Annotated in this window: 219 protein-coding genes, 2 tRNA genes and 2 riboswitches (1 of these 223 cut by a window edge); of the genes, 152 read left to right on the top strand and 69 right to left on the bottom strand. The window is 66.6% G+C overall.

The features are described from left to right. The 5 genes from EYE40_RS08700 to EYE40_RS08680 form a co-directional block, all read left to right on the top strand. Positions 1 to 3241: the 3' portion of a fibronectin type III domain-containing protein gene (locus tag EYE40_RS08700; protein ID WP_161972366.1), read on the top strand. Its footprint begins 1436 nt before the window's first position; only the last 3241 of its 4677 coding nucleotides appear in the window; the start codon falls outside the window, past its left edge; the stop codon is at positions 3239 to 3241. Next, positions 3229 to 4293, top strand: coding sequence for a hypothetical protein (locus tag EYE40_RS08695; protein WP_130981571.1), 1065 nt, complete (start codon positions 3229 to 3231; stop codon positions 4291 to 4293). The genes EYE40_RS08700 and EYE40_RS08695 overlap by 13 nt, the downstream gene beginning before the upstream one ends. 224 nt (positions 4294 to 4517) lie before the next feature. Continuing rightward, positions 4518 to 5309 carry a hypothetical protein gene (locus EYE40_RS08690; protein WP_130981570.1) on the top strand — a complete coding sequence of 264 codons (792 nt, stop codon included), beginning with the start codon at positions 4518 to 4520 and terminating at the stop codon, positions 5307 to 5309. Further along, positions 5245 to 6411 (top strand): XRE family transcriptional regulator, encoded by a 1167-nt coding sequence (locus tag EYE40_RS08685; protein WP_338029025.1) that lies wholly within the window; start codon positions 5245 to 5247, stop codon positions 6409 to 6411. The genes EYE40_RS08690 and EYE40_RS08685 overlap by 65 nt, the downstream gene beginning before the upstream one ends. Before the next feature lie 256 nt (positions 6412 to 6667). Beyond that, positions 6668 to 7312 (top strand): hypothetical protein, encoded by a 645-nt coding sequence (locus EYE40_RS08680; RefSeq protein ID WP_130981568.1) that lies wholly within the window; start codon positions 6668 to 6670, stop codon positions 7310 to 7312. Here EYE40_RS08680 and EYE40_RS15725 read toward each other — a convergent pair. Then, positions 7309 to 7431, bottom strand: a complete 123-nt coding sequence (locus EYE40_RS15725) for a hypothetical protein (protein ID WP_275669399.1) — start codon at positions 7429 to 7431, stop codon at positions 7309 to 7311. The genes EYE40_RS08680 and EYE40_RS15725 overlap by 4 nt on opposite strands. A 675-nt stretch (positions 7432 to 8106) precedes the next feature. Here EYE40_RS15725 and glmU point away from each other — a divergent pair. From glmU to EYE40_RS08665, 3 genes are read left to right on the top strand one after another with little or no spacing between them, the layout of a single operon-like run. After that, complete coding sequence (gene glmU / locus EYE40_RS08675; RefSeq protein WP_130981567.1) at positions 8107 to 9540, top strand: bifunctional UDP-N-acetylglucosamine diphosphorylase/glucosamine-1-phosphate N-acetyltransferase GlmU; 1434 nt, start codon at positions 8107 to 8109, stop codon at positions 9538 to 9540. A 10-nt stretch (positions 9541 to 9550) separates the two neighbouring features. Beyond that, positions 9551 to 10528, top strand: a complete 978-nt coding sequence (locus tag EYE40_RS08670) for a ribose-phosphate diphosphokinase (protein ID WP_130981566.1) — start codon at positions 9551 to 9553, stop codon at positions 10526 to 10528. Positions 10529 to 10571: 43 nt separating this feature from the next. Beyond that, positions 10572 to 11825, top strand: coding sequence for a low temperature requirement protein A (locus tag EYE40_RS08665; RefSeq protein ID WP_240034772.1), 1254 nt, complete (start codon positions 10572 to 10574; stop codon positions 11823 to 11825). Here the strand turns inward: EYE40_RS08665 and EYE40_RS08660 are convergent. Next, positions 11822 to 12184, bottom strand: a complete 363-nt coding sequence (locus tag EYE40_RS08660; RefSeq protein WP_240034771.1) for a hypothetical protein — start codon at positions 12182 to 12184, stop codon at positions 11822 to 11824. The two genes, EYE40_RS08665 and EYE40_RS08660, sit on opposite strands and share 4 nt — an antisense overlap. 41 nt (positions 12185 to 12225) lie before the next feature. Between EYE40_RS08660 and EYE40_RS08655 the strand changes: the two genes are divergently transcribed. Then, positions 12226 to 13926 carry a long-chain-fatty-acid--CoA ligase gene (locus tag EYE40_RS08655; protein WP_130981565.1) on the top strand — a complete coding sequence of 567 codons (1701 nt, stop codon included), beginning with the start codon at positions 12226 to 12228 and terminating at the stop codon, positions 13924 to 13926. Positions 13927 to 13998: 72 nt separating this feature from the next. Here the strand turns inward: EYE40_RS08655 and EYE40_RS08650 are convergent, their stop codons facing one another. Together EYE40_RS08650 and gndA are read right to left on the bottom strand one after the other, a co-directional pair. Then, positions 13999 to 14391: a nuclear transport factor 2 family protein gene (locus tag EYE40_RS08650; protein WP_204742230.1), complete on the bottom strand. Its 393-nt coding sequence runs from the start codon at positions 14389 to 14391 to the stop codon at positions 13999 to 14001. A gap of 81 nt (positions 14392 to 14472) precedes the next feature. Beyond that, the gene (gene gndA, locus EYE40_RS08645) at positions 14473 to 15933 is read right to left on the bottom strand and encodes an NADP-dependent phosphogluconate dehydrogenase (protein ID WP_275669398.1); all 1461 of its coding nucleotides are present in this window, start codon (positions 15931 to 15933) and stop codon (positions 14473 to 14475) included. A gap of 63 nt (positions 15934 to 15996) precedes the next feature. Between gndA and EYE40_RS08640 the strand changes: the two genes are divergently transcribed. Beyond that, a complete protein-coding gene (locus EYE40_RS08640) occupies positions 15997 to 16527 on the top strand; it encodes a gluconokinase (protein ID WP_240034770.1) in 531 nt (176 codons plus the stop codon). Here EYE40_RS08640 and EYE40_RS08635 read toward each other — a convergent pair. Next, complete coding sequence (locus tag EYE40_RS08635; RefSeq protein ID WP_130981563.1) at positions 16524 to 17909, bottom strand: DUF1501 domain-containing protein; 1386 nt, start codon at positions 17907 to 17909, stop codon at positions 16524 to 16526. The genes EYE40_RS08640 and EYE40_RS08635 overlap by 4 nt on opposite strands. A 15-nt stretch (positions 17910 to 17924) precedes the next feature. Beyond that, positions 17925 to 19640 carry a DUF1800 domain-containing protein gene (locus tag EYE40_RS08630; RefSeq protein ID WP_130981562.1) on the bottom strand — a complete coding sequence of 572 codons (1716 nt, stop codon included), beginning with the start codon at positions 19638 to 19640 and terminating at the stop codon, positions 17925 to 17927. Between the two features lie 228 nt (positions 19641 to 19868). Here EYE40_RS08630 and EYE40_RS08625 point away from each other — a divergent pair, with 228 nt between their 5' ends. The 4 genes from EYE40_RS08625 to mfd all read left to right on the top strand — a co-directional run bounded on the left by EYE40_RS08625 (position 19869) and on the right by mfd (position 25712). Then, the gene (locus tag EYE40_RS08625) at positions 19869 to 20489 is read left to right on the top strand and encodes a 50S ribosomal protein L25/general stress protein Ctc (protein WP_130981561.1); all 621 of its coding nucleotides are present in this window, start codon (positions 19869 to 19871) and stop codon (positions 20487 to 20489) included. 2 nt (positions 20490 to 20491) lie between these two features. After that, positions 20492 to 21091, top strand: a complete 600-nt coding sequence (gene pth / locus EYE40_RS08620) for an aminoacyl-tRNA hydrolase (protein WP_130981560.1) — start codon at positions 20492 to 20494, stop codon at positions 21089 to 21091. Between the two features lie 73 nt (positions 21092 to 21164). Further along, complete coding sequence (locus EYE40_RS08615) at positions 21165 to 22100, top strand: NAD-dependent epimerase/dehydratase family protein (RefSeq protein WP_130981559.1); 936 nt, start codon at positions 21165 to 21167, stop codon at positions 22098 to 22100. A 9-nt stretch (positions 22101 to 22109) separates the two neighbouring features. After that, a complete protein-coding gene (mfd, locus tag EYE40_RS08610) occupies positions 22110 to 25712 on the top strand; it encodes a transcription-repair coupling factor (RefSeq protein ID WP_130981558.1) in 3603 nt (1200 codons plus the stop codon). Positions 25713 to 25730: 18 nt separating this feature from the next. Here mfd and EYE40_RS08605 read toward each other — a convergent pair whose 3' ends face one another. Continuing rightward, positions 25731 to 26585 (bottom strand): class I SAM-dependent methyltransferase, encoded by an 855-nt coding sequence (locus EYE40_RS08605; RefSeq protein WP_130981557.1) that lies wholly within the window; start codon positions 26583 to 26585, stop codon positions 25731 to 25733. A gap of 113 nt (positions 26586 to 26698) precedes the next feature. Between EYE40_RS08605 and EYE40_RS08600 the strand changes: the two genes are divergently transcribed. Continuing rightward, positions 26699 to 29053, top strand: coding sequence for an ATP-binding protein (locus EYE40_RS08600; protein WP_130981556.1), 2355 nt, complete (start codon positions 26699 to 26701; stop codon positions 29051 to 29053). After that, positions 29040 to 30854 (top strand): ABC transporter ATP-binding protein, encoded by a 1815-nt coding sequence (locus EYE40_RS08595; RefSeq protein ID WP_130981555.1) that lies wholly within the window; start codon positions 29040 to 29042, stop codon positions 30852 to 30854. Before EYE40_RS08600 ends, EYE40_RS08595 begins: the two co-directional genes overlap by 14 nt. 52 nt (positions 30855 to 30906) lie before the next feature. Here the strand turns inward: EYE40_RS08595 and EYE40_RS08590 are convergent, their stop codons facing one another. Further along, positions 30907 to 32205 carry an HNH endonuclease signature motif containing protein gene (locus EYE40_RS08590; RefSeq protein ID WP_130981554.1) on the bottom strand — a complete coding sequence of 433 codons (1299 nt, stop codon included), beginning with the start codon at positions 32203 to 32205 and terminating at the stop codon, positions 30907 to 30909. Positions 32206 to 32327: 122 nt separating this feature from the next. On the opposite strand from EYE40_RS08590, the gene EYE40_RS08585 reads away from it, so the two are divergent. Both EYE40_RS08585 and EYE40_RS08580 read left to right on the top strand, forming a co-directional pair. Continuing rightward, entirely contained in the window at positions 32328 to 32960 is a 633-nt protein-coding gene (locus tag EYE40_RS08585) for a hypothetical protein (protein ID WP_130981553.1), read from the top strand. Between the two features lie 94 nt (positions 32961 to 33054). Further along, positions 33055 to 34413: an MFS transporter gene (locus tag EYE40_RS08580; protein ID WP_130982858.1), complete on the top strand. Its 1359-nt coding sequence runs from the start codon at positions 33055 to 33057 to the stop codon at positions 34411 to 34413. Positions 34414 to 34458: 45 nt separating this feature from the next. Here the strand turns inward: EYE40_RS08580 and EYE40_RS08575 are convergent, their stop codons facing one another. From EYE40_RS08575 to EYE40_RS08560, 4 genes are all read right to left on the bottom strand, one after another. Next, a complete protein-coding gene (locus EYE40_RS08575) occupies positions 34459 to 35226 on the bottom strand; it encodes a CPBP family intramembrane glutamic endopeptidase (RefSeq protein ID WP_130981552.1) in 768 nt (255 codons plus the stop codon). Next, complete coding sequence (locus EYE40_RS08570) at positions 35226 to 35510, bottom strand: hypothetical protein (RefSeq protein ID WP_130981551.1); 285 nt, start codon at positions 35508 to 35510, stop codon at positions 35226 to 35228. Before EYE40_RS08570 ends, EYE40_RS08575 begins: the two co-directional genes overlap by 1 nt. 10 nt (positions 35511 to 35520) lie before the next feature. Then, a complete protein-coding gene (locus EYE40_RS08565; protein ID WP_130981550.1) occupies positions 35521 to 37629 on the bottom strand; it encodes a RecQ family ATP-dependent DNA helicase in 2109 nt (702 codons plus the stop codon). A gap of 63 nt (positions 37630 to 37692) precedes the next feature. Beyond that, positions 37693 to 38769, bottom strand: a complete 1077-nt coding sequence (locus EYE40_RS08560) for a DNA cytosine methyltransferase (protein ID WP_130981549.1) — start codon at positions 38767 to 38769, stop codon at positions 37693 to 37695. A gap of 128 nt (positions 38770 to 38897) precedes the next feature. Here EYE40_RS08560 and EYE40_RS08555 point away from each other — a divergent pair, with 128 nt between their 5' ends. Both EYE40_RS08555 and EYE40_RS08550 read left to right on the top strand, forming a co-directional pair. Further along, positions 38898 to 40001: a DNA sulfur modification protein DndB gene (locus tag EYE40_RS08555; RefSeq protein ID WP_130981548.1), complete on the top strand. Its 1104-nt coding sequence runs from the start codon at positions 38898 to 38900 to the stop codon at positions 39999 to 40001. Position 40002: 1 nt separating this feature from the next. Further along, a complete protein-coding gene (locus tag EYE40_RS08550) occupies positions 40003 to 42375 on the top strand; it encodes a hypothetical protein (protein ID WP_130981547.1) in 2373 nt (790 codons plus the stop codon). A gap of 106 nt (positions 42376 to 42481) precedes the next feature. On the opposite strand, the gene EYE40_RS08545 is transcribed toward EYE40_RS08550, so the two are convergent. From EYE40_RS08545 to EYE40_RS08535, 3 genes are read right to left on the bottom strand one after another with little or no spacing between them, the layout of a single operon-like run. After that, a complete protein-coding gene (locus EYE40_RS08545) occupies positions 42482 to 43147 on the bottom strand; it encodes a thermonuclease family protein (RefSeq protein WP_130981546.1) in 666 nt (221 codons plus the stop codon). Then, positions 43147 to 43491 (bottom strand): hypothetical protein, encoded by a 345-nt coding sequence (locus tag EYE40_RS08540; RefSeq protein ID WP_130981545.1) that lies wholly within the window; start codon positions 43489 to 43491, stop codon positions 43147 to 43149. The genes EYE40_RS08545 and EYE40_RS08540 overlap by 1 nt, the downstream gene beginning before the upstream one ends. Then, positions 43488 to 44132, bottom strand: a complete 645-nt coding sequence (locus EYE40_RS08535) for an alpha/beta hydrolase (RefSeq protein WP_130981544.1) — start codon at positions 44130 to 44132, stop codon at positions 43488 to 43490. The genes EYE40_RS08540 and EYE40_RS08535 overlap by 4 nt, the downstream gene beginning before the upstream one ends. Before the next feature lie 57 nt (positions 44133 to 44189). Between EYE40_RS08535 and EYE40_RS08530 the strand changes: the two genes are divergently transcribed. The 15 genes from EYE40_RS08530 to EYE40_RS08460 all read left to right on the top strand — a co-directional run bounded on the left by EYE40_RS08530 (position 44190) and on the right by EYE40_RS08460 (position 55795). Next, entirely contained in the window at positions 44190 to 44621 is a 432-nt protein-coding gene (locus EYE40_RS08530; protein WP_240034769.1) for a PH domain-containing protein, read from the top strand. A 51-nt stretch (positions 44622 to 44672) separates the two neighbouring features. Further along, on the top strand, positions 44673 to 45071 hold the full coding sequence (locus tag EYE40_RS08525) for a DUF5684 domain-containing protein (RefSeq protein WP_204742229.1): 399 nt from the start codon (positions 44673 to 44675) through the stop codon (positions 45069 to 45071). Positions 45072 to 45131: 60 nt separating this feature from the next. After that, on the top strand, positions 45132 to 45818 hold the full coding sequence (mazG, locus tag EYE40_RS08520; RefSeq protein WP_130981543.1) for a nucleoside triphosphate pyrophosphohydrolase: 687 nt from the start codon (positions 45132 to 45134) through the stop codon (positions 45816 to 45818). A gap of 120 nt (positions 45819 to 45938) precedes the next feature. Then, positions 45939 to 47213, top strand: coding sequence for a histidine--tRNA ligase (hisS, locus tag EYE40_RS08515; protein WP_130981542.1), 1275 nt, complete (start codon positions 45939 to 45941; stop codon positions 47211 to 47213). A 45-nt stretch (positions 47214 to 47258) separates the two neighbouring features. Beyond that, a complete protein-coding gene (locus EYE40_RS08510; RefSeq protein ID WP_130981541.1) occupies positions 47259 to 48179 on the top strand; it encodes a hypothetical protein in 921 nt (306 codons plus the stop codon). A 55-nt stretch (positions 48180 to 48234) separates the two neighbouring features. After that, the gene (locus tag EYE40_RS08505) at positions 48235 to 48654 is read left to right on the top strand and encodes a MarR family winged helix-turn-helix transcriptional regulator (RefSeq protein WP_130981540.1); all 420 of its coding nucleotides are present in this window, start codon (positions 48235 to 48237) and stop codon (positions 48652 to 48654) included. Then, the gene (locus EYE40_RS08500; protein WP_240034768.1) at positions 48651 to 49373 is read left to right on the top strand and encodes an alpha/beta fold hydrolase; all 723 of its coding nucleotides are present in this window, start codon (positions 48651 to 48653) and stop codon (positions 49371 to 49373) included. The genes EYE40_RS08505 and EYE40_RS08500 overlap by 4 nt, the downstream gene beginning before the upstream one ends. Before the next feature lie 58 nt (positions 49374 to 49431). Further along, positions 49432 to 50712 (top strand): phosphopyruvate hydratase, encoded by a 1281-nt coding sequence (eno, locus tag EYE40_RS08495; protein ID WP_130981539.1) that lies wholly within the window; start codon positions 49432 to 49434, stop codon positions 50710 to 50712. A gap of 9 nt (positions 50713 to 50721) precedes the next feature. Beyond that, entirely contained in the window at positions 50722 to 51225 is a 504-nt protein-coding gene (locus tag EYE40_RS08490; protein ID WP_130981538.1) for an FtsB family cell division protein, read from the top strand. Beyond that, on the top strand, positions 51225 to 51722 hold the full coding sequence (locus tag EYE40_RS08485; protein ID WP_130981537.1) for a DUF501 domain-containing protein: 498 nt from the start codon (positions 51225 to 51227) through the stop codon (positions 51720 to 51722). Before EYE40_RS08490 ends, EYE40_RS08485 begins: the two co-directional genes overlap by 1 nt. Beyond that, on the top strand, positions 51713 to 52951 hold the full coding sequence (locus tag EYE40_RS08480) for a S8 family serine peptidase (protein ID WP_240034767.1): 1239 nt from the start codon (positions 51713 to 51715) through the stop codon (positions 52949 to 52951). The genes EYE40_RS08485 and EYE40_RS08480 overlap by 10 nt, the downstream gene beginning before the upstream one ends. A 60-nt stretch (positions 52952 to 53011) precedes the next feature. Then, positions 53012 to 54400, top strand: a complete 1389-nt coding sequence (locus EYE40_RS08475; RefSeq protein ID WP_130981536.1) for an NAD(P)/FAD-dependent oxidoreductase — start codon at positions 53012 to 53014, stop codon at positions 54398 to 54400. Positions 54401 to 54479: 79 nt separating this feature from the next. Next, positions 54480 to 54553 (top strand) — tRNA-Leu (locus EYE40_RS08470). 61 nt (positions 54554 to 54614) lie between these two features. After that, positions 54615 to 55289, top strand: a complete 675-nt coding sequence (locus tag EYE40_RS08465) for a TetR/AcrR family transcriptional regulator (protein ID WP_130981535.1) — start codon at positions 54615 to 54617, stop codon at positions 55287 to 55289. Beyond that, a complete protein-coding gene (locus tag EYE40_RS08460) occupies positions 55286 to 55795 on the top strand; it encodes a CarD family transcriptional regulator (protein ID WP_130981534.1) in 510 nt (169 codons plus the stop codon). Before EYE40_RS08465 ends, EYE40_RS08460 begins: the two co-directional genes overlap by 4 nt. Positions 55796 to 55842: 47 nt before the next feature. On the opposite strand, the gene EYE40_RS08455 is transcribed toward EYE40_RS08460, so the two are convergent. Beyond that, positions 55843 to 56163, bottom strand: a complete 321-nt coding sequence (locus tag EYE40_RS08455) for a DUF7882 family protein (protein WP_240034766.1) — start codon at positions 56161 to 56163, stop codon at positions 55843 to 55845. 102 nt (positions 56164 to 56265) lie between these two features. Between EYE40_RS08455 and EYE40_RS08450 the strand changes: the two genes are divergently transcribed. Continuing rightward, positions 56266 to 56547, top strand: coding sequence for a hypothetical protein (locus tag EYE40_RS08450; RefSeq protein ID WP_240034765.1), 282 nt, complete (start codon positions 56266 to 56268; stop codon positions 56545 to 56547). A gap of 38 nt (positions 56548 to 56585) precedes the next feature. Here the strand turns inward: EYE40_RS08450 and EYE40_RS08445 are convergent, their stop codons facing one another. Next, a complete protein-coding gene (locus EYE40_RS08445) occupies positions 56586 to 57350 on the bottom strand; it encodes an EAL domain-containing protein (protein ID WP_161972365.1) in 765 nt (254 codons plus the stop codon). Between the two features lie 202 nt (positions 57351 to 57552). Between EYE40_RS08445 and EYE40_RS08440 the strand changes: the two genes are divergently transcribed. From EYE40_RS08440 to EYE40_RS08385, 12 genes are all read left to right on the top strand, one after another. Beyond that, positions 57553 to 58350: an alpha/beta fold hydrolase gene (locus EYE40_RS08440; RefSeq protein WP_130981532.1), complete on the top strand. Its 798-nt coding sequence runs from the start codon at positions 57553 to 57555 to the stop codon at positions 58348 to 58350. Continuing rightward, positions 58347 to 59717, top strand: a complete 1371-nt coding sequence (locus EYE40_RS08435; RefSeq protein ID WP_130981531.1) for a sensor domain-containing protein — start codon at positions 58347 to 58349, stop codon at positions 59715 to 59717. Before EYE40_RS08440 ends, EYE40_RS08435 begins: the two co-directional genes overlap by 4 nt. A gap of 37 nt (positions 59718 to 59754) precedes the next feature. After that, positions 59755 to 60063 (top strand): DUF7882 family protein, encoded by a 309-nt coding sequence (locus EYE40_RS08430; RefSeq protein WP_130981530.1) that lies wholly within the window; start codon positions 59755 to 59757, stop codon positions 60061 to 60063. Positions 60064 to 60164: 101 nt separating this feature from the next. Beyond that, the gene (locus tag EYE40_RS08425; protein WP_130981529.1) at positions 60165 to 60800 is read left to right on the top strand and encodes a TetR/AcrR family transcriptional regulator; all 636 of its coding nucleotides are present in this window, start codon (positions 60165 to 60167) and stop codon (positions 60798 to 60800) included. Further along, complete coding sequence (locus EYE40_RS08420) at positions 60797 to 62134, top strand: MFS transporter (protein ID WP_130981528.1); 1338 nt, start codon at positions 60797 to 60799, stop codon at positions 62132 to 62134. The genes EYE40_RS08425 and EYE40_RS08420 overlap by 4 nt, the downstream gene beginning before the upstream one ends. Continuing rightward, positions 62135 to 63379: an alanine racemase gene (locus EYE40_RS08415; RefSeq protein ID WP_130981527.1), complete on the top strand. Its 1245-nt coding sequence runs from the start codon at positions 62135 to 62137 to the stop codon at positions 63377 to 63379. It abuts the gene before it with no gap. Between the two features lie 11 nt (positions 63380 to 63390). Further along, positions 63391 to 64698 (top strand): D-arabinono-1,4-lactone oxidase, encoded by a 1308-nt coding sequence (locus tag EYE40_RS08410; protein ID WP_130982852.1) that lies wholly within the window; start codon positions 63391 to 63393, stop codon positions 64696 to 64698. Next, on the top strand, positions 64695 to 66113 hold the full coding sequence (locus EYE40_RS08405) for a GH1 family beta-glucosidase (RefSeq protein ID WP_130981526.1): 1419 nt from the start codon (positions 64695 to 64697) through the stop codon (positions 66111 to 66113). Before EYE40_RS08410 ends, EYE40_RS08405 begins: the two co-directional genes overlap by 4 nt. A 103-nt stretch (positions 66114 to 66216) precedes the next feature. Beyond that, positions 66217 to 67266: an ABC transporter substrate-binding protein gene (locus EYE40_RS08400; protein ID WP_130981525.1), complete on the top strand. Its 1050-nt coding sequence runs from the start codon at positions 66217 to 66219 to the stop codon at positions 67264 to 67266. 10 nt (positions 67267 to 67276) lie between these two features. Continuing rightward, positions 67277 to 68101 carry an ABC transporter ATP-binding protein gene (locus tag EYE40_RS08395; RefSeq protein ID WP_130981524.1) on the top strand — a complete coding sequence of 275 codons (825 nt, stop codon included), beginning with the start codon at positions 67277 to 67279 and terminating at the stop codon, positions 68099 to 68101. Further along, the gene (locus EYE40_RS08390) at positions 68101 to 68904 is read left to right on the top strand and encodes an ABC transporter permease (RefSeq protein ID WP_130981523.1); all 804 of its coding nucleotides are present in this window, start codon (positions 68101 to 68103) and stop codon (positions 68902 to 68904) included. Before EYE40_RS08395 ends, EYE40_RS08390 begins: the two co-directional genes overlap by 1 nt. After that, positions 68901 to 69728, top strand: a complete 828-nt coding sequence (locus EYE40_RS08385) for an ABC transporter permease (protein ID WP_130981522.1) — start codon at positions 68901 to 68903, stop codon at positions 69726 to 69728. Before EYE40_RS08390 ends, EYE40_RS08385 begins: the two co-directional genes overlap by 4 nt. 16 nt (positions 69729 to 69744) lie before the next feature. Here EYE40_RS08385 and EYE40_RS08380 read toward each other — a convergent pair whose 3' ends face one another. Continuing rightward, the gene (locus tag EYE40_RS08380) at positions 69745 to 70272 is read right to left on the bottom strand and encodes an adenine phosphoribosyltransferase (protein WP_130981521.1); all 528 of its coding nucleotides are present in this window, start codon (positions 70270 to 70272) and stop codon (positions 69745 to 69747) included. Positions 70273 to 70373: 101 nt separating this feature from the next. Between EYE40_RS08380 and EYE40_RS08375 the strand changes: the two genes are divergently transcribed. Then, on the top strand, positions 70374 to 70940 hold the full coding sequence (locus EYE40_RS08375; protein ID WP_130981520.1) for a LemA family protein: 567 nt from the start codon (positions 70374 to 70376) through the stop codon (positions 70938 to 70940). A 34-nt stretch (positions 70941 to 70974) separates the two neighbouring features. After that, positions 70975 to 71868, top strand: coding sequence for a M48 family metalloprotease (locus EYE40_RS08370; RefSeq protein ID WP_130981519.1), 894 nt, complete (start codon positions 70975 to 70977; stop codon positions 71866 to 71868). Positions 71869 to 71875: 7 nt separating this feature from the next. Here the strand turns inward: EYE40_RS08370 and EYE40_RS08365 are convergent, their stop codons facing one another. From EYE40_RS08365 to EYE40_RS08355, 3 genes are all read right to left on the bottom strand, one after another. Then, positions 71876 to 73018, bottom strand: a complete 1143-nt coding sequence (locus EYE40_RS08365; protein WP_130981518.1) for a hypothetical protein — start codon at positions 73016 to 73018, stop codon at positions 71876 to 71878. A 167-nt stretch (positions 73019 to 73185) separates the two neighbouring features. Continuing rightward, positions 73186 to 74457, bottom strand: a complete 1272-nt coding sequence (locus tag EYE40_RS08360; protein ID WP_130981517.1) for a hypothetical protein — start codon at positions 74455 to 74457, stop codon at positions 73186 to 73188. Positions 74458 to 74527: 70 nt separating this feature from the next. Then, positions 74528 to 75730, bottom strand: coding sequence for a winged helix-turn-helix domain-containing protein (locus EYE40_RS08355; protein WP_130981516.1), 1203 nt, complete (start codon positions 75728 to 75730; stop codon positions 74528 to 74530). A gap of 163 nt (positions 75731 to 75893) precedes the next feature. Between EYE40_RS08355 and EYE40_RS08350 the strand changes: the two genes are divergently transcribed. Genes EYE40_RS08350 through ilvA form a run of 6 tightly spaced genes read left to right on the top strand, consistent with a single transcriptional unit; the run spans position 75894 to position 82293 of the window. After that, positions 75894 to 77006, top strand: a complete 1113-nt coding sequence (locus tag EYE40_RS08350) for an ABC transporter substrate-binding protein (protein WP_130981515.1) — start codon at positions 75894 to 75896, stop codon at positions 77004 to 77006. 25 nt (positions 77007 to 77031) lie between these two features. Continuing rightward, positions 77032 to 77985: an ABC transporter permease gene (locus tag EYE40_RS08345; protein WP_420810039.1), complete on the top strand. Its 954-nt coding sequence runs from the start codon at positions 77032 to 77034 to the stop codon at positions 77983 to 77985. Beyond that, positions 77982 to 78809 carry an ABC transporter permease gene (locus tag EYE40_RS08340; protein WP_130981514.1) on the top strand — a complete coding sequence of 276 codons (828 nt, stop codon included), beginning with the start codon at positions 77982 to 77984 and terminating at the stop codon, positions 78807 to 78809. Before EYE40_RS08345 ends, EYE40_RS08340 begins: the two co-directional genes overlap by 4 nt. Next, on the top strand, positions 78806 to 79849 hold the full coding sequence (locus EYE40_RS08335) for an ABC transporter ATP-binding protein (RefSeq protein WP_130981513.1): 1044 nt from the start codon (positions 78806 to 78808) through the stop codon (positions 79847 to 79849). Before EYE40_RS08340 ends, EYE40_RS08335 begins: the two co-directional genes overlap by 4 nt. 51 nt (positions 79850 to 79900) lie before the next feature. Beyond that, on the top strand, positions 79901 to 81058 hold the full coding sequence (locus EYE40_RS08330) for an AI-2E family transporter (RefSeq protein ID WP_240034763.1): 1158 nt from the start codon (positions 79901 to 79903) through the stop codon (positions 81056 to 81058). Beyond that, complete coding sequence (gene ilvA / locus EYE40_RS08325; RefSeq protein ID WP_130981512.1) at positions 81055 to 82293, top strand: threonine ammonia-lyase; 1239 nt, start codon at positions 81055 to 81057, stop codon at positions 82291 to 82293. The genes EYE40_RS08330 and ilvA overlap by 4 nt, the downstream gene beginning before the upstream one ends. A 6-nt stretch (positions 82294 to 82299) precedes the next feature. Here the strand turns inward: ilvA and greA are convergent, their stop codons facing one another. Further along, positions 82300 to 82791: a transcription elongation factor GreA gene (gene greA, locus EYE40_RS08320; protein ID WP_130981511.1), complete on the bottom strand. Its 492-nt coding sequence runs from the start codon at positions 82789 to 82791 to the stop codon at positions 82300 to 82302. Between the two features lie 83 nt (positions 82792 to 82874). Next, positions 82875 to 83285, bottom strand: coding sequence for a DUF4307 domain-containing protein (locus EYE40_RS08315; protein WP_130981510.1), 411 nt, complete (start codon positions 83283 to 83285; stop codon positions 82875 to 82877). Positions 83286 to 83369: 84 nt separating this feature from the next. Here EYE40_RS08315 and EYE40_RS08310 point away from each other — a divergent pair, with 84 nt between their 5' ends. Beyond that, positions 83370 to 83654 (top strand): hypothetical protein, encoded by a 285-nt coding sequence (locus EYE40_RS08310; RefSeq protein WP_240034762.1) that lies wholly within the window; start codon positions 83370 to 83372, stop codon positions 83652 to 83654. Here the strand turns inward: EYE40_RS08310 and trhA are convergent. Further along, entirely contained in the window at positions 83651 to 84397 is a 747-nt protein-coding gene (gene trhA / locus EYE40_RS08305; RefSeq protein WP_130981509.1) for a PAQR family membrane homeostasis protein TrhA, read from the bottom strand. The genes EYE40_RS08310 and trhA overlap by 4 nt on opposite strands. Positions 84398 to 84461: 64 nt before the next feature. On the opposite strand from trhA, the gene EYE40_RS08300 reads away from it, so the two are divergent. The 5 genes from EYE40_RS08300 (at position 84462) to EYE40_RS08280 (ending at position 89533) form a co-directional block, all read left to right on the top strand. Continuing rightward, on the top strand, positions 84462 to 85247 hold the full coding sequence (locus EYE40_RS08300) for an isoprenyl transferase (RefSeq protein ID WP_130981508.1): 786 nt from the start codon (positions 84462 to 84464) through the stop codon (positions 85245 to 85247). Beyond that, a complete protein-coding gene (locus EYE40_RS08295; RefSeq protein WP_130981507.1) occupies positions 85244 to 86368 on the top strand; it encodes an aminotransferase class V-fold PLP-dependent enzyme in 1125 nt (374 codons plus the stop codon). Before EYE40_RS08300 ends, EYE40_RS08295 begins: the two co-directional genes overlap by 4 nt. Before the next feature lie 187 nt (positions 86369 to 86555). Further along, positions 86556 to 87890, top strand: a complete 1335-nt coding sequence (locus EYE40_RS08290) for a PhoH family protein (RefSeq protein ID WP_130982848.1) — start codon at positions 86556 to 86558, stop codon at positions 87888 to 87890. A gap of 210 nt (positions 87891 to 88100) precedes the next feature. Beyond that, the gene (locus EYE40_RS08285) at positions 88101 to 88424 is read left to right on the top strand and encodes a PadR family transcriptional regulator (RefSeq protein ID WP_130981506.1); all 324 of its coding nucleotides are present in this window, start codon (positions 88101 to 88103) and stop codon (positions 88422 to 88424) included. Then, complete coding sequence (locus EYE40_RS08280; protein ID WP_130981505.1) at positions 88421 to 89533, top strand: hypothetical protein; 1113 nt, start codon at positions 88421 to 88423, stop codon at positions 89531 to 89533. The genes EYE40_RS08285 and EYE40_RS08280 overlap by 4 nt, the downstream gene beginning before the upstream one ends. 3 nt (positions 89534 to 89536) lie before the next feature. Here EYE40_RS08280 and EYE40_RS08275 read toward each other — a convergent pair whose 3' ends face one another. From EYE40_RS08275 to xseA, 5 genes are read right to left on the bottom strand one after another with little or no spacing between them, the layout of a single operon-like run. Continuing rightward, positions 89537 to 90940 carry a class II fumarate hydratase gene (locus EYE40_RS08275; RefSeq protein WP_130981504.1) on the bottom strand — a complete coding sequence of 468 codons (1404 nt, stop codon included), beginning with the start codon at positions 90938 to 90940 and terminating at the stop codon, positions 89537 to 89539. Between the two features lie 25 nt (positions 90941 to 90965). Next, positions 90966 to 91586, bottom strand: a complete 621-nt coding sequence (locus EYE40_RS08270) for a carbonic anhydrase (protein WP_130981503.1) — start codon at positions 91584 to 91586, stop codon at positions 90966 to 90968. Then, positions 91583 to 92221, bottom strand: a complete 639-nt coding sequence (locus EYE40_RS08265; RefSeq protein ID WP_204742228.1) for a DUF4245 domain-containing protein — start codon at positions 92219 to 92221, stop codon at positions 91583 to 91585. Before EYE40_RS08265 ends, EYE40_RS08270 begins: the two co-directional genes overlap by 4 nt. Beyond that, complete coding sequence (locus tag EYE40_RS08260; protein WP_130981502.1) at positions 92221 to 92448, bottom strand: exodeoxyribonuclease VII small subunit; 228 nt, start codon at positions 92446 to 92448, stop codon at positions 92221 to 92223. The genes EYE40_RS08265 and EYE40_RS08260 overlap by 1 nt, the downstream gene beginning before the upstream one ends. Before the next feature lie 29 nt (positions 92449 to 92477). Beyond that, positions 92478 to 93698: an exodeoxyribonuclease VII large subunit gene (gene xseA / locus EYE40_RS08255; protein WP_130981501.1), complete on the bottom strand. Its 1221-nt coding sequence runs from the start codon at positions 93696 to 93698 to the stop codon at positions 92478 to 92480. A 90-nt stretch (positions 93699 to 93788) separates the two neighbouring features. Between xseA and EYE40_RS08250 the strand changes: the two genes are divergently transcribed. From EYE40_RS08250 to EYE40_RS08235, 4 genes are read left to right on the top strand one after another with little or no spacing between them, the layout of a single operon-like run. Next, positions 93789 to 94841 carry a 4-hydroxy-3-methylbut-2-enyl diphosphate reductase gene (locus EYE40_RS08250; protein WP_130982846.1) on the top strand — a complete coding sequence of 351 codons (1053 nt, stop codon included), beginning with the start codon at positions 93789 to 93791 and terminating at the stop codon, positions 94839 to 94841. Continuing rightward, a complete protein-coding gene (locus EYE40_RS08245) occupies positions 94838 to 95359 on the top strand; it encodes a DUF6264 family protein (RefSeq protein ID WP_130981500.1) in 522 nt (173 codons plus the stop codon). Before EYE40_RS08250 ends, EYE40_RS08245 begins: the two co-directional genes overlap by 4 nt. Beyond that, a complete protein-coding gene (locus EYE40_RS08240) occupies positions 95356 to 96573 on the top strand; it encodes a sensor histidine kinase (RefSeq protein WP_130981499.1) in 1218 nt (405 codons plus the stop codon). The genes EYE40_RS08245 and EYE40_RS08240 overlap by 4 nt, the downstream gene beginning before the upstream one ends. 10 nt (positions 96574 to 96583) lie before the next feature. After that, on the top strand, positions 96584 to 97699 hold the full coding sequence (locus tag EYE40_RS08235) for a hypothetical protein (protein ID WP_130981498.1): 1116 nt from the start codon (positions 96584 to 96586) through the stop codon (positions 97697 to 97699). Positions 97700 to 97745: 46 nt separating this feature from the next. On the opposite strand, the gene fbaA is transcribed toward EYE40_RS08235, so the two are convergent. After that, complete coding sequence (fbaA, locus tag EYE40_RS08230) at positions 97746 to 98768, bottom strand: class II fructose-bisphosphate aldolase (protein ID WP_130981497.1); 1023 nt, start codon at positions 98766 to 98768, stop codon at positions 97746 to 97748. A 163-nt stretch (positions 98769 to 98931) separates the two neighbouring features. On the opposite strand from fbaA, the gene EYE40_RS08225 reads away from it, so the two are divergent. The 5 genes from EYE40_RS08225 (at position 98932) to glpX (ending at position 104892) form a co-directional block, all read left to right on the top strand. Beyond that, entirely contained in the window at positions 98932 to 100302 is a 1371-nt protein-coding gene (locus EYE40_RS08225) for an NAD(P)H-dependent oxidoreductase (protein WP_130981496.1), read from the top strand. 86 nt (positions 100303 to 100388) lie between these two features. Further along, a complete protein-coding gene (locus tag EYE40_RS08220; protein WP_130981495.1) occupies positions 100389 to 101132 on the top strand; it encodes a FadR/GntR family transcriptional regulator in 744 nt (247 codons plus the stop codon). Positions 101133 to 101193: 61 nt separating this feature from the next. After that, entirely contained in the window at positions 101194 to 102525 is a 1332-nt protein-coding gene (locus EYE40_RS08215; RefSeq protein WP_130981494.1) for an MFS transporter, read from the top strand. A 62-nt stretch (positions 102526 to 102587) separates the two neighbouring features. Further along, positions 102588 to 103829, top strand: a complete 1242-nt coding sequence (locus tag EYE40_RS08210; protein WP_130981493.1) for a four-carbon acid sugar kinase family protein — start codon at positions 102588 to 102590, stop codon at positions 103827 to 103829. A gap of 130 nt (positions 103830 to 103959) precedes the next feature. Continuing rightward, complete coding sequence (gene glpX, locus EYE40_RS08205) at positions 103960 to 104892, top strand: class II fructose-bisphosphatase (protein WP_130982845.1); 933 nt, start codon at positions 103960 to 103962, stop codon at positions 104890 to 104892. 202 nt (positions 104893 to 105094) lie between these two features. Here the strand turns inward: glpX and EYE40_RS08200 are convergent, their stop codons facing one another. Beyond that, entirely contained in the window at positions 105095 to 106387 is a 1293-nt protein-coding gene (locus tag EYE40_RS08200) for a DNA recombination protein RmuC (protein WP_130981492.1), read from the bottom strand. A gap of 43 nt (positions 106388 to 106430) precedes the next feature. Between EYE40_RS08200 and EYE40_RS08195 the strand changes: the two genes are divergently transcribed. Genes EYE40_RS08195 through EYE40_RS08185 form a run of 3 tightly spaced genes read left to right on the top strand, consistent with a single transcriptional unit; the run spans position 106431 to position 109294 of the window. Next, entirely contained in the window at positions 106431 to 107921 is a 1491-nt protein-coding gene (locus EYE40_RS08195; RefSeq protein ID WP_130981491.1) for a CoA-acylating methylmalonate-semialdehyde dehydrogenase, read from the top strand. A 60-nt stretch (positions 107922 to 107981) separates the two neighbouring features. Next, complete coding sequence (locus tag EYE40_RS08190) at positions 107982 to 108959, top strand: hypothetical protein (protein WP_130981490.1); 978 nt, start codon at positions 107982 to 107984, stop codon at positions 108957 to 108959. Next, complete coding sequence (locus tag EYE40_RS08185) at positions 108956 to 109294, top strand: GntR family transcriptional regulator (protein WP_130981489.1); 339 nt, start codon at positions 108956 to 108958, stop codon at positions 109292 to 109294. Before EYE40_RS08190 ends, EYE40_RS08185 begins: the two co-directional genes overlap by 4 nt. Here EYE40_RS08185 and EYE40_RS08180 read toward each other — a convergent pair. Continuing rightward, entirely contained in the window at positions 109291 to 109878 is a 588-nt protein-coding gene (locus EYE40_RS08180) for an exonuclease domain-containing protein (protein ID WP_193554496.1), read from the bottom strand. The genes EYE40_RS08185 and EYE40_RS08180 overlap by 4 nt on opposite strands. Before the next feature lie 68 nt (positions 109879 to 109946). On the opposite strand from EYE40_RS08180, the gene EYE40_RS08175 reads away from it, so the two are divergent. The 11 genes from EYE40_RS08175 to EYE40_RS08125 all read left to right on the top strand — a co-directional run bounded on the left by EYE40_RS08175 (position 109947) and on the right by EYE40_RS08125 (position 116859). Further along, on the top strand, positions 109947 to 110423 hold the full coding sequence (locus EYE40_RS08175) for a hypothetical protein (RefSeq protein WP_193554495.1): 477 nt from the start codon (positions 109947 to 109949) through the stop codon (positions 110421 to 110423). A 14-nt stretch (positions 110424 to 110437) separates the two neighbouring features. After that, on the top strand, positions 110438 to 110665 hold the full coding sequence (locus EYE40_RS08170) for a DUF4345 family protein (RefSeq protein ID WP_130981486.1): 228 nt from the start codon (positions 110438 to 110440) through the stop codon (positions 110663 to 110665). Then, positions 110662 to 111114, top strand: a complete 453-nt coding sequence (locus EYE40_RS08165; protein ID WP_130981485.1) for a hypothetical protein — start codon at positions 110662 to 110664, stop codon at positions 111112 to 111114. The genes EYE40_RS08170 and EYE40_RS08165 overlap by 4 nt, the downstream gene beginning before the upstream one ends. An 11-nt stretch (positions 111115 to 111125) precedes the next feature. Then, on the top strand, positions 111126 to 112202 hold the full coding sequence (gene ychF, locus EYE40_RS08160; RefSeq protein ID WP_130981484.1) for a redox-regulated ATPase YchF: 1077 nt from the start codon (positions 111126 to 111128) through the stop codon (positions 112200 to 112202). Positions 112203 to 112309: 107 nt separating this feature from the next. Then, a complete protein-coding gene (locus tag EYE40_RS08155) occupies positions 112310 to 112717 on the top strand; it encodes a hypothetical protein (RefSeq protein WP_130981483.1) in 408 nt (135 codons plus the stop codon). Between the two features lie 26 nt (positions 112718 to 112743). Next, complete coding sequence (locus EYE40_RS08150; RefSeq protein WP_130981482.1) at positions 112744 to 113424, top strand: hypothetical protein; 681 nt, start codon at positions 112744 to 112746, stop codon at positions 113422 to 113424. 93 nt (positions 113425 to 113517) lie between these two features. Further along, entirely contained in the window at positions 113518 to 113838 is a 321-nt protein-coding gene (locus EYE40_RS08145; protein WP_130981481.1) for a hypothetical protein, read from the top strand. Between the two features lie 108 nt (positions 113839 to 113946). Beyond that, positions 113947 to 114351 carry a hypothetical protein gene (locus EYE40_RS08140; protein WP_130981480.1) on the top strand — a complete coding sequence of 135 codons (405 nt, stop codon included), beginning with the start codon at positions 113947 to 113949 and terminating at the stop codon, positions 114349 to 114351. A 27-nt stretch (positions 114352 to 114378) separates the two neighbouring features. Continuing rightward, positions 114379 to 114561, top strand: coding sequence for a hypothetical protein (locus EYE40_RS08135; RefSeq protein WP_130981479.1), 183 nt, complete (start codon positions 114379 to 114381; stop codon positions 114559 to 114561). A gap of 59 nt (positions 114562 to 114620) precedes the next feature. Beyond that, positions 114621 to 116201: an ABC-F family ATP-binding cassette domain-containing protein gene (locus tag EYE40_RS08130; RefSeq protein WP_130981478.1), complete on the top strand. Its 1581-nt coding sequence runs from the start codon at positions 114621 to 114623 to the stop codon at positions 116199 to 116201. Between the two features lie 40 nt (positions 116202 to 116241). Beyond that, a complete protein-coding gene (locus tag EYE40_RS08125; protein WP_130981477.1) occupies positions 116242 to 116859 on the top strand; it encodes a hypothetical protein in 618 nt (205 codons plus the stop codon). 52 nt (positions 116860 to 116911) lie between these two features. Here EYE40_RS08125 and EYE40_RS08120 read toward each other — a convergent pair whose 3' ends face one another. Continuing rightward, entirely contained in the window at positions 116912 to 117193 is a 282-nt protein-coding gene (locus tag EYE40_RS08120; protein WP_130981476.1) for a Fe-S cluster assembly protein HesB, read from the bottom strand. 164 nt (positions 117194 to 117357) lie between these two features. Here EYE40_RS08120 and nadE point away from each other — a divergent pair, with 164 nt between their 5' ends. Both nadE and EYE40_RS08110 read left to right on the top strand, forming a co-directional pair. After that, positions 117358 to 118179 carry an ammonia-dependent NAD(+) synthetase gene (gene nadE, locus EYE40_RS08115; protein ID WP_130981475.1) on the top strand — a complete coding sequence of 274 codons (822 nt, stop codon included), beginning with the start codon at positions 117358 to 117360 and terminating at the stop codon, positions 118177 to 118179. Continuing rightward, a complete protein-coding gene (locus EYE40_RS08110; protein WP_130981474.1) occupies positions 118167 to 119486 on the top strand; it encodes a CCA tRNA nucleotidyltransferase in 1320 nt (439 codons plus the stop codon). Before nadE ends, EYE40_RS08110 begins: the two co-directional genes overlap by 13 nt. Here the strand turns inward: EYE40_RS08110 and EYE40_RS08105 are convergent. Next, positions 119473 to 120039 (bottom strand): carboxymuconolactone decarboxylase family protein, encoded by a 567-nt coding sequence (locus EYE40_RS08105; protein WP_338029022.1) that lies wholly within the window; start codon positions 120037 to 120039, stop codon positions 119473 to 119475. The genes EYE40_RS08110 and EYE40_RS08105 overlap by 14 nt on opposite strands. A gap of 60 nt (positions 120040 to 120099) precedes the next feature. On the opposite strand from EYE40_RS08105, the gene EYE40_RS08100 reads away from it, so the two are divergent. Next, positions 120100 to 120741 carry an LON peptidase substrate-binding domain-containing protein gene (locus tag EYE40_RS08100; RefSeq protein WP_240034761.1) on the top strand — a complete coding sequence of 214 codons (642 nt, stop codon included), beginning with the start codon at positions 120100 to 120102 and terminating at the stop codon, positions 120739 to 120741. On the opposite strand, the gene EYE40_RS08095 is transcribed toward EYE40_RS08100, so the two are convergent. Further along, the gene (locus EYE40_RS08095; protein ID WP_130981472.1) at positions 120738 to 121325 is read right to left on the bottom strand and encodes a TetR/AcrR family transcriptional regulator; all 588 of its coding nucleotides are present in this window, start codon (positions 121323 to 121325) and stop codon (positions 120738 to 120740) included. The genes EYE40_RS08100 and EYE40_RS08095 overlap by 4 nt on opposite strands. Positions 121326 to 121425: 100 nt before the next feature. Between EYE40_RS08095 and EYE40_RS08090 the strand changes: the two genes are divergently transcribed. The 6 genes from EYE40_RS08090 (at position 121426) to gcvP (ending at position 130384) form a co-directional block, all read left to right on the top strand. After that, positions 121426 to 121656: a putative antibiotic biosynthesis monooxygenase gene (locus EYE40_RS08090; RefSeq protein WP_193554494.1), complete on the top strand. Its 231-nt coding sequence runs from the start codon at positions 121426 to 121428 to the stop codon at positions 121654 to 121656. A 92-nt stretch (positions 121657 to 121748) separates the two neighbouring features. Continuing rightward, positions 121749 to 122060, top strand: coding sequence for an excalibur calcium-binding domain-containing protein (locus tag EYE40_RS08085; RefSeq protein ID WP_130981471.1), 312 nt, complete (start codon positions 121749 to 121751; stop codon positions 122058 to 122060). A gap of 262 nt (positions 122061 to 122322) precedes the next feature. Further along, positions 122323 to 125766, top strand: a complete 3444-nt coding sequence (locus EYE40_RS08080) for a DUF4132 domain-containing protein (protein ID WP_130981470.1) — start codon at positions 122323 to 122325, stop codon at positions 125764 to 125766. Between the two features lie 58 nt (positions 125767 to 125824). Further along, positions 125825 to 125913: riboswitch (glycine riboswitch) on the top strand. Between the two features lies 1 nt (position 125914). Further along, positions 125915 to 126000: riboswitch (glycine riboswitch) on the top strand. 18 nt (positions 126001 to 126018) lie between these two features. After that, a complete protein-coding gene (gene gcvT, locus EYE40_RS08075; protein ID WP_130981469.1) occupies positions 126019 to 127152 on the top strand; it encodes a glycine cleavage system aminomethyltransferase GcvT in 1134 nt (377 codons plus the stop codon). Continuing rightward, positions 127152 to 127523: a glycine cleavage system protein GcvH gene (gene gcvH / locus EYE40_RS08070; RefSeq protein ID WP_130981468.1), complete on the top strand. Its 372-nt coding sequence runs from the start codon at positions 127152 to 127154 to the stop codon at positions 127521 to 127523. Before gcvT ends, gcvH begins: the two co-directional genes overlap by 1 nt. Further along, positions 127523 to 130384, top strand: coding sequence for an aminomethyl-transferring glycine dehydrogenase (gcvP, locus tag EYE40_RS08065; protein ID WP_130981467.1), 2862 nt, complete (start codon positions 127523 to 127525; stop codon positions 130382 to 130384). The genes gcvH and gcvP overlap by 1 nt, the downstream gene beginning before the upstream one ends. A 149-nt stretch (positions 130385 to 130533) precedes the next feature. Here the strand turns inward: gcvP and EYE40_RS08060 are convergent, their stop codons facing one another. The 3 genes from EYE40_RS08060 to EYE40_RS08050 all read right to left on the bottom strand — a co-directional run bounded on the left by EYE40_RS08060 (position 130534) and on the right by EYE40_RS08050 (position 133445). Continuing rightward, positions 130534 to 132150, bottom strand: coding sequence for a solute symporter family protein (locus tag EYE40_RS08060; protein WP_130981466.1), 1617 nt, complete (start codon positions 132148 to 132150; stop codon positions 130534 to 130536). Then, positions 132147 to 132527 (bottom strand): DUF485 domain-containing protein, encoded by a 381-nt coding sequence (locus EYE40_RS08055; protein ID WP_130981465.1) that lies wholly within the window; start codon positions 132525 to 132527, stop codon positions 132147 to 132149. The genes EYE40_RS08060 and EYE40_RS08055 overlap by 4 nt, the downstream gene beginning before the upstream one ends. Before the next feature lie 138 nt (positions 132528 to 132665). Next, on the bottom strand, positions 132666 to 133445 hold the full coding sequence (locus tag EYE40_RS08050; RefSeq protein WP_240034760.1) for a CPBP family intramembrane glutamic endopeptidase: 780 nt from the start codon (positions 133443 to 133445) through the stop codon (positions 132666 to 132668). 255 nt (positions 133446 to 133700) lie between these two features. Here EYE40_RS08050 and EYE40_RS08045 point away from each other — a divergent pair, with 255 nt between their 5' ends. The 3 genes from EYE40_RS08045 to EYE40_RS08035 all read left to right on the top strand — a co-directional run bounded on the left by EYE40_RS08045 (position 133701) and on the right by EYE40_RS08035 (position 138548). After that, entirely contained in the window at positions 133701 to 135584 is a 1884-nt protein-coding gene (locus EYE40_RS08045) for an ABC transporter family substrate-binding protein (protein ID WP_130981463.1), read from the top strand. Positions 135585 to 135810: 226 nt separating this feature from the next. Then, complete coding sequence (locus EYE40_RS08040; protein ID WP_130981462.1) at positions 135811 to 137352, top strand: ABC transporter permease subunit; 1542 nt, start codon at positions 135811 to 135813, stop codon at positions 137350 to 137352. 2 nt (positions 137353 to 137354) lie between these two features. Continuing rightward, entirely contained in the window at positions 137355 to 138548 is a 1194-nt protein-coding gene (locus EYE40_RS08035; protein ID WP_130981461.1) for an ABC transporter permease, read from the top strand. Here EYE40_RS08035 and EYE40_RS08030 read toward each other — a convergent pair. Continuing rightward, positions 138545 to 139168 carry a PH domain-containing protein gene (locus tag EYE40_RS08030; RefSeq protein ID WP_130981460.1) on the bottom strand — a complete coding sequence of 208 codons (624 nt, stop codon included), beginning with the start codon at positions 139166 to 139168 and terminating at the stop codon, positions 138545 to 138547. The two genes, EYE40_RS08035 and EYE40_RS08030, sit on opposite strands and share 4 nt — an antisense overlap. 50 nt (positions 139169 to 139218) lie before the next feature. Between EYE40_RS08030 and EYE40_RS08025 the strand changes: the two genes are divergently transcribed. From EYE40_RS08025 to EYE40_RS08010, 4 genes are all read left to right on the top strand, one after another. Next, positions 139219 to 140889 carry an ABC transporter ATP-binding protein gene (locus EYE40_RS08025; protein ID WP_130981459.1) on the top strand — a complete coding sequence of 557 codons (1671 nt, stop codon included), beginning with the start codon at positions 139219 to 139221 and terminating at the stop codon, positions 140887 to 140889. Between the two features lie 3 nt (positions 140890 to 140892). Then, positions 140893 to 142698, top strand: coding sequence for an ABC transporter family substrate-binding protein (locus EYE40_RS08020; RefSeq protein ID WP_130981458.1), 1806 nt, complete (start codon positions 140893 to 140895; stop codon positions 142696 to 142698). A 157-nt stretch (positions 142699 to 142855) separates the two neighbouring features. Beyond that, complete coding sequence (gene typA / locus EYE40_RS08015) at positions 142856 to 144775, top strand: translational GTPase TypA (protein WP_130981457.1); 1920 nt, start codon at positions 142856 to 142858, stop codon at positions 144773 to 144775. Positions 144776 to 144854: 79 nt separating this feature from the next. Then, entirely contained in the window at positions 144855 to 145310 is a 456-nt protein-coding gene (locus EYE40_RS08010) for a hypothetical protein (RefSeq protein WP_130981456.1), read from the top strand. On the opposite strand, the gene efeB is transcribed toward EYE40_RS08010, so the two are convergent. The 3 genes from efeB to efeU all read right to left on the bottom strand — a co-directional run bounded on the left by efeB (position 145307) and on the right by efeU (position 148665). Further along, a complete protein-coding gene (efeB, locus tag EYE40_RS08005; RefSeq protein ID WP_130981455.1) occupies positions 145307 to 146557 on the bottom strand; it encodes an iron uptake transporter deferrochelatase/peroxidase subunit in 1251 nt (416 codons plus the stop codon). The genes EYE40_RS08010 and efeB overlap by 4 nt on opposite strands. Positions 146558 to 146638: 81 nt before the next feature. Then, positions 146639 to 147811 carry an iron uptake system protein EfeO gene (gene efeO, locus EYE40_RS08000; RefSeq protein ID WP_130981454.1) on the bottom strand — a complete coding sequence of 391 codons (1173 nt, stop codon included), beginning with the start codon at positions 147809 to 147811 and terminating at the stop codon, positions 146639 to 146641. Beyond that, the gene (gene efeU, locus EYE40_RS07995; RefSeq protein ID WP_130981453.1) at positions 147808 to 148665 is read right to left on the bottom strand and encodes an iron uptake transporter permease EfeU; all 858 of its coding nucleotides are present in this window, start codon (positions 148663 to 148665) and stop codon (positions 147808 to 147810) included. The genes efeO and efeU overlap by 4 nt, the downstream gene beginning before the upstream one ends. An 88-nt stretch (positions 148666 to 148753) precedes the next feature. On the opposite strand from efeU, the gene EYE40_RS07990 reads away from it, so the two are divergent. Genes EYE40_RS07990 through EYE40_RS07975 form a run of 4 tightly spaced genes read left to right on the top strand, consistent with a single transcriptional unit; the run spans position 148754 to position 152473 of the window. Beyond that, positions 148754 to 149689 (top strand): PIG-L family deacetylase, encoded by a 936-nt coding sequence (locus tag EYE40_RS07990; RefSeq protein ID WP_161972364.1) that lies wholly within the window; start codon positions 148754 to 148756, stop codon positions 149687 to 149689. After that, a complete protein-coding gene (gene fdxA / locus EYE40_RS07985; RefSeq protein ID WP_130981451.1) occupies positions 149686 to 150009 on the top strand; it encodes a ferredoxin in 324 nt (107 codons plus the stop codon). Before EYE40_RS07990 ends, fdxA begins: the two co-directional genes overlap by 4 nt. A gap of 1 nt (position 150010) precedes the next feature. Then, the gene (gene dapC, locus EYE40_RS07980; protein ID WP_130981450.1) at positions 150011 to 151120 is read left to right on the top strand and encodes a succinyldiaminopimelate transaminase; all 1110 of its coding nucleotides are present in this window, start codon (positions 150011 to 150013) and stop codon (positions 151118 to 151120) included. A gap of 57 nt (positions 151121 to 151177) precedes the next feature. Next, entirely contained in the window at positions 151178 to 152473 is a 1296-nt protein-coding gene (locus EYE40_RS07975) for a citrate synthase (protein WP_193554493.1), read from the top strand. An 8-nt stretch (positions 152474 to 152481) separates the two neighbouring features. Here the strand turns inward: EYE40_RS07975 and dapD are convergent, their stop codons facing one another. Beyond that, positions 152482 to 153411 (bottom strand): 2,3,4,5-tetrahydropyridine-2,6-dicarboxylate N-succinyltransferase, encoded by a 930-nt coding sequence (gene dapD / locus EYE40_RS07970; protein ID WP_130981449.1) that lies wholly within the window; start codon positions 153409 to 153411, stop codon positions 152482 to 152484. 31 nt (positions 153412 to 153442) lie between these two features. Between dapD and dapE the strand changes: the two genes are divergently transcribed. From dapE to EYE40_RS07955, 3 genes are all read left to right on the top strand, one after another. Further along, positions 153443 to 154522 carry a succinyl-diaminopimelate desuccinylase gene (gene dapE, locus EYE40_RS07965; RefSeq protein WP_130981448.1) on the top strand — a complete coding sequence of 360 codons (1080 nt, stop codon included), beginning with the start codon at positions 153443 to 153445 and terminating at the stop codon, positions 154520 to 154522. Then, positions 154504 to 155718: a hypothetical protein gene (locus tag EYE40_RS07960; protein ID WP_240034759.1), complete on the top strand. Its 1215-nt coding sequence runs from the start codon at positions 154504 to 154506 to the stop codon at positions 155716 to 155718. Before dapE ends, EYE40_RS07960 begins: the two co-directional genes overlap by 19 nt. Before the next feature lie 107 nt (positions 155719 to 155825). Next, entirely contained in the window at positions 155826 to 156002 is a 177-nt protein-coding gene (locus tag EYE40_RS07955) for a DUF3117 domain-containing protein (RefSeq protein WP_130981447.1), read from the top strand. A 13-nt stretch (positions 156003 to 156015) separates the two neighbouring features. Here the strand turns inward: EYE40_RS07955 and EYE40_RS07950 are convergent, their stop codons facing one another. Further along, the gene (locus tag EYE40_RS07950) at positions 156016 to 156648 is read right to left on the bottom strand and encodes an O-methyltransferase (RefSeq protein ID WP_130981446.1); all 633 of its coding nucleotides are present in this window, start codon (positions 156646 to 156648) and stop codon (positions 156016 to 156018) included. A gap of 65 nt (positions 156649 to 156713) precedes the next feature. Here EYE40_RS07950 and EYE40_RS07945 point away from each other — a divergent pair, with 65 nt between their 5' ends. Continuing rightward, the gene (locus tag EYE40_RS07945; protein WP_130981445.1) at positions 156714 to 157082 is read left to right on the top strand and encodes a twin-arginine translocase TatA/TatE family subunit; all 369 of its coding nucleotides are present in this window, start codon (positions 156714 to 156716) and stop codon (positions 157080 to 157082) included. Between the two features lie 60 nt (positions 157083 to 157142). Here the strand turns inward: EYE40_RS07945 and EYE40_RS07940 are convergent, their stop codons facing one another. Further along, complete coding sequence (locus EYE40_RS07940) at positions 157143 to 158693, bottom strand: succinic semialdehyde dehydrogenase (protein WP_130981444.1); 1551 nt, start codon at positions 158691 to 158693, stop codon at positions 157143 to 157145. Between the two features lie 41 nt (positions 158694 to 158734). On the opposite strand from EYE40_RS07940, the gene EYE40_RS07935 reads away from it, so the two are divergent. Further along, the gene (locus EYE40_RS07935; protein WP_130981443.1) at positions 158735 to 160072 is read left to right on the top strand and encodes an MFS transporter; all 1338 of its coding nucleotides are present in this window, start codon (positions 158735 to 158737) and stop codon (positions 160070 to 160072) included. Then, a complete protein-coding gene (locus tag EYE40_RS07930) occupies positions 160069 to 161520 on the top strand; it encodes a pyridoxal phosphate-dependent decarboxylase family protein (RefSeq protein WP_130981442.1) in 1452 nt (483 codons plus the stop codon). Before EYE40_RS07935 ends, EYE40_RS07930 begins: the two co-directional genes overlap by 4 nt. An 8-nt stretch (positions 161521 to 161528) precedes the next feature. Here EYE40_RS07930 and EYE40_RS07925 read toward each other — a convergent pair whose 3' ends face one another. The 4 genes from EYE40_RS07925 to EYE40_RS07910 all read right to left on the bottom strand — a co-directional run bounded on the left by EYE40_RS07925 (position 161529) and on the right by EYE40_RS07910 (position 165672). Further along, positions 161529 to 162449: a LysR family transcriptional regulator gene (locus EYE40_RS07925; protein WP_130981441.1), complete on the bottom strand. Its 921-nt coding sequence runs from the start codon at positions 162447 to 162449 to the stop codon at positions 161529 to 161531. Between the two features lie 293 nt (positions 162450 to 162742). Then, positions 162743 to 163837 (bottom strand): Mrp/NBP35 family ATP-binding protein, encoded by a 1095-nt coding sequence (locus EYE40_RS07920; protein WP_240034758.1) that lies wholly within the window; start codon positions 163835 to 163837, stop codon positions 162743 to 162745. Positions 163838 to 163841: 4 nt separating this feature from the next. Then, positions 163842 to 164363: a DUF1003 domain-containing protein gene (locus EYE40_RS15605; RefSeq protein WP_130981439.1), complete on the bottom strand. Its 522-nt coding sequence runs from the start codon at positions 164361 to 164363 to the stop codon at positions 163842 to 163844. Beyond that, on the bottom strand, positions 164350 to 165672 hold the full coding sequence (locus tag EYE40_RS07910; RefSeq protein ID WP_130981438.1) for a magnesium transporter MgtE N-terminal domain-containing protein: 1323 nt from the start codon (positions 165670 to 165672) through the stop codon (positions 164350 to 164352). Before EYE40_RS07910 ends, EYE40_RS15605 begins: the two co-directional genes overlap by 14 nt. A 37-nt stretch (positions 165673 to 165709) precedes the next feature. Between EYE40_RS07910 and EYE40_RS07905 the strand changes: the two genes are divergently transcribed. Beyond that, complete coding sequence (locus tag EYE40_RS07905; RefSeq protein ID WP_240034757.1) at positions 165710 to 166207, top strand: YflT domain-containing protein; 498 nt, start codon at positions 165710 to 165712, stop codon at positions 166205 to 166207. Here the strand turns inward: EYE40_RS07905 and EYE40_RS07900 are convergent. After that, a complete protein-coding gene (locus EYE40_RS07900; RefSeq protein WP_130981437.1) occupies positions 166197 to 167723 on the bottom strand; it encodes an aminopeptidase P family protein in 1527 nt (508 codons plus the stop codon). The two genes, EYE40_RS07905 and EYE40_RS07900, sit on opposite strands and share 11 nt — an antisense overlap. 131 nt (positions 167724 to 167854) lie before the next feature. Next, the gene (locus tag EYE40_RS07895) at positions 167855 to 168040 is read right to left on the bottom strand and encodes a hypothetical protein (protein ID WP_130981436.1); all 186 of its coding nucleotides are present in this window, start codon (positions 168038 to 168040) and stop codon (positions 167855 to 167857) included. Between the two features lie 166 nt (positions 168041 to 168206). Here EYE40_RS07895 and EYE40_RS07890 point away from each other — a divergent pair, with 166 nt between their 5' ends. Then, complete coding sequence (locus tag EYE40_RS07890) at positions 168207 to 168818, top strand: TetR/AcrR family transcriptional regulator (protein ID WP_130981435.1); 612 nt, start codon at positions 168207 to 168209, stop codon at positions 168816 to 168818. On the opposite strand, the gene EYE40_RS07885 is transcribed toward EYE40_RS07890, so the two are convergent. Then, positions 168815 to 169828, bottom strand: coding sequence for an endonuclease/exonuclease/phosphatase family protein (locus EYE40_RS07885; RefSeq protein ID WP_130981434.1), 1014 nt, complete (start codon positions 169826 to 169828; stop codon positions 168815 to 168817). The two genes, EYE40_RS07890 and EYE40_RS07885, sit on opposite strands and share 4 nt — an antisense overlap. A 71-nt stretch (positions 169829 to 169899) precedes the next feature. On the opposite strand from EYE40_RS07885, the gene EYE40_RS07880 reads away from it, so the two are divergent. After that, positions 169900 to 170754, top strand: coding sequence for a PHP domain-containing protein (locus tag EYE40_RS07880; RefSeq protein ID WP_130981433.1), 855 nt, complete (start codon positions 169900 to 169902; stop codon positions 170752 to 170754). Here EYE40_RS07880 and EYE40_RS07875 read toward each other — a convergent pair. After that, positions 170751 to 172220 (bottom strand): DEAD/DEAH box helicase, encoded by a 1470-nt coding sequence (locus EYE40_RS07875; RefSeq protein ID WP_130981432.1) that lies wholly within the window; start codon positions 172218 to 172220, stop codon positions 170751 to 170753. The two genes, EYE40_RS07880 and EYE40_RS07875, sit on opposite strands and share 4 nt — an antisense overlap. 213 nt (positions 172221 to 172433) lie before the next feature. Between EYE40_RS07875 and EYE40_RS07870 the strand changes: the two genes are divergently transcribed. Continuing rightward, positions 172434 to 173066, top strand: a complete 633-nt coding sequence (locus tag EYE40_RS07870; RefSeq protein WP_130981431.1) for a ferritin-like fold-containing protein — start codon at positions 172434 to 172436, stop codon at positions 173064 to 173066. 43 nt (positions 173067 to 173109) lie between these two features. Here the strand turns inward: EYE40_RS07870 and EYE40_RS07865 are convergent, their stop codons facing one another. Then, the gene (locus EYE40_RS07865) at positions 173110 to 173409 is read right to left on the bottom strand and encodes a hypothetical protein (RefSeq protein WP_130981430.1); all 300 of its coding nucleotides are present in this window, start codon (positions 173407 to 173409) and stop codon (positions 173110 to 173112) included. 1 nt (position 173410) lies between these two features. Further along, positions 173411 to 173635, bottom strand: coding sequence for a DUF3107 domain-containing protein (locus EYE40_RS07860; RefSeq protein ID WP_130981429.1), 225 nt, complete (start codon positions 173633 to 173635; stop codon positions 173411 to 173413). 87 nt (positions 173636 to 173722) lie between these two features. Between EYE40_RS07860 and EYE40_RS07855 the strand changes: the two genes are divergently transcribed. Both EYE40_RS07855 and EYE40_RS07850 read left to right on the top strand, forming a co-directional pair. After that, on the top strand, positions 173723 to 176848 hold the full coding sequence (locus EYE40_RS07855; RefSeq protein WP_130981428.1) for an ATP-dependent helicase: 3126 nt from the start codon (positions 173723 to 173725) through the stop codon (positions 176846 to 176848). Next, entirely contained in the window at positions 176841 to 180008 is a 3168-nt protein-coding gene (locus EYE40_RS07850) for an ATP-dependent DNA helicase (RefSeq protein WP_130981427.1), read from the top strand. The genes EYE40_RS07855 and EYE40_RS07850 overlap by 8 nt, the downstream gene beginning before the upstream one ends. Here EYE40_RS07850 and EYE40_RS07845 read toward each other — a convergent pair. Continuing rightward, complete coding sequence (locus EYE40_RS07845) at positions 180005 to 180997, bottom strand: phosphotransferase (protein WP_130981426.1); 993 nt, start codon at positions 180995 to 180997, stop codon at positions 180005 to 180007. The genes EYE40_RS07850 and EYE40_RS07845 overlap by 4 nt on opposite strands. Positions 180998 to 181064: 67 nt before the next feature. Between EYE40_RS07845 and nudC the strand changes: the two genes are divergently transcribed. Both nudC and EYE40_RS07835 read left to right on the top strand, forming a co-directional pair. Beyond that, the gene (nudC, locus tag EYE40_RS07840) at positions 181065 to 181991 is read left to right on the top strand and encodes an NAD(+) diphosphatase (protein ID WP_130981425.1); all 927 of its coding nucleotides are present in this window, start codon (positions 181065 to 181067) and stop codon (positions 181989 to 181991) included. After that, the gene (locus EYE40_RS07835; RefSeq protein ID WP_130981424.1) at positions 181988 to 183694 is read left to right on the top strand and encodes an ATP-dependent helicase; all 1707 of its coding nucleotides are present in this window, start codon (positions 181988 to 181990) and stop codon (positions 183692 to 183694) included. Before nudC ends, EYE40_RS07835 begins: the two co-directional genes overlap by 4 nt. Here EYE40_RS07835 and EYE40_RS07830 read toward each other — a convergent pair. Further along, positions 183623 to 184492: a hypothetical protein gene (locus tag EYE40_RS07830; protein WP_130981423.1), complete on the bottom strand. Its 870-nt coding sequence runs from the start codon at positions 184490 to 184492 to the stop codon at positions 183623 to 183625. The two genes, EYE40_RS07835 and EYE40_RS07830, sit on opposite strands and share 72 nt — an antisense overlap. A 57-nt stretch (positions 184493 to 184549) precedes the next feature. Then, the gene (locus EYE40_RS07825; protein WP_130981422.1) at positions 184550 to 185905 is read right to left on the bottom strand and encodes a zinc-dependent metalloprotease; all 1356 of its coding nucleotides are present in this window, start codon (positions 185903 to 185905) and stop codon (positions 184550 to 184552) included. A 118-nt stretch (positions 185906 to 186023) separates the two neighbouring features. Here EYE40_RS07825 and EYE40_RS07820 point away from each other — a divergent pair, with 118 nt between their 5' ends. From EYE40_RS07820 to EYE40_RS07795, 6 genes are all read left to right on the top strand, one after another. Beyond that, on the top strand, positions 186024 to 187142 hold the full coding sequence (locus EYE40_RS07820) for a YlbL family protein (RefSeq protein WP_130981421.1): 1119 nt from the start codon (positions 186024 to 186026) through the stop codon (positions 187140 to 187142). Between the two features lie 72 nt (positions 187143 to 187214). Further along, positions 187215 to 190106 (top strand): UPF0182 family membrane protein, encoded by a 2892-nt coding sequence (locus EYE40_RS07815; protein WP_193554492.1) that lies wholly within the window; start codon positions 187215 to 187217, stop codon positions 190104 to 190106. A 9-nt stretch (positions 190107 to 190115) separates the two neighbouring features. Further along, positions 190116 to 190937 (top strand): class I SAM-dependent methyltransferase, encoded by an 822-nt coding sequence (locus EYE40_RS07810; RefSeq protein ID WP_130981420.1) that lies wholly within the window; start codon positions 190116 to 190118, stop codon positions 190935 to 190937. Between the two features lie 150 nt (positions 190938 to 191087). Next, positions 191088 to 191161, top strand: a tRNA-Met gene (locus EYE40_RS07805). Between the two features lie 114 nt (positions 191162 to 191275). Beyond that, positions 191276 to 191680: a VOC family protein gene (locus tag EYE40_RS07800; protein WP_130981419.1), complete on the top strand. Its 405-nt coding sequence runs from the start codon at positions 191276 to 191278 to the stop codon at positions 191678 to 191680. Continuing rightward, positions 191677 to 191958 (top strand): winged helix-turn-helix transcriptional regulator, encoded by a 282-nt coding sequence (locus tag EYE40_RS07795; RefSeq protein ID WP_130981418.1) that lies wholly within the window; start codon positions 191677 to 191679, stop codon positions 191956 to 191958. Before EYE40_RS07800 ends, EYE40_RS07795 begins: the two co-directional genes overlap by 4 nt. Positions 191959 to 191964: 6 nt before the next feature. On the opposite strand, the gene EYE40_RS07790 is transcribed toward EYE40_RS07795, so the two are convergent. Further along, positions 191965 to 192471 carry a hypothetical protein gene (locus EYE40_RS07790; protein ID WP_130981417.1) on the bottom strand — a complete coding sequence of 169 codons (507 nt, stop codon included), beginning with the start codon at positions 192469 to 192471 and terminating at the stop codon, positions 191965 to 191967. A 36-nt stretch (positions 192472 to 192507) separates the two neighbouring features. On the opposite strand from EYE40_RS07790, the gene EYE40_RS07785 reads away from it, so the two are divergent. The 9 genes from EYE40_RS07785 to EYE40_RS07750 are packed head-to-tail and all read left to right on the top strand — an operon-like array spanning position 192508 to position 200320. After that, on the top strand, positions 192508 to 193326 hold the full coding sequence (locus tag EYE40_RS07785) for a carbon-nitrogen hydrolase family protein (protein ID WP_130981416.1): 819 nt from the start codon (positions 192508 to 192510) through the stop codon (positions 193324 to 193326). A 32-nt stretch (positions 193327 to 193358) separates the two neighbouring features. Next, complete coding sequence (locus EYE40_RS07780) at positions 193359 to 194426, top strand: response regulator (protein ID WP_130981415.1); 1068 nt, start codon at positions 193359 to 193361, stop codon at positions 194424 to 194426. Continuing rightward, complete coding sequence (locus EYE40_RS07775; RefSeq protein ID WP_130981414.1) at positions 194423 to 195415, top strand: ATP-grasp domain-containing protein; 993 nt, start codon at positions 194423 to 194425, stop codon at positions 195413 to 195415. Before EYE40_RS07780 ends, EYE40_RS07775 begins: the two co-directional genes overlap by 4 nt. Beyond that, positions 195415 to 196161: a PHP domain-containing protein gene (locus tag EYE40_RS07770; protein ID WP_130981413.1), complete on the top strand. Its 747-nt coding sequence runs from the start codon at positions 195415 to 195417 to the stop codon at positions 196159 to 196161. Before EYE40_RS07775 ends, EYE40_RS07770 begins: the two co-directional genes overlap by 1 nt. Then, the gene (locus EYE40_RS07765; protein ID WP_130981412.1) at positions 196158 to 197639 is read left to right on the top strand and encodes a glycosyltransferase family 2 protein; all 1482 of its coding nucleotides are present in this window, start codon (positions 196158 to 196160) and stop codon (positions 197637 to 197639) included. The genes EYE40_RS07770 and EYE40_RS07765 overlap by 4 nt, the downstream gene beginning before the upstream one ends. Before the next feature lie 20 nt (positions 197640 to 197659). After that, positions 197660 to 197833 (top strand): hypothetical protein, encoded by a 174-nt coding sequence (locus tag EYE40_RS15390; protein ID WP_154071854.1) that lies wholly within the window; start codon positions 197660 to 197662, stop codon positions 197831 to 197833. Next, the gene (locus tag EYE40_RS07760; protein ID WP_130981411.1) at positions 197833 to 198207 is read left to right on the top strand and encodes a response regulator; all 375 of its coding nucleotides are present in this window, start codon (positions 197833 to 197835) and stop codon (positions 198205 to 198207) included. The genes EYE40_RS15390 and EYE40_RS07760 overlap by 1 nt, the downstream gene beginning before the upstream one ends. Beyond that, a complete protein-coding gene (locus EYE40_RS07755) occupies positions 198204 to 198581 on the top strand; it encodes a response regulator (protein ID WP_161972363.1) in 378 nt (125 codons plus the stop codon). Before EYE40_RS07760 ends, EYE40_RS07755 begins: the two co-directional genes overlap by 4 nt. Further along, complete coding sequence (locus EYE40_RS07750) at positions 198578 to 200320, top strand: sensor histidine kinase (protein ID WP_240034756.1); 1743 nt, start codon at positions 198578 to 198580, stop codon at positions 200318 to 200320. Before EYE40_RS07755 ends, EYE40_RS07750 begins: the two co-directional genes overlap by 4 nt. Here the strand turns inward: EYE40_RS07750 and EYE40_RS07745 are convergent. Continuing rightward, positions 200317 to 201504 (bottom strand): pyridoxal phosphate-dependent aminotransferase, encoded by a 1188-nt coding sequence (locus tag EYE40_RS07745; protein ID WP_130981409.1) that lies wholly within the window; start codon positions 201502 to 201504, stop codon positions 200317 to 200319. The two genes, EYE40_RS07750 and EYE40_RS07745, sit on opposite strands and share 4 nt — an antisense overlap. A 66-nt stretch (positions 201505 to 201570) precedes the next feature. Here EYE40_RS07745 and EYE40_RS07740 point away from each other — a divergent pair, with 66 nt between their 5' ends. The 4 genes from EYE40_RS07740 to EYE40_RS07725 all read left to right on the top strand — a co-directional run bounded on the left by EYE40_RS07740 (position 201571) and on the right by EYE40_RS07725 (position 205914). Next, a complete protein-coding gene (locus tag EYE40_RS07740; protein ID WP_130981408.1) occupies positions 201571 to 202134 on the top strand; it encodes a hypothetical protein in 564 nt (187 codons plus the stop codon). A 281-nt stretch (positions 202135 to 202415) separates the two neighbouring features. Further along, positions 202416 to 202928 carry a PKD domain-containing protein gene (locus tag EYE40_RS07735; protein WP_130981407.1) on the top strand — a complete coding sequence of 171 codons (513 nt, stop codon included), beginning with the start codon at positions 202416 to 202418 and terminating at the stop codon, positions 202926 to 202928. Positions 202929 to 203023: 95 nt separating this feature from the next. Beyond that, positions 203024 to 204733: a S1C family serine protease gene (locus EYE40_RS07730; protein WP_130981406.1), complete on the top strand. Its 1710-nt coding sequence runs from the start codon at positions 203024 to 203026 to the stop codon at positions 204731 to 204733. Positions 204734 to 204873: 140 nt separating this feature from the next. Continuing rightward, the gene (locus tag EYE40_RS07725) at positions 204874 to 205914 is read left to right on the top strand and encodes a glycosyltransferase family 2 protein (RefSeq protein ID WP_130981405.1); all 1041 of its coding nucleotides are present in this window, start codon (positions 204874 to 204876) and stop codon (positions 205912 to 205914) included. A gap of 57 nt (positions 205915 to 205971) precedes the next feature. Here the strand turns inward: EYE40_RS07725 and EYE40_RS15600 are convergent, their stop codons facing one another. Continuing rightward, positions 205972 to 208749, bottom strand: coding sequence for a CDP-glycerol glycerophosphotransferase family protein (locus EYE40_RS15600; protein ID WP_240034755.1), 2778 nt, complete (start codon positions 208747 to 208749; stop codon positions 205972 to 205974). Between the two features lie 85 nt (positions 208750 to 208834). Between EYE40_RS15600 and EYE40_RS07710 the strand changes: the two genes are divergently transcribed. Both EYE40_RS07710 and EYE40_RS07705 read left to right on the top strand, forming a co-directional pair. Beyond that, positions 208835 to 210136 carry a CDP-glycerol glycerophosphotransferase family protein gene (locus EYE40_RS07710; RefSeq protein ID WP_130981404.1) on the top strand — a complete coding sequence of 434 codons (1302 nt, stop codon included), beginning with the start codon at positions 208835 to 208837 and terminating at the stop codon, positions 210134 to 210136. A gap of 52 nt (positions 210137 to 210188) precedes the next feature. After that, on the top strand, positions 210189 to 211145 hold the full coding sequence (locus EYE40_RS07705) for a DNA topoisomerase IB (RefSeq protein WP_130981403.1): 957 nt from the start codon (positions 210189 to 210191) through the stop codon (positions 211143 to 211145). Positions 211146 to 211212: 67 nt separating this feature from the next. On the opposite strand, the gene EYE40_RS07700 is transcribed toward EYE40_RS07705, so the two are convergent. The 4 genes from EYE40_RS07700 to EYE40_RS07685 all read right to left on the bottom strand — a co-directional run bounded on the left by EYE40_RS07700 (position 211213) and on the right by EYE40_RS07685 (position 214370). Beyond that, positions 211213 to 212037 (bottom strand): hypothetical protein, encoded by an 825-nt coding sequence (locus EYE40_RS07700; RefSeq protein ID WP_204742226.1) that lies wholly within the window; start codon positions 212035 to 212037, stop codon positions 211213 to 211215. Positions 212038 to 212099: 62 nt separating this feature from the next. Then, the gene (locus EYE40_RS07695) at positions 212100 to 212840 is read right to left on the bottom strand and encodes an ABC transporter ATP-binding protein (protein ID WP_130981402.1); all 741 of its coding nucleotides are present in this window, start codon (positions 212838 to 212840) and stop codon (positions 212100 to 212102) included. Beyond that, the gene (locus EYE40_RS07690; protein ID WP_130981401.1) at positions 212840 to 213640 is read right to left on the bottom strand and encodes an ABC transporter permease; all 801 of its coding nucleotides are present in this window, start codon (positions 213638 to 213640) and stop codon (positions 212840 to 212842) included. Before EYE40_RS07690 ends, EYE40_RS07695 begins: the two co-directional genes overlap by 1 nt. 37 nt (positions 213641 to 213677) lie before the next feature. Then, entirely contained in the window at positions 213678 to 214370 is a 693-nt protein-coding gene (locus EYE40_RS07685; protein ID WP_130981400.1) for a phosphocholine cytidylyltransferase family protein, read from the bottom strand. Between the two features lie 242 nt (positions 214371 to 214612). Between EYE40_RS07685 and EYE40_RS07680 the strand changes: the two genes are divergently transcribed. The 5 genes from EYE40_RS07680 (at position 214613) to EYE40_RS07660 (ending at position 218435) form a co-directional block, all read left to right on the top strand. Continuing rightward, positions 214613 to 215521 (top strand): ABC transporter ATP-binding protein, encoded by a 909-nt coding sequence (locus tag EYE40_RS07680; protein WP_130981399.1) that lies wholly within the window; start codon positions 214613 to 214615, stop codon positions 215519 to 215521. Further along, on the top strand, positions 215497 to 217068 hold the full coding sequence (locus tag EYE40_RS07675) for an ABC transporter permease (RefSeq protein WP_130981398.1): 1572 nt from the start codon (positions 215497 to 215499) through the stop codon (positions 217066 to 217068). The genes EYE40_RS07680 and EYE40_RS07675 overlap by 25 nt, the downstream gene beginning before the upstream one ends. Positions 217069 to 217090: 22 nt before the next feature. Further along, positions 217091 to 217351 carry a DUF3039 domain-containing protein gene (locus tag EYE40_RS07670; RefSeq protein WP_130981397.1) on the top strand — a complete coding sequence of 87 codons (261 nt, stop codon included), beginning with the start codon at positions 217091 to 217093 and terminating at the stop codon, positions 217349 to 217351. Between the two features lie 124 nt (positions 217352 to 217475). After that, positions 217476 to 217880, top strand: a complete 405-nt coding sequence (locus EYE40_RS07665; protein WP_130981396.1) for a hypothetical protein — start codon at positions 217476 to 217478, stop codon at positions 217878 to 217880. Positions 217881 to 218072: 192 nt separating this feature from the next. Continuing rightward, complete coding sequence (locus EYE40_RS07660) at positions 218073 to 218435, top strand: hypothetical protein (protein ID WP_130981395.1); 363 nt, start codon at positions 218073 to 218075, stop codon at positions 218433 to 218435. Positions 218436 to 218471: 36 nt separating this feature from the next. Here EYE40_RS07660 and EYE40_RS07655 read toward each other — a convergent pair whose 3' ends face one another. Then, positions 218472 to 219764: a nicotinate phosphoribosyltransferase gene (locus tag EYE40_RS07655; protein ID WP_130981394.1), complete on the bottom strand. Its 1293-nt coding sequence runs from the start codon at positions 219762 to 219764 to the stop codon at positions 218472 to 218474. Between the two features lie 27 nt (positions 219765 to 219791). On the opposite strand from EYE40_RS07655, the gene murI reads away from it, so the two are divergent. From murI to EYE40_RS07625, 6 genes are all read left to right on the top strand, one after another. Beyond that, positions 219792 to 220631, top strand: a complete 840-nt coding sequence (gene murI / locus EYE40_RS07650; RefSeq protein WP_130981393.1) for a glutamate racemase — start codon at positions 219792 to 219794, stop codon at positions 220629 to 220631. Further along, complete coding sequence (gene rph / locus EYE40_RS07645) at positions 220628 to 221353, top strand: ribonuclease PH (protein WP_130981392.1); 726 nt, start codon at positions 220628 to 220630, stop codon at positions 221351 to 221353. The genes murI and rph overlap by 4 nt, the downstream gene beginning before the upstream one ends. Beyond that, positions 221350 to 221931 carry an RdgB/HAM1 family non-canonical purine NTP pyrophosphatase gene (rdgB, locus tag EYE40_RS07640; protein WP_130981391.1) on the top strand — a complete coding sequence of 194 codons (582 nt, stop codon included), beginning with the start codon at positions 221350 to 221352 and terminating at the stop codon, positions 221929 to 221931. Before rph ends, rdgB begins: the two co-directional genes overlap by 4 nt. A gap of 81 nt (positions 221932 to 222012) precedes the next feature. Then, complete coding sequence (locus EYE40_RS07635) at positions 222013 to 222930, top strand: cation diffusion facilitator family transporter (RefSeq protein ID WP_130981390.1); 918 nt, start codon at positions 222013 to 222015, stop codon at positions 222928 to 222930. 109 nt (positions 222931 to 223039) lie between these two features. After that, on the top strand, positions 223040 to 224290 hold the full coding sequence (locus EYE40_RS07630) for an Nramp family divalent metal transporter (RefSeq protein ID WP_130981389.1): 1251 nt from the start codon (positions 223040 to 223042) through the stop codon (positions 224288 to 224290). 2 nt (positions 224291 to 224292) lie between these two features. After that, positions 224293 to 224985: a metal-dependent transcriptional regulator gene (locus EYE40_RS07625; RefSeq protein WP_130981388.1), complete on the top strand. Its 693-nt coding sequence runs from the start codon at positions 224293 to 224295 to the stop codon at positions 224983 to 224985. On the opposite strand, the gene EYE40_RS07620 is transcribed toward EYE40_RS07625, so the two are convergent. Further along, positions 224982 to 225860 (bottom strand): alpha/beta fold hydrolase, encoded by an 879-nt coding sequence (locus EYE40_RS07620; RefSeq protein WP_130981387.1) that lies wholly within the window; start codon positions 225858 to 225860, stop codon positions 224982 to 224984. The two genes, EYE40_RS07625 and EYE40_RS07620, sit on opposite strands and share 4 nt — an antisense overlap. 141 nt (positions 225861 to 226001) lie before the next feature. On the opposite strand from EYE40_RS07620, the gene EYE40_RS07615 reads away from it, so the two are divergent. Beyond that, positions 226002 to 226550 carry a hypothetical protein gene (locus EYE40_RS07615; RefSeq protein WP_130981386.1) on the top strand — a complete coding sequence of 183 codons (549 nt, stop codon included), beginning with the start codon at positions 226002 to 226004 and terminating at the stop codon, positions 226548 to 226550. Here the strand turns inward: EYE40_RS07615 and EYE40_RS07610 are convergent, their stop codons facing one another. Beyond that, positions 226551 to 227153 carry a response regulator transcription factor gene (locus EYE40_RS07610; protein ID WP_130981385.1) on the bottom strand — a complete coding sequence of 201 codons (603 nt, stop codon included), beginning with the start codon at positions 227151 to 227153 and terminating at the stop codon, positions 226551 to 226553. It abuts the gene before it with no gap. Then, positions 227150 to 227629, bottom strand: a complete 480-nt coding sequence (locus EYE40_RS15810; protein ID WP_420810067.1) for a sensor histidine kinase — start codon at positions 227627 to 227629, stop codon at positions 227150 to 227152. The genes EYE40_RS07610 and EYE40_RS15810 overlap by 4 nt, the downstream gene beginning before the upstream one ends. Between the last annotated feature and the right edge of the window lie 224 nt (positions 227630 to 227853).

Below are 227853 nucleotides of genomic sequence, written 5' to 3'. Positions count from 1 at the left end.
TGACATTTCCCCGGGCACCGAGTCGCGTGAGGTCGTCGCTGGATTGACGAGGCAGGGCGCGCACTTCCCAAATCTCGACAACGGAACTCAGTACACCTTCTCCGTGCGATCGGTGAATGGAGCCGGCAGCGGGCCGAGCTTGAGCACTGTGGCGCGCGCGCCGGAGTCCGAAGCGACCGACTTTGATCAGGATGGTGTTCCGGACATCGTCGAGGAGCGGTTTGGGTCAAGTCCGTTGATCTCGGATTCCGATGGCGACGGGCTCAGTGACGAGCAAGAAATTACCCGCTTGGCCTCAACAGCCTCGCCCGCATCAGCGGATTCGGATGGGGACGGGATATGGGACGCACTTGAGGACGGCGACGAGGACGGGTTGTCCAACGCTGCGGAGCTTGCGGCGGGCACATCTCCCTCGAATCCAGATAGCGATGACGATGGAATCAGAGACGCAGACGAAGCCACTGAGTTGACGGACCCATTGAACCCGGACACCGACGAGGATGGCCTAGCAGACGGAGCTGAGCTTCGCTTAGATTTTTCTCCTCTTGCCGACGACTCGAACGGCGACGGTATTCACGACAGTGAAGAGGTAACTCTGCTCGAGCTGTCGTCGCCGACACGCGAGCTGGACCCTGAGAACGGGATGACTAATGATTTTGCTCCCACGACGGCCTCATTGACAGGCATTGCCAGCGAGGTCCTTGCCTATTCGGTAGCCGAAATGCCATCCTCAGACATATCGGGCGCTATCACAGCGGTCGCAAGCGTCCAGGCGTTTGAGTTGGAGCTGGGTGGCTCGTCTTTCAATCAAGCGCGAACTTCCACGTCCACCGTCTTGGCATCGCTCACAATGGGGTATTCACCCAACACACAAGCGGAAGTCCTCTCAAACCTTTCGCCTGTGAAGTGGAACTATTCCTTGGGCACGTGGGAGTTTGCGGACAACGACGTGAGTGTCTCCACCTCTCGTCAAACGATAACTATAGACTCGGCGGAGTTGGGCCTTCGCTACGCGATCGTGGATCTACGCGAGTGGGCATCGTCGCTGAGCGAGTGCGATCTGACGGCTGGTGGAACCCCGCCGTTGGACGTCGAAATAGTTCTAGACGAAACTTCCAGCGTCAGCACGAATGACGATACCGGGGAGCGCTTCGACGCACTCCGCGCCCTCATCGGATCACTGCGATCGGGGGATCGAATTCGAATACGAGTCCCTTGGATCGTCGGAGTCTTGGGCCGCAGCGCCGGGCAGGATGGCGAACTCGCTTTCCGCTCACCTCCACCCGCTAACTGGTACGAAATCAACTCTGACTACCAGAGAACAGTGCAAGACGATTTGCCATATTGGGAGGCCGCAGATCCGGAGACGGCGCTGGACTATATTGATGCGCTCGAAGCGACTTTCGGCCCCGGCTACGGCTACGACGATAGCGATCTCTTTGGCAACCAAGATGCCATGGCCGAAATCGCTTTCGGATCGACTTGGCTCGACACCCTTCCTCGCACCCAAAGCAATCCGTTCGTCGAGGATTCTCCGGTGTACGAGTGTCGGCAATCAGCGATAGTGCTTGTAACAGATGGCCTCTGGGTTCCTCCCATTGCTAATTCCGACGACCCCGAGGACGGGTCGGGAGATGACTACTTTCGGGACAGAGCCGACATTCCCGTCCATGTTCTAGACGTTGGAGTTGACGAAGGCCAGGCAGGCAGCTGGCTCATCGAGATCGCCGATGCAACCAATGGAAGCTATTCCTATGTGCCAACCGCAACTGATTTAGACGGTTGGATAGATGACGTGACACCGTTCGACGATCCACAGACCATCAGCAAGACTCTCGACACGGACGAAGATGGACTAACCGACTGGGTTGAGATCCATGGAGTTTGCAACTCAATGAGGCAAGACACCCGCTATCAACCACTCCGTTATTTTAGCGACCCGCTGCAAGCTGATTCCGATGGAGATGGTCTATTGGACGGCGAAGAGTTGGGTCGGCCTTTCGTTTCCGGAACCCGCGGTGTTCTGTGGGTTTCCGGCGCTCCAATCACCTGCTACGCCGTGGTATCCAATCCAGCAGAGGAGGATAGTGATTACGACAACCTGACCGACGTCATGGAATTTCAGCTTGGTCTGAACGCGCTGAACGGGGACTCCGACTGGGACCAAGTGACCGACGAAATAGAAGAAATCAACGGCTCGTCATCAGAACAACCTGATTCAGATTTCGACAGCTTTGACGATCGCTTCGAGATTATCAACGTCGCTGACGGCTACGACCCCACGGAACCGACACCCGTTGTGTCGAAATGGGTATGGATGGATGATTTCGCTGTCGGGTTTACATGCGGCGAGATGGAATTCTGCAATCGCGGAACCATGGCTTGGCTTGGCGGAAACATTGCGAGCGGGTTGCTCGTATTCGGTGATGTCCGTGACATGGTGGCATTGGCGTCTCGTGGAGATTGGGTGGGAGCTGGGCTTTGCGCCGTCGGACTCATTCCGGGTTTCGGTGATGCGATCGGTACAAGCGCCAAGATCGTCAAGTTTCTAAAAAGATTGAGCTCGCCACTCAGCCAGGCGAGAGGTCCGATTATTCCTCCCCAAAATCTGTTGCGGATGTCAATGGAGCGCTCAGCTCTCACTGCTTTGGCTATCGCCACAAAAGTTCCAGCAGTTTTTGTCCGAGAAATGCGGAACATCGACCCGCACCTCGTTGATGCGTTGCAGAGTCGGGATGTCGGTGATCTTTCGATAATGAAGTTGGTTCCGGCTAGTGGGACGACACGGTTGAACGCGCTAATCGCCGCGTCGGTGCCAAGCGCACTCACGGGCCCTCAAACTCGCAAGTTCATGCTTGGCGGGAAGAGCGCGGAGATCGCGAACGTCCTCGCGGCGGGCCCAGGTGGAAAAACGCAGCGACGCATCCCTGTTACGTATCTGAATTCGAACCAGCAGCTCGTCAAGTCCACTCGAATTATCGATTACGCATTGACGCCAACTTCGAATTCTGTTCACGGTCTCGAAGCGGTCGTAGGCTATGCGGGGAGTGCCTTCAAGCGAAATCAGGTCTTGAAGGAAAAGCTGCTCGATGCTCAAGTTGAATTCGACTTCTCCAGCGCATGGCACTTCTGGCCTAGTGGGGCCAATTATAAAATAGGACCGTCTCTGAGCACCCTCGAACTCATGCAGGATCCCACTAGGGGGGCCGTTATCGACGTAGTTATGGAATGGCCGCATTGACGATTTTCTGGGACGACCTAAGCGTTGAAACTGCGCTCGATTTCTGCGAATACTTAGTGCGCTCGGAGGACTACAAGCTGAGAGATCTTGCGATATGGATTCAGGGCTCGGGCGGCCCGATCGACGAGCTGGACGGATCGATCGGCAGCCTTGTCGCTCTCTGGTCATGGTTCAAGTCATTCCGAGAGCAAGGTCTTCCTGGGGTACCCCTTGGGGCTCGTGCTGCATACTCCGTGATTACCGGTCGGCCCCTCGATTCACCACTAGAAGAGGGCTCGCGGCTCGTCGGTGAATCCGTTGCGCATTACGTATTCAAAGTCATTCTGAGCTTAGATCCCACTGCCCACTGGGCTGTTCGTGCGAAGAGCGGCCGGATTGCTCACGCATGGGACAACACTCCGGGTATTTCGATGGACGGGGGTAAACATTTCGGGCCCGCCGTCGGATTTTTCACCAACTATCCGGATCGCTTATCCTCCAATTACCACAACGCATATGCTGCTCGAGAAGCATGGGATGACACTGGACTCCTCCAATCCGTCGAGTTGCTTTATTTAGCAGGTCTCCCGTCTCGACCTAGATCTACGTCGACGACCGAGTCGATCCTCTCTCCTTTGTTGCGAGACGACCACGTTGGTTCGGGGCACCGGGAAGAGATTCCGATAGCCCAGGAGATGCCCGCCTCAATCACAAATAATGGCCCCGTTTCGGCAGGGGCCGAAGAACTGATATTTGCATCGGTTGGAGCTGACGTTTCACGTCTCGATCAAGCTGCGCCGCTCGACGAACTGGCGGTTGCCTCCGTCCTTGCAGAACTCGGTTTTGTATCTGCCGATGGTCAGTCGGTCTCGGCAGTAACTTTGCTGTCTCATGGGGTGCAGGTGCAAAACGTTGACGGATTCGCGCTTGTAGAAACTCACGTGGCTGGCGGTCGCCTGCGAGGTCTTTTCCTCGAGCCTATGCGACCGAGCGAGAAAGAGTGGAAGTCGATTACTGACGCTTTTAGCGCGTTAGGCGAGAAGCTTCCTGCCCACCTTGCGAACGAACGCTGACGAGAGCGCCGACTTGACGCGTCGGTCATTGCCGCGACTGTCGTTTCAGATCGCTAGTGCACATGGAATTTACCGAAGAGAAGCGCGCGAATCGTGTCGGCCCTGCACGCGCACTCAATAATGGAGCCGATCACTCGAACAAGCCCTGACGGTTTTGGATCGCAAACTGAACTGAGAGTAAAAAATGCGTCGCCAAATACTGATTGGCGCGCTATGCTCATTCTATGGAAACCGACCGCACCGCAATTGACAGCTTGACAGCCTCTCGCTTGCTCGCAGTTCTTGCGTGGGCTGCGCCACATGCGTTCGCTCGAACCGGTAACGACTTCGATGAGGACGCGGGTCACGATCAGATGGTCGTCGGCGTACACAATTTTGTCTACATCCGTGACCTCCTCGACCGAGCGACTTCTAACGGGAGGTACGAGCTTGCGACCGATACTGTCGGAGCTGGTCTCGACACCATCGCGCGCGGAATCACGCCGGATGCATTGTCATCGATGCCGATCATCGAATCTGGTGCAATCGCCCGCAGCGACTACAAAGGGTCGCCTGGCTGGGCGGCTGACGGGTATCGGATCCTTCTCCAGTCGGTCAAGTTTGGCGATATCGATCACGTCAAGTGGGGGCAACGCAGCTCCGCGAAGGAAGAGGTGGCCGCTCAGCTCTTCGTGGGTGCCGCGACCCTTTTCGACGATGAAGACTTCGGTCTTGAGTCCGTCGCAGGTATTCCCGACGATGAGGCATTTGCAGGTATCACGCTAGTTGCGGCACACTCCCACGACCCGTTCACGGGCCGTTTCGAGCTCCACGTCGGCCAAAGTAAGAATCCCGAATACCGCGGGGACTCCTGTTGGCACTGGCGCGACCTCATCCTGAGCGGAGGAGGTCTCGGTGAAGGAATCAATGCATCTTCATCCGTGAACTTGACCGGCGCTCCTGCGTCCGCGGATGCAGAGGAAATCAGCGTGCCAGTGCGTAAGCCGTTCGCCGTGCCGGATGTCGAGAATGGCTGACCCCGGGCGGCCCTCGAACGCTCTCGCTGACGCAACGTCTCGCTTCAATGGAGAGCGGCTGACCATGGCTCGGCAGCTTGCCGGGCTGAAAAAGTCGGCGTTGGCGGCGAAGATCGACATGTCGCCGGCGTCAGTTACCGGCTGGGAGGCAGGCACGAAGTTCCCCAACCGGGGAACCGTGGCCAAGCTAGCTCTCGCTCTAGGCGTTGCGCCCGAGTTCTTCGGCGGGGGAGCGCCAACAAGAGTCACAGCCCCCCACTTCCGTTCGCTGCGATCGACGCCGCAAGTCGCGCAGGACGAAGCCAAGGCCTACGCGCGATTCGCCGCAGAGATCGTCGGGCTCTTGGACAAGGCAGTTGAATTTCCTGAGCTCCTTCTCCCTGACCTCACCGTTGATGCAGACGACCCGTCGGCGCCCGAGGCATCGGCGCGGGAAGCGCGAGCGTTCTTCGGTGCCGCACCCGGACCGATCCAACACGTCGTCCGCCTGGTTGAACGTGCGGGCGTAGCCGTCGTCTACAGCGAACCGCGCATCGCATCAATCGACGCCTACTCACTGCACTCCGGCACTCGGCCCATCATCATCCTGAACCCGGCCAAGGATGACTACTATCGCCAGCGTTTTGATGTTGCGCACGAGCTTGGGCATTTGGTTATGCACCATGACTCCGATCCTGGGAGTAAGGCTCTTGAGGACCAGGCCAACAGGTTTGCAGCCGAATTTCTCATGCCCGCGGACGGTATCCGCTCCGCACTGCCCGCATCTACAGCGGGCCATGGGTGGAATCGACTGAATGACCTCAAGGAGCATTGGGGTGTCAGTCTCGCCGCCCTCCTTTACCGCGCGCGAACACTCGGCGTGATGAGCGATGTGAGCTACCGCAATGCGATGATCAGAATGTCTGAGAACGGATGGCGACGCGCAGAACCCGGTCGGGTCTCGACGCTCGAGATGCCATCGATGCTCCCTCGTGCGCGCGAATCTTTGAACGACGCGGGTATCTACGATGAGGCGTTCCTTTCCGGCGCGGGCCTGCCGGTCTCTCTATATCGGACGGTCGTGTCGCGTACGCCAAGAGGCGAACCGGACGTATTCGACTAGCGCTGCGGGCACTTGCGCATCTCTTGAATCGCAGGATTCTGTGCTTCGGACTCATTGGATGACCTCGCGAAAATTTTCTTCCGAGTGCGCCTTCGCCGACTGTGCCCGATAGGAGGTCTGGGGTGCACATTGAATGAAGCTGGAACAGCGCCGATGGTAGGGAATTACGAGGATCCCAGCCGACCGGAGGGCGGGTGCATAGAGCGTGGGTAGACAACCGTTCTACTCAGATCCCCGCCCACCAGATTGGTATCCCATGTCCGACAACGCTTCGCACAACGACCGTCCCCACCCCTTCAAGGACAGCCCGCTCATCCACGCCGCAGATCCGAAGCTCGTCGAGGTCTGGCGCCTCGCCAGAAACAACGCCGGATACAGCGTCGACGTGCAGTGCCGGAACTGCGTTCACCCGCAGGGCTTGGATGTGCAGTGTGCGGCACACGTGCGCATGAGCTACGGCTACCGGTACGCCGCAGGTGACTGGACGAACGTCGCCGACCTGATCGTGATCGCGAATGCCGCGATGGCCGAAGCTATCGATGCCGGCTACCTCCCCAACATCCCGATCCTCTTCGAGCAGAAGGGTGACAACATCCGCGTCAGGATCAACCCCACCCGCCGTCGGATCAGCCAGGGCGACCTCGACATGGTGAGGGATGCGGCGAACAAGGCGTTGGCCCCGTTTCAGATGTGGCACTCGAAGCGAGGTGCCAACTTCCGCTACGCGATCTCCGCACCGCCGGCCGCGGACGTGCCTACCAAGATGGCACCCTTCACCGAACTGCTCACGGCAGACAAGATCCGGGAGTACAAGGAGCGGTTCACTACCTTCCGCATGTCGGACAACGACCTCGGGTGGTCACACCTGACTGCCTGGTGGGAGTGGTCGATCTACACCTAAATGTGGTGGTTCGAGGTCTGGCGCAGTCGCACGATAAGAGACGCGTCGCGGCGCTCCTCGACGTCCTTGATCGCCTGCTGGAACTTGGCGTCTACGGCGTCGACCAATCCATTGAGCACGCCGAGCGGATGTGAACTCCGGACACTGTCCCCAGAAACGCGGCGAAAACTCCGCATCCTCAACTGGCTCGCCGCCCACGGGTGGTAAGTCACCGCGGTGGACATCGCTCACAGCGCCTCGCACGTGCCGCATCGAGAGTCCGGCTGGGACGCCCAATCTGCTCTAGTGCCGCAAGTCGCTCCGCACCGTACAAACGTGACATAGGTGCATGATCGCGTAACCGGACGGCCCAGTCACCATTGAACCGCCCCAAAGAAGCCTTCCGCCTTACTGACCGGCTTCACCAGCAGGTCCACCGCAACTCTCTTTCCATCCCTCGGCCGGAAGACCATGCCACTAAGCTGTCGGGCGTCCAGCGCGCCAAGAATGTGGCCGAAAAATCGCGTGGCAGCTTCCCGGTCCACTGTGCCGCTCACGGCTACGCTACGGACGCGAAGTTCACGATCTTCCTCGGTCGACAGTGTGTAGCTGGATTGCAACTAATCTGTAGATGACGCCCCGTGCACAGCCATTCGAACCGAGCGTTCGCGTGGGAATCCGGCAGTTATCGGAACCCCTCGCTCAAGAAATATGAAAGATTTCATATTTCTTGAGCTCCGCTGTGCGGAGCACGATCGGCCGAAGGTCGATCCCCTAAGAGCTCGGGTAACCCCGAAGCAGTACAGGAGCACAACGTGACAGATGCGAACCTCGCCATCATCATCCTCGCCGCGGGCCAGGGCACCCGGATGAAGTCGTCCACCCCGAAGATCCTGCACACCATCGCCGGCGTTCCCCTGGTCGGCCACGTGCTCGCCACCGCGAACGCCCTGAGCCCGGCGCATGTCGTCGCTGTGGTGCGCCACGACCGCGACCGCGTCGCCGAGGCGATGTCCGAGATGCTGCCGGGCCTGCTGATCGTGGATCAGGATGACGTTCCCGGCACCGGCCGTGCCGTCGAGCTTGGCCTGACCGCCCTGCCGAGCGACTTCGCCGGCGACGTGCTGATCGTGAGTGGCGACGTGCCCCTGCTCGATGCGACGACGATCGCGTCACTCATCGCCGAGCACCGCGCGGGCGATGCCGCCGCGACCCTGCTCTCCGCCCTGCTCGACGACGCGACCGGCTACGGCCGGGTCGTGCGCAACGCGGAGGGCATCCTCGACCGCATCGTCGAGCAGAAGGACGCGTCCGACGACGAGCTCACCATCGGCGAGATCAACTCCGGAACCTACATCTTCACGGTCGGCCCGCTGCGCGAGCAGCTGGCCCTCGTCGGCACGAGCAACGCGCAGAACGAGAAGTACCTCACCGACGTGGTGGGCCTCCTCCGCGCGGCCGGCTCCACCGTGGCGGCGCTTCCCGTGTCCCAGCCGTGGCTCGTGGCCGGTGTGAACGACCGTGTGCAGTTGGCGGATGCCGCGCTGCGTCTCAACCAGCTCATCGTGCGCGGACACCAGGTCAACGGCGTGACGATCCACGACCCCGCGAGCACCTGGATCGACCTCGACGTGAGCATCGCGGAGGATGTGGAACTGCTTCCCGGCGTGCAGCTCAAAGGCGCGACATCCATCGAAAGGGATGCGGTCATCGGACCGGACACCACCCTCGTCGATTGCGAGATCAAGCAGGGTGCGACGATCAGGCGCTCTGAGGCGACTCTCGCCGTGATCGGTGCATGGGCAAGCGTCGGGCCATTTGCCTACCTGCGTCCGGGATCCGACCTCGGGGCTGCGGGCAAGATCGGTGCGTTCGTCGAGACCAAGAACGCGTCGATCGGCGCGGGCAGCAAGGTGCCGCATCTCAGCTACATCGGCGACACAACGGTGGGCGTCGAGTCGAACATCGGCGCCGGCACGATCACCGCGAACTACGACGGGGTGAACAAACACAAGACGGTTGTGGGCTCCCACGTGAGAACCGGGTCGCACAACGTGTTCGTCGCCCCGGTTAGAATTGGTGACGGAGCGTACACAGGTGGTGGCACGGTCGTCCGCAAGGACGTCCCGGCCGGATCGCTGGCCATCAACGTCGCACCACAGCGGAACATGGAAGGCTGGGTCGAGGCCAACCGTGCGGGCACTGCAGCGGCTGATGCCGCGGCTGAGGCCACCAAGAACACAAACTGAGAGCAGGCACATGTCCGAGATCAAAGTCAACGGACAGAAGCGCCTCGTCATCGTGACCGGGCGTGCTCACCCGGATCTCGCCCATGACATCGCCAAGCACCTCAACACCGAGGTCGTTCACACCGATGCCCGCACCTTCGCCAACGGCGAGATCTACGCGCGCTACGACGAGAGCGTGCGAGGCTGCGACGCGTTTGTCATCCAGTCGCACACGACCCCGATCAACGAGTGGCTCATGGAGCAGCTCATCATGGTCGACGCCCTCAAGCGCGCGTCGGCCAAGCGCATCACCGTCGTGAGCCCGTTCTACCCCTACGCCCGCCAGGACAAGAAGGGCCGTGGCCGCGAGCCGATCAGTGCCCGCCTCGTCGCAGATCTGTACAAGGCCGCCGGCGCCGACCGCATCATGAGCGTCGACCTGCACGCCGCCCAGATCCAGGGCTTCTTCGACGGCCCCGTCGACCACCTGTTCGCGATGCCCGTGCTGCTCAAGCACTTCCAGGCGATCCTCGACCCCGCCACCCTCACCGTGGTCAGCCCCGACATGGGCCGCGTGCGCGTCGCCGACATCTGGAGTGACAAGCTCGGAGCGCCGCTGGCGATCATCCACAAGCGTCGCGACCCGAAGATCGCCAACCAGGTCTCGGTGCACGAGATCGTCGGCGAGGTCGCCGGCCGCACCTGCCTGATCGTCGACGACCTGATCGACACCGGTCGCACCATCGCGAAGGCCGCCGAGGCTCTCAAGAAGGCCGGCGCCAGGAACGTCGTCGTCGCCGCCACCCACGCCGTGTTCAGCGACCCGGCCACCGAGCTGCTGCAGAGCGAGTTCATCGACTCGGTGGTCGTCACCGACACCCTGCCGCTGCCGATGGAGAAGCGCTTCCCGAAGCTCACCATCCTGCCGATCGCCCCGCTCATCGCCACCGCCATCGACGCGGTGTTCAACGACGGTTCGGTCACCTCGATGTTCGACGGCGCCGCCTAACCCCTCGTGACGGTCGGGTGCCCCGCGCCCTAGGATCTGAGTCATGTCCCAGACGCCTGGTTCCTCGAACCTCAGCCACACTCTGCGCCGGATGACGGGTCGCGACCCACACGAATCCCATCGTGCGGCAAGCCCCCTCGAACTGCTCTTCGACCTCTCCTTCGTCATCGCGATCGGTGCCGCGAGCGGGCAGTTCGCGCACGCGATCGCGGCCGGGCACATTGCCGCAGCCCTGCTCGGCTTCGCGTTCGCGATGTACGCGATCTGCTGGGCGTGGATCAACTTCAGCTGGTTCGCCTCCGCCTACGACACCGACGACTGGATCTACCGCCTCACCACCATGGTGCAGATCATCGGCGTGATCGTGCTGGCGCTCGGGCTGCCTGCGCTGTTCGAGTCGATCGAGCACGGCGAGCACCTCGACAACCGCATCATGGTGGTCGGCTACGTGATCATGCGCGTCGCCCTCGTCGCGCAGTGGCTGCGGGCCGCGAAGCAGGATCCCGAGCGCCGGGCGACGGCGATCTCGTACGTGAAGTTCATCCTCGTGGCCCAGGTCGGCTGGATCGTCGTGGCGTTCACCGAATTGCCGCTCGTGCCCACGCTCGTGCTCTCGGCGCTGCTCTACCTGATCGAGATGGGCGGTCCGGTCCTGTCGGAGCGCAAGAGCTCGGGCACACCCTGGCACGCGCACCACATCGCCGAGCGTTACGGCCTATTCGCGATCATCGCGCTCGGCGAGGGACTCTTCGGCACCATCGCCTCCGTGTCGGCGATCGTCGAGGAGCAGTCCTGGAGCATGGAGGCGATCCTCATCGTGGTCGCGGGCGTCGGTCTCACCTTCGGCCTGTGGTGGAACTACTTCATCCTGCCCTCCGGCCCGATCCTGCACCGGCACCGCGAACGGTCGTGGGTGTGGGGTTACGGCCACATGTTCATCTACAGCTCGATCGCCGCGGTCGGCGCGGGCCTGCACGTCGCCGCCTACGTGATCGAGGATCACGCCGAGATCGGCAATGTCGGAGCTGTGCTGTCGGTCGTCATCCCGGTCTTCATCTTCTGTGCCGCACTGTTCGCCATCTTCGGGTTCCTGGTGCGCGAGTTCGACCGATTCCACATCTCACTCATGCTGGGTGCGACGGTGCTGCTCGGCATCGCCGTCGCGATGGCCTTCGGCGGGGTCTCGATCGGCTGGTGCCTCGTCGTGGTCACCCTCGCGCCGGCGGTCATCGTGGTCGGCTACGAGACCGTCGGCCACCGTCACGAAGCTGCCTACCTCGAAAGAGAAACGACCTAGCTGTTGCCCAGTTCGCCGCTCGGCACGATCGCAGCACCGGGTATCAACCCGAGCGCACGCAGCAGGCTCTCGGCGCCGCCGAACTCGCGCACGTAGCAGTTCCAGCCGGGACCCTCCGGTCCGAACAGTTCGAAGCGAACGGATGTCGCCTCCGCCGTCGGGGCGAACACTCCCGCATAGGTGCCGCACGTACGCGTCGCCGTCGCTGACGCGGTAGTCCAGGTGACGATGATGCCCGGCAGGATGAGCCCGACGAGCGCGAGCACCACAACGACCCGCATCACCATCTGCAGGTGGGGGCTACGCAGCGGCTTGTCGCGCATCGGCTCGTAGCCGTCGAGTTCGGGATGGTCACTCACCGTTCCATTGTCTCAGGCGTGACACGCCCTACGCTGAACACATGATCACGACACCCCGTCCCTGGCTGGCCAGCTACGCCGAGGGCGTTCCGGATGAGATCGAACTGCCCGAGGGTTCGCTCTACGACCTGGTCGCGGCATCCGTCGCCACCTACCCGCGCGGTGTCGCACTCGAATTCTTTGGCAGCGAGACCACGTACTCCGAGCTGGGGGAGCAGATCGATCGCGCCGCCGAGGGCCTGCGACTTCTGGGCGTGCAGAAGGGGGACCGGGTCGCCCTGGTGCTGCCGAACTGCCCGCAGCACATCGTCGCCTTCTACGCCGTGCTGCGACTCGGTGCCATCGTCGTCGAGCACAATCCGCTGTACACCCCGCGCGAGCTGCGTCACCAGTTCGAGGATCACGAGGCGACGGTGGTGATTGCCTGGAACAAGGCGGTCGCGACCATCCAGGATTTTCCGGTGGATGTCGCCGTCGACACCATCATCTCGATCGACGTCACCCGCGCGATGCCATTCGGCACCCGCGCCCTGCTGCGCCTGCCGATCGCGAAGGCCCGGGAATCCCGTGAGGCATTGTTTGCGCCGGTGAAGGGAACCATCACCTGGGAGAACCTGCTCAAGTCGGCGCCCATCTCGGAGCACATCCTGCGGCCGGAGGCGAGCGACGTCGCCCTCATCCAGTACACGAGCGGCACAACGGGTCAGCCGAAGGGTGCGACCCTGACCCATCAGAACCTCACCACGAATGCGGCCCAGTCGCGGGCCTGGGTTCCCACCGTGCCACTCGGCACCGCCGTCGTCTACGCGGTGCTGCCGATGTTCCACGCCTACGGACTCACGCTCTGCCTCACCTTCGCGATGAGCATGGGGTCGCGGCTGGTGCTGTTCCCCAAGTTCGATCCGGACCTCGTGCTCAAGGTCATCAAGAAGCACCCGGCCACCTTCCTGCCCGCCGTGCCGCCGATCTACGAACGACTCACCGCGGCCGCCGATGCCGCCGGGGTCTCCCTCAAGGGAATCGAGATCGCCATCTCCGGGGCCATGCCGCTCTCCGCTGCGGTCGTCGAACCGTGGGAGGAGCGCACGGGCGGAACCCTCGTCGAGGGTTACGGGCTCTCCGAGACGAGCCCCGTGCTGATGGCGAACCCCGTGGGCCCGACGCGGCGTGCGGGCACGGTCGGTCTACCGCTGCCCAACACCGAGATCCGCGTCGTCGACCCGGAGAATCCGACCATTGACCGTGAGCCGGGCGAGGAGGGCGAACTCATCGTTCGCGGACCCCAGGTCTTCTCCGGCTACTGGGGAAAGCCCGACGAGACCGCTGCGGTCTTCGTTGAGTCCTCCGACGAGGGGGCTGCATGGTTCCGCACCGGCGACATCGTGACGGTCGACTCCGAGGGCTTCGTGCGCATCGTCGACCGCATCAAGGAGCTCATCATCACCGGCGGCTTCAACGTCGCACCGAGCGAGGTCGAGGAGACCCTGCGCACCCATCCGAGCATCGTCGACGCAGCGGTCGTCGGACTTCCGAGCGAGCACAGCGGTGAAGACGTCTACGCCGCCGTGGTTCTCGCCGAAGGTGCGACGCTCGACGAGGCGGCCATCCGCGCCTTCGCCCGCGACAACCTGACGGCGTACAAGGTGCCGAAACACGTCGTCGCTGTGGATGAACTGCCCAAGTCGCTCATCGGCAAGGTCCTGCGCCGCCAAGTCAGGGAGCAGCTGCTCAAGACCGATTAGCTGGTTGAGTAGCGCGCGAGGAACGAGCTCGCGTATCGAAACCGGGCGGGTTTCGATACGGCGCTGGAGCGCCTACTCAACCAGCGAAGTCTCCAGGTGCCACACCTTCGCGACGATGCGCCAGCCCTCGGGCCCCCGCACGAAAGACAACTGGTCGACGAAGATGCTGTCGAGTACCCGAAGCCGAACGCGTACCACGGCAGCGTCATCCGACAACCAGTCGACGAGCAGCACTTCATCGTCGCGTTCCTGGCCCACGGATGCCGGAGACACCCGGTTCGCGACAACCTCGCGCCAGGCGGGGTACGGGTCGACAGTGATGACGCCCTCGTCGACGTCGAACAGGGTGCTGGCCGGATGGAAAACGCCGTCCAGCAGCGCTGTGTCGCACGCATGCAGCGCGCGGAAGTAGACATCTACGGCTTCGAGGAGTTCGGTGTCGGTGCTCATGGTTTCGGTGCTCATGGATGCCATGCTGCCAGCCCGCGAAACGGAAAAAGCCCCGATCCCGCGCAATGGCAGGATCGGGGCCCTCAATTGGCGGTTCTAGTGCGCGTCCACGGCCTCGATCTCGGTGCGGTCGCCTGACCACAGCGTGTGGAAGGTGCCGTCCTTGTCGACGCGCTTGTAGGTGTGCGCTCCGAAGAAGTCGCGCTGTCCCTGCACGAGGGCGGCGGGCAGGCGGTCGGCGCGCAGCCCGTCGTAATAGGCGAGAGATGACGAGAAGGCCGGTGCCGGGATTCCCGCCTTCGCGGCATCCGCAACCACGTTGCGCCACGCGGTCTGCGCCTCGGCCATAACGTCCACGAAGAACGGTGCGGTAACGAGTGCGACGAGGCCGGGGTTCTCGGCGTAGGCGTCGGTGATGCGGTTGAGGAAGCGGGCGCGGATGATGCAGCCGCCGCGCCAGATCTTGGCGATGTCGCCCTTCTTGATGTCCCAGTTGTACTCCTCGGCGCCGGCGACGATCGCGTCGAAGCCCTGCGAGTAAGCGATCACCTTCGAGGCGTACAGCGCGAGGCGCACGCCCTCGATGAAGGCATCGGGATCTGCCGGGGTGAAGGCTTCCGACGACGGACCGGGAAGTGAGGATGACGCTGCGCGCTGCGCCGGCTTCGACGACAGCGACCGGGCGAACACGGCCTCTGCGATGCCCGAGACGGGGATGCCGAGGTCGAGCGAAGTCTGCACGGTCCAGACGCCGGTGCCCTTCGAGCCCGCCTGGTCGACGATGACGTCGACGAGGGGCTTACCGGTGGACGCGTCGACCTGGCGCAGCACCTCGGCGGTGATCTCGATCAGGTAGCTCTCGAGCTCGCCCGTGTTCCACTCCGCGAAGATGTCGGCGATCTCGGCCGGGGTCTTGCCCGTGCCGCGGCGGATGAGGTCGTAGGCCTCGGCGATGAGCTGCATGTCGGCGTACTCGATGCCGTTGTGGATCATCTTGACGAAGTGGCCGGCGCCGTCGGTGCCGACGTGGGTGACGCAGGGCTCACCGTCGACGACCGCGGCGATCGACTTCAGGATGGGGCCGAGGGTCTCCCAGGCTTCGGCGGATCCGCCGGGCATGATCGACGGTCCCTTGAGGGCGCCCTCCTCGCCACCGGAGATGCCGGCGCCGACGAAGTTGATGCCGGTCTCGCGCACGGCCTTCTCGCGGCGGATGGTGTCGGTGAAGAGCGCGTTGCCGCCGTCGACGATGATGTCACCGGGCTCGAACACCTTGGTCAGCTCGGTGATGACGGCGTCGGTGCCCTTGCCGGCCTGCACCATGATGATGGCGGTGCGGGGCTTGGAGAGTGTGGCGGCGAACTCCGCGTAATCCTTGGCGGGCACGAACTCTGCTTCGGGGTGCGCATCCAGAACCGTCTGGGTCTTTTCGTACGAGCGGTTGAAGATCGCGACGGTGTTGCCTTCGCGCGAGGCGAGGTTGCGTGCGAGGTTCGAGCCCATCACCGCCATACCGACTACGCCGATGTTTGCCTGTGCGGTGCCGTCGTTGGTCACGGTGATACTCCTTGAACTCATGCGGGGGGATCTGTGTCTTAAGGCTACCGCTAGCGTTGCTGTATGACCGTCACACCCGACAGCGGCACGAACGACCCAGGCGTGCAGCCGATGATCGTCGTGATGGGCGTCAGCGGCTCCGGGAAATCCACGGTGGGGGAGGCGCTCGCCGCCGAACTCGGCCTGCCGTTCGTGGATGGCGACGACCTGCATCCGATCACCAACGTCGACAAGATGACCGCGGGCATCCCGCTCACCGACGACGACAGGTGGCCGTGGCTGCGGGTCATCGGGCAGACCATGGCGCAGGCTGCGGACACCGGCGTTGTCGTCGCGTGCTCGGCCCTTCGGCGCAGCTACCGCGAGGCGATAATCGCCGAGGCTCCCGCGGCCCGCTTCCTGTTGCTGACCGGCTCGCGTGAGCTGCTCGCGTCGAGGCTTGCCGCGCGGGAGCACCACTTTATGCCGCCCACGCTGCTCGACTCACAGCTCAACACCCTCGAGCCTCTCGCCGCCGACGAAAACGGGGTGACCGTCTCGATCGAGGGCAGCCCGGAGGAGATCGTGGCGCGGGCCGTCACGCAGCTGGGTTAGGCCATCACGCCGACGGGTTCGGCGTGCCAGTCCGGGAAGACCGACGCCATCTTGCCGGGCGTGAGGTCGAGGCGGGTCGTCACGATCTCGGTGAGCACGTCGCGGTAGTCGTTCCAGCCGGGCACGTCGCCCGACTCGAGCACGTCGGCGCCGAGGCCATCCCAACGGCCGTGGACGCCCGGGTTGAGGCCGCCGCCGATCACGAGCACCGCGCCTCCGTGACCATGGTCGGTTCCGCCGCTCGCGTTCTCCTGAACACGACGCCCGAACTCGCTCATCGTCACGATCGTCGTCTCGTCGAGTGCGGCCGTTCCGATGTCCGCGGTGAAGGCGGCGAGGGCCTTGGCCAGGTCGCCCAGGTGGCGCATGATGTCGCCGCCGTCCACGTTGCCCATACCGGTGTGGGTGTCCCAGCCGCCCACGTCGATGCACGCGACGCGTACGCCTGCCTTCGCCTTGATGAGCATGGCGAGCGAGGCGAGGGCCTCGGCGAAGTTGCCCTCCGGGTAGGTGACGGCGGGTGTTGCGGGCTGCGCGTTGCGGATGCTCGCGACCGTCTCGAGGGCGCCGAGCGCGAGCGTCGTCTGCTTCGCGATCGGGTGGTCGATGCCGGTGTACAGGGCCGCGAGTGCCGTCGTCGTGCGGTCGGTCTCGCTCGCGTCGACACCGTCGAGCTTGATCGAGTCGAGGGAGTTCATCGCGATCGAGCCGGAGGTTCCCATCAGCGAGCGTGGCGTCATCCCGCCGACCGCGACGGAACGGAAGGTCGTGCCGGGTCCGGACGCCTCGAGCACCCGGTCGAGCCAGCCCGAGGTGAGGGAGTTGGTGGACCCGCGCTCGAGGCAGTCCTGCGCCTGGAAGTGGCTGCGCGAGAGGTCGGGGGTCGACACGGCGGGAACGGCCGCGACCTTGCCGGCCGTGATGAGGGGCTGCAGCGGCGAGAGCGCCGGGTGCAACCCGAACCCGCGCGTTGTGTCCAGCGCGAGCAGGGACGACTGGCGCACCGCAACGTGCGGCCGGGCGGCGACGAGAGCCGGGTCGGTCGTCGGAACGAGAAGCGAGAGCCCGTCCATCCCGCCCCGCAGGAAGATCACGACGAGCGTGCCGGCGGCGGAGCCCTCCTCGGCCGAGGCGTAGGAGACGCGGCTCGTCACGAGCTGCGAGCCGAGGGCTGCCACGCCGATGCCGAGGCCGGCCTTCAAGAAGGTGCGCCGGTTGAAGCCGCCGGCCCATTGCGAGGTGCGTTCCTCGGCTTCGATCTGCTGGGCGACGGCAGCAGCGCGAATGGCGGCATCGCGACGGGTCGGGCCGAGCCGTTCCCAGTCGGGGCAGTCGGGATGCAACGACCGGAGGATCTCGTTGTCCTGCGTACTCGTGCTCATGTCAGGTCCTCGCGGTCAGCGCAGCTGGAAGTAGGGGGAGTCGAGCAGGAGCGTGGTGATCTTGCCGCACTCCCACCCGCTCGTCGGGGCGGGTGAGCCGGGCGTGCGGCCCACGCCGGTGATGATCGCCTCGAGGTGGGCGGCCGAGGGCGCAACGCCGAGGATCTTCTTCGAGACGGCCGTGGTCCACTGCAGCGTCGTCATCTTGGCGGTGCGCACCACGATCTTCTCCGGTGCGATATAGACGAGACCCTTCCACCAGCCGTAGGCGAAGGTGCGGTGCAGGTTCCATCGCTGGATCATCGCTCCGGCGCCGAGCCAGGCCGCGGCGACATCGGGATAGCCGTTGGGCGGCATCCACCCGTGCGGGGTGTGACCGGCCTCGTTGAGGTTCCAGTACAGCCAGCTGAGCGGGGTCTTCGAGGCGGTCGAGCGCCCGACGTTCAGCACGCGCAGCGTTCCGACGGCGTCTTCGAGGGGGCGGCGCATGCGCGTTCCCACCGAGGCCCAGAAGTCGCTGCTCAGGAACACGGCGCGAACCGTCTCCAGGATGCTCGTGTTCTTCTTGAGGTACACGGCGGCGAGGCGATTGATGAGGTCGTCGCTCGGGCTGTCGGAGACGAAGCGCACCGCGATCTTGCGGGCGATCGTGCGCGCGGTGGCCGGGTGCTTCGCGAGGTAGGCGAGGTAGGCGTCGCCGACCGCCTGTCCGCCCGCGGCAGTCGTGTTCGCGTGACTGAAGCCCAGTACCCGCACGGGGCCGGTGACGTGATCCGCGGCGTTGTAGACGTAGGCGCCGGTCTTCCAGTTCCAGCTGCGCCCGGAGAGAATTGCGGCGCTGTTGCGAACATCGGCCTCCGTGTAACCGCTCGCTATGCCGACGGTGTGCAGTTCGAGCAGCTCGCGGCCGAGGTTCTCGTTGACGTTGGCCTTGCGCGACTCGTCGTTGTTGAGGAAGTTCAGCATCGCCGGGTGCTTCATCGCGGCGAGCAGCATCGAGGTGTACGACCCGAACGCGTACTTTCTAATAACGCCGGTGAGGTAGCTCGGCGCCGTGTGCCACTGCTCCCCGGGAAGCGGCACGTGAAGGTGATTGGCGAAGATGTCGACCGTGACCTCGTAGATCTGCCGGTTCGAGAAGACCTGTCGCGCGAGGGATGCCTGGGCGGTCTGGAAGACCGCATCCCAACTGAACTCTGCGATCGACTTACGGATGACCGCCGCGCTCGCTCCCGCGAGCGGATAGGCCTTCCACGCCGCATTGCCGATCGGGTCGGCGAACGTGGCCGGCGCGAGCTGGCGGGCGATCCACTTGTTCACCCCGAGCTGCTTGAGTTGCGCGACATCGCTCGAGCGCGCCCCGAAGGTCGCTCGACGGAGCAGGTGACCGGTGGGGTTATATCCGGGGAAAACAGCCGAGGTCGAGGCTCCTGCCGCTTTCGCCGCGGCGGAGAAGGTCGTGTACTGCCTGCCCGGGGCAACGGGTGCCGCCGTGGGGACGGCGCTGGAGATGCTCGCGTCGCGGGTCTCGGGGCCGCCGTCGGCGAACGGTTCGCTGCGCACGGGCAGCGGCTCGGGATCCACTTCGCGCGGCCGGGGCACCGGGGGAGCAGCCTGTGCCGGCTCGACGGGAGCGGCGACCAGGTCGGAGGCGATCAGTCCGGCTGCGGCGAGACCGCCCAGCCCGAAGAACGCGCGACGGGACGACTGCGGCGTTCGAATCTCGTTCACGTTGGCCCCCCGACTTTCGTTCCTCGAACGTTAGTTGGCTTCGGGGGAGCGCACAAGAGCGCATCCGTGTAAACTCGGCCCTTGTACTTCGGCGAGGGAATCCTTCGGGTTCCGTTATCGACGCGGTGGAGTGGCCGGCCTGGTCATCCTCACGCTGACATGCGTTCGAGTTGAGAAATCCTGGCCCTGCGCTCAGCACAGGGGTCACCTACTTTTGGAGTCATCACCATGGCAGAAGCACCCAGCAACCACCTGAAGACCGAGGCACGCGAGTCCTTCGGCAAGGGCGCCGCGCGCAAGATCCGCGCCGTCGGCAAGATCCCCGCCGTCATCTACGGCCACGGCACCGAGCCGCAGCACGTCACGCTGCCCGGCCACGAGGTCGGACTCATTCTGCGCAAGTCGAACCAGGTCCTCGAGCTCGACATCGACGGCAAGACGCAGCTCGCGCTCGTCAAGGACGTGCAGAAGGACCCGGTTCGCCAGATCATCGAGCACATCGACCTCATCGTCGTGCGCAAGGGCGAGAAGGTCACCGTCGACGTGACCATCCACCTCGAGGGCGAGGCCGCACCCGGCACGCTCGTCAACCAGGATTCCAACTCGGTGTCGCTCGAGGCCGAGGCCACGCACATCCCCGAGTCGATCGTCGTCAGCATCGAGGGCAAGGAGGCTGGCTTCCAGCTCTTCGCCAAGGACCTCGAACTGCCGACCGGTTCCTCGCTCATCACCGACGAAGACGTGCTCATCGTTGCGGTCTCGACCGCCAGCGAGCAGGACCTCGGCGAGGACGACGCAGCAGAGGCCGAGGGCGACGCCCCCGCCGATGAAGAAGCAGCCGCGGAGTAATCCTGCCTGACGACGCAACACCCTGGCTTGTAGTCGGGCTCGGTAACCCCGGGCCCGGCTACGCCGGCAATCGTCACAACGTGGGGCAGATGGCCATCGCGGAACTCGCGCACCGGGCATCACTCAGCTTCAAGAATCACAAGGCAGGCGCTTCCGTCGCAGAAGGACGCGGCGGCGGCACCGGTCCGCGACTCATCCTCGCGAGCCCGCACACGTTCATGAACGTGTCGGGCGGCCCGGTCGCAGGCCTGCTGCGGTTCTACAAGATCGAGCCGTCGCAGCTCATTGTGTTGCACGACGAACTCGACATCCCGTTCGACAGCATCAAGCTCAAGCGCGGCGGTGGCCACGGTGGCCACAACGGCGTGCGTGACATCATCGCCGCGACAGGCACCCCCGACTTCCTGCGCGTGCGCATCGGCATCGGCCGGCCTCCGGGTCACCAGCCGGCTGCAGACTTCGTGCTGCGCGACTTCGCGGGCGACGAACGTGCGGTGCTGCCGAACCTGTTGTCAGATGCAGCGGATGCCGTCGAACTCATCGCTTCGCAGGGACTCACCGCTGCCCAGCTCAAGGTGCACACGGTCGCCGAGAAGCCGTAACGTTCCGGCACTATTGGCTGAAAATTCGGCCAGCGAGTAAACCCCTCCGTCTACCCATAGATAAACTCAAAGAATGCGCGTTCTCCTGGCTGGTGCTTCCGGAGCGATCGGCCGGTATCTCATCCCGCAGCTGATCGCCGCCGGACACGAGGTGACCGGTACGACGCGCAAACGCAGGGCCCTCGAATTCACCGGCGCGACCGAACTCGTCACCGACGTGGTCGACCGACAGGCCTTTCTCGAGCTGATCGAGGGCTTCGAGTTCGATGCCGTCATCCACGCCCTCAGCTCACTCGCGCGCACGCCACTGACTTTCGTCGACATGCGCGAGACGAACCGACTGCGCTCGGAGGGTACGAGCACGCTGCTTGCCGCGGCTCGCCTGACCGGTGCGAAGAAGTTCATCTTCTCCTCCCACGTCTACGGCTATGGCTTCCGTGACCACGGCTCGCGCATCCTCGACGAGGAGTCGCCCTTCGGGCAGCTGCCCGGCACGCGCCTCGACGCCGTGCAGAAGTCCCTGCTCTCAGGCGAACAGCAGGCTCGCGCTTATGGCGGGGTCGCGTTGCGCTACGGAATGCTCTACCGCGGTCGGGGACCGATCCGTGGAATCGTGCGCGACTGGGACGGCGTGCTGCCGTTCGTGCACTTCGATGACGCTGCGGCGGCGACGGTTCTCGCGCTCGAGACCGGTGCGCCGGGCAGCGTGTACAACATCGTCGACGACGAGCCGGTCAGCTGGGCCGAGCTGCAGCGGGCGCGCGCCGAGACCTTCGGCCGCGCCGAGCCGAACGGCCAGTCCTCGTGGTTCACCCACCTCGCGGCACCGTTCGCTGCACAGCTCACCGCCGAGACCGCGATGAAGGTCTCCAACGCTCGCGCCAAGGCCGATCTCGGCTGGAAGCCGCTCTACCCCTCCTACCGGGATGCGCTCACCGCCGACAAGGAACTCGTCGACCACGCCAGGGCTGTGGTCTCGGGCACGGCGAGTGTCCTCCGCTCGACGTAGACTCAACCGGTGACTCTCGACGGATTAATCTCTGGGCTTTCGCGCGCCCGCACCTTCGAGATACCCCTCCAGTACGCCCGGCGAAACGCCGACTTCTCGCTCGTCGACGGGCTGCGTGCGCCGCTGCTCGGCACACTGCTCGACAAGCGGGCCTCGGACAAGAACAGCGGCCCTCAGGCAATGCTGGCGATCGTCGCCACCGGTCGCGAGTCCGAGTCCCTGCGGCTCGCTCTCGATTCGTTTCTGCCGTCCGCCGAGATCATCGAGTTCCCGGCCTGGGAGACACTCCCGCACGAGCGCCTCAGCCCGAGCACCGAAACAGTCGGCAAGCGCCTGCGCGCCCTGCGCCGCATCGCCGAGTGGGAGGCGGCGCCCACCTCGCACCTCGTGATCGTCGCCTCGGTGCGTGCCGCGCTGCAACCGCTCGCCGACAACCTGCTGCAGCTCGAGCCGCTCGCCCTCACCGCGGGCACCCGCGGCCACGACCTGCCCGCGCTGTCGGCCCAGCTCGTCGACCTCGCCTATACGCGCGTCGACATGGTCACCCGCCGAGGCGAGTTCGCCGTGCGCGGTGGCATCGTCGACGTGTTCTCCGCGGTCGAGGAGCATCCCGTTCGACTCGAGTTCTTCGGCGACGAGCTCGAGCAGATCCGCGCCTTCTCGGTCGCCGACCAGCGCTCGCTCGCCACCGAGATCACCCGCACCGAGCTTCCGCCCTCGCGGGAGCTGCTGCTCTCGCCGTCCGTTCGGCAGCGCGCACGGGAGATGCAGCACGAGTTCCCCTCGCTCTCCACCATGCTCGCCAAGATCGCCGAGGGCATCCCCGTCGACGGCATGGAGTCGCTCGCGCCCGCGCTGGTCGACAAGCTCGTTCCGCTCACGCACTACCTGCCCCGGGATGCCGCGATCGCCGTGCTCGCGCCGGAGAAGGTCGCGACGCGCGCCGTCTCGCTCGTGGAGACCAATCGGGAATTCCTGAGCGCGGCCTGGAACGCGGCAACGGCCGGTGCGGAAGCTCCCATCGACCTCGACGCGGGCGACTTCGTCACCCTCAGCGCCCTGCGTGCGTCGGCCGGTGACCGTTCCTGGTGGACCCTCTCTTCGTTCGACTCGGGGGCACCCGAGGAGCTCGAGGGTTCGGCGCTGCAGGACTACGTGCGCCTGCGCGGGAGTGCGGTGCCGAGCTTCGCGGGGCAGCCGACCGGTGCGCTCGATCATGTCGCCGCGCGCCTGCACGACGGCTGGAGCGTGGTCATCGTCGCGCAGGGCAGCGGTCTCGTCGATCGTGCCGCCGACGTGCTCGCCGAGCGGGAGCTCTCCGGTCGCGTCGTGGAGTCACTGCCGTCGAAGCTGGATCCCGGGGTCGCCTACCTGCTCAAGGCTTCCGTCGAGCACGGCTTCGAGCTTGAGGAGTCGAAGTTCGCCCTGCTCAGCGAGGCGGAGTTCTACGGTCGTGCCGCAGGGTACGACTCCCGTCAGGTCAAGAAGCTCGCGGTTCGGCGCAAGAACGTCGTCGACCCGCTGCAGCTCAAGGCCGGCGACTTCGTTGTGCATCAGACCCACGGCATCGGCAAGTTCCTCGAGCTCGTGCGGCGTGAGGTGTCATCCGGTGGTCGCAACGCCGTGAAGCGGCCACGCGAGTTCCTGGTCATCGAGTATGCGCCGAACAAGCGCGGCTATCCCGGCGACAAATTGTTCGTACCCACCGACCAGCTCGACCTGCTCACCCGCTACGTCGGCGGCGAGGCGCCTGCGCTCAGCAAGATGGGCGGCAGCGACTGGGCCGGCGCCAAGAACAAGGCGCGCAAAGCCGTGCGCGACATCGCGGTCGAGCTCGTCAAGCTGTACTCGGCGCGGATGGCGTCGAAGGGGCACTCCTTCCCGCCCGACACCCCGTGGCAGCGCGAGCTCGAAGACGCCTTCCCCTATGCGGAGACTCCCGACCAGCTGACTACCATCGATGAGGTCAAGGCTGACATGGAGCGGCCGATCCCGATGGACCGCCTGCTGAGCGGAGACGTCGGCTACGGCAAGACCGAGGTCGCCGTGCGCGCCGCGTTCAAGGCCGTGCAGGGTGGCAAGCAGGTCGCGATGATCGTGCCGACCACGCTGCTCGTGCGCCAGCACATGGAGACCTTCTCCGAACGGTTTGCGGGCTTCCCCGTGCACCTGCGTGCGCTGTCCCGCTTCCAGACCGATAAGGAGTCGAAGGAGACCCTCGCCGGTATGACCGACGGCACCGTCGATGTCGTCATCGGAACGCACCGCCTGCTCAGCCAGAACGTCGCCTTCAAAGATCTGGGTCTCGTCATCATCGACGAGGAGCAGCGCTTCGGTGTCGAGCACAAGGATGCGCTCAAGAAGCTCAAGACCAACGTCGACATCCTCGCCATGACGGCGACCCCGATTCCGCGCACGCTCGAGATGGCGGTCACCGGTATCCGCGAGATGTCGACCCTCGCCACCCCGCCGGAGGACCGGCACCCCATCCTCTCCTTCGTGGGGCCGTACTCCGAGAAGCAGGTGGGTGCCGCAATCCGTCGCGAGCTGCTGCGCGAGGGACAGGTCTTCTACGTGCACAACCGGGTGTCGTCGATCTCCCGCGTCGCATCCCAGCTCGCCGAGCTCGTCCCCGAGGCGCGTATCGCCGTCGCCCACGGCCAGCTGTCCGAGGCGGTGCTCGAGCAGGTGATGGTCGACTTCTGGGAGCGCAAGTTCGATGTGCTCGTCTCGACGACCATCATCGAGACCGGACTCGACATCGCGAACGCCAACACCCTCATCATCGACCGGGCCGACAAGTACGGCCTGTCCCAGCTGCACCAGTTGCGCGGCCGCGTCGGTCGTGGACGCGAGCGCGCCTACGCCTACTTCCTCTACGACGAGATGAAGCCGCTCACCGAGACCGCCCACGAGCGTCTCTCCACCATCGCCGCGAACAACGAGCTCGGTGCGGGTATGCAGATCGCGCTGCGCGACCTCGAGATCCGGGGTGCCGGAAACCTGCTCGGCGGTGAACAGTCGGGCCACATCGCCGGTGTCGGCTTCGACCTGTACCTGCGGATGATCGGTGAGGCCGTGTCCACCTTCCGCGGTGACGTGGCCGAGGGCCAGACCGAGCTGCGCCTCGAGCTTCCCGTGGATGCCCACATTCCCGAGGACTACGTGGAGAGTGAGCGCCTGCGCCTCGAGGCGTACCAGAAGCTGTCGACGGCTTCGGCTCCGGCGTCATCCGCCGACCAGATCGACCTCGTGCTCGAAGAACTCGGCGACCGCTACGGCGAGCCGCCCGTCCAGGTGCAGAACCTGATCGCCGTGTCACGCCTGCGCCGCATGGCCACCAAGGCGGGGCTGAGCGAGGTCGTCGCGATGGGCGGCAACGTGCGCGTCTCGCCCGCCGCCCTCGCCGACTCCGTGCAGGTGCGCCTGCAGCGCATGTACCAGGGGTCGCGCTTCTTCGCGCAGACCTCAACCGTTGCCGTGCCCATGCCGGTCATCAACGGTGAGCCTCTGGATGACGCCGCGCTCCTCGCGTGGACCAGCCAGCTCCTGGTCGCGATCTTCGGTGCCGAGGTGGTCTCAGAGGGTGACTCGGAGACCGCCCCGGCGTAACTCACGCTCTGGTGCCATTCAGGCGCGGGTCGCGGTGACGAGCAGGTACTCCCAGCCCATCTCGAAGCCCGTGCCTGAACCCGCGTCCCCTGAGTCGGTCGAAGCGGCAGCGAACCGCTCGCCCAGCGCCACCAGTTCGGCATCGAGCGCCGCCACCCGCTCCGGGTCGTCCCCGATGTTGCGGTAGCAGGCGATCGTCGGCCCGTAGTGGCTCTTGAAGTAGTCGCGGAACTCCTCGGGCGAGCCGAAGTGCGAGATGCGGACGGTGTCGAGGCGAGCCGTGACATCCCGAACCGCATCGCCGAACAACTCGCGCACGTGCGCCTCGTCGCCCCAGAGCGGCGGCGGCTGGGCGCCAGGCGCCGGGGGAGCAGCGTACGGCTTCATGGTGGCGAACATCTGGCCGACGAAGCCCTGCGGGGTCCAGTTGAGCACCGCGATGGTGCCGCCGGGGCGGGTTACCCGCAGTAGTTCGTCGGCCGTCGCCTGGTGGTGCGGTGCGAACATCACACCCACACACGACATGGTGACGTCGAAGCTCGCCGTGTCGAAGGGCAGCGCCTCGGCGTCCGCGGTCTGCCAGTCGAGGGTGACGCCGTGCATCTGCGCCTCGCGCTTGCCGACCTCGAGCAGTTCGGGGGTGAGGTCACTCGCGATGACGTCGGCGCCGCGCATCGCCGCGGGAATGGCAGCGTTGCCCGCCCCGGCCGCGACATCGAGCACGCGGTCGCCGCTCTTCACGTTCGCGGCCGCGACGAGGCGGGGGCCGAGGTCGGCGATGATGTCGGTCGCCAGCTCGGGATAGTTGCCCAGCGCCCACATGGCGCGGTGCTTCTGTTTGAGGACGGCGTTGGCGTCCATGGTGTCGGTCACGGTTGAACCTTTCTGTCGGGGAATGCGTTCAGCCTCCTCGCCGTCGTTCGCGGGCACATCCGTGTGCAGCACGGATCTTCTGCGGCGTTGGGCGCCGGGTTTAGAATCACCGCATGGCCAGGGACGACCGTGAGTCCGTCAGTCCGCGCGAGGGTGCGGTGCTGGACCGGGTCGAGCGCCGGCTCACCAATGCGGAGATCGCCGGGGAGCTGTACATCTCGGTGCGTACCGTCGAGAGCCACATCGCGGCGTTGCGCCGCAAGCTCGGTGCCGACACCCGATCCGAGCTGATCGCCGCCGCGCGCGGACGCCGTCGCCGAGCCGTGCCGGTGCCGCAGAACTCCTTCGTCGGGCGCGCGGCCTCGGTCACCCTGCTCCGGTCGCTGGTGGCATCCCGTCGTCTGGTCACGATCGTGGGTGCGGGCGGCTGCGGCAAATCGCGGCTTGCTCTCGAGGTCGCCGCGATCGATGAGCGGATGCCCGTGGTCGCCGACCTCGAACGCTCGACCGATCCGCTCGTCACGATCGCCGACGTGCTCGACCTCGTCGTCGAGACTCCGTCCGACGCCTTCGCGACCGTGGCGGTCGCCCTCGATGCGGAGCCCACCCTTCTTGTGCTCGACAACGCCGACCCGGTGGCTGCGGCGCTGTCGGCCCTCGTCGACAGACTGCTCGCGTCGTGCCCCGCACTCGTGGTGCTCGTGACGTCGCGAACGGCGCTCGGCGGGTCGGACGAGGTGCTGCTCGAACTCGATCCGCTCGACACTGTCTCCCTGGATTCCTCTCCGGATGCCGCGTCCCGCCTGTTCCGCGATCGTGCTGCTGCGGCGGCTCCCGCCCGGCCGCTCACGCCCGCGGATGCTCCGGTCATCTCGGCCATCGTCCAACGGCTCGACGGATTGCCGTTGGTGATCGAGCTCGCCGCGGCGCGGCTGCGGCACCTCACGCTGCTGGACCTGGCGGCCCGCTTGGAGGAGGGTTTCGGCTGGCTGGACCGTGCCGGGTCGGCGAGTCGGCACCGCACCCTCGAGGCCGCCTTCGAATGGACCTGGGACCAACTCGACGCCCGGGAGCGGGACGCACTCTCCCGGCTCTCCTCGCTGCCCGGGCCCTTCGGGCTGGACCTCGCCCGCTCCATCACGGACATCGATGCCGTGCTGCAGCTCGCCGACCGATCGCTCGTGATGCGGGAGCGCGACGGTGATCGGCACCGCCTGCTCGGCACGCTCCGCGTGTGTGTGCTCGGACGCACCGGACCGCGGGTGATGCAGGAGGTGCGTCTGGCGCACGCGGAGTGGGTACTCGGGGTGCTCGAGCCGCTCGCGGCGCGCGCTCGTCTGGATGACGCACCGGCCTCGACGTTCGCGGCCGACCGGCTCTACGCCGATGCGGGGGCCGCCATCGACTTCGCCCTGTCGAGCGAGCATGCCCCGCTCGCCCTGCGGCTGGCCCGGTCAGTCGCGGTACTGCTCGAGCAGTACGGCCTGCGCACCGAGGGTCGGGATGCCGTTGCGCGTGCCGCGTGTTCGCAGTCGGTGCGGGATGCCGCGACCACCGAGGATCTCTTCCTGCTCGGCCAGGCGCTCTGCCACGGCGACCTCTCGCTCGTCGACGAACTGGCCGGGATCGCGCTCGCGCGCGGGGAAGGTGATCTCGCCGCCCGGCATCTGGCCGGTACCGTCGACGCCTACCTCGATCGCCGCGAGCGCGCGCTGGATCACCTCGCGCGGGCCGAGCAGCTCGCCGTATCCGTGGGGGACGCTTGGGCGCTCGGGTCGATCCGCCAGCACCGCGGCATCACCCTTCGCCGCGCCATGACTCACGGCCCCCCACCGGATCTGGTGGCCGCGCTCGCCGCCTTCGAGTCGGCGATGAGCAGCTACGCACTCGCCGGGGACGCGATGCACGTCAACAACACCCGCTACATGATGGCGTCGACCGCGGCGGAGCTCGGACTCGTGGATCGCGCCATCCAGTGGGCGGACCAGTGCGCCGACTACGCCCGTCACACCGGCAACGAGCACGAGCTGGCGCACGCGGTGCTGGCCCGGTTGACGGCTTCGGGTGGCACCGGGGAGCAACTTGACGACATCGTCCGCGAGTTCCGTGCTGTCGGAGACCTGCGTTGTCTCACCCGCAGCTACTTCCTCGCGGCAAACCGCGCCGGCTACGAGCGCACGGCGTTGGAGCAGGCGCTCGAGATCGCGCGACGGGCGGGGGATACCGCGAGCCAGGCGCGGGCTCTGGAGCGGGTTATCCAGAGCTATCAGAGCCCGACTCGACATGCAGCCCTCGCCTTCGGCGCCCTCACGGTGGTGCTCGGTGAGGATGCCGCGGCCGCCCGCCTGCCGAACCTCTCGTGGGAGGGACTGGAGCTCGCCGTGCTGGAGGGTCGCGCGGCGGAGACGGCCCGCTCGCGCAGCGTCGCCGCGCACGAGGGTGTAGAACGGGGGAATGCCCCCACGTAATCGTCGCCGTCAGCAATCGAAGCTCGGGCCGAAGGAGTACTTCCGGGCGGCGAAGGAGATCGCGCAACTCACGTGGGAGACGACGCCGGGCACGATCGTGCTGCAGATCGCGGGGGCGATCATCACGGCGGTGCTGCCGATCGTCACGACCTACTACGCGGCGCTCACCACGACGGAACTCGCGGCTGCCTTCGCGGGGGATCGGACGGCGGGCGGTCGTGCCATCACCTACGTGATCGTGACGGCCGTGCTGGGGCTGCTGCTGACGGGATGGCGCAGCCTCGAGCAGTACGTGCAACGGCTGATGCGTTACGCGCTGGAGGCGAAGGTGAGCGACATCATGTACGAGCGCTTCCTGTCGCTGGAGTTCTGGCGCTACGACGACAAGGACACGATCGACACCTACGATCGCGCGCAGCGGTTCTCGCTGTTCTACTCGCAGGCATTCAACACGCTGTCGCGGATGCTGTCGCAGGTCATCACGCTCGTCGCGTCGGTGATCGCGCTGCTGCTGGTCGGGTGGTGGTTGGCGGTGATCCTTCTGTTGGCGATCATCCCGGGTGTGTATCTGCAGTTCTCGCTGTCGCGGGCGCAGGTGGCGCACTGGAATACGACGGTGGATGTGCGTCGCGCGAAGGGCACGATCGAGCGGCAGCTCTTCCAGCCCGAGCACATCGCTGAGCTGCGGCTCTACGGCATGGTGCGGTACCTGCTCAACCTGCGGCAGGAGCTGCGGGACACCGACGAGAAGCAGCGCATCATCTTCGAGCGCAAGTTCATCCTGGGGCGCCTGGCGGCCGACGCCCTCGAGCTGGCCGCGCAGGTCGGTTCGCTGCTCTGGGTGACGTTCCAGATCATCGACCACCTGCAGCCGATCGGGCAGTTCCTCTACGTGCAGCAGATCGTGCAGCGCGCGCTGACGGCGATGAACTCGTTTGTGACGGAGATCTCGTCGCTCGACGAGCAGCTGGCCAACCTCTTCGACTACCAGGAGTTCATGGCCCTCGACGTGCGGCAGGGCGGTTCGCGGGAGCTGGCTGGTGCGCCCGAGCGCATCTCGGTGGACCACGTCTCGTTCTCGTACCCCTCGTCGGACATCGATGTGCTGAAGGATGTCTCGCTCACGATCGATCGCGGACAGCGGGTCGCGATCGTGGGTGAGAACGGCGCGGGCAAGTCGACGCTCATCAAGTTGCTCAGCGGGTTGTACGCGCCGTCGGTCGGGCACGTCACGCTGGATGGCACCGATCTCGCCGACTTCTCGCTCGACTCGTGGCACAAGCAGTTGGCGGTGCTGCAGCAGGACTACCTGAGCTACAGCTTCGCGACGGCTCGCGACAATGTCTTCTTCGGAAAGGTGAGCAAGCCGTTCGACCAGGAGGCGTTCGATCGCGCCCTGGATAAGGCGGAGGCCCGCGACTTCACCGACAAGCTGCCGAAGGGGGTCGACTCATATGTGTCGCCATGGATGGCGCACGAGGACGGCACGAACGGCGTGGACCTGTCGGGCGGGCAGTGGCAGCGGATGGCGCTGGCCCGCAACTTCTATCGCGAGGCGCCGATCATCATCCTCGACGAGCCGACGTCGGCGATCGATGCGCTTGCCGAGTCCCGTATCTTCAACCACCTGTTCGCGGACAAGAGCCAGACCCTGATCATCATCAGTCACCGGCTGACGACGATCGAGCGGGCGGATGTGATCTACATGCTCAAGGACGGACGTGTGGTGGAGACCGGCACGCACGATGAGCTGGTGGCGCTGAGGGGCGAGTTCTTCACGATGTTCGAGTCGCAGATCTGACACTTTGAGGCCGGCCCCGGCCCCGGCCCCGGATCCGCGCGTGCGCCTGGCCTCAGGCGGCCAGCGCGGGCTCGGGGAGTCGTCCGCCTCGGCGTGGGGTGCGGGTGGCGTCGATGGAGGAGGGTGGCACGAACCAGGGCACGTTGTTTTCGACGAATACTGTCCAGCCGAGGTCGTGGATGGCATGGTGGTGCCTGGAGCAGAGCATGACTCCGTTGCTGAGGTCGGTGGGTCCGCCGTCGGCCATCCACCATTTCATGTGGTGCGCTTCGGTGTAGCTCGGTGGTCGGCAGCAGCCGGGCCACCCGCAGCCTCCGTCGCGGTCGATGAGGGCGAGTTTCTGGGTTGTGGAGAAGAGTCGGCGGGAGAGTCCGAAGTCGAGGATCGCGCTGTTCGCACCGAGCACTGCCGGGATGATGTTGGCGTCGGCTGCCATGACTCGGGCCACGGCGGCGGGGATGCTGTAGTCGCAGCCGTCGATGCTTGCGAGCCCGATGCCGGTCTGCAGTGATTCGAGCGACATGCGTACGACGACGGTGGTGGAGGGCAGCGGCACCTGGCGGTTGTCGCAGGCGATTCCGTGCCGGGCGAGGTCGACGATTGCATCGGCGGCGAGCTGGGCGAGGGGGAGCGCCGGGGTCTCGTCGGCATCGCGCACGGGAACGCTGTCAGCACCGGCGGCCGCGTCATCCGGGGCCGGTTCGAAGCGCGGTTTACGGATGGCGGCACCGACCGATGCATCGATGGCCGCGTCGAGGAAGGCGGCGTTGACCGGGTCGAGTTCCATGACGTAGCGCTTCATTCCGGTGGCGAGTTGCGTGCGGCGCAGGAAACGCTGGGCCGGGAGTTCTTCGGGAAGCACCCCGTCGGGGTCGAGCGCATCACACCACCGCGCGGCAAGCTTGCGCACCATGTCGGCCGAGTTGTCGGTGGCGAACTCCACGAGCGCGGCCTCGGCGACCTCGAGGTCGTCGATTGCCGCTCGACTCGATACCGAGGAGAGAGCGCCCACAATGAATGAGGCCGCATCGAGGGAGATGTCGCCGAGCGCCGCCCCGACTGCGGGGAACGCTGCCGGGATCTCGCCGCCCAGCAGCGACAGGTGCGGCTGGGTCGCCGCGCCCAATCGGCAGAGCTGCCCGGCCGAGGACTGCGAGATGCGCCCGAGCTGGGCCGCGAACGCCGCAGCGCTCGTGCAGCCGTGCCTGCCGGCGAGACCGTCGGAGGCCTGCGACCGCGCAGACAGTTCACCCGCGAGTTCGGTGAGGCGGGCATCCACCTGCCGACGCAGCGCAAAAGCCTGCTCGAACTCGGCGAGGAGCTCGGCGTCGGTGAGGGTGGCTGAAGACATACCCCAATAATATCACCGTAGAAGCAATACAGCCCCTGACCAGCATAATCTGTGGACAAGTCGTGGCGATAGCAACTGTGGAGGAGAGGAGCCTAAAGCCCAGAAACCCCTACGATGAACCCATGCCCCAACCTCTCAAGCCTTATGGCGTCTTTCGCGGACAGAAGCACGGGGAGTGGGACTGGTACGTCGTGGATCCGGCCGCCGACTCGATCGATGACGCAATCGCCCGCTGGCACGACTCGAATGGACAGAAGAACTACGCCGCGCTCACGACCCTGATCTATCTCGCGACGATCGTGCTGTCCACGGCCGGGCTGACGCTCGGCCTCGGGTTCCTCGCCTGGGACGCTCGCGAGGCCGGCACCTATATCCTCCTCGGCCTGATCGGACTCTCGCTCGGACTGCTCGCGGGCTTCCTCCTCACCGAGATGCTTCCGACCGGCGCGCGGCAGCACGTCGCTGACCCAGAGAACGTGATGAAGCTGACTCGCTACGTGGACGAGTGGAGCGACTCGACGACACCGCACGCCGACATCTGGAACCTGAATCTCGAGATCTCCCGTTACCTCGAGATCGAGAACCTCGGCTTTGACGCGGGCACGCCCGAGGGTCGGTGGGCGACCGCGGAGGTGGGCGAGTTCGTTCGCGAGCGCGCGGAGCTTCAGAAGAAGCGAGTCGACCAGACGGCCGCCCGCGTCGGCTTCACGGTGCCGAAGGGCGGATTGCACCTCTACGACGAAACTGACGAATAGCGGGAATGTCCGAACCTCCGCCCAGCTTGCTTAACCAGTGACTACCCTCGACGTCGGCTTCCGCTCAGAGCGCGGCCCAATCCTGATCGCCCTGATGCTCAGCACGGGCCTCGTGGCCATCGACGCGACGATCCTCGCGACCGCGGTGCCCAGCATCGTGGAAGACCTGGGCGGTTTCGCCGCCTTCCCGTGGCTCTTCTCGGTGTACCTCCTGGCGCAGGCCGTGAGCGTCCCGGTGTACGCGAAACTCAGCGACATCGTGGGACGAAAGCCGATCATCCTCATCGGTGTCGGCCTGTTCCTGCTCGGCTCGCTGCTTTGCGGCCTCGCGTGGAGCATGCCCGCCCTGATCGCCTTCCGCGCGGTGCAGGGTCTCGGCGCCGGCGCGGTGCAGCCGATGTCGATCACCATCGCGGGCGACATCTACACGGTCGCCGAACGTGCCAAGACGCAGGGCTACCTCGCGAGCGTGTGGGCGATCTCCTCGGTCGTCGGCCCGACGCTGGGCGGCGTGTTCAGCGAGTACCTGACCTGGCGCTGGATCTTCTTCGTCAACATCCCCCTCTGCATCATTGCGGGCTGGATGCTCGTGCGCTCCTTCCACGAGAAGATCGAGCGCCGCGACCACAAGGTCGACTACCTCGGCGCAACGCTCCTGACGGCGAGTCTGACGTTGCTGATCCTCGGTGTGCTCGAGGGCGGGCAGGCGTGGGCGTGGAACTCGCCGCAATCCCTCATCATCTTCGCCGCCGGGGCCACCCTGCTCGTTGCTTTCGTGCTGGCCGAGCGCCGCGCCGCCGAACCCGTGCTGCCGTTGTGGGTGTTCGCGCGACCTCTCCTCCTCACGACCTCGCTCATCGCGTTCGGCACAGGCGCCGTGCTCATCGGCCTCACCTCGTACGTGCCCACCTACCTCGAGGGCGCGACCGGCGCCTCGCCCCTGCTCTCCGGCCTGGCCCTAGCCGCGCTGACCATCGGCTGGCCGATCGCCGCCACCTTCTCGGGGCGCTTCTACCTCCGCATCGGCTTCCGAAACACGGCACTCGTGGGCATGGTGTTCGTGATCGTCGGGGCCGCGATCCTGGCCGCGACCGCCAGCATGCCATCCATCATCATCGTTGCCGTCAGCTGCTTCGTGATGGGACTGGGCATGGGCCTCGTCGCCACCCCGTCCCTCATCGCCGCCCAGTCCAGCGTGGAGTGGAACGAGCGCGGCGTCGCCACCGGCACCAACATGTTCGCCCGTTCCGTCGGGTCGGCGATCGGTGTCGCCATCTTCGGCGCCATCGCGAACTCGATCTTCCTGGCGGCCGGCGGGTCGTCGTCGGCTCCGGATGCCGCGGCCGTGACCTCAGCGTCGGTCGCCGTGTTCGTGGCGGTGGGGGTTGCCGCGGTGCTCACGCTGCTCGCCGCGGTGGCGATGCCGAAGACGCCTGTGGTGAAGGCCGCCTGATTTCGATACGGCCGCGGGCGGCCTACTCAATCAACCAGAAATCGATCACCGAACCTTGTGTACCTTGAACAGCACCACCGGGATCAGCACGAGCGAGCGCAGGTCGACGAGCGCGTGGGCGACAATCGCTATCCAGATGCTGCCGCTGGCCAGGTAGATGACCATGAGGATCGTGCCGATGATGAGCGATCCGACGATGCCGGCGACGCCCTGGTAGACGTGCAGGAGCCCGAAGATCACGAGGCTGACCACGATCGCGGCGAGGGCGCTGCCGGTGATCCCGAAGATCGCCGCGGGGAGAGCCAGCCGGAACAGCAGCTCCTCGACGAGCCCTGCGTTGAGGGAGAGCGCGGCGCCCCAGCGCAACTCGGCGCGGTTGCGCGGGAGCAGCGCCTGCACGTCACCGAGCGAGGGGATGTCCTCCTCGTTGCGAGCGGCGATGATTCCACCCACGGCCCCACCGACGACGAGCACGATCACGGCGACGAGGATGCCGATCGAGAGCGCTCCGCCGGCCTCGAACGCGGCTCTGGCCGACGCGACCCAGTTCCACTGGTTGACGTCATCCAGTAGCAGCGGGATGAACTGGCCCGCCAAAGCGAGCACGACCAGTGATGAGATGCCGAACAGGAGGAACGACTGGGTCACCCAGCGGCGGAACTGGCGCTGCCGCGGTTTGGTGGCGCGCATGCGTTTGAAGCGGCGGTACTCGCGCTTGTCTTTGCGGATGGCGCGCACCACCAGCAGCACGAGCAGACCGAGCAGTACAACGGCCAGCACCCACGGTGTGGACGGGTTGGTGGGGGAGAGCACTACTCGATCACGCGCCACTCGGCGAGGAACTCGGCCACCGTCTTGGTCTCCAGGTCGTCTTCGACGGTGTCGAGCAGATGCTGCGGGTCCATCACGTCGGCCGGGGTGCGCATGATCTCGCGCCCGGTGTCGTTGCGGCGCACGACCAGGTCGAACACCGCCGGGCCCTCGTGCTGGAACATCGCACCCAGGATCGCGAGCACCCAGAAGCGCAGGCGCATGATGCCCCGCTGCGGTCGGTCGACCAGCTCGGCGTGCAGGTGGTTGGCGGCGACGTCGGTCATGGGTTCCACGCTACCCGCGCAGCGCGAGCGCGAATGGGAGAACGCTGTTTGCCCCAGCGCGGCGGAGCTCGCGGGCGGCGACGGTGAGGGTCCAGCGGGAGTCGACGAGGTCATCGACCAGGAGGATGGGACCGCTCGGCAGGTCGAGCTCCGACGAGAACCTGCCCCAGACCGAGCTCAGCCGGTACGCACTGTTGCCGCCCGGCTCGCCCTCGGGGCCGCCTTCCACGAGCGAGAGGGATCCGGGGTAGTCGAGCCGCCCGGCCTCCGCGAGCCCGCGCGCGACCGATTCCACGAGTAACGGGTGCGAGCGCGAGGGCATCGCCACCACCGCGACCGGGCGGGCGGCCCACGGCCAGTCGGCGAGCACGCGCACACATGCGGCGATGAGGGCCGGGGAGGCCGGGGCATCCGGAGTATTCGGCGCGAACAGGGTGCGCAGGGTGTTGCCCCAGCCGAGGTCGGTGAGCCGGGCGAGCGCGCGGCCTTCGTCGTACCGCTCGTCGACGCTGATGCGGCCCTTGACCGGCACGCCGAGTCGATCGGCTCCGGTGGGCCACTGGGCGCGCGGTTCGATCGGCACTCCCACGCGGTCGAGGGATGACGCTGCGCTCTCAGCCGCGTCCGACGCGATGTCGCTCGGGAACCAGACCCCGGCGCAGTTGTCGCAGCGTCCGCACGGGGTTGCCGTGTCGTCGTCGAGGGAGCGCTGCAGGTACTCCATGCGGCAGCGGTCGGTGGTCTCGTAGTCGAGCATGTGCTGCTGTTCGGCGATGCGTTCGGCGGCGATGCGCTCGTATCGCTCGGCGTCGTAGGTCCACGGTCGGACGGTGGCGATCCAGCCGCCCTGCACGCGCTGCACGGCGCCGTCGACGTCGAGCACCTTGAGCAGCAGCTCGAGCGGGGTGCGGCGGATGTTGACGATCGCCTCGAGCGCGGGGGTCGACAGCGGGGTGTCGGAGAGCGCCTTGATCACTGAGCTGGCGCGCTCCTCGGACGGCATGGATGAGGTGGCGAAGTACGTCCAGATGGCTTCATCTTCGGGGCCGGGCAGCAGCAGCACGTCGGCGTTCTCGGTGGCGCGGCCGGCGCGACCGACCTGCTGGTAGTAGGCGACGGGGGACGACGGCGCGCCCAGGTGCAGCACGAAGCCGAGGTCGGGCTTGTCGAAGCCCATGCCGAGCGCGCTCGTCGCGATGAGCGCCTTGACCTGGTTCGCTTTGAGGAGCCCCTCGGATTCCTCCCGCTCGGCGGGGTCGGTTTGGCCGGTGTAGGCGCGCACGTTGTGGCCTGCGTCTCTGAGGAGGCGCGCGGTATCTTCGGCGGCGCTCACAGTCAGCGTGTAGATGATGCCGCTGCCGGGCAGGTCGGCGAGGTGGCTGAGCAGCCAGCCGAGGCGGGTCTTCGAGTCGGGCAGTCGCAGCACACCGAGCCGCAGCGACGCGCGAGCAAGAGGCCCCCGAATGGTGACAACTGGCTGGTCGAGTAGGCCGCCCGCGGCCGTATCGAGACTGCCGAGCTGCTCCGCAACATCAGCAACCACGCGTTCGTTGGCGGTTGCGGTGGTGGCCAGCACCGGGACATCCACCGGCATGTGAGAAATGAGGTCGCGCAGCCGCCGATAGTCGGGACGGAAGTCGTGCCCCCAGTCGCTGATGCAGTGCGCCTCGTCGACGACGAGCATGCCGATGCGGTTGATGAGTGCGGGCAGCTGGTTCTCGCGAAAGCTCGGGTTATTCAGTCTCTCGGGCGAGACCAGCAACACGTCGACCTCGTCGCGCGCGAGTGCTGCCTGCACATCGGCCCACTCGTGCGGGTTGGTCGAATTGATGGCGACGGCCCGCACTCCGGCTCGGGATGCCGCGGCGATCTGGTCCCGCATGAGCGCAAGCAGTGGCGACACGAGTACGGTCGGGCCGCGCCCCTGTCGCCGCAGCAGCAGGGTCGCGACGAAGTACACCGCCGACTTGCCCCACCCGGTGCGCTGCACAACGAGCGCGCGCCGGCGGCCGTCGACGAGCGTCTCGATGGCCTCGAACTGCCCCTCGTGGAAGTCCGCATCCTCGCGCCCCACGAGGGTGCGCAGGATCTCAAGGGCAGCGCATCGGGTGTCAGTCACTGCGCAAGTGTGGCAGGGGCGGCTGACAGCGATCGGCCACAAATAACTGGTTGTGGCGAGATATCAAAACTGGGCTAGTAGACGATTCGCAATCGCAGTCCCTAGCGGGATGGGAACAGCGTTGCCTATCTGCTTTGCGATCGCCGTCTTCGAACCGACGAACTTATGTGACGGAGGGAACCCCTGCAGGATTGCGGCTTCGTAGTGAGTGATCGCGCGCATGGCTTCAGGGTGCAAGTATCGTCCCTTTTCTGGTTTGAAGAACTCAGTCCTAATGGTCACGGACGGCTTATCCCAGTGAAGGCGACCCATTACATCGCCGGACCCCGATGTATGTTTTTTCCAGCAGTCCGCCTTCAATTGCTCGGGCAGATCGAATCGATTTCCACCGATGGGAATGGCCGCGAATCGTTTCTGGGAAATGCTGGCGTAATCTCTACCAAGGTGAAGCTCATCGCGCGTGAAGCTTCCAGCGAAAGTTCTGCCACCCAGCGTCGTGGTTCTGTCTGGGGGTAGTTCGTTGCTTCCGGTTTGCCAGTCGATTCCGTCGAAGGCTTCTCGAACTGTCCTGTGCGACAAGACACTGTGGCTTGCTTCAGGGAAGCCTGGTGCGGCAAGGTCTCGGTGGTGCCCAATAAGCACAGCTCGTTTCCGAGATTGGAACGCTCCGAAGTCAGCTGCGTTTAGTACCTGGAAGTCGAAATCGTAATCCGCCAACGCACCGTCTGGTTTGACCGCGTCCTGGAAATCTTTGAACTGGCGCGACTTGGCGAACGCAGCGACGTTTTCGACGACAAAGTACTTAGGCTGCGTTCGCACGATGGTGGTTGCATACTGCACCCACAGAGAATTTCGGGAGTCCTCCTCATTCTGCTTACCGAGGGTAGAGAAGCCCTGGCATGGGGGGCCGCCTACGACGATGTCCACCGCGGTGGGAACGCTCTCCTCATCGAGCCACTTTTCGATTGGGCCAGCGTATGTGAGATCTGTGCCAAACGTTGCCTCGTAAGAAGCAGCGGCGGCGAGGTCCATCTCTACCGCGCGAACGGTCTCAAAGCGGGTTGAAGATTCCCTGAATCCCGCCGTCAACCCGCCCGCGCCCGCGAACAGATCGAGAACTCGGATAGTCGTGGCCTTCATGTGAATCAAGAGTACGGGCACGGGAGGACATGTCAGCGCAGCGACCCAATTGATCTCGGCGCGAGAACATTTATAAATTATCTGCCGTGAAGCTTGACGGTCGAATAAGGTATGTATAAATTATAGTTATGACAGATTCATCCAGTATTTTTCAGACGACAGGTCTTTCGCTTCCAGCGCTTCGCGGTCAACAGGGCTCGCGAACTTTGTACCTGACGCTTCCATCGAACGCTGTGTTGAATAACTTCTTTCCGATCGACATGGAACCTGCTGACGACCGGTCTCAGCGAGCGCTTGACGCTGGCCATGCGCGCCAAATTGCGCAGTACATAACGTCCAACCCAACCGAATATGCGCTCGGGGCCATCACCTACGCGGTCGATCTCGAGGGAAGTTTCACGGAGGTCGAGAAGGGATCAAACATTGGTCTACTCAGGCTTCCGCTTAATGCAAGACTCCGGAGCATTGACGGGCAGCACCGGCGTGAGGGTATTCGACTTGCCATAGATGCCGTGCAAGACCTCGGTTCTCAGTCAACTGCGCTCCTCATCTACGTTGAGCACGACCTGGCGAAGAGACGCCAGATGTTTTCTGACATGAATAACACTGCCAGGAAGGTTTCGAAAGCATTGAACGTGTCGTACGACACGCGCGACCCGTTTGCTCGCGTGGCAGCCGAGCTCGCTGACAATCATCCACTGCTCGAAGGTCGCGTCGATAGGGAAGGCTCTCGGACTCAGCCTGGCGACGGTAATCTCTTCACGCTTGCGGCGCTGCATGACGCGCTCAAGCGTCTCTTTGTAGGCGGATCGGGCCGCGTCAAAGATTCGGCGCGCTTCGATGAAGACCAAATTCGAACTCGTGGATCTGTGTTCTTTGATGCTCTTCTCTCGGCGCGGCCAGAACTGCGGCCAGGGGTTACTGCGGAGGAACTCGAGGAGACTAGATCGCGGAGCATTCTCTTGAGCTCCACTACGCTTCGGGTTGTTGCTGCATCTTTTTGGGCAGCTTGTGAAGCCACGGGGGTGGACGCATTGGCGATCGGCGGCGCTTTCAGCGGCTTCCTTAGCGACTTGGACTTTAGCCCTTCGGCCGACCTTTGGATTCAAAGCGGTTTCGTCTCGCCGGGTCGTGCGACGCCGAACGCTCGAAGTCAAGAGATGAGAGCCGCCGCCGAGGTCATTGCCGATTTGCTCATTGCCAGAGTTCACGACGAAAACGGAGTTTCTTGAGATGACAAAGTTCAGCGCAGAAATTGTCAAGGCAGCAGTCGCGGCCACTACCCCCGAAGAAGCGTCGGATCTTCAAGCTCTCATCGCATTGAGCATCGGAGGAGAATACATTCGACCTCTCGGAGATCGACCAAACAACTACGGCACCTTGGCTTCCGCCGCGGACTACGACCTCAAGCTGGTCGAAACCATCACCAATATGCAAGATGCTGTGGTTGATCGAGCTGCACTAGCAAAGTATGGCTCGCGAGAGGGCGCTGCTGCTGCCCTGCGAAATCCGCGCGACGCTGCCGCTGAACTTCTCGGTGATAAGTCAGACGCTGATCTTGCCGATCTCGCACAAGTGACCTTTCATGAATCGGACCCGCCTACAGACAAGACCCTGAAATTTACTGCGGTGTTTCGGGACAAGGGCACCGGTATCTCCAATTCGCAGATCCCAAAGACAATTTTCGGGCTGGGAGGTTCCTATAAGGAGGATGCCGCGTACCTTCAAGGAGCTTTCGGGCTCGGAGGAGAACTTACGTATAGAAATGCGGATTATGTCGTCCTCGTCACGAGAAAGGCCCCGGAACTACTCGTTGTCGGCGAAGAGGATCGCATTTCTGTAGCCGTCGTTGAGTGGCGGAGGCTCACCAAAGTCGAGAGTGCCTATTACTTGGTTGACGCGGAATGGGATGAGCCGGGCGATATCGCAAACCCATGGTCCTGCTCGGCCTCCGAGGCTCCGGCTTTCGAGCCCGGCACCCACCTCGCTTTGATCTCGTACAAGACCAAACATCTTCACCGCCAGCGGGAGGGAGACGCGCGAAGCTTCGACACGATTATCAACACCCGACTGGTTCGACCCGTCTTTCCCGTGCGTTGGAGGAATTACCTCGCCCGTGGGGCCGAGCGATCCACTGTTATTCGAGGACTCGAATCAAGGCTCGACAACACGGACTACGATTTCACGCGAGAGAGCGCGACAATGCCGTTCATATGGGAAGGAAAGACTTTCCTTCTAGACATCGGCTACACCCTTTTCAATGAGCCAAATGAAAAGGGTAAGCGGGCAAGTTTTGTTGCTTACAACCACGCCGTGTTGTTCACGTCAAACGGTCAAGTTCAGAATCACTGGACACCGGCCGAGTTTCGGCAGCGAACCAAGCTGAAGAAACTAGACCAGCGTGTACTCGTCGAAGTCAACTTGGACGCTCTTCCTATCGCGGCGCGCACTTCCCTGTTCACCGCCGACAGAGCGGAAACTGTGAAGTCGGAGTTTGCCCTCCGACTGGAATCGCAGGTTCTCAGCTTCGTAGATGAGTGGGACTCTCTTCGAGATGAGAATCGGCTCGCAGTCGAAAAGCAAATCCGATCGGCTACGAAATCAAACACTCGCGGTGTTTCGGACAAGATACGTCGAGCGTTTGCCGTCCGCGGCTTTGGTGCTAGCGCTGCTGCGGGAGTAGCAGCAGGTGGTGCTGGAGGTGGTGGTACGAACTCTGGTGGTTCCAGTGGGGGAAAACGCAAAGTCTTGAAGCTCAACGTCGACCCAACGCTGATTGCTGGTCCGTCGACGCTCAATTTGGTCATTGGCGAAACACGGTTCGTTTCCTTCACTGTTGATGCACTCGACGAGTTCTTCAACTCTGGTCGCGGTGAGATCGAAGTTTCGGCGGACGACAACATTCCCTTCGAATTGAACGAGTCGATCGCGATAGGTCTTGCCCACAATGGGTACTTCCGGGTCGGAATCGGCGTGCCCGATGGTTTCGAACCCGCGGAGTTTGCGATCACCTTCTCGATCAAGAACTGGACTAAGGCCTCAGGAGGGCTCGGCGCGAATCTGGAACACACGTGCGTTATTCAGCTCGTGACGGAGCTGCCTGGAAAGGGCGCAGGGGCCGGTGCAAAACCGACAGGGAACCCCGGGAAAGACGGTGTCGGCCAAGGCAGCAATGTTGTTCTGCTCTGGGACACGATCGAGAATCGAAACGAGTGGACCGCTCAAACCGTTGGGCAGCTCGAACTGGTCGAGGCGCAGTCGGTGGCGAACACGAATCCAGACTTTGCGGATCTGCTCAAGCTGGGCTCGACTGAAGTTCAGTGTTTGATCCTCAACTCGACCTACGGCCCGCTCGTGTCCTATTTGAATGCACGCGCGCAGAGTGTGGGTGGTGTCACGATCGACGAAATGAAAGCTCGCTACGCAATCGGGGTCGGTGTAGAGATGCTCGTACTGGACGAGGAGGCTGAGAAGCTGGCCAAGAATGAGTCCGTTCTCCTGAACGACGATCAAAAGGCTGGCGCGTATCGCGCGGCAGCCAGGGGCACCCTCGCCATACTTCCCGACTTCGACGACCTCGCGAAGATCGTCGCGACTGATGAATAGGTCTGCGCTGGTCAAAGCTACTTAATCGCACGGGGTTTGCGGTTGGAACCTCGCCATAGCAGGAACGCCCTGCAAGTGTGCCGGAGTGTTCCTCCCGGGATTTCCGTTACCCGCAAGCACCCCAAAGCCCCAGCCCAGCATCCCGCGCCGTCAGCTCCGCCGCCGCGAATTCGGCGGAGTACCTCACGTTGGGCTCGTACACCACGAACTCCCCAGCGCCCGACTCAAGGAGGGAGAGGTTGACGAAGGTGCCGTCATCCGCCCACAGATAGAACAGGGAGCGGTCGTACTGGTCGCGCTTCTCGATGTCGGACATGATCGACACCTTGCTGCCCACCGGGAGCAGTCCGCGCAGGTAGGCCGTGGCCTCATTGCCGAAGCACTCGGCGTTGTCACCGATCTCCGGGGTATCCATACCGATCAGGCGCACCTTCACCTTCGCGCCGTCGACGAACAGGAAGAGGGTGTCACCGTCGTGCACATAGTCGACCGTCGCGGCGAGGGCGTCGGCGGGGACATCCGGAGCAACGGGCGAAACGGGAGCGTCGGTGGACGCCGGAGCCGAGGGTTCACCCAGCGCCAGCACCCATCCCGGCAGCTGCGGCACCGGCAGCACGCCCAGCGGGAACAGCGCGAGGAACGCCACCAGCCCCAGCCCGAGGGCGATCCGCACGTTGCGCCAGATCCGACGACGCTCGCGACGACGGGCGGCGGCGATGAACTGGGCGCTGCGCTCCTCGTCGGCGAGAGCGAACGGAACGTACTCGTCCATCAGCCTGCGAGCGAGTAGATCAGACCGGTCAGCAGGCCGAGGATGACGTTGAACACCTCAACGGCACCCAGGGCGACGCCGGCCGCGGCGAGCGGCTTGCGCGGCTTCGGTCCGATGAGGGCGATGGCGCCCGTCGCGATCGCCCCGACGCCGAGCACGCCGGAGACGACCCCGTGCACCGCACTCACCATCCCAATGCTCAGGAGAGTGCCCTGGCCGAGGACCACCGCCTGAATGAACACGAACACCACGGCGATCAGAACCGCCACGGCCCCGAGCACAAAGGAAACGAGAGCGAGCGGGTTGCGCGTCGGCTCTGGGGATTCGGCTGGTCCGTACGTCATGAGTCCCTCCTGCCGGGAAGGTGCTGCTGGATGAAGGCGTTCACGTCCGACAACTCCGGCTGCGAGATGCCGTGCGGCAGATCCTCGTAGATGCGCTCGGTCAGGGTCGAGTGCCCAGGAAGCCAGGCGTCCGTCTGTTCGATGAACGCGCCGGCGATGACCTGGTCCGCTGTGCCGCGGCCCCAGAAGACCGGGGGGCGAGAGGTAGCAAGAACTGCGTCACCCGGCTGGGTGCCCTCGAGCGCGAAGCCGGAGAGCTGCACAACGTAGTCGAAACGTTCCGGGGCGAGGCGGAGGAGCTGCAGGGCGAGCGCCCCACCCTGCGAGAAACCGAGGAGACCCACGGACGTGGACTGGGTTGTGCCGAGCCACTCGAGCACAGCCAAAGCAGCTGAGTTCGCGGCATCCAGTCGCTCAGAAGGGGACGAGACACCGGCCAGCGGGAACCATGAGTAGCCCGGACCCTCCACGTTGGGGGCGCGCAGCGAAGCGATGACGGGGGAGAGGGGAAGGTGCGGGGAGAGGCCGAACAGGTCGCCCTCGTGCGAGCCGTAACCGTGCAGCAGCACGAGCAGCGGGCGACCGGCTCGCTCGCGCTCGGGGGCCGACCACACGACCGCGGATTCGTCGATAACCGTCATGGTGCAACGCTAGCGGGCTCCCACGAACTGGGGGCACAGCACACCCCCGCTGGGAGGATGCTGACCCCTACTCTGGAGACCTCACCCGACTTCTGCCCGAGAGATTTCACGAACATGATCGACTTCACCAACGCCGAATTCCTCAAGCTCGCAGAGATGAGCCCGGAAGACGGCCTCAAGCTGGTCGAGCCGATGCTCATCGATGGGGAGACGGTCTTCGCGTCGTTCCGAACCGTGCGCGACCGCGTCGTCTTCACCAACAAGCGCGTCATCGCCGTGAACGTGCAGGGCATCACCGGCAAGAAGAAGGACTACACGAGCCTCGCGTACTCGAAGATCCAGGCGTTCTCCGTCGAGACAGCTGCAGTTTTCGACCTCGACACCGAGATGACTCTCTGGTTTGCCGGACTGGGCACCGTCAAGTTCCAGTTCATCGCCTTCTTCGACATCACGAAGTTCAACAAGCTGATCGGCGCCTACATCCTGTAGCTCGCCGCACCAACGTTCGACCCTCCCCACCCACCAATCAAAGGAACACCCATGCTTTCTCTCGCAACAGCGTCATTTGAATACTCCGCCTCCACCGAGGGCAACCCGGCCGCAGCGATCCCCGGCCTGATCTTCGCCGTTCTCGTCATCATCGCCCTGTGGCGCGTCTTCTCGAAGGCCGGCAAGCCGGGCTGGTACGCGATCATCCCGATCCTGAACGTGTACACGCTCGTCAAGATCGCCGGCAAGCCCGGCTGGTGGACGATCCTGTTCTTCATCCCGATCGCCAACCTGATCGCCTCGCTTCTCGTCTCGATCGACCTCGCCAAGGCATTCGGCAAGTCGACCGCGTTCGGCATTGTCGCGCTGTGGCTGTTCAGCATCGTCGGTTACTTCATCCTCGGCTTCGGCTCGGCGAAGTACCAGGGCGCCGACTCGGCCGCCGTCTAGTCTTCCCCCTCGAATGGCGTGTGGCTTCGGCCGCACGCCATTCGTCTTTAAGCTGGGCACATGGCCACCCACCCCCAGCTCGACGAACTGATCACCACGCTCGAACTGCTGCGCGCCCCCGGTGGGTGCCCCTGGGATCGCGAGCAGACCCACGCGTCGCTCGTGCAGTACCTGATCGAGGAGACGCACGAGCTGGTCGATGCCATCGAGTCGGGCAGCGACGCCGAACTCGTCGAAGAGCTGGGCGACGTGCTGTACCAGGTGCTGTTCCACGCGGACATCGCCCGCGAGGCCGGCCGCTTCACACTCGAGGACGTCGCCACACACATGACGCAGAAGATGGTGGGGCGGCATCCTCACATATTCGGCGATGCGACCGCGGACACCGCAGCCGACGTGGTCGAGGTGTGGGAGGAGCGCAAGAAGATCGAGAAGCCGGGGCGCACCAGTGTGCTCGACGGCATCCCTCAGGGCATGCCCTCACTGGCGCTCGCCGACAAGGTGCTCGGCCGTGCGGTCAAGGCCGGCCTGATTTCTGCCGATGAAGCGGATGTCGCGGCGATACCGGTAGCGGACGAAGACGAGCTGGGCGGCCTCCTGCTGGCCATAGTCTCCTCGGCGAAGGCCAACGGACTCGACGCCGAGCGGGCGCTGCGCACCACGCTGCGGGAACTGCAGGGGGAGATCCGGTCGCACGAGGCTCTCACGGCCGCCGATGCGGGCGTGATCGGCCTGCCCACGGATTAAAAACCGACTGGCGGCCCTCCGGCCCATCTCCGGAGCTGCCGCCAGTCAGAACTATGTGGAGCACAAGGGGTTCGGAGTGCGCCGCGAAACGGATTGCGCCTCATGCGAGAGAATTGAGATATGGCCACTGTTGTGAATCCTCCGCGCGGAATGCGCGACTTCCTGCCCGCCGAAAAGGCGAAGCGCGAGAACATGCTCGCCGTGATCCGCTCGGTGTACCAGGCGCACGGGTTCAGCGAGATCGAGACGCCGGTCATGGAAGAGAGCTCGCGCCTGCACGCCGGCCTCGGCGGTGACAACGAGAAGCTCGCCTACGGTGTGCTCAAGCGCGGCCTCACAACCGACGACTTCGCCGCCGCAACGCAGGCGCTCGACCTCACCGACCTCGGACTGCGCTTCGACCTGACCGTGCCGCTCGCGCGCTTCTACGCGTCGCACCAGGCCGAGCTGCCGACCGTGTTCCGCGCGATCCAGCTCGCCCCGGTCTGGCGCGCCGAGCGCCCGCAGAAGGGGCGCTACCGCCAGTTCGTGCAGTGTGACATCGACATCATCGGCGAGAAGGGCGCGCTCGCCGAGGCGGAGCTTATGGTCGCCACCGTCGCGACGCTCAGCGCGCTCGGCATCGATGGCGCGAGCATCCGCATCAATGATCGCCGGCTCCTCACCAGCATGCTCACCGTGCTCGGTTTCCCCGCCTCGGAGCACGCGGCCGTGTTGATCACCGTCGACAAGCTCGACAAGGTCGGCCACGACGGCGTGATCACCGAGCTGCGCGACCGGGCATTCCCGGCATTCGCAGTCGACGCACTCGAGGCGTTCTTCCGCCGCCCGCAGACGATGGAGTTCACCCCGTTCGGTGAGCGATCGATCCGCAAGGGCCTCCCTGAGGGGGTGGACGAGGCGGCCGTGCTCGAGCTCGCGGCCCTCGCCGACACGGTGGACGAGGCGACGCGCGCGCTGCTCACCTTCGACCCGTTCCTCGTGCGCGGCATGGGCTACTACACGGGCACCATCTTCGAGGTCGTGCACCCGTCGCTCGGCTACTCGATCGCCGGCGGCGGACGCTACGACGGCATGATCGGCCGCTTCCTCGGCCGCGACGTGCCGGCCGTCGGCTTCTCGCTCGGATTCGAGCGCCTGGTCGAGTTGGTGACGCTCCAGTCGTCTTCGGTCGAGGATGCCGTGGCGCTCGTTTTCGAGGACGCCGCGCCCACCGCGCACCTGCTGTCGCTCAAGACCGCGCTGATCGCTCAGGGCAAGCGGGTGCGACTGGAGCGCAAACCCCGCAACATGGGGCCGCTGCTCGCCCAACTCGCCGCCGACGGATACACAAGCCTCGCGCAGGTGCGCGCCGACTCGACCGTGGAGTCGTTGGAGTTCCGCAGCCTCGACTAGTGTTTTGAGTAACGGCCAGGGTTGGCCGGTGATCCGGGGGGAATCATGGGACTGTTCAGCAAGCGCGCCAAGACGGCGGAAATCGACTCGATCATCGATCCGATCGAGAACGTCACGCTGCTCGCGCAGCTGCGATTCGGAGTGCTCGGTGTTCCCGTCGAGGTCGACCCCGACACCGCAGGTATCGACACCGTGCTGATCACCGCGGCCGGCGCCCGCTACCCGCTGTACAACCTGTTCGTGCGCACGGCGCAGGCCAACGAAGACGAGACCATCAACCTGGTCATGCAGCACGTCGACTCGATGGTCGAAGCGGCGAACCAGCCCGACATCGCATCGCTCAGCGATGAAGATCTCTCCCGCATGGTGCGCACCCGCATCGTGCCGCGCGACGTGATCGACCAGATCAGCGCGAAGTATTCGATCCGTGTCGCGTCCGACCTCGTCGCCCTGCTCTGCGTCGACTTCCCGACCCACGTCGCCTGGCTGAACGACGACCAGCTCGCGGATCGCAACATCGACGATCTCTTCGCCACCGGCATGCAGAACACGATGGGGGAGCAGGTCGACGATGTGCAGCAGTCCGGCCCGATCTCCATGATCGTCGGCGACTCGCTCTTCATCGCATCCAAGGTGCTCGGGATGCCCCAGCTCATCTCCGAGCACCTGCAGGACGCCCCGCACGGCGTTCTGTTCGGGGTTCCGAACCGTCACCTGATCTTTGCTCTCCCGCTCGTGGACATGGCCAGCATTGCGGCGGCCGGCGCCCTCGCAACGATGGTCGCGAACCAGGCCAACGCCGACGACAACCCCGGAGGCACGCTCAGCGCCGACGTCTTCATCTGGCGCGCGGGCCGCATCGAGCGCGCCGGCGGGGTCAACCCCGACGGTACCGTGCAGATGATCGGCGACAGTCTTATGCTCGAAGCCCTCGAGGGGATCACGGCGGCCGCCAACGCCGAGTGAAGCGAGGCCCGACCCCTTGACACGGGCCGCCCAGTATTGTTAAGTACTTAACAATATGATCGAGCTCACCCAGACCACCGCCTTCAAGCTCCACCGCGCTACTCTGCTCATTGACCGTTTAGCCGACGAGTATCTCCAGCGCGAACACGGCATCCGCTATGCACCGATGCTCGTGCTTCTGATGGTGCGGGTGCTCGGCCCGACCTCGCAGCAGGCCATCGCGCAGAACCTCGACGTTTCCCGAGCCTCCGTCACGCAGCGGGTCGCACAGCTCACCCGCGACGGGCTGCTCGCCGTCGAGGCGACCGACGGCCGCACCAACCGCGTCACCCTGACCGCCGCGGGGGAGACGCTGTTCGACGTTGCCTGGACCGGCCTCGAACAGCACCAGAACGGCCTCGAGCGCGGCGTCGACGAACCTGCCCTCGTGGCCCAGCTCGACCGCATCATCGCGAACGCGATGGAGATCCTGTGAAGTACGAGGAATCCGGCACCGAGAATGCGGAGACGATCATCTTCCTGCACGGCGGCAATGTCGCGGGGTGGATGTGGGGAGCGCAGGTACCCGCATTCGACGACTACCACGTACTGGTGCCCGACCTGCCCGGATTCGGCGGAAGCAACGACCAACCCTGGCCCGGGATGGCGGGGGCCGCTGACGCCGTCGCGGAGTTGATCCGCGAGCGCGCGAAGCAGGGACGTGCGCACGTTGTCGGACTGTCGCTGGGCTCGAGTGTGGCGATTCACCTTGCGCTGCGGCATCCCGCAGCATGTATCGATCTGTTTCTGGCCAGCGCCAGCGTCACGCCTGCCCGCAGCCTCGCGGCACCGGTCATGTTCGCGCTGTGGCCGAGGCGCTGGTTCTGGGCTGCGCTTGCGAAGGCATACGGGCTGCCCGCCGACAGCGTGGAACTGTTCATCGAGACGGGGCTCGGCATCTCGGCCGACACGGCGCGCGCGATCTACGCCGAGGTCAGCGCGGGCACCGACGTCGGCGCGTTGGCCGTGCCCTACCTCGCGGTCGCGGGCGAGAAGGACGCACGCTCGATCTCGGATGCGTCGCGACTTACTCTCGGCGGGGTCACCGCGCCCGGGCTGCACCACCAGTGGAACATCGAGGATCCCCAACTGTTCAACGACTCGTTGCGAAGCTGGGTGACGAGCCGGGAGCTGGGCGCGGGCCTGCGCGAGTAAGCTTCGTAGCGGACAATCCACCACTCATCCCGTCCAGATTCTTTGAAGGAGAACCCCCGTGGCTTTGATCGAGGCAGTAGGCGCTCGCGAAATTCTTGACTCCCGTGGCAACCCGACCGTTGAGGTCGAGGTCCTGCTCGAAGACGGCACGGTCTCCCGCGCTGCAGTTCCCTCCGGTGCATCCACCGGCGCCTTCGAGGCGTACGAGCTGCGCGACGGCGACAAGAAGCGCTACCTCGGCAAGGGTGTCGAGAAGGCGGTAGACGCAGTCATCGACGTGCTCGGACCGGCCATCGAGGGCTTCGACGCCGCCGAGCAGCGCGCCATCGACGCCGAGCTCATCGCCATAGACGGCACCGACAACAAGAAGAAGCTGGGCGCCAACGCCATCCTGGGCGTCTCGCTCGCCGTCGCCCGCGCCGCGGCCGACTCCGCCGACATGCCGCTCTACCGCTACGTCGGTGGTGCCAACGCCCACGTGCTGCCTGTTCCGATGCTGAACGTCATCAACGGTGGATCGCACGCCGACTCCAACGTCGACATCCAGGAGTTCATGATCCTGCCCGTCGGCGCCGAGACCTTCTCCGAGGGACTGCGCTGGGGCGTCGAGACGTACCACGCGCTCAAGGCCATCCTGCACGGCCAGGGCCTCTCCACCGGCCTCGGTGACGAGGGCGGATTCGCTCCCAACCTCTCCTCCAACCGCGCCGCACTCGACCTCCTCGTCGAGGCCATCACCGCCGCCGGCTTCACCCCCGGCAAGGACATCGCGCTCGGCCTCGACGTCGCAGCCTCCGAGTTCTTCAAGGAAGGCGCCTACGCCTTCGAGGGCGGATCCAAGTCCGCCGCCGAGATGAGCGCCTACTACGCCGAGCTCGTCGCGTCGTACCCGCTCGTCACCATCGAAGACCCGCTGGACGAGGACGACTGGGAGGGCTGGGCCGAACTCACGTCCACCCTCGGCACCAAGACCCAGATCGTCGGCGACGACCTGTTCGTCACCAACCCGACCCGTCTCGCGAAGGGCCTCGAGCTCGGCACCGCCAACTCGATCCTCGTCAAGGTCAACCAGATCGGCACGCTCACCGAGACCCTCGACGCGGTATCCCTCGCGCAGCGCAACGGCTACACGGCCGTGATGTCGCACCGCTCCGGTGAGACCGAAGACACCACGATCGCCGACCTCGCCGTCGCCCTCAACACCGGCCAGATCAAGACCGGTGCCCCTGCCCGCAGCGAGCGCGTCGCCAAGTACAACCAGCTGCTGCGCATCGAAGAAGAGCTCGGGGATGCCGCCGTCTACGCGGGTCGCAGCGCTTTCCCACGCTTCACTGCTTAAGGTCGATCTATGAGCAGGCGACAGCGACCCACAAAGGTCGCTGTCGCGCTGCCGCAGATGGAGAGCCCGGCCGAGCACTGGCTGCGCAACATCCGGCTATCCGGATTCGCGTTCACCGTGCTGTCACTGATCGTGCTCGCCGTCATCGTGCTCGCACCGAGCCTGCACATCCTCATCGAACAGCAGCAGCAGATCGCCGAACTGCGCGCCGCCGTCGACGAGAAGGAGCAGTCGGTCAAAGACCTTGAGGATGACGTAGCCCGCTGGGACGACCCCGCCTACATCGTCTCCCAGGCTCGCGACCGCCTCGTGTACGTGTACCCGGGCGACCTCACCTACCTCGTCATCGACGACGGTGCGACGGTCACCACCGACGACGGGCAGCCGATCAGCGACGAGATCCAGACCACGCGCGTCGACTGGATGCAGTCCATGCTCTCCTCCCTATTCACCGCAGGCCTCACCGATGCCACGGCCGCAGAACTCGAATCACCGAAGCAGGGCGACAAGTAGTGACCACCCCACCGTTCGAACCGTTCACCCAGGCGGACATCGACACCGTCACCCGCCAGCTCGGACGCCCCGCCCGCGACGTCGTCGGCATCGCCGCGCGCTGCGTGTGCGGCAACCCGACCGTCGTGTCGACGAAGCCCCGGCTCGCCGACGGCACACCGTTCCCCACGCTGTACTACCTGTGCCATCCGGCGGCGACCGCCGCGATCTCGGTGCTCGAGGCAGACGGAGTGATGGCGGAGATGACTCCACTGCTCGAGGATGAGGCCGTGGCATCCGCCTACCTCGCTGCGCACCTCGCCTACCTGGCCGACCGCGAGACGTTCGGTGCGGTCGAGGAGATCGCGGGCATCTCGGCGGGCGGCATGCCCACCCGCATCAAGTGCCTGCACGCCCTCGCCGGACACGCCCTCGCCGCCGGCCCCGGCGTGAACCCTATCGGCGACCTTGCGCTGGAACGCTCCACCTGGAGCCCGGACGTGTGCCAGTGCGCCTAGCGCTCGCCGTGCTCGTCGCGGCGGCTCTGGTGCTCGTGGGCGAAGTACCGGCTCAGGCGGACTCGATCCGCGACCGGGAGTACTGGCTGAGCGGGTACGGCATCCGCGAGGCGTGGAAGACGACCAAGGGTGCCGGGGTCACGATCGCGGTCATCGACACGGGGGTCGACGGGAGCCATCCCGACCTGAAGGGTGCCGTCGTCGGCGGCGCGGACTTCTCCAGCCAGGGCTCGTCCAACGGGCAGACGCCCGTCGGGTCGGACGGCAGCTCGCACGGAACGATGGTGGCCGCCCTTGCGGCAGGGCGAGGGCAGGGAACCTCGGGTGTCATCGGGGCTGCGCCCGCGGCATCCGTTCTGGCTATCTCGATAGGTTTCGGCACGAACAACACGTCAGACGACCAGATCGCGAAAGCGGTTCGCTGGGCGGTCGACAACGGCGCTGACGTGATCAACATGTCTCTCACGCGCAACACGCTCGACTGGCCGACGAGCTGGGATGACGCGTTCCTCTACGCCATGGAGAAGGACGTCGTTGTGGTCGCTGCGGCCGGCAACCGGGGGAGCGGCACCACCCAGGTCGGCGCACCCGCGACGATGCCGGGCGTGCTCACCGTCGGCGGCGTGGACCGCAACGGCGCCGCCAGCTGGGACGCCTCATCGCAGGGCATCACTATCGGGGTCTCGGCCCCGAGCGAACAGCTCGTGGGGGCCGTTCCCGGCGGGGGCTACGTGCTGTGGGATGGCACGAGCGGCGCAACCCCGATCGTCGCCGGTGTTGTGGCACTCGTGCGTGCGGCGCATCCCGAACTGGATGCAGCGAGCGTCATCAACCGCATCGTGAAGACCGCGAAAGACGCCGGCAAAAAGGGCGCAGACCCGATCTACGGCTTCGGTCTGATGGATGCCTCGGCCGCCGTCTCCGCGAAAGTGCCCGCCGTGGCGGCGAACCCCATGGGCGACCTGGCCGAATGGATCCGCATCTACCGCCGCGCCGACGCGCCGGCCCAGCCCACCGCCACCGGGACTCCGGAACCCCCGTCGTCGACGGCCCCTCCGGTGGTCGAGGCGAGCGGCCCGACCGACCCGTCGGGGGAGTTGCTGCCCACCGTCGCCCAGTTGCGCGACATCGGCATTCCGCTCGCCCTGTTCGCGGCGTTCGGCCTGGGGCTGATCCTCGTGCTCGGTGGGCTGTTCCGCCGATTAAGGGGCTCGCGCGGAAAGGAGTAGATTGGGGTTTGGTTTGTCCACCCCTGATTTTCTGCCACTGCTCTAGGAGAGTTTGACCCCGTGCCCAAGATTCTGATTGTCGGCGGCGGCTACGCCGGTTTCTACACCGCCTGGAAGCTCGAGAAGCAGCTGCGTCGCGGAGAGGCCGAGGTCACTGTCGTCGACCCGCGCCCGTACATGACCTACCAGCCGTTCCTGCCCGAGATCGCGGCTGGATCCATCGACCCGCGCCACTCGGTCGTGCACCTGCGCTCGCACCTCACCAAGACCAAGGTCATCACCGCCGCCGTCACCGGCGTCAACCACGCCTCGAAGAAGGCGACCATCACGCCCGCCGAGGGCGAGGCATACGACCTCGACTACGACATCATCGTGATGACCGCCGGTTCCGTCTCGCGCACGTTCCCGATCCCGGGCGTCGCCGACGAGGCGATCGGCATGAAGAACATCGAGGAGGCCGTCGCCGTGCGCGACCGCGTTCTCACCAACTTCGACAAGGCAGCCCAGCTGCCCGCCGGCCCCGAGCGCGACCGCCTGCTGACCTTCGTGGTCATCGGCGGCGGCTTCGCCGGCATCGAGACGTTCGCCGAACTGCGCTCCTTCGCGAGCGCCCTCGTGCGTCGCTACCCCGAGATCTCGTTCGAGGACACGCACTTCCACCTCATCGAGGCCATGGGACGCATCATGCCCGAGGTGTCGCTCAAGACCAGCCACTGGGTGCTCAAGAACCTCGCCCAGCGCGGCGCCCAGGTGCATCTCGACACCCAGCTGACCTCAGCGGTCGGCGGCAAGATCGAGCTGTCCACCGGTGAGACCTTCGAGTCCGACCTCATCGTCTGGACCGCCGGCGTTATGGCCCACCCGGTCCTCCGCAACACCGACCTCCCGACCGAGGAGCGCGGTCGCCTGCGTGTGCAGTCCGACCTCCGCGTCATCAACGATGACGGTATCGTCGCAGACGCCTGGGGCGCCGGCGACGTGAGTGCTGTTCCGGATGACACGGGCAAGGGTGTCGGCGGATTCTGCGTGCCCAACGCCCAGCACGCCGTTCGCCAGGGCAAGCTGCTCTCCAAGAACATCGTTGCCACGCTGCGCGGCGAGGGCGTCAAGAAGTACTTCCACCAGCCCGCCGGAGCCGTCGCCGGCCTCGGTCTGGGTGTCGGAGTCTTCCAGAAGGGAAAGCTGGGCATCACCGGCTTCCCCGCCTGGGTCATGCACCGCGGCTACCACGGTCTCGCCATGCCCACCTGGGAGCGCAAGATCCGCGTCATCGGCAACTGGGTGCTCAACCTCTTCCTCGGCCGTGACTTCGCGTCGCTGCAGGACGTCGAGACCCCCCGCGTCGCCTTCGAGACCTACGCCTCGCGTCCGCGCCCGGCAGCACCCGTCGAGCCCGAGCCCGTCGTCAAGGCTCCCGCCCGTACGCGCGCGAAGGCCGTCGCCAAGTAATCTCCGCGATTCTGGATGCCACGGCTCACGCGAGCCGTGGCATCCCGCGTTTAACAGCTCGCCGCTACCATGGAGCCGCGCCCCTATAGCCCAATTGGCAGAGGCAGCCGACTTAAAATCGGCACAGTCAGGGTTCAAGTCCCTGTGGGGGCACCGGATTCAGGGCACCAGAACACTTCTCGGACAACTGTCCGAAAAGTGGTACAATGGAGTAATGGCTTCCGACATCTCCCTTCCCCAGGGCGAGGAAACCAAGGCCGGGCACACTAACGCTGATGAGCCCAAGGCCCACACCCGATCCGATGATCCCCGTGCCGGCCGCACCCGCCAGCAGATCTTCGAAGCACTGCGCCAGCTGATGTCCGACGGCAACGCGAGCGTCACCGTGCACCAGGTCGTGCAGGCCGCGAATATCAGTCGCAGCAGCTTCTACGCGCACTTCAACAGCCTCGACGAGCTCGCCGCCGAACTGCTGCGCAACCAGTTCGCCGACATCGGAACCGCCGGCGTGGGCCTCCGCCGCGAAGACCTGCTCGCCGGTCCCGACGCCGCGCGCATCGGCTACTCGCGACTCGTCGAGCACATGGTCGAGAACTTTCCCCTCTACTCGAGCGCGCTCGAGATGCCCCTCGCCCGAAACGCCTACGACGAGATCGTCGAGGCCTACGCCACGCGACTGCTCGAGTCGATGGTGGATCGTGAGGCCGTGCCATCCGGAATCAATTCGGAACTGGCGACCACCTATATCGCGGGCGGCGCGATGACTCTCATCAGCGCCTGGATGCGCGAGAGACTCGAAGTTTCCGACGACGAGCTGGTGGATCAGCTCGTCGCGCTCCTCCCGAACTGGATCCTCGAACCAACCACAACAGAAAAGACACACACATGAAGATTGAAGTTGGCGAAACACTCGTATACCCGCACCACGGTGCAGTGACCATCACGGACATCCAGACGCGCACCATCAAGGGCGCCGAAGTGCGCCTGATGACCCTCAACGTTCACACGAGCGAGCTGACGATCCAGCTCCCCGTCGACAACGTCGAGCTCGTCGGCGTGCGCGACGTCATCGATGACGCGGGCGTCAAGGCCGTCTACGAGGTTCTGACGAACGACTTCACCGAAGAGCCGAGCAACTGGTCGCGCCGCTACAAGTCCAACCAGGAGAAGATGGCCAGCGGAAACGTCTACCGCGTCAGCGAGGTCGTGCGCGACCTGTGGCGTCGTGACCAGGAGAAGGGCGTCTCCGCGGGCGAGAAGCGCATGCTGGAGAAGGCCCGCCAGGTGCTGGTCTCCGAGCTGTCCCTCGCGCAGGGCATCTCCGACGAGGAAGCGGCAGTGCTGCTCCTCGAGGTGCTGCAGTCGGTGGAGATCACCGAATCCGTCGTCGCCTGATACGACTCAGTGAGCGGCGCGCGCCTTCGGGTGCGCGCCGTTCGTCGTTAAGCGGCCGACTCGTCCTCGGGCATGACACGCAGCCCCTGCGTGGAGTTCGCCGAGTCGACGAGCAGCCCCAGCCAGTCGCGGTTGATCTCGGAACGCGGACGGTCATATACGAACTGCAGGTCGCTGTGCACGCCGATCCAGATGGTCGTTCGGGCCTGATCGCTCTGCTCGATCGAGTAGGCGAAGCTCTCATTGCGACGCAGCTTGGCCATCACGACCACCTCGACGTGGGCAAGGGTGCGGTCGTCCACCTCGAAGACGGTGGGCGGCGAACCGTAGAGCAGCTTGGCCATGGTGTCCTCCTGGTCGGCTGTCATTTTCTGGGGCAGCTCCCAACTTTACTGCGGGATGTCCCGGCTCACCGCCCCGCCCCCATGAGTAGCGCTAGCCTTGAGCCTCCGGCAACGAAGGGCACACGCGTGGCGATCATCAACAGGCTGACCGTGGATGGACGGGACTACTTCCTCCCCGACCCCGTCACCGACCTGCGCAAGAAGATCCTCGACGCGGTCAAGGCGGGTGGCGACTACGTGAACATCCCGCCACTGCGCTCGGGCCCGGGCATCGACATCCTCTTCTCGCCGGGCATGCCGGTCGTCTGGACCCAGATCGACGTTGGGGGCGACACGTCGCCGCATCACGCGGACATCGACAACGGCCTCGTCTCGCAGGAAGACCTCGACAGCTACGGCACGATCTAGTCGGAAGACTCCTGGCGACTCGCGGGCTACGGCGCGATCTAGTCGGAAGAGACCAGCAGCTTGTCCAGGTCGCGCTTCGACATGGGCCGCCCCAGCAGGAAGCCCTGCGCGCGGTCGCAACCGAGAGTTTTGACACGGGCGAGCTGTTCCTCGGTTTCGACTCCTTCGGCTACCACCCCGATACCGCGCTCGTGCGCGTACTTCACCACGCCTTCGAGATGGGCGAGTACCTCGGCGGAGTTACTCTTCACCAGCGACTGGTCGATCTTGAGTTCGTTGGCATCGAGTGCATCAAGCCGCGACAGCGACGAGTGACCGGTGCCGTAGTCGTCAATAGAGATGCACAGGCCAAGCCGACGCAGCACCTTGAGGCGGCCCGCGGCGGCCTCGAGATCGAGGATCGGGGAGGTCTCGGTGATCTCGAGCGTGATGCCGTCCGGGGCGATCTCGAGACGACGCACGAGCTCGATGACGTGGTCGACGATGTCGTCGGAGGTCAGCTGCACGGGGGAGACGTTCACGGCGACGCACACCTTTTTTCCGGATGCCTGCCATTCCCCGGCCGCGTCGCACGCCTCGTCAAGCATAAAGCGACCGATCTCATGGATGAGGTCGCTCGCCTCGGCGATCGGGATGAACGCGTACGGCATCAGCAGCCCGAGCTCCGGGTGCCGCCAGCGGCACAGCGTCTCGACCCCCGCGATCCGGTTGGTGGCCAGGTCGAACTGGGGCTGGAACGCGGAGATCAGTTCGCCACGTTCGACAGCCCCGCGCAACTCGGTTTCGAGCCTGGTGTCAACCATGGGTGTTCCGGCCCGCGTGCGTTTCCATACAGCCAGTCGAGCCGAATGACCGGTTTTCTTCAAGGGCATTGGTTTCAGGTGTCCCGCGCCTATACTTCGCAACCCCTTCGGTGATTGTCGAAAACGTAGGAATCCCGATAAATTTGGGTCGAGTACCTGACCGGACTTTCCGGAGCAGTGGACACCCCGGTCAGGAGTCGAGATGACAGACGTTCTACGCCGCAACAACGTGCGCGTGCTCGGCAACCCGAACGGCCGCCCCCTCGTCTTCGCCCACGGCTTCGGCTGCAGCCAGGAGATCTGGCACAACGTCACCCCGGCCTTCCTCGCCGACTTCACGGTCGTTCTCTACGACAACGTCGGCTCGGGCGGTTCCGACCTCACGGCCTACGACCGCAACAAGTACGACTCTCTCGACGGCTACGCGTCCGATGTGATCGAGATCCTCGACACCCTCGACCTGCGCGACGCTGTTTTTGTCGGGCACTCGGTCAGCTCGATGATCGGCGTGCTCGCGGCCAACCGCGACCCCTCCCGCTTCGGCGCCCTCGCCCTCGTCGGCCCGTCGCCCCGCTACGTGAACGACGGCACATACGTCGGCGGCTTCGAGCAGAAGGACATCGACGGCCTGCTCGACATGCTCGATTCCAACTACCTCGGCTGGTCGGCGACGATGGCACCCGTGATGGTCGGCAACGCAGATCGACCCGAGCTCGGTCAGGAGCTCACCGCCTTCTTCTGCAGTGTCGAGCCCTCCATCGCCCGGCACTTCGCGCACGTCACCTTCCTCTCCGACAATCGCCACGACCTTCGGGATGTCACGGTGCCGACCTTGATCATCCAGTGCACGGATGACGTGATCGCGCCCCTCGCGGTCGGCAGCTACGTGCACGAGCAGATCCCGGGGTCGACGCTCACCGTCATCCCGGCGACCGGTCACGTACCGAGCCTCTCCGGCCCGCAGTACGTCGTGGACGCGATCCTCGACTACCTGCGATGAGCGAGTCGTTCGAGCGGCTCTATCGCTTTGCCCCGTGTGGTCTGCTCGCGTCGACCACGGATGGCGTCATCCTCGAAGTCAACGAGACGCTGCTCGAACTGACCGGCTTCACCCGTGAGCAGCTCATCGGGGTCAACTTCGCGAGCCTGCTCGAGCAGGGCAGCCGCATGTTCTACGAGACCCGGCACCTGCCCGTGCTGCAGCTGAACGGCGAGGTGCGCGAGGTCGTGCTCACGCTGCGCCGAACCGACGGCAGCCCGCTGAACGTGCTGGTGGCCTCCACCTACTCTGCGAGCGGCATCGAGACGGCGATGTTCGATGCCACCGAGCGCGCCGCCTACGAGCGCACGCTGCTCGATGCCCGCCGGCTATCTGATTCCACCTCGATGCGCCTGCGCGTGCTGCAGTCCGCGACGGCAGCCTTCGGACAGAGCGAGACCGACACCGACGTCTGCGAGGCGCTCGCTGCGAGCGCGCACGAGGCGCTCGATGCGTCCTACACGGTGGTGTCGATTCTCGACGACGCGGGCGATTTCCGTCTCGGCGGGGGAGAGCACCCCGTGGTGATGCAGGAGAGTGCGCATTCGGAGTCACCCGCCGCCCGTGCCGTGCGCCTTCGCGAGCCGGTCACCATTGCGACGGCAGAGGATGCCGATGCCTTTCCCGGGTTGCGCGACGGTCTCCGCGCCCAGCGCATCGAAGCGATGACCGTCATCCCGCTTCTCGAGGGCGACCGGGTGATCGGTGTGCTCGCCTGCTCGTTCAAACGTCGGCGGGTATTCGACACCGCGTATTTCGAACTGCAGGCGGCTCTCGCGGGCCAGGCCGTTGAGGTGCTCGTGCGGCTCCGGCTTCAGCGACAGCTCGAAGCGCTCGCGCACTACGACCAGCTGACCGGCCTGCGCAACCGCGAGCTCGTGCGGGACGGCCTTTCCGCGGCGCTCCGTGCAGCGACCAGCCCTCTCGCGGTGTTCTTCATCGACCTCGACGGCTTCAAGGATGTGAACGACGTGCTCGGCCACCGGGTCGGCGACTCGGTGCTGCTCCAGGTCGGCGAGCGGCTGCGGGCCACGGTGCGCTCGGACGATGTGGTGGGGCGCATCGGCGGCGACGAGTTCGTCGTCGTCTGCCCGGGTGTGGGCGAGGACGATGCTCTCGCGCTCGCCGCGGTGCTCTGCCGGTCGATCCGCGCGCCATTCGACGGCGTGACCAGCGACCTGCCGGTCACCGCGAGCATCGGCATCGCTGTTCACCATCCCGGAATGCCGTCGACCATCGACGACATGCTGAGCCGGGCCGACGACGCTATGTACGCCGCAAAGAACGCGGGCAAGGACCAGTCCGCACTGGCACCCGCACAAAACTAGACTCGCAGTACAGCGAACCGACACCGGAGGACACCCGTTGGGAACCCTGACCTACGATTCAAAGCTCACCGCGACCTTCGACGACCGCGTGCTGGCTCACCTGCAGGTGGTCATCTGGGCGAAGATCCGCCGCGGCGAGCAGTTCTCCTTCACCTGGACCGAGCCCGCCCGCAACGGCTACGGCCGTTCGTCGATCTGGATCAGCCCCAACATCTCCCTCGCGTTCGAGTACTTCGGCGGCAAGAGCCCGCTGCTCAACCGTCACTGGATCGACATCCTCTCCAAGTCGGCGAACTCCCCGGGCGGCCTGCACCTGCTGCCCGAGCCGGAGTCCGACTCCGCGTAGCCCTCACCCGAACGCGGGTCACCGGCACCGTTGACAGCCATCCGGCGCTCGGGCACTCTTGCTTCAATGACTGGGTCAGTTGACCCACTGAGGCCGGGGGGATGTCGATGCCACGCATGTCGTCGGTCGACCGTCGGCTCGCCCTCGTGCACGCCGCCCTGCGTGTCATCGCCGCCCAAGGGGTGAGCGGGGCGACGACCCGCGCCATCGTCGCCGAGGCGCGCATGTCGCTCGCGAGCTTCCACTACGCCTTCACCTCGCGCGACGAGATGATGCGCGAGCTCATCGTCTTCGTCGTCGAGAACGAGACCAGTGCGGCCTTCGCCAGCGTGGACTTCGGGCAGGGCATCCGGCACGCGCTGCGCGACGGTTTGCAGGGATACTTCGACAATGTCGTCGCCGACCCCGGCCACGAGCAGGTCATGTTCGAGCTCATGCAGTACGCGCTGCGCACGCCCGAGCTCGAGGACCTCGCCAGCGAGCAGTACGTGCGGTACCGCTTCGCCGTCGTGCAACTTCTCGCCGCGGCGGCGGAGCGCACGGGGTGCGAGTGGCGCATCCCGATCGACGACGTCGCCCGCCACGTGGTGACCTTCACCGACGGCATGACCCTCGCCTGGCTCGCCGACCGCGACAGCGCGGCCGCCGCCCGAGTGATGGACTTCGCCGCAGATTCTCTCGCCCAGCTCGCCCAACCCGCAACAGCGTCGCCCAGCCCCAAGGAGTCAGCCTCATGAGTGCACCCGTCAAGACCGGCACGGTCTCGCCCTTCGCCGAACCGACGAGGCGGGTGGGCGGCGCGTGGATCGCCCTGTTCGCCACGGCCTGGTTCGGTATCTGGATGGCCCAGCTCACCCCGGTGCAGCTGCTGCTGCCCTCGCAGATCACCGAGCAGCTGAATTCGACCAACTGGCTCGATAACGTGGTCGCGTTCGGCATCATCTCGGCGATCGCCGGTGCGTGCGCCCTCGTGGCCTACCCGCTGAGCGGCGCGCTCTCCGACCGCACTACGTCGCGCTTCGGCCGCCGCCGCCCGTGGATCCTCGGCGGCATGATCACCTTCGCTGCGTCGCTCTTCCTGCTCGGCATCCAGACCAGCATGGTCGGCATCGGCGTGTTCTGGTCGCTCGCCCTCATCGGCTTCTGCGTGCTCACCGCGGCGATCACCGCTACCATCTCCGACCAGGTGCCGGTCAATCAGCGCGGCTTCGTGTCCGGCTGGGTATCTGCTCCGCAGGCCGTCGGTACGATCCTCGGCATCCTGCTGGTGACCCTGCTCGGCCTCGCGACGTTCACCGGCTACGCGCTGGTCGCGGTGCTGCTCGTCATCCTCGTCACGCCGTTCCTGCTGTGGACCAAGGATGCCGCGCTCACCACAGTTCCCGAGAAGCTCACGCTCGGCGCGCTCGCCTCGGGGTTCTGGGTCAGCCCGAGGAAGTACCCCGACTTCGGCTGGACGCTGCTGAGCCGCATCCTCGTGAACCTGGGCAACGCGCTCGGCACGACCCTGCTGCTCTACTTCCTCATGTTCGGTCTCGCCCGCCCGGCCGACACGGTCGAGGACGACCTGCTCACCCTGACCGCCGTGTACATGGTCTTCTTCGTGGCCTCCGCACTCGGCATCGGCAAGATCAGCGACCGCATCGGCAAACGCAAGATCTTCGTCTACATCGCCGCATACCTGCAGGCCCTCGCCGCGCTGATCCTGGCGTTCGTGCCCGACTTCACCGTCGCGATCGCTGCGGCCGGCCTGCTCGGTCTCGGCTATGGCAGCTTCATGGCGGTCGACCAGGCGCTCGCCACGCAGGTGCTGCCCGACGCGCACTCGCGCGGCAAGGACCTCGGTGTGATGAACATCGCGACGGCCGTTCCCCAGGCCGTCGCCCCGCTGCTCGGTGCCTTCATCGTGGTGATCTTTGCGGGCGCGGCCAGTGGCGGCGCGGCCGACTTCTACGCCGCTACCGAGGTCTTCGCCGGTGCCGGCGAGGGATTCACCGCGCTGTTCATCGCCTCGGCCATCGCTGCCGCCCTCGGCGGCCTCGCCGTGATGCCCATCAAGAGAGTCAAGTAGGTGCAGCTCGCTCGCCCCTCCTCCGAGCCCTGGCTGACCCCGTCCACCTACTGGCCGCGACTGACCGCCGCGACGGCTGAGCTCGATCCGCCGTTCGGCGTGATCGGCGTGCCCGCGCTCTCCCACAACGCGTTTGACATGCTCGACCGCGCTGCGGGAACCACCATCCGGGTGGCCAGCAAGTCGGTGCGCGTGCGCGGTGTGATCGACGCGGTGCTCGCCCTGCCCGGCTACGCGGGAGTGCTCGCCTACACGCTGCCCGAAGCGCTCTGGCTCGCTTCGTCGGCCGACGGCCATGACGCGATCGGCGACGTCGTCGTCGGGTATCCGACCGCCGACCGGGCCGCACTGCGCGAGCTCGGCGCTTCGGCTGAGCTGGCCTCGCGGGTCACCATCATGGTGGACAGCGTGGCGCAGCTCGACCTCGTCGATGCGGCGATCGCGCCCGGGTCACGCGCGCCGATCCGGGTCTGCCTCGAACTCGACGCCTCGTGGGACACCTGGTTCCTCGGCCACACCGGCGTGCGCCGTTCCCCGGTGCACACGGTCTCCGACGCCCGTGCCCTCGCCGAGGCGATCGTCGCCCGACCCGGCTTCGAACTCGTGGGTCTGATGGGTTACGAGGCGCAGATCGCCGGCCAGGTCAACAACCCGGCCGGCCGTGCCGCCTACGGTGCGATTGTGCGCTGGATGCAACGGCACTCCGCCGCAGAACTCGCCGATCGCCGTGCTCGCGCCGTGGCATCCATTCGCTCGATTGCCGACCTCGAATTCGTCAACGGCGGGGGCACTGGCTCGCTCGAGTCCTCGGCGGCGGAGTCGGCGGTCACGGAGATCGCCGCGGGCTCGGGCCTGTTCGGACCGCACCTGTTCGACAACTACACGCACTTCCACCCGGCACCGGCCGCAGCCTTCGCTCTGAGTGTGGTGCGCAAACCGCAGCCCGGTCTCGCGGTGCTGCTCGGTGGCGGCTGGATCAGCTCGGGCCCGCCGCAGCCCGACCGCATGCCGAAGGTCGTCTGGCCGGAGGGCACCAAGATGCTTGCGCGCGAGATGGCGGGGGAGGTGCAGACCCCGCTCGAGGGACCCGGTGCCGCAGGCCTGAAGGTCGGCGACCGTGCCTGGCTGCGCCACACCAAAGCCGGAGAGCTCAGCGAACACCTGGACGAATTCGTGCTCGTGGACGGTGACGCCATCGTCGACCGCATGCCCACCTACCGAGGCCAGGGAAAGGTGTTCCTGTGACCCTCACCGACGTGCTCGAACCGGGCGCCGTGTGGCGCAACTGGGGTCGCTCGCAGACCGTGACGCCCGCCCATACTGCCCGGCCCACCTCGGTCGACGAGGTTGTCGCGGTCATCGCGGCGGCCCGCGACCGTGGCCTTACCGTGAAGGCGGTGGGTGCCGGCCACAGCTTCACCTCGATCGCCGCGACCGATGGCGTGCAGCTCGACGTGAGCGCCCTCGACGGCGTCTACGCGGTCGACGGCACCCGGGTCACCCTCGGTGCCGGGACCAACCTTTACCAGCTGCCGGCTCTGCTCGACCCACTTGGCCTCGCCCTCACCAACATGGGCGACATCGACCGGCAGACCCTGGCCGGTGCGACGAGCACCGGCACACATGGAACCGGAGCGGTCTTCGGAGGGCTGGCCACGCAGGTCGTCGGCCTGACCCTCGTGACGGCGGATGCCACGATCCTGACGATCAACGAAGAGACCAACGCCGAGCTGCTCCCCGCGGCACGGCTCGGGCTCGGGGCCCTCGGCATCGTGGTCGACCTCACGATCCAGTGCGTCCCGAGTTTCGCGCTGCGGGCCGTGGAGATTCCCGAGCCCCTCGAGGCCGTGCTCGACGATTTCGCCGCGCGGTCCACGGGAGTCGACCACTTCGAGTTCTACTGGTTTCCGCACACCGACACCGCGCTCACCAAGTCGAACACGCGGCTGCCCGTGGAGACACCGCCCGTGCGCCAGTCGGCGGTCAGCAGCTGGATCGACGACGAACTGCTCTCCAACGGCGTCTTCGCCGTCACCTGCGGCCTCGGTCGCCTGATGCCCGGCATGGTGCCCGGCATCAACCGCATCGCCGACAAGCTCGTCGCGCAGCGTGACGTGACCGACCTCTCGCACCGCATCTTCGTCGCCGACCGCCGGGTGCGGTTCCGCGAGTCGGAGTACGCGATTCCGCGCGAGAATGTGCCGGAGGCGTTGCGCGCCATCCGTTCGCTCGTCGCCGAGAAGGGCTGGAAGATCTCGTTCCCGATCGAGGTGCGCGTCGCCGCCGCCGACGAGAACTGGTTGTCGACCGCCTATGGTCGGGAATCGGGCTACATCGCCGTGCACCGGTACTACCGCGAGGACCCGACCGAGTACTTCGAGGCCGTTGAGGCCATCATGCGCGGCTTCGAGGGTCGGCCGCACTGGGGCAAGATGCACTTTCAAAATGCGGAGTCGCTCGCCGCGGTCTACCCGCGCTTCGACGACTTCCGGGCGGTTCGGGATCAGCTCGACCCCGACCGCCTGTTCACCAACGACTACCTGCGAAAGGTGCTGGGTTCATGAGCGAGATCGGACGCGAGTGGCTGCACAACCCCGCGGGGCTCGGCGCCCGACTGCCGCAGGACTTCCGGGTGGGGGTGGCGACGAGTGCCTTCCAGATCGAGGGTGGCATCGAGGCCGGCGGCCGCGAGCCGTCCACCTGGGACACGTTCATGGCGCAGCCCGGCCGTATCCTCGACGGCTCCAACGCATCGATCGCCACCGACCACTACGGCCGCTTCGCCGAGGATGTCGCGCTGCTGCGCGAGCTCGGGGTCGATTCGTACCGCTTTTCCCTGAGCTGGCCGAGGCTGCAGCCGGGAGGCAAGGGTGCGGCTAACCGGTCGGGGCTCGCGTTCTACGACCGGTTGATCGATGACCTGCTGGCCGCGGGCATCCGGCCGATGGCCACACTCTTCCACTGGGATACCCCGGAGCCGCTGCAGCACACCGGCGGCTGGCTGAAGCGCGACACCGCCTACCGCTTCGCCGAGTACGCGTTCCTCGCGGGGGAGGCCTTCGGCGATCGCGTCGAATCGTGGGTGACCATCAACGAGCCCGCGACGGTGACGCTCAACGGCTACGCCCTCGGCCTGCACGCGCCCGGCGCGACGCTGCTCTTCGACGCCCTGCCAGCGGCCCACAACCAGCTGCTCGGCCACGGCCTCGCCGTCGCCGCTCTGCGCGACGCCGATATCTCCGGCGCGATCGGCATCACCAACGTTCACTCGCCGGTCGAACCCGCGGGCGACGGTGAAGAGGATGCGCTCTTCGCGAGCCTGTTCGACATCCTGCACAACCGCATCTTCGAGGACCCCGTGCTACTCGGCCGCTACCCGGAGATCCCGGAGCCGTTCGAGCAGCTGTTCGCCTTCACCCGCGAGGTCGACCCGGCCGACTACGAGATCATCTCGGCGCCGCTCGATTTCTACGGCCTGAACTATTACATGCCGACCCGCATCGCGGCGGGCTCCCCGGCAAGTGCCGACACCCCCGATGGCGAGTCAGACGCCATGCGTCACCTGCCGTTCTCGCTGATGCCGTGGCCCGAGTATCCGACGACCGGTTTCGGATGGCCCGTGGCCCCCGATTACCTCCGAGTCACCCTGCAGGAGCTCGCCGACCGCTACGGCTCAGCTTTGCCACCCGTGGTCATCACCGAGGGTGGAGCGAGCTTCGCCGACGAGCGCGACAAGGACGGCGCTGTGAACGACGAGGCTCGGATCCGGTACCTCGCCGCGCACCTCGAGACGGCCATCGAGTCGGTGCCCGGCGTCGACCTGCGCGGCTACTTCGTCTGGTCGCTGCTCGACAACTGGGAGTGGGCAGCCGGTTTCAGCCAGCGCTTCGGCCTCGTGCACGTCGACTTCGAGACGCAGGATCGCACCCCGAAGTCGTCGTATACGTGGTTGCAGGCAATGATCGGCGGGCGCTCGTAGCGCTGTCTTAACGCGCGCGAAACACGGCGGTACTCGGCGGGAAATGCGAGGCCCGTAGCCTCGGGCTTACCCATCCACCCCCGAGAGGCGAGGCATTCCTCACATGGCATCACAGAAGCTCATCAAGCGCGCAACACTCCTGACCCTCGCAGCGTTCACCGCCGTCACTCTCGCGGGCTGCGCGGGCACAACCGCCCCCGCCGAGACCGGGGATGACGCCGACTACGGCTCGCTCTCCATCCAGCTCTCCTGGATCAAGAATGCCGAGTTCGCCGGAGAGTTCTTCGCCGACTCCGAGGGTTATTTCGAAGACGCCGGCTTCTCCGACGTGACGCTCGTGGCCGGTCCGACAGCCACCGAGGCCGCCGTCATCGCCGGCGAGTCCCTCGTGGGCCTGACGAACGCCGTCTCGGTGGCCCCGATCATCCTCGACGACGCACCGATCAAGATCATCGGAACGACGTACCAGAAGAACCCGTTCACGATCCTGTCCCTCGCGACCGGCGGCAACATCCTGACCCCGGCCGACCTCGTCGGCAAGAAGATCGGCGTCCAGGCCGGCGGCAACGAGACCCTGTTCGACGCACTCCTCGCGGCGAACGATATCGACCCCGACTCGGTCACCAAGGTTCCCGTCGAGTACGACCCGGCGCCGCTCGTCAACGGTGAGGTCGACGGCTTCCTCGCCTACGTCACCAACGAGTCGATCATCGTCGAGTCCGAGGGCTTCGAAGTCGCCAACCTGCTCTTCGCCGACAACGGTCTGCCGTTCGTCGCCGAGAGCTTCGTCGTGACGCAGGACTCGATCGACAACGACCGCGAGAAGCTCAAGGCGTTCCTGTACGCCGAGATCCTCGGCTGGAAGGACGCCATCGCTGACGCGGAGGCAGGCGCCAAGCTCGCCGTCGACGTCTACGGCAAGGACCTCGAGCTCGACCTCGCCAAGGAGACCAAGCAGGCCGAGGCCCAGAACGAGCTGCTCATCCAGACGGACGAGACCGCGACCAACGGTCTGTTCACGATCAGCGACGAGCTGATCGCCCAGAACCTCGCGAGCCTCTCGGCCGCGGGCTACGACCTCGAGGCCGACCAGATCTTCGACATGTCGCTCCTCGCCGAGGTCTACGAAGAGCACCCCGAACTGCTGGAGTAGTCTCACACCAATGAGCACCATCGAAACCGCTGGCCAGGGCGCAGAAACCCTGGCCAGCGGTATCCACATTTCCGGTCTCAGCAAGACCTTTTCGATAGGTCGCAAGAAGGTCGTCGCCCTCGACGACACCACGCTGCACACCGACAAGGGCACGTTCCTGTCGCTGCTCGGCCCGTCCGGCTGCGGCAAGTCGACGATCCTGCGCATCCTCGCCGGGCTCGAGACAGCGTCCGCGGGCGAGGTGCGGGTCGACGGCCTCACGCCGGGGGAGCTGCGCAAGCAGCACGCCCTCGGCATCGCCTTCCAGGATTCCGCGCTGCTCCCGTGGCGCAGCGTGACCGCCAACATCCGCCTCCCGCTCGAGGTCGCCGGGCTCCCCGCCGACCCCGCATTCGTCGCCGACCTGATCAAGCTCGTCGGACTCGAGGGCTTCGAGAAGGCCAAGCCCGCCCAGCTCTCCGGCGGCATGCGCCAGCGCGTATCGATCGCCCGTTCGCTCGTCGTCAAACCCTCCGTGCTGCTTCTGGATGAACCGTTCGGCGCGCTCGACGACATGACCCGTCAGCGGCTCAACCTCGAGCTGCTCAGGATCTGGACGGAGAAGCCCGCCACCACGCTCATGGTCACCCACGGCATCGCGGAGGCCATCTTCCTGTCCGACCGGGTCGCCGTGATGAGCCCGCGTCCCGGCCGTATCAAGCAGATCATCGAGGTCGATCTCCCGCGTCCGCGCACGCCGGAGATGATGCGCACCCCCGAGTTCCACGCCCTGCACGACCAGGCCTCCGAGCTGCTGTTCGGCGACGGTGGCGCCGCGGTCGAAGCCGACAGCTGATGCGGCGGTTCCCGGCCTGGCTCACGGGCATCCTCGGCACCGTCGCGGCGATCGGCATCTGGTGGCTGCTCGCGGTCACGGTATTCGCCTCGGTCGGCGCTCGCCCGGACGGCTCGGGCGGCGCGATCCCGACCCCGCTCGCCGTGCTGCTCAAGATGTTCGACGACGGGCCCGACTTCTACTGGCGTAACGCCGGGGTGACCCTGACCGAGGCCGGCCTCGGCTTTCTCTGGGGCAACCTCGCCGCCCTCGCCCTCGCCGCCGTTGTGCTGCTGATCCCAGTGGCTGAGAACCTCGCCACCCAGATCGCCGTCATCAGCTACTGCATCCCGATCGTCGCCGTCGGACCGATCATCCGCATCGTTCTCGGCGCCCCGGCCTCCGGTGACCCGTCCGAGACGGCGATCGTGCTCGCCGCGATGTCCGTATTCTTCACGACGGTCGTCGGCGCCCTCGTCGGCTTCGCATCGGCCGACCGCGCGAGTCTCGATATCGTGCGCGTGTACGGTGGCGGACGCATTCAGCAGCTGCTCAAGGTGCAGCTCATCGCCGCGCTGCCCGCGATTCTCACCGCCCTGCGCATCGCGGCCCCCGCGGCCTTCCTCGGAGCGATCCTCGGCGAGTACCTCGGCGGCGTCGACGTGGGCTTCGGCCCTGCGCTCACCAACGCCCAGCAGGGTCTTGAGATCGAGCGGGCCTGGGGCATCGCGATCGTGTCCGGGCTCGTCGCCGGTGCCGGTTACGCGCTCATCGGTCTCGTCGCGCGCTTTGTCGCGCCCTGGTCGAAGGGCAGCGCCGTATGAGCGAGGCGACAGCGACCCGACGCGGACTGCAGCGCGAGTTCGCCCGCGCCACCGCGCGCACCGTCGGACGCAGCGTGCTCAATGCCGTGCTCTCGATCGTCATCGTCATCGTCGCGTGGGTCGGGCTCATCAAGCTGTTCAACGTCACGCCCTACATCGGCAAGACGCCGCTCGACGTGTGGGAGTACCTGTTCGTCGATCCGGATGCCGCACAGAGCCGCGCGGCCGTGCTCACCGCGCTCGGCCAGACCCTGTTCGACGCGTCCATCGGCTTCGTTGCCGGGCTCGCGCTCGCGACCCTCATCGCCGTGCTCTTCACGCTGTTCCGAGGGGTGGAGCACGCGCTGATGCCGCTCGCGATGCTGCTGCGCTCGGTTCCCCTCGTTGCGATGACGCCGATCATCATCCTCATCTTCGGACGCGGACAGGCCGCCGTCGCCGTGATGGGCTCGATCGTTGTGCTGTTCCCGGCCCTCGTGAACATCGTCTTCGGACTGCGCTCCGCCTCGCCGCAGATGCTCGACCTCGTCACGGTCTACGGCGGCTCGCGATTCACGGCGCTGCGCAAGGTCGCGTTCCCGGCTTCGCTTCCCGCGTTCTTCGCGGCCGTCAAGATCTCGGTGCCGGGTGCCATCACCGGCGCGCTGCTCGTCGAGTGGCTCGCCACCGGGCAGGGCATCGGCTACGGCATCATCTCCGCGGCCGGTCGCGCGAAGTTCAACGAGGTTTGGGCAGATGTGGTCGTCATCACCGCGGTGTCAATAGTGCTGTACAACATCGTGGCGATCATCGAGTCGTACGTGCTGGCCCGTCGCTCGCGCTAACCCGCCGGGGCAGGATTCAGACGCGCTGCAGGGAGTGGATGTCCCGCCCGGGCAGTGCGGCGCGACCGTTCAGCGCGTCCAGCTCGAGCACAACGCTGATGCCGGCCACCTGCCATCCCGCGCGCTCGATCAACCGGGAACTGGCGGCCAGGGTGCCACCGGTCGCAAGGATGTCGTCGATGACCAGCACGCGCGTGCCGGCGGGGAAATCGGCGGGCTGCACCTCGAGGCTCGTCGAGCCGTACTCGAGGTCGTAGCTTTCAGAGATCGTCTCGCGGGGTAGTTTGCCGGGCTTGCGCACCACGAGCACGCCGAGTCCGACCGAGTAGGCGGCGGCCGCGGCGAGCAGGAACCCGCGCGCCTCGACGCCCGCGATCGCGTCGATTTTGCCGACCCACGGAGCGACGAGCGCATCGGCCACGGCACGCAGGGCCGGGCCGTCGGCGAACACCGGGGTGAGGTCGCGGAAAGTGATGCCCGGCTTCGGAAAGTCCTCGACGATCGCGGTGAGTTCAGTGATCAGTCGAGTGGCGTCATCCGTCATAAGAATCGAGCCTAGGGGCACGCCGACCTCACAGTCGTTTCGCGGTTGGCGAAACAACAAACACAGCGTTTGCTGAGAGTCGCTCCCGTATAGTTGGCGTCATGGAATTCCTTATACCTATTGGTGTCATCGTCCTGATCGTCGTCATCATCGGTGGATACCTGTGGTCGACCTATAACGGACTGGTTACCCTCAACGTTCGCGTTGACGAAGCGTGGAGCGACATCACCGTTCAGCTCAAGCGCCGTGCCGACCTGATCCCGAACCTCATCGAGACGGTCAAGGGATACGCGGCCCACGAGAAGGGCGTCTTCGAGGCGGTCACGAAGGCCCGCGCCGAGTCGCTCTCCGCCGGATCGCCCGCCGAGGCGTCCGTTGCGGAGAACCACATGCAGTCGGCCCTGAAGAGCGTCTTCGCCGTTGCCGAGGCCTACCCGCAGCTCCAGGCCAGCCAGAACTACCTGCAGCTGCAGGGCGAGCTCGTCGACACCGAAGACAAGATCCAGGCCTCGCGCCGCTTCTACAACGGTGGCGTGCGCGAGCTCAATACCAAGATCAAGGTCTTCCCCAACACTCTCTTCGTACGCGGCCTCGGCTTCAACGAGCGCGAGTTCTTCGAGGTTGCCGACTCGGCGTCCATCGCCGAGCCGCCCCGCGTTCAGTTCTAACGCGCGCAAGCCTGCTCTATAGCCCGGGAGCTCCATGTATCGCGCGATAGCCGCCAACAAGCGGAACACCGTCCTCATCATTCTGTTCTTCGTGATTGTGATCGGCGTGCTCGGTCTCGCCCTCAGCCTCATCATGACGGGCCAGATCTCGTGGCCGATCACCGTCGCGACGATCGTGGGTGCGGGGCTCTACACCTGGATCCAATACTTCGCGGCCTCCGGGCAGGCTCTCGCCCTGAGCGGCGCCCGCCAGATTCAGAAGTCGGATGACCCGAGGCTCTACCGCATCGTCGAGAACCTGGCCATCACCACGGGCATGAGCATGCCCAAGGTCTACATCATCGACGACCCGGCGCCCAACGCATTCGCGACCGGTCGCGACCCCGAGCACGCTGTCGTCGCTGCAACGACCGGGCTGCTCGAGATCATGACCGACTCAGAGCTCGAAGGCGTGATGGCCCACGAACTCGGCCACGTTCAGAACTACGACATCCGCGTCTCGATGATCGTCTTCGGTCTCGTCGTCGCCGTCGGCTTCATCGCAGACGTCGCCCTGCGCTTCACCCTCTTCGGTGGTCGCGGCAACAATAACAACAGCGGCGGCAACCCGATCATGATCATCGTCGGCATCGCGGCGCTCGTCATCTCTCCGCTCGTCGCCGCCGTCGTGCAGGCGGCCGTCTCACGCCAGCGCGAATACCTCGCCGACGCGACCGGCGCGATGACGACGCGTCATCCCGACGCCCTCGCGAGTGCGCTGCAGAAGCTCGCCGACTACGGTCGCCCCATGGCCCGCCAAAACTCGACCATGGCGCACATGTGGATCTCCGACCCGACCAAGCCCGGCATCATGGACCGCCTGTTCTCGACCCACCCGCCGATCGGTGAGCGCATCACCCGCCTCGGAACCATCGGGCGCACCTTCTAGCCCTTCGCTAGCGCAGGCCGTCGACGATGCCCTGCGCGAGGGAGGTCAGCGACGTCCCGGCATCGAGATCGAGCGTGTCTACCGTCTCCGGGTAGAGCGAGAGGCTGATCCAATTGCCGTCGAGGATGACGTCGACGGTGGGGATCTTGTCGGAAGCGCGCAGCCAAGCCGAGTCACCCTCGGCGAGGCCGTCGAGCTCGAGCGCGGTTGCATCGCGAATCCCACGGTCGGTGGTGTGGGCAGCCGCCCACGCCCATTCGCCGCCCTCAAGCACCTGGACGGGAAGACCGTACTCAGTCTGCGTGGTCGGGGTGAACCAGCGGCACGGATCGGAGCCGACCTGTGTCTCGGCCTCGAAAGCGAGCGCCGTTCCGCCGATCGGGCCCCGATGGAAGCCGACCGCGGAGGGCTCGCCGCCGACGACGCCTGCGATCGTCTCCGCGGAGAGCACCGAGGGGCAACCGGGATCGATCACCAGCGATGTCTGAGGCGGGGTCCAGGCCGAGCGCTGCGTCGAGGCAATGACGTTCGCCGTGACAGTGTCCACGAGCGTCTGGGCTTGCTGCCTGTTGGCGGAGTCTCCGCCGAAGTACTTCATGCCCGAGAACTGAATGTCGAGCCACAGCGAGTCGCCGACCAGCCCGGTCCACCAACAGTTGGCGTCCTCACCACTGGAGCCGTTGCAATCCACGGGTTCCGCTTCGTCGAGTTCGTAGAGCTTCGCGTAGTGCGCCCAGGCCGCCGCGGCATCGGGCAGAACGGTCACCCACAGGGATGTAAAACCCTCCGCGCTGCCGTTCTCGTCATATCGTGGGGCGTCGTTGATCCACAGGCACTGGGTCGCCTGCAGGTGCCCAAGTGCGTACTGCCTCGGAATTCCGCTCGAGTACTCGTCGACCTCGAAGGAGAACGGGTCCGTTGCCTTCAGGGGAGTAGTTGAGAGCGGTCCATAGCTTGCTGCAGGGACCAGGTCGTCGCACGTCGACTCGAGAATCGGCTCGGGAGCCTCTAGCGCGACAGGAGTAGCCACGGGACTCGGAGTGACAGTCGGGGGAGCCGCGACATCCACCGGTTCCTTCGCGCAGCCGACCAGGGCCAGCGTGCTGATCACGAGGATCGACAGCGTCGTCAGAACCAAAGACTTTCTCATGGCTCGATCGTGGCAGAACGGGCGGTACACCCGGGTGACCTTTGGATAACGATCGCGGCCCTCGTCGATCGTGCGCTTCGCCGACACCGCCGTTGCGCAGGCGGACCTAACACACCAGGCGAGGACCTGCCCGATGCATCGGGCGCACGTTCCAGGTTCGCTGCGGGTCAGTTACGCGCGAGGTCAGCGACACCCTGCGCGAGCGTGGTGATCGCGGTGCGGGTCGACAGGGCGAGAGGTGCCACCATGTCGTCGTTGACGTGCAGCGAGATCCAGTTGCCGTCGATGAGCAGGTCGACGCTCGATCCCCACTTCGTGGAGCGGATCCAGGCGGAGTTGCCGTCGGCCAGGCCGGTGAGCGCCAGGGGCGCGATCGTCGCGTAGGTCCCCTTACCTGCAGCGCGCGCTTCATTCCACGCCCATTCGCCCGCAGCGAGAATAGCGACGGATGGTCCGTAGGACCGCTCCTGGCCGGGCACCGAGAAGTAGCAGGGGTCCGACTTGGCGAGCTTGGGTCCCACGGCCTCGATGTAGGGATCGTCGTTTCCCCCGTCCTGGAATCGGACTGCGGAGGGATGGCTCTCGAAGGCCTCGGCGACGACCTCCGCCGTGATGAGTCCGGGGCACGCGTCGGAGATGGTGCGCACGTCGGAAGGCACCGCCCACGGTTCGACGAGGGTTGCGGACTCGAGCCTGCCGATGAGACCGTCCTTGAGAGCCATGAACTGGGCGATTGTCGACTTGTTGGTTCCCTGGTGCTTGAGCCCCTGCATAGTCACCTCGACCCAGTACTTGCCACTCGCGAGACCGGCCCACCGGCAGAACCGGAAGTCGCGGGTCGGGTCCGTGTTGCACATCCACGGTTTGGCGACCGGGAACGGCCCGAACATCGAGTTGGCCTTCGTGTAGTCCTCCATCGCATGGGGGATCACGTTCACCTTGAGTTCGACGTACTCGGGGTTGTCGAGCAGCAGGCTTTCGGTTTCGAACTTCGGCGGCTCGTTGTTCTCCCACAGGCAGGAGTAGCCCTGGAGCTGGCGCATGGCGTACTGCACGGGGATGCCGACATCGAGGGCCGACCAGGCCTGGAGGTCGGGACTCGCCGGGAGAACTCCCGGTCCGGTCAGTGCGGACATCGCCGATGTGGGGACCAGCTCGGCGCAGGACATGCCGAACAGCGGCTGGGGCGCAGCGATGGGCTCGTGCTCGTCCACGGAAACGATGACAGCATCTTCGCCGGGCTCGGTCGATTCGCCAGTCTCGTCGACGGGGGTCAGCGTCGGGTTCGGCGAGCCGGTGGCCCCCGAGTCCGTCGCCGAGTCGGACTGCGCCGCGGGTTGCGTGACCGGCGTTCCTCCCGCACACGCGCTCAGCAGCAGCGTCAGGATCGCGGCCGTCGCACATGCCGAAACGACCACCCGGGTCGGACGAATTCTCATGGATTGATCGTCTCAGAACGGGTGGTCGACCCGGGTGACCTTTGGGTAACGATCGCGACTCTCGGGGGGCTCAGCGACCGCGGGCGCCGAGCACACCGCGCAAGGCGGGCGCGAAGTCGCCGCGGTCGACCACGGAGATCGAATCGAGCCCCTGCCAGTCGCGGATGCTCTCGAGCAGCGGCACGACCCGCTGCTCCACGCCCGCCGGTGCACCGGGCTCGAGCCAGGCCGACTGCACGCGCAGCACCCGGTTCTGCCGATCGTTCTTGAGGTCGATGCGCCCGACCACACGGTCGTCGATGAGCAGGGGCAACGTGTAGTACCCGTAGATGCGCTTCGGTTCGGGCGTGTAGATCTCGATGCGGTAGTGGAAGTCGAACATGCGCAGGGCGCGATCCCGCTCCCAGACGACCGGGTCGAAGGGCGAGAGCAACGCCGTGGCCTCGAGCCGGCGGGGGATGCGCGCATCCCGATGCAGGAAGGCCGGCTTGCCCCAGCCGTCGACCGTCACGGGCAGCAGCTCGCCCTCGTCGATGAGTTCCTGCGCGACCGCCTTCGCGGGCGTCTTCTTCAGTCGGTAGTAGTCGGCGAGGTCGCCGAGCGTGCCGATGCCGTGGTGCTGCGCGGCCAGGGAGAGCAGCTGTTTGTGCGCGTCGCGCTCGCTCACCTCGATGTCGAGCAGTTCGCGCGGGAGCACCTGCTCAGCGAGCCCGTAGATGCGCTCGAAGTTCTTGCGGCCGGCGGGCACGACCTCACCCCAGAGAAAGAGATACTCGAGGCCCAGCTTGACGTCGCTCCAGCCCCACCAGGCACCCTTGCTCTTGTTGGCGTCGTGCTCGATCCTGCTCGCAGCAATCGGGCCAGTGGCGGCTAACTCGCCGCGGAGCCAATCCAGCATCGGGCCGTTCTGCGTGGTCCAGTGGTCGGGCGTGCCGAGATGCTTCGCCTTGAAGGCGCGCATCTTCCAGCGCCACAGCGGCCATGTTTCGAGGGGGACGATGGATGCCACGTGTCCCCAGGTCTCCACGTACTGAGCCTTGGCGCCGAAGGTCAGCCGGTCGAGCAGTGCCTTGTCGTAGGCGCCGAGGCGCGCGAAGACGGGCAGGTAGTGGCTGCGCTCGAAGACGTTCACGGAGTCGACCTGCAGCAGCCCCATTCGCCGCACGAGGGAGTTGATCTGGCGCGTGCCGACGCTCGGTGGCGGAGCCACGCCGAAGCCCTGGGCGGAAAGAGCTATGCGCCGCGCCTGCGCTGGGGAAACGAAGTCGACCACCTCTCGACTGTAGCGAGGGCGACCGACAGGATGCGTTCTCCAATCGTTCACCTTGGTGCACCAATCCGGTTGCCGGGCGACCGTAATTTGTCCGAAGGCCGCCCCGGTTCCCTACTGCCCGCTCACAGCGCGGGCGGCCGGATGGCCCACTTGGAGGAATCCCTTGTTCAAGAAGAGCACTTTCGCCGGCATCGCGGTCTTCGCCGCTGCAGCGATCACCCTCGCGGGCTGCGCGGGCACCCCCGCCGAAGCCGGCGACGTAGACGCCAAGACCGCGACCAGCGCTGAGGCATTCGGCGGAATAGACGCACTCGTCGAGGCAGCCAAGGCCGAGGGCCAGCTCAACGTCATCGCCCTTCCCGACAACTGGGCAAACTATGGCGAGATCAAGGCGCTGTTCGAGGAGAAGTACGGAATCACCGTCAACTCGGCAGACCCCGACATCTCCAGCGCCGAAGAGATCACCGCCGCAGAGAACCTCAAGGGCCAGGACACCGCTCCCGACGTCTTCGACCTCGGAACGGCCGTCGCCCTCGACAGCCTCGACTACTTCGCCCCGTACCAGGTCGCCAACTGGGACGAGATCCCCGAGGGCAACAAAGAGGCGACCGGCCTCTGGGTCAACGACTACACCGGCAGCATGTCGATCGGCTATGACTCGAACTCGGTTCCCGAGCCCACGAGCCTCGACGACCTGCTCGGCAGCGAATACAAGGGTGCTGTCGCCATCAACGGTGACCCGACCCAGGCCGGCGCCGCATTCGCCGCTGTGGGTCTCGCGACCGTGCAGTCCGGTGGAACGCTCGACGACTTCACCCCCGGCATCGAGTTCTTCGAGAAGCTGAACGACGCCGGAAACTTCATCCCGGTCAACGTCACGGGCGCCACGATCGCCGCAGGCGAGACCAAGGTCGCCTTCGACTGGAGCTACAACAACCTCGCAGCAGCGGCCACGGTCGACGGCTGGAAGGTCAAGACTCTCCCGGGCGCCGTCTACACGAGCTTCTACAACCAGGCCATCAACGTCGACGCACCGCACCCCGCGGCTGCTCGCCTCTGGCAGGAGTTCCTCTACAGCCCCGAAGCCCAGAATCTCTTCATCAAGGGTGGCGCTTACCCCGTTACGATCGAGGCCATGAACACCGCGGGCACGACCGACGAGGCGCTCATCGCCGAGATCGGAAACCTCGAGGGTGACATCGTCACCGCAGACGTCGACCAGACCGCTGCAGCCAACACCCTCCTCGCTGAGAAGTGGGCCGCTGCCGTTAGCTAGCAGCACCCACCACAAGGAACATCTCGTGACTGTCGCCCAGGCGTCGTCCGAGGACACGAGTGGCGCCGAGGCTCAGCCTCGGCGCCACCCGCAGTCCGGGACACGCGTCATTCGTCCCGCACCATGGTTCATCCGCAGCGCCTCGAAATTCGTCGGCCTGACGCCGTTCGCCCTCTACGTGATGATCTTCCTCGTCATCCCGACGACCTTCGCGGTATTGACCGGCTTCTTCACCGAAGACGGTGTACTGACCGGCGAGAACATCGCCGGACTCTTCGCACCCAACATCCTCGCCTCCTTCGGCGCCTCGTTCTGGCTGTCCGCGGTCACGGCAGTCATCGGCGCCGTGATCGGCGCCCTGTTCTGCTACGCGATGCTCGGCACCAAGCCGGATGGCGCACTGCGCACCATCGTCGACTCGGCCAGCAGCGTGCTCGCCCAGTTCGGTGGCGTGATGCTCGCCTTCGCCTTCATCGCGACCATGGGCAACGCCGGTGTGATCACCGTGTTCCTCAAGATGCAGATGGGCACCGACATCTACGCCGACGGCATCTGGCTCTATCAGGTGCCCGGGCTGATCCTGCCCTACGTCTACTTCCAGGTGCCACTCATGATCATCACCTTTATGCCGGCGCTCCAGGGCCTCAAGTCGCAGTGGGCGGAGGCGAACGCCACCCTCGGCGGCACGCGCTTCACCTACTGGTGGCGCATCGCGGCGCCCGTGCTCGCGCCCTCCTTCTTCGGCAGCCTGCTGTTGCTGTTCGCGAACGCCTTCTCGTCGTACGCCACCGCCGCCGCACTCATCAGCCAGGGCTCGCAGATCGTGCCGCTGCAGATTCGCGCAGCGCTGGTCAGCGAGACGATGCTCGGCCGCGAGAACATGGCCGGCGCGCTCGCGCTCGGCATGATCGTGATCATGGTGGTGGTGATGTGGGGCTACTCGGTCCTGCAGAGCCGCACCTCGAGGTGGCAGCGATGAGCCGGCAGGTCAGCACGGCCGTGCGCATGGGCACCGAGCCGAACAGGGTCGTGCGCAGCGTCATCCTCATCGTCATCGCACTGATCTTCGCGGTCCCCATCCTGTCGCTGTTCCAGTTCACGTTCCGCGACGGCCTGGCCGGCGACCTCACCCTCGACCACTGGACGGGCCTGTTCACGCCGGAGGCCGCGCGCACCTACCGCGGACTGTTCACCGCGATCGGCAACTCGTTCCTGCTCGCAGCCGTCACGGTCGGGATCGTGCTCGTGGTGCTGCTGCCGACGATCATCCTCGTGCACCTCCAGTTTCCGCGGCTGAAGCGCGTGCTCGAGTTCATCTGCATCATCCCGATCACCGTGCCGGCCATCGTGCTGGTCGTTGGTCTCGCCCCGGTCTACTCGATCGTGGTGAAGGTCTTCGGCGGCTCGATCTGGACGCTCGCCTTCGCCTACGGCATCACCGTGCTGCCCTACGCCTACCGGTCGATCCGCTCGAACGTCGACGCGATCGACCTCGTCACGCTCAGCGAGGCCGCTCGGTCGCTCGGGGCGAACTGGCTGACCGTGCTGGTTCGGGTGCTGCTGCCGAACCTGCGCCGCGGCATCCTGTCTGCCTCATTCATCTCGGTAGCGGTCGTGCTCGGTGAGTTCACGATCGCGAGCCTGCTCAATCGCGTGAACCTGCAGACCGCACTGCTGCAGGTCTCGCAGTCGGACCCGTACGTGGCCGCGATCTTCGCGCTGCTCGCGCTCGCGTTCGCGTTCATTCTTCTTCTACTCATCGGACGGCTGGGATCCTCCCGCCGCGACAGGAGCAACGCATGACCTCCACCACCGGCGCAACAGTCGAACTGCGCAATGTCGTCAAGACCTACGGCTCGCACTCGGCGCTGTCGGGCATCGACCTGGCCATCGCTCCCGGCGAGTTCGTCGCCCTGCTCGGCCCATCGGGCTGCGGCAAGACCACGGCCTTGCGCGCCCTGTCGGGTCTCGAACTCGTCAACAGCGGCTCCATCCTCATCGACGGCGAGGACGTGGCGGCCGTGCCGACCAACAAGCGCGACATCGGCATGGTCTTCCAGTCCTACTCGCTCTTCCCGCACATGACGTCGATCGAGAACGTCGAATTCGGGCTCCGGATGCGCCGCGTGTCTTCGCCGGAGCGCACGCTTCGGGCGGCCGAAGCGCTCGAGCTGGTGGGCCTCGGCCACCTCGCCGACCGCTACGCACACCAGCTCTCCGGTGGGCAACAGCAGCGCGTGGCCCTCGCCCGTGCCCTGGTCACCCGGCCGCGCGTGCTGCTGCTCGACGAGCCGCTGAGCGCCCTCGACGCGAAGGTGCGCGTGCAGTTGCGCGACCAGATCCGCCGTATCCAGACCGACCTCGGCATCACCACGGTCTTCGTCACGCACGACCAGGAGGAGGCGCTCGCCGTCGCCGACCGGGTCGCCGTGATGAAGGACGGCCGCATCGAGCAGATCGGCACCCCCGAAGAGCTCTACACAACGCCCGCGAGCTCGTTCGTCGCGGACTTCGTGGGTCTCAGCAACCGCGTGAACGGCGAGCTTCGGGATGGCGCGGTCACCGTGTATGGCGCGACGCTCCCCGTTCTCGGCACTCCGCCCGCCGCCGGCCCCGTAACCGCGTACGTTCGGCCGGAGGACGTGTTCTTCGCGATCGATGACGGAATCCCGGCGACGGTCGTCGTCTCGAGCTTCCTCGGCTCGCTTCGTCGCACGAGCGTGCGTCTCGCCGACGACTCGCTGGTATCGGTGCAGCACGCGGTGGGGGAGCGGTACGCGCCCGGCGACGAGGTGCGGGTACGGTTCGGCTCGTCTGCGGTGGCGGTACGCGAACGAGACTGAGAAGTCGCCGCTTCGGGCATCTCGGAAAAGGGGCGGCTCTAGGATTGTCGGGTGGCCCTCTTCAAGCGCAAGTCCCCAGCAACCAATCCCGCCCTTGCAACGACGGGTGAGGCGATTCCCGAGGGCGTGAAACTCGCCGGAGCATGGGCCTGGCGCCTTCTCGCCATAGCCGCTGTGCTGGTCGTCATCGGCCTGCTCATCATCGTGCTGCGTGAGATCATCGTGCCGTTTATGGTCGCGATCCTCATCTCGGCGCTTTTGGTTCCGGTGGTGAACTGGCTCGTGCGGCACCGCTGGCCCAAGGCGCTCGCCGTGCTTGTGGCGCTGGTCGCGACTCTCGTGGTCGTCGCGGGTTTGATCACTCTCATCGTTGCCCAGGTCCGTAGCGGCTACCCCGACCTGCAGGCGAGGTCACTGGTTGCGTTCGAGCAGTTCAAGACCTTCCTCGCGGGAGAGCCGTTCTTCATCGACTCCAAGCAGCTGCAGGACTACATCGACCAGACCCTCGCCTCCGTCGACAACGGCACGATCTGGTCCGGCGCCGTGACAGTCAGCACTACCGCGGGCCACTTCCTCGTCGGCCTGCTGCTCACGATCTTCGCTACCATCTTCATCCTCATCGACGGCAAGGGCATCTGGAACTGGATCGTGCGCATCTTCCCGCGCCGCGCCCGCCCCGCGATCGATGGTTCGGGCAAGGCCGGCTGGCTCACCCTCACGACCTTCGTCAAGGTGCAGATCTTCGTCGCGTTCGTCGACGCGGTCGGCATCGGACTCGGAGCGTTCATCCTGGGGCTCTTCTACCGCGACCAGGGCGGGTTCCCTCTCGTCATCCCGATCGCTATTGCCGTGTTCCTCGGCTCGTTCATCCCGGTCGTCGGCGCCGTGGTGACCGGTATCTTCGCGGTGTTCGTCGCGCTCGTCTTCCTCGGCCCCGTGCCGGCGATCATCATGCTCGGCATCGTGCTGCTCGTGCAGCAGGTCGAGGGGCACATCCTGCAGCCGCTCGTCATGGGCTCGGCGGTCAAGGTCCACCCGCTCGCCGTCGTGTTCGCGGTGGCTGCCGGATCCGGAATCGCGGGCATCGTCGGTGCCCTCTTCGCGGTGCCGGTTGTGGCCGTGGCGAACGTCATGGTGACCTATATCGCGAGCGGCAAGTGGCGCACGCAATCTCGTCCCCTGAAAAAGGATGTAGTTTCGCAAGTATGAGTGAAGAGTTCGCGGCGGGGCCACGCCTCGCGGAGTTCGAGTCTGCCCGCGAACGAGTAGCCCGAGTCGCCGAAGTCACGCCCCTGCAGACCGCGGGCTTCATCTCGGAGATTCTGGGCTCGCCGGTGTTCCTCAAGTGTGAGAACCTGCAGCGCACCGGCTCGTACAAGATCCGTGGGGCGTACAACCGGCTCTCCCGTCTGACCGAAGAGGAGAAGGCCCGCGGCGTCGTCGCTGCCTCGGCGGGCAACCATGCGCAGGGTGTCGCCTTCGCGGCGCGCGAACTCGGCATCAAGGCCACGATCTTCATGCCGGTCGGTGTTCCTCTGCCGAAATTGCTCGCGACGCGAGGCTACGGCGCCGATGTTGTGTTGCGCGGGCACACGGTCGAGGAACCGCTGCGTGCGGCCGCCGAGTTCGCCGAGTCGACGGGTTCCGTGCTCATCCCGCCCTTCGACCACAACGACATCATCGTCGGCCAGGGAACGCTCGGCCTCGAGATCCTCGACCAGATTTCTGATCTGGATACGATCATCGTTCCGATCGGCGGGGGAGGCCTCATCTCCGGTGTCTCCAGCTCGATCAAGCAGAAGCTTGCTCTCGAGGGCCGAAAGGTTCGCGTCATCGGCGTGCAGGCGGCCAATGCGGCGCCATACCCGCTGTCGATCCAGAACGGGTATCCCACCGCGATCCGCACTCTGCCGACCATCGCCGACGGCATCAACGTCGCCAAGCCCGGCGAGCTCAACTTCGCGATCATCAAGGAGACGGTGGATGAGATCATCACCGTCGACGACGACCTCATCGCGCGCGCCCTGCTGCTGCTCATGGAGCGCGGCAAGCTCGTCGTCGAGCCGGCCGGTGCCGTGGGCATCGCCGCGATCCTCTCCGGCCAGATCACGAACGCGGGCAACACCGTCGTGATCCTGAGCGGCGGCAATATCGACCCGCTTATGCTCGAGCGCGTGATCAGTCACGGCCTCGCGGCCTCGGAGCGCTACCTGAAACTGCGGATCCCGCTGCCGGACCGCCCCGGTCAGCTTGCCCGCACGTCCGCCCTCATCGCGGAAGCCAACGCGAACGTCGTCGAGGTGCTGCACACGAGGCACGGCAACGGAATGCAGTTCAGCCAGGTCGTGCTCGAACTACACATCGAGACGCGCGGACCGGATCACGCGGAGCAGGTCATCCAGAAGCTGCGCGACGGCGGCTTCGAGCCCACCAGCGTGGTCTAGGGCCAGCTAGCCCGCGTAGTTCTCGACCTTCAGGATCTCGACCTCGATCGACTTGCCGTTGGGGGCGGTGTAGGCGACCTTGTCGCCGACCTTGTGGCCCATGATGGCCGTGCCAAGCGGGCTGCCCTCGCTGTAGACGTCGAGGTCGCTGTCCTCGCCGACGATCTCGCGGCTCCCGAGCAGGAAGACCTCCTCGTCGCCGAGCACGTTGGCCGTGACGACAACACCCGACTCGACGACCCCCGAAGCACTGTCGACCTCGCCGACGACCGCGTGACGCAGCAGCTCGGTGAGCACCCGGATGCGGGCCTCCATCTTGCCCTGCTCCTCCTTGGCGGCATGATAGCCGCCGTTCTCCTTGAGGTCGCCCTCCTCACGCGCCGTTTCGATCTTCTTCGCGATCTCGAGGCGACCCTCGCCGGTGAGCTGCTCGAGCTCGGACGTGCGGCGGTCGAACGCTTCCTGGGTGAGCCAGGTGACGTTAGCGTCGTTGCTCATGAGGTGCTCCTAGGGAAAGAAAATCGGGTGAGACGTGGGAAAGGGCCAGCGCACTGCCGGCCCCCGATGACAATCGACCCAGCTTAGGTGAGCCAGCAACGGTAGATCAATCCCGTTGACGCGAGCTCGGAGGTGCGCACGGACGTCTCGAGGGCGCGTGTGCGCTGCTCAGACGGCGGCAGCTGGATGATCTTCCAGCCGACGACACTGAAGCCGTCGTTGAGCGCCTGGACGGCGCAGCTGACGGGGGAGTTCGGCTCGACGGTGAGGGCGAACGACACATCCACCAGCGCGCCGTCGACGACGGTGTGACCGGTATCGCGCACTTCAAGCTGGGCGGGCGCGCCCAGCAGGCCACCCCAGACGAGCCACGCGACGAACACGACCACGAAGGCCGCGGCCGCGCTCCACGAGATCACCCGGGTGCGCGAAGCGCTGCTGCGGGTGCGTCCGTACCGGGCGTCGAGATCGGCGCGCTCACCGGTCGCTGTCACTGTCTGTCCTGCCTATCGCACGCGGTTACTCTTGAAGAAGAAGAATAGATACAAGGGTATAAGACCCCGACCGAGAGAGCCCCCATGAGCTACCTGTCCGACCTGGCCCTGAGCGCCGCGATCCGGATCACGCAGGCCGTGCCCACCCCCGCACCCACCACGCCGGGCTACTCCGGCGATGAGGCGGACATCACCCCGACATGGGTCGGCTTCGTGGCCACCTTCCTGGTCGCCATCCTCACGGTGCTGCTGCTGGTCGACATGAACCGACGGGTGCGGCGCGTGCGATACCGCGAAGAGGTGCGGGTGAAACTCGAGGCCGAGGCAGCGGAGGCCGCTGCATCCTCTTCTCAAAAGAAAAAGAGCTAGAGCACCGGAGGGTTCGTCGCCACGAGGAGGATTCCCGTCCAGTGGCAGAGGAACGCCAGCAGTGTGAGCGTGTGGAAGATCTCGTGGAAGCCGAACACCCCGGGGATCGGGTTGGGGCGCTTCAGCCCGTAGAACACGGCACCCAGCGTGTAGCAAAGACCGCCGATGATGATGAGCGTCATCATGACCCAGTTCGCCTGGAAGAAGTCCACGATGAACATGCAGGCGGCCCAGCCGAGGATGACGTACAACGGCACGTAGAGCCAACGCGGTGCACCGACCCAGAACACGCGGAACCCGATGCCGAGCGCGGCACCGCTCCACACCAACCAGAGCAGGATCGTGGCCTTCTCGGGCGGCAGGGCGAGCACCGTGATCGGCGTGTACGAGCCCGCGATCAGCAGGAAGATGTTGGCGTGATCGAGGCGCTTGAACACGGCCTTCGTCGTCGGGCTCCAGTTGATGCGGTGGTAGAGCGCTGACACACCGAAGAGTAGCAGGCTCGACGCCACGAAGATCGACGACGAGATCTTGGCCGCGGCACCGTCGGCCATCACGATGAGGATGACGCCCAGCACAATCGCGACCGGGAAGGTGCCGGCGTGGATCCAGCCACGCCAGGTCGGCTTCTGCTCGAGCCTTTCGAGTCGCTCGTTGTCGATAGCCTCCTCGACCAGCGGAACACCGGGAAGGTCGGCGCCACCGTCGTCGACTACGTCGTTATTCGCTCCCCGTGCGGTCATGGCGCAAGCTTAGCTCCCAGCCTATTTACACGGCTGGGTGCTCCCTTTGAGCTAACGTGAGTGCGTGACGGACAGGCGAGGAACACTGGGGCGCGGCTTCCTCTATGGCCTGTACCAGGCGCGACTTCGTCGCCAGCTCGCCGGGGTCGCTGTGCCGAAGCACGTGGCGATGATCCTCGACGGCAACCGACGATGGGCGCGCGCCCGCGGCCTCGAGACCGCAGCCCACGGTCACACCGCCGGTGCGGCCAAGATCCACGAATTCCTCGGCTGGTGCGACCAGCTCGGGGTCGGGGTCGTCACCCTCTACCTGCTCTCCAACGACAACGTCACCGCGCGTGACACCGAAGAGCTGCGCGACCTGTACGAGATCATCGCCGACCTCGCCGAAGACCTCTCGCACACCGGAGACTGGCGCGTGCAGCAGGTCGGCACGAGCGAAGGGCTTCCCCCCGCGCTCGCTGCGGCGCTCAAGTCGGCAGAGCAGCGCACAGAGGCCAACAAGGGGCTGCACGTCAACCTCGCCGTCGGCTACGGTGGCCGCCGCGAGATCGCCGACGCGATGCGCAGCATCGTGCACGAGCACAACGCCGACGGCGGAACTCTCGACGACCTCGCCGCGCTGCTCACTCCCGAACTCATCGCCGAGCACCTGTACACCGGCGGCCAGCCCGACCCCGACCTCGTCATCCGCACCTCGGGCGAGCAACGGCTCAGCGACTTTATGCTCTGGCAGAGCGCCCACAGCGAGTTCTACTTCATGGAGGCGCTCGGCCCCGACCTGCGCGAGGTCGACCTGCTGCGCGCCGTTCGTGACTACGCCTCCCGACAGAGAAGATTCGGCTCATGATGGACATCGACGGCTACGTCGCGCAATTCACCGACGAACCCGGCTACCTCGACTTCGCCCGTGTCGGCCCGGTCGGCCGCGGCGTTAAGGATGAGGAGTACGCCCTCTCCGGACTGCTCGGTCGCGCCCGCTTCGGCAGCCTCGACCTGCTCGAGGCGCAGGACGCGCGCGTGCGCGAGGCCGTGGCATCCCTCATCGGGTTCGACTCCTCGCATGTCGTGTTCCAGCCGAACACCAGCCAGGGCCTCATGCACGCCATGTTCGGCATCACCGGGGGAGTGGCACTCTCCCCGGCCGAGTTCCCGAGTGTCACCTTCGCCGCGGTTCGCGCGGCCGAGTCTCTCGGTGTGCTTGCGCCGCAGTGGCTGACAACGGATGACGGTCGCGTCACGCCCGGCAACCTGCGGGACCAGCTCGATAGCTCGACCGTTGCGGTCGCCGTAAGTCTCGTCGACTTCCGCACCGGATACCTCGCCGACATCGAGGGCATCCGCCAGGTGATCGGCGACCGGCTGCTCATCGTCGACGCCATCCAGGGCTTCGGGGTCGTCGAAGCGCCCTGGCACGTCGCCGACGTGATCGTGTCCGGCGGCCAGAAGTGGGTGCGTTCGGGATGGGGCACCGGGTTCCTCGCCATGAGCGACCGCGCTCTCGAACAACTCACCCCCGTGTTCTCCGGATTCAGCGCAACGGACGCCGAGGGCACCCCGCTGGACGAGGTGCTCCCTCCCACTCGCGGTGTGGGCGCCTTCAGCGTGAGCAATGCCGACCGCGTCGCCCAGGGCAGGTTCGCCGCTGCCCTTGAGGAGATCGCGCAGGTGGGGGTGGGTGTCATCCGGTCTCGCATCATCGAGGCGACCAACCGCATCATCGATATCGCCGACGAATTCGGGGTGACGGTTGTCTCGTCGCGGCCCGAGAGCGAGCGTGCGGGCATCGTCGTGATCGAGCCGGCACCCGAGCACCTCGCCATCCTCGGCGCCGCGCTGTACAACCACGGGGTCACGACGACGACCCGTGAGGGGCGCGTGCGGCTCAGCGCCCACGTCAGCACCAACGAGGAGACCCACGAGATGCTGCGGGCGGCGCTGATGAGCTTCGGGTCGGCGATCAACGTTTAACCTGAACGACATATTGCGGGCCGCGTGTCGCACGCGCGAAGTCGGTGGGTGAGCATAGTTTCAACTCATCAGGTATGGCGCCTGGTCGAGACGGCCACGTAAGTTCGTTTCTCGCAAATTTATTGGCCGTCCGCAAACTGGATCCGAGTGCCGCGCACTCGGGGATGGAGTGCACGTGGCCGAGAAGATGAGTCCCCAGCAGAAGACGGAGGGGGCTCACGCCACCTCCACCCTCGAGCGCACCTATGTGCTCGACACCTCTGTTCTGCTGTCGGATCCGCAGGCGATGTTCCGGTTCGCCGAACACGCGGTAGTGCTGCCGGTGATAGTCATCACCGAGCTTGAATCGAAGCGCAACGACCCGGAGATCGGGTACTTCGCCCGCCAGGCGCTGCGCAATCTCGACGAACTGCGGATGCAGCACGAACGCCTAGACTTTCCGATCTCGGTCGGTGAGGGCGGATCGCTGCGCGTCGAACTGAACCACTCCAACATGTCGGTGCTGCCGTCGGGCCTCCAGCTCGGCGACAACGACTCGCGCATCCTCGCGGTTGCCATGAACCTCGCCAACGACGGCCTCGCCGTCACGGTTGTCTCCAAGGATCTCCCTCTGCGCGTCAAGGCCGCCTCGATCGGCCTCGCAGCCGAGGAGTACCGCGCCGAACTCGCCGTCGACTCCGGCTGGACCGGCCAGACCGAGCTCGCGCTCTCGAGCGAGCAGATGGCGGAACTGTACGACGCCGAGAAGCTCTCGTCCCGGGCCGTTCAGGACCTTCCCATCAACACGGGGCTCGTCATCCACTCGGATCGTGGTTCTGCACTCGCGCGCGTCACCAGCCGCGGCCAGATGCGCCTCGTGCGCGGCGACCGTGACATCTTCGGCCTGCACGGTCGAAGCGCCGAGCAGCGCCTCGCGATCGACATGCTGCTCGACCCGGAGATCGGCATCGTCTCCCTCGGCGGAAGCGCCGGTACCGGCAAGTCGGCCCTCGCCCTGTGCGCGGGCCTCGAGGCGGTGCTCGAGAAGCAGCAGCATCGCAAGATCATGGTCTTCCGCCCGCTGTACGCGGTCGGTGGCCAGGAGCTCGGCTTCCTGCCGGGCGACGCCGCCGAGAAGATGAACCCGTGGGCGCAGGCCGTGTTCGACACTCTTGGCTCGGTCGTCTCGCAGAACGTGCTCGACGAGGTCATCGAGCGCGGGCTGCTCGAGGTGCTGCCGCTCACGCACATCCGCGGACGCTCGCTGCACGACGCCTTTGTGATCGTGGATGAAGCCCAGTCCCTCGAGCGCAACGTGCTGCTCACGGTCCTCAGCCGCATCGGCCAGAACTCGCGGGTTGTGCTCACGCACGACGTCGCGCAGCGCGACAACCTGCGGGTCGGACGCCACGACGGTGTCGCCTCCGTCATCGAGTCGCTCAAGGGCCACGCGCTGTTCGGGCACATCACTCTGACCCGCTCGGAGCGCTCCGCGATCGCTGCGCTCGTGACCCAGATGCTGGAGTCCAACGAGCTGGCGTGACGTTGCCGCTGATGGAGTAGGCCGCCCACGGCCGTATCGAAATCGAGCCCGCCGGAACCTGGTCCCGGCGGGCTCTTTCGCGCGCTCGCCCGGGCTGACGACGCTCGCCCGGGGTGTGTCCCGGGCGGGCGTCGCTGCACCGGGCGGGGCGCTCGGGCGCGGCGCGAGATTCTCTTGCTCCTCTATCTCTATATAGGTAGAGTTGCACGCATGGAACCTCTCTCCCGCATCACCCCGGCCACCATCGACGTGCTTTCCGTGCTCGACGCCTCTGGCGAGGCGGTGTGGGGGATGCTCGTGATCAAGTCGAGCGGACGCCCCGCCGGCAGCGTGTACCCGATCCTCGAGCGGCTTGAGAGGGCCGGCTGGGTGACGTCCACGTGGGAAGACAACCCGACCCGCGTCGGACCCCGCCGCCGATTCTACGAGCTGACCTCCGACGGAGCCGCCGCCGCAAAAACGGCGATAGGCGAGTTCGCGCGCAAGCAGGCGCGCCCGGGTACCATCGCCGCTGCAACGGCGGTCGTCGCGTGAGCGCCGTCGCGCGGCTTGCCGTCCGGGTGGCGGTGAGGATGCTCCCCAGCAGCATGCGGGACCGCTACCGCGAGCAGTGGGCGGCCGACCTGCGGGATGCAGCGGAAGCCGGCATCCGCCCGTCGGAAATCGCCATGGGCTCGCTGGCGTTCGCGGTCAGCGTGGACCGACCCGTGATCGAGACCCGGGCCGTGTCGACGGGCGCGACCCAGCGACGATCCCGCCTCGCGGCGGGGCTCGCTCTGAGCGCGGCCCTCCTCGGCCTCAGCCAGTACGCGAGCATTGTGACCTTCGGCGGGCTTGTGGGACACGGGGTCATAGACTTCGCGATGTTCATCGGTTCGGGCTTGCTCACCGTCTACACCGTGCTCGCCGTCCTGGCCTCGATCACTCTGAGCTTCACGAGGGGTGTGCCGGGTGCCGTGCGTCTCGCCGTGTGGCTTCTCGCGCTCGCCAGTGCTGCGCCGCTGGCCTACGCCACGATCGGCTCAGGTCTCGAGGATGTCGACAACCCCTACCTCACCCCGGCGACCGCGGCATACCTCGTGGCCGCCGTGCTCATCGCAGCAGCGGCCGTGCTGCTCGTTCGCGCGTTCGCAGTGCGCGAGGCGTCGACGGGACACCCGCGCAGCGTCGCACTGTTGGGCGGCGTCCTGGTTGCGGCTGCTGTGGCCGCTGGAGTACTCGGGGCCGTGCGGCACTGGTCGACACGAGCGCCCTATGTCGAGATGGAAGGCATTTCGGCCGAGGCCCGAGCCGAGTTGAGCGCGGCCATCATCAGGTATGACGGCGCGGTCGATGTGGTGTTCGTCGTGTGGGCAATCGTCGGTGCGGTGCTCGCGACTATGGTCGTGGCCTTCGGCTTCAAGGGAGGTGCGACGACGGGTGGCGTCGTCGTGATCACCGCAGCGGCGCTGTGTGCGGCGCTGCTCGCGAACGGCGCCATCCTCACCTTCCTGCAATTGCTCGTGCGTGACGTGGACGCCTCGCTCGTCGTTGCAGCCCTGCTGCTCGTGGCCCGCTATGGGATCATCGCCCTCTGCCTCATCGGCGTGGGCGGGATGCGGCTCGCCCCTCGCAAGCCCGTCGCGGAGCTCGTGGCCGCCTGAAACCTAGCCCGGGTGGGTCATCGAGAGCACGTCGAGCGACACGTCGAGCTGCTCGAGCGAGACCTCGCCGCGCTCCACGAATCCGAGCTCGATGACCGCCTCGCGCACCGTGATGCCGGCGGCGACGGCGTGCTTGGCGACCTTGGCGGCCGACTCGTATCCGATGAAGCGGTTGAGGGGAGTGACGATCGATGGCGAGGACTCGGCCTGCGCGCGAGCGCGGTCCAGATTCGCGGAGAGGCCGTCCACGGTCTTGTCGGCGAGGAGCACCGTCGAGTTCGAGAGCAGGCGGATCGACTCGAGCAGCGCGGTTCCCATGACGGGAATGGCGACGTTGAGCTCGAAGTTTCCGGTGGCGCCGGCCCACGCGATGGTCGCGTCGTTGCCGATGACGCGCGCGCCGACCATGATGACGGCCTCGGGGATCACCGGGTTGACCTTTCCCGGCATGATGGATGACCCGGGCTGCAGGTCGGGGATGTGCAGTTCACCGAGGCCGGTGTTCGGTCCCGAACCCATCCAGCGCAGGTCGTTGCAGATCTTCGTCAGGGATACGGCGATGACGCGCAGCGCGCCGGAGGCCTCAACGAGCGCGTCGCGCGCGCCCTGGGCCTCGAAGTGGTCGAGTGCCTCGGTGATCGGCAGGCCGCTGTCGGCGGAGAGCAGCGCGATGACCTTCTGCGGGAAGCCGGCCGGGGTGTTGATGCCGGTGCCGACGGCGGTGCCGCCGAGCGGGACCTCCGCGACGCGGGGGATGGTCGCCTGAACGCGCTCGATGCCGAGGCGCACCTGGCGGGCGTAGCCAGAGAACTCCTGGCCGAGGGTGACGGGGGTGGCATCCATGAGGTGGGTGCGGCCGGCCTTGACGGCGTCCTTCCACAGCTCGGCCTTGACGTCGAGTGCGGCAGCCAGGTGCGTGAGTGAGGGGATCAGGTCGCCGAGCAGGGCGCCCGTCACCGCAACGTGCACCGAGGTCGGAAAGACATCGTTCGACGACTGCGACGCGTTCACGTGGTCGTTGGGGTGCACGGGGGAGCCGAGGGCGGTCGTCGCGAGGTTGGAGAGCACCTCGTTCATGTTCATGTTCGAGGAGGTGCCCGAACCGGTCTGGTACGTGTCGACCGGGAACTGATCGTGATGAGCCCCGCCGATGAGCAGGTCGGCGGCGCCGGCAATGGCATCGGCAATGTCGGCATCGAGCACACCGAGCTCGGCGTTGACCTGGGCCGCGGCCTTCTTGATTCGCGCGAGAGCGACGATCTGTGCGGCCTCGAGGCCGGACCCCGAGATCGGGAAATTCTCGACAGCGCGCTGGGTCTGGGCGCTGTAGAGCGCGTCGATCGGAACGAGGACCTCGCCCATCGTGTCGTGCTCGGTGCGGAACTTCGGGTCACTGCTGGTGGTCACGACGATGGGGCCTTCCGGGTGGTGGTTAGAGATTTCCTACGTGGATGTCGGGTACCGCGCGCCCTTCGAGCAGCCGGTAGTTCGCACCCACGACAGCCAGCGTACCCGCGGCGATGGCGTCGCTGATCAGCTCGGACGACTCGATCAGTTCGGCGATCGTGTCGCGCAGGTGTTCGCGCCCGACCTCGTGAGAATCAATGGTTCCGGGATGCGCTGCCGAGACGCGTTTGACGGCGGGCGTGATCTTCGAGACCAGGTTCGCGATGTGGATCGGGAGTGTCGGGGCATTCGGGCTCTCGGCGTCAATCGCGGCGAGTACGGCACCACACTCGTCGTGACCGAGCACCACGATGAGCGGCACGTTCAGCACGGCGACGGCGTATTCGAGCGAGCCGATGACCGAGTCGCTGATGATCTGGCCGGCGTTGCGCACCACGAACAGGTCGCCGATGCCCTTGTCGAAGATGATCTCGGCGGAGAGGCGGGAGTCGCTGCAGCCGAACAGCGCTGCGTGCGGAGCCTGGCCCTTGGCGACCTGCTCGCGACGCTCGACGTCTTGTCGGGGATGCGCTGGCTCACCGGCCACGAAGCGGTCGTTGCCGCGCTGCATCTCCTGCCACGCCTTGGCGGGCGTGCGGCCGGTCATCGCTGTGCTCCCAGCGCGGTCGCCAGCGTGCGGAACTCGTTGGCATCGGCCGTACCGCGCAGCACGACGATCGACTCGTCGAGCTCGGCGCTCATGGCGTAGGCGTAGTTGCCGGCGTCGTCTGCCGTGCGGTTGTCGTAGACGGTCCAGGCGACATCGTCGAGCTGCTCGCCGCCGGTGCCCTCGAGCGCGGGGCGATCGGTGGGGGTCAGCTGGTTGCCGAGCCAGGTCGGGTTCGCCTCGACGCCCTGGTTGAGCGAGATGTACTGGTTGCTCGGAGTGATGAAGCCGACGGCCCAGGTCGTGACGCCGTCGGTGCCGGTCTCGAGCTCGGCCTTGTTCGCATACCAGCCCTGGGGCAGCTCGGGGCTGAGCAGCGGCTGGCCGGCCTGAGACTCGTACTGCTCGGCGAGGATGGTGTAGTCGACCGGTTCGCGGTCGGGCAGGTCGGGGCGCACCACAACGAGCACGAGCACGAGCATGACGGCGACGGATACGCCGAGCGACCAGGCCAGGTTGACCACGGTCTGGCTCGCGCGGTGTGTGCGGGAGGTCTCGGCCTTGCGCGCGGCCGTCTCCTCGGGGGTCTCGGGTCGGCCGAGATCGGCGACGACGCGGGGTTCTTTGGTGGCCATCAGTCGGCGGCCCTGGTGCGAGCAGCCTCGAGGCGCGCCTTCGCGCCGAGCAGCCATTCCTCGCAACGACCAGCGAGTGCCTCGCCGCGCTCCCAGAGTGCGAGCGACTGTTCGAGAGTGGATGACCCCTGCTCGAGCTCTGCGACCACACGCGCCAGCTCATCACGAGCCTGCTCGAAGCTGAGGTCGCTCACGTCGTTCGGGTTCTTCTTCTCCGCAGTAGCCACGGGGCGATTCTACCTTTCGGGGGTGGGGGTTACGTGTGTGGGGCGTCCACTGTGGAGGTGACGGTTCCGACGGCGAGGGTGAGGAGGAGACGGGTGCCGCCCGGCGCGTCTTCGGCGGATCGGAGAGCCGAGCCATCCGGAAGCTGCGCGATGGCGTAGCCCCGATCGAGGGTGCGCTGCGGGGAGAGGGCGCGCAGGTGGCCGCGTAGCTCGCCGACCTGGTTCAACGCGCGCTCGACAACACGTTCGAGTAGCTCGGTGCTGCGCGATACGTAGCGGCCCAGCTCTTCGGCGCGGGCGTCGATGAGGGACTGCGGGTTGGCGAGGGATGGACGCGAGCGCACCTGCTCGAGGCGGTCGATCTCGGTGCGCAACAGGCCGGTCAGCCGGGTCTGGATACGTCCGCGGGACTGTTGCACGAGGGCGAGTTCCTCCGCGACATCCGGCACCACACGCTTCGCGGCATCGGTCGGGGTGGAGGCGCGCAGGTCGGCGACGTCGTCGAGCAGCGGGCGGTCGGCCTCGTGGCCGATCGCCGAGATGAGCGGGGTCTCGCAGGCGGCGGCCGCTCGCACTAGCGTTTCGTCGCTGAAGACGAGCAGGTTCTGGAAGTCTCCGCCACCGCGGGCGACGATGATCACGTCGACCTCGGGGTCAGCATCGAGCGACCGGATGCCCGCGGTCACCTCGCTGACGGCACGGTCACCCTGCACCGCGGCGTACTCGATGCGGAACTGCACCGCGGGCCAGCGCAGCTGCGCGTTGCGCAGCACATCCTTCTCCGCGTCGGAATCGCGGCCCGTGACGAGCCCGATCATGTTCGGGAGGAAGGGCAGCGGCTTCTTGCGCGACGCGTCGAAGAGCCCCTCGGAGCGCAGCTGCACGCGCAGGCGCTCGAGTCGCTCGAGCAGGTCGCCGAGGCCGACGTGGCGCATCTCGAACACCTGCATGGTGAGGGTGCCGCCCTTGACCCAGTAGTTGGGTTTGACGAGCGCGATCACCCGGTCGCCCTGCTTGAGGTCGGCGGGAAGCTTGGCCTTGACCGACGACCAGACGGTGAATCCGACCGTCGCGTCGGCGTCGAGATCTTTCAGCTTGCCGTAGACATTGCCGCCGGACACGCCCCACTGGGTAATCTCGCCTTCGACCCAGACACTCCCGAGTCGGTCGATCCAGCCCTTGATCTTGGCGGAGAGCAGGCCTACTGGCCACGGAGCATCGACGGTGGAGGGGGCATCCTGAATCGTCATCGCGCCTCCTCCCAGTCTTGGAACTGTTCGCCACCGTAGAATTGGACAGTGAGCAATATCACTAACGGAAACGCCGCTGTGCATCTCGAGATGCCGCGCGTTCCTGCTCTGCGCAACAGGCTCCAGAATACCCCCGTCGCCGGGGCCAAGCGGGTCATCCTCGCCGCCCCTCGCGGGTACTGCGCGGGAGTCGACAGGGCGGTGATCGCCGTCGAGAAAGCTCTCGACCACTATGGCGCACCCGTCTACGTGCGCAAGCAGATTGTGCATAACATCCACGTCGTCTCCACTCTGGAGAAGAAGGGCGCGATCTTCGTCGACGACGTCGACGAGGTGCCCATCGGATCGCACATCGTGTTCAGCGCGCACGGCGTCTCGCCCGCCGTGGTGCAGGGCGCGGCCGACCGCGAGCTGCAGGCCATCGACGCGACCTGCCCCCTCGTCACTAAGGTGCACCGCGAGGCAGTGCGCTTCGCGAAGCAGGACAAGCACATCCTGCTCATTGGGCACACCGGCCACGAAGAGGTCGAGGGCACCATGGGCCACGCGCCCGACCAGACGACCCTCGTCACCAGCCCGGCCGACGTCCCGGGCCTCGTCGTCGCCGACCCCGACAACCTCGTCTGGCTCTCGCAGACCACGCTGAGCGTGGATGAGACCATGGAGACGGTGCGCCTGCTGCGCGAGCGATTCCCGAACCTGCAGGATCCCCCCAGCGACGACATCTGCTATGCCACCCAGAACCGCCAGGTCGCCATCAAGAAGGTGTCCGAGCAGGCGGAACTCGTGATCGTCGTCGGATCCGCCAACAGCTCCAACACCGTGCGTCTCGTGGACGTTGCGCTCGAGAACGGCGCCAAGGCGGCCTACCGCGTGGATTACGCGAGCGAAATCCAGCAGGAGTGGCTCGACGGTGTCGCAACGGTCGGCGTGACGAGCGGGGCATCCGTGCCCGAGGTGCTCGTGCAGGAAGTGCTCGACGACCTCGCCGACGCGGGCTTCGGCGACGTGAGTCAGGTCGTGACGGCCGAGGAGGACCTGATGTTCTCGCTGCCCAAGGAACTGCGCACCGACCCGTCCGGCAAGGCAGACGAACGCGGCCTCGGAGGCCGCACCCGCAAACTCGATTGGCAGCAGCAGTGACCGAAGAACGCCCCCGCCCGCAATACGGCGAGTACGCCTCACCCGAAGACCAGGCTCAGGCCATGGGCACGCCGCTCGAGCCCGTGCTGCCCCCGCCGGTCGCCGGCGAGCGCATCGAGTCGACGGTGGCCCCGGATTCCGTCATCCCGAAGCCACGCCCCTGGGACCGCATCGTCACGACCGCACTCATCGCGATCGGCACCTTCGCGGTTCTCACCTACTTCCCGACCTTCGCGACGATGGGAGAGACCTTCTCGCAGGCGTTCACGATCGCCGGCTATGGGGACTTCGAGTCCGAGTCACTCGCGAATTCGGTTGGCGCCGTGCTCAACGTCGTGATGTCCGTGTTTTTCATCGGCTCGGTCGTTCTCGCCATACGTGCCCTGCGCGCCGGACGCCGCGCGTTCTGGATCCCGCTGAGCGCCGGCATCGTGTTCGTGCTCATCGTCATCATCGCTACGGTTGTCGTCATGACCGGTGACCCCGCCTTCCAGGCCTACCTCGAAAAAATGCGGTGACCGCCGAGGCGGCGCGCATTGTTGTGCTGCCGCGCGAGCTCGCCTCCGGTGTCATCACCACGGCCGTCTCCCGCGCAGCGCTCGGTGTCGCAATCGCCTCGGTTCTCGTCGCCATCCCTCTGGTCATCGATGTCCTGATCGACCGTGGGGCGGCCGACGCCATCCCGTTCCCCGTCGGTTGCCTGGTCGCGATTCTTGCGCTTCTTGTGCTCATGGGCTGGCGGCCGACGACGTTCACCCGGCTGCTGTTCCTCGGGGCCGGCACTGTGCTGTCGTTCATGTACGCCCTATCCCTGGCTGAAGTGGATGACGCGCTCTACGCGGACGCCGGCTTTATGTTCAACCGGCCTCTTCTCGCTCTCGTTCTGGTCGGCGGTGGGCTGCGGCGCCCGCTCAGCGGATTCCTCTGGGGTGCCCTCGGTTTCTTCTGCGCCGCAGTGGTCACCGTGGCGACTCCTCTCTGGCTCGGTGTGCGGTTCGTACCGAGCTGGGCGACCATCATGTCGCTCGGGGTCGTCTCCGCGGCCTACCTCGCGATCGCGCTGATCCACGCGAGCCAGCAGCGAAACGTGCCCGACCTCGTCAAACTCGAACAGGACACTCGGCGCCTCGACCTCGAGAACCAGTTCGAGCAGCGTGCGGCCGCCATCGTGCACGACACGGTGCTCAGCGACCTGACGGTCGTGATGACCTCGTCGGGCGCGCTCGACGAACGTGCTCGCGATCGGCTGCGTGCCGACGTCGCCACCCTTGGCGACACGACCTGGTTGCGCGAATCCGCCCCCGCCGCCGCCATCGAGTCCGCGGATGCGGGACTGCGCAACGGCCTGATCTCGCTCGTGTCGCTGTACCAGTGGCGCGGACTTACCGTCGACGTGGCCGACGACAGCGATCACGTTGTGTTGTTCTCGCCCGCGACCTCCTCGACCGCGGGCGCCGCGCTCGCCGCGTGCCTCGACAATGTGCTCAACCACTCGGGGGTGTCCACCGCCGAGGTGGTGCTCGGATCCACCCCCGAGGAGGTCACCATCATGGTGATCGACGATGGGGTGGGGTTCGACCCGAAATCCATCTCCGGAGATCGACTGGGTATCCGCACCTCGATCGTGCAGCGCATCGAATCGCTGGGCGGCTCGGTGCGCATCTTCTCGCGCCCCGGGCACGGCACGTCGGTGCTCATGTCCATTCCGAATCGGCCCGGTCCCGATGCTTGAGTCGTGGCGGGTGAGCCCACAACAGACCGATCCGCTCAGCTGGTTCACGAAGCCGCTGATCCCTACGGTTCTCACGTCGACGCTCCTCGTCTACGGTGCTGTGGCAATCGTTCTGACCTGGAACCTGCTCGCGAACCCCCTTCTCGAGATGCTGGCCCTCGCCCTTCAGGTTCTCGCCTGCGTGCTCGTGCAGCGGGCAACCCGACCGCTGCGCACGCCGTTCGGTCTGCGGCAGGCCGTGCTCCCGTTGTTGCTCACCCTGGTCTCGGTTCTCGTCTCGGCCGTGGGAAACCACGACTCGATACTGCTGGTCCAGCACTGGTGGGTGCCCGTGGGCGTCGGACTTGTGCTCGGGAGCATGTCGCCCTACTCGAGCGTGCGGCAGCTGATCGGATACGGGGCGATCTTCACCGCCGCCGCGACGATGGGCGCCTGGTACGGATTCATCGCTTCGGCGCGGGTGTGGCCGCCGCTGAGCGCCATGCTCATCGCCGCGAGTGGCGTGGTGATCGCCACGGCGGCATGCGCCATCTTCAGCGGAGTGATCGTCAAGAGTACGCAGTCTCTGCTCACGGGCGCGGGCACACCGCAACCGGTCACCGAGGCCGCCAATGAGGAAGCCGCAAGACAGGTCGAGCGCCGCACTCTCGCGCGGCTCGGTACCCGGGTCGCCCCCTTCCTGCGCGACGTTGCCGACCGCGGCACCGTCACCGAGGAGGATCGCGCTCTCGCCGGACAGCTCGCGCGGCAGCTGCGCGCCGATCTCGTCAGCCAGGCCAACCGCAGCTGGCTCGACTCGCTCGCGCTCTACGGGCCGATCTACGTGGTCGACCCCGACCATCGCGCCGACGCCATGAACACCGTGCAGCGCGCGGCCCTGCGAGGCCTCCTGCTCGCCGTCATGAAGAACCCCGCTACCCGCGACGGCTCGCTGTTCATCGAGTTGCGCAGCCAGGACGACGGCGGCACCGCGGTGGCGCTCAGTCTCGACCTCGACCTGCCGGAAGGTCGGCGCACCATGATGCTCGCCCCCTACTACCTGACGCTGCAGACCGCGGTGCAGGAACTCAGCTGGGATCCGGCGCGCGAGCTGCTCAAGTTCCAGTTCCCGGCGCAGCGCCCTTAACGACAAAACGCCGCCCCCGAGGGGACGGCGTTTCACAGGGTCGTGCCTAGATCTTGTGTCCGGCCGATCCGAGCTGCTTGGTCGACTCGACGACGCGGAGGGCGAGAGCCGACTCGGCCGTCTTGCCCCAGGCGCGCGGGTCGTAGACCTTCTTGTTGCCGACTTCGCCGTCGATCTTGAGGAAGCCGTCGTAGTTCTTGAGCACCGTGTCGGCGATCGAGCGGCTGTAGGCGTACTGGGTGTCGGTGTCGATGTTCATCTTGACGACACCGTTGGCGACGGCCTCGGCGATCTCGCCATCGGTCGATCCCGATCCTCCGTGGAAGACCAGGTCGAGAGGGAGGGCGTCCTTGCCGTACTTGGCTGCGAGGCCGTCCTGGATCTCCTTGAGCAGCGCGGGGCGCAGCTTGACCCCACCGGGCTTGTACACGCCGTGCACGTTGCCGAAGGTGAGGGCCGCCATGTAGCGGCCCTGCTCACCGAAGCCGAGGGCCTCGACCGTGGCGATGGCGTCATCCAGAGTCGTGTAGAGGTGCTCACCGATCTCCTCGGTGACACCGTCTTCTTCGCCGCCGACGACGCCGATCTCGACCTCGAGGATCGAGCTGATCGCTTTCATGCGGGGGAGGATCTGCTGCGCGATCTCGAGGTTCTCGGCGAGCGGCACGGCCGAGCCGTCCCACATGTGCGACTGGAAGATCGGGTTGCGACCGGCCTTGACCTCGTCTTCTGACGCGGCGATGAGCGGCAGCAGAAAGTCGTCGAGGGCGTTCTTGGGGCAGTGATCGGTGTGCAGGGCGACGGTGACCGGGTAATTCTTGGCGACCTCGGTGACGAACGCCGCGAAGGCGAGAGCTCCGGATGCCCGTGCCTTCACGCTCTGGCCGGCGAAGTAGTCCGCGCCTCCGGTCGTGACCTGGATGATGCCGTCGGAGCCGGCGTCGCTCAGTCCCTGCAGGATGCCGTTGATGGTCGAGGAGGACGAGGCGTTGATGGCGGGGAAGGCGAATCCGGTGGACTTGGCCTTGTCGAGCATCTCGGCGTACTGGTCTGGGGTTGCGACGGGCATTGCGGTTCTCCTTGTGGCATCTGGGTGACGGGGAAAGTCTAGCCAGCGTGTTGTGGCACCACTTGACAAAGTCAGAGTAGATGGTAAAACTATTCACAAGTAGATGGTCTGACCATCCTATTTTTCACTACTGGCTGTGAAGGCCTACAAAGGAGTAGTTCGCATGAACCTGTTCTCGCTGCTGGAAAAGCGCACCGCAGAGGCCGGCCCCATCCGCGTCGGGGTCATCGGCGCCGGCAAGTTCGCCTCGATGTTCCTCACACAGGCACTCGGCTCAAAAGGCATTCACGTTGTGGGTGTCGCCGACATCAACCTCCCCAAGGCCCGCGAGGCCATGCACCGCACCGGCTGGCCGCAGGAGCGGTACGCGGCAGCCTCATTCGAGGACGCCCTTCGCAACGGCAGCACCTACCTCACCGAGAGCTCGGATAAGCTCATCGAGCTCGACGAGATCGAGGTGATCCTCGAGATCACCGGAAACCCGCTCATCGGCACGTACCACGCGGTCAAGGCGATCGACCACGGCAAGCACGTCATCATGGTCAACGTCGAGGCCGATTGCATGGTCGGACCGCTGCTGCAGCGTCGTGCCCAGGCCGCCGGCGTCATCTACGCCATGGCGTACGGCGACCAACCCGCCCTCATCTGCGAGCTCGTCGACTGGTGCCGCACCGTCGGCTTCGACGTCGTCGCCGCGGGCAAGGGCACGAAGTACCTGCCCGAGTACAACTACTCCACCCCTGACACCGTCTGGGACTACTACGGCTTCACCGAGGAGCAGCTCGCCTCGGGTGACTACAACCCGAAGATGTTCAACTCCTTCCTCGACGGCACCAAGTCCGCGATCGAGATGGCTGCCGTCGCCAACGGCACCGGCCTCACCCCGCAGGACGAGGGACTCAACTTCACGCCCGTCGGTGTGGATGACCTTCCGCAGATGCTCAAGGAGAAGTCGAAGGGCGGCACGCTCTCGCGTCGCGGCACCGTCGAGCTCATCTCGAGCCTCAACCGTGACGGCTCGCAGGTCGAGCGCGACCTGCGCTGGGGTGTCTATGTGACCTTCGAGGCCACCACCGACTACGCCGTGCAGTGCTTCGCCGAGTACGGCGTGCAGACCGACGACTCCGGTCGCTATGGCTCGCTGTACCGTCCGTACCACATGATCGGACTCGAGCTGAATGTCTCGATCGCGGCCGCTGTGCTGCGGGGCGAGGCCACCGGAACGCCGACCGGCTTCCGCGGAGACGTCGTCACGACGTCCAAGAAGGACCTCAAGGCAGGCGACACTCTCGACGGTGAGGGCGGCTACACGGTGTTCGGCAAGCTCGCACCCGCGTCCATGTCGCTCGAGCGCGAGGCACTGCCGCTCGGACTCGCGCACGGCGCCAAGCTGATCCGCGATGTGCCCAAGGACACCACGGTGTCCTGGAACGACGTGGAGCTCGACGAGAGCCAGCTCGCGGTCAAGTTCCGCCGCGAGCTCGAAGCAGAGTTCCGTGCCGAGCACAACGCCGAAGCCACTTCAGCGGCCTGATCCTTCCCGAGACACGAGGGAACCTAGGATGAACGGTGCAGGGGCAGATTGCCTGAGTTCGGTTTCGGCCAAGGGGTGCATGCACGGTGACGACCGCAGAGGGATGGGAACCCGTCCAGAGACTTCGCACGTACGAGCAGGTCATGTCGCAGATCGAGGAACGCATCCTCGATGGGCGGCTGAAGGCGGGCGATCACCTGCCGAGCGAGAGGGATCTCGCCCAGCTGCTCGGTGTGTCCCGGCCCTCGCTGCGGGAATCGCTGCGGGTGCTCGAAGCGCTCGGCGTGGTGGACATTCGCCGAGGCGGAGGAGCGGACGGCGGAGCGATGCTCGTCGGCACCCCCGGACCCGGGTTTGTGAACCTTCTCAAGCTCCAGCTTGCGCTGGGTCACTTCAGCGCGACCGACGTGCTCGAGACCCGCGTGGCGCTCGAGACCTGGTCCTGTTCGGAGGCCGCCTATAGGTCAACCGACGCCGACCACGCTGAGCTCGCGGAAATCCTCGACCTGATGGATGACCCGCTCATCGAAACCAAGGAGTTCAACCGCCTCGACACCGCCTTCCACGTTCGGATCGCGGAATCGACGGGGAACGCCCTCACCTCACACCTCATGGGATCCCTTCGAACGGCCATCAACCGCCAGATGATCGAAGCGTATGAGGGGCTCGCGGACTGGCGTGCAACAGCACAGGTCGTCAGGCACGAGCACCGCACCATCCTGGAATCCATCAAAAAACGAGACGCGACCGAAGCAGCCCGCTTCGTCAGTCTCCACATTCACGACTTCTACAAAACAGGCAACGTCGGCGGGACCTACCCCACCGGATAACCCCGGCATCTACCGGAGGTCATCCGGAGTCCCCCGCGGATTATCAAAGGAGATAGACCAGATGACCACCACCACACCCGCTTCGGCGGCAACGAGGGCCAAGGACGGCTCTCCCGACAAGCTGAAGACAGCGATCGGCAGTGCCGTCGGCACCACGATCGAGAACTACGACTTCCTCGCCTACGGCACGGCAGCGGCGCTCTACTTCGGTGACGCGTTCTTCAACGCCGAGGACCCGGTCGTCGGCGTGCTGCTCGGCTTCCTGACCTTCGGTATCGGCTTCGCGATGCGCCCGCTCGGCGGCATCATCGGCGGCTACCTCGGCGACAAGTACGGCCGCAAGCCGGTACTCGTCGGCGCGCTGCTCATCATGGGCTTCGCGACGGTACTCATCGGCTTCCTGCCGACCTACGCGCAGATCGGTGTCTGGGCGCCCATCCTGCTCACGCTGATCCGCGTCATTCAGGGCCTCGCCTTCGGTGCCGAGTGGGGTGGCGCCATCCTGATGACGTTCGAGCACGCACCGTGGAAGAAGCGCGGCAAGTACACGGGTATCCCGCAGGCCGGCGTTCCGCTGGGACTGCTGCTGGCGAACATCGTGTTCCTGTTCTCGGTCGGTCTCGACAACGAGCTGGCCTGGCGCCTTCCGTTCCTGCTGAGTGCCGTGCTCATCGTCGCGGGTCTCATCATCCGCCTGAAGGTCAGCGAGTCGCCCGAGTTCGAAGAGGCCAAGGCCGCCGGCGAGCTCGAGAAGAACCCGATCCTCTCGGTGATCAAGAGCGACTGGCGCAACGTGCTCCGCGCGATCGGCCTGCGTCTTGCCGAGTCCGGTGGTTTCTACGTGATTGTCACCTACCTGCTGTCGTACATCTCGGGCGGCGACGAACCCATTGCCGACCGCTCGGTAGCCCTCACAGGCCTCGTGATCGCCGCGACCCTCGGTGTCGCTGCGACCATCCTGTTCGGTCACCTCGGTGACAAGGTCGGTCGCAAACCGGTCTACATCATCGGTACCTCCGCCCTGATCCTGTTCGGCTTCCCGCTGTTCGGGCTGGTCAACACCGGCAGCGCCGTGCTCATCGTGATCGCCTACATCATCGGCCTCACGCTCATCCACGACTCGCTGGCCGGCACGCAGGGCGCGTGGTTCTCCGAGCTGTTCCCGACCGCGACCCGCAACTCGGGTGCGTCGCTCGGCTACCAGTTCTCGGCTGCCATCTCCGGCTTCATCCCGCTGATCGCGACAGCCGTCGCCATCCCGCTCGGCTGGGGCGGTGTCGCACTGGTCTACATGGGCTGTGGTGCGATCGGCCTCATCGCCGCGCTTCTCACCCGCGAGACCTGGGGCAAGAAGCAGCGCGCCGAGGTCGACGCGATCATCGCCGGCAAGTAGTTCACCCCGTACCGGGGGCGGCTTCGGTCGCCCCCGGTATCCAAAATCTAGAGGAACCCGCCATGAAGACGATTGTTCTGGATGACGACCCCACGGGCACGCAGTCCGCGAGTGGAGTCATCGTGCTGCTGGAGAGCAGCGCGACCCTCATCGCCGAAGCGCTCACCGAGGCCGACAGCGTCTACCTGCTCACCAACTCGCGGGCGATCCCCGAGCACGAGGCAATCGCGCTGATGCGCTCGATCCGCGCCGACGCCGAGGAGGCCGCTGGGGCTATCGGCGAACCCATCCAGTTCGTGCTGCGCGGCGACTCCACCCTGCGCGGCCACGTCTTCACCGAGACCCTCGTCTTCGCCGACGAGGAGTCGATCATCCTCTTCGTTCCCGCATTCCCCGACGGCGGGCGCACCACCGAGGGCGGGGTGCACTACGTGCGCCAGGGCTCCGAGCGCGTGGCCGCCCACCTTACCGAGTTCGCCGACGACCCGGTGTTCCCGTTCTCCACGGCCGTGCTCGTCGACTACGTGCTCGAGAAGTCGGGCCGCAAGGCCTCCTCGATGCCGATCGAATGCGTGCGCGCCGGGGGAGTGGAAGACGTGCTCGTCGCCGCCCTGCCCGGCACCGTCGTTGTACCCGACGCCGTCACCAACGACGACGTGCGCCTGATCGCCCGCGGCGTTGAGGCGGCACGGGCCCGCGGTGCGAACATCGTCGTGCGCTCGGCCTCGCCGCTCGCCGCCGCGCTTGCCGGTGTCGAGAGCACGGGACTGCTGTCCGTGCCACTGGTGCCGACCCCGGTTCCGACCCTGCTCGTCTGCGGCTCGCACACGGCGGGAGCAACGGCGCAGCTCGAACTCGTTGCCGCACAGTACGGGGCGGCCACGGTCATCCCGACCGCTGATGCCTTTGAGAACCCGGCTGCGACCGGACTCGCCATCGCTGAAACCGCAGCGCGGGATGTCGCGGCGCGCGGCCTCGCCGTCGTCACGACCGAGCGCGAGCGTTCCCTCGAGCACAACACCCTCGACCACGGCCGCCTCGTGATGGAGGCACTCACGTCGTCGGTTCGGGCGCTGCTGCCCTCCGTCGAGATCGTCGTCTCCAAGGGCGGCATCACGTCGGCCGACGTCGCCCGCATCGGCATCGGGGCGAAGCGCGCCGAGGTGCTCGGACAGGTCATCGCCGGGGTCTCCGTCTGGAGGCTGCGGGCCATCGATGGCCGCGACCGGCTCTACGTGGTGGTGCCCGGCAACGTGGGAGAGCCCGATGCCCTCGTCACAGTCCTTGCCGCGCTGGGCCGGTGAACTACAGTTGTAGAGCGTCGGTTTCCCCCGAAACCCCCACCACGGCGCAACAGAATCCCTGAATCCAAAGGACACCGTGGTGAACCCTGAAACCGGCACTCTCTACCTGCACCCCGATCGCAACCTCGGCATGGAGCTCGTGCGGGCGACCGAGGCTGCAGCCATTCGCGCGCAGCCGTTCATCGGGCGCGGCGACAAGCTCGCCGCCGACGGCGCGGCAGTGGATGCCATGCGCAAGTTCCTCGGAACCGTCAACTTCGACGGCGTCGTCGTCATCGGCGAGGGCGAGAAGGACAAGGCGCCGATGCTCTTCAACGGCGAGCACGTCGGCAACGGCAACGGACCAGCAGCCGACATCGCCGTCGACCCCATCGACGGCACCTCGCTCACCGCGGCCGGACGCCAGAACGCCCTCAGCATGATCGCCGTCGCCGATCGCGGTTCGATGCTCGACGCGTCGTCCGTCTTCTACATGGACAAGATCGTCACCGGAGCCGAAGGCATCGGGGTCATCGACATCCGCCAGCCCATCGACGTCAACATCGCGGCCCTAGCGAAGGCGAAGGACAAGCCGATCGGCGAGATCGTCGTCGCCGTGCTCGACCGCCCGCGGCACGTCGGACTCATTGAAGAGATCCACGCCGCCGGTGCCAAGACCCGCCTGATGCTCGACGGCGATGTCGCCGGAGGCATCAACGCGGCCATGTACGGTTCGCGCATCGACATGTGCGTCGGAACAGGCGGCAGCCCCGAAGGAGTCGCGACGGCCTGTGCCATCAAGGCACTCGGTGGGTTCATCCAGGGCCGTCTGCATCCGAAGACCGATGAGGAGAGACAGAAGGGTCTCGACGCCGGCCTGATCTTCGACCACGTCTACGAGGCGAGTGACCTCGTACGCAGCGACAACACCTACTTCGTCGCCACCGGCGTGACCGATGGCGAGCTCGTGAGCGGCGTGCGTCGACTCGGGCCGATCATCCGCACCGAGAGCATCGTGCTGCGCGGTCGCTCCGGCACCATACGTCGCGTCGCTGCCGACCACGTCGCCGAACTCTGGGCCTAGGGCCCATCCGCGCCGGTTCGGGGCGGCAGGGCATCCGCGCGGGTTTCTGCTAACCGCGCGGAGTTGCGCCGGGGCGCGCGGTTGGCAAAACGCCGCGTTGTTTGCGAAGGTGTGACCAACCCGCCATTTGTTGGTGATCGGGCCGTTCGAACGGCATCCTGGCCAACAAACGACCAGATGGTTGGGGTGTCTCCCTGGCGAGCTAAGCGCTGCGCTCCTCGGGCAGCTCGAGCTCGACGGCGGTCAGCTGCTTCGCGCTCGACTCGATGAGCGTCGCCTCGCCCAGCACCTTCGACTCGTCGAGGGCGTTCAGCTTGCGGGCGGTGACCAGCACACGCGTCTCGAGCGAGTTGGCGAACTGGTTATAGCTCGACACCGTCGAGTCGATCGAGCGGCGCAGTTTATCCGCGTGCTCGGAGAGCGTTGAGAGCCGTGAGTACAGGTCTTTGCTGAGGTCGAAGAGCTGTTTCGCGTCTTCGGTCAGAACGTCTTGCTGCCAGGAGAAGGCGACGGTCTTGAGCACCGACCAGAGCGTGACCGGCGAGGCCAGCGCCACGCGCTTCGAGAACGCGTAGTCCATGATGCCGGGGTCGGCTTCCATGGCGGATGCAACGAGCGACTCGCTCGGGATGAACGCGATCACCAGCTCGGGTGACGCCTCGAGCCCCGCCCAGTACGCCTTGCTGGCGAGCGCATCGATGTGCGCCCTCACGGCGCGGACGTGCTGTTTCAGGAACGCCTCACGCCGCGCACCCTCCTCGCCCGTTGCCGTGACCGCGATCGCGCTGGCTTCGAGGTAGGCCGCGAACGGCACCTTCGCGTCGACGGCGATGTTCTTGCCGCCCGGGAGATGAATGACCATGTCTGGACGCCCGGCACCCGCGTCGGAATGGATGGACGACTGCACCGAGAAGTCGACCCGCTCGATGAGCCCGGCGGCCTGCACGACATTGCGCAGCTGGGTCTCGCCCCACACGCCGCGCGTGCTGTTGTTACGCAGCGCCGAGGCGAGGGATTCCGCGGTACTGCGCAGGCGCTCCTCGCTCTCGGTGGCGCTGCGCAGCTGCTGCGAGATCTCGCCGTGCTGCACCGCGCGCTGGGCCTCGAGGTCGGTCACCTTCTGCTGCATGGTGCGCAGCGTCTCCTGCACGGGGGTGAGTGCCTGCAGCACCTTGCTCTCAGCCCGCTCACGCTCGGTCACGGCGAGCTGCTCCGACCTGCTGCGCTCGGCGAACTCGCTGTACTGCTGCTGCTGGATGCCGATCTGCTCGCGCAGGCCGGCGGCCGTGGCCTGCAGCGCGGCCAGCTCGGCCGAGAGCTGCGAGCGGTGCGATGACTCCTCGGAGCGGATCTCCGCGACGACCGCTGCATGGCGTGCCTCGAGCAACGCGGGGTCGGCTGCGGCACGTCTCGTGCGGGCCAGCAGGAGGCCGATGAAGCCGCCGAGGATCACACCGACGAGCAGTCCGAGAAGCAGGGCGACAATGGGGTCCATGGCTCCAGTGTGACAGTGGCCCCGGACAATCTAGGCTGGCCCCATGGATATCCTCGACCACTGGCTTAATGGCGCTCCGTTTGCGGGCGAATCGACCCGAACGGCACCCGTCTACAACCCCGCGCGCGGCGTTGTGCAGCGCGAGGTGCGCCTCGCCACCACGGGCGACGTCGACTCCGCGGTCCAGGCCGCGAAGGCCGCGTTCCCCGAGTGGGCCGGAGCCAGCTGGAACAAGCGCCAGGGCGTGCTGTTCACCTTCCGCGAGCTGCTGAACGCCCGCAAGGAGGAGGTCGCCGCGATCCTCACCAACGAGCACGGCAAGGTCACGTCCGATGCGCTCGGTGAGGTGGCGAGAGGCCTCGAGGTCGTCGAGTTCGCGACCGGCATCCCGCACCTGGCAAAGGGCGAGTACAGCGAGAACGTGTCGACCGGCGTCGACGTCTATTCGATCAACCAGCCGCTCGGCGTGGTCGGCATCATCAGCCCCTTCAACTTCCCGGCCATGGTTCCGCTGTGGTTCTTCCCGATCGCGATCGCGGCGGGCAATACCGTGGTGCTGAAGCCGAGCGAGAAGGACCCGAGCGCCGCCATCTGGATGGCCAAGCTGCTCAAGGAGGCAGGCCTGCCCGACGGCGTCTTCAACGTCGTGCACGGCGACAAGGAGTCGGTGGACGCCCTGCTCGAGCACCCCGACGTCGCCTCAATCTCGTTCGTGGGATCCACGCCGATCGCGAAGTACATCTACGAGACTGCATCGAAGAACGGCAAGCGCGTCCAGGCGCTCGGCGGAGCGAAGAACCACATGCTCGTGCTGCCCGACGCCGACCTCGACCTGGTCGCGGATTCGGCCGTCAACGCCGGGTTCGGATCCGCGGGCGAGCGCTGCATGGCCATCTCGGTCATCGTGGCCGTCGAACCGGTGGCCGACGAGCTGATCGCCAAGATCAAGTCGCGCATTGAGGGTCTCACCGTCGGCGACGGAACCCGCGGCTGCGACATGGGGCCGCTGATCACGAAGGAGCACCGTGACAAGGTCGCCGGTTTCATCGACGTCGCCCTCGCGGACGGCGCCGACGTTGTGGTCGACGGTCGCGGCATCGAGGTCGACGGCGAGTCCGACGGCTTCTGGCTGGGCCCGACGCTGATCGACAAGGTCGCGACGACGAGCGACGTCTACCAGCACGAGATCTTCGGGCCGGTGCTCAGTGTCGTGCGCGTCGAGACCTACGATGACGGCCTCGAACTCATCAACTCCAGCCAGTACGGCAACGGCACGGCGATCTTCACCAACGACGGGGGAGCGGCCCGCCGCTTCCAGCGCGAGGTCCAGGTGGGCATGGTCGGCATCAACGTGCCGATCCCCGTGCCCGTCGGCTACTACTCGTTCGGCGGCTGGAAGGACTCGCTGTTCGGCGACACCAAGGCTTACGGTCCCGACGCGATCCGCTTCTTCACGCGCCAGAAGGCGATCACCTCGCGTTGGCTCGATCCGTCGCACGGCGGCATCAACCTCGGGTTCCCGCAGAACGGCTAGCGCTTCTCAATCGCGGCGTGCTAACTTGTGTCAACCAGTTGATACAAGTTAGGCGCTTCGATGTTCCTGCTCTTCCCCTTCGCGCTCGTCGTCATCGGCGCGCTCATTGTCGTTCTGCTCGTGCTGCGCACCCGCTCGCGCGCTCGCTCCGAACAGTTCATCGATCACTCGCTCGAGGTCGACGCCGTTGTGCGCGGACTGCGGTTCAGGATGACGATCGCGTTCGGTGTGTTCTTCGTCGTCGCCGTGCTCCTAACTGTCGTCCCACAGCCCGCAAACTGGACTGGTCTCGGCCATGTGCTCGGCGTATCGATAGCGGCCATCCTCGGGTGCCTTGTGGTTTCCGTGGCTCCGCTGCCGGCATGGCCGTCGGCAGGGTCGGTGCGCACAGCTGAGCTCGTGCCGCGTGGTAGCGGAAGTTTCGGACCTCCGTGGGGATTCACTCTCCCGCTCGCCAGTGCCGGCATCCTCGTTGTCTTCCTCGTCGTCACCGCACTTGCCTCGTCGCGCGACGAGCTCGGAATCTGGCGTGCGATCAGCGGAGCCTTCGGTGCCGAGTCGATCAGCGGGAGCCCGAACCCGGCCTGGTTCTACGTGGTGCCGATCATCGCCGCAACAGCAGTGCTCGCCGTCGCGGTGATGATTGCCCTGCGGCGAATCGCCCTCGCGCCGCGACCTGCCTCGTCATATCTCTTCGAAGCGGATGACGCCGCCCGCCGAACCCTCACCCGCTTCGTGATGCTGCTCTCGAGCTCCGCCCTGCTGCTCTACTTCGGAACCTTCGCCGTCGTGGCAGGGGTCTTCACGTCCACCTCGACAACAGTGCGCACTAACCTCCCCGACTGGAGTATCTCTTCCGACAGCCTCGGTCCGGACGCCGACCAACTGCCCCTGTACCTGCAGTCGGCCTTCATCTTTGGCCGCATAGGGACGGTCCTGGGCATCGGACTCGTGCTGCTCGGTCTGGGTCTGCTCGTAGCGGCCATCGTCACCGTGGCGGTGCGCTGGGCACCGGCTCGTGAACCGGTGGACGCATGATCACCGTTGACGACACGAACCCGACGCCACCGTTCGAGCAGATCCGGGCGCAGATCGCCTCGCTGATCGCGGCGGGGGAACTCGCCCATGGCGACCGTTTGCCCACGGTGCGGCAGCTCGCGACCGACCTGCGGCTCGCGCCCGGCACGGTGGCGCGCGCGTACACCGAGCTCGAGGGTGCCGGACTCGTCGAGAGCCGGCGCGGTGCGGGCACACGAGTGACCGGGCACGCCGCGCCGGTGGACCACGCCGCGGTATTCGCGGTGGCGGCCCAGGCGCAGGGGCTCAGTCTCGCTGCGGCGCTCGCGGCAGTGAAGAAGGTTTGGGTCGTCTAGACGAACTGCACGACCGGCGGGCCGATACGGCCCATACGGTTGCCGGTCAGCGCGACGAGGTGGGCGAGATCCGAGGCATCATGGCGCTTCGCCGCGTGGATCATGATCGCCGCGCAGGCCTGCGCGTCGGCGAGTGCGTCGTGATGCTGGAAGTCCTCGAAGCCGGCCGCCATGGCCGCGACCGGCAGGCGGTAGGAGTCGAGGTGGTAGGTCTTGCGGGCAACCTGCAGGCTGCAGGCGTACGTGAACTCGGGGGTCGCGGTGACGGTGGCCGCGCAGGCCGCAGCGATCACACCCATGTCGAAGCCGGCGTTGTGGGCGACCAACGCATCCCTCTCGGCAAAGGCGACGAGATCGGCCAACTGGTCGACCCAGGATGCTGCGCCGATGACGTCGACGGGCTGGATGCCATGGATGCGAATGTTCCACTCGTTGAAAACGTCGTGACCGATCGGGGGCTGGATGAACCAGCTCGCCGTCTCCACCACACGACCGTCGCGTACCTTGACCAGGCCGACCGAGCACGCGCTCGCCGCGGAGCCGTTGGCTGTCTCGAAGTCGATGGCGGTGAAGTTCAGGGGCACTCTTCGATGGTTGCACGGGGGTGCGACTTTGCTCGCGCGGGCGACGGCGAGGCGCGTTCCCTGTGGGGATGAAGCGACTCCTGCTCGTTGCGGTACTCCTGGCTGTCGGTCTGACGGGATGCGCGGCGCAGGTGAACGAACCGTGCCTGTCATGGGTTGATCTCAGTGATCCCGCCGATGCGGCCGAGGCTGCGGACCTGGTGATCATCGGCGAGGAGATCGGCCCGGATGGCACCGAGAGCTATTTCGGCACCCCGGGCATCGCCACAGTTCACCGGGTGCATGTCGACCAGGTGCTCAAGGGCACGCTCGACGATCAGGAGATCCGCGTCCTCTCCGTACCGGAGTCGGCGTGCGGTACCGGCCCCGTCGACCGGTACCCCAACGGCGACCCGCTCGATGTCTCCGGTCCAGCCGAATACTTCCTGACCGACGACGAGGGACAGTGGCGCACGCAGACACCCTCGGCCGGCGTGATGATGATCCCCGCCGACGGCGTGCTGCCGTGGGATCCCACAGGTCCGACGCCTTCGCCCGCGCCGTAGGTCATACTTTCGGCATGAAGCGACTCCTGCTCATCCTTCTCGGTGTTCTCGGCGCGGTGCCCGTGGCGACCGGACTGCTCGCGATCGTCGTCGCGGGAGGCGTCGCCCGGGTGATCTCGGTGATCGCGGTCGGCTGGCCGCATCCCGTGTATATCGGTGCGATGGCGGTTGAGCTGGTCGTTGTGCCGCTGCTCATCGTGTGGCACGCGAGGCAGTACCCGATTCGGCCGGTTTCGGGATGAAGCGGCTCCTGCTCGTCGCACTGATCCTGGCCGCGGGGCTCACCGGGTGCACGCAGACCACCTGCGCATCGTGGGTCGACTTCCGCACCCCCGCCGAGATGGCGGACTCCGCCGACCTCGTGATCGTCGGCGAGGAGACCGGCACCGACGGCGTCACGTTCTCCATGGGCGTCAGCGCGACGGCGCACACGGTTCGCGTCGACGAAGTACTGAAGGGTGAGCTCGACGTTGCGGAGATCCGCGTTGTATCGCTGCCCGACTCCTGCGGCGCGACCGGCGACTTTTACCCCGAGGGCGACCCGATCGAGGTCGATGGGCCGGCGGAGTTCTTCCTCGTACGGTCTGACGGCAACTGGACCTCGCTCACCCCGTTCGAGAGCGCGGCGGTAATCCCTGCCGAGGGGACGCTGCCATGGAACCCGACTCCGACCCCGACACCAACGCCGTAGACTTATGCCCCGTGGCTCTCACTATCGCGATCGTCGGACTCCCTAACGTAGGCAAGTCCACCCTCTTCAACGCTCTCACCAAGAGCTCGGTCCTCGCCGCGAACTACCCGTTCGCCACGATCGAACCGAACACCGGCATCGTCAGCCTTCCGGATGCCCGGCTCGCCGTACTCGCCGGCATCTTCTCCTCCGAGCGCATCCTGCCTGCCGCCGTCTCGTTCGTGGACATCGCAGGCATCGTCAAGGGCGCATCCGTCGGCGAGGGCCTGGGCAACAAGTTCCTCGCCAACATCCGCGAGGCCGACGCAATCGCGCAGGTCGTGCGCGGCTTCGAGGACCCGGATGTGGTGCACGTCGACGGCAAGGTCGACGCCGCCAGCGACATGGAGACCATCAACACCGAGCTGATCCTGGCCGACATGCAGACTCTCGAGAAGGCGCAGTCGCGCTACGAGAAGGACTTGCGCGCCAAGAAGATCACCCAGGCCACCATCGACACTGCGGCCGCAGCCGTCGCCTGGCTGAACGAGGGCAAGCCGCTCTCCTCCTCGACGAAGATCGACCTCTCGCTTCTTGCCGAACTCGGACTGCTCACCGTGAAGCCGTTCATCTACGTCTTCAACGTGGACGAGGCGGTGCTGACCTCCGACTCCGCGAAGGCCGCGCTCGCCGCACTCGTGGCGCCGGCCCAGGCCGTGTTCCTCGACGCCAAGCTCGAGTCGGAACTCGTCGACCTCGACGCCGAGGACGCCGCAGAACTGCTCGCCTCCACCGGCCAGGACGAGAGCGGTCTCGACCAGCTCGCCCGCATCGGCTTCAACACGCTCGGCCTGCAGACCTACCTCACGGCCGGTCCGAAAGAGACGCGCGCGTGGACGATCCCGAAGGGCGCCAAGGCCCCGCAGGCCGCAGGCGTCATCCACACCGATTTTGAAAAGGGCTTCATCAAGGCCGAGATCATCGGCTTCGACGACCTCGTCGAGACCGGCTCGATCGCCGAGGCTCGCGCCAAGGGCAAGGCCCGTATCGAGGGCAAGGAATACGTGATGCAGGACGGCGACGTCGTGGAGTTCCGCTTCAACAACTGATTCGAAGGTGAATCGCTGAGGACTGCACTTTTGAGCCGGTTCCGGCGATTCGAGCCCACACTGGCCAGCTCATTCCGCCGAAACCGGCTCGCAAGTAACCTAGAGCCATGACTCGAGTCCCGATGGTGGTCGGCGCGCTGGTGGTCCTCGCGCTGCTTGCGGGTTGTTCGGGCCCGACGGCGGTGACGTCATCCACTGATCGCACCATCGCAATTGCGGCGCAGCACGAGGATGCAGCCGAGCAGGCGCTCGCTCAAGGCACCGTCAGGTGGGGCGATGCCGGATGCATGGTTCTCGGCGACGTGGAGCCGAACCTCGTGGTGTTCCCGCACGGTACGACCCTCGACGGCGAGACCGTCGTGTTGCCGGACGGCACAAAGATCGAGTCGGGGGACAATGTCGCTCTCGGTGGCGGTATGCACTCATCGAAGGACGGGGCGGGGCAGCTGCCCGACATTCCCGCGGAGTGCTTGACCGAGGAGATCTTCTGGGCGAGCGGCGAACTGGGGGAGTGACTCCCGTGAGAGGGCTGCCTGCGCGCGTGAGCAGCATCGCCTTCGATTTCGTCAAGGAAGAGGACGGCGAGGATTTCTTCGTGAAGATCCTTGTGGACGGGGTCGACCTCCGCTCGTACGGCGCACTTCGCGACGAGACACACGCCACCTTCGCGCAACCTTTCTTCCAAGAGGGAGCGCGGCTGGTGCCGCCGTTCCGATCGCGGCGTCTCTTTCTGTACACCTGCGACTGCGGTTTCGAAGGCTGCAGCGATGTGGCGCCCAGGATCGAGGAAGTTCCCGGTGGGCTTGTACGGTGGAGCGACTTTCGCCAGTTCACGGGCTACGACTGGGGCGAGGCGCACCAGATCCGAACTCGCGGCCGCGCCCTAGCGGTCGACGACCTCTACTTCGACGCTGAGCAGTATCGCGCCGAGGTGGAGCGGGCGCTCGCCGACCAGAGCTGGCACACGCCCGCGATGCGGCGCGAAGCCGCCCTCCGCGAGGCCATCGAGCCGCTTCGGTCGCGCGTGGCGAACGCGGGGTTCCGGCTCGGGTGGGTGAGCAGCTGGCCCCGGACTGCCTGCAGGGTGCTTCTCGAATCGCCGGGCGACATGGGCGACGAGGTCGTACTCATAACCGTCACCGGCGACTGCGATGAGGAGATCGCGCGGTCGGCCTTCGAGCAGCTGCACGCTCTGCCCGTGCGGGAATGGCCGCGCGAGTGAGCGGGCGGTGGCATGTCCATAGGGAGACGGGGCTTCAGCGTCGGACTTACCATCCAGTCGGATGTGCACCGTCGCGCGCCCTAGGCTCGCCTCATGCCCAAGAGGAAGCCGCCAGCAAAGCCAAAGGTGTGGGCGCGCATCGTGCGTGGAGGTTGGGAGCTCTACCTTCCGGACGGAACCACCCTTACCCCGGCGAGGGAACTGAGTCGCACGGAGGCGCGCACGCTCTCGCGGACTCATTCGACCATTCGGATCGGCTATCTCCAGCCGTGCGTCGACCTGACCGGGGACGAAGAGGCTATATCTAGCGAGCTCGCTCTCGTCGAGGACCCGCCCGACACCGGGATGAACAGCGTCCACCTATATCGGTCGACTGGCGGCATTGAGGCGATCGTGTTCGAGATCCACCACTGAACATCGTTCGAGCCGCTTTCGGCGGTTCGAGCCCTCCATGGCAGCCTCACTCGGCCGAATCCGGGGCATTCGCTGTGCTGGATGCGGCAATCTCACTACTGTTGGGCCATGAACCGACTCGTGAGTCTCGGCGGCGTATTGCTCGCCGCCGCGATGCTCGCGGGGTGCTCGAGCCCGAGCGCCATCACGTCATCCAGTGGTCGCATCATCGCCGTCGCGCCAGAACCGTCGGATGCCGCCGAGGACGCGCTCGCGCAGGGGGCGGTCGGGTGGAGCGAAGGCGGCTGCCTGACTCTCGAGGGCGGATCCCCGAACCTGATCGTCTTTCCCCACGGCACAACTCTTGACGGTGACACGGTCGTGCTGCCCGACGGCACGGAGATCCAAGCGGGGGATGACGTCTCTCTCGGTGGCGGCTTTCACGGTGCGATCAGCGCGGCCGATCAGCTGCCGGACGTGCCTCGCGCGTGCATCACGCCCGAGGTCTTCTGGGCAAGCGGCGAGGTGCAGTAGCCGCGAGCCCGGGCTAAAGTCGTGCTCATGGCGAGCGAACCCGAGGGGCAGACCCCACTCACGCAGGAGCAGAAGGCCCAGGCCGCGATCTTCGCCATCATGGGCGGCGCCGACCTCACCTTCGAGGCGATGACACTCGCCAACGAGTACACGGACGGCGTGACCGATCGGATGGCCCGCGCACTCAAGCTGCGCCGCGACGCCGAGTAGGCCCGGTACCCTGAACACCTGAGGTGGCCCCGGCTGCACAACCCGAGGAGTACCACCGCATGAGCATGATCCGCCTGAACGACGTGAACGTCAGCTTCGAGAAGACGCCCGTTCTGAGGGAGGCGTTCTTCCGCCTCGAAACCAGCGATCGGGTCGGCCTGATCGGTCGCAATGGCTCCGGAAAGTCCACCCTGCTCAAGCTCGCCCTCGAGCAGGTGTCGGCGGATTCCGGCACCGTGACCATCGAGCCCGGCACCAAGTTCGGCTACTTCTCGCAGTTCTCCGAGTTGAACGGCACGCAGACGATCCTCGAGGTGCTCGACGGACTCTTCGACGAGATCCACGCGGCGGAACGCGAACTCGCCGAGATCGATGCCGCGATGGCTCTACCCGATGCCGACTACGACCCGCTCATCCACCGCCAGTCGGAGCTGTTCGAGCAGATGGAGCGACTCGATGGCTGGGATTACCAGCGCCACATCGACACCGCGCTGACCACCCTCGGCTTCACCCAGGCGCACCGCGAGAGCGCGATCGACGAGCTCTCCGGCGGCTGGCGCAACCGCGCGGCCCTGGCGAAGATCCTGCTCGAGAAGCCCGATGTTCTGTTGCTGGATGAACCGACGAACTACCTCGACGTCGCGGGGGTCGAGTGGCTCGAGTCGTGGTTCAAGAGCTTCCGCGGCGCCGCGATCATCGTCTCGCACGATCGCAAGTTCCTCGACGCCGTGGTCACGCGGATCATCGAGGTGGAGAACTTCCACCTGCAGGAATATCCGGGCAATTTTGCGGAGTACGTTATCCAGAAGCAATTCCGGCTGAAGACGCTTGAAGCGCAGTTCCAGCACGAGTCCGAGCTGCTCGCCTTCGAGGCCGAGGGCATCGCCGATCGACGCGAGGCTGCCAAGAACGCCAGCAAGGGCCTCGGCAAGGAGCTTTCGAAGATCAAGAAGGCGCGCGCACCGCGACCGGTCGACGAGATCATCACCGAGATCTACCGCGGCCTGCACGTCAAGGACGTGCTGTGCCGGGTGGAGAGCCTCAGCAAGTCGTACGGCGACAAGCTGCTGTTCGAGGACCTCACGCTGGAGATCCGCCGCGGCAACCGCATCGTGGTGCTCGGCTCGAACGGCTCGGGCAAGAGCACCCTGCTGCGTGTGCTCATGGGCGAGGAGAAGGCAGACCACGGCCGTGCCGACTGGGTCGGCGGTGCCAAGGTCATCTCGTACAACCAGGTACTCGCCGAACTCGACGACGAGGACACCGTCACCCACGCTGTCAACGCCATGCCCGACAGCCTCGCCCTCACCGCCACACGCAAGTCGGTAGGGCGCTTCCTGTCGATGTTCCAGTTCTCCGAGGCTGACCTCAAGCAACGCATCGGCAACCTGTCGGGCGGCCAGCGGGCTCGCGTCGCGATGGCCCAGTGCCTGCTGAGCGGCGCATCCGTTCTGGTTCTGGATGAGCCCACCAACCACCTCGACATGGCGAGCACGCAGGTCATGGAGCGAGCGCTCATCCACTTCCCGGGAGCGGTGGTCGTCGTCAGCCATGACAGGTTCTTCACCGACAAGATCGCGACGCGGCGACTCGTGTTCGACGCGGCGACGCCCGGCGTGATCGCGGTCGGGGCGGCGTAGCGGCGCTAGGCTCATCCCGATATCCGAACAAGGAGTTGTCGTGAGCGATGTAACGCCCGAACCAGTTGCCGCGCCCGAGCCCGAGCCCGCGCCCGGCTACGTCGCCGCGCCCGTGCCCGGAGTGCTGCTCGGCCCGCGCAGCCCGCTTCTCATGGGCGCCATCGGTGTGGTGCTGGTGATCGCGGGTGTGGCCAACTGCCTTCTGTTCAACATGTCGCCTGGTGGCCCGGTCGAGGGAGTGCTCGCCTACGGCAGCGGCTTCAGCTGGCTGCTCACCGGCCTCGCCCTCGGCATCGTGGGGATCGTGCTGAGCCGTCGCGGCAACGCGGCAATGGTCGGCCGGCCCGGCATCGACGGGCTCTCGATCACCTCGGTGAGCCTCGCCGGCGCAGCGGTCGTCGTGTGGGCGATCCTCGGCGGTTTCCACTTTCTCCAGCGCGTTCTCACCGGCGTCGAGTACCGCTACATGGAGGACGTGAACGGTGCGTTCTTTGCCGGCATCCCGTGGATGCTCGCCATCATCTTCGGCGCCATCTCGTTCCGCGAGGGACGCAGCACGTCGAATCTGCTCTCCCTGATCGGCATCGGGGTCGGGATCCTCCTGCTCATCCCCACGCTGGCCTCGGGTGTCATCTACGGGCTGCACCTCAGCCCGTAAACACAGCAGCGCCGCCGACCCGAGGGTCGACGGCGCAACTGCTGGGAGGTTTCTAGACCGCCGGTGCGAGGGCGAACCGAATAGCTCCGGTGTCGTCCTTCTGTGCGTCGAGGATCTTGTCCCCGATGCTGGCGGATGCGGCCTCGTCGAGGAAGACGCGCGCGCCTTCGTTCTCAACCACAAGGTCCTGGGGCTCAGGCGCTGCAGCGACGGCGACGTTGAAGCCGTCCTGCGCGCTGGCGATGCGGAGACCGCCGGTGGTGGTCTCGGCTCCGAGGGTGCGCTCCGAGAGTTCCTTGACGGCGGTGCTGGCGTTGTCGGTAAGAGTAAGCATGGGGGTTCTTCCTTCCGATTGCGCTTCCGAGTAAGGAAACGAAGTCACCTACTCTTCACGGGTTTCGGCCGAGACCCAAGCGAACGGAGGGTATGCACACGGGGCACTGATGCAACTGCCAGACGGGCAATGCCGCCGAAACATCTGCGGCGTATTCTGAACGCATGCGCGCAGAACAGCAGAGAATCATCGCCGACCTCCACGTGTCACCGAACGTCGACCCCGCCGCGGAGATCGAGCGCCGTGTCGGCTTCCTCGTCGAGTACCTGAAGAAGACGGGCGCCAAGGGCCTCGTGCTCGGCATCAGCGGCGGACAGGACTCGAGCCTCGCCGGCCGCCTCTGCCAGCTCGCGGTCGAGCAGTTGCGCGCGGAGGGATCGGACGCCAGCTTCGTCGCCGTGCGCCTGCCGTACACGGTGCAGGCCGATGAGGAGGATGCCCAGCTCGCACTCTCGTTCATCAAGCCCGATCGCACCATCACCTTCAACATCCATCGCGCTGTCGACGGCTTCGAGGCGGAGTTCGACGAGTCGGTGGAGGAGATGATCGATTTCACCAAAGGCAACGTCAAGGCGCGCTCGCGCATGATCGCCCAGTACGCGATCGCCGGACAACTCGGCTATCTGGTGGTCGGCACCGACCACGCCGCCGAGGCGGTCACCGGCTTCTTCACCAAATTCGGCGACGGTGGCGCAGACGTACTTCCCCTCACCGGACTGAACAAGCGCCAGGGCAAATCCCTGCTGCAGGCGCTGGATGCCCCGGCTCGCCTCTACGAGAAGCTCCCCACCGCCGATCTCCTCGACGACAACCCTGGCCAGACGGATGAAGCCAACCTGGGGCTGAAGTACTCGGATCTCGATGACTTCCTCGAAGGACTCGACGTACCCGACGAGGTTGCCGAGGCGATCGAGGCCCGCTACCGCGCCACCGAGCACAAGCGCCAGGTGCCGGTGTCGCTGTTCGACGAGTGGTGGCGCAGCTGAGCCTGCTCGACCTCACGCCCGGCGCGAGAGCCGTCGTCGAGGCCTGCCGCCGCGTGGGCGCCCGCCCGCTCGTGGTCGGCGGCGCGATCCGGGATGCGCTGCTCGGCGTCGCCAGCAAGGACCTCGATATCGAGGTGCACGGTGTCACCGATCGTGCGCTCCTGCTGGCTGCGCTCGCCGAAGTGGGGGCGGTCGCGGAGCAGGGCGCATCCTTCGATGTCATCGCGGTTCGAGTTGACGGCGCGGATCTCGACCTCAGCATCTCGGATGCCCCGATCGACCTCGCCTTCTCGAGGCGGGATTTCACCATCAACGCGATGGGCTGGGATCCGATCACCGACGAGCTCATCGACCCCTTCGGCGGTCAGAGGGACCTGGCAAGAGCGATCCTGCGCCATACCTCGGCGAGCTTCGGCGACGACCCGCTGCGGGTGCTGCGCGGTGTGCAGTTCGTTGGCCGGTTCGGATTCGCGCTCGCCGCGGAGACGAAGGGCGTGTGCCGCGAGCTCGCCCCGCGCTTCGACGAGCTCGCGACCGAGCGGGTGTGGGAGGAGTGGCGCAAGCTGGCACGCCGCGCCCGATTCTGGCCGGAAGCGCTCGACGCTCTGAAGCAGACCGGCTGGCTCGCGCACTTTCCCGACCTGGATGCGACGCGCGGCGTTAAGCAGGACCCGATCTGGCACAGCGAGGGCGACGTCTTCACGCACCTCGGCCTCGCCGCGGGCAAGGCGGCAGAGTTCGCCGAGCGCGACGGGCTGAGTGACACCGACCGCGAGGTGGCGGTGCTCGCGGCCCTTGTTCACGACTTCGGTAAGGTCACCCACACGGAGATCGGTGAGCGCATCACCTCGCACGGTCATGCCGAGGCGGGGGTCGAGCCTGCGCGCGCGTTCCTCGCCGAGATCGGGGCGCCGCGACACGTGGAGGCCCGCATCCTGCCGGTCGTGCGCGAGCACATGGCGCACGTCTCGATGCAGGGCTCGCCGTCGCGGCCCGCTGTGCGCAGGCTCATGCGTCGGCTCGGGGATGCGTCGATCCACGACTGGGCGCGGGTCGTCGATGCGGACTGCGCGGGACGTGGGGCGTCATCCAAGGCCAGTCCGGCGGGCGCCTGGGTCACCATCGCGGAGAGCATCGGCGGGGCACCCGCGCGCGGGCTGCTCACCGGCGAGCATCTCATCGCGCGCGGGCTGCGGCCCGGCCCGGAGTTCGGGCGCATCCTCGGCGAAGCGCTTGCCGCCCAGGACGACGAGGTCTTCGCCGACGAGGCGGGCGCCGTCGAGTGGTTCGACGCTAGAGCCCGCTGACCAGGGCCGCGTGGAGCGAGGCGGAGAGCCCCGGCAGCTCCTCGACCTCGATCGCGAGCGCCTGCACCGCGCGGCTGTAGTAGTTGCGAACGGCGGCTGCGAGGGCGATGTTCACGATCTCGGTGTCGCTGAAGCCGTGCTCTCGCAGCCGCCGGCTATCATCATCGGTCATGGATGACGCATCGCGGCTCACTTTCTCCGCGAACTCCATCATCGCGACCTCGGCGTCACTCAGTCCCGCCGACCGGTAGTCGAGGGCGATGCCGGTGAGCTGGTCCTCGTCGAACAAGGCGAGGCTCGCACGGCCGTGCGCGAGTCGACAGTGTGCCGAGCGGGCGCCCCGGGCGGCGGCCAGTGTCACGAGCCTGTATCGACGGGTGCCGAGCGCCCCGCCGATGGCGCCGGTCAGCTGCTCGAACGCCTGCAGTGCCTCGGGATTCAGGTTCATCGCCTTCGTGTGCAGCGGCACGTAGCCAAGGTCGGCACGGTCCGCCGCGTAGGACTCGGCGACAAGCCCTGTCGCCTCGGATTCCGGAATCGTCTGGATGATCATGTGCTCCATGTTTGCACTCGCGAACAGACGCGGCCAGCCCCCATCTCGTAGGCTCGGGGAATGGACCGCGACCTGCCCATGTTTCCGCTCGGCTCCGTGCTGTTCCCGCACATGCCCGTACAGCTGCGGGTCTTCGAGCAGCGCTACATGGTGATGCTGGCCGAGATTCTCGATGTAGAGCCGTCCGAATTCGGGGTGGTGCTCATCGAGCGCGGCCAGGAGGTCGGCGGCGGCGAGCAGCGGTTCTCCGCCGGCACGATCGCGCGCATCGCCGAGCTCGAGGGCGCCGAGGGCTTCGTCGCGCTGGTCGCGGAGGGTGCGAACCGCTTCGTTGTAGAGGAGTGGCTGGATGACGCCCCCTACCCGCGCGCCCGCGTCCGCGAGCTGCCCGACCTGGTCTGGGACGAGGAACTCGAGCCGCTGCGCGAGCGCGCCGAGAAGCTCGTGCGTCGAGCCCTCGCCGTGGCCAGCGAATTCGCCGACCAGCAATGGGCTGCGGATGTCTCGCTCTCGGGTGACCCCCTCGAATCCAGTTGGCAGCTCGCTGCGATCTCGCCGCTCGGCCCGCTCGACCAGGTGGCCCTGCTGCGCGTGGAATCCCTGAAGGAGCTGCTCGACCTCGTCATCGAACTCACCGAGGGCGTCGACGCGACCTTCGGCAGCCTGCTCGAGGCCGGCGACGAGGACGTCGAAGAGATCTAGCCGACCAGCTCGCGCGTGTACGCCTCGACGGTGGCGAGCACGGCCCGGCGGCGGGCCGCGTCGCGCGCCGCCGTACGCTCCACGGTGCCGGTGTACACCCGGTCCATGTTGCGCAGCACCTGCCAGCCGTCGCAGAGCGTGAGCACGGTGAGCAGGAGCTCCCGGGCGTCATCCTCTGAAATGTCGGGCAGCGCCTCGCGCAGGCGGCGCACTTTGTCGATGCCGCCTGCGATGCGTGTCTCGAGCGCGGTGGGCTCGTCGCGTTCGAGGCCCTCCCAGAAGGTCAGTCGTGCCAGTTCGGGATGCGCCGCCTGGTAATCGAACACCCGCCCGGCGTAGTCGACGACAGCGTCGACGCCCTTTCCGGTGATCGCGATCTCACTCATGACCGCGGCGAGCTGGCGGGCCAGCACGATGCCGAACAGGTCGTCTTTTTTGCCGAAGTACTGGTAGATGCGCTCCTTATTGACTCCGGCGGTCGCGGCGATGCGATCGACTCGTGCGCCGGCCAGGCCGAAGGTGCTGAATTCGGCGGTGGCCGCATCCAGCAAAAGCGTTTTCGTCTTCTCGGTATCCCAGGCCATAACCCCACTCTAGGACTTTCCCAACTGAATAGTTGCAGTTTCGCGAAAAGAGACGTATCGTCGTTCCCAACCATTTAGTTGCAATTTGAAGGAGTCACCCATGACGAACGTCATCACCCCGCCCTCGGTCCACATCCGCGCCCTCGCTACCTGGATCACGATCTTCCCGCTCGTCGCGCTCGGCATGACCTTGATGACCGGATTCACGGGGGAGTGGCACCCCGTGCTGCGCGCCCTCATACTGACCGCGGTCGTTGTGCCGCTTGCCGTTTACCTGATCGTTCCGCGGCTTCTCGGCACGTACATGAAGTTCCGCGCTCGCCGCAGCTGACAACGCCCCAGCACTGGGGGTTAGCGTGCATAGTCGGGGCTGTCTACCTTGGGTGCACCGGCAATCGCCGGAGAGGAACTCTTGGGGGAACAATGAAGCTCCGCACACGCATCTCGGCCGTCGTCTTCGCGGCGATCATCGCCACACCGGCTCTGATGGGCGCCTCGAGCGCCACTGCATCACCGTCCAGCGGTCTCGTCTCGATGGGTGCTGCCGGCGGGACCTTCGCCAACTGCACGGCTCTCAACAAGAAGTACCCGCACGGTGTCGGAAAGAAGGGCGCAAAGGACAAGGTCAGCGGCGCGAGCAAGCCCGTCAAGACCTTCACCGTCAGCACCTCGGTCTACAACAAGAATAAGAAGTCGGACCGCGACAAGGACGGCATCGCCTGCGAGAAGAAGTAACACCCTGCGTGACACCCGCAGCCGCTACGGTATCCGGAACAGCTGGGGGAGCTAATTGCGGGAGAACATCGACGAGTACGTCTTGGGCACCACACCGCGGGAGTGGATCGCTGAGGCCTTTGTATCGCTTCGTGATCACTCGCCACGGTTCGAAGCGGCGATCGTGGGGTACATCCTCACGGGTGAACGGCCGGACGTTCTCTCGAGGCTGAACGACGGCGACCGAGCCGCATTGGCGTCGCATCTCGCGCCTGAACGTGGGATGAGCCATGCCGAGGCCGACCGCGAACAGGCCCACCGTGCCCGGGCCAAGCTTGCGCGGTCTCACCGCGCCATGGTCTATCGCGAACTGGGCGCCATCGACCGGGCAGACGACCTGATCCTGCTGAGGCTCGGCCGGGTGCTCGCTGTGGCGCAGCCGGTCCGGCTGCGGCACGACCACGTACCGGTTCCCGTGCTCGCCCTCCTCAGCGACGCCATGAACATCATCTTCGGCATGGCATGGTTCGAGCCCGCGATGACCAACTGGAGCATCGAGCGCCTCCGCGGCTGGTTGGTGATCGAGGGCGTGCGGGACACCGAGGCCGATGGGCTCATCATCGATCTGCTCATCGGGATGAACGGCTCCAGCGTCGGGTATGAACCGCGCGGACTGCAGACGATCCCGGGCACCGCCGACTTCGTGACCTCACGCGTCGACACCCTCGTGTCCCGACTCGGTCGTTTTCACGAAGACGGGCACTACGAGCTCATCCGCCTCGCCGGCACGCACCCGCCGCTCGCGGCGGCCACGGTCGGGATCCTCGCCGACTACGCGACCGGCCCACTCGCAGGTCTGCGCAAGGCCGCGCTCGCCGTACTGCACGATGTGCCTGCCGACCTGCAGATTCCCCAGCTCGAGGCGCTGCTCGACGAGCGCCCCGCCTCCTACACGCCCCGCGTGATCGCCGCACTCGAGCGGGTTGCGGATGCCCCGGCCGCCGTCGAGGCGCTGCAACGAGCCCTGGACCGCAACTCGAAGGGCAAGCGCGGGGTGCTGTTGGAGGCGGCGATCGAGCGTCTCACCATGTTCGCGCTCGCGCCGCTCACCACGGGACGCGTATCCGCCGACATCCCTATCCCGCCCTTCGAGCCTCTGGTCGACAGCCCGCTCGATGAAGACGCCCGGGCGGGCCTGCGAGCGGCCATCGAGAGCGACCGCGCTCGCTGGCTCGGCATCATCGAGAAAGAGCGGATTGCCGAAGAAAGGGCGCTCGCGACCGGCACACCCCGCCGTTACGGGCACAGCGTGCACCAGGCGCAAGCGGAGGCGGCGAACGCGGATAAGGCGCTCGCGGCGCTCGCGGAGATCGCCGACTACCTCGGCGGCAGCGCCCCGTATCCCGGCTGGGACAAGACGCGCACCCTCGCCTGGCTGGACACCCGGAAACTGTCCGCGCTGACCGACGCGCAACTGGCCCGCCTCGGTGTCAACCTCGAACGCCGGGTTGTCTCCCGGATCCGTACGAGGCCCGATGGGGGAGTCGATCCGCGAGCATTCGCCGAGTTCCTCGTGCGGGTCGGGCTCACCGAGGATGAGGCGCACACCCTCGTCATCAACGCGTATTTCACCGAATGGTCGGCACCGCAGTTCACCTCGACGCAGATGTGGGGCTACTTCCTCGAGTACCCCACGCTGTTCGACATCGTGTTGGGGCTCGCGAGCGGCACGGCCCCCAGCGCCTACTTCGACCATCGGGGGCGGGTGCTCGACATCCTCGCGGACGGACCGCTGATCGCGCCGAAGTACCTTCCGACGGTCACCGGCCTCGCCCTGGGCGAGGCGAAGACCCACCGGATTGCCGCGCAGCGCGTCATCCAGAATCGCGGACTCGCCGAGGGGATCGTCGGGCAGGGCATCGGCGATCGCAACTTCGCCGTGCGCCGGGTGGCCGCCGAATGGGCGGTCGGGATCGGCGGAGACTGGGCCGTGACCCTGCTGAGCGCCGCGCTCGAGAAGGAGCGCCACGAGCAGGTACGGGCCACTCTGCTCTCGGCGCTCGACCGCCTCGGCGTGGACATCCGTGCGGCCCTCACGCCCGAGGGACTGCTGGCCGAGGCGACCGCCGGGCTCGCAAAGAAGAGCCCCGACGCCCTGTATTGGTTTCCGTGGGAGGAGCTGCCCGAGTGCCGCTACTCCGCGAGTGGAGAGCCGGTGCCCGAAGAGGTGTTGCGGTGGTGGATCACCCTGGCCGTGACCCTCAAGGATCCGACCGGACTCGGGCTCATCCCGCTCTATGTGCGCACGCTCGACACGAACAGCCAGCAGGCGCTCGGCCGCACCGTGCTGCTGTCGTGGATCGTGCGCGACATCACCGGACCCGATGACCGGCAGCGACTGACCCACGCCCTCAAGAAGGTCTCGGCATGGGTGCGGCGCTGGCGGAACGAGTTCCAGCTCGCGGACGACGAGTCGACCTTCCTCTTCGGCGACGAGTTCGAGATGCTCGAGAAGGAGGCTGCGGATCTCCATGCCCAGTCCGCCAACGCCGAGCGCGGGATGGTCGCCCTCGCCGGCGGTATCCCCGGCGTCGAGCTCGCTGCCACGGTGCGCGAGTACATGCGGCGCCACCACCTCAAACGACTGCAGATCGAGGCCCTGATGGGGGTGCTCTCGCTCTCCGACGACGCAGAGGCCACCCAGTTGCTGCTCGCCACGGCGCGTGGCTACCGCACCAAGTCGGTTCAGGAGACGGCACGTCGACTCGTCGACGCCGTGGCCGCCCGTCGCGGCTGGTCGGCTGAGCAGCTCGCCGACCGCATGGTTCCGCGCATCGGGCTCGACGACACGGGCAGCCTCTCCCTCACGTTCGGCGCGCGGGACTTCCAGGCGCGCGTCTCCGACGCCCTCACCCTCGAGCTGTTCGACCCCGAGGGTGGGGTGCTGGGGAAACTCCCCGAGCCGCGCGTCAGTGATGACCTCGACCTCGCGAAGGCGTCCAAGGCCACCTTCGCCTCAACGAAGAAAGAGCTCGCCGCCTTCGTCACCGCCCAGCGCAACCGTCTCGTCGACGCCATGTGCGAGCAGCGCGAGTGGACGGTCGAGGACTGGTCGACCCTGGTGCTCGCGCATCCTCTCCTGCGCCGAGTGAGCCGCGGGCTCGTCTGGCGCGTCGTCGACGGTGACATCGTGCGGTACGTGCAGAACCTGGCCGACGGGAGCCTCGTCGACGCCGCCGGTGACTCGGTCACGATCGATGGTGGGCTCGTGACCCTCGCGCACGGCACCCTGATGACGACGGATCAGCGTGCCGAGTGGGCTGGCCGGGAGGCCGCGTTCGACCAGTTCCGCGCGGAGGTACCCGAGCTCGCCGCCGACGCGACCGAGCTGGCGGGGCGCTCCGGAGCCGAGAGCGAGAGTTTTCGGGTGCGGTCGCGTGCGACATCCCGAGGCTGGAAGCGCGGCGAGACCGGCGACAACGTCAACTTCGACGAGTACCGGCGCCCGTTCAGCTCGCTCGGTCTCGAAGCCGTGCTGTTGTTCTCGGGCAGTTCGCTGCCCGAGGAGAGCATCCCCGTCGACATCGGAGAATTCGGGATGCGCCGGATCGACGTCGCCGGGCGCCCCATCGGCGCCGTGCCGCTCGCCGAGGTGCCGCCCGTTCTGCTCGCCGAGATGTACAGCGACTACCTGTGGATCGGCGAAGCCCTGCCCGGAAAACCGTGACACGCGCGAAACATCACCCTTGGTAGGCTGGTCGCACAAACGAATACCGGGCCGCACATATCGCGATGCGGGAGAGTCCACCGAGGTGGACACCGAAGGAGCAAGCCTCTCCGCCAATCTCTCAGGTCTCAGTACCGCATCACGAAGGCCACTCTGAAAAAACCGTTCGATCGGTTACCCACGGTGAAAACCAGTTACAACTGGTGAAGCTCTCAGGTCCATGACAGAGGGGGAGTTCTTATCCGCGGCAGCATGCCCCAAGGAGAACTCGTGACCGATCGCTTCAGCCCCCTGCACCAGATCCACGTCGACGGTGGCGCCAGCTTCACCGACTTCGCCGGCTGGCAGATGCCCGTCAGCTACGGGTCTGACCTGGCCGAGCACCACGCCGTTCGCACGGCAGCCGGTATCTTCGACATCTCGCACATGGCCGAGATCCAGGTCATCGGCCCCGATGCCGCGGCGTTCCTCGACTTCGCCCTCGCTGGCAAGATCTCCGCCGTCAAGCCGATGCAGGCCAAGTACTCGCTGCTGCTCACGCCCGAAGGCGGCATCATCGACGACCTCGTCGTCTACGCGAACGGCACCCACGAGTTCCTCGTCGTTGCCAATGCTGGCAACCGGTTCGCCGTGGTTCCCGCGCTGGTCGAACGTGCCGTCGGTTTCGACGTGGCCGTCAACGACCTGAGCGACGAGGTCTCGCTCATCGCCGTTCAGGGCCCTGCTTCGAGGGCGATCCTCGAGTCGACCGAGGGACTCAGCATCCTCGACGGGCAGACCCCGCTCGACGAACTCAAGTACTACTGGTCCACCGCTGCGACCTTCGCGGGCAGCAACGTCTTCATTGGGCGCACCGGTTACACCGGCGAAGACGGCTTCGAGCTCTATGTCGACGTCGCTGATGCCGCAGCCCTCTGGAAAGCGCTCTCCGCGGCGGGTGCCGCCCATGGGCTCGTTCCCGCCGGTCTCGCGAGCCGTGACACCCTTCGCCTCGAAGCCGGGATGCCGCTCTACGGCCACGAGCTCGGACTCGACACATTCCCCGCGCAGGCCGGTCTCGGCCGCGTGGTCGCCCTGGCCAAGGAGGGCGACTTCGTCGGTCGCGCGGCTTCCGAAACCGGGCCCGCCGAGGGAGCCCGCGTGCTCGTGGGCCTGAGCACGGAAGGGCGCCGCGCAGGTCGAGCGGGGTATCCCGTGTTCGACGGCGAGACCGAGGTCGGCGTCATCACCTCGGGAGCGCTGTCTCCCACGCTCGGGTTCCCGATCGCGATGGCGTACGTGGACCCCGCGGCCGCGACATCCTCATCACTATTCATCGATGTTCGGGGTACGAGAATCCCGGCGTCCGTTGTAGCACTTCCCTTCTATAAGAGAGAGGCCAAGTAATGGCTGACGAAAAGACCCTCCAGTACACCGCAGAGCACGAGTGGATCCTGGTCGACGGCGAGACCGCGACCGTCGGCATTACCTCCTACGCCGCCGACAAGCTCGGTGACGTCGTGTATGTCGACCTGCCGAAGGTCGGCTCGGATGTCGCGGTCGGCGCCATCGTGGGAGAGATCGAGTCCACCAAGTCGGTCGGCGAGTTGTTCGCTCCCGTTGACGGCACCGTGCTCGAGGCGAACGAGGCGGTCGTCTCCGACCCGAGCCTCGTCAACAGCGACCCATTCGGCGAAGGCTGGCTGATCAAGGTCAGCTTCAGCGCGCTCCCCTCGCTGCTCACCTTCGACGAGTACAGCGCACTGGTCGCCGAGTAATGACGATTCCCTTCACCGAACGACACATCGGCACCGACACCGCGGCGCAGGCGACCATGCTCGCCGCGCTCGGCTACGACTCGGTCGAGCACCTCGTCACGGCAGCCGTTCCGGAGTCGATCCGCGTGCAGCCGATCGAGAACTCCACCATCCCGCTCGCCGCCTCCGAGCGCGACGCCCTTCGTGAGCTGCGCGCCCTCGCCGGAAAGAACACCGTGCGCCAGTCGATGATCGGCCTCGGCTACTACGACACCATCACGCCCGCCGTGATCAAGCGCAACGTGCTTGAGAACCCGAGCTGGTACACCGCCTACACGCCCTACCAGCCGGAGATCAGCCAGGGCCGCCTTGAGGCACTCATCAACTTCCAGACGATGGTCGCCGACCTCACCGGCCTGACCACCGCCAACGCCTCTATGCTCGATGAGGGCACCGCCGTCGTCGAGGGGATGCTGCTCGCGCGTCGCGCCTCGGGCTCCACCAGCAACGTCTTCATCGTGGACGCCGACGCGCTCCCGCAGACCAAGGCGCTCCTCGCCAACCGCGCCGATGCCGTCGGTATCGAGCTCGTCGAGCTGGACCTCGCCTCGGTGGTCGAAGCCCTTCCCTCAGCCTTCGGCATTTTCGTGCAGTACCCCGGTGCCTCGGGACGCGTCTGGGACCCGACCGCCGTGATCGCCGCCGTCAAGGACCAGGGCGGCCTCGCCGTTGTCGCCGCCGACCTGCTCTCGCTCACCCTGATCAAGGCTCCGGGCGACCTCGGAGCTGATGTCGCCGTCGGCACGTCGCAGCGCTTCGGTGTGCCCATGGGCTTCGGCGGACCGCACGCCGGCTACATGGCCGTGCGCGCAGGTCTCGAGCGCCAGCTCCCCGGACGCCTTGTCGGTGTCTCGCAGGACGCCGACGGACACCCCGCCTACCGTCTCTCGTTGCAGACACGCGAGCAGCACATCCGCCGCGAGAAGGCCACGTCGAACATCTGCACCGCCCAGGTGCTGCTTGCCGTCATGGCGTCGATGTACGCGGTCTATCACGGACCCGACGGCCTCAAGCGCATCGCCGAGGGCGTGCACCGCACCACCATCAACGCTGCCGCCCGCCTGCGCGCCTCGCAGGTCACTGTCGTGCACGAGTCCTACTTCGATACCCTTCTCGTGAGCGTTCCCGGACACGCCGCCGAGGTGACCGCCGCCGCCTACGAGGCCGGCGTTCTCTATGGTGCAGTGGATGACGACACCGTCCGCCTCAGCTTCGACGAGGTGAGCGCCGCCGACGCCGAGCTGCTCGACCGCATCCTCGCCCCGCTCGGCGCCGAGCCGCTCGCGGGCAAGGAGAAGGGCACCTGGCGCCCGGCATCCCCGATCGCCACGGATCTTGTACGCGAGTCGGAGTACCTCACCCACCCGGTCTTCAACACGCACCGCTCGGAGACGAGCATGATGCGCTACCTCAAGTACCTCGCCGACAAGGACTACGCACTCGACCGGGGCATGATCCCGCTGGGCTCCTGCACGATGAAGCTCAACGCGGCATCCGAGATGGAGGCCGTCACCTGGCCCGAGTTCGCCGGAATCCACCCGTTCGCGCCCGAGGCCGATGTCGAGGGCTACCTGACCCTTATCGACCAGCTGCAGACCTGGCTCGCCGAGGTCACCGGATACGACTCGGTGTCCCTGCAGCCGAATGCCGGCAGCCAGGGCGAGCTCGCCGGACTGCTCGCGATCCGCGGGTACCACCGCGCCAACGGGGATCTCGATCGCACGGTGTGCCTCATCCCGTCATCTGCTCATGGAACGAATGCCGCCTCGGCCGTGCTCGCCGGAATGAAGGTGGTGGTCGTTGCGACCAATGACCTCGGCAACGTCGACCTCGACGACCTGCGCGCCAAGATCGCGACGCACGCCGACAACCTCGCTGCGCTCATGATCACCTACCCGTCGACGCACGGCGTGTATGAGCACGACGTGAAGGACATCACCGCAGCCGTGCACGACGCCGGTGGCCAGGTCTACGTCGACGGCGCGAACCTCAATGCCCTTCTCGGCTACGCGCGCTTCGGCGACTTCGGCGGGGACGTCTCGCACCTCAACCTGCACAAGACCTTCTGCATCCCGCACGGCGGCGGCGGACCCGGTGTCGGACCGGTCGCGGCGAAGGCGCACCTCGCGCCCTTCCTGCCGGGCCACCCGATGGCGCAGCGCGAGTTCTCGGGCAACCCCGCGAACGTGATCAGCGCGGCTCCATACGGCAGCCCGAGCATTCTCCCGATCTCATGGGCGTACGTGCGCATGATGGGTGCGGATGGGCTCAAGCAGGCGACCGGTGCCGCGGTCCTGGCCGCGAACTATGTCGCGGTGCGCCTTCGCGACCACTACCCGGTGCTCTACGCGGGTGACAACGGACTGGTCGCGCACGAGTGCATCCTCGACCTGCGCCCGCTCAAGGAGGCGACCGGCATCGACAACAACGATGTCGCCAAGCGGCTCGTCGACTACGGCTTCCACGCCCCGACGATGTCGTTCCCGGTCGCGGGCACGCTGATGGTGGAGCCGACCGAGAGCGAGGATCTCGCCGAGATCGACCGCTTCATCGACGCCATGATCGCGATCAAGCTCGAGGCCGACGCTGTCGCCGCGGGCGAGTGGCCCGCCGACGACAACCCGCTGCACAATGCACCGCACACCGCCCAGTCGGTGATCGTGGGGGAGTGGAACCACCCCTACGACCGCGAGAAGGCCGTGTACCCGGTGCGCGGACAGGTGCGTAACAAGTACTGGCCGTCGGTGCGCCGCATCGACCAGGCCTGGGGCGACCGCAATCTTGTCTGCGCCTGCCCGCCGATCGAGGCCTTCGCCGACTAAGCCTCACCAACTCAGGAGCGGGGGGCCGAGGGCCGGATAATCCAGTCCTTGGCCCCCTGCTCCTGAAAGCTCGGGCTGCCGCGGGTAAGAGCCCTCGGTCGCAGGCTCCCTCGGCGCGACGCCCCCCGCAATCGCTGGCGCGATTGCGCTTAGTGGTCCGTCGCACCCTCCGCGCCGTGGCCGGTGAGCGACCGCACCTCCATCTCCGCGGCGACGGCGGGGTTCTCGAGGGTGCGCGAGGTGATCGTTCCGAGCCAGCCGAGCAGGAAGCCGAGCGGGATCGAGATGATGCCGGGGTTGCTGAGTGGGAACCAGTGGAAGTCGACGCCCTGGATCATCGAGGTCTCGGTGCCGGAGACGACCGGCGAGAACGCGATGAGGATGATCGCAGAGCCGAGACCGCCGTACATGCTCCACAGCGCGCCCCTGGTAGAGAAGCGGCGCCAGAACAGCGAGTACAGGATCGTCGGCAGGTTCGCCGAGGCCGCGACGGCGAAGGCCAGCGCGACGAGGAACGCCACATTCTGCCCCTGCACCCCGATGCCGCCGAGGATCGCAAAGATGCCGATCACGACAACCGTGATGCGCGCCACCTTCACTTCAGATCCGGGGGCGGCCTTGCCCTTCTTGATGACACTCGCGTACACGTCGTGCGAGAACGACGCCGCGGCGGTGATCGTGAGACCCGCCACGACGGCGAGGATCGTCGCGAACGCCACCGCCGAGATGATGCCGAGCAGAACCGGCCCGCCGAGCTCGAACGCGAGCAGCGGGGCCGCCGAGTTGACGCCTCCCGGTGCCGCCTTGATGCGATCCGCACCGATGAGGGCGCCGGCTCCGTAGCCGAGCACGAGGGTGAACAGGTAGAAGAGTCCGATCAGCCAGATCGCCCAGACCACCGAGCGTCGGGCCTCGCGGGCGGTCGGCACCGTGTAGAAGCGCATCAGCACATGGGGGAGTCCTGCCGTGCCGAGCACCAGCGCGAGGGCCAGTGAGATGAAGTCGAGCCTCGAGAGGTCGGTGAGTCCGTACTGCAGGCCCGGATTCAGTACTGCGGCCCCTCCGGCCTCGGCAGCGGCACCGAGAAGGGTCGAGAAGTTGAACCCGTGAATCGCCAGCACCCAGATCGTCATCACGAACGCGCCGGCGATGAGCAGCACAGCCTTGATGATCTGCACCCAGGTGGTGCCCTTCATCCCGCCCACCAGCACGTAGAGCACCATGATCGCGCCGACCACCGCGACGACGAGGGACTGCCCCACCTTGTCGTTGATGCCGAGCAGCAGCGAGACGAGCCCGCCGGCCCCCGCCATCTGGGCGAGCAGGTAGAAGAAGCAGACGGCGAGCGTTGTGGTCGCCGCAGCCACCCGCACCGGCCCCTGCTTGAGACGGAACGACAGCACGTCGGCCATCGTGAACTTGCCCGTGTTGCGCATGAGCTCGGCGACGAGCAGCAAGGCGACCAGCCAGGCCACGAGGAAGCCGATCGAGTACAGGAACCCGTCGTACCCGTTGATCGCGATCGCGCCGCAGATGCCGAGGAACGACGCTGCCGACAGGTAGTCGCCCGCGATGGCCGTGCCGTTCTGCGGCCCGGTGAACGATCGGCCGGCCGCGTAATAGTCGGCGGCCGTCTTGTTGTTCCGGCTCGCGCGCAGCACCACCACAAGAGTGATCGCCACGAACGCGCCGAAGATGGTGATGTTGATCCAGGGTGTGCCGACTGTGGTGGATGCCGCGGTCGCAGCCATGACCGAAACGCTCATCGTCCTGCCTCCTCTTCTGCGGTGTTGCGCGCGGCAAGCCCGTCATCGAGCCCCGCACGGATCTCCGTGGCGAGCGGATCGAGCCGCCGATTGGCGTAGGACACGTACCACGTGGTGATCGCGAACGTGGTGACGAACTGGCCGAGGCCGAGCAACAGCCCAACGTTGACGTTGCCGAAGACCGGCGTCGACATGAAGTCGTGCGCGTAGTCGGCGAGCAGCACATAGGCGAAGTACCAGAGCAGGAAGGCTATGGCGAGGGGGAAGACGAAGCTGCGATGCCGCTTCTTGAGCCGCACGAACGGCTCGGACTGTTCTACCTGTTCGAAGTGGCTGATTGTTGACGGTATTCCGGAATCCGGAGCGTTGTTGCTCACGTTTCACCCCTCTGACCATGACACCCGAAGGTGACCGCACCTCAGCGTGCGATGCCCTACAGTAGTCATGACCCCCGAACGGGTGTCAACACCCCGGCCGGTGGGCGCGCGGGTTTTTTCGTCGTTGCGTAAAAAGCGCTACGATGCGCCATTTCCGAAGACTTGGGGCAGCAGACCGGCGATCCACGGGTAGCCGATGAAGATCGCGGCGTCGAGCGCAAAGTGCGCGATGACGAGCGGGAGCAATCGCCCATACCGCGTGTAGAGCCAGCCGAAGGCGATGCCCATGGCGACGTTGCCGACGAAGGATCCGATGCCCTGGTACAGGTGGTAACTGCCGCGCAGCAGAGCGCTCGCGACAATGATCTGCCAGCGGCCCCAGCCGAACTGCGCGAGTCGCGCGTAGAGGTAGCCGATGGCGATGACCTCCTCGGTGATCCCGGCGCGCAGGGCCGACAGCAGCAGCACGGGAATCGTCCACCAGTACGTGTCGAGTGCCGTCGGCACTACGTTGACCGTGATGCCGAGTGCACGACCGCCCAGGTACACACCGATGCCCGGGATGCCGATAGCCGCCGCAAGCCCCAGCCCGAGCAGGGCATCCCGCCACGGCTTCTCGAAACTCAGCCCGAGGGCACCGAGATGCGGCCGCGTGGCACGCCAGAGCAGGAAGCCGACCAGTGCGACGGGCATCAGGTCGAAGAACACCCCCATCACCTGATAGATCAGGTCGAAGGTGGGCCGCGGGCTCAGCGAATTGTTGATCGTGGCGGTCTGGGCGCCGAGCGACTCGTCGCGGGTGAGGCGATTGACGATCGCGACAATGGAGTACAGGGCGGAGGCGCCGAGTGAAAGACCGAGAACGATGAGGATCTCTGCGGTCAGTCGGGAACGACCGGGTATCTCGGGAGAGCTCACTTTTTCGATGCTACGCGGTTCGCGAAGACGATTCGCATCGTCGATCGCGCCGGTTTGCAACATTATTGCGTAATCTGCCCGATCGACGCTCGATTGTTGTTATCTGCGCAACGATGTGGAGAGTGCGTTACCACTGTGTAACGTTTCTCCTTACAGTTTGTCAGGAGTGGATGAGCCTACTTATGGTTCATCTATCAGGTCGGCGTGCACGCACCATTTTGTGCTGCCGAGTGTCCAGTTTCCACAGGAGGAAAATTGAAGATCAAGCACATAGCAGCCACGGTTGCTGTTGTCGCTGCGAGCGCGTTGGTGCTGAGCGGTTGCTCACAGCCCTACGTCTCCGAGGTCGTAGAGGGAACGGAGATCACTGTTGCGTACAACAGCGGCTTCTTCCACTACAACTCGCTGAGCGGCGCCGGCAACAACACGGCCAACGGTAACGTCACGTACATCGCCAACTCCGGCTTCAGCTACTACGACGCAGAGCCCAAGCTCGTTCGCAACACCGACTTCGGTACCTTCGAGAAGACCAGCGATGACCCGCTGACCGTCAAGTACACGATTGCCGATGGCGTCACGTGGTCTGACGGAGTGCCGGTCACGGCCGACGACCTCCTCCTCGCGTGGGCTGCAAGCTCGGGCAACGTCAAGAGCGGCGAGAACGCCTTCGCCCCCGCCTCGACCGCAGGCCTCAGCCTCGTCACCGAGACCCCCAAGATCACGGACGACGGCAAGACGCTGACGCTCGTGTACTCCAAGCCCTACGTCGACTGGGAGCTCGCTCTCGGCATCGGCGTCTCGGCTCACGGCACCTACGGCCTGGCCTTCCCCGACGAGTACAAGGCAACCCTTGACCTCTTCGACAAGTACACCGCCGCCAGCGATGACGGCAAGGAAGCAGCTCTCAAGGCATACCAGGAGTCGGCCAAGAAGTTCGGTGAGTCCGCACAGGGCAAGCTGACCAAGGCCATCCAGGACGGTGACGAAGAGGTTCTCGAGCCCGTCGCCAAGTCCTGGAACGAGGACTACGGCTACACCACGATGCCGGAGAACCCACTTCTCTACCTGTCGAACGGTCGCTACGTGATCTCCGACATCAAGGAAGACGAGTTCATCACCCTGTCGGCGAACCCGCTGGACACCTGGGACTCCTCGGCCAAGTTCGAGAAGATCACGATCCGTACGATCGAGGACTCGACCGCTGCCCTCCAGGCACTGGAGAACGGCGAGCTCGACATCTGGACCGGTCAGCCGACCTCTGACACCCTCGCCGTTGCGCAGGGTATCTCGACGGCCTCGATCGAACAGCGCGTCCAGGCGTCGTACGAGCACCTCGACCTGACGTTCAACAACGGTGGCCCGTTCACCGCTGAGGGCAACGGTGGCGACGAGGCCAAGGCACTCGCCGTCCGCCAGGCCTTCCTCAAGGTCGTTCCCCGCCAGGAGATCGTCGACAAGATCATCAAGCCGCTCGACGCGGCCGCGAAGATCCGCGACTCGTTCCTCGTCAGCCCTGCTGATGAAGGCAAGTACGCGACGATCGTCAAGGACAACGGATCGGCCGACTACCTCGATGTTGATATCGAGGGCGCCAAGCAGCTTCTCGCTGACGCCGGTGTCACCACCCCCGTCTCCGTCAAGTTCTGGTACCCCGAGGGCAACGTCCGTCGCGGCCAGGAGTTCGAGCTCATCTCGGCCTCCGCGGCTCTCGCCGGATTCAACCTCGTTGACACCAGCGAGCCCGACTGGGTCTTCACCGACCCCGCCGCCGAGCCGATCAACACGCACGACGTGACCCTGTTCGCATGGTCCTCGACGAGCCTCGCGATCTCTGGTTCCGACCAGATCTTCGGTACTTACACCGACCCGCTCCAGAAGGGTGGCAACTACAGCGGCTACTCCAACACGGCAGTTGACGAGGCACTCGACACGCTCGAGGTAACCGTCGACCCCGACGAGCAGACCGCACTGCAGCTCAAGATCGAGCAGGAACTGTGGAAGGACGCATACGGCACGACCGTGTTCCAGTTCCCCGGCCTCCTCGTCTGGAGCGACCAGGTCACCGGTGTGAAGGACAACCCGCTCAGCCCGAACTTCTTCTGGAACTTCTGGGAGTGGACTCCGGTCACGAGCAACTAGCACGATCGATCCGATCCGGGTGGGCCTCGTGCCCACCCGGTGACGGATCGCAGCAGGACAGATCACGGTGAGGTGCCGGGGCCACGCTTCGGCACCTTCACCGTGAGAGCTGGGTTTCGCGGTCTCGCCCATTCAGAGAGACCCCATTCGCGGTGTACACATCCCGCTCGTTTACCATTGACGTGGCGGCAGCGTTGCTGCCCATGACTACCTGTTAGGAAGCTCCGTGCTGACATTCGTGGTGAGACGACTCCTGGCGACGATTCTCGTTGTCCTGGCTGCCTCGTTCATCGTCTTCTCCTTGACGTCAGTCTCGGGAGACCCGTTGCTCGACCTCAAGGGATCCAGCTCCCCGAACCGCCAGGAGCGTATCGACGCCCGCATCGAGCAGCTGAGGCTCAACGATCCGATCCCCGTGCGATACGTGGACTGGCTGGGCGGCGCGGCAAAGTGCGTGATCGGGCAGTGCGACCTCGGCACCTCGTTCACACGTGGTGACCAGCCCGTCACGGATGCGATCGGCTCCGCCGTGTCATCCACTCTTCAGCTGATCACGGCCGCGACGATCCTGGCCATCGTGCTCGGTCTCTCGATAGGCATGATCACGGCTCTGAGGCAATACAGCGGCTTCGACTACGTGATCACCTTCATAACGTTCATCCTCTATTCGCTACCGATCTTCTGGGTTGCCGTACTGCTCAAGGAGTACGGCGCGATCCGCTTTAACGCCTTCCTCTCCCAACCCGACATACCCTGGTGGCTGATCGTGCTGATCGGCCTCGGCGCCGGTCTTGTCTGGATGAGCATCATCGGCGGTGATCTCCGTCGTCGCGGAATCGCCTTCCTCGGCGGCGCCCTCGCGACCGGCCTCATTCTCGGCACCCTCGTCATCACCGACTGGTTCTCGACCCCGACGATCGGCATTCCCGGGATCCTGCTTACCGGCGCCGCGATCGCCGTCGGAATCACGCTGCTCTCCACCGGACTGCAGAACCGCCGGGCGTTGCTCGCGGCGGGAACGACCGTCGTGTTCTGGGCGGCCGTGTGGTCGCCGCTGCAGTACCTGTTCTTCACCGGTCGCGATTGGTGGTGGATCGTGCCGGCCCTCGTCGTCGTCGGAATCCTCGTCGGCATCGGCGCCGGTTACGCGTTCGGCAAGGACGACAAGCGGCAGCTCGCCCGCACGGCAGCCCTCACCGGTGGACTTGTGGCGCTGATCGTCATCGTGGACCGCGTGCTGCTCGTCTACCCCGAGTACCTGCAGCGCATCCCGATCAAAAATGGCGCCATCGCCACCATCGGTTCGCAGACCCCGGGTCTCGACGGCGACATCTGGATCACCATGATGGACACCTTCACCCACCTGCTGCTGCCGACCATCGCGCTCACACTGATCTCGTTCGCCGCGTACACGCGGTACGCACGAGGCAGCCTGCTCGAGGTGATGAATCAGGATTACGTACGCACGGCTCGCGCCAAGGGACTCACCGAGCGCACCGTGATCATGCGCCACGCCTTCCGCAACGCGATGATCCCGATCGCCACGATCATCTCCTTCGACATCGGCGCTCTCATCGGAGGCGCGATCATCACGGAGACGATCTTCGCCTGGCAGGGAATGGGGTACCTGTTCAACGCGGGCCTCCGGGCGGCCGACGTGAACATCGTGATGGGTGTCTTCCTCGTCACCGGTGTCGTCGCCGTTATCTTCAACCTCATCGCGGACCTTGTATACGCCGCACTTGACCCACGAATTCGGGTGGCATAACCATGGCTGACAAAAAGAACCCCACCGCTCCCGGCGAGCACGACGGACCCATCGCGAACGGCCCGATCGCTCCCGAGCAGACCAGCCTCGAGACCCTTCCCGGGGATTCGGGCGAGGACCTGTCGCGCGGCTCCGAGCAGTCGATCGACCAGCGCCAGGTGGCCGGACTCAGCCAGGGTGCCATCGTGCGCAAGCGCTTCTTCCGCCACCGTGCCGCGGTGATCGCGCTGGTCGTGCTGACCGCGCTCATCATCTTCGTCTTCACCGCGGTCGGCACCGTCATCGGCGGAACGGGCCGACTGATCGTCGTCGACGGCCAGCAGGTCATCGACGGAACGCGCATCTTCGGCTGGTGGAACCAGGAGTGGTACCGCAGCTACGCGGTGCTGAATGCCGGCGGCACCCCGACGCTGTCGGTCTTCCCGCCCATCGTGGGAGAGCACCCGTTCGGCCAGGACACCCTCGGTAAAGACGTGTTCGCCCGCGTGATGCGCGGAGCCCAGCAGTCACTGACCGTGATGTTCCTGATCGGAATCCTCTCGACCGTCTTCGGAATCATCATCGGAGCCATCTCCGGTTATTACCGCGGCTGGATCGACGCGCTGCTCATGCGCTTCACCGACACGATCATCATCATCCCGGTGATCATCCTCGGAGCCGTTCTCGGAAAGACCATCGGTGGAAACGCGATCGCACTGGGCATCGTGCTCGGCGCGGTGTCGTGGACCGGTCTCGCCCGCCTCGTGCGCGGCGAGTTCCTCAGTCTTCGCGAGCGCGAGTTCGTGGACGCCGCCAAGGTCGCGGGTGCCAGCCCCGCGCGCATCATCTTCCGCCACATCCTGCCCAACGCGGTCGGGGTGATCATCGTCAACACGACGCTGCTCATGAGCGCGGCGATCCTGCTAGAGACTGCGCTCAGCTACCTCGGCTTCGGCATCCAGGCGCCCGACATCTCGCTCGGCCAGATCATCAGCGAGTACAAGGAGGCGTTCCGTACGCGTCCATGGCTGTTCTGGTGGCCGGGCCTCTTCATTGTGGTGATCGCGCTCTGCGTGAACTTCATCGGTGACGGCCTGCGCGACGCGTTCGACCCTCGCCAGAAGCGCCTTCCCGGCAAGGACAGCGCCTTCGACAAGGCGAAGGCCATGGTCTTCAACCGTGGCGCGAAGAACGACCTGCAGGGCGGGACGTTCTAGTGAACGGCGCTGAAAACGGCGGCCGCGCCGAGAACCACCAGCGCAGCGATCGTCACGAGATGCCACTGGATGTCCGGACGCTCCTTCTCGAGCCGCGCCGAGTCCAGATGACCAGCGTCACGCAGGGCCTCCCAGCGCATGCGCACAACGAGGGCGGCCTGCCCCGAGTCGCTCGCGGGGTTGTCTCCCGGGCGAATGGTGCCGGCGAAGTACGTGGATTCGGGCAGGCGGGTCAAATCGCTCTTGTCGGTCTGGCCGACGCTGTAACGCGTCGGAGCCGGAGCGGCCCACGCGGCGAAGTGGCCGTAGTCCGTGAACAGCGTCAGGGCGAACTTCGTATCGATGCGCTGGATGGACGGCCATGGCAGGTGGATCGTGCGCAGAACGTTGCGCAGGGTCACCCCGCCGTCACTCACCGTGACGCTCGGCTGCCAGAACACCGCGAAGGCGAGATAGCTCACGAATACGAACGGCCACGAGGAGACGAGAAGTCCCTCCAGCCCGGAGTCGGCAACAGTGACAACCAGCCCGTAGGCGGCGATCGCGACTGTAATGACCGCGAGGATGCGACCGAACCGGGACGGCATAGTGATGTCGGTCTCGATCTGTCCATTAGCCATGCCCCCATGCTCCCACGCGGTTCCCGCGAAGGCGAAAGTCGAGACGACAAGTGAACGCAGTACCCACAACCACCACCGGTCCGATCCTCGAGGTCGCCGGCCTCGGGGTCGATTTCTGGGTCGAGAACGGTTGGGTTCCGGCCGCCACCGACGTCAACTTCACGCTCAACCCGGGCGAGGTGCTCGCCATTGTCGGCGAGTCCGGATCCGGTAAGACTACGAGCTCGATGGCGCTGCTCGGCCTGCTGCCGACCAACGGCCGCTCGGTCGGAAGCGTCAAGCTCGAGGGCGAAGAGCTCGTGGGCATGCGCGCCGATAAGCTCCGCAAGGTGCGCGGCAACAAGATCGCCGTCATCTTCCAGGAGCCGATGACGGCTCTCAACCCGGTGTACACCGTCGGTTTCCAGATCGTCGAAGCCGTGCAGACGCACTCCTACATGACCAAGGCGCAGGCCAAGGTGCGCGCCATCGAGCTGCTCACCATGGTCGAGATGCCCGATCCGCAGAAGGCCTTCGACTCCTACCCCCACCAGCTCTCGGGCGGGCAGCGCCAGCGCGCCATGATCGCCCAGTCGATCTCGTGTGACCCGACGCTGCTGATCGCCGACGAGCCGACCACGGCGCTCGACGTGACGGTGCAGGCCGAGATCCTCGACCTGCTGCGCAACCTGCACAAGCGCCTCAACAGCGCGATCATCCTGATCACCCACGACATGGGTGTCGTCGCCGACCTGGCTGACCACCTCGTGGTCATGAAGGATGGCGCGATCGTCGAGACCGGCACCGTCGACCAGATCTTCAACGCACCGGAGCACCCCTACACGCAGGCGCTGCTTGCAGCCGTTCCGCACCTCGGAACCGGTGAGGCCGTCGAGGTCGTCTCCGCCCGCGAGGCACACGTCAAGCCGGCCCTCGTGGTCGAGCACATGATGGTCGAGTACCCCAAGCGCGGGCGTGTTCCCGCGTTCCTCGCCGTGGACGACGCCAACATCGAGATCTACCCGGGCGAGGTGCTCGGGCTGGTGGGCGAATCGGGCTCGGGAAAGACCACCATCGGTCGCGCGCTTGTCGGCCTGCTGCCGATCAAGTCCGGCGTGCTGCAGGTAGCGGGCCAGGACATGGTCGGTGTCAACAAGAAGGACCTGCGCGCGGTTCGCCGCAACATCGGAATCGTCTTCCAGGACCCGGGCTCCTCCCTTAACCCGCGCTGGCCCGTCGGCGAGTCGATCGGCGAGCCGCTGCTGCTCGCGGGCGGCTACAGCAAGACCCAGATCGCGACCCGCACCGAGGAACTGCTCGACATGGTCGAGCTGCCCCGCGCGTTCCGCAACCGTTACCCGCACGAGCTTTCCGGTGGCCAGCGCCAGCGCATCGGAATCGCCCGCGCCCTCGCGCTCAGCCCCAAGCTCCTCGTCGCCGACGAGCCGACTTCCGCGCTCGACGTCTCGGTGCAGGCCCGTGTGCTCGAGCTGCTGCAGGAGATCCAGAAGGAGCAGCAGTTCGCGACGCTCTTCATCAGCCACGACCTCGCCGTCGTCGACCTGCTCGCGCACCGCATCGCCGTGATGCACCGCGGAAAGATCGTCGAGCAGGGCAGCAAGGAGCAGATCCTGCGCAATCCGCAGGATCCGTACACCCGCAAGCTCATCGACGCCGTGCCGGTACCGAACCCGGCCGAGCAGAAGCTGCGCCGCGAGAAGCGCGCGGCCGCTAAGGTCTAGCCTGTGCGCAGGTCTCGGAACGGTTCATCCGCTGCCGCGATTTCGCTCGTCGTTGCCCTGGCCCTGCTTCTCACGGGGTGCGGTCCGCAGCGCCACGTTGTCACGGGCAGCGATGTCACAATCGCGAGCAACCAGGCGTTCACCTCGTTGAACCCCGTCACCTCGTACGGCAACACGATCGCCAATCGCAGCATCGACCACGTCACCAACTCGCGGTTCAACTACTACGACAACACGTCGACGCTCGTGCGCGACGAGTCGTTCGGCAGCTATCGGGTGCTGGGCGAGGACCCGCTCACGGTGCGCTACGAGATCGCCGGGGGAGTGACCTGGTCGGACGGCGTGCCCGTCGACTCGGCCGACCTGTTGCTCGCCTGGGCGGCGAACTCGGGGCGGTTCTCTACCGAGGGATTCAGCGCCACCGACTTCGTCAACCAGGAGACCGGCGAGTACACCGACAACTTTCCTCGTGACGTCGTCTACTTCGACGGTGCCCCCGCCTCGGGCCTGTCGCGGGTGAGCCAATTGCCCGAGCTCGGTAGCGACGGGCGCTCGATCACCCTCGTCTACGACGAGTACTTCGTCGACTGGGAGCTCGCCTTCCAGGTGGGCATGCCCGCGCACGTCGTGGGGGAGCGCGCCCTCGGCGGCGACCCGACCGCGGCGAAGGCCGCGGTGATCGACGCCATCACAACCGGCGACGAGTCCGATCTCGCGAGAATCTCGCGAGTGTGGAACTCCGACTTCAACCTCGAGCGCATGCCACGGGACGAACAGCTGCTCGTCGGCACGGGCCCGTACACGATCACCGCTATAGAGGAGGGCGAGTCGGTCACCCTCACCGCGAACCCCGCCTACCGTGGCCGCAACCAGCCCTCGATCGAGAGTGTTGTGGTGCGTACCATCAGCGATCCACTCGCCGCGATCGCGGCCCTCGAGCAGGGCGACGTCGACGTGATCGCTCCGGCTTCGACCCCCGACGTGCTCTCGGCGCTCGACTCGGTCGACGGCGTCACCGTCGAGACCGGCGTCGGCGGCACGTGGGAGCACCTCGACCTGCAGTTCGAGGGTGGGCGCAACGGAGTCTTCGACGACCCGCTCGTGCGCGAGGCCTTCCTCAGGGTGATACCGCGTCAGGAGATCCTCGACGAGCTCGTGACACCCCTTGTCGAGGACGCCGAGCTGCTCGACTCGCTGGTGTTCCTGCCCGGAATGGACGGGTATGACGTGGCTGTGGCATCCAATGGCTCAAGAGATTTTCAGCGAGTGGATGTGCCCGGCGCGCGCAAGCTGCTCGAGCAGGCGGGCGTCACCGCTCCGACCGTCTGCATGCTCTTCGACCCGGCGAACCCGCGCCGGGTTGCGGAGTTCCAGCTCATCACCGACTCGGCCGCACGCGCCGGGTTCGTCGTCACCAACTGCTCGCGCGCATCGTGGACCGAGTTCCTCGGCCTCCCCGGCAGCTACGACGCCGCCCTGTTCGGCTGGAACACCAGTAACCTCGCCGTCTCTGCGGCCGAGGCGCGGCTGCGCTCCGACTCGCCGATCAGCAACTACAACTCGTTCGCGCGCCCCGAGGTCGACTCGCTGCTTGATGAGATCGCCGCGAGCAGCGACCCGGCAGTGCAGCGGGAACAGCTCGCCCGCGTAGACGAACTGCTCTGGAGTGAGGCCTACGGGCTGCCGCTTTACCAGTTTCCGGTCGTCACCGCATGGACCGATCGCGTGACCGGCGTCGCGCCCTCGACGCTCGATCCCGGGCTGGTCTGGAACCTCTGGGACTGGCAACCTTCCGCTGACAGCGAATAAGCCGCCCGATCACGGTAGAATATTTGTGCAGGGCACCATCGTCGTGATCCTGAGTACCCCACAGACCCTCATCAAAGCGTTCGTGTGTGGTCGTGCCCGTGCCCAATGAGTGCCGCGCGCACGCCCCGGCACCGCTCATCTAGCAAGGAAAACAGCCATGGCTATCGCCACTCGCACAGACCTGCGCAATGTCGCAATCGTCGCCCACGTTGACCACGGCAAGACGACCCTCGTCGACGCCATGCTCCGCCAGACCAATTCCTTCGAGGCGCACGCGCACCTCGAGGACCGCGCCATGGACTCCAACGAGCTCGAGCGCGAAAAGGGCATCACGATCCTCGCGAAGAACACCGCAGTGCTCTACAACGGCATCCACGCCGAAGAGAACCACAAGGGCGGCAACATCACGATCAACGTGATCGACACCCCGGGTCACGCCGACTTCGGTGGCGAGGTCGAGCGCGGCCTGTCCATGGTCGACGGTGTTGTGCTGCTCGTCGACGCCTCCGAGGGACCGCTGCCGCAGACGCGCTTCGTTCTCCGCAAGGCCCTCGAGGCAAAGCTCCCCGTCATCCTGCTCGTCAACAAGACTGACCGACCGGATGCCCGCATCGACGACGTCGTCGCTGAGAGCCAGGACCTGCTCCTCGGTCTCGCGAGCGACATGGCCGACGAGGTTCCCGACCTCGACCTCGACGCGATCCTCGACGTTCCCGTCGTCTACGCCTCGGGCCGCAACGGCGCCGCGAGCTGGAACAAGCCGGAGAACGGCACCCTGCCCGACAACGAAGACCTCGAGCCGCTGTTCGACGCCATCCTCAAGCACGTGCCGGCCCCGTCGTACGACGACACGCACCCGCTGCAGGCCCACGTCACCAACCTTGACGCATCGCCGTTCCTCGGCCGCCTCGCCCTGCTGCGTGTCTTCAACGGCACCATCAAGAAGGGCCAGACCGTCGCCTGGGTCAAGCACGACGGATCCGTCGCGAACGTCAAGGTCACCGAGCTGCTGATCACCAAGGCGCTCGACCGCTTCCCGACCGAGTCCGCGGGACCCGGTGACATCGTCGCCGTCGCCGGCTTCGAGGACATCACCATCGGTGAGACCCTCGCCGACCCGAACGACGTTCGTCCGCTGCCGACCATCACGGTCGACGACCCCGCCATCTCGATGACCATCGGCACCAACACCAGCCCGATGATCGGCAAGGTCAAGGGCCACAAGCTCACCGCTCGAATGGTCAAGGACCGCCTCGACCGCGAGCTCGTCGGTAACGTCTCGATCAAGCTGGTCGACGTTGGACGCCCGGACGCCTGGGAGATCCAGGGCCGTGGAGAGCTCGCGCTCGCCATCCTCGTCGAGCAGATGCGCCGCGAGGGCTTCGAGCTCACCGTTGGCAAGCCGCAGGTGGTCACCAAGCGCGTCGACGGCAAGCTGCACGAGCCCTTCGAGCACCTCACCACTGACGCACCGGAAGAGTACCTCGGCGCCATCACACAGCTCCTCGCAGCCCGCAAGGGTCGCATGGAGGGCATGAGCAACCACGGCACCGGATGGGTGCGCATGGAGTTCATCGTCCCGTCCCGTGGCCTCATCGGCTTCCGCACCGAGTTCCTGACCATCACGCGCGGTTCGGGAATCGCCAACGCCGTCTCGCACGGCTACGAGCCCTGGGCCGGATCGATCGAGACCCGCACCAATGGCTCGATCGTCGCCGACCGCGCCGGTGTCGCCACCCCGTTCGCCATGGTCGCCCTGCAGGAGCGCATGTCGTTCTTCGTGGAGCCGACGCAGGAGGTCTACGAGGGCATGGTCGTCGGCGAGAACTCGCGCGCCGATGACATGGACGTGAACATCACCAAGGAGAAGCAGCTCACCAACATGCGCCAGTCCACCTCGGACACGTTCGAGCGCATGACCCCGTCGCGCAAGCTGACGCTCGAGGAGTGCCTCGAGTTCGCCCGCGAGGACGAGTGTGTTGAGGTAACTCCCGAGTTCGTGCGTATCCGCAAGGTCGAGCTCGACGCTAACGCGCGCCAGCGCAGCACCGCTCGCCTGAAGAAGCAGAACGCTTAACAACCTTTCACGAACACCCTTCCCCGGCCTCGCCGGGGGAGGGTGTTCTTCATTAACCCGCCCCTAATACACTGGGCGCATGACCACTCTTCGCAACCGCTTCACCGTGCCCGTCGCCATCGCCCTCGCCGTGGTGTTCGCCCCCTCCCTCGCGGCGTGCTCGATGATCCCGATCGACGGCATCATCGAGGGAGCGACCGGCGGAGCCGTGCAGAGTGGAACTGATGTCCCCGAGGGCTTCCCGTCAGAGGTGCCGATCTTCGACGGCGAGATCACCTTCGGCGGCTCGCTCGGCGACGCCACGAACCGGGTCTACAACGTGACGGTCAAGGTCGACGGACTCGAGTCGTACGACACCATCAAGGCCGAGCTCGAGGCCGCCGGCTTCACCTCAGCGGTCGCGGGCACCGCGGGTGCAGGCGGAACGGGCGCCTTCTCCAACGCCGACTGGGGTGTGCTCGTCGTCGTCTCCGAGGACGGCAGCAACGGCTTCCTCGCGAACTACACGGTCACCTCGGCCGAGACCACGAACTAGCCGAACAGCCCCGCGCCGATCGGGCGGTCGCTGGTCGCCCCGGGCGGCACCGCGAAGATGCCCGAGCCCACGTGGCGCACGTACTCGTTCATCGCGTCGTTGCGCGCGAGCGACAGCTGCACCGGAACGAACTGGGTGCGGGGATCCCGCTGGAAGCAGATGAAGAAGAGGCCGGCGTTGAGCCTGCCCAGGTCGTCATTGCCATCCACGAAGTTGTAGCCCCGACGCAGCATCGTGGCGCCCGAGTTCGTCTCGGGGTGCGCCAGGCGCACGTGTGCCGTCTCGTCGATGAGCGGCGCATCCGCTCGTCCCGTCACAGCGAAGTCGGGCTCGGTGAACTCGGTACCGCCACTGAGCGGTGCGCCCTCGCCCTTGTTGCGGCCGATGACGCGCTCCTGCTCGCGCAGTGAGGTGCGGTCCCACGTTTCGATGGTCATGCGGATCTTGCGGCTGACGAGATACGAGCCGCCGGTCATCCACGCGGGTCCGTCACCGTTCTGCGCCCAGATCTCCTTGCCGACGTTCGTGTCCTCCGCGCGGAGGTTCGCCGTGCCGTCCTTGAAGCCGAACAGGTTGCGCGGCGTCACCTGCGCGCGAGTGGTGGATGACGTTCGGCCGAAGCCGAGCTGCGACCAGCGCAGCTTCGCGCGTCCGAAGGCGATGCGCGACAGGTTGCGGATGGCGTGCACAGCGATCTGCGGGTCGTCGCTGCAGGCCTGGATGCACAGGTCGCCGCCGACCAGCCCGTCGATGAGCGCGTCGCCCGGAAAGTGGGGGAGGTCGATGAGGGCCTCGGGGCGTTTGCCACCCAATCCGAATCTCTCGTCGAACAGGCCGGGACCGAAGCCGAACGTGATCGTGAGGCCGGCGGGCGGGAGGTCGAGCGCCTCACCGGTGTCATCGGGGGGTGAATCGTACGGGCCATCCGCCGGACCGAATTCGCCTGCGCCGAGGCCGGACGTCATGCGGTTCGCGGCGTAGGACCAGTCCTCGAGCAGTTCCTGTAGCTCGTTGCGGGAGATGTCGCTCACGTCGAAGGAGGCGAAATGCAGGCGATCCTGCGCGGGCGTGACGATGCCGGCCTGGTTCTCACCGAAGAACGGGTAAACGCCTGCGGCGCCGGACGTGCTCGCCTCCGGGGTCAGAACGCGGTCGACGCCGAATCCGATGCCGGCACCCACAACGCCCGCTCCGGCGAGCCCGAAGAGCCCACGCCGGGACAGCCCGGGCTTCGCGTCGTCAGTCATCCGTCAATCCTCCCTTGTCGCCCGTAGAAAAGTGCTCCATACCGGGAGATATGGAGCACTTTTCGTTAGTTGGTGGTGCGTTTACAGGACCAGCACTCCGGTGAGCTTGGAGAGCGGCTCGCCGAGGGCGTTCACCTGGTCGGAGAACGCGCGGATCTCGTCGTCGGTCAGGTCGGTGTAGAGCGTGAACCCCTCACCGTCCTTCTGCGCGTCGAGCAGCACCTGCAGGGCGTCGAATTCCTCATCGAGTTGTGCGGCGAGATCGGCATCCTTCTCGATGAGGATGTCGCGGATGCCCGCGTACAGCACCTTGGCACCATCGATGTTGGCCTGGAAGTCCCAGAGGTCGGTGTGCGACCAGAACTCCTCCTCGCCGGTGACCTTGCCGGTGGCTACCTCGTCGAGGAGGCCGATCGCGCCGTTGGCCTGCTGGTCGAGGGTGAACTCGAGGTCCTGCACGTTCGTGTAGAGCGTGTCGGTGTCGGAGACGAGACGGTCGGCGAGAGCATCGCGCTTGGCCTGGTCGTAGGCGACGAAGCCGGCCTCGGCGTCAGCGGGCCAGAGGTCCTTCTCGATCGCGTGCCATCCGGTCCAGTCCTGGCCCTCTTCGAGGTCGGCCTCGCGGAGGTCCATGCTCGGGTCCAGGTCGCCGAACGACTCGGCGACGGTCTCGATGCGCTCCCAGAAGACGCGGGTGGGCGCGTAGAGCGCGCGGGCCTCGTCGTCATTGCCGGCCTTGTACGCCGCGGCAAAGTCCTCGGTGCCGACGACGAGGTTCTCGACCTGGTCCTTGACGTAGGACTTGTAGTTGGCGTTCGCGGCGTCGACCTGGTCGGCGAGGTCGCCCTCGAGGGCGAAGTCCTTGCCGGAATCGGTGACGGTGAACGCCGTCTTGCCGATGCCCGCGCCGATCATGCCGGGCTTGCAGACGGTGAAGTAGTCGCCGGGGCGGGCCTGCACCACGAGGTTGCGCTCGATGCCCGGGCCGATGTTCTCGACCTCTCCGACAATGCGCAGGCCGTCGTCGGCGAGCAGGTAGAACTCGGTGACCTGGTCACCGGAGTTGGAGACCGTGAAGACCACGTTTCCACTGGGTGCCTTGCCCGCGCTGACGGCGCAGTCGGTCGCGCTGCTGTCGACCGTGAGGGCGGTGGAGTCGGCTCCACCGGCGGGCGTGTTGGCCACGCAGCCGGTGAGGGCGAGCAGGGCGACAGCCGCGAGGCCGAGGCCTGCCGTGAGGTGACTCGTGGTCATTGTGCTCCTTCTGTGACGGATTCGCGGGGTGCGATGGGCTGTGACTTCGCGCTGTGACTGCGCACTGTCGCAATGAAGATCGTGAGAACCGGAATGACGTAGAGCAGCCACGCAGCCGCCTCGAACCAGGTGGTGGCGGGGGAGAAGTTGAACACGCCCTTCAGCAGCGTGCCGTGCCAGCTGTCCGGAGGGATGGCCGCGCTCACGTCGAAGGCGAGGTTGTTCAGTCCGGGCAGGAAGCCGGCCTCCTGCAGGTCGTGCACACCGTAGGCGAGCACGCCGCCCGCGACGATGATGAGGAAGACGCCCGTGTAGGTGAAGAAGCGGGAGAGATTGATGCTGAGCACCCCGCGATAGATGAGGTAGCCGAGCACGATGGCCACCGCGATGCCAAGGGCTGCTCCCATGAGTGGGAGCGTCGTCTCACCGGTGGCCTGCACCGCCGCCCAGATGAACAGCGCCGTCTCGATACCCTCGCGGCCGACCGAGAGGAAGGCGACGAGCACAAGGCCCCAGCCGGCACCCGAGAGGTGCGAGTCCACCTCGGCGCGCAACTCGCGGGAGAGCCCACGGGCGGCCCGCATCATCCAGAAGATCATCCAGGTCACAAAGGCCGTAGCGATGATCGAGAGGATGCCGCCGATCAGCTCCTGCGCCTCGAACGACAGGCCGTAGGCGCCGAAGGTCAGGATCGCGCCGAGGGCGAGGGACACCGTAACAGCGAGGCCGACGCCCATCCAGATGCGGGGGAGCACATCGCGCCGATCGATCTTGACGACGTAGGCGATGAGGATGCCCACAACGAGCGCTGCCTCGAGGCCCTCGCGGAGGCCGATCAGGAAGTTTGCGAGCACGGGTGTAGTCCAGAACGATCAGGATGGGAGATGTGGTAAGGCTTACCTAACCGGCAGAACACTACTCCGATCTGCTTATGCTGTCCAGATGAACGACGTCGAGCGGGTCTTGTTCGTGCACGCCCACCCCGATGATGAGTCGATCTCTCCCGGGGGCACGGTCGCGTCGCTGCTTGCCTCGGTGTCTAGCGTGACGGCACTCACCACGGCGCGCCCCTCCGACCCGGCACGCGAGGCGGCGCTCGCGGAAGCCCTCAGCTCCCTCGGCGTCAGTGACCACCGTTGGCTCGGCGATGCCGGCGCGCGCTGGGCTGACGAGGCGCCCCGTCGCTACGAGGAGACAGGCCCGGCATCCCTCGTCGCCGCGCCCTTCGGCGAGGTCGCCGCGGACGTGGCAACAGTGATCGAGGCGGTACGACCGCAGGTGGTGCTGAGCTACAACGAGTGGGGTGGGCAGGGACATCCCGACTATCTGCGCACCCATCAGGCTGCTCGACGTGCCGCCGAGGTGCTGCGCGTGCCGTTCTTCGCGATCGAGCCGGCTGGCTCGGCCGAGCGTTTCCGTCGCATTCGCCCGCCGGCGCGGGAGAGCACCGCGTGGCGCGACCAGACGCTGTTCACGAAGATCAGCGCCGTGTTTTTCTCGCTGCTGCTCGGGGCTGCGGGTGGGTTGCTGATGACCGCGATCCACCAGTCGAGCGTTCTCGTGGGCGATGTACAGGTTCCCTGGGGTCTAGTCCTCGCGATCCTGAGCGCCGTCGCCCTGATCGCCGGCCTGCGCATCACCTTCGACACCCGTGTGCTGCCCGCCGTTGCCGCAGCGGGCTTCCTCGGCGCGATGTCCTTCATCTCGAGCCCTACCGCGGGCGGCTCGGTTGTGGTGCCCGACAACGTCTGGGGCCTCATCTGGACCATCGCACCGGTCGCCGTGACCTTCGTGGTGCTGGCCTGGCCCAGGTTGCGTCCGAGAGCCTCCACTAAGATTGGGACAGTACCCGCCGTGAAAGGATCCTCGATCCAGTGACCTACGTCATCGCCCAGCCCTGTGTCGATCTCAAAGATCGCGCGTGCATCGACGAATGCCCCGTCGACTGCATCTACGAGGGTGACCGCATGCTCTATATCCACCCCGACGAGTGCGTCGACTGCGGCGCCTGCGAGCCCGTGTGCCCCGTTGAGGCGATCTTCTACGAAGACGACGTGCCCGAAGAGTGGGCCGACTACTACAATGCGAACGTCGAATTCTTCGAAGAGGTCGGGTCTCCCGGAGGAGCGGCGAAGATCGGCGTGATCCACACGGATCACGCACTCATCCTCGCGCTCCCGCTGCAGAACGCCCAGTAGCGTGCCTCGCACGCCGCTCGAGCTGCCCGACTTCCCCTGGGACGCCCTCGTCCCGTTCGGTGATGTCGCGCGTTCGCACCCCGACGGCATCGTCGACCTTTCGGTCGGCTCTCCCGTCGACCCGACCCCCGCGGTCATCCGCGACGCACTCACCGCCGCCACCGACGCCCACGCCTACCCGCAGACCGCCGGAACCGTCGAGCTGCGCTCTGCGATCGTGTCCTGGTACGCCCGTCGCCGCGGAGTCACCGATCTCACCGTCGACCACGTGCTACCGACCATCGGGTCGAAGGAACTCATCGCCTCCCTCCCCCAGATGCTCGGGATCGGCGCCGGCGATGTTGTTGTGCAGCCCGCCGTTGCGTACCCGACTTATGCGGTGGGGGCAGCGTTGGCCGGGGCATCCGTAGTGTCATCTGATAGTCCGGATGAGTGGCCCGAAGCCACCCGCCTCGTCTGGCTCAACACCCCCGGCAACCCCGATGGACGCGTGCTCGATGTGGACTTCCTGAAGCGTGCCGTCGCCCGCGCGCGCGAGCTCGGGGCGATCATCGTGAGCGACGAGTGCTACGCGGAACTCGCCTGGGAGGGCGAACTGCCGACCCCGTCGATCCTCGACCCGCGCGTCATCGACGGGGACCGCGATTCGGTGCTCGCCGTCTACTCGCTCAGCAAGCAGTCCAACCTGGCCGGATATCGCGCGGGCTTCGTCGCAGGCTGCAGCAACCTCGTCGGCGAGCTTCTCGCGGTGCGCAAGCATGCGGGGCTCATGCCGCCCGCTCCCGTGCAGGCCGCTATGGTCGCCGCGCTCGGTGACGACGCGCACGTGGCCGCACAGCGCGCCATCTACCTCGATCGTCGCACGCGCCTGCTCGGCGCGTTCGAGGCTGCCGGATTCCGCATCGACCACAGCGAGGCAGGCCTGTACTTGTGGGCCACCGCGGGGGAGGACTGCTGGGCGACGGTTGCCCGCATGGCCGAGTTGGGCATCCTCGTCACCCCCGGCTCCTTCTACAGCGCCGACACCACGCAGCACGTTCGCGTCGCCCTCACGGTGACCGATGAGCGGATTGACGCCGCGCTAGCACGACTGGCGCAGACCTCCAACTGAATCCCGGGGGCTTTGGTGGATGCGACAGTAGCCACCCCCACCGAATAAGCTGTAGGCGTGAATGACATTGCCGCAGGAAACGACAAGGCCACGCTGCACTTTCCCGGTGGCTCCGCCGAGTTCCCGATCATCCGGGGAACCGATGGCCGCGACAGCATCGACATCTCGACGTTTATGAAGCAGACAGGCTTCACGACCATCGACCAGGGCTTCGTGAACACCGCCTCGACGAAGAGTGCGATCACCTACATCGACGGCGATGAGGGAATCCTGCGCTACCGCGGATACGCGATCGAGGATGTCGCCAAGAACAGCACCTACCTCGAGGTCGCGTGGCTGCTCATCTACGGGCAGCTGCCGACGCCGGATGAACTCGCCGAATTCGACGACAAGATCCGCCGCCACACGCTGCTGCACGAAGACCTGCGTCGCTTCTTCGATGCGCTGCCGCACAACGCGCATCCCATGTCGGTACTGTCGTCGGCCGTATCGGCCCTGTCGACCTACTACGAGGGATCGCTCAGCGTGCGCGACCCCGAGCAGGTCGAGATGTCGATCGTGCGCCTGCTCGCCAAGCTGCCGGTCATCGCCGCCTACGCTCACAAGAAGAGCCTCGGCCAGGCGTTCCTCTACCCCGACAACTCGCTGTCGTTCGTCGACAACTTCCTCAAGCTGAACTTCGGCAATATGGCCGAGCCGTACGAGGTCGACCCGGTGCTCTCCAAGGCCCTCGACCGCCTGCTGATCCTGCACGAAGACCACGAGCAGAACGCGTCGACCTCGACGGTGCGCCTCGTCGGCTCCACCGAGGCCAACATCTTCTCCTCGATCTCCGCAGGCATCAATGCCCTTTACGGCCCGCTGCACGGTGGCGCCAACGAGGCGGTTCTCAAGATGCTGCAGGAGATCAAGGACTCGGGCGAGAGCGTCGAGAAGTTCGTCGAGCGCGTCAAGAACAAGGAAGAGGGCGTGCGACTCATGGGCTTCGGCCACCGGGTCTACAAGAACTTCGACCCGCGCGCGACCCTGGTCAAGGAGAGCGCCGATGAGGTGCTCGCCGCCCTCGGCATCCAGGATGACCTGCTCGACATCGCCAAGGAACTCGAGGGTGTCGCCCTCGCCGACGATTATTTCGCCGAGCGCAAGCTCTACCCGAACGTCGACTTCTACACCGGCGTCATCTACAAGGCGATGGGCTTCCCGCCCCGTATGTTCACCGTGCTCTTCGCGATCGGACGCCTGCCGGGCTGGATCGCCCACTGGCGCGAGATGAACATCGACCCCGCCACGAAGATCGGCCGCCCCCAGCAGCTCTACGTCGGCGAAGCCGCGCGCGCCTGGCCTGAGCGCTAGGCGCCGCCTCAGGCGTGCAGGGCCTCGTTGAGGGCCACGCCGTCGCCTGAGCGGGCCAGGACCTCCACGGCGCCCGTGAGGGAGTTGCGGCGGAACAGGAGCCCGGGGACGCCCGACAGCGTCACGGCCTTTACGGTGTCGTCCGTGCCCACCACGCGCACCTTCGTGCCGGCCGTGACGTAGAGGCCGGCCTCGACGACCGAGTCATCGCCGATCGAGATGCCGATGCCCGAGTTCGCGCCGAGCAGCGCGCGCTCACCGATCGCGACCCGCTGGGTGCCTCCGCCGGAGAGCGTGCCCATGATGGACGCGCCACCGCCGATGTCCGAACCGTCGCCGACGACGACGCCCTGCGAGATGCGTCCCTCCACCATCGAGGTGCCGAGGGTTCCCGCGTTGAAGTTGACGAATCCCTCATGCATGACCGTGGTGCCGGGCGCGAGGTGCGCGCCGAGGCGCACGCGGGCGGCGTCGGCGATGCGAACGCGCGCGGGGGTGACGTAATCCAGCAGGCGCGGAAACTTGTCGATGCCCTGCACGGCGATGCCCGCTCGCTTGAGCGACGCCCGCAGAGACGCGAAGTCGTCGGGGTGCACCGGTCCCGCTGTCGTCCACACGACGATCGGGAGGTGCGCGAAGATGCCGTCGAGGTTGAGCGAGTTCGGGGGCGTGAGCAGGTGGCTGAGGAGGTGCAGGCGCAGGTAGGCGTCCGCGGTGGAGGCGGGCGGGGCATCCAGATCAATCGTCACCGTCACGAAGTCGACCCGCACGGCCCGGCGCGCGTCGGTCGTGATGAAGTCCTCGAGCTCGGCCGGCGCGATGTGCGGGTCGACGCCCGCGGGCACCTCTCCGAGACGGGGCGACGGGTACCAGGTGTCGAGCACGGTTCCGTCGGCGGAGATGGTGGAGAGGCCGTAACCCCAGGCAGCACGAGTCATGCTCCAAGAGTACCGACGATAAACTTGACCCATGCCGACACTCGACCTCGCCGCCACGTCCATCGACATCACCCGGCAGCTCTGCGACATCGAGTCGGTGTCGGGTGACGAGAAAGTCATTGCCGATGCGATTCAGGATGCGTTGAGCGGTGCTGCGCACCTCGAGATCCTGCGCGACGGCGACCTCATCATCGCCCGCACGAATCTCGGTCGCGCGAAGCGGGTTGTGATCGCCGGCCACATCGACACCGTGCCGATCAACAACAACGTGCCGACCCGGTATGAGACCGAAGACGGGGTCGAGTACCTGTGGGGCCGCGGCACCGTCGACATGAAGGCCGGGGTCGCCGTGCAGCTCAAGCTCGCTCTCGAGCTCACCGAGCCGAACGTCGACGTGACCTGGCTCTGGTACGACCACGAGGAGGTCTCCGCCGACCTCAACGGCCTCGAGCGCCTCGCCCGCAACAACCCGGAGCTGCTGCAGGGCGATTTCGCGATCCTCGGCGAGCCGAGCAACGCCCAGATCGAGGGCGGATGCAACGGCAACGCCCGCATCGAGGTGCGCACGTTCGGCAAGCGCGCGCACTCCGCGCGCTCCTGGGTGGGTCACAACGCGATCCACGATGCCGCGGGCATCCTGGGCGTACTGGCGGGATACACGCCACGCGAGGTCGAGGTGGAGGGTCTCACCTATCGCGAGGGCCTCAACGCCGTCGGGATCAGCGGCGGCGTCGCCGGCAACGTCATCCCGGATGAGGCGATGGTGCACATCAACTACCGTTTCGCGCCCAGTCGCAGCGGCGAGGAGGCGATCGCGCACCTGCGCGAACTCTTCGACGGCTACGACGTGACGGTTGTCGACCTCGCCGAGGGCGCCCGCCCCGGTCTCGACGCGAAGCTCGCGCAGGAATTCGTGGTTGCGGTCGGCGGCGACGCCCCGAAGCCGAAGTACGGCTGGACGGACGTGGCCCGCTTCTCCGCCCTCGGAATCCCCGCCGTGAACTACGGCCCCGGCGACCCGCTCAAAGCCCACGCAGACGACGAGCGCGTCGCGATCGAGCAGATCACGTCGTGCGAGCAGGGGCTGCGGGCGTGGCTGACGGCCTCCTAACGCGAAAGAACCTGCTCGTCAGGTACCGCCTGACTCCGTGGTGGCTCAGGGTCCTGGTGATCTTCATCGCCTCGCGGGCGGTCACCACGGGCATCCTGCTGTTCTTCGCCGAGCGCCAGCCGCTCAACGCCTGGACCGGACCGAGCCCCGACTACTTCGACTTCGCCCGCCTCTGGGACGGCCACTGGTACTTCATCGTCGCCATGTCCGCCTACCCGACCGAGCTCCCGATGGATGCCGCCGGGCACGTGACCGAGAACGCGTGGGCATTTATGCCGGCCTACCCGATCGTGGTGCGCTTCGTGATGCTGCTCACGGGACTTCCGTTCGACGTGGCCGCCGTCGCCATCTCGGTGGGCTTCGCGGCAGGCACTGCCCTGCTGTTCTACAAGCTCATGGCTCTTGTGCTCTCCGACAGCACGGCGCTGTTCGCAACCGTGTTGTTCTGCTTCGCCCCGCTGTCGCCGATCCTGCAGGTCGCGTACGCCGAATCGATGCACGCGTTCTTCCTGACCCTCGCGCTCTACCTGCTCCTGCAGCGTCGGTACGGGATGATGTTCCCGGTCGTCGCCGTGATGGCGCTGACGCGGCCGAGTGGCCTCGCGTTCGCCCTTGCGCTGCTGCTGCACGTGATCCATCGGTTCATGACGCGGGGGCGCGATCCGTTCCCCCTGCGTGAGATCGTGGCATCCCTCTCCATCGGGATGTTCAGCGCGCTGATGGGCGTGACCTGGCTGCTCATTGCATGGGGAGTGACCGGCTCGTTCACGGCCTACACCGACACCGAGCTGGCCTGGCGATCCTCGTACGTCGGCTGGGGGGAGCTCGTGCCGTTCTCGCCGTGGATCCAGGCCGCCGGCTTCTGGGGGCCGCGGGCGGGATTCGAGCTCGTGGTGCCGCTCGCCGTGGGGTTCCTGGTTGGATTCACGGTCCTGCTGTTCTCGCCGTGGGGCAGACGCCTCGGCCCCGACCTGCGCTTCTGGAGCGGCAGCTATCTGCTCTACCTGCTCGCCGTGTTCTTCCCGCAGTCGAGCACATTCCGCCTGCTCGTGCCGATCTTCCCGCTCTGGGGCGCCCTCGCGCAGCCCCGCTCGGCGATCTACCGCTGGGCGCTGGTGGTGCTCTCCATCGCCGGCCAGGTGGGCTGGGTGTACATCGCCTGGTTTGTCGACGGATATGACTGGACGCCGCCGTGATGCATCAACCGTGATCTGTCAACCGGGCGCGCGCGAGAAAGTGCTCGATTTTTCGGATGCCGCTTCATGGTCGATAATGGACAGGTACCTATGAAAGGGGACTTCTCATGGCAGCCATGAAGCCGAGGACCGGAGACGGGCCGATGGAGGCTGTCAAAGAAGGACGCCTCATTATTGTTCGCGTCCCGCTCGAAGGCGGAGGACGCCTCGTCGTCTCCGTCAATGACGCAGAAGCCAAAGAGCTTCACGACGCCCTCGCCGGCGTAGTCGCAGCCAGCGCCTGACTTGCTCAGCCGTTCAATCGGCGATTTTCACCAGGTGGAGCAGTCCGTCTCCGACCGGTGACAGTGCACTGATGACGGCATCGGATGCCGCGATCTCCTGCAGCAGCGTACGCAGCTCGGTGACCGTGTCGTCGCGCTGCGTCGGGTCGGCCACACGGCCGCGCCACAGCGCGTGCGGGATGAGCACGGATCCTCCCGGACGCACCATGCGCAGGGCGTGCTCGACGTACTCGATGATGTTCTGCGGGTCGGCGTCGATCAGCACGATGTCGTAACTCGACTCGTTCATGCGGGGGAGGACCTCGAGGGCGCGTCCCGCGATCAGGCGCACGCGGTTCGCGGGCACGCCGCCGGCGAGAAAAGCAGCCTTGGCGAGCTGGTGATGGTCGAGCTCGGAGTCGATCGAGGTGAGTTCTGCGGTCGGGGCGCCCACGAACATCCAGAGCCCGCTCACACCGACGCCGGTGCCGATCTCGATGATGCGCTTCGCTCCCGTGGCGGCCGCAATGGCGGCCAGCTGGGCTCCGGTCGCCGGGGAGACGGGGTCGACGCCGATCTCGACCGACTGCTGGCGTGCGAGCGCGATGTCCTCGCGTTCGACGACGTAATCCTCTGCGAATTTCCAGCTGGATTCTTTTCCTGCCACGGTGTTGCTCCTTGTTCGAGCTAACACTAAGCGGGCGCGGGGCTTCAGCCGACTATTCTGAACGAGTGTCCTTTGGGTTGACGTTCGAGAAGCTGCTGATCATCGCGATCATCGCCGTCTTCCTGCTCGGACCCGACCGGCTCCCGTACTACGCCTCGCAGCTCGCGCGGCTCACCCGCAGCCTGCGCGACCTCGCCAATGGCGCCAAGGACCGCATGCGCGAGGAGATGGGCCCCGACTTCGACGAGGTCGACTGGAAGAAGCTCGACCCGCGCCAGTACGACCCGCGTCGCATCATCCGCGAGGCGCTGATCGACGACGAGGCTGCACCCGTGATAACCCCGGCGGCTGCCCCGATCGAGGGTGCCTACGCACAACGCCAGCGGTTCGAGCGCGAGGGACGGCCGGCGCCGTTCGACTCCGAGGCCACCTAGCCTCGGCTGCGCTCGGCCCGCACTTCGGCAGGCTCAGCATAAAATCTTGGCGTCACTCGATCAGCGGCGACGGATCAGCTTGAGCGCTCCCAGCAGCGTGAGCATGATCCCCGTCATGGCGGCGAACTCGGCGCCCGTGCGCGGCAGCGTGAGCAGCCCGGTGGATTCGGCGACCGTGCGGCTCTCGACGAAGCGCAGCAGGCCCTCTCGTCCGTTACGGCGACCGAGACCCGAGCTCTTCATTCCGCCCATGGGGGCATCGACACTCGAGAACGACGCCCGGTAGCCCTCGTTGATGTTGACGCTCCCGGCGTCGATCGCGTCAGCGACCCGGCGGGCGCGTGAGCGTGAGGCGCTGAAGATCGAGGAGTTGAGGCCGTACTCGGTGTCGTTCGCGGCGGCGATCGCCTCCTCGACCGAATCGATCACGTGGATGGCGACGACCGGCCCGAACGTCTCCGCGCTCATGCAGAGCATGTCGTCGGTGACGTCGGCGAGAACGGTGGGCGCGTAGAACAGCGGACCGAGTTCCGGCCTGGGTGCGCCGCCCGTCAGCACACGCGCACCCTTCGCGACAGCGTCGTCGACATGCGCCTGCACGCGCTCGAGCTGCGCGGCGGAGGTGAGGGAACCGACATCCGTCGAGAAATCGAAGGCTGCGCCCTGCTTGAGGGATGCCACGCGGTCGACGAAGGCGGCTGTGAAGGCCTCGGCGACCGAGCGCTGCACGTAGATGCGCTCGATGGAGACGCAGAGCTGGCCCATCGAGGAGTAACAGGAGTAGACGGCGTTCGCGGCGGCCTTGGCCGGATTCACATCATCCAGCACGATCAGCGGGTTCTTGCCGCCGAGTTCGAGAGACGCCCCGATGAGGCGAGCGGCGGCACGTTCGCCGACACGGGTGCCGGTCGCGGTGGAACCGGTGAAGCAGACATAGTCGGCGGCGTCGACCACGGCATTGCCGATCTCGTTGCCGTCTCCGGCGACGACGGCCCAGAGCGCCTCGGGAACTCCGGCCTCGATGAACGCGCGGCGCGAGGCGAGAATCGACAGCGCCCCCTGGTTGTCGGCCTTCTGCACCACGGCGTTGCCTGCGGCGAGGGCCGGGATGACGTCCATGAGCGAGAGCGACAGCGGGTAGTTCCACGGCGTGATGACGCCGACGACGCCCTTCGGCTTGTAGCTCACGCGCGTCTGGAGCACGAGCGGGATGCCGGCGCGACGGCGACGCGTGCGCAGGAAGGATGCTGCGGCGACCGCGTAGTAGCGGGTGACCGAGGCGCCGCTGAAGATCTCCTCGAAAGCCTGGCCGCGGGTCTTGCCGGTCTCGCTCTGCACGGCGTCCATCAGGACGTCCTTCTGCGCGAGCAGCAGGTCGTGCGCTTTGAGCAGCACACGACGGCGGTGCGCGAAGCCGGCGGCCCGCCAGGCGAGCTGCGCAACGCGGGCGGCAGATGCCGCATCCGCAACGTCGGCGGCCGACGAGAGCGGCAGCTCGTGCAGCACCTCACCCGTGAACGGTGCGATGACGGGGACTGTTGCCGTGCCGGACGCGGAGAGGCCGTTGACGAGCTCTGCGGCGAGCGACCGGTGGATCGTGGTTCCGGACATGGGTCGAGTGTAGAACCTCGGGAGGCCACTAGGCTCCGGATATGACCGCATCGGAGCGTGTGCTCTCCCGAAGGACCATCGCCACCTACGCCATCGGCTCGCTCGGCACGGGCGGGTTCGCCACACTGCCCGGGCTCGTGCTGGTCTTCTTCCTCACCGACACCCTGGGCATCGCGCCGCTCGCGGCCGGTGTGCTCGTCACGATCGCGAAGATCTGGGACGTGCTGATCGACCCCGTGATCGGCGCCCGCAGCGACCTGAGCCTCGCCCGCACCGGATCCCGCAGGCCGTTCATGGTGATCGGTGCCATCGCGCTTCCCGTGTTCTTCGTGCTGACCTTCGCGGTTCCGGCAGGCATCGGCCCGGTCGCCTCCGGCATCTGGGTGCTCGTCGCCTTCACCCTCACCGCGACCGCGTTCTCACTGTTCCAGGTGCCGTACATCGCGCTGCCCGCCGAGCTCACCGACGGCTACGACCAGCGCACCCGCCTCATCTCGGTGCGCGTGGTCGTTCTCACCGTCGCGATCCTGCTGTTCGGCGCGGGTGGACCCGCTCTGCGTGAGTCGTTCGAGAACGAGTACACCGGTTACCTCGTGATGGCGATCGTGGCAGGCCTCGTCATCGGCGGCGGCATGCTCGTGTCTACGCTCGTCGCCACCCGCGGCGCGGTGTCCGAGGCGCGGCCGTCGTCGATCGCACAGAACTACCGCGACGGGCTCGCCGTGCTGAAGCGCAGCCAGCCGTTCCGGGCGCTGCTACTCACCTTCGCGCTGCAGGGACTCGCGACCGGCGTGATGCTCGCGGGCGCCGCGTACGTCGCGCAGTGGGTGCTCGAGTCGAAGGGCGCGGGCACGTTCCTGTTCCTCGCCCTCATCGGTCCCGCCCTGGTCTTCGCCCCCGTCTGGCAGGCCGTCGCCCGCCGCATCGGCAAGGAGCGCGGGTTCGTCATCGCCTCGATCCTGTTCGGGATAGCGGCTCTCGCCATGGTCGGCCTCGTGTGGGCCCCGGGCGACGGGGTCTACCTGCCGGTTGCGCTCGCCGGCGCCGGCTACGCGGGAATGCAGTCCCTGCCGATGGCCATGCTTCCCGACGTGATCTCGCACGATGCCGCGCAGCACGGCTCCGGCAGTGCCGGCACGTTCGGCGGTGTCTGGACCGCGGGCGAGACCACGGGCATGGCACTCGGGGCAACGGTGCTCACGATCGTGCTGGCCGCGAGTGGGTACATCCAGTCGACCGGTGCTTCGTTCGCATGGCAGTCCGACTCGGCCGTCGCCGGTATCGCGCTCAGCTTCAGTGTGGTTCCCGCGGTGCTCATCGCCCTCTCGCTCTGGACCTTCTCCCGTTACCCGCTCCGCCGTAAGGACATCGACGCATGACCCGTTTCGCCCAACAGCCCGCCGAGATCCTCGCGCGGCTGGAGCAGCTCCGCGCCGCCGACGCCCCCACCCACGGCGGTCACGTGCTGTCGTACGTCTATGACTCCGGGCTCGCCGAGATCGATGAACTCGCCGCCGCAGCGATGCGGCTCGTGCAGCCCGTCAACGGCCTCGACCCGACGACCTTCACCTCGGTGGCCATCATGGAAGGTGAGGTCGTGGCGTTCGCCCGATCCCTGCTCGGCGGCGACTCCGACGTGGTGGGCTCGGTCACGACCGGCGGCACCGAGAGCTGCCTGCTCGCGGTGAAGACGGCGCGGGACAACTGGACGGGTGAGGGCGTGCCTCGTCTTCTCGCGCCCGTTACCGTGCACGCCGCGTTCCACAAGGCCGCGCACTACTTCGGGCTCGAACTCGACCTGGTTCCCGTGCTGCCCTCGGGCGTGGTCTCGGCGGACGCCCTGATCGAGCGGATGGGCCCGGACGTCGCGCTCGTCGTCGTCTCGGCGCCCAGCTACCCGCACGCCGCGCTCGATCCGATCGTCGAGGTTGCCGCGGCCGCCCTCGCGCAGGGCATCGACTGCCACGTCGACGCCTGCATCGGCGGCTGGGTGCTGCCCTTCTGGTCCGACCTGCCCGACTGGGACCTGCGCGTGCCCGGGGTCACCTCGCTGAGCGCCGACCTGCACAAGTTCGGCTACGCGCCGAAGGGCGCCTCCGTGCTGCTGCAGCGCAGCCGCGACCGCCAGCGCTCCCAGTACTTCGCCACGACCCGATGGCCCGGCTACCCGGTCGTGAACTCGACGATGCTCGGGTCGAAGTCGGCGGCACCCCTCGCCGCGGCGTGGGCCATCGTGCAGGCACTCGGCGTCGACGGGTTCGCCGCGCTCGGCGCCTCCTGCGAGCGGTCGACCCGGGCCCTTGAGGCCGTGATCGCCGGCATCGACGGATTGCGCGTGGTGGGGCATCCCGTCGGGCCGCTGCTGGCCGTGGCCACGGACGAGTCGGTGCCTGCCGAGCGTCGCGTCGACCCCCACCACTGGGCCGACCAGGTGCGCTCGCACGGCTGGCTGCTGCAACTGCAGCCGGGGCTCGAGCAGAGCGATGGCACCGTGCTGCCGCCGACCACACACCTCACGATCACGCCGGTCACCGAAGGCGTGCTCGACGATCTCAGTGCCGCGCTCCGCATCGCCGCCGACGAGGTGCGCGGTATGTCCGCCGTGTCGCCCGCCGACGTGCTGCCGGCCGAGATGCTCGGCGGCATCGGCGAGCTGGATTCCGAGTCCGCGTGGGGCGTGCTGCAGGGCATCGGGCTCGCGGGAGACGGCCCCGGGCTGCCCGACCGGATGGCGCCGTTCCTCGCGCTCATCGCGGCCCTGCCGGCCCCGCTCACCGAGCGACTGCTCACCGAGTTGCTCGCGCGCACCGTGGAGCCGCGCGGCTAGACGACTGTTTACTGCACGACCGTGTGCTCGGCCTCGAACCGGGCCGCCTCGACGCGCAGGGCCTCGACCACGAGCCGTACCGACGGCCGTTCGGCCCGGTCGGGGCGCATCAGCGCGCTGATCTGGCGGAACGTGCGCACGCCGGTGAGCGGTCGGGTGACGAGCCCGTTCTCGTGGTCGCGGGTCGTGTAGCGCGGCAGGATGGCGATGCCGTGCCCCGCCGCGACGACCGCCTCGACGATGCCGTTGTCACTGAAACGCTGCTCGACCCGCGCGGGGGAGCCGTTGATGACCTCGATCTGACGCAGGATCCGGTCGTAGGGGAAGCCGACCGGCACCCCGATCCAGGTCTCGTTGATCAGGTCGCCCGGCGAGAGCGACTTCTTCGCACTGAGCGGGTGCCCCTCGGGCAGGGCGATGTCGAGCGGCTCCGACATCAGCGGAACGACCGCGAGTCCGCGGATCGCCCACGAGGGCAGTCGGCCGCGCGAATCGGCGAGCACGATGTCGAAGTCCGGGGTCAGGTCGCCGAAGTCGGGCTGCTGCGGGTCGAGGTCGGTGCAGACGAGGGCGAGTCCCTCGACGCCGGCGATCGCGGTGAGCAGGCCGGGCAGGAGCATCTGGCCGCCGGTCGGGAAGGTCGCGAGGGTCACGGTGCCGCTCGGCGCCTGCTTGAAGTCGTTCCAGAGGGCGTCTGCGCGCTCAAGGGCGATGGCGACGTCCGTTGCCGTCTGGGCGAGCATCCGACCCGCACCGGTCAGAATGATTCCGCGCCCGTTCCGCTCGGTGAGGGCGATTCCAGCCTCCCGCTCGAGCACCTTGAGCTGCTGCGAGACCGCCGATGCCGTGCGGTTCGTTGCGGCCGCGACCGCCGTGATGCTGCCTCGCTCGGCCAGTTCGCGAAGCAGTTCGAGTCGGCGCACATCCATGAAGCAATGCTACACAGTTAGCTAAGAAACATGAGATTGTGCTAAAGAGTTATTGGGTGTGGAATAGGTGCATACCTAGTGGATAACCCCGAGAAAGAAACACCGCAATGACCATCGAACTCATCACCGTCGCCCTCATCGTCACCCTGACCGTCGCCACCGCGTTCGTCACCCTGCGCGACGGCTACCGTCGCATCCCGACTCGCAAGTTCTGAGTCGTCCCCCGAGAGTGCACCTGTGAAGGGTGAGAGCGAATGCTCACTCTTCACACGTGCACTTTCGTCGTTTAACGCTCAGGTCACTGAGAGGCCGAGCTTGCGGCCCGCGAGACCGCGTCCGCCGGTGGCGAGACGGGCGGCGAGGGCCGTGATCGCGAGGGCCGCGGGGTCGTCCGGGTGCGCGAGCACCACGGGCATCCCGACGTCGCCGCCCTCGCGCAGTGCGACACTGATCGGGATGGCGGCCAGCACGTCGACCGTCTCATCGGGCGTCGACAGCCGCGCGGCCGCATCCGTACCCCCGCCGGAACCGAAGAGCTCGAGCACCGACCCGTCGGGCTGAACCAGCCCCGCCATGTTCTCGACGACGCCGATCACGCGTTGGCCGGTCTGGCGCGCAACGAGGGCCGACCGCTCGGCCACGTCGGCGGCAGCGCGCTGGGGAGTCGTGACCACCAGCACCTCGGCGTGGGGGAGAAGTTGGCCGATCGTGATCGCGACGTCTCCGGTTCCGGGCGGCAGGTCGAGCAGCAGGATGTCGAGGTCTCCGAAGAACACGTCGGTGAGGAACTGCTGGATGGTGCGGTGCAGCATCGGCCCACGCCAGGAGACGGCGGTGTGGGCGTCGACGAACATCCCGATCGAGATGACCTTCACGTCGTGAGCGACCGGTGGCAGGATCATCTCGCCGACCTGGGTGGGCTTCACGCCCTCGATGCCGAGCAGGCCGGGGATCGAGAAGCCGAACACGTCGGCGTCGAGGATCCCGACGCGCAGGCCCGACGCCGCGAGAGCCACACCGAGGTTCGCGGTCATCGTCGACTTCCCGACCCCGCCCTTGCCGCTCGTGACCGCGATGATGCGGGTGAGGGTGTCCGCGCCGAACTGCATCGCCTTGGGGCGGCCGCCCCGCAGCTTCTCCGTGAGCGCATCACGCTCCGCGCGGGACATCACCCCGACATCCACCTGGGCCACGTCGATGCCGGGCACCGAGAGGATGGCCGCGCGCACGTCGCGCTCGATGGTGTCCGCGGCAGGGCAGCCGACGATCGTGAGTTTGAGCTCTACGCGCGCCGCGGCATCCCGCACCTCGACGGCGCCGACCATGTCGAGTTCGGTGATCGGGCGGCGCAGCTCCGGGTCGATGACGCGGGCAAGGGCTGCGCGCACCCGGTCACTCACGCTTGTCGTCCTCGTCGGGTTTGTCCAGCTCGGCGAGCAGGGCGCGCAGTTCGGCGCGGATGAAGTCCTTGCTGGCGAGGTCGCGCATTGCGAGCCGCAGCGAGACGACCTCGCGGGCGAGGTACTCGGTGTCGTTGAGGTTGCGTTCGGCGCGCTGGCGATCCTGCTCGATCTGCACGCGGTCGCGGTCGTCCTGACGGTTCTGGGCGAGCAGGATGAGAGGCGCGGCATAGGAGGCCTGCAACGAGAGGATCAGCGTGAGGGCCGTAAAGCCGATCGCCGCGTCGTCGAAACGGATGCCCTCGGGTGCAGCGGTGTTGTAGATCATCCAGAGGATGACGAAGACGGTCAGGCCGAACAGGAACCACGGCGTGCCCATGCCGCGGGCGATCGCCTCGGTGAAGCGCCCGAAGCGATCCTGGCTGGGGTTTCCGCCGAGGCGGAAGGACGTGCGCAGGCCCTTGGGGGAGTCGAGGCGGTCGTCGCGACGGGAGGAACGGTTAGCGCGAGCCATGCGGTGTCCTCCTCTTCACGGGAATGGTGGCGGTCGAAGTGCTCACGGGGCGTTTCTCGTCGGAATCAGAATCCGAGTCGGTACTTCGCCAGTCGTCAGGGAGCAGATAGTCGAGGACATCGTCAATGGTCACCACCCCGACCAGTCGGTTGTGCTCGTCCACCACGGGAACGGACACGAGGTTGTAGCTCGCGAGGATGCGGGAGACCTCGGCCGCGCTGGTGTTTGCCTGCACGGGTTCGAGGGTCTGATCGAGCAGGGTGCCGAGACGCTCGTTCGGCGGGTAGCGCAGCATGCGCTGGAAGTGAACCATGCCGAGGAAGCGGCCGGTCGGCGGCTCGTAGGGCGGCAGGGTGACGCAGATCGCGGCACCGAGGGCGGGGGCGAGCTCGTGGCGGCGGATCAGAGCGAGGCCCTCGGCCACCGTCGCCTCAGCCGAGACGATAATCGGCTCGGTCGTCATCAGGCCACCCGCGGTGTCGGGCGCGTACGAGAGCAGGAAGCGCACGTCCTCGGCCTCTTCGGGCTCCATGAGGTCGAGTAGCACCTCACCGCGTTCGTCGGTGAGTGCGGCGATGAGGTCGGCAGCGTCATCCGGCTGCATCTGGTCGAGAACGTCGGCGGCACGATCGTCATCCAGCTGATTGAGGATGTCGACCTGTTCGCTCTCGGGCATCTCCTCGAGAACGTCGGCGAGGCGGTCGTCGCTGAGCTCCTCGGCAACCTCGAGCATGCGTTGGCCGGGCAGATCGAGCATGGCATTCGCGAGGTCGGCCGGCAGCAGGTCCGCGTAGCTCGCGACGAGCTGGGTGGCCGACTGTGCCTCGCCCTTGACCGCTTCCTCTTCGCGGATGTCCGCCCAGCGCACAAACGCCGTCGCCCCCTTCGCGAACGGAGACGCGGTCGTCTTCGGGCGTCGGCAGAACAGCTGCGAGACCTCCCACTCGGCGAGGCCCATCTCTTCGATCGCGACATCTTCGATCGTCGCGATGCCGGAGCCGTCCTTGAGCGTGACCTTGCGGCCCAGCAGTTCGGCGATCACGCGGACCTCGCCACCGCGCTGCTCGAAGCGGCGCAGGTTGATGAGGCCGGTCGTGATGATCTGGCCCGAGCCGATGCTCGTGATGCGGCCGATCGACAGGAACACGTTGCGCTTGCCCGGAACCTCGACGATGAAGCCGATGACGCGAGGGGCATCGGTCGAGCGGAACACGACGAGAACGTCGCGCACCTTGCCGACCTTGTCGCCGTTGGGGTCGAAAACGGAGCACCCGGCGAGGCGGGCGGCAAAGACGCGTGTCGTGCTCACAGCTAAAACCCTACCGTCGCGGTGGGAGAATGAAGGCGTGAGCAACGTGAACCCGTTCGGCCGCAAGGCGCCCGTTCAGCCAAGCCTTCCGAAGGGCGACGTTCTGGGCACCTACGACACCTACCTCGAGGCCCAGAAAGTTGTCGACCGGCTCTCCAAGTCCGACCTCGAGGTCAAGCAGCTCGCCATCGTCGGCAACGACCTGAAGACCGTCGAACGCGTGACCGGCAAGCTCACCTACGGCCGTGCGGCGCTGAGCGGCGCCGCGAGCGGAGCCTGGCTGGGTCTCTTCATCGGCCTGCTGTTGTTCCTGTTCTCGCAGGCGCCCGTACTCACCCTCGTAGCCGCTGCAGCGCTGATCGGTGCGGGCTTCGGGATGCTGTTCGGCATCGTCACGTATTCGCTCAGCCGACGCCGCCGGGACTTCACCTCAACCCACCAGGTGCTCGCGAGCAACTACCAGGTGGTCATTGACCCCGCGCTCACCGCCCAGGCGCAGGAACTACTCGCCCGGCCGGAGCCGGTCAAGGAGTAGCTGAAAGCCAGGCCTCCACGTCGTCTGCCGTGCGCGGAATGCCGACCGAGAGGTTCTCCGCACCCGACGCCGTGACGAGGATGTTGTCCTCGATGCGCACGCCGATGCCGCGGTACTCCCCGGGCACGGTCAGGTCGTCGGGCTGGAAGTACAGGCCGGGCTCGATCGTGAACACCATGCCCGCCTCGAGCACACCGTCGAGGTAGAGGTCGCGGCGTGCCTGCGCGCAGTCGTGCACGTCGAGACCCAGGTGGTGGCTCGTTCCGTGCACCATGTAGCGGCGGTGGTACTGGTGCTCGGGCTGCAGCGACTCTTCGGCAGTGACCGGCAGCAATCCCCAGTCCGCTGTGCGAGCCGCGATGACCCTCATCGCCTCGGCGTGGATCTCCCTGAACCGGATGCCCGGCCGCACAATCGCGAACGCCGCGTCCGCCGCCTCGCGCACCGCTTCGTACACACGACGCTGAACCTCGGTGAACGTGCCGCTGATCGGCAGGGTTCGGGTGATGTCGGCCGTGTAGAGGCTGTCAAGCTCGATGCCCGCGTCCAGCAGGATGAGGTCGCCGGGCACAACCGGCCCGTCGTTGCGGGTCCAGTGCAGGATGCACGCGTGCGGTCCGCTCGCCGCGATCGTGTCGTAGCCGACGGTGTTGCCCTCGGCGCGAGCGCGGCGATTGAAGGTGCCCTCGACGAGGCGCTCGCCGCGCTCGTGCGCGACAATCTGCGGCAGGTCGGTGATGACGTCGTCGAAGCCCTGCTTAGTGGCGTTCACGGCGAGGCGCATCTGCTCGATCTCCCAGGCGTCCTTGACGAGACGCAGCTCGCTCAGGTCGCGGGCGAGATCGGCATCGCCGTCGTTGTCCAGCTCCTCGGTGTCCGCGGCCAGGAGCCGACGTCCGTCGACCTGGTCGGTGATCGAGGAGTCGCCGTCGCGCAGGAGGAGAGTCGTTGCATCCGTCGCTTCAAGAACGTCGGCGAACGCGTCGAGGTTCGCCGTCGCGAGGCCGAGGTCGGCGGCGACGTGTGCGAGCGAGGGACGCGCGCCGGTCCAGAACTCGCCGATCTCGGGGTTGGCGTAGAACTCGTCGGAGTCGCGGCCAGCGGCCTCGCGGAAGTACAGCGTCGCCTCGTGACCCGTGGCCGTCGGCTCGAGCACGAGCACGCTGCCGGCAACGGCGTCGGCCGCCCAGCCGGTCAGGTGCGCGAAGGCCGAATGCGGTCGGTAGGCGTAGTCGGTGTCGTTCGAGCGCACCTTCGCGCTACCTGCCGGGATGACGATGCGCAAACCTGGGTGCAGCGCGGAGATGGCGGCGCGACGTGCCGCGGCAAAGGCCGCCTGCGCGCGTGGAGCGGGAAGCGGGTCCGACCGCTCGGCCCAGCCGCCGGAGATGAAGTCCTTGAATGTGTCGGACAGCGGTGTCGTCGACCGATTGGAGGTTGCGCGGGGTGCCTCGGTCTCGGGGGCTGATTCCGGGAGGACGGCGGGGGCTGACTGATCTGCGGGGTTCGTGGCCATGCCCCATTGTCCCCCCAAGCGCGCGCGGCCACAAAGGAAGGGAACCGGCGACCGCCGCCACCCGAAAGCGGCGGTCGCCGGCCGCTAGGTGCCGCCGGCCGTTGCCGGACGCCTCACTGCGGCGCTACAGATCAACTGCGGCGGTACAGGTGCGCGGGCTGGCCCTCGGGGGAGAGGGCGGTATCCGCGTACTCGGGAATCAGGGGCGCGTGCGTGGGAACCAGACTCACGTGCGCGATGGAGGAGATGGGGGTGGGAAGCGCGTCGATGGAGGGCGTGCCTGCGTCGTCGGTGTCGGGATCTTCTGAGTACGTCATCGGGGGTCAGCCTCACTTACCCCCGAAAATCGGGGGAACAGTGTCATGCTTGCAGAGAACGTACAGTTCGGTCTAGCCCCTTTTAGGTCTCGTTTTGATCACCACGGGCCGTGGTGTCGGGAGTACCGTGAGATTACCCATCATTTTCCTGAACGCGAGGCACGGAATGTCGCTCCTCCTGCAGCCCGACGCGCCATCCGAAGACTCGGTTCCCGAGCTCCGGCTCGGCACGCGCGAGCGCATCCTCTCTGCCAGCTACGACCTGTTCGCACGCCGTGGTATACGGGATGTCGCGATCGACGAGATCATCGTCGCCTCCGATGTCGCCAAGGCCACCCTGTACCGCCACTTCGCGTCGAAGGATGAGCTTGTGCTCGCGTTCCTCCAGCGTCGCGAAGAGATCTGGACGTTCGGTGCCGTCGAGGCCGGTGCCCGCTCGCGCGCCGTCGACCCCGAGGGGCAGCTGCTCGCCATCTTCGATGTCTTCGACGAGTGGTTCCGCCGCGACGACTTCGAGGCCTGCTCCTTCATCGGTACGCTGCTCGAGATGGGTGCGGATCATCCCGCGGGCATCGCGAGCCGCGCGCACCTCGGCACGATCCACTCGATCGTCGAGGGACTCGCGGCCGAGGCCGGCATCCCGACCCCCGATGAGTTCGCGCGGTCCTTCGGTATCCTGATGAAGGGCTCGATCGTGCAGGCCTGCGAGGGTGACCTCGACGCCGCGAAGCGCGCGCAGTCGATGGCCAGGCTCCTGGTGGCGCAGTTCCGTAGCTAGCCGGCGGGCGAGAGCTGCGCGATGATCGGACGGTGGTCGCTGCCGTACGCGTCGTAGGACTCGTACACCCGCATCCCGCTGACGCGCCAGTTCGCCGTCTGCATGATGTGGTCGATCGGTGCCCCGGCAAGAGCGGGGAGGGTCGTGGGCCAGGTGCCGACAGCGGCGTTGTCGGTGAGGGCAGCGGCATCCCGGCAATCGCCGAGGACCGTGCCGTCGCCGTTGCCGAGCCCGGCGAAGTGGTCGATCGTCGAGTTGAAGTCGCCGGCCATGATGACGTTGGGGCCGTTGCACGCATCCCGAAGCCATTGCAGGTCGCTGCGCCAGTTGTCGAGTTCGCCGGGGATCGGCGCCACCGGGTGCACGGCGATGATGGTCGGACCGGTGCCGGAGACGGGTGTCGCCACGATGCTCGGCAGCACGCTGGTCGTGCGCGCGCCGGCGTCGAAGCGGTACTCGCCCAGGTCGTCGCTCACGAGCAGCGTCGTCGACCGGGCCTTCGAGACCTGGTCGTAGGCGAGCGTGTAGCTCCACATCATGCGGTTCGCGGCGGCCATGCGGCCCGCCACGTCGTCGCCGAGGGCCTTTGTCGTCTCGGGCAGCACAATGATGTCGGCCTCGGAGTCGAGGGCGAGCTTCGCGATCGCCTCGGCGCCGGGGGCATCCCCGAGGGTGTTCCAGCTGAGAACCGTGATGTCGTTGTCGGACTTGGTCTCGAGTGCGGGGTTGCCGAGACCGCGGGTCGCGACCACGGCACCGCTCAGAAGCACAAAGACGAAGAAGACGAGGGCGAGGGATGCCGCGAGCCGCCGTACCGTCGTCGAGACGAGTGCCAGCAGCCCTAGCCCGACGATGCAGCACGCGGCGACGGCAATCGCGAGCCCCCGCAGGGACACGGCCTGCGCGACTCCGGCGGTCGTCTGGAGCCCGAACAGCTGCGGCCATACGGCGACCAGGAGGCCTGCGGCGAGCACAACGAGAAGGGCGGCAGCGAGAATACGGCGGAGCATGACCCGTTGAGCCTAGACCAACGAAACCTGCGAGTCTGAGAGCCGGGCCGTGACGAAGATACGATGGCAGGATGCCCGCGCCCGTGATCGACCTGCACACCCACAGCAGCGTGTCCGACGGCACGGAGACGCCCACCCAACTGGTGCGCGCAGCGGTGGCCGCAGGGCTCGACACCGTCGCCCTCACCGATCACGATTCGACCGCGGGCTGGCACGAGGCGTTCACCGCGGCGGTCGGAACCGGGCTCACCGTCATCCCGGGCATGGAGCTCAGCACCAACTACGGGCCGGCGAGCGTGCACATGCTCGCCTACCTGTTCGACCCGGCGAACCCCGACATCATCTCGGAGACCGCGCGCATCCGCGACGGTCGCCTGCACCGGGCCGAACGCATCGTCGAGCGCATCGCGGCCGACTACGACCTGACCTGGGATGACGTTCTCGCCCAGTCGATCGACGGAGGAACCCTCGGTCGCCCGCACATCGCCGACGCACTCGTCGCCAAGGGACACGTCGCGAACCGCTCTGCGGCATTCGAGAGCATCCTGCACTGGCGCGGCGGGTACTACGAGAAGTACTACGCGCCTTCGCCGCTCGAGGGCGTGCGCATGATCGTCGCGGCGGGGGGAGTGCCGGTGCTCGCGCACCCCGCTACCCACGGCAAGTATCGGGCGATGGATGACGCGGTCATCGGGGAACTCACCGACGCCGGGCTGTTCGGCCTCGAGGTGCATCATCGTGACAACACGGAGGACGGCAAGCGCTGGCTGCTGAAGCTCGCCGCGAAGTTCGGCCTCGAGATCACAGGATCTAGCGACTACCACGGGCTCGGCAAACCGAACCGGCTGGCCGAGAACAGCACGTCTCCCGAGGTGCTCGAGAAGCTGGTCGCGGCCGGGACGGGATCCCGGCCGCACTTCGGCTAGTTGGCTGCGGGGGCGTTTCCGCCGGGAGCGCCCTGGCCGCCGCGGCGCGTGCGCGTGCGACGACGACGGGTCGGAGCTGCGCCGTCGTGGGTTCCGCCACCCTCGGCGCTCTCGCGCACCTCGCCGGCCGGAGCCGTGCGCTGGCGCGGGGGACGCGAGGCGTCGGAGGAACGTGAGCTGTCGCGGCCACCGGAGCGTCCACCGTCACGACCGCCACCGCTGCTGCGTCCGCCATCGCGGCCACCCGAGGCGGGTGCCGCCTCGCGGGCGCGTGCGGGCGGGGCGCCGGGCAGGCGACCCTTGGTGCCCTCGGGAATGTCGAGGTCGGTGAAGAGGTGCGGTGACGAGGAGTATGTCTCGGTCGGCTCCGGGATGCCCATGTCGAGTGCCTTGTTGATGTGGCCCCACTTGTGCATGTCGTCCCAGTCGACGAAGGTGACGGCGATACCGGTCTTGCCGGCGCGGCCGGTGCGGCCCGCGCGGTGCAGGTAGGTGTCGTGGTCGTCGGGGATGGTGTGGTTGATCACGTGGGTCACGTCGTTGACGTCGATGCCGCGAGCCGCGACATCCGTTGCAATGAGGATGTCCTTCTTGCCCGCCTTGAACGCGGCCATCGCCCGTTCACGCTGCTCCTGGTTCAGGTCACCGTGCACGGCTGCGGCGTTGAAACCGCGGTCGTTCAGCTCTTCGACCAGCTTGGCGGCTGCGCGCTTGGTGCGGGTGAAGACCACGGTCTTGCCGCGGCCCTCTGACTGCAGGATGCGAGCGATGACCTCATCCTTGTCGAGGTTGTGGGCGCGGTAGACGACGTGCTTGATGTTCGCCTGCGTCAGGCCCTCGTTGGGGTCCGTCGCGCGGATGTGGATCGGCTTGTTCATAAAGCGACGCGCGAGCGCCACGATCGGGCCGGGCATCGTCGCCGAGAACAGCATGGTGTGACGCTCGGGCGGGGTCTGGGCGAACAGCTTCTCGATGTCGGAGAGGAAGCCGAGGTCGAGCATCTTGTCGGCCTCGTCGAGAACCATGACCTTGATGTTCTTGAGACTCAGCAGGCGCTGGCTCGCGAGGTCGAGGAGGCGGCCGGGGGTTCCGACGATCACCTGTGCGCCGGACTTGATCTGCTCGACCTGTCCTTCGTACGCCTTGCCGCCGTAGATGGCGGCGACGATGGTGGCGCGGTTGGATGCCGCGAGGGTGAGGTCTTCTGCGACCTGCACGCACAGCTCGCGGGTCGGGACGACGACGAGCGCCTGCACGCCGGGCTCTGGGTTGGCGCCGAGCGACTGCAGCAGGGGGAGTCCGAAGCCGAGGGTCTTACCCGTTCCGGTCTTGGCCTGGCCGATGATGTCCTGGCCGGCGAGACCCATCGGAATGGTCTGGGTCTGGATGGGGAATGGTTCGATGATGCCCTTGGTAGCAAGTGCGTCAACCATGTCCTGGTCGATATTGAGTTCAGCGAAAGTCACGGTAGCCCTGTCAGATTGCGGGATGCGCCCGCTTTGTCCTGGGGCGCAAAGCCCCCGCCAGAAATGGGGGGCACCGGGCCAGTTTAGTCCTCAAACCCTCTCCGACCCAGTTAGGCTGTCGCCGTGGTGAATTGGTTTCCGTGGCGACGCACGCGACGGCGCGTCGAAGTGCCCCGGCTTCGGCCCCGCGCTGACGCGGAAGCGGCCACCAAAGTGGACCTCGCGGATCTCACCCCCGACGCCCTGACCCTGCTGGGTCGGGCGGCCTACATCCAGCTCATAATCTTCGAGAACCTGAGCACCGCCGTTGCTGCCGCGCCCTCCGCCGAGTCGAAGGACACTCTCGGCCGGGTCGCCGCAGCCGCGCTCGCCCGCCAGAATGGCCTGCGACTCGAGATCGAGCGCCACGGCGCCGAGCCGGGAGCGGCGATGCAGCCGTTTATGGCCGAGATCGACGCCTACCAGCGCGCCACCCAGGGTGCGGACTGGTTCGAGATGCTCGTCTCGTGCCACGTCACTGCCGGATTCCTCGACAACTTCTTCGCGCGTCTCGCTGCCGGCCTCCCGGCCGAGGCCGCCAACCGCTTGAAGGCCGTCTATGCGACCGATGCGGCGAGCGAGCTGCTCGCCAAGGAGATCCGTGCGGCGATCGAGGAACAGCCCCAGCTGTCGTCGAGGCTTGCGATGTGGGGCAGGCGCCTGGTCGGCGACACAATGCTGATCGCGCGGGCGAGCCTGGCGTCATCCAGCAATCTGGTCTCAGACGAGGCGCGCATCGAGCCGGTGTTCACCGAGCTCATCGCCGCGCACACGCGCCGCATGGACTCGCTCGGGCTGACCGCCTGAGCCTGCTGACCACCGAGCCTGCTGAACGCTTAGGTCCGACGAGCTAAGCCTTGCCGCCGGAGAGCTTCGTCAGGAGCGCGCGGTCGGCCGCACGGCGACGTGCCGGAATCAGCGCGCCGACGATGACGGCGACGACCGGGCCGGAGACGAGGGCCGCGACCCAGATCCAGCCACCGTCGAACTGCCAGTTGGCACCCCAGAGCAGGCCGACCCAGACGATGGTCGAGACGGCGGCGCTCAGTGAAGGAAGCAGCGCGGCGCCGAAGGTCTCACGGCCACGAACGACGTAGCGCGCGGCCAGTCCGAGCGACGCGGAGATCAGAACGACGAAGAGCAGTTCCATGTCAGGCCACGAACCCCACGCGACGGGTGCTCTCGGAGCCGACCTCGATGTAGGCGAACGAGACGACGGGCACGATGTAGAGCTTGCCCTTGTTATCGAGAAGACGGATGAACGTGTCACCCTTCTCGAGGGCAGTAGCGACTACCTGCTCGACTTCCTGGGCCGTCTGCGACGACTCGAAGTTGATCTCACGGGGGCTGTTGGCGATACCGATGCGAATGTCCACGAGGAAAGATTACGACACTGGCGGGATGTCCCGTCGCCGCGTTCACTCGGAGCGGAACTGTCACCGGCTCCCGATACGGTTGAGCGCATGGCGATCAGGGGATTCGCGCAGCCCGCGCAGCGCACCGCGGCCGCCGTCGACCTCGATGAATCGCAGCGCGCCGTAGTCGACCTGCCCGACGACGCGAGTGCGGCAGTCATCGGCGCCCCAGGCTCGGGCAAGACCACAACCCTCGTCGAGACGCTCGCCGACCGGGTGCTCGGGCGCGGCTGGCAGCCCTCCGAGGTCGTCGCACTCACCACAAGCCGGGCCAGCGCGACCCGCCTGCGCGACACGCTCGCCCTGCGCCTTGGCGTGCCCACGAACGGCCCCCTCGCCCGCACCGTCAACTCGCTCGCCTTCGAGATCGTGACCGAGGCAGCGCGCAACGCCGGCGTCCCCGCCCCGCGACTCGTCACCGGCGGTGACCAGGACGCCGACATCGGGCAACTCCTCGACGGGCACATGGAGGAGGGCACCGGCCCCGCCTGGCCCGAACTGCTCGGTCCCGATGTGCGGCGGCTCCGCGGTTTCCGCTCCGAGTTGCGGGAACTCATGGCCCGGGCCACGGAATACAACGTGAGCCCCGAGCGGCTGCGCTTCCTGGGCGGGGCGACGGGGCATCCCGAGTGGGTCGCCGCAGCAGACTTCCTCGACGACTACCTGGCCGTCATCACGGCCTCGCGTCCCGACCAGCTCGATTCGTCCGAGCTCGTGCAGTACGCGATCGCCGCGCTCGACCCGCGCACCGGCCACGTCGGCGAGCGGGTTGCGGGACTCAGGCTGATCGTCGTCGACGACTTCCAGGAGGCCACCGAGTCGACCATCGCGCTGCTGCGTGCGTTCGCCGCCCGAGGGGTGCGGGTGATCGCCTTCGGTGATCCGGATGTCGCGTCCAACGCCTTCCGCGGCGGCGAGCCCGACGCGCTCGGCCGGCTGTCGAGCGTGCTCGGCACCCCGACGGCGCAACTGTTCCTCTCCAGCTCACACCGCCAGACGCCCGCCCTGCGCGCGTTCACCACGCGCGTCACCGACCGCATCGGCACCGCGGCGGCCGGTCCGCAGCGGGGTGCCCGCGCGGCACGCGAGCCCGGAGACGTGCCCGCCGTTGTGGCAGTGGAGGCACCAACGCCCGGCCGAACCTGGGCCTCGGTCGCGCGCCTGCTGCGCGAACACCACCTGCAGCGCGGAGTGCCATGGAGCCGCATGGCCGTGGTGCTGCGCTCGGGCGCGCAGGTGCCCGAGGCCGCCCGCACCCTCGCACTCGCCGAGGTGCCCTCCCGCACCGCCGTCGGAGGCAAGGCACTACGCGACGACCACGCCTCGCGAGCCCTGCTGCTGGTCGTGGACGTCGGCATCGGCCGCACTCCGCTCGACCCCGAGCTCGCCGTCGAGATCCTGCTCGGCCCATTCGGCGGGCTCGACCGGTTGGGCCTGCGCCGCCTGCGTCTCGCCCTTCGCGCCGAGGAGCTCGCGGGCGAGGGCAACCGCTCGAGCGACCTGCTGCTCGTCGAGGCACTCGCCGCGCCGGGCCGCTTCGCGACGATCGACCACCGTATCGGCCGCAGCGCCGAACGGGTCGCCACCATGCTCGCAGCCGTGCGCGAGGCTGCCGCGACCGGAGCCACGATAGAAGAACTGCTCTGGCTCATCTGGGAGCGCAGTCGCCTCGCGAAGACCTGGTTCGAGCAGGCGCTCGGCACCGGCATCGTCGCGGCGGAGGCCAACCGCCACCTCGATGGGGTGGTCGCCCTGTTCACCGCAGCGAAGCGCTTCGTCGAGCGCGAGCCGGGCCGCCCCGCGAGTGACTTCCTGGTGAACGTGCTCGACGCGGCGGTGCCCGAAGACACGCTGTCGCCGCAGTCGGCCGCCGACTCCGTGTTCGTCTCCACCCCGCAGGGCGTCGTCGGGCTCGAGTACGACGTGGTCGTCGTCGCCGGAGTGCAGGAGGGCGCGTGGCCCAACTTGCGACTGCGCGGCTCGCTGCTGGGCCCGCAGGAGCTCGTGCAGGTCGTCACCGGCGTCGAGAGCGGCGTCATCAACGCGCGCAAACAGGTGCTCGGGGATGAGTTGCGCATGTTCGCGCTCGCCGTATCCCGAGCCAGCACGCAGGTCATCGTCGCGGCCGTCGCCAACGAAGACGAGGCGCGCAGCGTGTTCTTCAGCCTGCTTCCGCCCGACGCCACCGTGGCCGATGTGGCCGGATCCGCACCACTCTCACTGCGCGGGGTCACGGGACGGCTGCGCCGCCAGCTCGTGTCCGGGCGCTCATCGGAGCGGGAACGAGCCGCCGCGGCATCCGGTCTCGCACGTCTTGCCGAGCAGCAGGTGCCCGGCGCAAGCCCCGACGACTGGCACGGGCTGCTCGAGCTCTCGACGCCTGACCCGTTATTCGGTGACGACGAGCCGGTGCCGGTGTCGCCCTCGGCGCTCAGCCGCTTCGAGGACAGCGCGCTCGACTGGTTCGTCGACTCGATCGCGGGCTCCGAGCCGAGCACACCGATGGCGCTCGGCACGATCGTGCACTGGGCGATGGAGAACGCGACCGAGCCGACCGTCGAGGCGCTCTGGGGCGCGATCGAGGGGCGCTGGAACGAGCTCAGTTTCGAGGCGCCGTGGATGTCGGAGCACCAGAAGCGCGCGACCCGCATCCTCGCCGGGGGAGTCGCCGAGTACCTCGCCGACTTCGCCCGCGACGGCAAGCAGCTCGTCGCGGCCGAAGGCCGCTTCACCCTCGACATCGGTCGCGCGAAAGTCAACGGGTCGATCGACCGGGTCGAGCGGGACGCCGACGGCCGCGTGGTCATCGTGGACCTCAAGACGGGCCGCCCCGAGACGCGACAGGCCGAGATCGACGCGCATCCGCAACTCGGTGCCTACCAGCTCGCCTATGCAGAAGGGGTTCTGGATGAGTTCCTCGCCGCTCACGGTGAGCACCGCAGCGGCGGCGCCAAGCTGCTCTTCGTGAAGAGCGGCATCAAGTCGAAGCTGTACCGGGAGGCGGTGCAGGCGTCCCTCGACGAAGAGGCCCTCGAGGAATTCCGGCAGCGCATCCGCGAGGCCGCGCAGAACATGGCGCAGGCCAGCTTCCTCGGCCTGCTCGAGCTGGAGGGCTGGGGAGCCAACAACCCCAGTCGCGCGCTGCGTCGGGTGAGGGCGGTGTCCAGTGACTGAATCGATCAGCGCCTACGACATCGCCGACGCCCTCGGCCTCCCGCGACCCACCGACCAGCAGCGCGCCGTTATCGAAGCGCCGCTCGAGCCTGCACTGGTGGTGGCCGGCGCCGGCAGCGGAAAGACCGAGACAATGGCGAACCGCGTGCTCTGGCTGCTCGCCAACGGGCACGTCACAGCCGGCCAGGTGCTCGGCCTCACCTTCACGCGCAAGGCGGCCGGTGAGCTCGCGCAGCGCATCCGGGAGCGCATCGCCCAGCTCGCCGAAGTGGGCCTCGTCGCGGGTGAGTACGACGAGTTCGACCCGCCCACCGTGTCGACCTACAACTCCTTCGCCAACACGATCTACCGCGACAACGCCGCGCTGCTCGGCCGGGAGAGCGACGGCGCGGTGCTCGGTGAGGCCTCCGCCTGGCAGCTCGCTCGCTCGATCGTGGTGCGTAGCGGTGACGAGCGACTGCCAGACCTCGAGAAGAACGCGGACATCGTCACCAAGGCCGTGCTCTCGCTGAGCCACGCGCTCAGCGAGAACGTCGTCGACCCGGCGGCGGTTCGGGCGATGGCCCTCGAGTTCGCCGCGCTCGCCGACCTGCCGTCGGGCGGAACCGGCGCCTATGCCGAGGCGGTGAGCCTCGCTCATTCCGTCGGCGCCCTGCCCGTGCTCGTCGATCTCGCCGAGGAGTTCGCCCGGGCCAAGAAAGCCCGCGGCTTCGTCGAGTACTCCGACCAGGTCGCCCTCGCCCTCGAGATCGTGCGCACCGTGCCGAGCGTGATCACCGACTTCCGCGATCACTACCGGGTGGTGCTGCTCGACGAGTACCAGGACACGAGTGTTGTGCAGACCTGGCTGCTCTCCGAACTCTTCGGCGGGCATCCCGTTATGGCGGTCGGCGACCCGAACCAGTCGATCTACGGCTGGCGCGGGGCGAGCGCCGCGAACCTCGAGGAGTTCGCGACCCAGTTCGGCGGGGGGAAGGTGCACGACTTCGCGCTAACCACGAGCTGGCGCAACGGCAGGCGCATCCTCGACATCGCAAATGCGCTCGTGGAGCCGCTTGTGCCCGAGACCCGCGTCGCGGTCGAGAAGCTCGAGCCCGCGCCGTTCGCCACCGACGAGCCCGTCGACATCTCGGTGACCGAGACCCTGCTCGAGGAGGCGGCCACCACAGCAGTCTGGCTCAAGCAGCGCCTCGTGCCGAACGAGAAAGGCGAGCTGCCGAGTGCGGCGATGCTGTTCCGCACCCGCTCGACCCAGCGATTCTTCATCGAGGCGCTGCGCACGCACGACGTGCCGTTCCACGTGCTCGGCATCGGCGGGCTCATGGCCGAGCCCGAGATCGCCGACCTGGTCAGTGCCCTCGCCGTGATCAACGACCCGACGGCCGGCACCGAGCTGATCCGCCTACTGGCCGGCTCGCGCTGGCGCCTCGGCGTGCGCGACCTCAAGGTGCTGCGGGGCGTCTCGTCGTGGCTGAACGCGCGGGATTACGCCCACCAGCCGCTCGATGAAGAGGTGCGTGCCCGCATGCGCTCCTCCGTCGCGGAGGGCGAGAGTGGGTCGATCGTCGACGCGCTCGACTTCATCCGCACCGCCCGCGAGGGGCACGTGGTGCTCGAGACGTTCAGCGAGGTCGGCCTCGCTCGGCTGCGCGAGGCCGGTGAATTCTTCGCCCGGCTGCGTGCTCGGTCGGGCCTGGAACTGCTCGACTTCGTGACCCTCGTCGAGCAGGAGCTGATGCTCGACATCGAGGTCGCGGCCAATGAGTTCCGCCCGCTCGGCGGTGCCAACATGGAGGCCTTCTACGACGCGTTGAGCGGTTACCTCGCGGTCGACGAGTCAACGAGCCTGCGTGGATTCCTCGCCTGGCTGGCCGAGGCGGAGTGGCGTGACGGCCTCTCGCCGCGCCCCGAGAAGGCCGAGCCCGGCACGGTGCAGCTGCTCACCGTGCACGGGTCGAAGGGCCTCGAGTGGGACCACGTCGTTGTGCCGAGGATGACGGAGAGCGAACTCCCCGGTCGCCCTCGCGAGGGGTTCACCGGCTGGCTGTCGTTCGGCTCGCTGCCCTACGAATTCCGCGGCGACGCGGCGGAGTTGCCCGTATTCGAGTGGAGGCATGCAGTCGACCGCAAGGCGCTGCTGGCCGCGAAGGGCGAGTTCACCGCGTCCGTGCGCCACCGCCACGAGCTCGAAGAGAGACGGCTCGCCTACGTCGCCGTCACCCGCGCGCGCCACGGACTGCTGCTCACCAGCTCGTTCTGGGCGGGGCAGAACAACCAGCGCCCGCCGAGTCCGTTCCTGCGCGAGCTCGCCGAGGCCGGCGTGATCGCCGAGCTGCCCCTTGCGAGCGAGTCGGAGGAGAGCACGTTCGACCGCGAGACCAACGAGCTCTCCTGGCCGCTCGACCCGCTGGGGGAGCGTCGCGCAGCCGTGGAGCACGGGGCTGTACTCGTGCGTTCCGCGACTCCGGGACGCGCGGGGGCGTGGGACGCCGACCTCGACCTGCTGCTCGAGGAGCGCCGCCGCCGACTCGAGGCAAGCGAGCTCGTTGATATTCCGACGCGAGTGCCGGCATCCCGTTTCAAGGATTTTGTGACCGACCCGGTGGCGGTCGCCTCGGATCTGCGCCGGCCCATGCCGCAGCGGCCGTATCGCGCGACGCGGCTCGGCACGCTGTTCCACAGCTGGGTGGAGGAGCGGTTCGGGCTCAGCGGCTCGACCGAGGTCATCGACTCGCTGGTCAGCGAACTCGACGAGCAGGATGCCCCGCTCGAGCAGCAGCAGCTCGAAGCCCTGCAGGACACCTTCTCGCGCTCGCCCTGGGCGGCGCGGCGGCCGATCGAGGTCGAGCGGGAGATCCACCTGCCGTTCGCCGGTCGCATCGTTATCTGCAAGATCGACGCCGTCTATGCCCTACAGCACGACCGCTTCCAGGTCGTCGACTGGAAGACCGGCAAGGCACCGCGCGATGCCGCCGACCTCGAGGAGAAGCAGCTGCAGCTCGCGCTGTACCGGCTCGCCTATGCGAACTGGACCGGCATCTCACCCGACCGCATCGACGCGGTGTTCTACTACGTCTCCGAGGACCGGATCATCACGCCGGAGCGCCTCTTCGACGAGGCCGAGCTGCTCGAACTCTGGAATGAGAAGCTGGGCAGCTAGACCGAACGCTCGTTGCGATCGAGGAACGCCTCGACCTCGTCGACCGCCATCGTCGGCATGGTCTGCGCGCCGATCGGGTGCATCACATCGTTCTGCACGTCGTCGACGAGGCTCGCGAGCATCTCGACCGCGTCATCCACGATCTCCGTGTTGCGGGTATCGGTGCCGTGCAGCAGCCACTTGGCGACCTCGAGCTCCGAGTACAGCGTCGCGCGCTGGCGGATCTGCCGGTCGGCGCTGCCACGGTGCTTCGTGTACGCGTCGAATGCGGCGTCCACGACGACGGGGTAGGGGGAGGCCAGCAACCAGGCCACGTCGCGCGCGGGGTCGGCGACCCGCAGTTCCTGCCAGTTGAGGATGCCCGTCACCTCATCGTGCGCGGTGAGCACCGAATCCGCGCTCAGGGTGTTGTTCACCACGGTGGGCTGGAACTGCCACAACTTCGAGTCCTCCATCGCGGATTCCCAGCGGGCGAGCAGCGCCGCGGGAACAAGGCTCGTCGCTGCCGCGCGGTCCATCACGCTCACGGCCGCGCGCAGTGCCTCGTTCGCGCCGAAGATCGGCAGTCCGGCATCAGCGACGAAACTGGTCGGCAGGTTGTGGATCGCGGCGATCGCGGTCCCGAGCGACGCGGCGAGAGCGGGCTCGACATCGCCGAGTCCGACCTTGGACCCGTAGACGAACTCGTAGACGACGGCACGCGTGCCGGAGACGGGGGTCTGCCCGACGAAACTGGAGACGGCGAACGGCAAGCGGGTGCGCACACCGGCGCTGATCGCCTGCAGGGCGACGAGGTCGGCGGACTGTGCAGCCTCCGCTGCCTCGCTGCGCGGCACCCGGATGATCCAGTGCTTGCCGTCGCGGCCGGTGAGCAGGGCCGAGTCGAATTCGTTGTCGTGTCGCGAGCCGAACTCGGACGCGGAGACGAGGTCGAGGTCGGCGACGGCCGAGGTCGCGAGCGCGGCTAGAGTGAGATGGGATCGAGCCATACGAACAGGGTAGGTCGACTCCGCGCCAGCAGGCTCTTACGCCACGCACTTCTCGAACGGTCGGCCAATGTCACAGTCATTCCTCGCGCGCCTCCCGCTGTCGCGCTACGAGCTCGATCGCGACTACCTCGCCCGCGAACGCCCCGCCCTGTTCGACGAACTGCGCGCCGATCCGACCGCGCGGGTGCTCCCCATCTTCCAGGGCGAAGCGCTGCTCGCGACCCCGACCTCCTTGGCGCTTGTGCCGTTCGACGCCATCCCGAAGCCGGCCATGCTCGTCTATCTGGGCCGCTCGCTCTCAACGACGAGCCCCGAGCCGGTCGGCACACCGATCGTCGCCGCACTCCTCGAGGATGCCGGACACCTGGCCGAGTCGGACTGGGGCAATCTGCGCCGCATCGGCGACAAGCTCAGCGATCGAGACACCGGTCTGTTCGCAGAGGCGCTCGGCATTCTCAACTGGCACGATTCGCACGGCTTCTCGCCGCGCACCGGTGTCGCGACAACACCGGAGAAGGCCGGCTGGGTGCGGGTCGACCCGACCACCGGCAGCGAGGTCTTTCCGCGCACCGACGCCGCGATCATCGTCGGCGTGACCGACTCGAACGACCGCATCCTGCTCGGCTCCAACGCGCTCTGGGAGAACAACCGCTACTCGCTGCTCGCCGGTTTCGTCGAACCGGGGGAGTCGCTCGAGACGGCGGTCGCCCGCGAGATCTTCGAGGAGTCGGGCATCCGCGTGATCGACCCCGTCTACCTCGGCAGCCAGCCCTGGCCGTTCCCCGCCTCGCTCATGCTCGGTTTCACCGCCCGCGTCGACCCGGACGTGGAGAGCATCCTCACGCCCGATGGCAACGAGATCCTCGACCTGCGCTGGTTCAGCCGTGACGAGCTGCGCAACGCACTCGGCGAGATCCTGCTTCCCGGCCCCACGTCTATCGCCCGCGCCATCATCGAGGAATGGTACGGCGGCTCCCTGCAGGACAAGGAATGACCGACGCCGAGTCCCTGCTCGCCGACCTCGACGACCAGCAGCGCCAGGCCGCCGAGACCCTTCTCGGCCCGGTCTGCCTGCTCGCCGGCGCCGGAACCGGCAAGACCCGCGCTATCACCCACCGCATCGCGTACGGGGTGGCGACCGGTGTCTACCCGCCCGGACGGGTCATGGCCCTCACCTTCACGAGCCGCGCGGCCGGCGAACTGCGCAACAGGCTGCGCCACCTGGGCGCCTCCGGGGTCGCGGCACGCACCTTCCACGCGAGCGCGCTGTCGCAGCTGAACTTCTTCTGGCCGCAGGTCGTGGGCGGCGCGATGCCGCGTCTTATCGACAGCAAGGCGCGGCTGCTCGCCCATGCCGCGGACAGCATCCGGTTGAAACTGGATACGCCGACCCTGCGCGACACGGCCTCGGAGATCGAGTGGCGCAAGGTGTCCCGGTTGAGCATCGACCAGTATGCGAAGGCTGCCGAGAAGCGCACCCTGCCCCAGGCGCTCACCGTGGAGAAGGCCGTTGCCCTGCAGCAGGCCTATGAAGACGTCAAGGACGAGCGCCGGCAGCTCGACTTCGAAGACGTTTTGCTGGCCACGGCTGGCATGATCGAGTCCGAGCCGCGGGTCGCCCAGCAGGTGCGCGAGCAGTACCGGTTCTTTGTCGTGGACGAGTATCAGGACGTCTCGCCCCTGCAGCACGACCTGCTCGGCCTCTGGCTCGGCACCCGCAACGACCTGTGCGTGGTCGGCGATGCGAGCCAGACCATCTACTCCTTCGCGGGTGCGACGCCCGACTATCTGCTCGGCTTCCCGTCCGCCCACCAGGACGCCGTAGTGGTGCGCCTTGAGCAGAACTACCGCTCGACGCCGGCGATCATCGACTCGGCCAACCGGCTGATGAAGGGGCGCCCGGGCGCGCTCACGCTGCACCCGCCGCAGCGCGACGAGGCGGAGCCGCTTCCGCCCTCCGCGACCCGGCCGCCCACGATCACCGCCTTCGAGAACGACAGCCGCGAGGCGCGCGCCGTCGCCCAGGCGATCGCCGCCGACATCGAGGCCGGCACCAGACCTGAGGACATCGCGATCCTGTACCGCATCAACGTGCAGGCCGCCGCTCTCGAAGCTGCTCTGGATGACGCCGGGGTCAGTTACCTGTTGCGCGGAGGCACCCGCTTCTTCGAGCTGCGCGAGATCAAGGAGGCCCTCATGATGCTCAAGGGCGCCTCGGTCTCCGTCGTCGGTGAGCCCCTGTTCAAGACGGTGAGCGACGTGCTGCGTGTGCTCGGCTGGACGCAGGATGCCCCCGAAACCCGCGGCGCCCTCCGCGACCGCTGGGACTCGCTCAACGCGCTCATGGGGCTCGCCGAGGCGGCCCCCGAGGGCACAACACTGCGCGAGTTCGTCGCCGAGCTGCAGGAACGCCAGAGCGGCCAGCACGAACCGCAGCGCTCCGCTGTCACGCTCGCGACGCTGCACTCCGCGAAGGGCCTCGAGTGGGAGAACGTCTACCTCGTCGGGCTCTCCGAGGGGCTCGTGCCGATCAGCTACGCGGGCAGCTCCGCGGCCGTCGAGGAGGAGCGCCGACTGCTCTACGTCGGCGTCACCCGCGCCCGCGCAAAGCTCGCCCTGTCGTGGTCAGAGTCGGGCGGCGGCGCGGGCCAGCGCACCGGTCGGCGCCAGCGCTCCCGCTTCCTGAACGATCTGTAGGTCGGCACACTCGCACTCGGGGTGACGCTGGCGGATCGAACGTCGCACAGCCCCCGTCGCCGGGTCGAGTTCGAGCTGCGTGTGCACCGGCTCGACGGCGTCCGGCCGCCGAAGCCGCGCCGCCGCGATGCGGGTCACGATCGCCGCGACCTCGCCCGCGACCAGGGGAGTGTCGAGCGCGCTGCGCCTGCCCCACAGCTGCGCGGCGATCGCCGGCCAGGCTGCATCCGCGTCGGTTCGGGTGCGCAGCAGGCAGTACAGGCAGGGGCCGGAACCCGGCTCGACGGTGGGCCCGATCTCGACCGTCGTGTCCGACAGCACCACCGGCAGGTGCGGGATGTCCCGCCGCAACCATAGCCCGTGCAGCGACGGTTCCACCACGAAGCAACTCACGAGCACAACGAGCGCGTAGCGGATGCGCGTCTCCGGTGTCCGGGCGGATGACTCCACAACGCGAGCGCCGGTTGCCGCGATCCCTGCGGCGATGCGCGCCGCCGTGTGCCCCCGCCCGACGACGAGCACGTCGGGGCGCCCCCGCGGCAGGGTCGGGGTGCGCAGCGCCGGACGCACGCGCTGCAGGAACGCGGCTACCTCGGCCTCGCTCGCTCGCGCCGAGGTTCCGATCATCATGAGCCCCGAGCTGCTGACGCCGCCCACGAGCGCGTCGAGCATCCGCTCGGTCGCGAGGTCGACGTTCTCGAACACGGCTCGTGGCGTACTCACGCCGAGCTGCAGGCTCGACGGCGTGCGCCAGACGAGCGGATAGCGGGAGTCGAGGGCGAGCACCATGGCGAACACGATGCCACCGCGCGGGTAGAGCCCGCGCTAACGATCCACAGCTGCGCTATTCAGAAGCTACGGGGTGTCCTCATGCGGGCGATCGCCGGTCTCGTCGTTCAGCAGGTCTTCGAGGGCGCGGTCGACGTCATCCAGAGGCGCTTCGCCTGCGGTGATTCGGGCGATCAGCGCGCTGGGGTCGGTGATGTCGTCAGCGGTAGGAACCAGGTCGGGGTGGAACCAAAGCGCGTCGCGCTTCTGGGCACCGACGGCGTCGGTGACCTGGCGCCACATGGCCGCGGCTTCGCGCAGGCGACGCGGACGCAGGTCGAGCCCGACGAGGGTCGCGAACGCGGATTCCGCCGGGCCTCCCGCTGCGCGACGACGGCGCACCGTCTCAGCGATTGCGGCGCTGCGGGGGAGGCGTTGGGTAGCCTCCGCGGTGATCACGTCTACCCAGCCGTCGATGAGCGCGAGCATGGTCTCGAGCCGGCCGAGGGCGGCGAGCTGCTCTTCAGTTTTCGGGGGAATCAGCGCGCCGCTCGCCATGGCCTCGCGCAGCTCCTCCGGGTTCGCGGGGTCAAACCGCTCCGCGATCTGCTCGAGGGCTTCAGCGTTGATTCGACTGCCTCGTGCGGAATCGGTGATCGAGGTCAGCAGCTGAAGCCGCAGCCACTTCGCGTGCCGGAACAGCCGCGCGTGGGCGAGCTCGCGCACCGCGAGATAGAGCTGCACCTGGTCGAGGGGAACATCGAGGCCGGCGGCGAAACCGACCACGTTCTGGGGGATGAGCGCAGCCTGCTGGTCGGCCTCGCCGAGTGGGCCGAGCAGGGGGATGCCGATGTCCCCGCCGGAGACGACCTCGCTCGCGAGCTGGCCGACAACCTGTCCGAGCTGCATCGCGAAGAGCGTGCCGCCGACGTTGCGCACCATGTTGCTGGCTCCGGCGATCATCTCGCTCATCTCCTCGGGCGCCTGCTCCTTGATGGTGTCGGAGAGCGCGTTCGCGATGCTCGTGGCGACCGGCTCAGCAAGCTGCTGCCAGAACGGCATGGTCGCGGCGACCCATTCGCTGCGGCTCATGAGCCGCGGTTCGACGGTGAGCTCGGAGATGTCCGTGGTCTCGGCGAGCCAGAGAGAGGCGACGTGTAGCGCCTGCTCCAGTTGTGAGCGCTCGGCCGGCAGCGAGACGACGCTCGACCGGGCGGCGAGGCTCGACGCCTGTTCGAGCGCGAGACCCCAGTTGGGGCCATCCGTGCTCGATGACAGCGCGTTCTGCAGCTGGCTGATGAGCTGCCGCACGAGCTCCGGATCGTCGGGCAGGCCGGCAGCGCTCGCGAGCTGGCTCGGGTCGAATTCTGCATTGCCCGAGAGGAACTCGCGCATCATGTCGCGGAACTCATTCTCGGGGTCGTCGCGGGGGTCATCAGGCATAAATCCACGCTAGCCGCTGGCAGGGCTTCCTCACCGGGAATTCACCTATGCTGGGGTTTCTGCCTGTGCGCCCGTGGCGAACAGGTCAGTTCTTCCCGACTTCTGCCGAAGGATAACGGTGTCCCTTTTCACCGATGTTGAGCCCGACTACCCGCCCCGCCGACGCGGTGGGGGATGGTTCGGCTGGTCTCTGCTCGGCTTCGCGATCACCGCGATCGTGGTCGTCGCGCTCCTCCCGTCGCCGTACGTGATCGAGAAGCCCGGGCCCGTCTTCGACACTCTCGGCACCGTCGCCATCGAGGGTGAGGATGTCCCGTTGATCGACATCCCCATGGAGGAGACGTTCCCCACCACGGGTTCGCTCAACCTCCTCACCGTCTCGATCGTCGGCAACCGTGACAACCCCCTGCGCTGGTTCGAGACGGCCACCGCCTGGCTCGACCCGAGCAAGGCCGTTGTGCCGATCGACCAGGTGTACCCGCAGGGCGTGACCGTCGAGCAGTCCTCGGAGGCGAGCCGGATCCAGATGGAGGTCTCGCAGCAGGAGTCGATCGCCGCCGCCCTCGACCGGCTCGGCTACGACTTCACCAGCACGCTGACCATTGCGGGACTCACGGAGGGGAGCGCCTCCGACGGGATCGTGGAGGAGGGTGACGTCATCCAGAGCCTGAACGGCGAGAGTTACCTCTACGTCTCGCAGATGCGCGAGGCGATCGCCGCAAACGGCGTCGACAAGCCGATGACCCTCGTCGTCGATCGCGACGGTGTCGAGCAGACCCTCGAGGTCACCCCGACCCTGAGCCCCGAGAACGGAACCGCCGAGCGTCAGCCCGTGCTCGGCGTGCTCATCAGCAACGCCTACGACTTCCCATTCGACGTGACGATCCAGCTCGAGAACGTCGGCGGACCGAGCGCCGGACAGATGTTCGCGCTCGGCATAATCGACAAACTGACCGAGGGCGACCTCAATGGCGGCGAGGATGTCGCCGGCACCGGGACCATCACCGGAGAAGGCGACATCGGCCCCATCGGTGGCATCCGCCAGAAGATGTACGGGGCGCTGGACGCAGGCGCCACCTACTTCCTGGCCCCCGAAGCGAACTGCGACGAGGTCACCGGGCACATCCCCGACGGCCTCACGGTCTTCGCCGTCGAAGACCTCGACGACTCGATGACGGCGCTCGCCGGGATCGCCTCGGGCGAGATCGACGACATCGCCACCTGCCCAGCGGGATAACTGTCAGGCAAGGCCGGGTCGCGCCCCGTTAAGATGGCCGAGACCGCAATCTAGACACCAGGAGCAGTCCACGTGACGTCCACAGCAACGCCGCCAGCCAGCCGAACGAGGGTCACCCTCACGATCACGGCGGCAATCCTCGCCATCATCGTGGTGGTCTTCTTCCTCTTCGCTGGCCTCTACGCCGATGTCCTCTGGTTCGACCAGCTCGGTTTCCTGGGGGTCCTGACCACGCAGTGGGTCGCCACGGTCGTGATGTTCCTCGTTGGGTTCGTCGCGATGGCCGTACCCGTCTGGGTCAGCATCGAGATAGCGTTCCGGGCGCGCCCGGTCTACGCGAAGCTCAACTCGCAGCTCGACCGCTACCAGCAGGTCATAGAGCCGCTGCGTCGGCTGGCCATGTTCGGCATCCCGGCCGTGCTCGGCATCTTCGCCGGTGTCTCCACTGCCGCCCGCTGGGAGACGGTGCTGCAGTACCTCAACCGCACGTCGTTCGGTCAGAAGGACCCGCAGTTCAACCTCGACCTCGGCTTCTACTTCTTCGAGCTGCCGTTCTTCCACGGCGTCGTCGGCTACGCCTCGGCGATCGTGCTCATCTCCTTCGTCGCGGCCTTCGCCACGAGCTACCTCTACGGCGCGTTCCGCGTGCTCGGTCGTGAGGTGCGCATCTCGCGCTCGGCACGCATTCAGCTCTCCATCACCGCCGCACTGTTCCTCGCCATCCAGGCCGTGAGCCTCTGGCTCGACCAGTACCTCACCCTCGCCGGGTCCAGCGCTGGCTTCATCGGCACCGGTGCCGGCTATACCGAAGTCAACTCGGTGATCCCGAGCAAGGCGATCCTCGCCGGCATCGCGGCCCTCGTCGCGCTGCTTTTCATCTTCACCGCGATCGTCGGACGCTGGCGCCTGCCGGTCATCGGCACGGCGCTGCTCATCGTGAGCTCGCTGCTCGTCGGCTCCGTCTACCCGTTCATCGTTCAGCGCTTCCAGGTCGACCCGAGCGCGCGAGTGCTCGAGTCGCCCTACATCGAGCGCAGCATTGACGCGACGCGCGACGCCTACGGTGTGGCCGAGGTGGTCGAGCAGACCTACGACGCCGAAACAGACGCCACGGCGGGAGCCCTGCGCGAAGACGCCGAGACGACCGCGAACATCCGCATCATCGACCCCGCACTCGTCTCCGACTCGTTCGCCCAGCTCGAGCGCTTCAAGCAGTATTACAAGTTCTCCCCGCACCTCGACGTCGACCGCTACGAGATCGACGGCAAGAAGCAGGACACCGTGATCGCCGTGCGCGAGCTGGACCAGGACGGCCTGGGCGACGCCCAGAGCTGGTACAACAACACCGTCGTCTACACGCACGGCTATGGAGTCGTCGCGGCATACGGCAACCAGCGCACGACTGACGGCCAGCCTGTATTCCTCGAGTCGGGCATCCCGAGCACGGGAGACCTTGGCAAGTTCGAGCCGCGCATCTACTTCGGCGAGAACTCGCCGACCTATTCGATCGTCGGTGGCTCCAAGGACTCCGAGCCGATCGAGCACGACTATCCGTCGGGTGACGACGACGTCGAAGAGGTCAGCACGTCGGGCACCTCCACCACCTTCGCCGGTGATGGTGGACCCAAGCTCGACGGTATCTTCGCCAAGCTCATCTACTCGATCAAGTACCAGTCGACCGACATCTTCCTCTCGTCGGCCGTGACCGACGACTCGCAGATCCTGTACGACCGCAACCCCATCACCCGGGTGCAGAAGGTCGCGCCGTACCTGACGCCTGACAGCGACGCCTACCCGGCGGTTGTCGACGGCAAGATCGTCTGGATCGTCGACGCGTACACGACGAGCACGAACTACCCGTACTCGAAGACCGAGCAGCTCAGCACGGCCATCGCAGACACCAACACCAAGGCTCCGCTGTACGCCGTCGACAACCTCAACTACATCCGCAACTCGGTGAAGGCGACAGTCGACGCCTACTCGGGCGAGGTCACGCTCTACGCGTGGGACGAGGCCGACCCGGTGCTCAAGACCTGGAGCAAGATCTTCCCGACGACGATCAAGTCCAAGGACGACATGAGCGCCGAGCTTCGCGCCCACGTGCGTTACCCGGCCGACCTGTTCAAGGTGCAGCGCTCGATCCTCGGATCATTCCACGTCACCGACACGAACTCGTTCTATTCGGGCAACGACCAGTGGATTACGCCCAACGACCCCACGTCGCCCGCGTCGAACCCGACCCTGCAGCCGCCGTACTACCTGACGATGCAGGTTCCCGGAACCGACAACCCCGCGTTCTCGCTGTACTCGAGCTTCATCCCCCGCGCCAGCGGAACGTCCTCGAGCAACAACCTCACCGGTTACCTCGCGGTGAATGCGGATGACGGTCCCGACTACGGCAAACTCACGCTGCTGACCCTGCCGCGCCAGAATACGGTGCCGGGCCCCGGTCAGGTGCAGAACGCATTCAGCTCCGACACGGTTGTGGCTAACCAGCTCGCCATCATCAAGCGCGGTGACACCGAGGTGCTGCTGGGTAACCTGCTGACGCTTCCGGTCGGTGGCGGACTGCTCTACGTGCAGCCGGTCTACGTTCAGGCCACGGGAGACACCAGTTATCCGCTGCTCCGCAAGGTGCTCGTCGGATTCGGTGACAAGATCGCCTTCGAGGACACCCTCGACGAGGCGCTCGACTCGCTGTTCGAGGGTGACTCCGGAGCGAACGCCGGCGACGGCGGAGTGGAACCGGGAACCGAGGAGCCGGATCCCGGCACCGAAGAGCCCGATCCCGGCACGGAGGAGCCCGCAACCGGCAACGCCGCGCTGACCGCGGCACTCGCCGAGGCGAAGACCGCGCTCGACGACCGGAATGCCGCCTACGCGGAGAACGACCTCGTCAAGGCTGCCGAAGCCGACCTGCGGCTGACCCGCGCGCTGGCGAAGGCCATCGCGGCAAGCAACTAGTAGAGAGCCATGGTTGACCTCACCTCGGGGGAGTGGCTCGACGCCAACCGGGCGCAGTGGGACGAGAGAGTCCCACTGCACCTGGCCAGCGAGTTCTACAACGTAGACGCGCTACGGGCCGGAACCCTCGGCCTGTACCCGATCGAGGAGCGGGAACTCGCAGAGCTGTTTCCCGAGGGCCTCGAGGGCAAGCGCGTGCTGCACCTGCAGTGCCACTTCGGTGTCGACTCGCTGATCCTCGCGCAGCGCGCCGCCGACGTCGTCGGACTCGACTTCTCGAAGCCAGCGGTCGCAGCGGCACGCGGGCTTGCGGCCGAGCTGGGGCTTGGGGCGCGGTTCATCCATGCGAATGTCTATGACGCCCGGCACATTCTGCCCGAGCCCGAATCGTTCGACGTCGTGTACACGACCTGGGGCACCATCGGCTGGCTACCCGACGTGGCCGAGTGGGCGCGGATCATCGCCTGGTACCTCAAGCCCGGCGGCACGCTCTACTTCGCCGACAGCCACCCCGCGGGCTGGGTCTTCGACGATGACCTCGTGATGACCTACCCGTACAACAACGACGGCGCGGCCGACGTGGTCGAGAGCGCGTCGACCTACGGCGCGGCGGGTGAAACGGCTTCGACGCGAACTTTCGAGTGGATGCACCCGCTCTCCGAAACCCTCGGCGCGCTGAGGGGTGCCGGTCTCACCCTCGACTACTTCCACGAGCACTACGAGGTGCCGTACCGCATGTTCACGGCGCTCGAGCCGACCCCGGATCGCATGTTCGCGTGGCCGGACAAGAAATGGCTGCCGCTGTCCCTGTCGCTCGCGGCCACTCGCTGATTGAGTAGGCCGCCCACGGCAGTATCGAAATCCCGTTGCGCCTAACTGGTTTCGATAGGCGTGCTCCTGCGTCGCGCGCTACTCAAGCAGCGAGAAACCTGAGCATTGGTGACCCGCTCCACCGCGCTGTGCTAATGTTGATTCTTGTGCCGCGGGGTGGAGCAGTTCGGTAGCTCGCTGGGCTCATAACCCAGAGGTCGCAGGTTCAAATCCTGTCCCCGCAACAGATGAAGGCCCGGAACCGCAAGGTTCCGGGCCTTTTGTTGTATCCGGTACCCCCGTACTCGCAGGAGAGATGGGTCTTGACATCGCACTTTCATTTTGGAAGTGTTCTCTGCATGAGCCTATTCATCACCTGCCCGGTCGATAGCGTCGAACGCGCGACCGCCTTCTACACCGCCCTCGGGTGGACGCTCAATGCCGAGATGTCAGATGACAACGTGTCGTGCTTCGCGATCGCACCCGAGCAGTACCTCATGCTCGGCAGTCGCGAGATGTACGCAAGCGTCGGCGCCACCGAAGAATTGATCGGCGGCCCCGACACCCCATCGAAGGTGACCGTGTCATTCGACCTCGGCAGCCGAGAGGCGGTCGATGAACTGGTCGAGCGCGCGGGAGCTGCGGGCGGTCGTGTCGGTGACGTCGACGACTATCCCTTTATGTACCAGCGCCAGTTCGACGACCCTGACGGCTACCACTACTCGCCGTTCTGGATGAAGCCGGATTCCGACCCGGTCGCGTGAGCGATCTCGCCGCGGCCCTCGAGGTCGTGGGAGCGCGATGGGCCCTCCTCATCGTGGAGCGGCTGCTCGACGGGCCGCAGCGGTATGGCGACCTGCAGCGCGATCTCGGCATGGGCACGAACATGCTCGCGATTCGCCTGCGTGAGCTCGAAGCGGCTGGCGTCTTGTACCGCCTGCCCCTCCGACACAACACCCGGGCGTATGCGTTGACGGACCGAGGGTTCGCCCTGCGCGCGTCCATCACCGAACTCGGTCGCTGGGGTGCCGAGCACTCCTGAGCGTGCCTACTCGACGAGCAGCGTGACGTCGAAGCCCTGGAAGATCGACACGATCTTGCCGTCCTCTGCGCCGAAGATGATGAACTCGTTCTTTGGGCCGATGCCGCCGTAGGGGGTTCCGACGATGTATTCCGAATAGGCACTCGCAGTGAGGCTGTCGACGATTCCCTGGTCCATCGGGAAGGTCCAGTCCTCGACGAAAACGACATACTCGAGATCCTTGATGGCCTCGGCGGGCGTGCGCTGCTCGCTGAACTCGGTCGAGGCAATGGTCGACAGCACCGACTCGGCGAGGTACGGTTCGAGCGCCGCGGTGTTGTCACTGGAGATGGCGGCAGAGATGTTGGCGAGGTCGTCGTCGGTGAGGCCACTCGCGACGGGAGCCCCCGTCGGCTGGTCGTCGGCCGGCTGGCTCGAGTCGGGGTTGATGGGTTCGGGTTCGGCGCTGGGTGCGCAACCGGTCAGGGCCAGAGCGGCGATGAGAAGAGTTGCGGCAATTCGTGTATTCCTCATCTGAGACAGACTAGTCCACCCCTCTACGCTGTACTCATGACTACTTCGGGCCTCGCTGTTGTGCAGTTCGCTCCCATGCGGGATGTCGCGGCGAACCTCGCAACCATGAACAGGCTGGCCGAGCTCGCCGTGTCCCGGGGCGCGAGCCTCGTGGTCTTCCCCGAGTATTCGTCGTGGTTCACGCCCGACATGGACAGCGCCTGGCTTGATGCCGCGCAGGACCTGGACGGCGAGTTCGTGATCGGTGTCGGCGCGATGAGCGTGCGGCTGGGCATCCACGTCGTCGCAGGTTTCATCGAGCGCACGGACGACCCGGCCCGCATCTCGAACACGCTGGTGGCGCTCGACCCGCAGGGCGCGATCGTCGCCACCTACAGCAAGCTGCACCTCTACGACGCGTTCGGCGGTCGCGAGAGCGACTGGGTCAAGGCCGGCGCCATCGAGGATCCGCAGACGTTCGCCTGGGGTGACTTCACCGTTGGACTGCAGACCTGCTACGACCTGCGGTTCCCCGAGGTCACGCGCCGCATCGTCGATGCGGGCGCCGATCTCGTGCTCGTGCCGAGCGAGTGGGTGCGCGGCCCGCTCAAGGAGCACCACTGGCGTACCCTCATTACCGCGCGAGCCATCGAGAACACCGTCTACGTCGCGGCAGCCGACCACGCTCCGCCGATTGGCGCGGGCAACAGCATGGTGGTCGACCCGATGGGCGTCGAGATCGCGACGATCGGTGAGATCGAGGATGTCGCTGTCGCCTGGCCCCTGATCGAACGAGTCGCCGCGGTGCGGGTTGTGAACCCCTCTCTCGCGCACAGACGGTTCGGTATCGTCCCCGGTCGGGTGCCACGCACGTAAGCTAGGTCGAACCGGCGGTTGGAGGGAACCCTGTGTCTGACCCATATCGCGTCCTTGTCATTGAGGATGACGCCGACGTAGCGCTCTACACCCGCACCGTGCTCGAGAAGCGCGGTGGTTGTGTTGTCGTCTGGATCGCCGACCCCTTCCTCGCTCGCGAGCAGGTCATCTCGTTCAATCCCGACGTCGTCGTCACCGACATCGAGATGCCCGGGATGACCGGACTCGAGTTGATGCGACGCCTCCGTCTCGACACTCCTGACCTCCCGGTGGTCGTGATGACCGCCCACGTGTCGGTCGAGTACGCCGTGGGGGCCCTCCGCGCTCAAGCCGACGAGTTCCTCATCAAGCCCATCGCCGCGGCCGACCTGGTCGCCGCGGTCACCCGCCTCGCCGCCGATGGCCGCGCCAATCGTGCCGCGGCCCGCCCCCGCGAGTTCGTGCTCGCGGTCGGCGCGCATCCCGACGACGTGGAGATCGGCGTCGGCGGCATCCTCGCCGCCCACCGGGCCGCGGGCGACACGGTGGTGATCCTGACGCTGTCACGCGGCGCGCGGGGCGGTGAACCCGGGGATCGGCAGGGCGAGGCGATGGCCTCAGCCGAGCTGCTGGGTGCGCGGCTGTTCCTCGAAGACCTGGTCGACACCGAGATCCCCAACGGCGGCTCGACCGTCGCGATCATCGAGCGGGTGGTGCGGGAGGTTGAACCGACGATCGTCTACACGCACAGCGCCCACGACCGCCACCAGGACCACCGTGCCGTGCACGAGGCGACGATCGTCGCGACCCGATCGGTTCGCACCGTCGCCTGTTTCCAGAGCCCATCGTCCACCGTCGACTTCCGACCCTCGCGGTTCGTCCCGATCGATGGGTTCACCGACGCCAAACTGGGCCTTCTCGCGTGCTTCGCGTCGCAGTCCGGTATTCGCGACTACCTCCAACCCGAGCTGGTGCTCGCCACAGCGCGGTACTGGGGCCGCTACGGCAGCGCGACGAGTGTCGAGCCCCTCGAGGTGATCCGCGAGACGAGCGACCTGTCGATGCCGTTCAAGAAGGCCACCAACACCTCGCCTGCACCGACGAAGGCGGAATCGGCATGACCCGGGTCCTCGTCACGGGTGCGGGTGGCCCAGCGGGGGTGGCCGTTATCCGCTCACTGCTGAAGCGCGACGACGTCGAGGTCTTCGCCGCCGACATGGACGGCTGGGCGAGTGGCCTGTACCTGGTGCCGTCCGAGCGCCGACGACTCGTAGAGCCGGGTGCCGCAGAGCCCTTCGTCGACGACCTGATGGTGATCTGCGCTGCCGACGCCATCGACGTGCTGTTCTCGACGGTCGACGTCGAACTGCCCGCCCTGGCCGTGCGCCGGGATGAACTGCTCACCGCCGGCGTGGCCCTCGCGGCCCCTACGCTCGCGACCCTCGAGGTCTGTCTCGACAAGTTCCTGCTCGCCGAGCGCTGTGCGACGGCCCTGCGGGTTCCCACGACCCGGTTGCTGGACGCGGAGGGTGTCGCCGAGAACTGGGATTTCCCGGTCATCGTCAAGCCCCGCCGTGGTGCGGGCTCGAGGGGCGTGCGGCTCGTGGCCGACCGCGCCCAGCTCGAGTCGATCCCGCTCGACGACGCACTGATCGTCCAGGAGCACCTGCCCGGTGACGAGTTCAGCGTCGACGTCTTCGCGGACGCCTCGGGTCACGTGGTGGCAGCGGTGCCCCGCACGCGAACCCGGGTCGACTCCGGTGTGTCGATCGCCGGCCGCACGGTGCTCAACGCCGAACTCGAGACAACGGCCGCAGCGGTAGCGACTGCCATCGAGCTCGTGGGTGTCGCGAACGTGCAGCTCCGCTACGACGTCAACGGCGTTCCGGCCCTGCTCGAGGTGAACCCGCGCTTTCCCGGAGCGATGCCGCTCACGATCGCGGCGGGGGTCGATATGCCGTCGCTCGCCCTCGACCTGGCGCTCGGTCACGCGGTGCCCTCGAGCGTCGCCTTCCGCGAGATCGCGAACGTGCGCTACCTCGAAGACGTCTTCGTCGACGTCGACGAGATCCTCATCTCCGAGCACGCCGCCCACGGGGAGCTGGACTGATGGAGTTGCTGCAGGGCGATTTTCACGTGCACTCCACGTTCTCCGATGACGCGGTCTCCACCGTGGCGGAGAACATCGCGGTAGCGGCTGAGCGCGGGCTGACCACGCTCCGCCTCATCGACCACGTGCGGGTCTCGACCGACTGGGTGCCCGAGTTCGTCGCCGCCGTCGCGGCCGAGACGATTCCCGAAGGACTCACCGTGCTCACCGGCGTCGAGACCAAGATCCTCGACTCGCGAGGCACCCTCGACCTGCCGCCCGACCTCGCGGTCGGCGAGGGCGGCGTCGACGGGATCGTGCTCGCGGACCACCAGTTCCCCGGCCCGAACGGTCCCTGGTCGCCGACCGAGGCGACGGAGCGCCTTGCGGCGGGACTCGGCGTGGAAGACGCTCTCGACCTGCTCGTCTCCGCGCTCGTCGCTGGAATGAACGGCGTTGCCTCATCGTGGGGCCACGGCGTCGGACAGCTCGCCCACTGCTTCTCCATCCTGCCCAAGATCGGGCTGAGCGAGAGCCAACTGAGTAAGGCGCAGCTCACGCGCTGGGCCGCAGCCGCCGCCGAGACCGGCACACTCATCGAGATCAACGAGAAGTGGGGCTGCCCCGAGCCCCGCAGCATCGCCGCAGCCCGGGCCGCGGGTGCGACGATCGTCGCCGCCTCCGACGCCCACCGCGCATCCGATGTGGGCCGTTACGAGGCCGTGCAGCGCATCCACGAACAATCCGCAACGGGGGATACCGAATGACCGGCTGGCAACTCGCACTGGAGATCTTCCTCCTCGTGCTCGTGGCGACGGGCGCTATCCCGGTCATCGCCGGCGCACTCTCGTTCGCCGCGATTCCCTTTCACGCCTTCAAGAACCACTACGGCAAGGCGAGCCCGTATACGCCGCGGGTTGCGATTGTGATACCCGCGTGGAATGAGGGCGCGGTGATCGCGGCATCCGTCGACCGGCTGATGTCTCTCGACTACCCTCTCGACCGTCTGCGCATTTTCGTGGTCGACGATGCGAGCACCGACAACACCCCCGACGTGGTGCGCTCCAAGGTGGAGCAGTACCCGGGAAACATCGTGCACCTCCGCCGCCAGACGGGCGGCGAGGGCAAGGCGCACACGCTGAACCACGGCATCCGGGTGATTCTCGAGGACGACTGGATGGAGGCGCTCCTCGTCATGGACGCCGACGTGATCTACCAGCCCGATTCGCTGCGCCGCATGACGCGCCACCTCGCCGACCCCAAGGTGGGTGCGGTGTCCGCTTACATTCGCGAGGGCAGCGCCGACAAGAACTACCTGACCCGCTTCATCGGTCTCGAGTACGTGCTCTCGCAGCCCGCTGCTCGCCGGGCACAGAACGTGCTCGGCGCCCAGGCCTGCCTCGCGGGCGGTGCCCAGCTTCACACCCGCGAGAATCTGCTCGCGATCGGCGGCCAGATCGACACGAGCTCGCTCGCTGAAGACACGATCACCACCTTCGAGACCCAGCTGCACGGTCGCGAGGTCGTCTTCGAGCCGCTCGCCGTCGTGCTGGCCGAGGAGCCCGGGTCGATCGACGCGCTCTGGAAGCAGCGCCTGCGCTGGGCTCGTGGAAACGTCTCGGTGACGGCCCGCTACAGCAAGATCTGGTTTCGGCCGTCCAAAGTGCACAACCTCGGCTCGATCTCCTTCGGGTTGGTCTGGTTCAGCCTGTGGCTGCTGCCGATCGCCATGATCCTCTCGTCGATCGGGCTGGTCGGGCTGCTTCTCCTGCACAGTGCGCTGGCGACGGCCATCTTCAACAGCCTGTGGATCGCGGCCGCTGTCACGTTCGCCTTCACCCTCGCTTTCGCCGTGCAACTGGATGTCCCGCTCACGAGTCGAGCGTGGCGCGAGGTCATCACCTTCCCCGGCCTGATCTCGATGCTCGTGATCGCGTCCGCCTTCTTCCCCGGTGTCGTGGAAGTGTGGGTGCCGAGTCTCTTCGGTATGCATCTCACGGAGACGGGCGAGTTCATCTTCCGCATATTCCTCTACGCGTGGATCTCGCTGTCGATGCTCGGCGCGTGGCTCGCCCGACGCATCGAGAGGACCTGGATCGGGCGCTTCCTGTCGCCCGCGCTGATCTACCTCGTCGGTTACGGATCGTTGCTGTGCGCCATCACCTTCGACTCGTACATCAAGGAGATCCGCGGCGCCGAAGCGAAGTGGGACAAGACGGAGAAGACGGGACGGGTGGCGGTATGAAGAGTTCGCAGCACAGGAGAGTGGATTTCAGGGACGCACCCGAACCCGCAGATCGTCGTGATCCGGGCAACGACTACCTGAACGACGAACTCGAGCGCAACCGCCGTGACGAGTTCCGGTTGATCGGCAAGGCGGGGCTGGCCCTGCTCTTCGTGACGGTGCTCGTTGTGGTGCGCCAGATTTTCTTCGTCTGATGGGCGACCAGGTGATGGACTCCGTTCGTGTGCTGGTCGTCGAGGACAGCGCCGATCAGCGGCTGCTGCTCAGGCTCTACTTCGAGCGCGCGGGCTGCGAGGTGGAGACCGCCACCTCGGGTGAGAGCGCCATGGAGGCCCTCACCCGTCTGGAGCCCGACCTGGTGGTCGTCGACCTGGTGCTACCAGGGATGGACGGCTGGTCGCTCACCGAAAGGATCCGCGCCGAGCGGCCACAGGTTGCGATAGCCATCACATCCGTGCTCGACACGGCGGACTATCCCGAAGCGGATGCCACACTCCCGAAGCCGGTGACCGGCGACGACGTGCGGCGGGTGCTGCGCGAGACGGTTCCCCGCTGGACCCGGGCGTGAAGTCCGTGCCGCCGACCGTGGTGATCGCGGACGACGATCCCGACATCCTGAGTCTTGTGGCGATCGCGGTGCGAAAAGCCGACCTCGAGCTCGTCGCGCGACACGAGAACGGGGCATCCGCCTGGGAGTCGATTCGTGAGCTCTCGCCGACGCTCGTTGTGCTCGACGTGACGATGCCCGGGCTCACCGGTCTCGAGATCACCCGCAATATCCGAGCGGATGTCTCGCTCTCAGGCACCAGGATCGTGCTGCTCTCTGCGGGAGTCGACGCCGCGGCCTCGGGTGAGGCCCTCTCCGCCGGCGCCGACGTCTACCTGACCAAGCCCTTCAGCCCCTCCGGCCTCGCGGCGCGACTCGTGGAGATCGTGCGATGAGGATGCTCGTGCGGCTGCGCAAGCTGCTCGGGGGCGGTTCGCCCTCTCCGACGGTGCGTCACCTGCCGACGCTCGCAGTCTTCGTGGTCGCGATCATCATCGTGCTCACCGTTCCCGACGTGCGTTTCAGCTCGGTACCCGCCGCGCTCGCGGGCATGTGGGCGATGGCGCTCTCCACGTCATTCGCTGCCTTCCTCAGCTGGGTGCCGTCGCTGCGCCACCTCGTCATCATCGTGCCCTGTGTCGACCTCCTCGCCATCGGCGCGTTCCGGGCGGGCACCGGCGGCACAACCTCGCTGTTCGCATCCCTGATTCTCCTGCCAGTGATCTGGATCGCTGCGGAGAACGGGCGCCGCTACATCCTCATCGCCGGCGTAGGCGTGTCGGTCGCCCTGATGATGCCCTATCTCCTGGGCTTCGACACGATCACGACGAGCGCGGACTGGCTGCGTGGCATTGTGTCGCCGGCGGTCTTCGCGATCGGCGCTGCCATCATCAACGAGATGGCCAAGATCAGGCGAAAACAACTCAAGGTGATGCAGACTCTGGCGACGGAGCGCGAAGAGATGCTGAAGGGCGCCTTCGACTACACGGAGCGCCTGCGCGAGAACGAGGACAGGCTTCGAGCAGCCGACCAGCTGACGCGTAGTGTGCTCAACGCGGTCACCGAGCAGTCGGTGATCGGCACGGGAATGACCGGGCTCATCGACGTCTGGAACCCCGGCGCGGCACGGATGCTCGGACTCACCGCGGCCGAGACCCAGGGCAAGCGATTCGTGTACGAGTTCCACGAGGCTGCAGAGCTGGAGACGTATTCGCGCGAGCTGGGCTATCCTCCCGGGGAGACCGTGCTCACTCCCGGCTTCTCAGCCCTCGTGGAGTCGGCGCGACTCGGCGAACCGGAGGTACGCCAGTGGACGTACGTGCGCGCCGACGGCACCACCGTGTCCGTCGAGGTAGCCGTCACGCGTCGCACGAACTCCGCTGGCGAGGCTGTCGGCTACATCTTCGTCGCGACGGACGTCACCCAGGCGCTCGAGGTATCGCGGCTCAAGGACGAGTTCGTCGGACTCATCTCCCACGAGCTGCGCACACCGCTGAGCTCCATCCTCGGCTATCTGGAACTCATGCGGGACGACGACGAGAGCCCCTTGTCGGAAGAGCAGATGCTGTACCTGGGTGTCGCCGAGCGCAACGCGCATCGGCTGCTGCGCCTCGTCGGCGACCTGCTATTTACGGCGCAGGTCGGATCCAGCCAATTCAGCCTCGACGCGACCACCATTGACGTGGCGCCCGTCGTTCGGGCATCCGTCGAATCGGCGATTCCCGTCGCTGCGGCGGCCGGCGTGCGGGTTTCGGTGGACATCCTCGAAGACGAGACCTTCATCAACGGCGACGCGCTCCGCCTCGGCCAGGCCTGCGACAACCTGATCTCCAATGCCATCAAGTTCACGGGACGCGACGGCAGCATCGCGATCATCGTCGCCGTTCGCGCCGGAAACGTCGAGGTGACTATCACCGACACAGGTATGGGCATCCCTGAGGTCGAGCTCGATCAGCTCTTCGCACGATTCTTCCGGGCCTCCACGGCGACCCGCGCTGCGGTGCCGGGTGTCGGACTCGGGCTCACCATCACCAAAGCGATCGTCGTCGCCCACGGCGGCGAGCTGGATGTCGTGAGCATGGTCGGCGTGGGCACGTCATTCATCGTCCGATTGCCGCTCGTCGCGGCTCCCTAGAGAGCTGCTAGCCGCGCGCTCGCGTCCTCGAGCACGGACTGCTTCTTGCAGAACGCGAACCGCACGAGAGACGCGAACTCCGGCTGATCCCCGCGCACGAACGCGCTGATCGGCACGGCGGCCACCCCGGCTAGGGACGGCAGGGCACGGCACAGGTCGGCTCCGTTCGCGTAGCCGAGGGCCGCGGCATCCGCCACGATGAAATAGCCGGCCTGCGGGTTGGTCACGGTGAAGCCGGCGGCAGCGAGCCCGGCCGACAGCAGGTCACGCTTGCGCTGCAGTGTGCCGGCGAGATTGGTGAAAAACGAGTCGGGCAGGCCGAGTCCCACGGCGATCGCGGGCTGGAACGGGGCGCCGTTCACAAAGGTCAGGAACTGTTTGACCGCGACGATCGACTTCACGATTTCGGGTGGTGCGGTGAGCCAGCCGATCTTCCAGCCGGTGGTGTTGAACGTCTTGCCGCCGCTCGAGATGGTGACCGTGCGCTCGCGAGCGCCGGGCAGCGTGGCGATCGGGATGTGCTGGGACCCGAACAGCAGGTGCTCGTACACCTCGTCGGTCACGATGATCGCGTTGTGGCGTTCTGCCAGCTCGACGATCAGGTGCAGGGTCGCGCGGTCGAACACGCTACCCGTCGGATTGTGCGGACTATTGATGAGGATGATCCGTGTGCGGTCGGTTACGGCCTTTCTGAGGTCATCGTGGTCGGGTTGAAAGTTCGGCGCCCTGAGGGCCACCGTGGTGTGGGTCGCCCCGCTCAGCCCGATCATCGCGCCGTAGGAGTCGTAGAACGGCTCGAAGGTGAGTACCTCGTCGCCCGGCTCGGTGAGCGCGAGGATGGTCGCGGCGATGGCCTCGGTCGCGCCGGCGGTGACCAGCACCTCCGTGTCGGGGTCGACCTCGAGACCGTAGAAGCGCCGCTGGTGGTCGGCTATCGCGTGCCGGAGCACGGGCATCCCGAGGCCGGGCGGGTACTGGTTGAAGCCGTCGCTGATCGCCTGGCGGGCGGCTTCGAGCACCTCTGCGGGGCCGTCCTCGTCGGGGAAGCCCTGCCCGAGGTTGATGGCGCCCGTGCTGAGGGCAAGGGCCGACATCTCGGCGAAAATCGTGGGACGCAGCTGCCCGTCCGCCCCGAGGAGCATGGCTCCGTTGGCTGCGCGCTGCCAGGATCCGGGAACTGTCATAGTGCGTCCCAGCGTAGCTGTGGAAAGTTTTCTCGGGATGTCTCGGCCCAGGTTTACCGTCGACCCATGAAATCTCCGCTCCCGCTCCTGGTCGCCGTGGTGGCCGTTGCCGTGCTCGCAGGCTGCGCACAGGACAACCCCGTGGTGATCCCCGAGCCGGAGCCCTCGTCAGCACCGATCTTCGAGTCGGACGAGGAGGCCCTCGCGGCGGCGGAGGTTGCGTATGGGGAGTATCTGAAGGTGTCGGATGCGATCTACGCGGACGGTGGTCTCGACGCCGAAAGAATTAAAGCAGTGGCCAGCCCGGACCAGGCAATGCTCGATATGGCTAGCTTCGAAAAAATGGCGAGAGGTGGTAATCGAGGAACCGGCGCCACGGCATTCAGAAGCATGACCCTCCAGCAGTTCGACCCAACTTCTCCGGATGGGTTGGCGATCATCACGGTTTACGCCTGCATTGACCTCTCCAAGACTCAAACGCTCGATCCAGCGGGGAAGGTCATCAGCGACAACGGTGGAGCGGACCTCGTGCCTATTCAAGTCGAGTTCGATCGACGCGACCTCGATACTTCGATCGTGGTTGTTGCATCACAGGGAGCATGGGATGGGCAGAACTTTTGCGCACCCTGACATTTTTCATTTGGTCTCTTTTTCTGACGGCAATCCTGGCATGGTCAGGCGCCGGCGCATCAGCGGCATCTTCAAGCGGATGCACTTATAACGAGATTCGAGATCATCTGTGCGGTCCGACAAACACGGGAAACGAGGTAGTTTTCGACGGGACCGAAACAACCCCCGGCGATGGCGGCGGCAGTGAAGGCGACACCGGCACTGGTAGCGGCACCGGCGCTCCATCCGGCAGCACCGAGGAAGGAGAGGACTGCTTCGGTGGCATCCGCGAGTGCTACGACGTGACCAACCCGGCCGAGGACCCGGCGGGCCCGGTCACCGTCCGCGACATCGCCGCGTTCCGCCCGACGCCGGAGGTCGACCACATGGAGCCCAACGGCTGGATGGTCGTCGGGCTGGACACCAACTTCTACGCGACCGGGGGAGTGCGCACCGTCTCCGGGCAGCTGCTCGGCGAGCGAGCAAGGGTCCGCTTCCACCCCGCGGGCTGGACATGGAACTACGGCGACGGCGCCACGGAGACCACCAGCAGTCGAGGTGCCTCATGGGCAGCGCTCAAGATCCTAGAATTCGACCCGACCGCCACCAGCCACGTCTACCGCAAGGCGGGCAAGTACACGATCCAGCTCAGCGTCCAATACTTCGCCGAGTACCAGTACGCGGGCTCTCCCTGGTACCCGGTCATCGGCACACTCAGCGTGCCGGCCAACCCGCTCGTCGCCACCGCGGGCAGCGCTGACACCGTACTCGTAGAGGAGGAATGCACGTGGAATCCCAGCGGTCCGGGGTGCTAGGCAAGCCTACGGCTAGGCGGCAGCGCGCTCACAGCGCGTCCAAATAGAATGCACAGGTTGGCGGAGGATGCTGGCACAGCTGGAAGGAGCACCCCATGACCGACTCACCCGAAACCCCCAACCCGGCAACACCCGAAGACGCAGAAAACGCGGCGCAGCCCGCGTCTGCGACCCCCGCCGGAACCCCCGACATCGAGGGCGAAACCACCCTCACCCCCGATGCCCACGGCACCTTCGTGGCAGGCCCCGACGCCGTCAGCGCGCCGCCCGCCAGCGACGCTCCAGCAGCCCCCGTACCCCCCGTCACCCCGCCCGCCGCAGCCGCCCCGCCGGCCCCGCCAGCACCCCCCGCCGCACCCATCGCGCGACGCCCCGCCCCCATCTACAACGGCGGCCAGCCCATCCCCGCAGCGACCCCCACCCCGGCACCCCAGCCCACCACCCCCTACCCCGCACCCGTCGCTGGTGCCGCGCAGGCCGGGCCCGCGATCGGACAGCCGGCCGTGGCATCCGCACCCCACATCGCAGGAGCACCGCACAACGCCGGCGCGCCCCACGTCGCGGGCGCACAGCCCGCTGCCCAGGGCGACTCGTTCAAGCGCCGCACCCCTGTCGCCCTGATCGCCGTCGGCCTCGCTGCAGCCCTCATAGGCGGAGTGTCCGGAGCGGGCGTCACCTACTGGGCCGTCAACAACAACCAGACCTCCCAGACCACCGCCAACGCGCAGCCCGCCAACATCACCGTCAATGATGCGGATGACGCGACCATCGTCACCGCCGTGGCAGCTAAAGCGTCCCCCTCCGTCGTCACCATTTCGACAGTCGGATCCAACGGTTCCGGAACAGGTTCGGGCGTCATCCTCGACAAAAAGGGCTACATCCTCACCAACACCCACGTAGTCACCCTCGACGGTGCCGCCGCGAACGCCAAGGTGAGCGTGCAGACCAGCGACGGGCGCCTCCTCGCCGCGACCATCGTCGGCACCGACCCGATCTCCGACCTCGCCGTCATCAAGGTCGAAGCAGACGACAGCCTCCAGCCGGTCGAATTCGCCGACTCCAGCAACCTGAACGTCGGCGACACCGCGATCGCCATCGGCGCTCCACTCGGCCTCACCACCACCGTCACCAACGGCATCGTGAGTGCCCTCAACCGCAGCATCACCGTCGCATCCTCTGCTGTGCCCGAAGACCAGCAGTCCTCCGAGGACACCGAAGGCGACAGCGGCGACAGCCCGTTCGACTTCTGGCAGTTCGACACCCCCGGTGACGAGCAGGCACCCACCGCCAGCACGTCCACCATCTCCCTCGCCGTGATCCAGACCGATGCCGCCATCAACCCCGGCAACTCGGGTGGGGCGCTGCTCGACGCCGAGGGCAAGCTCATCGGCATCAACGTGGCCATCGCCAGCGCGGGTGACAGCTCGAGCGCATCCGGCAACATCGGTGTTGGATTCTCGATCCCGTCCAACCTCGCCAAGCGCGTGTCCGAGGAGATCATCGCCAACGGTTCGGCCACCCACGGCCTGCTGGGCGCCTCCATCCTCGACGTCACCGAAGACACCGCCGTGTCCAACAGTTCGGTCGTCGGCGCCAGCGTCAAGGAGGTCAGCTCCGGAGGGGCCGCGGCGTCCGCGGGTCTCAAGGTCGGAGATGTCATCACCGGCATCAACGGCCTGCCCGTCACCGGCAAGAACGACCTCACCGCCCAGGTGCGTGCGCTCGCCGGTGGAGCCGAGGCGACCATCACCTACGTGCGAAACGGCAAGACCGCGACCACCGACGTGACCCTCGGAAAGCTCTGACCCACACCCCGCCAGACGACGGCACGGGAGCCCAGCGCTCCCGTGCCGTTTCGTCGTCGGCTGGTAGGCTCGACCGACCTGACAGCAGCAGAAAAGACGCCACTTCGCGTCAAAACACCGAGACGGACACCACAGCAACCATGACCGACACCCTGCCCGGAGTGTCCTACGTCATGCCCGTGCTCAACGAGGCCGTCTACATCGAGAACGCCATCCTCACCGTGCTCGGCCAGGACTACGCCGGCGCCAAGGAGCTCATCCTCGCCCTCGGACCGTCGACGGATGGCACCACCGAGATCGTCGAAAAACTCGCGGCCGCGGACCCCCGTATTCTCACCGTGCACAACCCGGAAACGGACATCCCCGTCGGCCTCAACAAGGCCATCGCCGCCAGCAGCCACCGCATCATCGTTCGCGTCGATGCCCACTCCGAGCTCGAGCCCGGCTACACCACCCGCGCCATCGAAACCCTCGAGCGCACCGGGGCCGCCAACGTCGGCGGCATCATGCGCGCCCGCGGCCAGACCCCCTTCCAGCAGGCGGCCGCCCGCGGCTACAACAGCAAGTTCGGCCTCGGCGGCGGGCGCTATCACGGTGGAGCCAGTGAAGGTCCGGCCGAGTCCGCGTACCTCGGCGTCTTCCGTCGCGACGTACTCGAAGAGGTCGGCGGATTCGATGAGACGCTGCGCCGCGGCGAGGACTGGGAACTGAACCTCCGCATCCGCGCGGCCGGCCACGTCGTCTGGTTCGATCCCGAGCTCGCCGTCACCTACTGGCCCCGCGAGAGCCTCACCAAACTCGCGCGTCAGTTCGCCGCCACCGGAACCTGGCGTGGGGAGCTCGTGCGCCGCTACGGCGGCCGCAACCCGTGGCGCTTCTTCGTTCCACCGCTGCTGGTGATCGCACTCGCGATCGGCGTCATCGTATTCATGCTGCAGGTGACCGGAGTGCTGCACGGGGTGGCGAGCGCCGTGGCATCCCTCGTCTATCTCGCACCCATCACCTACGTGCTGCTCGTGCTGTGGCTCGCATTCGTCGCCGATCGTGGCTCGACATGGCGCGACAAATGGTTCTTCACGCTCGTATTGCCGACCATGCACCTGTGCTGGGGATCCGGATTCATCGTCGGGGTCGTTCGCGGCGCGCGCGACACCATCGACACGTCACGCACAGAGATCTAGCGGCCGTCTGGTCTCGGTTCCGTTCGACCTGGTCTCGGCTTCGCTCGACCACCGGGCTTAGGAGGGCAGGATGCCTTCGGCCTCGAGCCGGCGCACCACGCGGTTGGCCGACTCGCCGTCATCGCGCGGATTGAAACGCTCCAGCCAGGCCGCGTAGCGTCCCGCGTACTGCTCCTGCACAGCGTCACTGTCACGCACGAGTTGCACAAGCGTGTCGGGGTCCTGCACGACCGGCCCGAGGGCCACCTCGTCGAGGTCGAAGTAGAAGCCGCGCAGCTGCTCGCGGTAGTGCTCGAGGTCGGGCGCGAAGAAGTACACCGGCTTGCCGGTGACGCTGAAGTCGAACATCACCGACGAGTAGTCGGTGATGAGGGCGTCGGCGACGAGGAAGAGATCCGACACATCCGGGTAGCCGGTCACGTCGAGCACATTGCTCGCGCGCACGTCGCGCCCGGGTCGCAGCGTGCGCGAATGCCCGCGGATCAGCGTCAGGTAGCCGGGTCCGAGCGCGTCCGTGAAGGCCGCGACGTCGAGGTGGTCGATGTGCTCCGGCCGGTCGTCGCGCCAGGTCGGCGCGTACAGCAGCACGGTGACGTCGTTCGGGATGCCCAGCCTCGCCCGAACCGCGGCGGCATCGCCGCCCTGCAGCACGTCATCCCGGGGGTAGCCCTCCTGCCAGATCCGGCCGGTGAAGGCATACGCGCGACGCAGGATCGAGGCGCTGTGCGGATTCTGCGCGAGCAGGATGTTCCAACGAGCGCCTTCGAGAACCGTCGCGATGGCGGTGCGCAGTCCCACGTTCGGGCGGCTGAGCGCGATCTTCTTGAGCGGAGTGCCGTGCCAGGTCTGCAGCACCCGCTGGTGTTCGCGCTTGCGGTAGCGCTTGCGCAGCCAGTCGTTGACGACGAGCAGTCGGGCACTGGCACGCACCCGCCACCACTCCTCACTGCCCTCGATGATGCGCGTCGCGCCTTCCGGCACCTCCACGGAGGCGTCGACCGTGCTCCAGTAGCGGGCGGTCTGCGGACGCAGCTCCGCGATGGCGCGGTCGATGCCACGGGGGTTGCACGACGCGTTCTGACCGTAAAAGCTCTCGAAGAAGACGGCGTCGAGGGGCGTGGGCTTCGCGCTCCGGTAGACGGCCTCGAGGGCCGCCTGCCGCGCGGGCCCGAGCTCGTTGTCGGTGAGCGGTGGAGCGAGGGTGATCGCGAGACGGGCGGGCGCTGCATCCGCTGCACCGATGGAGATGCGGAACAGCTCGTCGAGAAGCTGCGGCTCGGGGAGCTCGGCGGGGATGCCCGTGGAGACGATGGCGGCATCGGCAGTGGCGAGGTCGAGAACGTACTGGCCGGAGGGGAGGGGGAGGAGAGGACCGTGCCAGCGGGAGACCAGCAGCGGGAAGGTGACGCTCCAGCGCTCCGGGGTGAGCTCGATTTCCCCGGGAACCTCGAAGCGTGGGCCGCGCAGGGTGGCCGCAACCGGCTCGCCCGTCGACCGCAGTCCGGTGACCGTGACAATGGGCTCAGTCGTCGTCGTGAGCGTCACCGAGTCGATGATCGCGTCGGGCAGCGTCGCGCCGACGGGAAGCGTGGAGGTCATGGGTTGTTCTTTCAGCCGGGTGGTGATCTCTGCATACACTCTCGCAGTATTCTGCCCGTCTCGGAACGCGAAGTGGCGTGCGGCGAGCTCGCGGCTGTGGGCGGCGAGCAATTCCCAGCCTTCTGGCGTTGCATCCGCTGCCTCGAGCAGGTCGAGAAGCCCGGTCCAGGATGACGCCTCCGTGCCGCCGCTGAACGCCGCATAGGGCTCGTACAGCCCGCGACTCTTCTCGTAGTCGGCAAGGTCGGGGGAGAGGAAGGCGATCGGTCGCCCGGTGAGGGAGAAGTCGAACGCGATCGACGAATAGTCGGTGAGCAGCACATCGACGGCGCCCAGCACCGGTGTCACGTCGCTCTGCGCCCTGGCGAGCAGTAGGTGGATGCCCCGTGCCCCCGTCGCCGCGGCATAATCGCCCACCCCGAGCGGGTGCGGTCGCACCACGAGCAGCGATTCGGTGGCAGCCAACCAGCTCGCGATTCGCTCCCACTCCGAGGCGGAAGGGATGCCTGGGTCCGCCGCACCGTCCCGCCACGTGGGCGCGTACATCACGATGCGCCGGCCACCGTCGGCGATGCCGAGGGCCGAGAACAGGCGGGAGCGCGCTTCGCCAGCACTCTCGAGCGCGAGCACGTCGTCGCGTGGGTCGCCCGTGACTACTACGCGGTTCGCCGGCAGCCCGAACGCCGTGCGCAGGCGGGCGGCAGCGAGCTCGGATGCGGCAGGCATCAGCGCGATGGTGGAGGCGGCGAGGCGGTACATGCGCCCGAGGATGCGGCTGAGCAGCCCCGTGCTGCTGCTCGTGGTCACGGGGGAGTCGAGATTGATGAGCTTGAGCGGTATACCGTGCCACAACTGCACGACGAACGCACCGCGGGTTGCGTAGCGGTTGGCGTCGCCGAGACCGTGGGTGACGACAAGAACGCGAGCGCGCAGGGTGGCCCAGAAGCCGCGCCACGACAGCTTGAGCACGGCGGGTACGCCGAGGGCTGCGGCGGCCGCGAGATCACGCTCGTCACGGGCCAGCCAGAGGTAGCTGCGCGAAGGATCCTGCTCCCGCGCGAACCGCAGCAGGGGGAGGGCGCCCTCGCCGATACCGGAGCCGCAGCCGAACACCCACAAGTCCTGTCGGCGCGGCACGACCAGGCTTGCGAGCACACCCGCCGCATAGACCGGGAGCGCCAGGATCTTCGCGGTGTTCGCGCGGGAGAACGCGTTCGGGGCGGTGGATCGTGGCACGACTCAGGGTAACAGCCGGTATCGGGTGGGTAACGGTGTGGGGGCCGGTTGCGGGCGCCGCGGTATCGACTGGTTTAATCGCAGGGTGCCTCTTCTGAACGATATAAAGTCCGCCCGGCGGGTGCTGCGAAACATCTTCCGGTCTCGCCGCAATCGTCGCGCCGTACAGGAGAAGCTCGCCGTCCTGACGCCGCCCGCACCCGGCACCATCAAGATCGCCGTCTACTTCGCGGACACCCGGGTGAACATGTACCAGATCCGACAGTGGTACGCGCCGCTCGCCGAACTGTCGAAGCGCTGGCCGGTCGCGATCATCGGGCGCTCGCCGGGCACCACCCTCGACCTGTGGGACGAGGCCCCCGTGCCGACCGTCTATCTGCGCAAAGTCGTGGACCTTGAGAACTTCGTGCAGCAGCACGACATCCAGATTGTCTTCTACGTGAACCAGAACTCCAAGAACTTCCAGATGTTCCGGTACGGGCGCATGTGGCACGTTTTCATCAACCACGGTGAGAGCGACAAGATGTACATGACCACGAACCAGTTCAAGGCCTACGACTACAGCCTGATCGCCGGCCAGGCTGCGCACGATCGCCTGACCCGCAAACTGTGGGACTTCGATGCGACGCGCAAGACCATCCAGATCGGCCGACCGCAGGCCGACCACTTCGCGGGCGAACTGCCGTACACGCCCGATGAGCGAACGGTTGTGCTCTACGCACCGACCTGGGAAGGTGACCGCGAAGCGGCGTCCTACGGATCAATCGCCTCGCACGGCGTCACACTCGTCGACTCGCTGCTCGCGAGCGGCGCACACCGCGTCATCTACCGGCCGCACCCGCGCAGTGGTGTGATCGACGCCGACTACCGCGCCGCCAACGAGCGCATCATCGCAGCCATCGCCGCCGCGAACGCCGCCGACCGCACGGCGCAGCACGTGTTCGATGACGGCCCCGACCTCGGCTGGCAGCTTGCTGCGGCGGATGTCGCGATCACCGACGTCTCCGCGATGGTCTACGACCGGCTGGCCGTGGGTAAGCCGCTTCTGGTCGCGCGACCGCAGTCCGACCTCGCCGACGTGGACGAATCGGGCTACCTGGGCGCCTGCGAGTGGCTGCTCGCCTCTGACGCGGGGGACATCATCTCGATCGTTGATCGCGTGCAGCACAGCGATGAGGCGAAGGCGTCCCTCGAGTACTGGGTGACCCGGCACTTCGGCGACACCACACCGGGCGCTGCGACGGCGCGGTTCCATGCTGCCGTCGAGCAGCTCGCGGCCGAATGGGAGCGCAACGAGGTCATCCACTCCGGCGACCGCAGGCAGAGTGAATCCGACCCGTTCGGCAACGACGAGGACGAAGACCAGATGCCGGCGGACAACGACTGAGAGTTCGCATAATGGCCTGACGGCGGCAGTGGCCTCCGCGTACCGTCGAACCATGCCTCGACTCCGCCGCAGCAACCTCACCAAGCCGGGCTTCACCAGGCAGAAGAAGGGCACGGGCTTCTCGTATTCCGGCCCCGGTCTACTCGAGACCGATCGCAGCCGCATCGAGGACCTCGCCATCCCGCCCGCGTGGAGCGACGTCTGGATCGCCCCGCACCCGAACAGCCACATCCAGGCGACGGGCGTAGACGTCGCCGGGCGCCGCCAGTACATCTACCACTCGCAGTGGCGCGAGACGAAGGACAAGGCCAAGTTCGATCGCGCCCTCGACCTCGCCGCGGCCCTGCCCGGCGCGCGCCGGCGGGTCACCGTCGACCTGCGCAGCAACGGCGCCACCGAGGAGCGTGCGCTCGGCGCAGCCTTCCGCATGCTGGACACCGGCGCCCTGCGCATCGGATCCGAGCGCTACGCCGAGACGAACGGCAGCCACGGACTCTCGACCCTGCTCTGCGCTCACGCGCGTGTATCCGGCGGCGATACCGTTGAGCTGAGTTTCCCCGCCAAGAGCGGGCACGCGTGGAGCTCCGAGATCAAGGATGAGGACCTCGCCGCGTTCATCATGACCCTCAAGCGCCGCGGACCCAACGCCCGGCTGCTCGCCTGGAAGAGCGACGGTGAGTGGCATCCTCTCGCCGCAGAGGAGATCAACGACTACGTCCGCGAGGTCACCGGCGGGCAGTTCACCGCCAAGGACTTCCGCACCCTGCGGGGCACGATCGCGGCGGCCGAGAGCCTCGCCGGCCACGGCCCGGAGCGCACCCGCACGGGCCGCCAGCGCGCCCTCGCCCAGGCCATGCGCGACGCTGCGGACGCCCTCGGCAACACCCCCGCTATCGCGAAGAAAAGCTACGTCGATCCGCGCATCGTCAAACTTTATCGACGCGGGATAACGCTCGACTCCGGCTCAGGCAGCGCGGATGCCGCGCTGCGCAGGCTCCTCGTCGGCTGACGCAGCGCGCACTCGCGGATTTCGGACCAACTCGCGGGGCGAAGGCGGCGAGTTTGTGCGAAAACCGTTAGGGCGCTGAGGTGATGTCGGCGTCGGGGCCTTCTGACGTGGGCGCCGCCGCCTCGATCGCGCGCATCTCGCGACGCGCCTTCACGCGGGCCCGCATCGGGAGCCTGGGCTCGCGCACGCGAATCGCGAGGATCTCGGGAAACTCGAGCCCGGGCGCGCGGAACGCCTCGCGCGACGCCCGAATGATCTGCCGGCCGAGGATGTGGTTGCCCGTTCCGCCGACGACGGCTCCGATACCGAATGGGATGGCGCGACCGATGATGTTCGTGCTCTGCGTCGCGGCGAACCGCTTCATAAACGACTTCTTGATCTGGTCGGCGATCCTGCCCATCGCGGCCTTCGGCAGGTTCTTGGCGAGCATCTCGCCCCAGAACACGTCGCGCCCGGCCCCGCCCGATGCCTGGCCGGCGAGCTGCTTGACGAGATCCGTGCCGGCCGATCCGAGAATGAGGGTCATAACGAGCGCCCGCGCGCGATCGGGGTCGTCGACGGCGATGCCGTGCACCTCGGTCACCGACTGCGCGAACAGCGCGCTCGCCTCGAGGAACCCGCCGGTCTCGACGGCTGACAGCGCGAGAGACGCGCCCACACCGACGGCCGGGATGACCGCACTCGCGCCCACGAGCGCACCGCCCGTGGTGACTGCTGCGAGGTAGCGTCGCTCGAGGATGACGATCACCTCCTGCGGTGTCGCATTCGGCTTGCTCGCGCGAATCGCGCGAAGGTGGGCGAGCACAACCGGACGCTGCACGGTGAGCACCCGATCGATGCCGCCCACGACAAAACGGTTCGTGCCCGTGACGGGTGTGGGTGTGTTGCTCATGCTGCCTCCGACCGGATGGGGGCCTCAATCATATTCAACGGCGGAAGGCCGAAGCTGGGCACTCAGGCGACTCCATAGTCCGCGTTGTACTGCTTCAGCACGTCGTTGATGGGGCCGTCGATGACGAGCTTGCCCTTGTCGAGGTAGAGGCCACGCGTGCAGAACCGGCGCAGGTCCTTCTCATTGTGGGAGACGAAGAACAGGGTGCGACCCCCGGCCAGAAGCTCCTCGATGCGTCGGTAGCACTTGTCGCGGAAACCCTTGTCGCCGACCGCGAGAACTTCGTCGACGAGGATGATCGGCTCTTCCAGTCGGGAGATCACGGCGAACGCGATGCGCACCTTCATGCCACTCGAGAGGTGCTTGTAGGGGGTGTCGAGGAAGTCGCCGATCTCCGCGAACTCGATGATCTCGTCGAAGCTTGCCGCGATCTCGGACTTCTTCATTCCGTGCAGGCCGGCCGTGAGGTAGACGTTATCCCGAACCGTCAGGTCGTCGACGAAGCCTCCGGTGATTTCGATGAGGGGAGCAACGCCCTCATGCACCTTCACCTTGCCCTCGTCGGGGAGGATCACCTCGGCGACCAGCTTGAGCAGTGTGGACTTGCCCTGGCCATTGCGACCGACCACGCCGATCGCCTCGCCCTGTTGCACGGTGAAGCTGACTCCCCGCAGTGCCCAGAACTCGCCGGGCAGCGTGCGGCGCTTGCGGCCGGCGAAGAGATCCTTGAAGTTGCGACGCGAGCGGCGGTTGCGGCGGAAGCGGATACCCGCGTCGGTGACGGTGATGACCGGGGCGTCCACTAGATCTCCTTCAGCACTGCGCGCTCGCTGCGGTTGAAGACGAAGACGCCGACCGCGAGGATCAGCAGGCTCATCACCGCGGACACGAGGATCGTGAACAGGTCGAGCTGCTCGGGGAAGAACGCGCCGCGGTAGAGCGAGAAGATGCCGCTCAGCGGGTTGAAGGCCGCGAGCACGTGCAGCTCGGCGGGCAGGTCGGTCACGCCATAGATGATGGGGGAGGCGTAGAACAGGAAGCGCAGGGCGAGCTTGATGGCCCGCTCGAGGTCGCGGAAGAACACGACCAACGGGGCGACGATGAGCCCGACTCCGATGGTCAGGATCGCCTGGATGACGATGCCGATCACGAAGTAGACGGCCTCCCAGTGCAGTACAGCGTGCGAGAAGATCGCGAAGACGGCGAGAACAGGAAGGCTCGCGATGAACTCGGTGCCCTTGGAGAGCACGAGGCTCGACACCCAGATGGTGCGCGGGATCTTGGTCGAGCGGATCAGCTTGGCTCCACGCAGGAACGCTCGCGTGGAGTCGGACACCGCGCCGTTGAACCACATCCACGGCAAAAGGCCCGACAGCAGGAACACGATGTACGGCGAGGCGCCGATATCGTCGCGCTGGAACACGACGACGAAGATGAAGTAGTAGATGCCGCTCATCACGAGCGGATCGAGGATCGACCAGAAGTAACCGAGCGCAGACGTCGAGTAGCGGACCTTGAGATCGCGGCTCGTCAGCAGGAACAGCGTGTGACGGTAACGCGCGAACGGAGACCAGGCTGCGCGCTCGGGTACTGCTTCGCTCACGGGTGTCCTCTGTGAGGCAGACTCCCGCTCAGTCGGTTCAGACGAAAAGGTTCGCCCGCTCCAGGTCTTCCGCGAAGTCGATCTCCACAGCGTAGAGATCCGAGATGTCTACCGGCTCAATGTGCAGCTTGTCCTGCTCAATGGCCAACTCTATTCCACGTTCGAAGTAGTCCTGGTCGCCCACGCGCTTGAGCTGGCGGAGGAGGACTGCCTTGTCGTCACGCGAGATGAAGTTGATGCCGACGGCCTCGCCGAGGCCGCCCTTGACCTGCTTGGAGAGTTCTTTGATGTAACCCTCGGCGTCCACGGTGTACTTGACCTCTTCGTCGGAGACCTTCGCGGTGTTGACCGAGACGAAGGACTGGTCGCGGGCGACGAGCTTGGCTGCGCGCTCCAGGGCCTCGGGGTCGAAGACGACGTCTCCGTTCATCCAGAGCACACCGCCGGGAGCGGATGCCTGCAGGGCACGCATGAGGCTCTTCGAGGTGTTGGTCTGGTCGTACTGCTCGTTGTAGACGAACGACGCCTGCGGGAACGCCTCGATGATGTGCTCGAGCTTGTAGCCGACAACGACGGTGACCTGCGCGTTCTTGCCGAAGGCGTGGTGGATGTTGTCGAACTGCTGCTGCATGATGGTGCGGCCGTCAGCGAGCTCGGTGAGAGGCTTGGGAAGCGAGCGGCCCAGACGACTGCCCATACCGGCGGCCAGAATGACGATCTGCGTAGTCACGATGTGTCTCCTCAACTGTGAATCTATGCGTATATCGGCCCATTGGCGATTACGCCTCGTCTCAGTTGACGGCTACTCGGTGGAGTTTGCCTGCTGTTCATCTGGACGAGAAATGCTGGACACCTCGTTGTGCTTGATTAACCTTACGGACGAATGCTGCTATTTCCATGGAAACCTCGCGGATGTTGCAGTTTCGTGATGCAAGCTCCGAAGCGGGTCCCGCGCATTGGTACGGTTGACCAGTGGATTCCGAACCCGTAGTGCCTGAGGCAACGTCAAAGTCCAGTGCCGCAGCCAAGACAGTACGTAAGCCTCGCACTCCCCGCGCGACAGTTGCCGTTCGCAAGCCCGTCGCCACGCCCGTCGCTCCCGTCGTCGAGGCCGCGCCGCGCGAGGTCGTGCTCAAGCTTTCCGGCCTGGTCAAGCGCTTCGACGACAAGACCGCGGTGGCCGGAATCGACCTCGAGATCGCCACCGGTTCCTTCTTCGGCATCGTCGGTCCGAATGGCGCCGGCAAGACCACGACCCTCTCCATGATCACCGGTTTGCTGCGCCCCGACGCGGGAACCGTCACCGTGCACGGCGCAGACGTATGGAGCGACCCCGTCGTCGCTAAGCGCAAGATGGGCGTGCTGCCCGACCGCCTTCGGATGTTCGACCGCCTCACCGGTGCCCAGCTGCTCTACTACTCCGGCATCCTGCGCGGACTCGACAAGACGACCGTGCGCATCCGCACCGCGGACCTCGCGAGCGCCTTCGGCCTCGAGGACTCCCTCGACCGCCTGGTCACCGACTACTCCGCAGGAATGACCAAGAAACTCGCCCTCGCGGCCGCCATGATCCATTCGCCTCGGGTGCTGGTTCTGGATGAGCCCTTCGAATCCGTGGACCCGGTATCGGCGGCGAACGTGATCGACATCCTCCGTAAGTACGTCGCCGCGGGCGGAACCATCATCATCTCGAGCCACACCATGAACCTGATCGAGCGCGTGTGCGACTCGGTTGCGGTCATCGTCAACGGTGCAGTGCTCGCGTCCGGGCCGATGGCCGAGGTGTGTGATGGCAAGACCCTCGAGGAGAAGTTCGTCGAACTCGCCGGTGGACGCAAGGCAGCGGAGGGCATGGAGTGGTTGCACACGTTCTCCGACTGAAGCTCACGCTCCTCGGCAACTCGTTCCGCCGCAGCCCCTGGCAGATAGCCGGGCTCGTGCTCGGCATCTTCTACGGACTCAGCACGGCGATCTTCGTTATTGCCGGCCTCGTAGCGCTGCGCTTCTTCGACGTCGAGATCGCGCGCAACGCGGCGGTGGTGCTCGGGGCGGCCGTCACGATCGTATTCACGGTGCTGCCGCTCACGCTCGGCATCGATGACACCCTCGACCCGCGCAAGTTCGGGCTGTTCGGCATCCGCACCACCCGGCTGTCGTTTGTGCTCGCGGTCGGTGCCCTTGTCTCCGTGCCCGCCGTGGTCGTCACCGCTATCGCGCTCGGCCAGCTCGTCACCTGGAGCCGTGACGGCCTCGCCGAATTCCTCGCGATCCTCGGCATGGTGCTGATCATCGTCACCTGCATCCTTTCGGCGCGCATCTCGACCTCGCTCGCCGCCTTCCTGCTCGCCACTCGCCGAGCCCGCGACATCTCCGCGATTTTCGCCATCATCGCGCTGATCGTGCTGTCGCCGATCGTCGTTGCGCTCGCCAGAGTCGACTGGCAGAACCGCGGCCTCGAGGTGCTCGGCGATATCGCCGACGTCGTGGGCTGGACGCCGCTCGCCGCAGCCTGGGCCGCCCCAGCAGATGCCGCCGTCGGCGATCCCGGCGCCGCCTTCGCCAAGCTCGCCATCGCCATCGCCTGGGTGCTGGTGCTCGTCGTCATCTGGCGCCTGCTCGTCGGTCTGATGCTGGTGACCCCCGAACGCCAGCCGCACGCCCGCACCTACGTCGGGCTCGGCTGGTTCGACTGGTTCGCCCGCACGCCCACGGGAGCGATCGCCGCGCGCAGCATCACGTACTGGTTCAGGGACGCGCGGTACGGGACATCCCTCGCCATCATTCCGCTGATCCCGGTGTTCATGGTCGTCGCGCTCGCCGTTGCCGGCATCGACCTGCACGTGCTGGCACTGCTGCCGCTGCCGGTCATGTGCCTGTTCCTGTCCTGGTCGATTCACAACGACGTCGCGTTCGACAACACGGCGATCTGGCTGCACATGTCGACCAGTACCCTGGGCCGCGCCGACCGGTGGGGTCGCCTGATCCCCGTGCTCGTCGTCGGGTTGCCGCTCATCGCGATCGGCTCGGTCGTGAGCATCTCCCTGAACGGTGACTGGTCGCTGCTGCCCTCGCTCGTCGGCGTGAGCGTGAGCGTGCTGCTCTGCGGTCTCGGCCTCTCGAGCATCATGTCGGCGCGCTTCCCGTACGCCGCGGTACGCCCCGGTGACAGCCCGTTTTCGCAGCCGCAGGGCGGGGCGTCCTCGGCCGGCTCGATCCAGGCCCTGTCGCTCCTGGCCATCATCGCTCTCAGCGCGCCGGCCCTCACCGCCGCGGTACTCGGCTTCTTCTACGGTTCGGGATGGCACTACCTCGCGCTCGGCATCGGTGTCGGCATGGGGCTGCTCGTGCTCGTCGGCGGCGCAACGATCGGCGCGCGCCTGTACGATCGCCGCACCTCGGAACTGCTCGTTTCCGCGACACGCAACTAGCCTCCCGGCGTACAGTTGACGCATGGCTGACACCGAAATCACAGGCGGCGGAACCGACACCCTCGACCGTGAACTCGAGGAACTGCTCAATCAGGAGCAGGTCGAGGAGGGCGACCACGAGCGCTTCTCCCACTACGCCCCCAAGAACAAGATCATGGAGTCCGCGTTGAGCGGCAAGCCGATCCGCGCCCTCTGCGGCAAGCTCTGGGTGCCCGGTCGCGACCCCGAGAAGTTCCCCATCTGCCCGACCTGCAAAGAGGTCTACGAGAAGATGAAGCCGTAGCTTTCCCAACTTCCGGCCCCATTGCGGCAATCGGGGATTGTGCGGCGTTGAACTCCCCATGTGCCGCAATACCAGGCTGTGGATGAGGTCGGCGCGGTGACTCCCGCTCGTTGAAGAATGCGGGATGTCCCGCCGCGAGCCTCTCCCGCCCCACTTGTCCGGGGTGCCGTTCGCCGTGAGCACGGCGATCGAGCTCGGGCTGTCCCGTGACAGCCTGCGCCGGTCGGACCTGGTGAGTCCGTTCCACGGCGTTCGTGCTCCGCTCGAGCCGATGAGCACAAGCGAGCAACTGTGTCGGGCCTACGCGAGCCGGATGCACCCGAACAATGCGTTCAGCCACTGGACGGCCGGCGAGCTGTGGGGTGCCCCGTTCCCGGTGGGGGCGGTGCGCGGCGGCATCCACGTCATCGCGAGGAAGCCGAGGCGTGCGCCTGAGGGGGTCGGCGTCATCGGGCACCGTGCTGACCTGGCCGACGATGATGTTGTGCTTCTACGAGGCCTGCCCGTGTGCTCGGCGGCCGTGACCTAGTGTCAGCTGGCTGAAGTGTTGAGCGTTCCCGACCTCGTCGCGGCAGGGGATTGGCTGGTGACGGGAAATCCTTACAGCCGTGTCCTGCCCGCGACCTCGATCGATGAGCTGAGGGCGGAATGTCTGCGGCGTGCGGGCGGCAGGGGACATCCCGTTCGCATGCAAGCGCTCTCGCTGGTTCGAGTGGGGCCCTTGTCGAGGCCGGAGTCGCTCAGTCGGCTGCTGTTCGATCGCGCGGGCCTTCCGGAGGCGCTCATCAACACGCCGGTGTATGACGACCGTGGCGCATTCCTCGCCATGCCCGACGAGAGCTGGCCGGAGTTCCGCGTCGCGTACGAGTACGAGGGCGACTACCACCGCGAGGTGGGACAGTTCCGGCGGGATCTCGGCCGGGTGGAGCGCCTCATCGACCACGACTGGGCGGTTACCAAGGCGAGTGCAGACGACCTCTACGGCGCGCCGATCGCACTGGTGCAGCGAGTGGCGCGCCGATTAACCCGCGCGGGATGGACCGGCCGCCCCATATTGCGGCAATTGGGGAATTTTCGGCGCTGAACTCCCGAATTGCCGCAATTCGAGGGGTGGAAACCGCTACAGGTACACCGTCGGGATGGCGGGCTCGCCGCGGGAGAGGCGCAGGGCGTCTACAGGGAGCTCGGCCACAGCCGCAGCGCGGTGCTCGCGGGCGGCCGCGACCCCGGCGGCGCCCAGCCAGCGATCGTCGGCGACCCCGGCGGTGATGAGGGGGACGTGCAGCTCGCGCTCGTCATCCCGAACCTGCCGCTCGTCTTCGACGTAGATCGTCTCGGCGACGGCGACTCCGTTCGACAGGCTGCGCACGGCGCGCTTGCGTCCGCCGACGGTGGCCTTCGCGGCCGACTTCTTGGCGACCGAGACCCACTCGCCCGTGTCGTCGCGGTGGGCGACAAGTTTGTAGACCATGCCTGCTGCGGGATGCCCCGAGCCCGTGACCACGGAGGTGCCGACCCCGAACGAGTCGACCGGCGCGGCGCGAAGTCCCGCGATCGTGTACTCGTCGAGGTCGTTCGTCACCGTGATGCGAGTGTTGACCGCCCCAAGCGAGTCGAGCTGTTCGCGCACTGCGGCCACCTGGGCGGGCAGGTCACCCGAGTCGATGCGCACGGCGCCGAGGCCGGTGCCGGCCACCCTGACCGCGAGCTCGACTGCTGCGGTCACGTCGTAAGTGTCGACGAGCAGCGTGGTGCCGGGGCCGAGGGCGGCGACCTGCGCCTCGAACGCCTCCTCCTCGCTATCGTGCAGCAGGGTGAACGAGTGCGCTGCCGTGCCCATGGTCGGGATTCCCCAGCTGCGCCCCGCCTCGAGGTTGCTGGTCGCGCCGAAGCCGGCGATGTAGGCGGCGCGGGCGGCGGCGACGCCGGAGCGCTCGCCGGTGCGGCGCGATCCCATCTCTGACAGCGGGCGACCGTCGGCAGCGGCAACCATTCGGGCCGCGGCGCTCGCGATGGCGCTGTCGTAGTTCAGCACACTGAGGGCGAGAGTCTCGAGGATGACGGCTTCCGCGAAGGTGCCGTCGATCACGAGAAGCGGCGAGCCGGGGAAGTACACGTCACCCTCCCGGTACCCCGAGATGTTGCCCCGGAATCGGTAGTCGGCGAGCCAGTCGAGCGCCTCCGGCGTGACCACGGAGTTCTCGCGCAGCCAGGACAGCTCGGCGTCCTCGAAGCGGAACTCGGCGATCAGGTCGAGCAGGCGCCCGGTTCCGCCGACGATCCCATAGCGGCGCCCCTCTGGCAGGCGGCGGGCGAACACCTCGAAGATGCACTCCCGGTCGTGCCTCCCGCTGCGCAGTGCTGCGTCGAGCATGGTGAGTTCGTAGCGGTCGGTCAGCAGCGCGGTGCTCATAAGGCGACACTACTAAACTCGACTCTTGTGACTGACGCGCCGATTGGAGTCTTCGACTCGGGGGTCGGTGGACTCACCGTCGCCCGGGCGATCATCGACCAGCTTCCCGGGGAGTCGATCACCTACGTCGGCGACACCGCCCACTCGCCCTACGGCCCCAAGCCGATCGCCGAGGTGCGCCGCTACGCGCTCGACGTGATGGACGACCTCGTCGCCGAGGGTGTCAAACTGCTGGTCATCGCGTGCAACACGGCCAGTGCCGCCATGCTTCGGGATGCCCGCGAACGCTTCACCGACGGCTACGGCATCCCCGTGGTCGAGGTGATCCAGCCCGCAGTCCGAGCTGCCGTACGCCAGACGCGCAACAACCGCATCGGCGTGATCGGAACGGCCGGAACGGTGAACTCCCTGGCCTATGAGGATGCGTTCGCCGCGGCATCCGACCTGCAGATCTTCACGGCAGCGTGCCCGCGATTCGTCGAGTTCGTCGAGTCGGGGGTCACGAGCGGGGCGGAGCTGTTCGCCGTCGCCGAGGAGTACCTCGAGCCGCTCAAGCGAGCCGACATCGACACCCTCGTGCTCGGCTGCACGCACTACCCGCTGCTGGCCGGAGCCATCCAGTACGTCATGGGGGAGTCGGTGACGCTCGTCTCGAGTGCTGAAGAGACCGCCTACGACGTGTACCGCATGCTCGTGAAGCACGGCCTCGAGCGCACCGTTCACGCCCCGCCGAAATACACCTTCGAGGCGACAGGGGACTCGACCGCCGAGTTCATGCGTCTCGCCGCCCGCTTCCTCGGACCCGAGGTCACGACGGTCGACCTCGTCGAGACCGGAACCATCACCCAGATTAAGGACATGCCATGACACGCCACGACGGCCGCGAGAACAACGACCTGCGCGAGATCACGATCGAGCGCGGCTGGAGCAAGCAGGCCGAGGGTTCGGCGCTGATCTCCTTCGGCAACACGAAGGTGCTGTGCACCGCCTCGTTCACGAACGGTGTTCCGCGCTGGCTCAAGGGCAAGGGCACCGGCTGGGTGACCGCCGAGTACTCGATGCTGCCGCGCTCCACCAATGACCGCATGGATCGCGAATCGGTAAAAGGCAGGATCGGCGGACGCACGCACGAGATCTCGCGCCTCATCGGCCGCTCGCTCCGGGCGGTCGTCGACATGAAGGCCCTCGGCGAGAACACCCTCGTCATCGACTGCGACGTGCTGCAGGCCGACGGCGGAACCCGCACCGCGGCCATCACCGGCGCCTACGTGGCCATGGCCGATGCACTCGAGTGGGGTCGTGACAAGGGCTTCATCGGCAAGAACGCCAAGCCGCTCATCGACTCGGTCGCTGCCGTCTCCGTCGGGATCATCGACGGTGTGCCGATGCTCGACCTCGCCTACGTCGAGGACGTGCGCGCCGAGACCGACATGAACGTCGTCGTCACCGGCCGTGGCCTGTTCGTCGAGGTGCAGGGTACCGCCGAGGGTGCGCCGTTCGACCGCAACGAGTTGAACGCACTCCTCGACCTCGCCCTCGGTGGCGGAGCCGACCTGACCGCGCTGCAGGTTGCTACGCTCGCGTCATGATCCAGGTCGTTCTCGCTACCCACAACGCGCACAAGGTCGAGGAGCTGCGCCGCATCCTGGGCGACGCCCTCACCGGTATCGAGCTGATCGGCTACGACGGACCCGAGCCCGTCGAGGACGGCGACACCTTCGAGGCGAACGCACTCATCAAGGCGCGCGCCGCGGCCCTGCACACGGGGTTGCCGGCACTCGCCGATGATTCCGGCATCTCGGTTGCCGCGTTGGGCGGGGCGCCGGGCATCCACTCGGCCAGATATGCGGGCAACCGCGACGACACCGAGAACCTCGAGCTGCTGCTGGCCAATCTGGCAGAACAGGATGACCGTGCCGCAACCTTCGACTGCGCGGCCGCGTTCGTCGACGGCGAGTACGAGCACGTCGAGCGGGGCATCTGGCCGGGAACGGTTCTCCGCGAGGCAACGGGCGCCGGGGGATTCGGGTACGACCCGATCTTCAAGCCCGACGGGCTGTCGGTGAGCTCTGCTGAGCTGCGCGCCGATGAGAAGAACGCGATCAGCCACCGCGCTCGCGCGTTCGGGCAGATCATGCCGGTTGTGCGGAAGCGCCTGCTCGGCTGATCCTTCCGGGCTGATAACGGCACTCATTCCTATCAGTGGGATTCGCTGGGTTTGGCTGCTCACGACGCCTACCCTTGGAGGGTGACCTCCCACTCGCACAACCACTCGCACGGGGTGACCAATCGCACCCGCCTGCTGGTCGCGATCGGCATCATCGGGGTGTTCCTGGTGGTCGAGGTCGTCGGTGCCCTTGTCTCGGGCTCGCTCGCGCTACTGGCGGATGCCGGGCACATGCTCTCCGACCTGCTCGGCCTCCTGATCGCGCTCGTTGCTCTCGGCATCGCCTCGCGTCCGGCGACCGACCGGCAGACCTTCGGCTACCAGCGCGCGGAGGTACTCGGCGCGCTCGTCAACGGCCTGCTCATCGGCGGCATCGCGGTGTTTGTCGCCGTCGAGGGTGTCAGCCGCCTCATCGATCCCGGGGAGGCAACGGTGCTCGGCCTGCCGATGCTCCTGGTCGCGCTCGCGGGGTTGATAGCGAACCTGGCCGCGCTGCTCGTGCTGCGCGGGGCGTCGAAGGAGTCGATCGGCATGCGCGGGGCGTACCTCGAGGTGCTGGGCGACCTGTTCGGGTCGGTGGCCGCCATCGTCGCGGCAGCCGTCATTTTGCTGACCGGGTTCACGCAGGCGGATGCCATCGCCTCCCTCGTCATCGCGGCGCTCATCGTGCCGCGCGCCTTCATCCTGCTTCGGGATGTCGTTCGGGTGCTCACCGAATCCGCCCCCACGGGCACCAACGTCGAGGAGATCCGCCAGCACATCCTCGGCGCGAATGGCGTCGTCGACGTGCACGACGTCCACGTCTGGGCGATCACCTCGGGCAACCCGGTATTCACGGCGCACGTCGTCGTCACGCCCTCCCTCTTCGCGAGCGGCGGCACGGGTGCCCTGCTGGATGAGCTGAGCGGCTGCCTGGCCGCGCACTTCGACGTGGAGCACTCAACCTTTCAACTGGAGCCTGCGGAGCACGCGGCGCACGAGGACCAGTTCCACCGCTGATCTTCGCGCTTTGAGCAGGCCGAGACGGAGGAGCAGTCGTACCGAAACCGGATTTCGATACGGCCGCGGGCGGCCTCTGCAATAAGCAGGCGCGCGGTAGGATTTCGGTGTGCCGAAACCTTCTACGCGAGCAAGCGAAAACCGAGCGCCCGACAAGCGCCCGATCCTGCTGCTACTCGGCCCGGCGTTCGTTGCGGCGATCGCCTACGTGGATCCGGGCAATGTCGCCGCGAACCTCACTGCGGGAGCCCGTTACGGCTACCTGCTGCTCTGGGTGCTGATCCTCGCGAACCTGATCGCCGTGCTCGTGCAATACCAGTCCGCGAAGCTCGGCATCGTGACCGGTCGCAGCCTGCCCGAACTGCTGGGTGAGCGGCTGCGCACCGGACCCCGCCGCGTCTACTGGCTGCAGGCCGAGCTGGTGGCCGCCGCAACCGACATCGCCGAGGTGATCGGCGGCGCGATCGCCCTGCACCTGCTGTTCGGTGTTCCCCTGTTGGTCGGCGGCGTAGTCGTCGGTGTTGCCTCGATGCTCCTGCTGTTGCTCCAGTCGCACCGCAGCCAGCGGTCCTTCGAGCTGGTGATCGTGGTGCTGCTCGGCGTGATCGTGGTCGGCTTCGTCTCCGGCCTGTTCGTGAGCCAGGTTGATCCGATCGCGCTCGTCAGCGGCATCGTGCCGCGCTTCGAGGGCACCGACTCCGTGCTGCTCGCCACCAGCATGCTCGGCGCCACGGTGATGCCGCACGTGATCTACCTGCACTCGGCGCTCGCGCGCGACCGTCACGGCGTGACGAAAGAACCGGGTCGCATCCGCGAGCTGCTGCGGGCCACCCGCTGGGACGTCGGCTTCGCCCTCCTCGTTGCGGGCGGCATCAACATCTCCATGTTGCTCCTCGCCGCCGCGAGCCTGCAGGGCGTGACCGACACCGACACGATCGAGGGCGCGCACGCCGCCATCGTGAACGCGCTCGGCCCGACCATCGGGGTGATCTTCGCGATCGGCCTTCTCGCGTCGGGCCTGGCGTCGACGAGCGTCGGCACCTACGCGGGCTCGGCGATCATGGGCGGCCTGCTCAAGGTCCGCATCCCGCTGCTGGTGCGGCGAGTGGTGACCCTCATCCCGGCCCTGGTGGTTCTCGGCATAGGCTTCGACCCGACGCAGGCGCTCGTGTTGAGCCAGGTGGTGCTGAGTTTCGGGATTCCGTTCGCACTCGTACCCCTCGTGCGGCTCGCGAGTTCGCGGGACCTGATGGGCGAGTTCGCGAACCCGGCCTGGCTGCGGATCGCGGGCTGGACATCCACCATCGCCATCATCGCGATCAACGTGCTGCTCATCGTGCTCGTTATCGTGGGAGTGTGACCATGCCCACCAGTTACCCCACCGCCGTCGAGGACTACGTCAAGGTCATCTACTCGCACACCGAGTGGCAGGACCAGCCGATCACGACCTCGGTTCTCGCGGCGAGATTGGGGCTGGCAGCGTCATCCGTCACCGAAATGGTGAAGAAGCTCGCCGTTCAGGGCCTCGTCGAGCACGTGCCCTACGGCGCCGTGACCCTGACGCCGGATGGCACGGCTCTCGCCCTGCGCATGCTCCGTCGGCACCGGCTCATCGAGACGTGGCTTGTGCAGCACTTCGGCTACAGCTGGGATGAGGTGCACGACGAGGCGGAGATCCTCGAGCACGCGCTGAGCGACAGGCTGCTCGACGCGATCGACGAGGAGCTGGGGTGCCCCGTGCGGGATCCGCACGGCGACCCGATCCCGGGTCGCGACGGCACGATCTCGAGGCCCGAGGCCGCGCTGCTGGGTGCGGCGAGCGAGGGTTCCACTGTCACAGTGGCGCGGATCAGCGACCGCGACCCCATGCTCCTGCGCCACCTCGAGGCCGAGGGCATCACCGTGGACACCGCGCTCGTGGTGGTCGGCCGACAGCCGTTCGGCGGCGGGTTCATCGTGCGACTGCCCACGGGCGAGGAGCGCGACCTGGGGGAGCAGGCGCTCGAGTCGATCTGGGCGACGCGCCAGTCCAGCCAAACGCGCGAAATTAGCTAAACGCGATCGAGCAGGCTGACGATCTCGTCGACGACGAGCTGAGGCTCGGTGAACATCACGAGGTGGCCGGACTGCTGCGCCTCGGTGAACTCGGCACCGAGTGCCACAGCCGTCTCGCGGTGTGCCGCGGTGAGAGACGCGCGCAGTCCGCCGTCGCCGCGGGTGGGCGCGGTGCCCGAGATGACCGTCACGGGGGTGCCGTGCAGGTCGAGCGGTGCGTCGCGCAGGCCGGCGAGGTCGATGAGCAGGTCGCGCAGCTCGGCGGAGGTTGTGGACGCGGCGCGCGCGGTGAAATCTTCGGCAAGGTGGTCGGCCGCAACGTCGGCGGGCTGCACACGCCCCGACCGGCCGCCGATCAGTTTGTAGAGCTTCAGCCGGGCGAGGGTCTGCACCATCGGCCCGCTTGCCGCGAAACGCTTCGCGGTCGAGTTTTCAAAGTAGAGGGCGCAGTTCTCGTCCGTCTGGTCGACGAGAACGATGCCTGCGATCCGCTCGGGATGCGCCGCCGCCACCGCGCGCACGATCGGCCCGCCCCAACTGTGACCGACGAGCAGGAACGGCCCCTCGCCGAGGGAGCTGAGCAGGTGACCGAGGTCGTCGGCCAGGCGCTCCAACGTGCGCGGCTCCTCGTCGTCATCGCTACGCCCGAGGCCCGCGCGGTCGTAGACGATGGTGCGAGTGCAGTCGCCGATGACGGGCGCGACCAGTCCCCAGGTCGAGCGGGAGAAACCCATCCCGGACTCGAACACGACCGTCACGTCGCCGACACCGCGCTCCATGTAGTGGAGGCGTCGACCACCCTCGAGCACCACGAACGCGCTGGTGCCGAAGGAGTGGTGCGCGCCATCGGAGGAGGTCTTCGAGCGCGTGGTCATTCGCAAAGCCTAGGGCCCGCAGGTGAACAGCACCCCACATTCTGGGGCTCGGACGCCACGGTGCCACGGTGTTAGCCTGAGCCGCTGCAGCGCTGGCGAGGTTCGCCGCGCGGGGGATGCAGAACACATTCGGGGGCTGGAATGATCACCACACACTCGCGAGCGCTTGTTGCGCTCGGCGCTGCCGCGCTGATGCTCACGCTGTCGGCCTGCGCCGAAGAGGTGCCCGTGAACGACGCCGGTGCAGGCACGGCGGAGTCGATCGTTGTGGAGGGCGTCACGCTCGCCGAGACCAAATCACCCGCGCAGCTGCTGCGCAACACCGTCGCTGACAACATCCCGCAGGACATGGTCGAATCGATCGGTGCGACGGTCGACAAGTCGCGCGGCTGCGGTTACAACGACTCGGTGCGCCAGTGGCTGTCGTCCGTGACGATGAGCGTGCAGCAGGATGCGCTGATCGCGAGTGACACCCTCGTCAAGGAGCTCGGCAAGCAGGGTTGGACCGCGAAGAAGCTCGAGTCGAGCTCATCGCTGGGGGAGTGGACGCTCAAGGCCGACATGGTCTCATCCGCCCTCAAGATCACCACCACGAGCGAGCACGACATCGAGATCGCCGTCGCGGGACCGTGTGTGAAGACCGCCGGACCCGAGTCCGACGAGGTCAAGGCGCTCGAGGGACGCGACTAGCTACAGCCAACCGCGCTCGCGGGCGGCCCGCGCCGCCTCGTGCCGGGCGGAGGTACCCGTCTTCTGCATCGCCGAGGACAGGTAGTTGCGTACCGTGCCCGCGGCGAGGTGCAGTGCGAGGCTCATCTCGCGCACCGACAGTCCTTCGGCGGTGAGGCGCAGCACGTCGAGCTCGCGTTCGGAGAGCGGGCAGTCGTCGATCATGGCGGCCGTGGAGATCTCGGAGTCGATGTAGCGCGCCCCGCCGTTGACGTCGGTCACGATCTGCGCGAGACGTTCGGGCTCGATCGACTTGCTCACAAAACCGCGCACGCCCGCGCGCAGGGCACGCTTGAGCACGCCCGGTCGGGCGTGCCGCGTGAGCAGGATGATGGCCTGCTCTGGCCGGGTGGCCAGGATCGCTGCTGCCGTGTCGATGCCGTCCAGGCCGGGCATCTCGAGGTCGAGCAGCACAACGTCCGGGTCGTGCAGCCCGGCGAGCTGCACGGCGTCCGTGCCGTTGTCCGCCTGCGCGATCACCTCGAGGTCGTCTTCGAGGTCGAGCAGCGCGGCCAGAGCCATGCGCAGGAGGTTCTCGTCGTCGGCGACGAGGAGCCGGATCATCCCGACACCGTCGCCGTGGTGGTGAAGCTGCCGTTCGCGCTCGACGTGCGCAGGGTGCCACCCGCCGCCTCGAAACGCTCGCCCAGGCGAGCCAGCCCGCTCAGTGAGCGAGAGGATGCGGGACTCCCGTCGTTCACGACGCGCACGCTGTCCGCGCCGAGGTTCACCGAAACGGCCGTCGCCTGGGCGTGACGCAGGATATTGGTGGTCGCCTCGCGCACCACGAGCCCGAACAACTCGTCGTGGGCGCCGCGGGGCAGTTCGCCCTGCACCGTGTAGGCGATGCCCGCCGCCGTGAACAGCTGCTCGGCGTTGGCCAGTTCGCTCGCGAGTGCCACGTGCCTCTCCCCGAAGGCGAGACTGCGCGTGTTGGCGACCGTCTCGGCGATCAGCTGCTGGGCTTCGCGCAGGTGCTCGCGCGCCGCGGCCGGGTCGCGGTCGATCAGCCGGTCGGCGAGCTGTGTCTTCAGCTTGATGACGTGCAGGGTGTGGCCCTGGATGTCGTGCAGGTCGGCTGCGAACCGGTAACGCTCCTGTGCGACGGCGAGCTCCGCGCTCACCTGCCGCGCGGCGTCGATCTCGAGGTACAGGTTGAAGGCCCAGCGGTTGAGCAGGAACAGGAACATCGTGCCGAGCCAGCCGAAGAAGCCGCTGACCAGGTACGGAGAGACGGCGTCGAAGCTCGTGAATAGGCCGATGA

Origin of the sequence: Glaciihabitans arcticus (genome assembly GCF_004310685.1) — a bacterium.
GTDB classification, from domain to species: Bacteria; Actinomycetota; Actinomycetes; order Actinomycetales; family Microbacteriaceae; genus Conyzicola; species Conyzicola arctica.
This window is presented reverse-complemented; position numbering and strand designations above follow the sequence as displayed.

What these genes read in the sequence shown, in the direction of transcription:
- glpX (WP_130982845.1), top strand. Translation starts at nt 103,960, where the DNA reads ATGGAGCTCGTGCGGGCGACCGAGGCTGCAGCCATTCGCGCGCAGCCG.
- EYE40_RS08120 (WP_130981476.1), bottom strand. Translation starts at nt 117,193, where the DNA reads ATGCTTACTCTTACCGACAACGCCAGCACCGCCGTCAAGGAACTCTCG.
- EYE40_RS08210 (WP_130981493.1), top strand. Translation starts at nt 102,588, where the DNA reads ATGAAGACGATTGTTCTGGATGACGACCCCACGGGCACGCAGTCCGCG.
- EYE40_RS08285 (WP_130981506.1), top strand. Translation starts at nt 88,101, where the DNA reads ATGGAACCTCTCTCCCGCATCACCCCGGCCACCATCGACGTGCTTTCC.
- EYE40_RS08460 (WP_130981534.1), top strand. Translation starts at nt 55,286, where the DNA reads ATGAAGATTGAAGTTGGCGAAACACTCGTATACCCGCACCACGGTGCA.
- EYE40_RS08695 (WP_130981571.1), top strand. Translation starts at nt 3,229, where the DNA reads ATGGCCGCATTGACGATTTTCTGGGACGACCTAAGCGTTGAAACTGCG.
- EYE40_RS08190 (WP_130981490.1), top strand. Translation starts at nt 107,982, where the DNA reads ATGTTCCTGCTCTTCCCCTTCGCGCTCGTCGTCATCGGCGCGCTCATT.
- ilvA (WP_130981512.1), top strand. Translation starts at nt 81,055, where the DNA reads ATGAGTGAAGAGTTCGCGGCGGGGCCACGCCTCGCGGAGTTCGAGTCT.
- EYE40_RS08360 (WP_130981517.1), bottom strand. Translation starts at nt 74,457, where the DNA reads ATGAGAATTCGTCCGACCCGGGTGGTCGTTTCGGCATGTGCGACGGCC.
- EYE40_RS08085 (WP_130981471.1), top strand. Translation starts at nt 121,749, where the DNA reads ATGAAGCTCCGCACACGCATCTCGGCCGTCGTCTTCGCGGCGATCATC.
- EYE40_RS07620 (WP_130981387.1), bottom strand. Translation starts at nt 225,860, where the DNA reads ATGACCACGCGCTCGAAGACCTCCTCCGATGGCGCGCACCACTCCTTC.
- EYE40_RS07740 (WP_130981408.1), top strand. Translation starts at nt 201,571, where the DNA reads ATGAAATCTCCGCTCCCGCTCCTGGTCGCCGTGGTGGCCGTTGCCGTG.
- EYE40_RS08425 (WP_130981529.1), top strand. Translation starts at nt 60,165, where the DNA reads ATGTCGATGCCACGCATGTCGTCGGTCGACCGTCGGCTCGCCCTCGTG.
- EYE40_RS08580 (WP_130982858.1), top strand. Translation starts at nt 33,055, where the DNA reads ATGCTCAGCACGGGCCTCGTGGCCATCGACGCGACGATCCTCGCGACC.
- EYE40_RS08390 (WP_130981523.1), top strand. Translation starts at nt 68,101, where the DNA reads ATGCGGCGGTTCCCGGCCTGGCTCACGGGCATCCTCGGCACCGTCGCG.
- EYE40_RS08625 (WP_130981561.1), top strand. Translation starts at nt 19,869, where the DNA reads ATGGCAGAAGCACCCAGCAACCACCTGAAGACCGAGGCACGCGAGTCC.
- EYE40_RS07810 (WP_130981420.1), top strand. Translation starts at nt 190,116, where the DNA reads ATGGTTGACCTCACCTCGGGGGAGTGGCTCGACGCCAACCGGGCGCAG.
- EYE40_RS08130 (WP_130981478.1), top strand. Translation starts at nt 114,621, where the DNA reads ATGAGCATGATCCGCCTGAACGACGTGAACGTCAGCTTCGAGAAGACG.
- EYE40_RS08440 (WP_130981532.1), top strand. Translation starts at nt 57,553, where the DNA reads ATGACAGACGTTCTACGCCGCAACAACGTGCGCGTGCTCGGCAACCCG.
- EYE40_RS07845 (WP_130981426.1), bottom strand. Translation starts at nt 180,997, where the DNA reads ATGGCTCGATCCCATCTCACTCTAGCCGCGCTCGCGACCTCGGCCGTC.
- EYE40_RS08455 (WP_240034766.1), bottom strand. Translation starts at nt 56,163, where the DNA reads ATGACAGCCGACCAGGAGGACACCATGGCCAAGCTGCTCTACGGTTCG.
- EYE40_RS08400 (WP_130981525.1), top strand. Translation starts at nt 66,217, where the DNA reads ATGGCATCACAGAAGCTCATCAAGCGCGCAACACTCCTGACCCTCGCA.
- EYE40_RS07610 (WP_130981385.1), bottom strand. Translation starts at nt 227,153, where the DNA reads ATGATCCGGCTCCTCGTCGCCGACGACGAGAACCTCCTGCGCATGGCT.
- EYE40_RS08370 (WP_130981519.1), top strand. Translation starts at nt 70,975, where the DNA reads ATGTATCGCGCGATAGCCGCCAACAAGCGGAACACCGTCCTCATCATT.
- EYE40_RS08685 (WP_338029025.1), top strand. Translation starts at nt 5,245, where the DNA reads ATGCAGAGGAAATCAGCGTGCCAGTGCGTAAGCCGTTCGCCGTGCCGG.
- EYE40_RS08395 (WP_130981524.1), top strand. Translation starts at nt 67,277, where the DNA reads ATGAGCACCATCGAAACCGCTGGCCAGGGCGCAGAAACCCTGGCCAGC.
- EYE40_RS07655 (WP_130981394.1), bottom strand. Translation starts at nt 219,764, where the DNA reads ATGAGCACCGCGCTGCTGACCGACCGCTACGAACTCACCATGCTCGAC.
- EYE40_RS08060 (WP_130981466.1), bottom strand. Translation starts at nt 132,150, where the DNA reads ATGAGCGTTTCGGTCATGGCTGCGACCGCGGCATCCACCACAGTCGGC.
- dapD (WP_130981449.1), bottom strand. Translation starts at nt 153,411, where the DNA reads ATGACTCGTGCTGCCTGGGGTTACGGCCTCTCCACCATCTCCGCCGAC.
- EYE40_RS07760 (WP_130981411.1), top strand. Translation starts at nt 197,833, where the DNA reads ATGGGCGACCAGGTGATGGACTCCGTTCGTGTGCTGGTCGTCGAGGAC.
- EYE40_RS08445 (WP_161972365.1), bottom strand. Translation starts at nt 57,350, where the DNA reads ATGGTTGACACCAGGCTCGAAACCGAGTTGCGCGGGGCTGTCGAACGT.
- EYE40_RS08545 (WP_130981546.1), bottom strand. Translation starts at nt 43,147, where the DNA reads ATGGACGAGTACGTTCCGTTCGCTCTCGCCGACGAGGAGCGCAGCGCC.
- EYE40_RS08385 (WP_130981522.1), top strand. Translation starts at nt 68,901, where the DNA reads ATGAGCGAGGCGACAGCGACCCGACGCGGACTGCAGCGCGAGTTCGCC.
- EYE40_RS08290 (WP_130982848.1), top strand. Translation starts at nt 86,556, where the DNA reads ATGAGTCCCCAGCAGAAGACGGAGGGGGCTCACGCCACCTCCACCCTC.
- EYE40_RS08170 (WP_130981486.1), top strand. Translation starts at nt 110,438, where the DNA reads ATGAAGCGACTCCTGCTCATCCTTCTCGGTGTTCTCGGCGCGGTGCCC.
- EYE40_RS07625 (WP_130981388.1), top strand. Translation starts at nt 224,293, where the DNA reads ATGCCCACCAGTTACCCCACCGCCGTCGAGGACTACGTCAAGGTCATC.
- EYE40_RS07895 (WP_130981436.1), bottom strand. Translation starts at nt 168,040, where the DNA reads ATGACGTACTCAGAAGATCCCGACACCGACGACGCAGGCACGCCCTCC.
- EYE40_RS08145 (WP_130981481.1), top strand. Translation starts at nt 113,518, where the DNA reads ATGCCCAAGAGGAAGCCGCCAGCAAAGCCAAAGGTGTGGGCGCGCATC.
- EYE40_RS07785 (WP_130981416.1), top strand. Translation starts at nt 192,508, where the DNA reads ATGACTACTTCGGGCCTCGCTGTTGTGCAGTTCGCTCCCATGCGGGAT.
- EYE40_RS08650 (WP_204742230.1), bottom strand. Translation starts at nt 14,391, where the DNA reads ATGAGCACCGAAACCATGAGCACCGACACCGAACTCCTCGAAGCCGTA.
- greA (WP_130981511.1), bottom strand. Translation starts at nt 82,791, where the DNA reads ATGAGCAACGACGCTAACGTCACCTGGCTCACCCAGGAAGCGTTCGAC.
- EYE40_RS07615 (WP_130981386.1), top strand. Translation starts at nt 226,002, where the DNA reads ATGATCACCACACACTCGCGAGCGCTTGTTGCGCTCGGCGCTGCCGCG.
- EYE40_RS08435 (WP_130981531.1), top strand. Translation starts at nt 58,347, where the DNA reads ATGAGCGAGTCGTTCGAGCGGCTCTATCGCTTTGCCCCGTGTGGTCTG.
- EYE40_RS08265 (WP_204742228.1), bottom strand. Translation starts at nt 92,221, where the DNA reads ATGGCCACCAAAGAACCCCGCGTCGTCGCCGATCTCGGCCGACCCGAG.
- EYE40_RS08105 (WP_338029022.1), bottom strand. Translation starts at nt 120,039, where the DNA reads ATGATCATCCAGACGATTCCGGAATCCGAGGCGACAGGGCTTGTCGCC.
- EYE40_RS07770 (WP_130981413.1), top strand. Translation starts at nt 195,415, where the DNA reads ATGGAGTTGCTGCAGGGCGATTTTCACGTGCACTCCACGTTCTCCGAT.
- EYE40_RS08585 (WP_130981553.1), top strand. Translation starts at nt 32,328, where the DNA reads ATGCCCCAACCTCTCAAGCCTTATGGCGTCTTTCGCGGACAGAAGCAC.
- EYE40_RS08640 (WP_240034770.1), top strand. Translation starts at nt 15,997, where the DNA reads ATGACCGTCACACCCGACAGCGGCACGAACGACCCAGGCGTGCAGCCG.
- EYE40_RS08365 (WP_130981518.1), bottom strand. Translation starts at nt 73,018, where the DNA reads ATGAGAAAGTCTTTGGTTCTGACGACGCTGTCGATCCTCGTGATCAGC.
- EYE40_RS08030 (WP_130981460.1), bottom strand. Translation starts at nt 139,168, where the DNA reads ATGGCTAATGGACAGATCGAGACCGACATCACTATGCCGTCCCGGTTC.
- EYE40_RS07865 (WP_130981430.1), bottom strand. Translation starts at nt 173,409, where the DNA reads ATGGAACTGCTCTTCGTCGTTCTGATCTCCGCGTCGCTCGGACTGGCC.
- EYE40_RS08560 (WP_130981549.1), bottom strand. Translation starts at nt 38,769, where the DNA reads ATGAAGGCCACGACTATCCGAGTTCTCGATCTGTTCGCGGGCGCGGGC.
- EYE40_RS07730 (WP_130981406.1), top strand. Translation starts at nt 203,024, where the DNA reads ATGACCGACTCACCCGAAACCCCCAACCCGGCAACACCCGAAGACGCA.
- EYE40_RS07800 (WP_130981419.1), top strand. Translation starts at nt 191,276, where the DNA reads ATGAGCCTATTCATCACCTGCCCGGTCGATAGCGTCGAACGCGCGACC.
- fbaA (WP_130981497.1), bottom strand. Translation starts at nt 98,768, where the DNA reads ATGCCCGTCGCAACCCCAGACCAGTACGCCGAGATGCTCGACAAGGCC.
- EYE40_RS08165 (WP_130981485.1), top strand. Translation starts at nt 110,662, where the DNA reads ATGAAGCGGCTCCTGCTCGTCGCACTGATCCTGGCCGCGGGGCTCACC.
- gcvH (WP_130981468.1), top strand. Translation starts at nt 127,152, where the DNA reads ATGGCTGACGAAAAGACCCTCCAGTACACCGCAGAGCACGAGTGGATC.
- EYE40_RS08380 (WP_130981521.1), bottom strand. Translation starts at nt 70,272, where the DNA reads ATGACGGATGACGCCACTCGACTGATCACTGAACTCACCGCGATCGTC.
- EYE40_RS07835 (WP_130981424.1), top strand. Translation starts at nt 181,988, where the DNA reads ATGACCGACGCCGAGTCCCTGCTCGCCGACCTCGACGACCAGCAGCGC.
- EYE40_RS08550 (WP_130981547.1), top strand. Translation starts at nt 40,003, where the DNA reads ATGACAAAGTTCAGCGCAGAAATTGTCAAGGCAGCAGTCGCGGCCACT.
- EYE40_RS08155 (WP_130981483.1), top strand. Translation starts at nt 112,310, where the DNA reads ATGACTCGAGTCCCGATGGTGGTCGGCGCGCTGGTGGTCCTCGCGCTG.
- EYE40_RS08655 (WP_130981565.1), top strand. Translation starts at nt 12,226, where the DNA reads ATGATCACGACACCCCGTCCCTGGCTGGCCAGCTACGCCGAGGGCGTT.
- EYE40_RS08615 (WP_130981559.1), top strand. Translation starts at nt 21,165, where the DNA reads ATGCGCGTTCTCCTGGCTGGTGCTTCCGGAGCGATCGGCCGGTATCTC.
- EYE40_RS08595 (WP_130981555.1), top strand. Translation starts at nt 29,040, where the DNA reads ATGCCCCCACGTAATCGTCGCCGTCAGCAATCGAAGCTCGGGCCGAAG.
- gcvP (WP_130981467.1), top strand. Translation starts at nt 127,523, where the DNA reads ATGACGATTCCCTTCACCGAACGACACATCGGCACCGACACCGCGGCG.
- EYE40_RS08600 (WP_130981556.1), top strand. Translation starts at nt 26,699, where the DNA reads ATGGCCAGGGACGACCGTGAGTCCGTCAGTCCGCGCGAGGGTGCGGTG.
- EYE40_RS07745 (WP_130981409.1), bottom strand. Translation starts at nt 201,504, where the DNA reads ATGACAGTTCCCGGATCCTGGCAGCGCGCAGCCAACGGAGCCATGCTC.
- EYE40_RS07885 (WP_130981434.1), bottom strand. Translation starts at nt 169,828, where the DNA reads ATGCTCCGCCGTATTCTCGCTGCCGCCCTTCTCGTTGTGCTCGCCGCA.
- EYE40_RS08535 (WP_130981544.1), bottom strand. Translation starts at nt 44,132, where the DNA reads ATGACGGTTATCGACGAATCCGCGGTCGTGTGGTCGGCCCCCGAGCGC.
- EYE40_RS07925 (WP_130981441.1), bottom strand. Translation starts at nt 162,449, where the DNA reads ATGGATGTGCGCCGACTCGAACTGCTTCGCGAACTGGCCGAGCGAGGC.
- nudC (WP_130981425.1), top strand. Translation starts at nt 181,065, where the DNA reads ATGTCACAGTCATTCCTCGCGCGCCTCCCGCTGTCGCGCTACGAGCTC.
- EYE40_RS08090 (WP_193554494.1), top strand. Translation starts at nt 121,426, where the DNA reads ATGACGAACGTCATCACCCCGCCCTCGGTCCACATCCGCGCCCTCGCT.
- EYE40_RS08195 (WP_130981491.1), top strand. Translation starts at nt 106,431, where the DNA reads ATGGATATCCTCGACCACTGGCTTAATGGCGCTCCGTTTGCGGGCGAA.
- EYE40_RS08340 (WP_130981514.1), top strand. Translation starts at nt 77,982, where the DNA reads ATGAGCCGGCAGGTCAGCACGGCCGTGCGCATGGGCACCGAGCCGAAC.
- EYE40_RS08035 (WP_130981461.1), top strand. Translation starts at nt 137,355, where the DNA reads ATGGCTGACAAAAAGAACCCCACCGCTCCCGGCGAGCACGACGGACCC.
- EYE40_RS07880 (WP_130981433.1), top strand. Translation starts at nt 169,900, where the DNA reads ATGCCCGCGCCCGTGATCGACCTGCACACCCACAGCAGCGTGTCCGAC.
- EYE40_RS07855 (WP_130981428.1), top strand. Translation starts at nt 173,723, where the DNA reads ATGGCGATCAGGGGATTCGCGCAGCCCGCGCAGCGCACCGCGGCCGCC.
- EYE40_RS07705 (WP_130981403.1), top strand. Translation starts at nt 210,189, where the DNA reads ATGCCTCGACTCCGCCGCAGCAACCTCACCAAGCCGGGCTTCACCAGG.
- xseA (WP_130981501.1), bottom strand. Translation starts at nt 93,698, where the DNA reads ATGACGATTCAGGATGCCCCCTCCACCGTCGATGCTCCGTGGCCAGTA.
- EYE40_RS08080 (WP_130981470.1), top strand. Translation starts at nt 122,323, where the DNA reads ATGAGCCATGCCGAGGCCGACCGCGAACAGGCCCACCGTGCCCGGGCC.
- EYE40_RS07890 (WP_130981435.1), top strand. Translation starts at nt 168,207, where the DNA reads ATGTCGCTCCTCCTGCAGCCCGACGCGCCATCCGAAGACTCGGTTCCC.
- EYE40_RS08570 (WP_130981551.1), bottom strand. Translation starts at nt 35,510, where the DNA reads ATGACCGACGTCGCCGCCAACCACCTGCACGCCGAGCTGGTCGACCGA.
- EYE40_RS07670 (WP_130981397.1), top strand. Translation starts at nt 217,091, where the DNA reads ATGGCTGACACCGAAATCACAGGCGGCGGAACCGACACCCTCGACCGT.
- EYE40_RS08490 (WP_130981538.1), top strand. Translation starts at nt 50,722, where the DNA reads ATGAGCAGGCGACAGCGACCCACAAAGGTCGCTGTCGCGCTGCCGCAG.
- EYE40_RS08310 (WP_240034762.1), top strand. Translation starts at nt 83,370, where the DNA reads ATGAGCTACCTGTCCGACCTGGCCCTGAGCGCCGCGATCCGGATCACG.
- EYE40_RS08690 (WP_130981570.1), top strand. Translation starts at nt 4,518, where the DNA reads ATGGAAACCGACCGCACCGCAATTGACAGCTTGACAGCCTCTCGCTTG.
- EYE40_RS07665 (WP_130981396.1), top strand. Translation starts at nt 217,476, where the DNA reads ATGTCCCGCCGCGAGCCTCTCCCGCCCCACTTGTCCGGGGTGCCGTTC.
- EYE40_RS08215 (WP_130981494.1), top strand. Translation starts at nt 101,194, where the DNA reads ATGACCACCACCACACCCGCTTCGGCGGCAACGAGGGCCAAGGACGGC.
- EYE40_RS08175 (WP_193554495.1), top strand. Translation starts at nt 109,947, where the DNA reads ATGAAGCGACTCCTGCTCGTTGCGGTACTCCTGGCTGTCGGTCTGACG.
- EYE40_RS07750 (WP_240034756.1), top strand. Translation starts at nt 198,578, where the DNA reads ATGAGGATGCTCGTGCGGCTGCGCAAGCTGCTCGGGGGCGGTTCGCCC.
- EYE40_RS08335 (WP_130981513.1), top strand. Translation starts at nt 78,806, where the DNA reads ATGACCTCCACCACCGGCGCAACAGTCGAACTGCGCAATGTCGTCAAG.
- mazG (WP_130981543.1), top strand. Translation starts at nt 45,132, where the DNA reads ATGGCCACCCACCCCCAGCTCGACGAACTGATCACCACGCTCGAACTG.
- EYE40_RS08510 (WP_130981541.1), top strand. Translation starts at nt 47,259, where the DNA reads ATGGGACTGTTCAGCAAGCGCGCCAAGACGGCGGAAATCGACTCGATC.
- EYE40_RS08200 (WP_130981492.1), bottom strand. Translation starts at nt 106,387, where the DNA reads ATGGACCCCATTGTCGCCCTGCTTCTCGGACTGCTCGTCGGTGTGATC.
- EYE40_RS08665 (WP_240034772.1), top strand. Translation starts at nt 10,572, where the DNA reads ATGTCCCAGACGCCTGGTTCCTCGAACCTCAGCCACACTCTGCGCCGG.
- EYE40_RS07790 (WP_130981417.1), bottom strand. Translation starts at nt 192,471, where the DNA reads ATGAGGAATACACGAATTGCCGCAACTCTTCTCATCGCCGCTCTGGCC.
- dapE (WP_130981448.1), top strand. Translation starts at nt 153,443, where the DNA reads ATGCCGACACTCGACCTCGCCGCCACGTCCATCGACATCACCCGGCAG.
- EYE40_RS07930 (WP_130981442.1), top strand. Translation starts at nt 160,069, where the DNA reads ATGACCCGTTTCGCCCAACAGCCCGCCGAGATCCTCGCGCGGCTGGAG.
- EYE40_RS08095 (WP_130981472.1), bottom strand. Translation starts at nt 121,325, where the DNA reads ATGGCCTGGGATACCGAGAAGACGAAAACGCTTTTGCTGGATGCGGCC.
- EYE40_RS07990 (WP_161972364.1), top strand. Translation starts at nt 148,754, where the DNA reads ATGAACGACGTCGAGCGGGTCTTGTTCGTGCACGCCCACCCCGATGAT.
- EYE40_RS07940 (WP_130981444.1), bottom strand. Translation starts at nt 158,693, where the DNA reads ATGTCCGGAACCACGATCCACCGGTCGCTCGCCGCAGAGCTCGTCAAC.
- EYE40_RS08420 (WP_130981528.1), top strand. Translation starts at nt 60,797, where the DNA reads ATGAGTGCACCCGTCAAGACCGGCACGGTCTCGCCCTTCGCCGAACCG.
- EYE40_RS08670 (WP_130981566.1), top strand. Translation starts at nt 9,551, where the DNA reads ATGTCCGAGATCAAAGTCAACGGACAGAAGCGCCTCGTCATCGTGACC.
- EYE40_RS07900 (WP_130981437.1), bottom strand. Translation starts at nt 167,723, where the DNA reads ATGGCCACGAACCCCGCAGATCAGTCAGCCCCCGCCGTCCTCCCGGAA.
- EYE40_RS08505 (WP_130981540.1), top strand. Translation starts at nt 48,235, where the DNA reads ATGATCGAGCTCACCCAGACCACCGCCTTCAAGCTCCACCGCGCTACT.
- EYE40_RS08270 (WP_130981503.1), bottom strand. Translation starts at nt 91,586, where the DNA reads ATGACCGGCCGCACGCCCGCCAAGGCGTGGCAGGAGATGCAGCGCGGC.
- EYE40_RS08225 (WP_130981496.1), top strand. Translation starts at nt 98,932, where the DNA reads ATGAACCTGTTCTCGCTGCTGGAAAAGCGCACCGCAGAGGCCGGCCCC.
- EYE40_RS07775 (WP_130981414.1), top strand. Translation starts at nt 194,423, where the DNA reads ATGACCCGGGTCCTCGTCACGGGTGCGGGTGGCCCAGCGGGGGTGGCC.
- hisS (WP_130981542.1), top strand. Translation starts at nt 45,939, where the DNA reads ATGGCCACTGTTGTGAATCCTCCGCGCGGAATGCGCGACTTCCTGCCC.
- EYE40_RS07700 (WP_204742226.1), bottom strand. Translation starts at nt 212,037, where the DNA reads ATGAGCAACACACCCACACCCGTCACGGGCACGAACCGTTTTGTCGTG.
- EYE40_RS08375 (WP_130981520.1), top strand. Translation starts at nt 70,374, where the DNA reads ATGGAATTCCTTATACCTATTGGTGTCATCGTCCTGATCGTCGTCATC.
- EYE40_RS07955 (WP_130981447.1), top strand. Translation starts at nt 155,826, where the DNA reads ATGGCAGCCATGAAGCCGAGGACCGGAGACGGGCCGATGGAGGCTGTC.
- EYE40_RS08590 (WP_130981554.1), bottom strand. Translation starts at nt 32,205, where the DNA reads ATGTCTTCAGCCACCCTCACCGACGCCGAGCTCCTCGCCGAGTTCGAG.
- EYE40_RS08635 (WP_130981563.1), bottom strand. Translation starts at nt 17,909, where the DNA reads ATGAGCACGAGTACGCAGGACAACGAGATCCTCCGGTCGTTGCATCCC.
- trhA (WP_130981509.1), bottom strand. Translation starts at nt 84,397, where the DNA reads ATGACCGCACGGGGAGCGAATAACGACGTAGTCGACGACGGTGGCGCC.
- EYE40_RS08525 (WP_204742229.1), top strand. Translation starts at nt 44,673, where the DNA reads ATGCTTTCTCTCGCAACAGCGTCATTTGAATACTCCGCCTCCACCGAG.
- EYE40_RS08465 (WP_130981535.1), top strand. Translation starts at nt 54,615, where the DNA reads ATGGCTTCCGACATCTCCCTTCCCCAGGGCGAGGAAACCAAGGCCGGG.
- rph (WP_130981392.1), top strand. Translation starts at nt 220,628, where the DNA reads ATGACACGCCACGACGGCCGCGAGAACAACGACCTGCGCGAGATCACG.
- EYE40_RS08250 (WP_130982846.1), top strand. Translation starts at nt 93,789, where the DNA reads ATGCCGCGCGTTCCTGCTCTGCGCAACAGGCTCCAGAATACCCCCGTC.
- EYE40_RS07765 (WP_130981412.1), top strand. Translation starts at nt 196,158, where the DNA reads ATGACCGGCTGGCAACTCGCACTGGAGATCTTCCTCCTCGTGCTCGTG.
- EYE40_RS08010 (WP_130981456.1), top strand. Translation starts at nt 144,855, where the DNA reads ATGACCACTCTTCGCAACCGCTTCACCGTGCCCGTCGCCATCGCCCTC.
- EYE40_RS07725 (WP_130981405.1), top strand. Translation starts at nt 204,874, where the DNA reads ATGACCGACACCCTGCCCGGAGTGTCCTACGTCATGCCCGTGCTCAAC.
- EYE40_RS08680 (WP_130981568.1), top strand. Translation starts at nt 6,668, where the DNA reads ATGTCCGACAACGCTTCGCACAACGACCGTCCCCACCCCTTCAAGGAC.
- EYE40_RS08540 (WP_130981545.1), bottom strand. Translation starts at nt 43,491, where the DNA reads ATGACGTACGGACCAGCCGAATCCCCAGAGCCGACGCGCAACCCGCTC.
- EYE40_RS08100 (WP_240034761.1), top strand. Translation starts at nt 120,100, where the DNA reads ATGGACCGCGACCTGCCCATGTTTCCGCTCGGCTCCGTGCTGTTCCCG.
- EYE40_RS08135 (WP_130981479.1), top strand. Translation starts at nt 114,379, where the DNA reads ATGGCGAGCGAACCCGAGGGGCAGACCCCACTCACGCAGGAGCAGAAG.
- EYE40_RS08530 (WP_240034769.1), top strand. Translation starts at nt 44,190, where the DNA reads ATGCTGACCCCTACTCTGGAGACCTCACCCGACTTCTGCCCGAGAGAT.
- EYE40_RS08140 (WP_130981480.1), top strand. Translation starts at nt 113,947, where the DNA reads ATGAACCGACTCGTGAGTCTCGGCGGCGTATTGCTCGCCGCCGCGATG.
- EYE40_RS08405 (WP_130981526.1), top strand. Translation starts at nt 64,695, where the DNA reads ATGAGCGAGATCGGACGCGAGTGGCTGCACAACCCCGCGGGGCTCGGC.
- EYE40_RS08295 (WP_130981507.1), top strand. Translation starts at nt 85,244, where the DNA reads ATGATGGACATCGACGGCTACGTCGCGCAATTCACCGACGAACCCGGC.
- nadE (WP_130981475.1), top strand. Translation starts at nt 117,358, where the DNA reads ATGCGCGCAGAACAGCAGAGAATCATCGCCGACCTCCACGTGTCACCG.
- typA (WP_130981457.1), top strand. Translation starts at nt 142,856, where the DNA reads ATGGCTATCGCCACTCGCACAGACCTGCGCAATGTCGCAATCGTCGCC.
- EYE40_RS07935 (WP_130981443.1), top strand. Translation starts at nt 158,735, where the DNA reads ATGACCGCATCGGAGCGTGTGCTCTCCCGAAGGACCATCGCCACCTAC.
- EYE40_RS15605 (WP_130981439.1), bottom strand. Translation starts at nt 164,363, where the DNA reads ATGGCTCGCGCTAACCGTTCCTCCCGTCGCGACGACCGCCTCGACTCC.
- rdgB (WP_130981391.1), top strand. Translation starts at nt 221,350, where the DNA reads ATGATCCAGGTCGTTCTCGCTACCCACAACGCGCACAAGGTCGAGGAG.
- EYE40_RS08555 (WP_130981548.1), top strand. Translation starts at nt 38,898, where the DNA reads ATGACAGATTCATCCAGTATTTTTCAGACGACAGGTCTTTCGCTTCCA.
- EYE40_RS08185 (WP_130981489.1), top strand. Translation starts at nt 108,956, where the DNA reads ATGATCACCGTTGACGACACGAACCCGACGCCACCGTTCGAGCAGATC.
- efeB (WP_130981455.1), bottom strand. Translation starts at nt 146,557, where the DNA reads ATGACTGACGACGCGAAGCCCGGGCTGTCCCGGCGTGGGCTCTTCGGG.
- gcvT (WP_130981469.1), top strand. Translation starts at nt 126,019, where the DNA reads ATGCCCCAAGGAGAACTCGTGACCGATCGCTTCAGCCCCCTGCACCAG.
- EYE40_RS07825 (WP_130981422.1), bottom strand. Translation starts at nt 185,905, where the DNA reads ATGCCTGATGACCCCCGCGACGACCCCGAGAATGAGTTCCGCGACATG.
- efeO (WP_130981454.1), bottom strand. Translation starts at nt 147,811, where the DNA reads ATGACCACGAGTCACCTCACGGCAGGCCTCGGCCTCGCGGCTGTCGCC.